At 65.8% G+C, this 230,686-nt stretch carries 191 protein-coding genes, 2 tRNA genes and 1 pseudogene (2 of these 194 cut by a window edge); 85 read left to right on the forward strand and 109 right to left on the reverse strand.

Annotated elements, in window-relative coordinates; genetic code table 11:
• On the reverse strand, nt 1-2,402 hold the 5' portion of the coding sequence (locus RO07_RS13150) for a penicillin acylase family protein (protein ID WP_237171247.1). It extends 274 nt beyond the left edge of the window; 2,402 of the gene's 2,676 nt are visible here — the first part of the coding sequence; its start codon is at nt 2,400-2,402; the stop codon falls past the left edge of the window.
• A gap of 180 nt (nt 2,403-2,582) precedes the next feature.
• Here RO07_RS13150 and RO07_RS13155 point away from each other — a divergent pair, with 180 nt between their 5' ends.
• Nucleotides 2,583-3,614 (forward strand): MerR family transcriptional regulator, encoded by a 1,032-nt coding sequence (locus RO07_RS13155; RefSeq protein WP_039411253.1) that lies wholly within the window; start codon nt 2,583-2,585, stop codon nt 3,612-3,614.
• A 48-nt stretch (nt 3,615-3,662) separates the two neighbouring features.
• Here the strand turns inward: RO07_RS13155 and epsC are convergent, their stop codons facing one another.
• Nucleotides 3,663-4,604: a serine O-acetyltransferase EpsC gene (gene epsC, locus RO07_RS13160; RefSeq protein ID WP_039411255.1), complete on the reverse strand. Its 942-nt coding sequence runs from the start codon at nt 4,602-4,604 to the stop codon at nt 3,663-3,665.
• Between the two features lie 287 nt (nt 4,605-4,891).
• Nucleotides 4,892-6,334: a MocR-like pyridoxine biosynthesis transcription factor PdxR gene (gene pdxR / locus RO07_RS13165; protein ID WP_039411257.1), complete on the reverse strand. Its 1,443-nt coding sequence runs from the start codon at nt 6,332-6,334 to the stop codon at nt 4,892-4,894.
• Between the two features lie 137 nt (nt 6,335-6,471).
• On the opposite strand from pdxR, the gene RO07_RS13170 reads away from it, so the two are divergent.
• Nucleotides 6,472-6,903 carry a carboxymuconolactone decarboxylase family protein gene (locus RO07_RS13170; RefSeq protein WP_039411259.1) on the forward strand — a complete coding sequence of 144 codons (432 nt, stop codon included), beginning with the start codon at nt 6,472-6,474 and terminating at the stop codon, nt 6,901-6,903.
• Between the two features lie 15 nt (nt 6,904-6,918).
• Here RO07_RS13170 and RO07_RS13175 read toward each other — a convergent pair whose 3' ends face one another.
• A complete protein-coding gene (locus RO07_RS13175; RefSeq protein ID WP_039411260.1) occupies nt 6,919-7,896 on the reverse strand; it encodes a LysR substrate-binding domain-containing protein in 978 nt (325 codons plus the stop codon).
• Nucleotides 7,897-8,148: 252 nt separating this feature from the next.
• Between RO07_RS13175 and RO07_RS13180 the strand changes: the two genes are divergently transcribed.
• The 3 genes from RO07_RS13180 to RO07_RS13190 are packed head-to-tail and all read left to right on the forward strand — an operon-like array spanning nt 8,149 to nt 11,573.
• Nucleotides 8,149-9,522 (forward strand): 2-hydroxycarboxylate transporter family protein, encoded by a 1,374-nt coding sequence (locus tag RO07_RS13180; protein WP_072637038.1) that lies wholly within the window; start codon nt 8,149-8,151, stop codon nt 9,520-9,522.
• Nucleotides 9,523-9,557: 35 nt separating this feature from the next.
• Nucleotides 9,558-10,745 (forward strand): CaiB/BaiF CoA transferase family protein, encoded by a 1,188-nt coding sequence (locus RO07_RS13185; RefSeq protein ID WP_039411264.1) that lies wholly within the window; start codon nt 9,558-9,560, stop codon nt 10,743-10,745.
• Between the two features lie 3 nt (nt 10,746-10,748).
• Nucleotides 10,749-11,573 carry an HpcH/HpaI aldolase/citrate lyase family protein gene (locus tag RO07_RS13190; protein WP_039411266.1) on the forward strand — a complete coding sequence of 275 codons (825 nt, stop codon included), beginning with the start codon at nt 10,749-10,751 and terminating at the stop codon, nt 11,571-11,573.
• A 72-nt stretch (nt 11,574-11,645) separates the two neighbouring features.
• Here the strand turns inward: RO07_RS13190 and RO07_RS13195 are convergent, their stop codons facing one another.
• Both RO07_RS13195 and RO07_RS13200 read right to left on the reverse strand, forming a co-directional pair.
• Nucleotides 11,646-12,038: a carboxymuconolactone decarboxylase family protein gene (locus tag RO07_RS13195; protein WP_039411268.1), complete on the reverse strand. Its 393-nt coding sequence runs from the start codon at nt 12,036-12,038 to the stop codon at nt 11,646-11,648.
• A gap of 42 nt (nt 12,039-12,080) precedes the next feature.
• Nucleotides 12,081-13,673, reverse strand: coding sequence for a methyl-accepting chemotaxis protein (locus tag RO07_RS13200; protein ID WP_052267278.1), 1,593 nt, complete (start codon nt 13,671-13,673; stop codon nt 12,081-12,083).
• A 400-nt stretch (nt 13,674-14,073) separates the two neighbouring features.
• Here RO07_RS13200 and RO07_RS13205 point away from each other — a divergent pair, with 400 nt between their 5' ends.
• Nucleotides 14,074-15,330 carry a phosphatidylserine decarboxylase family protein gene (locus RO07_RS13205; protein WP_039411269.1) on the forward strand — a complete coding sequence of 419 codons (1,257 nt, stop codon included), beginning with the start codon at nt 14,074-14,076 and terminating at the stop codon, nt 15,328-15,330.
• Nucleotides 15,331-15,470: 140 nt separating this feature from the next.
• Here RO07_RS13205 and RO07_RS26745 read toward each other — a convergent pair whose 3' ends face one another.
• Both RO07_RS26745 and RO07_RS13210 read right to left on the reverse strand, forming a co-directional pair.
• A complete protein-coding gene (locus RO07_RS26745) occupies nt 15,471-15,599 on the reverse strand; it encodes a hypothetical protein (protein WP_257786842.1) in 129 nt (42 codons plus the stop codon).
• 190 nt (nt 15,600-15,789) lie between these two features.
• Nucleotides 15,790-16,683 (reverse strand): LysR substrate-binding domain-containing protein, encoded by an 894-nt coding sequence (locus RO07_RS13210; RefSeq protein WP_072637039.1) that lies wholly within the window; start codon nt 16,681-16,683, stop codon nt 15,790-15,792.
• A gap of 113 nt (nt 16,684-16,796) precedes the next feature.
• Between RO07_RS13210 and RO07_RS13215 the strand changes: the two genes are divergently transcribed.
• The gene (locus RO07_RS13215) at nt 16,797-18,101 is read left to right on the forward strand and encodes an aspartate aminotransferase family protein (protein ID WP_039411273.1); all 1,305 of its coding nucleotides are present in this window, start codon (nt 16,797-16,799) and stop codon (nt 18,099-18,101) included.
• A 75-nt stretch (nt 18,102-18,176) separates the two neighbouring features.
• Here RO07_RS13215 and RO07_RS13220 read toward each other — a convergent pair whose 3' ends face one another.
• The gene (locus RO07_RS13220; RefSeq protein ID WP_237171248.1) at nt 18,177-19,094 is read right to left on the reverse strand and encodes an alpha/beta hydrolase; all 918 of its coding nucleotides are present in this window, start codon (nt 19,092-19,094) and stop codon (nt 18,177-18,179) included.
• Between the two features lie 316 nt (nt 19,095-19,410).
• On the opposite strand from RO07_RS13220, the gene RO07_RS13225 reads away from it, so the two are divergent.
• Nucleotides 19,411-19,818 carry a hypothetical protein gene (locus RO07_RS13225; protein WP_039411274.1) on the forward strand — a complete coding sequence of 136 codons (408 nt, stop codon included), beginning with the start codon at nt 19,411-19,413 and terminating at the stop codon, nt 19,816-19,818.
• 173 nt (nt 19,819-19,991) lie between these two features.
• The gene (locus tag RO07_RS13230) at nt 19,992-20,972 is read left to right on the forward strand and encodes an aliphatic sulfonate ABC transporter substrate-binding protein (protein WP_039411275.1); all 981 of its coding nucleotides are present in this window, start codon (nt 19,992-19,994) and stop codon (nt 20,970-20,972) included.
• Here RO07_RS13230 and RO07_RS13235 read toward each other — a convergent pair whose 3' ends face one another.
• Complete coding sequence (locus RO07_RS13235; protein WP_039411277.1) at nt 20,973-21,926, reverse strand: LysR family transcriptional regulator; 954 nt, start codon at nt 21,924-21,926, stop codon at nt 20,973-20,975. It lies immediately after the preceding gene.
• A gap of 128 nt (nt 21,927-22,054) precedes the next feature.
• Here RO07_RS13235 and RO07_RS13240 point away from each other — a divergent pair, with 128 nt between their 5' ends.
• From RO07_RS13240 to RO07_RS13300, 14 genes are all read left to right on the forward strand, one after another.
• The gene (locus RO07_RS13240) at nt 22,055-22,720 is read left to right on the forward strand and encodes an HAD family hydrolase (protein WP_039411278.1); all 666 of its coding nucleotides are present in this window, start codon (nt 22,055-22,057) and stop codon (nt 22,718-22,720) included.
• Between the two features lie 11 nt (nt 22,721-22,731).
• Entirely contained in the window at nt 22,732-23,898 is a 1,167-nt protein-coding gene (locus tag RO07_RS13245) for a DSD1 family PLP-dependent enzyme (RefSeq protein ID WP_052267280.1), read from the forward strand.
• Nucleotides 23,899-24,026: 128 nt separating this feature from the next.
• Nucleotides 24,027-24,782 carry a histidine utilization repressor gene (gene hutC / locus RO07_RS13250; RefSeq protein WP_039411280.1) on the forward strand — a complete coding sequence of 252 codons (756 nt, stop codon included), beginning with the start codon at nt 24,027-24,029 and terminating at the stop codon, nt 24,780-24,782.
• 125 nt (nt 24,783-24,907) lie between these two features.
• Entirely contained in the window at nt 24,908-26,614 is a 1,707-nt protein-coding gene (gene hutU, locus RO07_RS13255; RefSeq protein ID WP_039411282.1) for a urocanate hydratase, read from the forward strand.
• A gap of 28 nt (nt 26,615-26,642) precedes the next feature.
• A complete protein-coding gene (gene hutH / locus RO07_RS13260) occupies nt 26,643-28,199 on the forward strand; it encodes a histidine ammonia-lyase (protein WP_218026563.1) in 1,557 nt (518 codons plus the stop codon).
• 163 nt (nt 28,200-28,362) lie between these two features.
• Nucleotides 28,363-29,745 carry an amino acid permease gene (locus RO07_RS13265; protein ID WP_039411286.1) on the forward strand — a complete coding sequence of 461 codons (1,383 nt, stop codon included), beginning with the start codon at nt 28,363-28,365 and terminating at the stop codon, nt 29,743-29,745.
• 7 nt (nt 29,746-29,752) lie between these two features.
• Complete coding sequence (gene hutI, locus RO07_RS13270) at nt 29,753-30,970, forward strand: imidazolonepropionase (protein WP_039411287.1); 1,218 nt, start codon at nt 29,753-29,755, stop codon at nt 30,968-30,970.
• A 27-nt stretch (nt 30,971-30,997) separates the two neighbouring features.
• The gene (hutG, locus tag RO07_RS13275) at nt 30,998-31,960 is read left to right on the forward strand and encodes a formimidoylglutamase (RefSeq protein WP_052267281.1); all 963 of its coding nucleotides are present in this window, start codon (nt 30,998-31,000) and stop codon (nt 31,958-31,960) included.
• Nucleotides 31,961-32,379: 419 nt separating this feature from the next.
• Nucleotides 32,380-33,342, forward strand: a complete 963-nt coding sequence (locus tag RO07_RS13280) for a LysR family transcriptional regulator (RefSeq protein ID WP_039411288.1) — start codon at nt 32,380-32,382, stop codon at nt 33,340-33,342.
• 148 nt (nt 33,343-33,490) lie between these two features.
• Nucleotides 33,491-34,495, forward strand: coding sequence for an ABC transporter substrate-binding protein (locus RO07_RS13285; protein ID WP_039411289.1), 1,005 nt, complete (start codon nt 33,491-33,493; stop codon nt 34,493-34,495).
• On the forward strand, nt 34,471-34,629 hold the full coding sequence (locus RO07_RS26010) for a hypothetical protein (protein WP_157118207.1): 159 nt from the start codon (nt 34,471-34,473) through the stop codon (nt 34,627-34,629). The genes RO07_RS13285 and RO07_RS26010 overlap by 25 nt, the downstream gene beginning before the upstream one ends.
• Before the next feature lie 11 nt (nt 34,630-34,640).
• Nucleotides 34,641-35,408 (forward strand): ABC transporter permease, encoded by a 768-nt coding sequence (locus RO07_RS13290; RefSeq protein WP_039411291.1) that lies wholly within the window; start codon nt 34,641-34,643, stop codon nt 35,406-35,408.
• Nucleotides 35,409-35,467: 59 nt separating this feature from the next.
• The gene (locus tag RO07_RS13295) at nt 35,468-36,235 is read left to right on the forward strand and encodes an ABC transporter ATP-binding protein (protein WP_039415405.1); all 768 of its coding nucleotides are present in this window, start codon (nt 35,468-35,470) and stop codon (nt 36,233-36,235) included.
• Between the two features lie 73 nt (nt 36,236-36,308).
• Nucleotides 36,309-37,637 (forward strand): NAD(P)/FAD-dependent oxidoreductase, encoded by a 1,329-nt coding sequence (locus RO07_RS13300; protein WP_039411293.1) that lies wholly within the window; start codon nt 36,309-36,311, stop codon nt 37,635-37,637.
• Between the two features lie 76 nt (nt 37,638-37,713).
• Here the strand turns inward: RO07_RS13300 and RO07_RS13305 are convergent, their stop codons facing one another.
• The 3 genes from RO07_RS13305 to RO07_RS13315 are packed head-to-tail and all read right to left on the reverse strand — an operon-like array spanning nt 37,714 to nt 42,413.
• Nucleotides 37,714-39,078 carry a di-heme oxidoreductase family protein gene (locus RO07_RS13305; RefSeq protein WP_039411295.1) on the reverse strand — a complete coding sequence of 455 codons (1,365 nt, stop codon included), beginning with the start codon at nt 39,076-39,078 and terminating at the stop codon, nt 37,714-37,716.
• A complete protein-coding gene (locus RO07_RS13310) occupies nt 39,066-40,427 on the reverse strand; it encodes an ABC transporter substrate-binding protein (RefSeq protein ID WP_084072601.1) in 1,362 nt (453 codons plus the stop codon). The genes RO07_RS13305 and RO07_RS13310 overlap by 13 nt, the downstream gene beginning before the upstream one ends.
• A gap of 12 nt (nt 40,428-40,439) precedes the next feature.
• A complete protein-coding gene (locus RO07_RS13315; RefSeq protein WP_052267283.1) occupies nt 40,440-42,413 on the reverse strand; it encodes a TonB-dependent receptor plug domain-containing protein in 1,974 nt (657 codons plus the stop codon).
• Between the two features lie 529 nt (nt 42,414-42,942).
• Between RO07_RS13315 and RO07_RS13320 the strand changes: the two genes are divergently transcribed.
• Nucleotides 42,943-43,362, forward strand: coding sequence for an organic hydroperoxide resistance protein (locus tag RO07_RS13320; RefSeq protein WP_039411299.1), 420 nt, complete (start codon nt 42,943-42,945; stop codon nt 43,360-43,362).
• Between the two features lie 60 nt (nt 43,363-43,422).
• Here RO07_RS13320 and RO07_RS13325 read toward each other — a convergent pair whose 3' ends face one another.
• From RO07_RS13325 to RO07_RS13335, 4 genes are read right to left on the reverse strand one after another with little or no spacing between them, the layout of a single operon-like run.
• Complete coding sequence (locus RO07_RS13325; protein WP_039411300.1) at nt 43,423-44,772, reverse strand: ATP-binding protein; 1,350 nt, start codon at nt 44,770-44,772, stop codon at nt 43,423-43,425.
• On the reverse strand, nt 44,769-45,509 hold the full coding sequence (locus tag RO07_RS13330) for a response regulator (protein ID WP_039411301.1): 741 nt from the start codon (nt 45,507-45,509) through the stop codon (nt 44,769-44,771). The genes RO07_RS13325 and RO07_RS13330 overlap by 4 nt, the downstream gene beginning before the upstream one ends.
• 8 nt (nt 45,510-45,517) lie before the next feature.
• Nucleotides 45,518-45,673, reverse strand: coding sequence for a hypothetical protein (locus RO07_RS26310; protein ID WP_167369437.1), 156 nt, complete (start codon nt 45,671-45,673; stop codon nt 45,518-45,520).
• Complete coding sequence (locus RO07_RS13335; RefSeq protein WP_039411302.1) at nt 45,670-46,041, reverse strand: GFA family protein; 372 nt, start codon at nt 46,039-46,041, stop codon at nt 45,670-45,672. The genes RO07_RS26310 and RO07_RS13335 overlap by 4 nt, the downstream gene beginning before the upstream one ends.
• Before the next feature lie 242 nt (nt 46,042-46,283).
• On the opposite strand from RO07_RS13335, the gene RO07_RS13340 reads away from it, so the two are divergent.
• A complete protein-coding gene (locus tag RO07_RS13340) occupies nt 46,284-46,811 on the forward strand; it encodes a thioredoxin family protein (protein WP_039411304.1) in 528 nt (175 codons plus the stop codon).
• A gap of 18 nt (nt 46,812-46,829) precedes the next feature.
• Here RO07_RS13340 and RO07_RS13345 read toward each other — a convergent pair whose 3' ends face one another.
• A complete protein-coding gene (locus RO07_RS13345) occupies nt 46,830-47,270 on the reverse strand; it encodes an Rrf2 family transcriptional regulator (protein ID WP_039411306.1) in 441 nt (146 codons plus the stop codon).
• Between the two features lie 7 nt (nt 47,271-47,277).
• Complete coding sequence (locus tag RO07_RS13350; protein WP_039411308.1) at nt 47,278-47,970, reverse strand: class I SAM-dependent methyltransferase; 693 nt, start codon at nt 47,968-47,970, stop codon at nt 47,278-47,280.
• 214 nt (nt 47,971-48,184) lie between these two features.
• On the opposite strand from RO07_RS13350, the gene RO07_RS13355 reads away from it, so the two are divergent.
• From RO07_RS13355 to RO07_RS13375, 5 genes are all read left to right on the forward strand, one after another.
• Nucleotides 48,185-49,807, forward strand: coding sequence for a hypothetical protein (locus RO07_RS13355; RefSeq protein WP_052267284.1), 1,623 nt, complete (start codon nt 48,185-48,187; stop codon nt 49,805-49,807).
• A gap of 476 nt (nt 49,808-50,283) precedes the next feature.
• Complete coding sequence (locus tag RO07_RS13360; protein WP_039411310.1) at nt 50,284-50,787, forward strand: inclusion body family protein; 504 nt, start codon at nt 50,284-50,286, stop codon at nt 50,785-50,787.
• A gap of 75 nt (nt 50,788-50,862) precedes the next feature.
• The gene (locus RO07_RS13365; RefSeq protein WP_052267285.1) at nt 50,863-51,414 is read left to right on the forward strand and encodes an AidA/PixA family protein; all 552 of its coding nucleotides are present in this window, start codon (nt 50,863-50,865) and stop codon (nt 51,412-51,414) included.
• Between the two features lie 168 nt (nt 51,415-51,582).
• Nucleotides 51,583-51,789 carry a hypothetical protein gene (locus RO07_RS26015; RefSeq protein WP_147284658.1) on the forward strand — a complete coding sequence of 69 codons (207 nt, stop codon included), beginning with the start codon at nt 51,583-51,585 and terminating at the stop codon, nt 51,787-51,789.
• 165 nt (nt 51,790-51,954) lie between these two features.
• Nucleotides 51,955-52,794 carry a bifunctional allantoicase/(S)-ureidoglycine aminohydrolase gene (locus RO07_RS13375; protein WP_039411312.1) on the forward strand — a complete coding sequence of 280 codons (840 nt, stop codon included), beginning with the start codon at nt 51,955-51,957 and terminating at the stop codon, nt 52,792-52,794.
• Between the two features lie 57 nt (nt 52,795-52,851).
• On the opposite strand, the gene RO07_RS13380 is transcribed toward RO07_RS13375, so the two are convergent.
• From RO07_RS13380 to RO07_RS13395, 4 genes are all read right to left on the reverse strand, one after another.
• A complete protein-coding gene (locus tag RO07_RS13380) occupies nt 52,852-53,742 on the reverse strand; it encodes a LysR substrate-binding domain-containing protein (protein ID WP_039411314.1) in 891 nt (296 codons plus the stop codon).
• Nucleotides 53,743-54,016: 274 nt separating this feature from the next.
• Complete coding sequence (locus tag RO07_RS13385) at nt 54,017-55,642, reverse strand: AAA family ATPase (protein ID WP_039411316.1); 1,626 nt, start codon at nt 55,640-55,642, stop codon at nt 54,017-54,019.
• Between the two features lie 62 nt (nt 55,643-55,704).
• Entirely contained in the window at nt 55,705-56,397 is a 693-nt protein-coding gene (locus RO07_RS13390; protein ID WP_115089351.1) for an alpha/beta hydrolase, read from the reverse strand.
• A gap of 192 nt (nt 56,398-56,589) precedes the next feature.
• Nucleotides 56,590-57,480, reverse strand: coding sequence for a LysR family transcriptional regulator (locus tag RO07_RS13395; protein WP_039411318.1), 891 nt, complete (start codon nt 57,478-57,480; stop codon nt 56,590-56,592).
• A gap of 95 nt (nt 57,481-57,575) precedes the next feature.
• Between RO07_RS13395 and RO07_RS13400 the strand changes: the two genes are divergently transcribed.
• Complete coding sequence (locus RO07_RS13400) at nt 57,576-58,610, forward strand: NAD-dependent epimerase/dehydratase family protein (RefSeq protein ID WP_052267286.1); 1,035 nt, start codon at nt 57,576-57,578, stop codon at nt 58,608-58,610.
• 48 nt (nt 58,611-58,658) lie between these two features.
• Here the strand turns inward: RO07_RS13400 and RO07_RS13405 are convergent, their stop codons facing one another.
• Together RO07_RS13405 and RO07_RS13410 are read right to left on the reverse strand one after the other, a co-directional pair.
• Nucleotides 58,659-59,519, reverse strand: coding sequence for an IclR family transcriptional regulator (locus RO07_RS13405; RefSeq protein ID WP_039411323.1), 861 nt, complete (start codon nt 59,517-59,519; stop codon nt 58,659-58,661).
• Nucleotides 59,520-59,552: 33 nt separating this feature from the next.
• Entirely contained in the window at nt 59,553-60,230 is a 678-nt protein-coding gene (locus RO07_RS13410) for a cupin domain-containing protein (RefSeq protein WP_039411325.1), read from the reverse strand.
• 211 nt (nt 60,231-60,441) lie between these two features.
• Between RO07_RS13410 and RO07_RS13415 the strand changes: the two genes are divergently transcribed.
• Entirely contained in the window at nt 60,442-61,704 is a 1,263-nt protein-coding gene (locus RO07_RS13415) for an MFS transporter (protein ID WP_039411327.1), read from the forward strand.
• 114 nt (nt 61,705-61,818) lie between these two features.
• Here the strand turns inward: RO07_RS13415 and RO07_RS13420 are convergent, their stop codons facing one another.
• From RO07_RS13420 to RO07_RS13440, 5 genes are all read right to left on the reverse strand, one after another.
• Nucleotides 61,819-63,690, reverse strand: a complete 1,872-nt coding sequence (locus tag RO07_RS13420) for a feruloyl-CoA synthase (RefSeq protein WP_084072602.1) — start codon at nt 63,688-63,690, stop codon at nt 61,819-61,821.
• Complete coding sequence (locus RO07_RS13425; RefSeq protein WP_039411329.1) at nt 63,675-64,865, reverse strand: ABC transporter substrate-binding protein; 1,191 nt, start codon at nt 64,863-64,865, stop codon at nt 63,675-63,677. The genes RO07_RS13420 and RO07_RS13425 overlap by 16 nt, the downstream gene beginning before the upstream one ends.
• A gap of 72 nt (nt 64,866-64,937) precedes the next feature.
• A complete protein-coding gene (locus RO07_RS13430) occupies nt 64,938-65,858 on the reverse strand; it encodes a beta-keto acid cleavage family enzyme (protein ID WP_039411331.1) in 921 nt (306 codons plus the stop codon).
• Between the two features lie 137 nt (nt 65,859-65,995).
• On the reverse strand, nt 65,996-66,922 hold the full coding sequence (locus RO07_RS13435; RefSeq protein WP_039411334.1) for a 3-hydroxyacyl-CoA dehydrogenase NAD-binding domain-containing protein: 927 nt from the start codon (nt 66,920-66,922) through the stop codon (nt 65,996-65,998).
• A gap of 29 nt (nt 66,923-66,951) precedes the next feature.
• The gene (locus tag RO07_RS13440; RefSeq protein WP_039411336.1) at nt 66,952-67,710 is read right to left on the reverse strand and encodes a crotonase/enoyl-CoA hydratase family protein; all 759 of its coding nucleotides are present in this window, start codon (nt 67,708-67,710) and stop codon (nt 66,952-66,954) included.
• A gap of 255 nt (nt 67,711-67,965) precedes the next feature.
• Between RO07_RS13440 and RO07_RS13445 the strand changes: the two genes are divergently transcribed.
• Nucleotides 67,966-68,859 carry a helix-turn-helix transcriptional regulator gene (locus RO07_RS13445; protein ID WP_237171249.1) on the forward strand — a complete coding sequence of 298 codons (894 nt, stop codon included), beginning with the start codon at nt 67,966-67,968 and terminating at the stop codon, nt 68,857-68,859.
• Nucleotides 68,860-68,937: 78 nt separating this feature from the next.
• On the opposite strand, the gene RO07_RS13450 is transcribed toward RO07_RS13445, so the two are convergent.
• Nucleotides 68,938-69,387: a helix-turn-helix domain-containing protein gene (locus tag RO07_RS13450; protein WP_039411340.1), complete on the reverse strand. Its 450-nt coding sequence runs from the start codon at nt 69,385-69,387 to the stop codon at nt 68,938-68,940.
• A gap of 130 nt (nt 69,388-69,517) precedes the next feature.
• Between RO07_RS13450 and RO07_RS13455 the strand changes: the two genes are divergently transcribed.
• The 3 genes from RO07_RS13455 (at nt 69,518) to RO07_RS13465 (ending at nt 71,539) form a co-directional block, all read left to right on the forward strand.
• Nucleotides 69,518-70,033, forward strand: coding sequence for a DUF2938 domain-containing protein (locus RO07_RS13455; RefSeq protein WP_039411342.1), 516 nt, complete (start codon nt 69,518-69,520; stop codon nt 70,031-70,033).
• Between the two features lie 168 nt (nt 70,034-70,201).
• Nucleotides 70,202-70,987 carry an FRG domain-containing protein gene (locus RO07_RS13460; protein WP_039411345.1) on the forward strand — a complete coding sequence of 262 codons (786 nt, stop codon included), beginning with the start codon at nt 70,202-70,204 and terminating at the stop codon, nt 70,985-70,987.
• A 78-nt stretch (nt 70,988-71,065) separates the two neighbouring features.
• Nucleotides 71,066-71,539, forward strand: coding sequence for a VOC family protein (locus RO07_RS13465; RefSeq protein ID WP_039411349.1), 474 nt, complete (start codon nt 71,066-71,068; stop codon nt 71,537-71,539).
• A gap of 11 nt (nt 71,540-71,550) precedes the next feature.
• On the opposite strand, the gene RO07_RS13470 is transcribed toward RO07_RS13465, so the two are convergent.
• The gene (locus RO07_RS13470; protein WP_157118208.1) at nt 71,551-74,652 is read right to left on the reverse strand and encodes a VTT domain-containing protein; all 3,102 of its coding nucleotides are present in this window, start codon (nt 74,650-74,652) and stop codon (nt 71,551-71,553) included.
• Between the two features lie 200 nt (nt 74,653-74,852).
• Entirely contained in the window at nt 74,853-75,485 is a 633-nt protein-coding gene (locus RO07_RS13480; RefSeq protein WP_039415423.1) for a DUF4142 domain-containing protein, read from the reverse strand.
• Between the two features lie 551 nt (nt 75,486-76,036).
• On the opposite strand from RO07_RS13480, the gene dapA reads away from it, so the two are divergent.
• The gene (gene dapA / locus RO07_RS13485) at nt 76,037-76,996 is read left to right on the forward strand and encodes a 4-hydroxy-tetrahydrodipicolinate synthase (protein ID WP_052267290.1); all 960 of its coding nucleotides are present in this window, start codon (nt 76,037-76,039) and stop codon (nt 76,994-76,996) included.
• Nucleotides 76,997-77,075: 79 nt separating this feature from the next.
• Here dapA and RO07_RS26775 read toward each other — a convergent pair whose 3' ends face one another.
• The gene (locus RO07_RS26775) at nt 77,076-78,767 is read right to left on the reverse strand and encodes a methyl-accepting chemotaxis protein (RefSeq protein ID WP_269466446.1); all 1,692 of its coding nucleotides are present in this window, start codon (nt 78,765-78,767) and stop codon (nt 77,076-77,078) included.
• 326 nt (nt 78,768-79,093) lie between these two features.
• Entirely contained in the window at nt 79,094-79,618 is a 525-nt protein-coding gene (locus RO07_RS13495; RefSeq protein WP_039411354.1) for a DMT family transporter, read from the reverse strand.
• A gap of 95 nt (nt 79,619-79,713) precedes the next feature.
• On the opposite strand from RO07_RS13495, the gene RO07_RS13500 reads away from it, so the two are divergent.
• The gene (locus RO07_RS13500; protein WP_039411358.1) at nt 79,714-80,622 is read left to right on the forward strand and encodes a LysR family transcriptional regulator; all 909 of its coding nucleotides are present in this window, start codon (nt 79,714-79,716) and stop codon (nt 80,620-80,622) included.
• A 76-nt stretch (nt 80,623-80,698) separates the two neighbouring features.
• Here the strand turns inward: RO07_RS13500 and RO07_RS13505 are convergent, their stop codons facing one another.
• Entirely contained in the window at nt 80,699-81,163 is a 465-nt protein-coding gene (locus RO07_RS13505; protein WP_039415431.1) for a nuclear transport factor 2 family protein, read from the reverse strand.
• A 249-nt stretch (nt 81,164-81,412) separates the two neighbouring features.
• Nucleotides 81,413-82,177 carry a sulfite exporter TauE/SafE family protein gene (locus RO07_RS13510; RefSeq protein ID WP_237171250.1) on the reverse strand — a complete coding sequence of 255 codons (765 nt, stop codon included), beginning with the start codon at nt 82,175-82,177 and terminating at the stop codon, nt 81,413-81,415.
• A 160-nt stretch (nt 82,178-82,337) separates the two neighbouring features.
• Between RO07_RS13510 and RO07_RS13515 the strand changes: the two genes are divergently transcribed.
• A complete protein-coding gene (locus RO07_RS13515; protein ID WP_072637041.1) occupies nt 82,338-83,312 on the forward strand; it encodes a LysR substrate-binding domain-containing protein in 975 nt (324 codons plus the stop codon).
• On the opposite strand, the gene RO07_RS13520 is transcribed toward RO07_RS13515, so the two are convergent.
• From RO07_RS13520 to RO07_RS13555, 8 genes are all read right to left on the reverse strand, one after another.
• Nucleotides 83,245-84,105: a helix-turn-helix transcriptional regulator gene (locus RO07_RS13520; RefSeq protein ID WP_039411360.1), complete on the reverse strand. Its 861-nt coding sequence runs from the start codon at nt 84,103-84,105 to the stop codon at nt 83,245-83,247. The two genes, RO07_RS13515 and RO07_RS13520, sit on opposite strands and share 68 nt — an antisense overlap.
• A gap of 92 nt (nt 84,106-84,197) precedes the next feature.
• Complete coding sequence (gene tam / locus RO07_RS13525) at nt 84,198-85,022, reverse strand: trans-aconitate 2-methyltransferase (protein WP_052267291.1); 825 nt, start codon at nt 85,020-85,022, stop codon at nt 84,198-84,200.
• A gap of 43 nt (nt 85,023-85,065) precedes the next feature.
• Nucleotides 85,066-85,932 carry an anti-sigma factor family protein gene (locus RO07_RS13530; protein WP_237171251.1) on the reverse strand — a complete coding sequence of 289 codons (867 nt, stop codon included), beginning with the start codon at nt 85,930-85,932 and terminating at the stop codon, nt 85,066-85,068.
• Nucleotides 85,925-86,590 carry an RNA polymerase sigma factor gene (locus RO07_RS13535; RefSeq protein WP_039411364.1) on the reverse strand — a complete coding sequence of 222 codons (666 nt, stop codon included), beginning with the start codon at nt 86,588-86,590 and terminating at the stop codon, nt 85,925-85,927. Before RO07_RS13535 ends, RO07_RS13530 begins: the two co-directional genes overlap by 8 nt.
• Before the next feature lie 157 nt (nt 86,591-86,747).
• Nucleotides 86,748-87,137, reverse strand: a complete 390-nt coding sequence (locus RO07_RS13540; RefSeq protein ID WP_039411367.1) for a cupredoxin domain-containing protein — start codon at nt 87,135-87,137, stop codon at nt 86,748-86,750.
• Nucleotides 87,138-87,164: 27 nt separating this feature from the next.
• Nucleotides 87,165-88,064: a metallophosphoesterase family protein gene (locus RO07_RS13545; protein ID WP_052267588.1), complete on the reverse strand. Its 900-nt coding sequence runs from the start codon at nt 88,062-88,064 to the stop codon at nt 87,165-87,167.
• A gap of 280 nt (nt 88,065-88,344) precedes the next feature.
• The gene (locus tag RO07_RS26320) at nt 88,345-88,779 is read right to left on the reverse strand and encodes a M23 family metallopeptidase (protein WP_052267293.1); all 435 of its coding nucleotides are present in this window, start codon (nt 88,777-88,779) and stop codon (nt 88,345-88,347) included.
• 446 nt (nt 88,780-89,225) lie between these two features.
• A complete protein-coding gene (locus RO07_RS13555; RefSeq protein ID WP_039411370.1) occupies nt 89,226-90,377 on the reverse strand; it encodes an acyltransferase family protein in 1,152 nt (383 codons plus the stop codon).
• Between the two features lie 284 nt (nt 90,378-90,661).
• On the opposite strand from RO07_RS13555, the gene RO07_RS13560 reads away from it, so the two are divergent.
• Nucleotides 90,662-91,345, forward strand: a complete 684-nt coding sequence (locus tag RO07_RS13560) for a phosphatase PAP2 family protein (protein ID WP_039411373.1) — start codon at nt 90,662-90,664, stop codon at nt 91,343-91,345.
• A gap of 192 nt (nt 91,346-91,537) precedes the next feature.
• On the opposite strand, the gene RO07_RS13565 is transcribed toward RO07_RS13560, so the two are convergent.
• Together RO07_RS13565 and phbB are read right to left on the reverse strand one after the other, a co-directional pair.
• Nucleotides 91,538-92,131: a hypothetical protein gene (locus RO07_RS13565; protein WP_039411376.1), complete on the reverse strand. Its 594-nt coding sequence runs from the start codon at nt 92,129-92,131 to the stop codon at nt 91,538-91,540.
• Between the two features lie 42 nt (nt 92,132-92,173).
• Nucleotides 92,174-92,917, reverse strand: a complete 744-nt coding sequence (gene phbB, locus RO07_RS13570) for an acetoacetyl-CoA reductase (protein WP_039411378.1) — start codon at nt 92,915-92,917, stop codon at nt 92,174-92,176.
• 517 nt (nt 92,918-93,434) lie between these two features.
• Between phbB and RO07_RS13575 the strand changes: the two genes are divergently transcribed.
• The 5 genes from RO07_RS13575 (at nt 93,435) to RO07_RS13595 (ending at nt 101,457) form a co-directional block, all read left to right on the forward strand.
• Nucleotides 93,435-94,703 (forward strand): efflux RND transporter periplasmic adaptor subunit, encoded by a 1,269-nt coding sequence (locus tag RO07_RS13575; RefSeq protein WP_237171252.1) that lies wholly within the window; start codon nt 93,435-93,437, stop codon nt 94,701-94,703.
• Entirely contained in the window at nt 94,700-97,930 is a 3,231-nt protein-coding gene (locus RO07_RS13580; RefSeq protein ID WP_237171253.1) for an efflux RND transporter permease subunit, read from the forward strand. The genes RO07_RS13575 and RO07_RS13580 overlap by 4 nt, the downstream gene beginning before the upstream one ends.
• On the forward strand, nt 97,927-99,480 hold the full coding sequence (locus RO07_RS13585) for an efflux transporter outer membrane subunit (RefSeq protein WP_084072604.1): 1,554 nt from the start codon (nt 97,927-97,929) through the stop codon (nt 99,478-99,480). Before RO07_RS13580 ends, RO07_RS13585 begins: the two co-directional genes overlap by 4 nt.
• Entirely contained in the window at nt 99,477-100,136 is a 660-nt protein-coding gene (locus tag RO07_RS13590) for a TetR/AcrR family transcriptional regulator (RefSeq protein WP_072637042.1), read from the forward strand. The genes RO07_RS13585 and RO07_RS13590 overlap by 4 nt, the downstream gene beginning before the upstream one ends.
• Before the next feature lie 61 nt (nt 100,137-100,197).
• On the forward strand, nt 100,198-101,457 hold the full coding sequence (locus RO07_RS13595) for an NAD(P)/FAD-dependent oxidoreductase (RefSeq protein WP_039411381.1): 1,260 nt from the start codon (nt 100,198-100,200) through the stop codon (nt 101,455-101,457).
• Nucleotides 101,458-101,472: 15 nt separating this feature from the next.
• Here RO07_RS13595 and RO07_RS13600 read toward each other — a convergent pair whose 3' ends face one another.
• The 8 genes from RO07_RS13600 to bcsB form a co-directional block, all read right to left on the reverse strand.
• Entirely contained in the window at nt 101,473-102,408 is a 936-nt protein-coding gene (locus RO07_RS13600; RefSeq protein ID WP_039411384.1) for a universal stress protein, read from the reverse strand.
• Nucleotides 102,409-102,685: 277 nt separating this feature from the next.
• Nucleotides 102,686-103,681, reverse strand: a complete 996-nt coding sequence (locus RO07_RS13605; RefSeq protein WP_039411387.1) for an aldo/keto reductase — start codon at nt 103,679-103,681, stop codon at nt 102,686-102,688.
• Between the two features lie 181 nt (nt 103,682-103,862).
• Nucleotides 103,863-105,497 (reverse strand): cellulose biosynthesis protein BcsG, encoded by a 1,635-nt coding sequence (bcsG, locus tag RO07_RS13610; protein ID WP_039411390.1) that lies wholly within the window; start codon nt 105,495-105,497, stop codon nt 103,863-103,865.
• A gap of 106 nt (nt 105,498-105,603) precedes the next feature.
• A complete protein-coding gene (gene bcsA, locus RO07_RS13615; protein ID WP_039411392.1) occupies nt 105,604-108,267 on the reverse strand; it encodes a UDP-forming cellulose synthase catalytic subunit in 2,664 nt (887 codons plus the stop codon).
• Entirely contained in the window at nt 108,264-109,046 is a 783-nt protein-coding gene (locus RO07_RS13620; protein WP_039411394.1) for a cellulose synthase operon protein YhjQ/BcsQ, read from the reverse strand. The genes bcsA and RO07_RS13620 overlap by 4 nt, the downstream gene beginning before the upstream one ends.
• 109 nt (nt 109,047-109,155) lie before the next feature.
• Nucleotides 109,156-113,013 carry a cellulose synthase subunit BcsC-related outer membrane protein gene (locus RO07_RS13625; RefSeq protein ID WP_052267295.1) on the reverse strand — a complete coding sequence of 1,286 codons (3,858 nt, stop codon included), beginning with the start codon at nt 113,011-113,013 and terminating at the stop codon, nt 109,156-109,158.
• Nucleotides 112,998-114,278, reverse strand: coding sequence for a cellulose synthase complex periplasmic endoglucanase BcsZ (bcsZ, locus tag RO07_RS13630; RefSeq protein ID WP_039411396.1), 1,281 nt, complete (start codon nt 114,276-114,278; stop codon nt 112,998-113,000). Before bcsZ ends, RO07_RS13625 begins: the two co-directional genes overlap by 16 nt.
• Nucleotides 114,279-116,573, reverse strand: coding sequence for a cellulose biosynthesis cyclic di-GMP-binding regulatory protein BcsB (gene bcsB, locus RO07_RS13635; RefSeq protein WP_052267296.1), 2,295 nt, complete (start codon nt 116,571-116,573; stop codon nt 114,279-114,281).
• Between the two features lie 346 nt (nt 116,574-116,919).
• Here bcsB and RO07_RS13640 point away from each other — a divergent pair, with 346 nt between their 5' ends.
• The 4 genes from RO07_RS13640 to RO07_RS13655 all read left to right on the forward strand — a co-directional run bounded on the left by RO07_RS13640 (nt 116,920) and on the right by RO07_RS13655 (nt 121,109).
• On the forward strand, nt 116,920-117,153 hold the full coding sequence (locus tag RO07_RS13640; RefSeq protein ID WP_147284657.1) for a hypothetical protein: 234 nt from the start codon (nt 116,920-116,922) through the stop codon (nt 117,151-117,153).
• 6 nt (nt 117,154-117,159) lie between these two features.
• The gene (locus RO07_RS13645; protein WP_039411401.1) at nt 117,160-117,810 is read left to right on the forward strand and encodes an HAD-IB family hydrolase; all 651 of its coding nucleotides are present in this window, start codon (nt 117,160-117,162) and stop codon (nt 117,808-117,810) included.
• A 23-nt stretch (nt 117,811-117,833) separates the two neighbouring features.
• Nucleotides 117,834-119,810, forward strand: coding sequence for an FUSC family protein (locus tag RO07_RS13650; protein WP_052267297.1), 1,977 nt, complete (start codon nt 117,834-117,836; stop codon nt 119,808-119,810).
• Nucleotides 119,811-119,945: 135 nt separating this feature from the next.
• Entirely contained in the window at nt 119,946-121,109 is a 1,164-nt protein-coding gene (locus RO07_RS13655) for a methyltransferase (RefSeq protein ID WP_039411404.1), read from the forward strand.
• 68 nt (nt 121,110-121,177) lie between these two features.
• Here RO07_RS13655 and RO07_RS13660 read toward each other — a convergent pair whose 3' ends face one another.
• Nucleotides 121,178-122,365 carry a TIGR03862 family flavoprotein gene (locus RO07_RS13660; RefSeq protein WP_052267591.1) on the reverse strand — a complete coding sequence of 396 codons (1,188 nt, stop codon included), beginning with the start codon at nt 122,363-122,365 and terminating at the stop codon, nt 121,178-121,180.
• Nucleotides 122,366-122,851: 486 nt separating this feature from the next.
• Here RO07_RS13660 and RO07_RS13665 point away from each other — a divergent pair, with 486 nt between their 5' ends.
• Nucleotides 122,852-123,601, forward strand: a complete 750-nt coding sequence (locus RO07_RS13665) for a class I SAM-dependent methyltransferase (RefSeq protein WP_039411407.1) — start codon at nt 122,852-122,854, stop codon at nt 123,599-123,601.
• Nucleotides 123,602-123,636: 35 nt separating this feature from the next.
• Here RO07_RS13665 and RO07_RS13670 read toward each other — a convergent pair whose 3' ends face one another.
• The 5 genes from RO07_RS13670 to astD form a co-directional block, all read right to left on the reverse strand.
• A complete protein-coding gene (locus RO07_RS13670) occupies nt 123,637-123,828 on the reverse strand; it encodes a DUF2964 family protein (RefSeq protein WP_039411409.1) in 192 nt (63 codons plus the stop codon).
• 173 nt (nt 123,829-124,001) lie between these two features.
• Complete coding sequence (locus RO07_RS13675; protein ID WP_039411412.1) at nt 124,002-124,211, reverse strand: DUF2964 family protein; 210 nt, start codon at nt 124,209-124,211, stop codon at nt 124,002-124,004.
• 292 nt (nt 124,212-124,503) lie between these two features.
• Nucleotides 124,504-124,857: a DUF1488 family protein gene (locus tag RO07_RS13680; protein ID WP_237171254.1), complete on the reverse strand. Its 354-nt coding sequence runs from the start codon at nt 124,855-124,857 to the stop codon at nt 124,504-124,506.
• Nucleotides 124,858-125,096: 239 nt separating this feature from the next.
• On the reverse strand, nt 125,097-126,461 hold the full coding sequence (astB, locus tag RO07_RS13685; RefSeq protein ID WP_039411415.1) for an N-succinylarginine dihydrolase: 1,365 nt from the start codon (nt 126,459-126,461) through the stop codon (nt 125,097-125,099).
• Between the two features lie 66 nt (nt 126,462-126,527).
• A complete protein-coding gene (gene astD / locus RO07_RS13690) occupies nt 126,528-128,009 on the reverse strand; it encodes a succinylglutamate-semialdehyde dehydrogenase (protein WP_039415471.1) in 1,482 nt (493 codons plus the stop codon).
• A 151-nt stretch (nt 128,010-128,160) separates the two neighbouring features.
• On the opposite strand from astD, the gene astE reads away from it, so the two are divergent.
• Complete coding sequence (gene astE / locus RO07_RS13695) at nt 128,161-129,210, forward strand: succinylglutamate desuccinylase (protein WP_039411418.1); 1,050 nt, start codon at nt 128,161-128,163, stop codon at nt 129,208-129,210.
• A 227-nt stretch (nt 129,211-129,437) separates the two neighbouring features.
• Here the strand turns inward: astE and RO07_RS26020 are convergent, their stop codons facing one another.
• Nucleotides 129,438-129,998: a hypothetical protein gene (locus RO07_RS26020; protein ID WP_147284656.1), complete on the reverse strand. Its 561-nt coding sequence runs from the start codon at nt 129,996-129,998 to the stop codon at nt 129,438-129,440.
• 33 nt (nt 129,999-130,031) lie between these two features.
• Here RO07_RS26020 and RO07_RS13700 point away from each other — a divergent pair, with 33 nt between their 5' ends.
• From RO07_RS13700 to RO07_RS26025, 3 genes are all read left to right on the forward strand, one after another.
• Nucleotides 130,032-131,408, forward strand: coding sequence for a hypothetical protein (locus tag RO07_RS13700; protein WP_147284655.1), 1,377 nt, complete (start codon nt 130,032-130,034; stop codon nt 131,406-131,408).
• A 129-nt stretch (nt 131,409-131,537) separates the two neighbouring features.
• Nucleotides 131,538-132,746, forward strand: a complete 1,209-nt coding sequence (gene ydiK / locus RO07_RS13705; protein ID WP_237171255.1) for an AI-2E family transporter YdiK — start codon at nt 131,538-131,540, stop codon at nt 132,744-132,746.
• A gap of 113 nt (nt 132,747-132,859) precedes the next feature.
• A complete protein-coding gene (locus RO07_RS26025) occupies nt 132,860-133,123 on the forward strand; it encodes a hypothetical protein (RefSeq protein WP_147284654.1) in 264 nt (87 codons plus the stop codon).
• A gap of 59 nt (nt 133,124-133,182) precedes the next feature.
• Here the strand turns inward: RO07_RS26025 and fahA are convergent, their stop codons facing one another.
• Nucleotides 133,183-134,457: a fumarylacetoacetase gene (gene fahA, locus RO07_RS13710; protein WP_039411424.1), complete on the reverse strand. Its 1,275-nt coding sequence runs from the start codon at nt 134,455-134,457 to the stop codon at nt 133,183-133,185.
• 94 nt (nt 134,458-134,551) lie between these two features.
• A complete protein-coding gene (gene hmgA, locus RO07_RS13715) occupies nt 134,552-135,871 on the reverse strand; it encodes a homogentisate 1,2-dioxygenase (protein ID WP_039411426.1) in 1,320 nt (439 codons plus the stop codon).
• Between the two features lie 113 nt (nt 135,872-135,984).
• Between hmgA and RO07_RS13720 the strand changes: the two genes are divergently transcribed.
• The gene (locus RO07_RS13720; RefSeq protein WP_039411429.1) at nt 135,985-136,890 is read left to right on the forward strand and encodes a LysR family transcriptional regulator; all 906 of its coding nucleotides are present in this window, start codon (nt 135,985-135,987) and stop codon (nt 136,888-136,890) included.
• Between the two features lie 12 nt (nt 136,891-136,902).
• Here RO07_RS13720 and RO07_RS13725 read toward each other — a convergent pair whose 3' ends face one another.
• The 11 genes from RO07_RS13725 to RO07_RS13775 all read right to left on the reverse strand — a co-directional run bounded on the left by RO07_RS13725 (nt 136,903) and on the right by RO07_RS13775 (nt 153,353).
• A complete protein-coding gene (locus RO07_RS13725) occupies nt 136,903-140,262 on the reverse strand; it encodes a hybrid sensor histidine kinase/response regulator (RefSeq protein ID WP_039411432.1) in 3,360 nt (1,119 codons plus the stop codon).
• 44 nt (nt 140,263-140,306) lie between these two features.
• The gene (locus RO07_RS13730) at nt 140,307-140,987 is read right to left on the reverse strand and encodes a response regulator (protein ID WP_039411435.1); all 681 of its coding nucleotides are present in this window, start codon (nt 140,985-140,987) and stop codon (nt 140,307-140,309) included.
• Nucleotides 140,988-141,173: 186 nt separating this feature from the next.
• Nucleotides 141,174-141,701, reverse strand: a complete 528-nt coding sequence (locus RO07_RS13735; RefSeq protein WP_147284653.1) for a hypothetical protein — start codon at nt 141,699-141,701, stop codon at nt 141,174-141,176.
• Between the two features lie 515 nt (nt 141,702-142,216).
• On the reverse strand, nt 142,217-143,059 hold the full coding sequence (locus RO07_RS13740) for a sulfite exporter TauE/SafE family protein (RefSeq protein WP_237171256.1): 843 nt from the start codon (nt 143,057-143,059) through the stop codon (nt 142,217-142,219).
• A gap of 223 nt (nt 143,060-143,282) precedes the next feature.
• Nucleotides 143,283-144,053: a tetratricopeptide repeat protein gene (locus RO07_RS13745; protein ID WP_052267298.1), complete on the reverse strand. Its 771-nt coding sequence runs from the start codon at nt 144,051-144,053 to the stop codon at nt 143,283-143,285.
• Nucleotides 144,053-146,284 carry a TonB-dependent receptor gene (locus RO07_RS13750; protein WP_472462558.1) on the reverse strand — a complete coding sequence of 744 codons (2,232 nt, stop codon included), beginning with the start codon at nt 146,282-146,284 and terminating at the stop codon, nt 144,053-144,055. The genes RO07_RS13745 and RO07_RS13750 overlap by 1 nt, the downstream gene beginning before the upstream one ends.
• A 382-nt stretch (nt 146,285-146,666) precedes the next feature.
• Nucleotides 146,667-147,989: a CaiB/BaiF CoA transferase family protein gene (locus tag RO07_RS13755; protein ID WP_039411443.1), complete on the reverse strand. Its 1,323-nt coding sequence runs from the start codon at nt 147,987-147,989 to the stop codon at nt 146,667-146,669.
• A gap of 266 nt (nt 147,990-148,255) precedes the next feature.
• Entirely contained in the window at nt 148,256-149,233 is a 978-nt protein-coding gene (corA, locus tag RO07_RS13760) for a magnesium/cobalt transporter CorA (protein WP_039411445.1), read from the reverse strand.
• An 82-nt stretch (nt 149,234-149,315) separates the two neighbouring features.
• Complete coding sequence (locus RO07_RS13765; protein WP_039411446.1) at nt 149,316-152,021, reverse strand: bifunctional acetate--CoA ligase family protein/GNAT family N-acetyltransferase; 2,706 nt, start codon at nt 152,019-152,021, stop codon at nt 149,316-149,318.
• Nucleotides 152,022-152,168: 147 nt separating this feature from the next.
• Nucleotides 152,169-152,654: a DNA starvation/stationary phase protection protein Dps gene (gene dps / locus RO07_RS13770; protein ID WP_039411447.1), complete on the reverse strand. Its 486-nt coding sequence runs from the start codon at nt 152,652-152,654 to the stop codon at nt 152,169-152,171.
• A 126-nt stretch (nt 152,655-152,780) separates the two neighbouring features.
• Complete coding sequence (locus RO07_RS13775) at nt 152,781-153,353, reverse strand: HdeD family acid-resistance protein (RefSeq protein WP_039411449.1); 573 nt, start codon at nt 153,351-153,353, stop codon at nt 152,781-152,783.
• Nucleotides 153,354-153,912: 559 nt separating this feature from the next.
• Here RO07_RS13775 and RO07_RS13785 point away from each other — a divergent pair.
• The 4 genes from RO07_RS13785 (at nt 153,913) to RO07_RS26030 (ending at nt 158,734) form a co-directional block, all read left to right on the forward strand.
• A complete protein-coding gene (locus RO07_RS13785) occupies nt 153,913-154,440 on the forward strand; it encodes a Csu type fimbrial protein (protein WP_052267300.1) in 528 nt (175 codons plus the stop codon).
• A 13-nt stretch (nt 154,441-154,453) separates the two neighbouring features.
• Nucleotides 154,454-155,212, forward strand: a complete 759-nt coding sequence (locus RO07_RS13790) for a fimbrial biogenesis chaperone (protein WP_052267301.1) — start codon at nt 154,454-154,456, stop codon at nt 155,210-155,212.
• A 76-nt stretch (nt 155,213-155,288) separates the two neighbouring features.
• The gene (locus RO07_RS13795) at nt 155,289-157,706 is read left to right on the forward strand and encodes a fimbria/pilus outer membrane usher protein (protein ID WP_052267302.1); all 2,418 of its coding nucleotides are present in this window, start codon (nt 155,289-155,291) and stop codon (nt 157,704-157,706) included.
• A gap of 20 nt (nt 157,707-157,726) precedes the next feature.
• Nucleotides 157,727-158,734, forward strand: coding sequence for a Csu type fimbrial protein (locus RO07_RS26030; RefSeq protein ID WP_160118120.1), 1,008 nt, complete (start codon nt 157,727-157,729; stop codon nt 158,732-158,734).
• 110 nt (nt 158,735-158,844) lie between these two features.
• Here the strand turns inward: RO07_RS26030 and astA are convergent, their stop codons facing one another.
• The 6 genes from astA to ilvB form a co-directional block, all read right to left on the reverse strand.
• Nucleotides 158,845-159,918 (reverse strand): arginine N-succinyltransferase, encoded by a 1,074-nt coding sequence (astA, locus tag RO07_RS13805; protein ID WP_039415486.1) that lies wholly within the window; start codon nt 159,916-159,918, stop codon nt 158,845-158,847.
• Between the two features lie 214 nt (nt 159,919-160,132).
• Entirely contained in the window at nt 160,133-161,374 is a 1,242-nt protein-coding gene (locus tag RO07_RS13810; RefSeq protein WP_039411453.1) for an aspartate aminotransferase family protein, read from the reverse strand.
• Nucleotides 161,375-161,596: 222 nt separating this feature from the next.
• Entirely contained in the window at nt 161,597-162,319 is a 723-nt protein-coding gene (locus tag RO07_RS13815; protein WP_039411454.1) for an amino acid ABC transporter ATP-binding protein, read from the reverse strand.
• Complete coding sequence (locus RO07_RS13820; RefSeq protein ID WP_039411456.1) at nt 162,303-163,055, reverse strand: amino acid ABC transporter permease; 753 nt, start codon at nt 163,053-163,055, stop codon at nt 162,303-162,305. The genes RO07_RS13815 and RO07_RS13820 overlap by 17 nt, the downstream gene beginning before the upstream one ends.
• 150 nt (nt 163,056-163,205) lie before the next feature.
• On the reverse strand, nt 163,206-163,985 hold the full coding sequence (locus tag RO07_RS13825; RefSeq protein WP_218026562.1) for a basic amino acid ABC transporter substrate-binding protein: 780 nt from the start codon (nt 163,983-163,985) through the stop codon (nt 163,206-163,208).
• A 241-nt stretch (nt 163,986-164,226) separates the two neighbouring features.
• Entirely contained in the window at nt 164,227-166,059 is a 1,833-nt protein-coding gene (ilvB, locus tag RO07_RS13830; RefSeq protein ID WP_039411458.1) for a biosynthetic-type acetolactate synthase large subunit, read from the reverse strand.
• Nucleotides 166,060-166,229: 170 nt separating this feature from the next.
• Here ilvB and RO07_RS13835 point away from each other — a divergent pair, with 170 nt between their 5' ends.
• From RO07_RS13835 to trhA, 3 genes are all read left to right on the forward strand, one after another.
• Nucleotides 166,230-166,778 carry an Lrp/AsnC family transcriptional regulator gene (locus RO07_RS13835; RefSeq protein WP_237171257.1) on the forward strand — a complete coding sequence of 183 codons (549 nt, stop codon included), beginning with the start codon at nt 166,230-166,232 and terminating at the stop codon, nt 166,776-166,778.
• A gap of 147 nt (nt 166,779-166,925) precedes the next feature.
• On the forward strand, nt 166,926-167,483 hold the full coding sequence (locus tag RO07_RS13840) for a peroxiredoxin (RefSeq protein WP_039411461.1): 558 nt from the start codon (nt 166,926-166,928) through the stop codon (nt 167,481-167,483).
• Between the two features lie 8 nt (nt 167,484-167,491).
• On the forward strand, nt 167,492-168,136 hold the full coding sequence (gene trhA / locus RO07_RS13845) for a PAQR family membrane homeostasis protein TrhA (protein WP_039411464.1): 645 nt from the start codon (nt 167,492-167,494) through the stop codon (nt 168,134-168,136).
• On the opposite strand, the gene RO07_RS13850 is transcribed toward trhA, so the two are convergent.
• The gene (locus tag RO07_RS13850; protein ID WP_147284652.1) at nt 168,127-170,193 is read right to left on the reverse strand and encodes a sensor histidine kinase; all 2,067 of its coding nucleotides are present in this window, start codon (nt 170,191-170,193) and stop codon (nt 168,127-168,129) included. The genes trhA and RO07_RS13850 overlap by 10 nt on opposite strands.
• Before the next feature lie 271 nt (nt 170,194-170,464).
• Here RO07_RS13850 and RO07_RS13860 point away from each other — a divergent pair, with 271 nt between their 5' ends.
• Complete coding sequence (locus RO07_RS13860; RefSeq protein ID WP_072637044.1) at nt 170,465-172,102, forward strand: methyl-accepting chemotaxis protein; 1,638 nt, start codon at nt 170,465-170,467, stop codon at nt 172,100-172,102.
• Nucleotides 172,103-172,238: 136 nt separating this feature from the next.
• Here RO07_RS13860 and RO07_RS13865 read toward each other — a convergent pair whose 3' ends face one another.
• From RO07_RS13865 to RO07_RS25575, 3 genes are all read right to left on the reverse strand, one after another.
• Nucleotides 172,239-172,523: an acylphosphatase gene (locus tag RO07_RS13865; RefSeq protein WP_039411475.1), complete on the reverse strand. Its 285-nt coding sequence runs from the start codon at nt 172,521-172,523 to the stop codon at nt 172,239-172,241.
• A 139-nt stretch (nt 172,524-172,662) separates the two neighbouring features.
• Nucleotides 172,663-174,468, reverse strand: a complete 1,806-nt coding sequence (locus RO07_RS13870) for a flavodoxin domain-containing protein (protein ID WP_167369438.1) — start codon at nt 174,466-174,468, stop codon at nt 172,663-172,665.
• Entirely contained in the window at nt 174,378-175,271 is an 894-nt protein-coding gene (locus RO07_RS25575) for a PepSY-associated TM helix domain-containing protein (protein ID WP_052267308.1), read from the reverse strand. Before RO07_RS25575 ends, RO07_RS13870 begins: the two co-directional genes overlap by 91 nt.
• Before the next feature lie 439 nt (nt 175,272-175,710).
• Here RO07_RS25575 and otsB point away from each other — a divergent pair, with 439 nt between their 5' ends.
• The 3 genes from otsB to RO07_RS13885 all read left to right on the forward strand — a co-directional run bounded on the left by otsB (nt 175,711) and on the right by RO07_RS13885 (nt 179,005).
• The gene (otsB, locus tag RO07_RS13875) at nt 175,711-176,541 is read left to right on the forward strand and encodes a trehalose-phosphatase (RefSeq protein WP_084072611.1); all 831 of its coding nucleotides are present in this window, start codon (nt 175,711-175,713) and stop codon (nt 176,539-176,541) included.
• Entirely contained in the window at nt 176,538-177,959 is a 1,422-nt protein-coding gene (otsA, locus tag RO07_RS13880; RefSeq protein ID WP_039411478.1) for an alpha,alpha-trehalose-phosphate synthase (UDP-forming), read from the forward strand. Before otsB ends, otsA begins: the two co-directional genes overlap by 4 nt.
• A 227-nt stretch (nt 177,960-178,186) precedes the next feature.
• Nucleotides 178,187-179,005: a crotonase/enoyl-CoA hydratase family protein gene (locus RO07_RS13885; protein ID WP_052267309.1), complete on the forward strand. Its 819-nt coding sequence runs from the start codon at nt 178,187-178,189 to the stop codon at nt 179,003-179,005.
• 72 nt (nt 179,006-179,077) lie between these two features.
• Here the strand turns inward: RO07_RS13885 and RO07_RS13890 are convergent, their stop codons facing one another.
• From RO07_RS13890 to mltG, 5 genes are all read right to left on the reverse strand, one after another.
• Nucleotides 179,078-179,752 (reverse strand): ankyrin repeat domain-containing protein, encoded by a 675-nt coding sequence (locus RO07_RS13890; protein ID WP_039411485.1) that lies wholly within the window; start codon nt 179,750-179,752, stop codon nt 179,078-179,080.
• Nucleotides 179,753-179,820: 68 nt separating this feature from the next.
• Nucleotides 179,821-180,603, reverse strand: a complete 783-nt coding sequence (locus RO07_RS13895) for a TatD family hydrolase (RefSeq protein ID WP_039411488.1) — start codon at nt 180,601-180,603, stop codon at nt 179,821-179,823.
• 29 nt (nt 180,604-180,632) lie between these two features.
• A complete protein-coding gene (gene holB, locus RO07_RS13900) occupies nt 180,633-181,673 on the reverse strand; it encodes a DNA polymerase III subunit delta' (RefSeq protein WP_039411491.1) in 1,041 nt (346 codons plus the stop codon).
• A 67-nt stretch (nt 181,674-181,740) separates the two neighbouring features.
• Nucleotides 181,741-182,412 carry a dTMP kinase gene (gene tmk / locus RO07_RS13905; RefSeq protein WP_052267310.1) on the reverse strand — a complete coding sequence of 224 codons (672 nt, stop codon included), beginning with the start codon at nt 182,410-182,412 and terminating at the stop codon, nt 181,741-181,743.
• Nucleotides 182,409-183,404 (reverse strand): endolytic transglycosylase MltG, encoded by a 996-nt coding sequence (mltG, locus tag RO07_RS13910; RefSeq protein WP_039411494.1) that lies wholly within the window; start codon nt 183,402-183,404, stop codon nt 182,409-182,411. Before mltG ends, tmk begins: the two co-directional genes overlap by 4 nt.
• Before the next feature lie 195 nt (nt 183,405-183,599).
• Between mltG and ygfZ the strand changes: the two genes are divergently transcribed.
• From ygfZ to RO07_RS13925, 3 genes are read left to right on the forward strand one after another with little or no spacing between them, the layout of a single operon-like run.
• The gene (gene ygfZ / locus RO07_RS13915) at nt 183,600-184,712 is read left to right on the forward strand and encodes a CAF17-like 4Fe-4S cluster assembly/insertion protein YgfZ (RefSeq protein WP_039411496.1); all 1,113 of its coding nucleotides are present in this window, start codon (nt 183,600-183,602) and stop codon (nt 184,710-184,712) included.
• A gap of 20 nt (nt 184,713-184,732) precedes the next feature.
• Nucleotides 184,733-185,038, forward strand: a complete 306-nt coding sequence (locus tag RO07_RS13920; protein WP_039411498.1) for a DUF4936 family protein — start codon at nt 184,733-184,735, stop codon at nt 185,036-185,038.
• Nucleotides 185,029-185,907, forward strand: a complete 879-nt coding sequence (locus RO07_RS13925; protein ID WP_052267311.1) for an NRDE family protein — start codon at nt 185,029-185,031, stop codon at nt 185,905-185,907. The genes RO07_RS13920 and RO07_RS13925 overlap by 10 nt, the downstream gene beginning before the upstream one ends.
• A 9-nt stretch (nt 185,908-185,916) precedes the next feature.
• On the opposite strand, the gene RO07_RS13930 is transcribed toward RO07_RS13925, so the two are convergent.
• The 9 genes from RO07_RS13930 to RO07_RS13970 form a co-directional block, all read right to left on the reverse strand.
• Entirely contained in the window at nt 185,917-186,915 is a 999-nt protein-coding gene (locus RO07_RS13930; protein WP_115089131.1) for an NADP-dependent oxidoreductase, read from the reverse strand.
• Between the two features lie 23 nt (nt 186,916-186,938).
• A complete protein-coding gene (locus RO07_RS13935; protein ID WP_039411501.1) occupies nt 186,939-187,379 on the reverse strand; it encodes a PaaI family thioesterase in 441 nt (146 codons plus the stop codon).
• Between the two features lie 150 nt (nt 187,380-187,529).
• Complete coding sequence (pncA, locus tag RO07_RS13940) at nt 187,530-188,135, reverse strand: bifunctional nicotinamidase/pyrazinamidase (RefSeq protein WP_039411504.1); 606 nt, start codon at nt 188,133-188,135, stop codon at nt 187,530-187,532.
• Nucleotides 188,136-188,199: 64 nt separating this feature from the next.
• Entirely contained in the window at nt 188,200-190,296 is a 2,097-nt protein-coding gene (locus tag RO07_RS13945; RefSeq protein ID WP_039411506.1) for a 3-hydroxyacyl-CoA dehydrogenase NAD-binding domain-containing protein, read from the reverse strand.
• A 91-nt stretch (nt 190,297-190,387) separates the two neighbouring features.
• Complete coding sequence (locus RO07_RS13950) at nt 190,388-191,122, reverse strand: ABC transporter ATP-binding protein (RefSeq protein WP_039411508.1); 735 nt, start codon at nt 191,120-191,122, stop codon at nt 190,388-190,390.
• Nucleotides 191,115-191,936, reverse strand: coding sequence for an ABC transporter ATP-binding protein (locus RO07_RS13955; RefSeq protein ID WP_052267312.1), 822 nt, complete (start codon nt 191,934-191,936; stop codon nt 191,115-191,117). The genes RO07_RS13950 and RO07_RS13955 overlap by 8 nt, the downstream gene beginning before the upstream one ends.
• Nucleotides 191,933-193,216, reverse strand: coding sequence for a branched-chain amino acid ABC transporter permease (locus tag RO07_RS13960; protein WP_115089129.1), 1,284 nt, complete (start codon nt 193,214-193,216; stop codon nt 191,933-191,935). Before RO07_RS13960 ends, RO07_RS13955 begins: the two co-directional genes overlap by 4 nt.
• Nucleotides 193,213-194,130, reverse strand: coding sequence for a branched-chain amino acid ABC transporter permease (locus RO07_RS13965; protein WP_237171464.1), 918 nt, complete (start codon nt 194,128-194,130; stop codon nt 193,213-193,215). The genes RO07_RS13960 and RO07_RS13965 overlap by 4 nt, the downstream gene beginning before the upstream one ends.
• 279 nt (nt 194,131-194,409) lie before the next feature.
• Entirely contained in the window at nt 194,410-196,038 is a 1,629-nt protein-coding gene (locus RO07_RS13970) for a 3-(methylthio)propionyl-CoA ligase (RefSeq protein WP_039411510.1), read from the reverse strand.
• 282 nt (nt 196,039-196,320) lie between these two features.
• On the opposite strand from RO07_RS13970, the gene RO07_RS13975 reads away from it, so the two are divergent.
• The 6 genes from RO07_RS13975 to RO07_RS14000 all read left to right on the forward strand — a co-directional run bounded on the left by RO07_RS13975 (nt 196,321) and on the right by RO07_RS14000 (nt 200,953).
• The gene (locus RO07_RS13975) at nt 196,321-197,838 is read left to right on the forward strand and encodes a protein adenylyltransferase SelO (RefSeq protein WP_052267313.1); all 1,518 of its coding nucleotides are present in this window, start codon (nt 196,321-196,323) and stop codon (nt 197,836-197,838) included.
• Between the two features lie 126 nt (nt 197,839-197,964).
• A complete protein-coding gene (gene msrB / locus RO07_RS13980; protein WP_039411513.1) occupies nt 197,965-198,387 on the forward strand; it encodes a peptide-methionine (R)-S-oxide reductase MsrB in 423 nt (140 codons plus the stop codon).
• Nucleotides 198,388-198,596: 209 nt separating this feature from the next.
• Nucleotides 198,597-199,022: a YgiW/YdeI family stress tolerance OB fold protein gene (locus RO07_RS13985; protein WP_039411517.1), complete on the forward strand. Its 426-nt coding sequence runs from the start codon at nt 198,597-198,599 to the stop codon at nt 199,020-199,022.
• 260 nt (nt 199,023-199,282) lie between these two features.
• Nucleotides 199,283-199,816 (forward strand): septation protein A, encoded by a 534-nt coding sequence (locus RO07_RS13990; RefSeq protein ID WP_039411520.1) that lies wholly within the window; start codon nt 199,283-199,285, stop codon nt 199,814-199,816.
• A 16-nt stretch (nt 199,817-199,832) separates the two neighbouring features.
• Nucleotides 199,833-200,096 carry a BolA family protein gene (locus RO07_RS13995; RefSeq protein WP_039411523.1) on the forward strand — a complete coding sequence of 88 codons (264 nt, stop codon included), beginning with the start codon at nt 199,833-199,835 and terminating at the stop codon, nt 200,094-200,096.
• 62 nt (nt 200,097-200,158) lie between these two features.
• Nucleotides 200,159-200,953 carry a peptidylprolyl isomerase gene (locus RO07_RS14000; RefSeq protein ID WP_039411525.1) on the forward strand — a complete coding sequence of 265 codons (795 nt, stop codon included), beginning with the start codon at nt 200,159-200,161 and terminating at the stop codon, nt 200,951-200,953.
• A 170-nt stretch (nt 200,954-201,123) separates the two neighbouring features.
• On the opposite strand, the gene purL is transcribed toward RO07_RS14000, so the two are convergent.
• Nucleotides 201,124-205,155 (reverse strand): phosphoribosylformylglycinamidine synthase, encoded by a 4,032-nt coding sequence (purL, locus tag RO07_RS14005; protein WP_039411529.1) that lies wholly within the window; start codon nt 205,153-205,155, stop codon nt 201,124-201,126.
• A 247-nt stretch (nt 205,156-205,402) separates the two neighbouring features.
• Between purL and RO07_RS14010 the strand changes: the two are divergent.
• From RO07_RS14010 to pgi, 3 genes and pseudogenes are all read left to right on the forward strand, one after another.
• Nucleotides 205,403-206,695: pseudogene (locus RO07_RS14010) on the forward strand (D-amino acid dehydrogenase); the annotation flags it as partial.
• A 289-nt stretch (nt 206,696-206,984) separates the two neighbouring features.
• On the forward strand, nt 206,985-208,664 hold the full coding sequence (locus RO07_RS14015) for an NAD(P)H-hydrate dehydratase (protein ID WP_237171258.1): 1,680 nt from the start codon (nt 206,985-206,987) through the stop codon (nt 208,662-208,664).
• A 116-nt stretch (nt 208,665-208,780) separates the two neighbouring features.
• Nucleotides 208,781-210,448 (forward strand): glucose-6-phosphate isomerase, encoded by a 1,668-nt coding sequence (gene pgi / locus RO07_RS14020; RefSeq protein ID WP_039411533.1) that lies wholly within the window; start codon nt 208,781-208,783, stop codon nt 210,446-210,448.
• A 36-nt stretch (nt 210,449-210,484) separates the two neighbouring features.
• Here pgi and RO07_RS14025 read toward each other — a convergent pair whose 3' ends face one another.
• Nucleotides 210,485-211,177, reverse strand: coding sequence for an ABC transporter ATP-binding protein (locus RO07_RS14025; RefSeq protein ID WP_039411535.1), 693 nt, complete (start codon nt 211,175-211,177; stop codon nt 210,485-210,487).
• Here RO07_RS14025 and RO07_RS14030 point away from each other — a divergent pair.
• Nucleotides 211,176-211,874 carry an arylesterase gene (locus RO07_RS14030; RefSeq protein ID WP_052267314.1) on the forward strand — a complete coding sequence of 233 codons (699 nt, stop codon included), beginning with the start codon at nt 211,176-211,178 and terminating at the stop codon, nt 211,872-211,874. The two genes, RO07_RS14025 and RO07_RS14030, sit on opposite strands and share 2 nt — an antisense overlap.
• Nucleotides 211,875-211,945: 71 nt before the next feature.
• Here RO07_RS14030 and RO07_RS14035 read toward each other — a convergent pair whose 3' ends face one another.
• The 8 genes from RO07_RS14035 to tig form a co-directional block, all read right to left on the reverse strand.
• A complete protein-coding gene (locus RO07_RS14035; protein ID WP_039411537.1) occupies nt 211,946-213,868 on the reverse strand; it encodes a SurA N-terminal domain-containing protein in 1,923 nt (640 codons plus the stop codon).
• Nucleotides 213,869-213,950: 82 nt separating this feature from the next.
• Nucleotides 213,951-214,027: transfer RNA gene (locus RO07_RS14040), tRNA-Asp, on the reverse strand.
• 1,434 nt (nt 214,028-215,461) lie between these two features.
• A tRNA-Val gene (locus RO07_RS14045) sits at nt 215,462-215,537 on the reverse strand.
• 56 nt (nt 215,538-215,593) lie between these two features.
• Entirely contained in the window at nt 215,594-215,866 is a 273-nt protein-coding gene (locus RO07_RS14050; RefSeq protein ID WP_039411539.1) for an HU family DNA-binding protein, read from the reverse strand.
• 293 nt (nt 215,867-216,159) lie between these two features.
• Entirely contained in the window at nt 216,160-218,580 is a 2,421-nt protein-coding gene (lon, locus tag RO07_RS14055; protein ID WP_039415515.1) for an endopeptidase La, read from the reverse strand.
• Between the two features lie 194 nt (nt 218,581-218,774).
• A complete protein-coding gene (clpX, locus tag RO07_RS14060) occupies nt 218,775-220,055 on the reverse strand; it encodes an ATP-dependent Clp protease ATP-binding subunit ClpX (RefSeq protein ID WP_039411542.1) in 1,281 nt (426 codons plus the stop codon).
• Nucleotides 220,056-220,289: 234 nt separating this feature from the next.
• A complete protein-coding gene (gene clpP / locus RO07_RS14065) occupies nt 220,290-220,943 on the reverse strand; it encodes an ATP-dependent Clp endopeptidase proteolytic subunit ClpP (RefSeq protein ID WP_039415518.1) in 654 nt (217 codons plus the stop codon).
• Between the two features lie 125 nt (nt 220,944-221,068).
• Nucleotides 221,069-222,409 (reverse strand): trigger factor, encoded by a 1,341-nt coding sequence (gene tig, locus RO07_RS14070; RefSeq protein WP_039411545.1) that lies wholly within the window; start codon nt 222,407-222,409, stop codon nt 221,069-221,071.
• 436 nt (nt 222,410-222,845) lie between these two features.
• On the opposite strand from tig, the gene RO07_RS14075 reads away from it, so the two are divergent.
• From RO07_RS14075 to RO07_RS14100, 6 genes are all read left to right on the forward strand, one after another.
• Nucleotides 222,846-223,715: a TetR/AcrR family transcriptional regulator gene (locus RO07_RS14075; RefSeq protein WP_084072613.1), complete on the forward strand. Its 870-nt coding sequence runs from the start codon at nt 222,846-222,848 to the stop codon at nt 223,713-223,715.
• A gap of 272 nt (nt 223,716-223,987) precedes the next feature.
• Nucleotides 223,988-226,486, forward strand: a complete 2,499-nt coding sequence (locus RO07_RS14080; protein WP_039411548.1) for an acyl-CoA dehydrogenase — start codon at nt 223,988-223,990, stop codon at nt 226,484-226,486.
• 38 nt (nt 226,487-226,524) lie between these two features.
• Nucleotides 226,525-227,958 carry a 3-oxoacyl-ACP reductase gene (locus tag RO07_RS14085; RefSeq protein WP_039411551.1) on the forward strand — a complete coding sequence of 478 codons (1,434 nt, stop codon included), beginning with the start codon at nt 226,525-226,527 and terminating at the stop codon, nt 227,956-227,958.
• A 650-nt stretch (nt 227,959-228,608) separates the two neighbouring features.
• Nucleotides 228,609-228,986 carry a hypothetical protein gene (locus RO07_RS26910; RefSeq protein WP_418303723.1) on the forward strand — a complete coding sequence of 126 codons (378 nt, stop codon included), beginning with the start codon at nt 228,609-228,611 and terminating at the stop codon, nt 228,984-228,986.
• Nucleotides 228,983-230,302 (forward strand): acetyl-CoA C-acetyltransferase, encoded by a 1,320-nt coding sequence (locus tag RO07_RS14095; RefSeq protein ID WP_052267316.1) that lies wholly within the window; start codon nt 228,983-228,985, stop codon nt 230,300-230,302. Before RO07_RS26910 ends, RO07_RS14095 begins: the two co-directional genes overlap by 4 nt.
• A gap of 179 nt (nt 230,303-230,481) precedes the next feature.
• Nucleotides 230,482-230,686 carry the beginning of an AMP-binding protein gene (locus RO07_RS14100; RefSeq protein ID WP_039411554.1) on the forward strand. The gene runs 1,532 nt beyond the window's last position, so only the first 205 of its 1,737 coding nucleotides appear in the window; its start codon is at nt 230,482-230,484; the stop codon falls past the right edge of the window.

Raw genomic sequence — 230,686 nt, forward strand, 5'->3', positions numbered from 1 at the left:
CGCACGGCTTCCGCGGCATTCGCCTGCGGCACGCCGAAGAAGTTGTTGGCGCGGAACGTGAGCGGCACCGTCGGCGCACGCCAGCTCGCCATATCCGGACCCAGCTTCGTTTTGAGGATGGCGATGGCGTCGTCGAGCGCGGCGAGGACCACGTCATCCGGGCGCTTGCCCTCGAAGATGTCGAACGTTTGCGGCACCCCGGACCTTTCGCCGCGCAGCGCTTCATAGAGCACCTTGCTGCCGTTGCCGATGTTGAGTGAGCCGGTCGGACCGTCCTGCGGGGCGGCGTAACCGCTTGCCAGGAACCACTTGTCATACGGCGCCGGCACCACTTGTCCGAGCGTGCGCTTGAGCATCGCGCTCAGCCACGCGTCCATGATCGCGGGGCCTGCCGTGTCGTAGTGACCGGTGTGCTGCGGGTCGCGGCTCAGACCATTCCAGGCTGTGAGTTGCGCCGCCACCTGACGGCGTGCGTCCGTGGCTGGCAGGTTCGCCGTGGCGCGTTCGATGAACGGCAGGAAATGCGTGCGGTTGACGTCCACCGCGCTGGTGTCCTTGAGGATCTGCCACATGTCGTCGACGCCGAGCTTGTCGTGCGCTTCGATGCGGCGGTCGATCTCGACCACCCGGTCCGCGCCGCCCCAAAGGAAGGCGAAGAGATCGCTGGCCGGATAGCCCTTCTGCGGCGAGTTGTTCCAGTTGGCGATCCAGCCTTGCTTCGGGTTGTAGACCTTCGGGTTCGTCGAGAACGGCAGCAGGCCCTTCCAGTCCCACTCGCCCGTCCCCGGCACCGGCAGGCGCGGATCGTGACCGGGCTGGCGCGACGGGTAGGCGCCGGTGTGGACGTAGCCGATATTGCCTGCGACATCCGCGTAGTACCAGTTGATGGTCAGTGCGTGACGTGCTGCCTGCGCCGTCCACGACTTCCAGTCCCGGGCCTGCGCCTGATGCGTCCAGGCGAGCAACGACTGCACCTCGAGTCCGTCCCATGCGCGGGCCTTGGCGTAGGCGATGGGCTGCTTCGCATCGCGCTGCATGACGATGCCGTGCACCGTGCGATAGACCTCCTGCACGACTGGCGCCCCGCCCTTCACGCGAATGATCTCCACGCGCTTTTCCATCTCGTGCCATTGCCCCTTGTGGAAATAGCGGTTCGGGTGGGCCGGATCGAGCTTCTCGGCGTAGATGTCGATATCGTCGCCGAAGCCGGCCGTCGAACCCCACGACACCTTGCCGTTGTGGCCGAACAGAATGCATGGATAACCAAACGGCGTATTGCCCACGAGATCGAAGCCTGCGCCGTGCAGGCCGACGCCGTATGTGTAGGCGGGTGCAAACCAGCCGAACTGGGGGCCGTTGAGCATGATGGCGCGCGCGTCGCGCGCCTTTTGCCTGCCGACGATCCACATGTTGCTCGTCGTCGGGAAACCTGCGAGGCCGGGCTGCCCCGATTCCGCGAATTGCGCGAGCATCGTGGCCGCGTTGGCGTCGGCGTCCTGATGGAGCAACGCCCCGTCGCTGCCGCGCGCCAGGCGCGCGAACATCGGCGCCGGGCCAGCGTAGCGGGCAAGCGGTTGCCTCGGCGCTCCGGAGGCCGGGCCGACCTTGACCGGATATGCTCCTTCCGAGGCGGGCACCGTCGACGGCGCGTCGGGATTCACGATCCATTTCAGCTCGTCGAACAGCGCCATGCCCTTTTGCGGGCCGTACTTGTCCTTGAGCGCGGTGACCAGCGCGAGGTTGTCGATTTCGCTGGTGGCGTCGGAGAAACGATTGGCCATCGTGCCGACGAAAACCATCGCGACATCGAATGCATCCCAATTGCCCGGTTGGAAACCGAAGTCGTTGAATGGCTTCGGCATGCGCGTGTGGGGCTGGGCGCGAATCTGTGCAATCCAGGCGTTCATGCCCGCGGCGTAGCCGTCCAGGATGTCGCGCTCGCGCTGCGGCAGCTCGGCCAGTTGACGACGAATCGACGCCGGCCAATAGTTGCCGCGAATCGACCTGTCGAAATCCACGAACTTCTCGCCCAGCACCTCTGCGACGGTGCCTTGCGTGCTGCGCCGGGCCATCTCCATCTGGAAGAGTCGATCCTGCGCGATCGCATAACCGTAGCCGTAGAAGAGCGCGTAGGTCGTCGATGCATAGATGTGAGGCACGCCGAACTCGTCGCGCTTGATCGTCACGTCAACGCGGCCCGGCGACTGGCTCGCCGCCTGTGCGGCGGGTACCGAGCCCGATGCGGCCGCGGCGACCGGCGGCGAAGTCAGCGCGGCGCCCAATGCGATACTCAGCAGCGATGCAGCCACGCTCGCCGAAATCCGACGGTGCCCGAAAGGCTTCTGCGAGATGCCGGCCGATGCCAATGCCATCGCGCGACGCGAGCGAGAATTCACAGTCATCAATGTCTCCGTTATTTTTTCTGGTGGGGAAGCGCATTGAAGCCTAACACGACAAAACCGACCGGTCGGTTAATTAATTCGCCGACCGTTGATATGTTAACTATCTGCACCGGAGAGGTTGACCCGCCCCTTGGGGCCGCCTTGAGGATAGCGTTACAGGCGAACGAAAAGAGGAAAGCGATGAACCGATCCGATAGTGGTCAAGGTGCGTTGAATGCGTCCGATGCGGCGCGTCGATTGGGCGTCTCGGTCAAGGCGTTGCGGCTTTACGAGCAGCAGGGGCTGCTCAGGCCGAGCCGTACTCCAGCGGGTTACCGTGTCTATCGCGAGTTGGAGATGGCGCGCGCGGCCGAAGTCGTTGCGCTGCGCGCGCTCGGTTTGAGCCTGGCGCAGGTGAATCGTGTGCTGAACGGAGAACCACAGGCGTTGGCGGCCGCACTGGCCGAACACGAAGACGCGCTCGATGGTGAGATCCGGGCGCAGATCCGGCGGCTGGAGAGCGTTCGTCGTTTGCGTGCGGAACTGGCGGCGGGACGCATGCCAGCCGAGGGCACGTTGCCTGAACTGATCGGGCGCGCCGGATCGAGCATCGCATTCGATTTGCCGTGGCCATGGGGCGGCGAGCGGTTCGAGTTGCGCGACATCCCTGCCCTGACCTACCTCATCGGGCCCTTGGGGAGCGGAAAGACACGTCTGGCGATGCATCTGGCGAAAGCGCTGCCCAACGCCATCTTCCTCGGACTCGACCGCCTGCAGGCGGGCCGTGCCGACGCGCTTGCGGAGATCGATCGCAAGGCATCGCTGCGTCGGAAAGTCGATCGCGCGATGGGATGGTTGCGCGACGAGGGTGCCAGCGATTCCGAAGCGCTCAGCGTGCTGCTCGGTGCGTTCGAGGCGAATGGCACAGGTGCGGTGGTCGTAGACATGGTCGAGCAGGATCTGCCGCAGCACACCCAGGAGGCCTTGAGTCGCTACTTGCGCCAGCGTGCGAAGACGCTGACGCGACCGCTCTTCCTGATGACTCGCTCGTCATCCATCCTCGATCTGACGGCGGTCGGCGCTGACGAGGCGATAGTGCTCTGTCCCGCGAACCATAGCCCGCCGGTGCGGGTGGCGCCCTACCCCGGCTCACCTGGTTACGAGGCTGTCGCCACGTGCCTCGCGACACCCGACGTGCGGGCGCGGGTGACCGAGCCCCCGCACGCGGCCTGAAGATTGAAAGAAATGCGTGAAAAACGCTGCGTCTTCCACGCCCTGTGTTCAGGCGTCGTAATTGTCGCAACCGGAGACGGGCGGCGAGCCGGCTTCCGTGCGTGAGCGGGCCTGGGTGATGTTGCTGTACGGCGGGACATCCTGCGTGAGCCAGACATTGCCGCCGATGACCGAGCCTTGTCCGATCGTGACGCGGCCGAGGATCGTGGCGCCGGCGTAGATGACCACGTTGTCCTCGACGATCGGGTGGCGCGGGAGGCCCTTGTGGAGATTGCCGTCGTCGTCGGCGGGGAAGCGTTTGGCGCCGAGCGTGACGGCTTGATAGACGCGCACGCGTTGTCCCAGGATGGCGGTTTCGCCGATGACCACGCCGGTACCGTGATCGATGAAGAAGCCGGCCCCGATCTGGGCGCCGGGGTGGATGTCGATGCCTGTATCCGAGTGAGCTTGTTCCGCGATGATGCGCGCGAGCAGGGGCAATTCCAGTCGATAGAGTTCGTGGGCGATGCGATGGTGGATCATCGCGTGGATGCCTGGGTAGCAGATGAGGACTTCGTCGACGCTGCCGGCTGCGGGGTCGCCTTGATAGGCGGCGAGGACATCGGCGTCGAGGAGTTCGCGAATTTCCGGGAGTTTGCTGGCGAACTGCTGGATAGCGGAATGGGCGCGTTCGTCGATGAGGGCGGCGGTGATATCGGCATCGTGGCGGGCTTTGTAGCGCCACTCGAGGCGAGCTTGTTCGGCGAGTCCGTTGAGTGCGCTGGTCAGCGTGTGGCCGACGTAATAGTTTTCGCCTTGCTGATGAAGGTCGAGGGGTCCGAGTCGCATGGGAAAGAGGACGCCCTTGAGTTGCACGATGATGTCGGCGAGTCGTTCACGCGACGGAAGGTCGCGGCCGCCGGATTCGAGCAGGCGTCGTTGGCCGTCGCGCCAGCGCAGGCGGGCCGAATGGAGGGAGGAGACGATATCGTCGATGTCGAATGCGGCCAAGGGAGGGCTCCAAAAAAAGCATAGCGAAGCAGACAACCACCGTCTGCCGGGCAAAAAAGGGGGCATGAATCCGAGCCAATGCGCAAAGCATAACGTTTTTCGAAATCACCTGCCGCGACGTAGTTTCCGGGACAAGTGGGGAGCGTGACCGACCACGCGAGCGGCGCGAGGGTTGAAAGAGAGGGACTGATGGCGTGGAGGGGGACGGACCGGAGCCCCTTTCCGAATCGAGTTGGGTCTATGTCTGAGAGGCGGAAAGGGGCTTCGGTCCGTCTGGGGGGAGGTTTTCAGAGGGCCTGAACCGCAGCCATCAATCGATGACTGAGGGCAAGCGCCGCGGAGGCATCCGGAATGTTGGTGAACCCCATAAGCAGGCCATCCTGCACGGAGCGGCGGGTTTGCCAGCGGCTGACGGCATGGACGGCAAGACCATGGCGATGAGCGGCGTCGGCGAGCGAGGCGTCCCCATGACGTGCGAGGTTGTTGCGCAGGTAGGCGAGCGCCTGGATGCCGCCGGCCTGCGGGTGCACAAAGAGATCGTTTCCGAAGACCTGATCGAGCGCATCGACGAGCCATTGCCGGCGCTGGGCATACAGCGTGCGCATCTTGCGAAGGTGGCGGGCAAAGTGGCCTTGCGCCATGAAGTCGGCGACGGTGGCTTGTACTTGAATCGCGCCTGGGCCTCCGACATGCCCGGCGGCCTCGGTAAAGCGATCGATATGAGCGACGGGCACGACGAGATAGGCCAGGCGCAGTCCTGGAAACAGCGCCTTGCTGAACGTTCCCGTATAGAGCACGCGGCCGTCGCCGTCGAGACTTTTCAGCGCGGGCAAGGGGCGTCCGTGATAGCGGAATTCGCTGTCGTAATCGTCTTCGACGATCCACGCGTCGTGCCGGCCGGCCCATTCGAGCAATTGAAGGCGTCGCGGCAGCGACAGCGTGGCGCCGGTCGGACTCTGATGTGTCGGCGTGACGACGGCGAAGCGGGCGTTGGCGGCGTGGCGGATGCCATGGGCGACATCCAGTCCCTCTTCATCCACTGGAACGGCGACGAGCGACATACCGGCACTGCCTAGAAACTGCCGTGCAAACAGATATCCCGGATCCTCGAACCATCCTTTGTCGCCCGGTTTGAGCAGCGTTCGACGGACCAGATCGAGCGCCCCAAGATAGCCTGCCGTCACAAAGACCTGCGACGGCGTGCAGGCAATGCCGCGCGAGATCCCCAGGTAGGTTGCAATCGCGTGCCGCAGTGGCGCATACCCGGCCGGATCGGGGTACGTCATGGCGGTCGCGTCCATGGCGCGAAGATTCCGACCGGCCAGGCGTACCCAGGTTTTGCGCGGAAAGGCGTCGAGCGCGGGCAATCCCGCTTGAAGCGGTCGCGGCAGGCCGACAGTGATGCGCCCGTCGGGCGACTCCTGGACAGGTGGCTTGAGCGATGGCATCGACGCGACCTCGCTCACCTTTCCCAACTGTGGCGAAACGAACGTACCCGCCGGCCCGCGCGAGGAGAAATACCCTTCGCTGGTGAGCATCTGGTACGCCAGTTCAACCGTGCCCCGCGCCAGATTCAACTCGCTTGCCAGACTGCGCACCGACGGCACCCGGTCGCCGGGCTGCAGCTTTCCCGAGGCGATCGCGTCGCGGTAACGCCGGTACAGTTGCCAGTAAAGCGGTTTGTCACCACCGTCGCCCGGAACGGCGAGCTTCAGATCGGGAAAGTCCACGCGCGATGTCCCATTGATTTTGTCGATTCTTGCATCTGATCACTGGGACATCATTCTCCTAAAGTGGCGAGGTGACGACAAGCACGGGGTATCCCTCCCGGCCACATCCCACTTCCTCGGTATTTCGGAGAACCTGTATGAGCACCCTTCGCCTGCCCTATTTCAAGCTGTCGCCTGAAGCCTATCAAGGGTTCGGGGCCACCAAGACCGCGCTGCAGTCGAGCAGCCTCGGCAAACCGCTGATCGAGCTGGTCTATCTGCGGGTATCGCAAATCAATGGCTGCGCGTTCTGCCTCGAGATGCATGCGAAAGCGCTGCGCGCGGACGGCATGCCCGACTTCAAGATCGATAGCCTCGCCGGATGGCGCGTGAGTTCGCACTACAGCGAGCGCGAACGTGCAGCGCTGGCGTGGACCGAAGCGCTCGTCCATGTCGACCAGACCCACGCGCCCGACGAAGTCTACGAGCCCCTTCGCGCCCATTTCACCGACGCCGAAATCTCCGACCTGAGCTTCGCCATCGCGCTGATGAGCGCGTTCAATCGACTGGCGATCGGAATGCGGCAGTGAACTTTCCGGGCGCGGTCAACCGCGGCCTTCCCCCCGTTCTCTCCCTTCGCCGGCTCGCAACGTAATCCCCGTCCAATGCCCGTCCGCCTGGAGTTCGCGGATCAGATCGGCGATGCACTGCCTCACGGCCAAGGTCGCCGATCCTACCGGCAAGGAGTTCGACCAGCACACGCTGGCCGGTCGGCGCAGTTCCGGCGAAATCAGGCGCCGCGATGGCGGACGCAACGCCGGATCGCGCGACGCCAATGCCGACGCCGGCAGAATCGAACACGCTTCGCCCGAACGGGCAATGTCGATGAGCGTCGGCAACGAGTCGATATCCGCCACGATGTTCAACTCCGCATTCGCTTGCGCAAAACTGCGCTCGATAAGCAGCCGCAAACCGTTCGACGCACTCGGCGCCACGATCGGCACGTTCGCGAGCCGCGCCAACGGACACGTCGTCCGCACCACGTCCTCATAAATCTCGGGGCAAGCCCGCTGACCGCCGAGGACGTACAGCTCCTCATCGAACAACGGCATCACGGAAATGCCGCGCGTCTCCGAATCCCGGAACAACATCGCCAGGTCCAGGCGCCCATTCGCCAGCAACTCCCCGATGTATCCGCTCATGCTCTCGAAGATCTGCAACCGGATGCCCGGATACTGCTCCCGTACGCGCGCAAACAACGGCACCGCCAGAATCGCCGCAATCGTCGTCGGAAAACCCACCGCCACCGGCCCCGCTTCGCTGCCACCGCCTTCGCGTACTTCCTGACGGATCTGCTCCATTTGGCGCAACACCACGCGCGCATGACGGTACAGCGCCTTGCCTGCATCCGTCGGCGTCACCCCTTGTGCGCTGCGTACCAGCAACTGCGCCTGGAGTTCGTCCTCGAGCCCGCGCAACTGCGCGCTCAACGAAGGCTGCGCGATATGCAAGCGCTCCGCCGCCTTCGACACGCTTCCGCTGTCCACGATCGCCACAAAATTCCTGAGCTGTCTGACGTCCATGACCGTACCGAAAGCCGGGCGGCGCTGCCCGGCAAAGTGGGAAAGCCATAGCGTACTGCTATACGGCAGCAAAGAAAAACCACTGCCGCACCACGTTCGGCGCCAATTCCCGCGTCCCGGGAACCTCGCTCCACACGCAGCCATAGTTTCACCCTATACCAGCATCCAAAATCAGTATTTCCTGCGACGCGTCGCTCACGCCTATAGTCCGGTCGACAAACCAATTCCAAACCGCCAGACGGAGACAACACGATGCAAGACGGACTTTCCGCTACCGCCGCGCGCGGCAGCCAGGGCACACCCCCGGCCGACGCGAGCCGACACCCCCTGCGAGATGCGTGGTGGCGTCTGATGGACATGCGTGTCGGCATCGTGCCGCTGCCGGTGCACCTCGTGCTGATCGCAGCCATCGTGACGACCGTCATGACGACGGGCAAACTCTCGGCCGAACTCTCGCCCATCATCGCGCTGCTGGCCGTGTGCAGCTTCACCTGCATGGAAATCGGTCAGCGGATTCCGATCTTTCGCAGCATCGGCGGGCCGGTGATTCTCGTGACCTTCCTGCCATCGTGGCTGGTCTTCACGCACGCCCTGCCGCCGTCGGTCGTCACCCCGATCGTCAGCTTCTGGAAGCAAAGCAACTTCCTGTACCTGTTCATCCCCGGCATCATCGTCGGCAGCATTCTGAGCATGGACCGCAAAGTCCTGATCGGCGGCTTCCTGCGGATCTTCGTGCCGCTGGCCATCGGCTCCGTCCTCGCCGGCATCGTCGGCACCGCCGTGGGCACGCTGCTCGGCATGGGACTCTTTCACACCGTGTTCTTCGTCGTCATCCCGGTGATGTCGGGCGGACTCGGCGAAGGCGTCATTCCGCTCACGATCGGCTACTCGGAAGTCCTGCACGAGAGCGCCGGCGACCTGCTCGCCCAGGCCCTGCCCGCGGTGATGCTCGGCAACGTCTGCGCCATCGTCTTCTCGGGCGTGCTCAACGCCATCGGCAAACGCTATCCGTCGCTCACCGGCAACGGACAGCTCATGCGCTCGGGCAGCGACGACATCGGTGCGCACGATGTCCACGGCAAACCCGCCGCGCCGGTCGACGCCACCGACATTGCCGCCGCCGGCATGATCGCCGTGTGCCTGTATTTCGTCGGCATGCTCGCGCAGAACACGCTCGGCCTGCCCGGCCCGGTCATGATGCTGGTGCTGGCCGTCGCGGCCAAGATCGGCCTCGTCTTCTCGCCGCGGCTCGAAGCCGGCGCCGGCGTCGTCTACAAGTTCTTCGCCACTGCCGTCACCTATCCGCTGCTGTTTGCCATCGGCGTGGTGATCACGCCCTGGCAGAAGGTCGTGGCATCGTTCAACGTGCCCACGCTGGTGACCATCGTCGCCACCGTCGTCACACTCATGGCGACCGCGTTCTTCGTCGCACGCCGCATGAACATGCACCCCATCGACGCCGCCATCGTCGTCGGCACCCACAGCGGCATGGGCGGCACCGGCGACGTGGCCATCCTCACGGCGGCCAATCGGATGCGGCTCATGCCGTTCGCCCAAATCGCCACCCGTATTGGCGGGGCCATCACCATCACGCTGAGCCTCATCGTGCTCGCGAAGATCGTCTGACCCGGCCCCGCCACCATCTTTTCGGAGACATCGTCATGAGGCCCCTGGACGGCATCAAGGTCATCGCGCTCGAACACGCCATTGCGGCGCCGTTCTGCACCCGCCAACTGGCCGATCTCGGCGCGCGCGTCATCAAGATCGAACGGCCGGGCGCGGGCGACTTTGCACGCGCTTACGACGGCCGGGTGAACGGCATGTCGTCGCACTTCGTGTGGACCAACCGTTCGAAGGAAAGCCTCACGCTCGATCTCAAGCAGAACGCCGCGCAAGCCGTGCTGCACGACCTGCTCGCCGACGCCGATGTGCTCGTGCAGAACCTGGCCCCGGGGGCCGCGGACCGCCTCGGATTGAGCTACGAGGCGTTATCCGAGCGCTATCCCCGCATCATCGTCTGCGGCATCTCGGGCTACGGCCCGGACGGTCCTTACCGCGACAAGAAGGCGTACGATCTGCTCATCCAGAGCGAGTCCGGTTTCCTCTCCGTGACCGGCTCACCCGACGCGTCGGCCAAGGCCGGCTGCTCCATCGCGGACATCGCCGCGGGAATGTACGCCTACACGAACATCCTGTCGGCGCTGATTCAGCGCGGCAAGACCGGACGCGGCAGCCGCATCGACATCTCCATGCTCGAGTGCATGGTCGAGTGGATGGGCTTCCCGCTCTATTACTCGATCGACGACCAGACGCCGCCGCCGCGCGCCGGCGCCGCCCATGCCACGATCTTCCCGTATGGCCCCTTCGAGACCGGCGACGGCAAGACCGTCATGCTCGGCCTTCAGAACGAACGCGAGTGGAAGATATTCTGCGACAAGGTGCTGGAGCAACCGTCGCTTGCCGAGGACGCGCGCTTCGCCTCCAACCCATTGCGGCTCGAACATCGCGACGCCCTGCGCACAATCATTCGCGACGTGTTCCGGCAACTCGACGCGCCGCAACTGGTGCGCCGCCTCGACGCCGTCGGCATCGCCAACGCCAACCTCAATACGATGCACGACGTGTGGGAACACGCGCAGTTGGCCGCGCGGCATCGCTGGACCGAAGTGAGCTCGCCGAACGGCAAGATCCGCGCGCCGATTCCGCCGGGCATGCCCGCGCCCGGCGGCGACTTCACCCCGCGCATGGATCCGATCCCCGCGCTCGGGCAGCACACGGATGCGATCCTCGCCGAGCTTGGCCGTTCGGCCGCACAGATCGACGCGCTGCATGCAGCGAAGGCAGTGTGAGCCATGGCCGCCTTTCCCATCCGTCGCAGCTGGCTGTTCGTGCCCGGCAATCGCCCCGAGCGCTTTGACAAGGCGTGTGCGTCCGGCGCCGACGCCGTCATTCTCGATCTCGAAGATGCCGTACCGCCCGACGAAAAACCCACCGCGCGCGAACACGTCGCGAACTGGCTTCGCGAGCGGGGGCGTGAGACAACGGTGCCGGTGTATGTGCGCATCAATGCGGCGTCGACGCCATGGTTTGCCGATGACGTCGCCACCCTCGGTGTGATGCCATCGATCAGCGGCTTCGTCGTCCCCAAGACGGAAGACGCCGCAACGCTGCACCGCGCCGCCATCGGCGCGTCGGACTCGCTGCGACTGGCGCCGCTCATCGAAACCGCCAAGGCCTTTGCCGCACTTCCGGAAATTGCGGCGGCACCGCGCGTTGAACGCCTGATGTTCGGCACCATCGACTTTCAGCTCGACATCGGCATCGAAGGCGACGGCGACGAACTGCTCCACTTCCGGTCACAGCTCACGCTCGCGTCGCGCATTGCCGGCATCGCGGCGCCTGTCGACGGCGTCACCACCGCGCTCGACGACGCCCCTCGCATCGAAGGTGACGCCCGCCGCGCGCGCTCGCTCGGCTTTCGCGGCAAGCTGTGCATCCATCCGCGCCAGGTTGCACCGGTGCACGCCGCGTTCGCGTGGCGCGACGATGAACTCGCGTGGGCGCAGCGCGTCGTGGACGCCGCTCAGGCCAGCCGTGGCGCCGCCGTCGCACTGGACGGCAAGATGATCGATGCGCCCGTCATCGCCAAAGCGCACGAGATTCTGGCAAGCCGCTGAGGTCGGCGGCGAAGGCTGTCAACACTCGCTGACGTTCGCCCACGTTCGCCCACGTTCGAGAGGGCGCCGACCTTACTCGAACGCCGGGTCGATCGGCACGCGATAGCCGACGGCGAGACGATTGGTCTCGTTCGCCATGCCGACGACAGCCAGCAGTTCGCCGAACATCTCGTCGGTCATCCCCGCACGTCGCGCTGCCGCGGTATGGCTCGCCACGCAATAGCCGCAGTTGTTCGTCACGCTCACGGCCACGTAGATCAGTTCCTTGATGAGCGGATCGAGCGCGCCAGGCGCCATTACATCCTTGAGGCTGTCCCACGTACGCGCGAGGGTCGGCGGATGTTGCGCGATGTACTTCCAGAAGTTGTTGACGTCGGGCACGCCGCGCGTGGCCTTGATGTCGTCGAAGACGGCTTGAACGTCAGGCGTGGCGCAAGCGTATTCGACGGGTTTTTGCTGGCTCATGGGACAGGCTGCGCCGCAGGGGCGTAAGTGGGAAGAGAAGCACTAGATTACCCGCTTTGCGTCAACGCCGCCGGCGCCGTCGTCGCCTCCGGCCTGCTGCGCCAGACGGAACACGGCCACGGCGTCCTTGAGCGATTCGGCTTGTTCCGCCAGCGACTGCGCGGCCGCCGACGCCTGCTCCACCAGTGCCGCGTTCTGCTGCGTGACCTCGTCCATTTGCGTGACGGCGCGTGCGACCTGATCGATGCCGGCCGTCTGCTCTTCCGAGGCCGCCGAAATCTCGGCCATGATGTCGGTCACGCGACGCACGCTCGTGGCAATGCTCTGCATGGCGGCGCCCGCCTCGTCCACGATGCGGCTGCCGGCGGCGGAGCGCTCGGCAGATGTCTCGATCAGCGTCTTGATGTCGCGCGCCGCACTCGCCGAGCGTTGTGCCAACGTGCGCACCTCGCCGGCCACCACGGCAAAGCCGCGTCCCTGCTCGCCGGCCCGGGCGGCTTCGACCGCGGCGTTCAACGCCAGAATATTGGTCTGGAACGCAATGCCGTCGATAAGCGCGATGATGTCGCGAATCCTGGCCGAACCCGCATCGATGGCGTGCATCGTGTCGGTGACCTGCGCCATGGCGGCGTCTCCCGCCCCGGTCTGATCGTTCGCCTGACGCGCCAACTGGTTCGCCTGATGCGCATGCTCCATGTTCTGGCGTACCGTGCTCGTGAGCTGCTCCATGCTCGCCGCCGTTTCCTCGAGCGAGGCGGCCTGCTGCTCGGTGCGCGACGACAGGTCCAGATTGCCGGCGGCGATCTCCCGCGCGCTCGCGGCGATCGCCTCGCCGCTCTTGCGCACCTTCGCGACCGTGGCGCTGAGTTGCGCCTTCATGTCGGCGAGCGCCTGCAGCAAGCGCCCCATTTCATTGTGCGACGTCACATGCACGACGCGCCGAAGGTTGCCGTCCGCGATCTCCTGAAAGTGGCCCAGCACGTCATCGAGCGGTTTGGTGATGGCGCGATTGAGCGAGCGCGCCGTAAGAATCGCCGCGACCACGGCGAACACGATCGCGCCCAGCGTCAGGACGAACAGGCGATCGTAGGTATCGACGGCCGAGTCGAAACTCGCCTTGGCACGGCTGTCGTAGAGCTCCTTGAGGGCGTCGTTGGCCTTCACGTACGCGGTGTAGCGTTTGCCCAGAACGGCGGCCTGCTCGTAGTAAACGTCGGCTTGTCCGGCGGCAATGCTGTTCTGGATAAGCGAAAACGCGTCCTTGAGTGCCTGACGCGCACTCGTGACCTCCGCTGCAAAACGCTGCTCTTCGGCGTCGGCGGGCAGGCCGAGATAGCGCTGCCAGGCCTTTTCCGACTCGTTCCAGTATTCGGCGCCCTTCTTCACGTCCTCGGCCTTGATTTCGGCGCTCGGGGCCTGCGGCGCACGCAGCACGACGGCGCGCGCCCGGCCAATATGAATCTCCGCCTCCCCAAGCAGACGTGTGCTCGCGAGCTCCTTGTCGTAGACCTCGCGCAAACTGCCGACGGTTCCTCTCAAGCCGACCAGCGCCAGCGCGCCGACCGCCACCACGAGCGCGGCCAGACCAGCCACCGCCACTCGCAACCGCCAACGAATCGTCCAATTCTTCAACATTGCGCTTTCGCCTTTCCTTTCGCACCATGGCCACCGACACCGGCCGCCATCCGGCGTCGCATGCGCGCAGACCGTGCGCGCACAGCGCCATTACTCGCCTGCAACGGCCACGCAGCGAAAAACTTGAGCGGCAATGCCTGAATCTCCGCTTTCCTGAGGAATTGGCACCAAATAGGTGCGATATACGACATATATACAGGCGACATACGACCCGTTCTCACGGCGCGATAGCTCAGGAGCGCGAGTGGCCTCGGTTCGGCGCGACGGTCCGCATTACACCGATTTGTAGGATGTCTCGGCACGGAGGAGGCCAGTCGCGCCCGCCCGCGCGGCGCATGGCGCGCGCACGGAACTTGCTTTTCCTTGGGCTATCGACAACACGACAAGGAGCGTCCGAAAGATGACGTCGACCGCCAAGCGTGCCGTCCCGCCCTCCTCGCGCCGCCGTCTGGGGGCGTGGATCACCGAAAACGAAGACGCGATCGCCGAATTCCGCGCCTCGCTCGTGCGCAAGGCGCGGCAGCGCGGCACCACACAGCCGTTGAGCCCCGCCGTCTCCCGGTTGCGGGCCTGTGTAATCGACGATCCCGTGCGCCGCATGGATCTGAGTCTCGCCATTGCGCAGGCGCAGGACGAGGGACATCGACTCGGGTTCGGAGACATCGACACCCTCATGACGACCATCGATTACGTGACGACGACCGCACCCGCCTTCGACAAGGCGAGCCTCATCGTCTGTCCGCTCAACGCATTGCTCGACTGGTTGATGTGCGTGCCGTCAGGCTACGCGTTCTTTTGCGACCCCGAGCTCAACCGCTGCCTGCGCGACGTGCTCACGCAATGGTGTCACTTCCTGAGCGGGCCCGACTCGCGCACTTTCCTCAATCGGCGAGCCCCGGACGGATGGCTCAGCGACGAGGCCGATGCCAGGCTGAACCTCGACGAGTTCGAGATGGATCGTGACTTGCCGTACGGCGGCTTCGATTCGTGGAACGCCTTCTTCACGCGCCGCTTCCGGCCCGGCATGCGTCCCGTCGCCTCGCCGGACGATCCGTGGATCATCGTCAACGCCTGCGAAAGTACGCCCTACAACGTGCAGCACCACGCGCACATGCGCGACACGTTCTGGATCAAGTCGCAGCCCTACTCCCTGCTCGACATGTTCGGCGCCTCGCACAAGGCGCTGGCCGCGCCGTTCGCCGGCGGTACGGTGTATCAAGCTTATCTGAGCGCCTACGACTACCATCGATGGCACGCACCGGTCGACGGCACCGTCATCGCCGCCTACCGATTGCCCGGCACCTATTATTCCGAAGCGCCCTCCGAAGGCGAAGATCAGGCGGGCCTCAACGATTCGCAAGGGTATCTGACGGCCACGGCCACGCGGGCGATCGTGGTGATCAAGGCCGAAGAACCGGCGCTGGGCACAGTCGGCTGTCTGTTCGTCGGCATGGGCGACGTGTCGTCATGCATACTGCGCGTCGACCGGGGGCAGCACCTCGGCAAGGGCGACGAACTGGGGTATTTCCAATACGGCGGATCGACCTACTGCCTGGTCTTCGAGGAAGGCGTGATCGCATCGCTGGCGCCGGACGAGCATTCGCTGCCCGGTGACAAGCCGTTGAAGGTCAACGCGGCTCTCGCCCGCGCACGATAGACGGCAGTGGCGAATGGACTTCGGGACGTGGGAAGTTGCGGCGCGAGACTGCGCCCATGCACGGCGCTCGCCAGGCATGGGCGTCGAGGATGGCAGTGGGCGGCAGACCGCGTGCGCCGCGGCCTGCGGGTACTCAGCGCTTACAGCGCCCGCTTGACGGTGCGCGCCGCGCCCGAGATGTCCTGCCCCACTCCATCGACCGTATTGCAGGCTGCGAGGGAAAAGAGCGAACCGACCACCAACAACAACGCAACGAAACGCGCCAACATATCGACCTCTTCGGTACAAAAAAGCACTGAATCAAACGTTTCCGGTGATGGAACCCCCTTCCCGGAAATCGACTTTTGCCAGCCGCGCGGTCTTCCCCGTGCCACGCTGCCGAAACAGCCCGCCATTGTGCGACAAATTCTGCCTGATCGGCGATGAATTTGATGCCCGACGAATCGTGTCGCGCCCCGCCTACAACGTTGGCAACGTCAGCCGGATATGGTCAGCAAACGCGACACTCAACGGGCACGGACGGGCCCGATCGAACTTTACCGTAATTCCCACCGGCGGCAACGAAGGCAGCGCCGGATCGCCCGTCAGGATACGCAGGTCGGCGGGCACCGCCGTCTGTGTCATGACCGCGATGGCCTGTCCCGAGCGTGCCAGCGCCGTCAGTCCCGCGAGATTGCTGCTCGCGTACGCGATGCGAAAGGCCCGGCCCACCCGCGCCAATGCACTGCACGCGGCAATGTGATCGAGCGTGTCGGGGTCGGACAAGGCCAGCGGCAAGGGCTCGCCCGAGTGGGCCGGCGTCACGTCGAAGCTCGGGCTGCCGATCCACACCAGGGGCTCGCGCCGGATGATGCTGTCCTCATGCGCGCTCTCCGGCAGCGACACCAGCGCCAGATCCACGGCATGGCGCGCCAGCCGCTCCTGCAAACGCGGTGTCGGCTCGCAGATCACTTCCACCCGCGCATGCGGATGCGACACCGCGAACTCGCGCAGCAATTGCGGCAGGAATGCCGCCGCGTAATCGTCGGGACAGCCAAAGCGCAGCGTGCCGCTCAGCCCCCGGCCCGACATGTCGGCCATGGCTTCGTCGTGCGCCCGGAGGATGCGCTGCGCATGCCCCAGCAGTCGCTCGCCCGAACTGGTGAGCACCACGCCGCGCGCCGTGCGTTGCCACAGCGGCTGATCGACGATCGCCTCCAGACGTTTCATCTGCTGACTGAGCGCCGATTGCGTTCGGGCGATGCGCTGCGCCGCGCGACTGAGCGAGCCCGCCTGGGCGATGGCGACGAACGAACGCAGCAAATCGATTTCGAGAAAGAGGCTCACGATATTAGTCTTGCTTCTATCTTTCATTAGCATTATTCGCTTCTATGAAAGCAGAGCCACGCCTAGACTGCAAGCGACGGACTCCAGCCGCCTTCCGTCGTCCGTTCCCTTTCCAGCCTCTCGCCCTCGGAGAACCGCGCGTGTCTAAGAACCAAGACGCCGATTTCTGGCGCAACGCCCGTCAGCATCTCGTCCGCTACGGCGGCACGTTCGAACCGATGATCATCGAGCGCGCGCAGGGCGCTTTCGTCTTCGATGCGGACGGGCGCGCGATCCTCGATTTCACGTCCGGGCAGATGAGCGCCTTGCTGGGCCACAGCCACCCGGACATCGTGTCGGTGGTCAACGAGTCCATCGGGCGCCTCGATCATCTGTTCAGCGGCATGCTTTCGCGTCCGGTCGTCGATCTCGCCACCCGGCTCGCCGAAATCACGCCCGACGGCCTGGATCGCGTGCTGCTGTTGAGCACAGGAGCCGAATCGAACGAAGCCGCCATTCGCATGGCCAAGCTGGTGACAGGCAAGTTCGAGATCGTCGGCTTCGCGCAGTCATGGCACGGCATGACCGGGGCGGCGGCGTCCGCCACCTACAGCGCCGGGCGCAAGGGCGTGGGCCCCGCGGCGGCAGGCTCGTTCGCCATCCCGGCACCCTTCATCTATCGTCCGCGCTTCGGCCCGGCCGATCGGTACGATTACCTCGCCGAACTGGACTACGCGTTCGACCTGATAGACCGGCAGTCCAGCGGCAATCTCGCTGCCTTCATCGCTGAGCCGATTCTGAGCTCCGGGGGCATCATCGAACTGCCACCGGGCTATCTCGCCGCGCTCAAGCGCAAGTGCGAGGAACGCGGCATGCTCCTGATCCTCGACGAAGCGCAAACCGGCATCGGCCGCACCGGCACGATGTTCGCGTTCGAGCGCGACGGCGTCACGCCCGACATCCTCACACTCTCCAAGACGCTCGGCGCCGGTCTGCCGCTCGCCGCCGTGGTGACGTCAGCCGAGATCGAGGAACTCGCCCACGAACGCGGCTACCTCTTCTACACGACGCATGTCTCCGATCCGCTGCCGGCCGCCGTCGGGTTGCGCGTGCTCGACGTCGTCGCGCGCGACGGTCTGGTCGCGCGCGCCAACGTCATGGGCGAGCGGCTGCGAGGCGGCTTGCTGGATCTGATGGAGCGCTTCGAATGCGTGGGCGATGTGCGAGGCCGCGGCCTGCTGCTGGGCATGGAGATCGTCAAGGATCGTCGCACGAAGGCGCCGGCGGACGGGCTCGGCGCAAGGATCACGCGCGAATGCATGAATCTCGGCCTGAGCATGAACATCGTGCAATTGCCGGGCATGGGCGGCGTATTCCGCATTGCCCCGCCGCTCACGGTCAGCGAGGCGGAGATCGATCTCGGTTTGTCGCTCCTGGGGCAGGCCATCGAGCGCTCGCTGGCATGAGAAACGCGCCGCGTGCGGTGCACCGTCGGCGCCGTACGCGGGACGCGCGGACCGCGACCCGAGCACGCCCCGAGGTCAGTCGTTGCGTTGCGGACGCTGGACGTCGCGGAAGATGTACTTCAGCGCGTCGGGCAGCGTGCTCGACCAGACCGGCCATTCGTGCTTGCCGTCGACAATGCGCAACTCGGCGGGTTGCTTGTTGGCGCGCAGCATCTCATAGAAACGCGTGGCTTCCGCCTCGATGTTGAAGTCGTCATCGTCGCCAGAGTTGATGTACATCGGTACCTTGACGCCTTTCTTCAGGAATGCATCGAAGAACGCCGGATAGTTGTTCTCCTGCCAGACGCGTGCGCTGTAAGCGCCGTCGGTGTTCGGTTCGGCGAAGACCTTCACGAAACGGGCCGACGAGTCCTTCGGCGGTTCCGGGTTGTAGATCGCCGGACTGAGCAATGCCGCCGCCTTGAACTTCTCCGGATACTTGAGCACGTAGCGCAGCGCGCCATAGCCGCCCATCGACAGGCCACCGATCAGGCGCCCATCGCGGGTCTTGATCGCACGATAGGTCTTCTCGACGTGCGGAATCAGTTCACCGAAGAACGCACTCTCCATGCGCTCCTTCAGATCGACATACCAGTTGGTGTTCGCATCGGGCATGATGACGATCGCCGGCGGGATCTCGCCGCGGGAGATCAGTGTGTCCATCGTCGACTGCATATGGCCCTTGACCACCCAGTCGTTGCGCGCGCCGTCGTTGCCGTGCAGCAGATACAGCACCGGATACGTGGTCTTGCCGGCAGCATCGTAGCCGGTCGGCAGGTACACGTTGTACGTGAGCGGGCGCGACAGATCCTTGCTGTACACCTCGCTCGAACGTACTTCGCTGGCGTGCGCCAACTGGCTGCTCAACGCCAGGGCCGCCATCGCTCCCGCGACGAGATGACGCCCCAGCCCTGCCCGACCACGCCCTGCACATTGACGAAGAATCGCGAACACATACCCTCCTGATGAAAATCGTTGTCTCGTTGTCCATGAAGCCCTTACGCCCTGAAGCCTTGTCCGACACAAGCGAGCGAAGCGCCGGGATAACGGGCGTCCGAGAGATTAACATCTGAAGTGACTGCCGCCCAGCGGGACCTGCCGAAGTGCGCCGCACCGCCCATGCACGGGCGCGGGACCCCTGTCGATTCCGGGAGCTGCGCACGGCGCTCTCCCCCGCTTCGCGTTACCATGACGGCCATATGCCGCCATCGGTCGCCGCGCGAAGGCTCGCGACGATGGCCCGTAGCATCGCGTATTTCCACAGAAAGCCATGAGCGCCCGCCCCTATCTCGATCACGCCGAATTCCTGTCGTTGGCGCAAGCCGCCGACGCCATCGCAACCGCCTGCACCTGCACCCGAACGCCGCTCGACGGCTGGGCCAGCCTGCCGAACTCCCTGCCCGACGCGCAATTGGAAATCGTCGGCACGCTGGCTGCGGCGGACGATGCGCAAGAGCCGACATTCACCGAATATCACCCGGACGGCACGAGCTACTGGGGCGTCGACGCGCCCATCGCCCCGAATTACTTTCCGTATAACCGGGCCAACGTCTGCCGCTGCGTCGAGTGTGGGCGCCTTTATCTGCGCTACCAGGAAGGCGGCGGCTACTTCGTGGATCAACGCGTGCGCCATGTCAGCGCCGCGCTGATCGTCGACGCGCCGGTGCCCACGAACTGATCGCGTCGCCCCGGCCCTCCCGGGCCTTGCCGTCATCGATTTGCGAATATCGAAAGCACGAACGCTTCGTTGCCCGCCGGACGCGGGTACGGATAATGGGATCGAAGAGGATCGCGTTGCGCGCCCTCGTTCGTCGACATTCACAGGCTGCTTTCTCGATACGGGCAAGACTCATGACGCATTCAGGCCATCCGACCCGCCGCCAATTCCTGTCCCTGCTGGGGGCATGCGCGGCGGCCGGCACCGGGGCATTTTCGCTGTCCGCGCGGGCGGCGTTCGATCCAGGCAAATTCCGCATCGGCTATCAGAAGGCCGCAAGCACGCTGGTGCTCGCCAAGGCGAGCGGCAGTCTCGAAGCTCGGCTTCGCCCGCTGGGCGTGGAAGTGACCTGGGCCGAATTCGCCGCCGGTCCGCAGTTGCTCGAAGGACTGAACGTCGGCGCGATCGACTTCGGCTACGTCGGCGAAGCGCCGCCGGTGTTCGCGCAGGCGGCAGGCGCGGACTTCGTCTACAGCGCCTACGAAGTGCCGACGCCGCTGGCCGAAGGCGTCGTCGTCGCGAACCAGTCGCCCATCAAGACCGTCGCCGATCTGAAGCGCAGCAAGGTCGCGTTCAACAAGGGCTCGGACGTCCACTGGTTTCTCGTCGCCCTGCTGCGCAAGCACGGTCTGGACTTCGGCGACATCGAACCGGTTTATCTAGCGCCCGCCGACGCCCGCGCGGCGCTCGAGCGCGGGGCGGTCGACGCCTGGGCGATCTGGGATCCGTTCCTCAGCGCGGTGCTCGATCAAAGTCCCGTGCGCCTGCTCGCCAACGCGCAAGGGGCCGCGGACCATCATCAGTTTTTTCTGAGCCAGCGGACCTACGCGCAAAAGCGTGCCGACGTCATCAAGACCACGCTCGAAGTGCTCAGCCAGACCGGGCAGCAGATTCGCGACGACTACGCGGGCGCGGCGGCCAGGCTCGCCCCGATTCAGGGGCTCGATGCGAAGATCATCGAGAAAGGCCTGCGTCACTACGCCCACGTGTACAAGCCGGTATCCGAGCCAGTACTGCAGGCACAGCAACGCATCGCCGATGTGTTCCTGCAGCTCAAGCTCATTCCGCGACCGATTCGCGTCGCCGACGCGACATTGCAGACGCGCGTCGGCTGATCATGGGCCTGCATGTTGTGTGCGTCGTGCGGTAGCGGACGCGCCCAACGCGTCATCGAGGAATGCCATCAACGCCTGCAAGCGCGCCGTACGCCCACGGCGCGTGGGTACGAGCAAGGTCACGGGAGCGCTGTCGAACGCCCAGTCCGCGAGCACCCGTACCAGACGCCCCGCCGCCACCGCTTCACGGGTGTCCCATTCCGAGCGCAGCACGATGCCCAGCCCCTGCTCGGCCCACGTCCGCGCGACGCTGCCGTCGTTACTCGTATAGGCGGGCACGACGCGCACGCTGTCGCGCGAAGACGCACGGCGTGACGCCGCTGCGGCGGATGACGCCCGTCGGCGAAATCGCCACAGCGACGCGTCCTCGTCGTTCTCCCGAATGCAGATACACCGATGCTGCAACAGCTCGCGCGGTTCCGCCGGCATGCCGTGGCGTTGCAGATACGCCGGGCTGGCGCACAGCCAGCGCTCGTTCGGCGCCAACGGCCGTGCAATCCACGACGAATCCCTGACATTGCCGACATGGACGACGGCGTCGGCGTCGTGCTTGTCCGGCCAAGGCGTCTCGCGCAGATCGAGTTGCAGATGCAGCTCCGGATGCATCTGCGCGAAACGTGCCAGCGCCGGCGCGACGTAGTGTCGCCCGTAGCCGAACGGAGCGGCAACGCGCAGCGCGCCGGTCAGGCGCTTGCCGTCGCGACGGAACGATTCCGGAAGTGCGTCGAGTTGCGCGAGCAGCGCCGAGCCTTCGCGAGCGAACCGCTCGCCTTCGGCCGTCAGGCTCAGCTGTCGCGACGTGCGCGTCGCCAGGGCCACACCCAGCGCGGCCTCCAGTTTGCGCAGGCGCGCCGACAACGCCGGCGGCGTCACGTTGAGCATGCGCGCCGCCGCACTGAGCGACGCACATTGCGCCAGCGCTTCGACCAGGCGCAAGTCCTCGATCTGGATCATTCACTTCAGGTTAATGATGGATGTTGCGAGATTTAACCATAAGAAGCGGTTTCCGCTCTACATTGAGCGCTATCGGGAGGAGACACCACCGTCCTCCAACTTCCCCAAATCCATTCTCCGAGGCCGCCATGTCCGACGCATCCGTTCCACACCCAACTCCCTGGCCGCGCGCCGTCCTGTTCGATCTGCTTACGGCATTGCTCGACTCGTGGACCGTCTGGAATCGCGCCGCCGGCAGCGAGACCGCCGGGCGTACGTGGCGCGCCGAGTACCTGCGCAGAACCTACGGATGCGGCGCGTATGTGAGCTACGAACAGCTTGTGCGCGAAGCCGCCGAGCATGTGGGCCTGCCGTCGTCGGCGCCCCAGGCACTCGAAGCCGAATGGCTCACGCTGCCCATCTGGGACGGCGCACGCGAACTGCTCACAGCCCTGCGTCCGCACTGCGGGCTCGCTGTCGTCACGAACTGTTCGAAGACGCTGGGACATCAGGCGGCGTCGCTGCTCGGCATCGACTGGGACGTCGTGGTGACGTCTGAGGAAGCCGGGTTCTACAAGCCCGATCCCCGCCCCTATCGCCTGGCGCTCGACAGGCTGGGCGTCCCGGCCAGCGAGGCCGCGTTCGTCGCCGGCTCCGGCTACGACCTGTTCGGCACCTCGGCCGTCGGCCTGCGCACGTTCTGGCACAACCGTGTCAGCCTGTCCCGGCCGGATGGTGCGCCTGCCGCCGAGCGTGAAGCCGCCACACTCGAGCCCGCGCTCGCGTGGCTTCGGCAATTCCATGCTGCGGCCTGAGGACTCTCGCCATGACTTCGATTTCCACGGCCTTGTCCGCCTCGCTTCAAACGCTTCAAACGCTTGATACGCCCACCGCCGTGATCGACGTGCCGCGCATGCGGCACAACATCCGCCGCATGCAGGATCGGATGAATGCGCTGGGCGTACGCTTGCGTCCCCACGTCAAAACCAGCAAGTGCGTTGAGGTCGCACGAGCGCAGGCGGCTGCCGGTGCAGTGGGCATTACCGTCTCGACGCTGAAGGAAGCGAGCCGCTTCTTCGACGACGGCGTGACCGACATCCTGTACGCGGTGGGAATGGTGGCGAGCAAGCTGCCCGCGGCGCTGGCCCTACGCCGGCGCGGGTGCGATCTGAAGATCGTCACGGACAGCGTGGCGTCGGCCCAGGCGATCGTCGCCTTCGGGGCCGAGTACGGCGAGACCTTCGATGTGTGGATCGAGATCGACACCGACGGTCACCGTTCCGGCATTCGCCCCGAGGACGACGCGCTGCTCGAGGTCGCTCGCACGCTGCACGAAGGCGGCGCCACACTCGGCGGCGTGATGACGCACGCAGGCTCCAGCTACGACTTCGACACTCCCGAAGCGCTCGCGGCCATCGCCGAACAGGAACGCGCCGGGTGCGTGCTGGCGGCTGCGCGACTGCGCGACGCCGGCCTGCCGTGCCCCGTGGTGAGCGTCGGATCGACGCCCACCGCGCTCGCGGCCACGCATCTCGACGGCGTGACGGAAGTCCGTGCGGGCGTCTACGTGTTCTTCGATCTGGTCATGCACAACATTGGCGTGTGCACGACCGATGAGCTCGCGCTGAGCGTGCTCACCACCGTCATCGGTCATCAGCCTGACAAAGGCTGGGCCATCGTCGACGCGGGATGGATGGCGATGAGCCGCGATCGCGGCACGCAGAAGCAGAAGCACGACTTCGGCTATGGGCAGGTCTGCCGCATCGACGGCAGCGTCGTGCCGGGCTATGTATTGAGCGGCGCCAACCAGGAACACGGCATTCTGTCGCGCGAAGGCGAACCAGATCGCGACATCGTCACGCGTTTTCCCATCGGCACCCTGCTGCGCATTCTGCCCAACCACGCTTGCGCGACCGGCGCTCAATTCCCCGAGTACCATGCCGTCGAACCGACAGGCGACATCGCCGTGTGGTCGCGTTTGCACGGCTGGTAAAGGGCGCGGCACTGGAAATCGGCGGCGCGAACCGCCTCCGCGCGCTGCTTTTTTCCCCTGTCCAGCGGACGATTGGCTTATCCTTCAGGCTTTCCACCCGCTCGCCAGAGTCCGGAGAGGCCAACAAGGTGCCACGTCAAACTGCTCAGCCGACTGTCGAAACGCTCAATGAACAAGGGCCCGCGCCCCGCTATCTGCAGCTCAAGCAGTTCATCTGCCACCAGATCGACAGCGGGGCGTGGCCGCCGCATCATCGCGTGCCTTCGGAGAACGAACTCGTCGAGCTTTCCGGCGTGAGCCGCATGACGGTCAACCGCGCACTGCGCGAACTCACCGCCGAAGGACGGCTCGTGCGCATGCAGGGCGTCGGCACGTTCGTGGCCGAACCGAAATCGCACTCGCCGCTGCTCGCCGTCAATAACATCGCCGACGAAATCTCCGAGCACGGTCATCGCCATCGCGCGGAAGTGAAGCTGCTGCGCGAAGAACTCGCCGGTCCGGAACGCGCGCTCGCGATGGGACTCCAGGAACGCGAGCCGCTGTTCCATTCCGTCATCGTCCACTACCAGGACAACGTGCCCGTCCAGATCGAAGACCGCTACGTCAACCCGGGACTGGCGCCGCGCTACCTCGAGCAGGACTTCACCAAGCTCACGCCGAACGCCTATCTGCAGCGCATCTCGCCGCTCACGTCGGGCGAACACGTCGTGGAAGCCGTGACCGCCACGCCCGAGGAAGCGCAGATGCTGCACATCGCACGCACCGAGCCGTGCCTGCTGATCCGCCGCCGCACGTGGTCGGGCAAGCGCATCGTCTCCGTCGCCCGCCTCCTGCACCCGGGCTCGCGCCATCGCCTCGAAGGCCGTTTCGGCGACAGCCTGTAGCCCGGGCCGCCACGCCGCCCTCCCCGTCCCCCCGTCCTCCCCCGGTTTTCCAGATTCGTGAAAACCCTAGTTCACGATTACTTGTATATACAATACTGTACAAGCAATTCCGGCACGCATTTGCCATGAACCAGACGAAACCGAGGAACGTTGTGAGCCAACCCACCCGATACCGCGATGTCACGATCCGCGCCCCCCGCGGGACACAGCTCAATGCCCGCAGTTGGCTGACCGAAGCGCCGCTGCGCATGCTGATGAACAATCTCGACCCGGACGTGGCCGAGAATCCGAATGCGCTCGTCGTCTACGGCGGTATCGGTCGCGCCGCACGCAACTGGGAGTGCTACGACAAGATCGTGGAGACGCTCAAGACGCTGGGCGACGACGAAACGCTGCTGGTGCAGTCCGGCAAGCCCGTGGGCGTGTTCAAGACCCACGCCGACGCGCCGCGCGTGCTCATCGCCAACTCGAATCTGGTGCCGCACTGGGCCAACTGGGAGCATTTCAACGAACTCGACGCAAAGGGCCTGGCGATGTACGGCCAGATGACCGCCGGCTCGTGGATCTACATCGGCAGTCAGGGCATCGTGCAAGGCACCTACGAGACTTTCGTGGAAGCCGGCCGCCAGCACTACGACGGCAACCTGAAGGGCCGCTGGGTGCTCACCGCCGGGCTCGGCGGCATGGGCGGCGCGCAGCCGCTCGCCGCCACGCTCGCCGGCGCCTGCTCGCTGAACATCGAATGCCAGCAAACGAGCATCGACTTCCGCCTGCGCACGCGCTACGTCGACGAACAGGCCAAGGATCTCGACGACGCCCTCGCGCGCATCGCCAAGTACACGGCGGCCGGTCAGGCGGTCTCCATCGCACTGTGCGGCAACGCGGCGGAGATCCTGCCGGAGCTGGTGCGCCGCGGCGTACGCCCGGACATGGTCACCGACCAGACCAGCGCACACGATCCGCTCAACGGCTATCTGCCGATCGGCTGGACGTGGGACGAGTATCGCGAGCGGGCCCGCTCGAAGCCCGCCGAGGTCGTGAAGGCCGCCAAGCAGTCGATGGCCGTGCACGTGAAGGCCATGCTCGAGTTCCGCGCGCTGGGCGTGCCGACGTTCGACTATGGCAACAACATCCGCCAGATGGCCAAGGAAGAAGGCGTGGAGAACGCGTTCGACTTCCCCGGTTTCGTGCCGGCCTACATCCGCCCGCTGTTCTGCCGTGGCGTGGGCCCGTTCCGCTGGGCCGCGCTCTCGGGCGATCCGCAGGACATCTACAGGACGGACGCCAAGGTCAAGGAACTGATCCCGGACGACGCCCATCTGCATCGCTGGCTCGACATGGCGCGCGAGCGCATCAGCTTCCAGGGCTTGCCCGCGCGCATCTGCTGGGTCGGACTCGGCCTGCGCGCCAAATTGGGACTGGCGTTCAACGAAATGGTACGCTCGGGAGAACTCTCGGCCCCGGTCGTGATCGGCCGTGACCATCTCGACTCGGGATCGGTCGCCAGCCCCAACCGCGAAACGGAAGCCATGCGCGACGGCTCGGACGCCGTCTCCGACTGGCCGCTGCTCAACGCCCTGCTCAACACGGCAAGCGGTGCGACGTGGGTCTCGCTGCATCATGGCGGCGGCGTCGGCATGGGCTTTTCGCAACACTCGGGCGTGGTGATCGTGTGCGACGGCACCGACGCCGCCGCCGCGCGCATCGCCCGCGTGCTGAACAACGATCCGGCCACCGGCGTCATGCGCCATGCCGATGCCGGTTACGACATCGCCATCGACTGCGCCCGCGAACACGGACTGAACCTGCCCATGCTGGGCACCGCCAAGTAACAGCGTCACCCTGCGAAACACCCCGAACATGTCGAATCAAGGAAATCCGTCCATGTCCCAACTCTTTGTGACGCCCGGCACACTGACGCTCGCCCAACTGCGCGAGGTCTATCAGACCCAGACAACCGTCACGCTCGATCCCGCCGCCTACGCCGCCATCGACAAGAGCGTGGCCTGCGTCGAGGGCATCGTGGCAGAGGGTCGCACCGCCTACGGCATCAACACCGGCTTCGGCCTGCTCGCGCAAACGCGCATCGCCCACGAGGACCTCGAGAACCTGCAGCGCTCGCTCGTGCTCTCGCACGCCGCCGGTGTCGGCGCGCCGCTCGACGACGCGATGGTGCGCCTCATCATGGTGCTCAAGATCAACAGCCTGGCGCGCGGCCTGTCGGGCATTCGCCGCAAGGTGATCGACGCGCTCGTCACGCTGGTCAATGCCGAAGTCTATCCGCGCATTCCGGTCAAGGGCTCGGTCGGCGCGTCGGGCGATCTCGCCCCGCTCGCCCATATGTCGCTGCTGTTGCTCGGCGAAGGTCAGGCACGCTATCGCGGCCAGTGGATGAACGCCCGCGAAGCGCTCGCCATCGCTGGCCTCGAACCGCTCACGCTCGCGGCCAAGGAAGGACTGGCGCTACTCAACGGCACGCAGGTCTCGACCGCCTATGCACTGCGGGGTCTGTTCGAAGCCGAAGACCTGTACGCCGCGGCAAGCGTGTGCGGTGCCCTGACAGTCGAAGCGATGCTCGGCTCGCGCGCCCCGTTCGATGCGCGCATTCACGCGGCGCGCGGCCAGCGCGGTCAGATCGACGCGGCCGCCATGTATCGCCATCTGCTGGGCGAGACGAGCGAAGTCGGCCAGTCGCACGCCAACTGCGAGAAGGTGCAGGACCCGTATTCGCTGCGCTGTCAGCCGCAAGTGATGGGCGCCTGCCTCACGCAGATCCGCCAGGCGGCGGAGGTGCTGGCGGTCGAGGCGAACGCCGTGTCGGACAACCCGCTCGTATTCTGGGAGCAGGGCGACGTGATCTCCGGCGGCAACTTCCACGCCGAGCCGGTGGCCATGGCCGCCGACAACCTCGCCCTGGCGCTGGCCGAGATCGGCGCCCTCAGCGAGCGTCGCATTTCGCTGATGATGGACAAACATATGTCGCAGTTGCCCGCATTTCTCGTGGCCAACGGCGGCGTCAACTCCGGGTTCATGATCGCGCAGGTGACCGCGGCTGCCCTGGCATCCGAGAATAAGGCCTTGGCACATCCGTCCAGCGTTGATAGTCTCCCGACCTCGGCCAACCAGGAAGACCATGTGTCGATGGCCCCGAATGCCGGCAAACGGCTTTGGGAGATGGCCGATAACGTCGAGGGCATCCTGGCGATCGAATGGCTCGGCGCCTGCCAGGGGCTGGACTTCCGCGAAGGTGTCAAGACGACGCCTGCGCTCGAGCGCGCTCGCGCGCTGCTGCGTCAATCGGTTCCGTTCTACGATAAGGATCGCTATTTCGCGCCGGACATCGAGGAAGCCAGCGCCCTGATCGCGCAACGCCAACTGAGCACGCTGGTGCCGTCCGGCATGCTGCCGAGCCTCTGATTCGCCATTGATGTCACGCCCCGCCGGGGCGTAACGAACAGCGATTCGTGCTCCGGCGTTCCCGCGTGCCGGGTTGCCTTCGTCCGTCAATCGGCCGGAGACAACCCGCACTCTTTCGCCGCCCGCTCGCGCGGGCTGGCGCATCACGCCTTCAGGAGACAACTTGAAAAACCTGCAACGCAATCTGAGCGCACGGCACATCCGCTTTCTGGCACTCGGCTCGGCCATCGGCACGGGCCTGTTCTACGGTTCGGCTTCGGCCATCCAACTCGCCGGCCCGGCGGTCATCCTCGCCTACATCCTGGGCGGCGCCGCCGTCTACATGGTCATGCGCGCGCTCGGCGAAATGGTCGTGCGCCAGCCCGTGTCCGGCTCTTTCGGCCGCTATGCGCGTGACAATCTGGGCCCGCTCGCCGGCTTCCTCACCGGATGGACCTACATCCTCGAGATGGCGATCGTGTGCCTGGCGGACGTCACCGCGTTCGGCATCTACATGGGCTTCTGGTTTCCGGACGTGCCGCAGTGGATCTGGGTGCTCGGCATCGTGATGCTCATCTGCGGGTTGAACCTGTGCAACGTGAAGGTGTACGGGGAAATGGAGTTCTGGCTGGCGCTGGTGAAGATTCTCGCCATCGTGGCCATGATCGTGGGCGGTGCGGTGATTCTCTTCACCGGCATACAACTGCACGGCGAGCACGCGCCGGCGGTGAACAATCTGTGGGCGCACGGCGGCTTCCTGCCCAATGGCTGGGGCGGTCTGGTGGCATCGCTTGCCGTGGTGATGTTCGCCTACGGCGGCATCGAGATCATCGGCATCACCGGCGGTGAGGCGAAGAATCCGGAGACGGTGATTCCGCGCGCCATCAACGCGGTGCCGACGCGCATTCTGCTGTTCTACGTGCTCACGATGGTCGTGCTCATGGCGATCTTCCCGTGGACGGGCATCGGCAGCCAGGGCAGCCCGTTCGTGCAGATCTTCTCGGGGCTGGGCATCAAGTCGGCGGCCGCGATACTGAACCTGATCGTGATTTCGGCGGCCGTCTCCGCGATCAACAGCAACATCTTCGGTTCCGGTCGCATGATGTTCGGCATGGCCGAGCACGGTCAGGCGCCGGCCGCCTTCACGGCCACGTCGCGCCACGGCGTGCCCTGGGTGACGGTGCTCGTGATGACGATTGCCCTGCTCGTCGGCGTGGTGCTCAACTATCTGATTCCCGAAGGCGTGTTCCTGATCATCGCGTCGATCGCCACGTTCGCGACGGTCTGGGTGTGGCTGATGATCCTGCTCTCGCAGGTTGCCATGCGCCGCCGTCTGTCGGCCGAGGAAGTCGCGGCGCTCAAGTTCAAGGTGCCGCTGTGGCCGGTCGGCCCGGCACTGGCGATCGCCTTCATGCTGTTCGTGATCGGCGTGCTCGGCTACATGGAAGACACCCGTATCGCGCTGTATGTCGGCGCAGGCTGGATCGTGCTGATGTCGGTGGCTTATCACTTCGGCGTCAAACCCAAGCAGGCGCAGGCATTGCGCAGCCAGATGAGTCTGGAATGAGCTCGCTATGAAACGTACCTACTGGAAGCACTGCCACGTCGCCACCATGCGCGACGGCCGGTACCACGCGATCGAGGATGCCGTCATCGTGACGAACGGCAAGCTGATCGAATGGGTCGGACCGCGCAGCGAGCGGCCGGCGCCCGCCGCGCACGACTGCATCGATCTGCAAGGCGCATGGGTCACGCCCGGCCTGATCGACTGCCACACGCATCTGGTGTTCGGCGGCAATCGCAGCCTGGAGTTCGAGCAGCGGCTGCAAGGCGTGAGCTACGCGGAGATTTCCGCCGCCGGCGGTGGCATCAAGTACACGGTGCGGCACACGCGCGACGCCACGGAAGACGCCCTGTTCGAATCGGCGCGCAAGCGACTGCTGGCGCTCATGCGCGACGGGGTGACGACTGTCGAAATCAAGTCGGGTTATGGCCTCGATCTGAACAGCGAACGCAAGATGCTGCGCGTGGCGCGTCGTCTCGGTGAAGTGCTTCCGGTCACGGTCAAGACGACGTGCCTGGCCGCGCACACGGTGCCATCGGAGTTCGCGGGCAAGGCGGACGAATATGTGAATTATGTCTGCGCCGAGGTCCTGCCGACGCTGGCCGAAGAGCGTTTGATCGACGCCGTCGATGCCTTCTGCGAGACGATCGCGTTTTCGCCCGCGCAGGTCATGCGCGTCCTGCGGCGCGCACAGAAGCTCAAACTCCCGGTCAAGCTGCATGCCGAGCAACTGTCGCCGCTCGGCGGCTCGAGCCTGGCCGCGGAGCTCGGCGCGCTGTCGGCCGACCACCTCGAGTACATGACGCCGGAAGACGCGGCCGCGATGGCGCGGGCAGGCACGGTCGCGGTACTGCTGCCGGGCGCCTTTCACATGCTGCAGGAAACGCGCCGGCCGCCGGTCGATCTGCTGCGTCGGCATGGCGTGGACATTGCGGTGGCGTCGGATCTGAATCCCGGCACCTCGCCCGCGCTCTCGCTGCGGCTCATGCTCAACATGGCCTGCACGCTCTTCGGCCTCACACCGGAGGAAGCGCTCGCCGGTGTAACGCGCAACGCCGCCAAGGCGCTCGGCATGCTCGACACGCATGGCACGCTCGAAGCCGGGAAAACGGCGGATTTCGTGGCATGGGAAATCGAGCGGCCGGCCGAACTGGCGTATTGGCTCGGCGGCGACCTGCCCTCGCGGACGGTGCGCCACGGCCAGTGGCGCGATCTCGCGACCGCATAAACCATCAGACCAACAGGAGACGCCGTCATGGCAACGCAACTCCAGTCCCTCCCCGCGGACGCCACGATCTGGCGCGGCCGTACGGATACGGGCGAGCGCGGCGACACCCGCCGTCTGTTCAACGTGGTACGCGAAATCGATCCGCGTATCGAGGCAGCGACCGGCGGTGCGCCGGTCATCATCGGCTTCGCTTGCGACGCCGGCGTCAAGCGCAATCAGGGACGCGTCGGCGCCGCCGAAGGTCCGCTCGCGATCCGGCGCGCGCTGGCGAATCTGCCGGCGCACACCATTGACTGTCTGTTCGACGCGGGCGACGTGTCATGCGAAGGCGATGCGCTCGAAGTCGCGCAAGCAGCGCTCGCGGCGCAGGTGCGGCGCCAGCTCGACGCCGGCGCACAGCCGGTGGTGTTCGGCGGCGGTCACGAAATCGCCTGGGGCACGTGGCAAGGCCTGCGCGCACATCTCGATGCCCTCGGCGACCGCTCGCGCGTTCTGATTCTCAACCTCGACGCACACTTCGATCTGCGCACGGCACGCCCCGGCACCTCGGGCACGCCCTTCGACCAGATCGCCGAAGCATGCGCGACGGCGGGACTGCCGTTCGACTACGCGTGCCTCGGCGTAAGCCGACTGAGCAATACTGCGTCGCTGTTCGAGCGCGCTCGCGAGCTGAACGTGACGTACGTGGAAGACGTCGATATGCAGGAGCACGACCTCGCCGCACGCCTCGCGGACATCGATGCGCTGATCGCCGATGTCGCTCACGTCTACCTGACGATCGATCTCGACGTGCTGCCCGCCCCCGTCATGCCGGGCGTTTCCGCGCCTGCCGCCTATGGCGTGCCGATGCCAGTGATCGAGGCCATCGTCACGCACGTGCGACGCTCAGGCAAGCTCCGAGTGGCCGATCTCGCCGAATACAACCCGCTATTCGACGGGCAAGGCACAGGCGCGCGCGTGGCTGCCCGGCTTGCTTATCGGCTGCTCTGATCCTCAGTCGGGACATCATTCTGCGTCCCGATAGTTCCGCTTCTCGCTTCTCGCTCCCCGCCTCACCCACTTCCCACCCCCGCAGTCAGACGGAGCGGGGACCCTTTCCGCCTCTCAAACAGTAACCCAACTCGATTCGGAAAGGGCCCCCGCTCCGTCCCTCTCCACTCCCTATGTACCTCCCAGCAACACCTCCTCCCCCTCGCATTTCAACCGCCAAGACATACATCGTCTTGCAGGCGATTATCTCGGTCGAATTCTCGCGCTCTAATACAAAGTATTAGTTTTTCTTAATTTGTTTTCGTTTTTGGCACTTCCATCCCTACAATTCACGGAAATTCTTATATCGATACTTCGCAACGACGCAGGGAAGCGATTTTCACTACCTGACACGCGTTGCCAGGACCGGAGACAGGCCGATGAAAAAACGCGCAGACCTCGACGTCCGATCGCTACGGATCTTCGAGGCCGTGGCGTCCGCAGGCAGCCTGTCCGGCGCAGCCGAAGCGCTCGGCGTCACCCAGTCAGCCATCTCGCAAGCCATCGCCCAGATTGAACAGACGGTCGGCACGCGCGTCCTCGATCGCACGCGACGACCACTCAAACTCACCCCCGCCGGACTCGCCCTATCTCGCCACGCACGCCAGATCGTGGACGACATGGACCGCCTCATCGCCCAAGTGCAAGACGCCGATGTCGCCAGCCGCGCCGCCGTGCGCGTCGGCATGATCGATTCCTTCGCCGCCACCGTGGGACCGTCGATCGTGCGACAGATGTCCGACAGCACCAGCGAACTGCTGCTCTGGTCGGGTCTGGCAAACGGCCACGCACAAGCACTGCTCGCCCGCCAACTCGACCTGATCGTCACCAGCGACCCCATGCACGACATGGAACGCCTGGTGCGCCGGCCGATCTTCACCGAACCATTCATCGTCGTCGTGCCCAAGGCGCGCGAAGCCGAACTCGCACAGGCCGATCTGAGCGAACTGATTCGCTCGATACCGCTCATCCGCTTCTCAGGCCGCTCGCACTTCGGCGCCGTGATCGAACGACATCTGCGCCGCACCGGCCACTCGCCGCGCATGCATCTGGAGATCGACACGTCGGACGTGGTGATGTCGATGGTGGCCGCCGACCTCGGCTTCACGATCGCCACGCCACTGTGTCTGTTGCAAGGGCGCGCCTCGCTGCCGCAGGTGGCAGCGCTACCGCTGCCCGGCCCCGCACTGTCACGCACGATCTACCAGGTCTCGCGCGAAGGCGAAATCTCGGAGATGGCGTCGCAGTGCTTTCTCGCCGGACGACTGGCACTGGCGCAGGAAGCCTTTCCGGAGCTGCGCCGCCTCATGCCGTGGCTCGGCGAGCGGCTCGCACTGTGCTGAGTCCCCGCCACCTCGGCGATTCCCGAATTCGTCTGGCCATCACCGATCGATTGCCAGATCCCTGCCCCGGGCGCAGGGCCAGATGAGCCTCACCCGAAGCGCGCCCAATGTTCCAAGCAAATAACACAGAGCCAACCAGGAGACACGCATGAACCTTTCTCGACGCCAATTCCTCCACACCAGCGCCGCCATGTCGGCCATCGCCGCCGCCAGCGGCCTGTCGCTGCCGGGCATCGCCCGCGCCGCCGATGCCACCACGGTGCAGTACGGCGGCTCGGCATGGCTGGGCCACTATCCGGCCTATCTCGCCATGAAGTCGGGCGCTTTCACCGCCGCCGGCATCGACCAGCAGTGGCAGTCGTTCGGCACGTCGTCCGCACGGATGAGCGCCGTGCTCTCGGGCGGCATCGATATCGCCTGCACGGGCATCGTCTCGGCACTCGCATTGATGGCGCGCGGCTCCAAGCATTTTTCGATCGTGGCTGTGCCGGAGAGCTTCGGCCGCGTGGAAGGCCTCTTCGTGCGCGAAGGCGTGAACTCGCTGCAGGATCTCAAAGGCAAGAAGCTGGGCGTGACGTTCGCCTCGAGCGCGCATCTGCTGGTGCTCGACCTGCTCGGCAACGCCGGCCTGTCGAACGACGTGACCGTGCTGAACGTGCCCGCTCCGGAACTGCCCGGCGCCATCCAGTCGGGCCAGATCGACGCGGCCGCCGCCTGGACGCCGCAATTCAACCGGATCCGCGCGATGTCGGGCATGAAGCTGCTCGCCGACGACACGCAGTTCTCGCTGTACAAGAAGTACAACGTCACGCCGGGTCCGGACGTGCTGATCGTGCGCAACGCCTGGGCGGAGAAGAACGGCGACGCGGTGCGCAAGTACCTGAAGGTGTATTTCGACGCTTGCCAGACGCTGCGCGACAAACCGGATGAAGCCGCGCGCACGCTGATCGCACTCACGGGCATGTCGGCCCTCGACCAGATCGAAACGATCAAGGGCGCCGAATGGTACAGCCTCGCGCAACAGACGCAACTGCTCAAGTCGCCCGGCAGCTATGTCGATGGCCTGCAGCGTCTCGCGGAAATGCTGGTGACGTACAAGCAGATCGACAAGGCGCCGGCAGTGCGTCAATGGATCAACACGTCGTATCTGTAAGCCCCGCGGTTATCGCCGGTTTCGCCGGTTTCGCCGGTTTCGCCGGTTTCGCCGGTTTCGCCGGTTTCGCCGGTTTCGCCGGTTTCGCCGGTTATCGCCCGTGCGCCGGCGCGCGCGTGCCGGTGCAGGTTTGAGGAGTCTGATCGTGAATCATCGTCAACCGTCTCGCGCCACGTTGCTCGGCGTGGGGCTCGCTTCCGTCGTCGTCTTCCTGCTCGCCTGGGAAGCGGCCTGCCGTTCGGGGCTCATCGACCCCCTGTTCCTGCCGCCACCGTCGGCTGTGGGCGAGCGCATCGTCGCCATGCTGGCCAACGGCTCGCTGCTGGCAAACGTGCTCGCCTCCACCCGCCGCGTGATGACGGGCTTCATTGCCGCAACGGTCGTGGCGATCCCGCTCGGCATCGTGCTCGGTACGTCGAGCTATGCGCGCGCCGCCTTCGATCCGATTCTGTCGTTCCTGCGCCCGCTGCCGTCGATGAGCTGGATTCCGCTTTCGCTGCTGTGGTTCGGCATCTCGGAGACGCAGAAGTACAGCATCGTGTTCATGGGGACGTTTGCCCCGGCGCTCGTCTACGTGATCGAAGCCACCCGCAACGTGGATCCGCTGCTCATTCGCGCCGCGAAGAACCTCGGCGCGAGCCGGTGGCAGGTGATGCGCGAGGTCATTCTGCCGGCGAGCCTGCCGCAGATTCTGTCGGGTCTGAAGATCATTCTCGGCCTGTCGTGGACGTGCGTGATCTCGGCGGAACTCGTCGCCGCACGTGAAGGTTTGGGCTTCCTCATCATGAACGGCAAGGAGTTCTTCCAGACCGAGGTCGTCGTGCTCGGCATGGTGATGATCAGTGTCACCGTGCTGGTGACGGATATCGTGTTTCGCGCCATCGAGCGCAAGGTGTTGGGGTGGCAGGCATGAACGATCGCATCGAGTCGCACGTGGGCGTGCAGTCCGCGGCGCAAGGCAAGGCTGAAACGATGATCGCCATCGACGGCGTGTCGAAGCGCTACGGCGATTTTCAGGCGCTAGAGCGCGTGGACATGAACATCGCGCGCGGCGAATTCGTGGTGCTGCTGGGCGCTTCGGGTTGCGGCAAATCGACGCTGCTCAACCTGATCACGGGCTTCGACGAACCCACCACGGGCCGCATTCGCGTGAATGGCCGCGAGGTGAAGGGCATCGACCCGCACTGCGGCATGGTCTTCCAGCAGTACGCGCTGTTTCCCTGGCTGAGCGTGCTCGATAACGTGGCGTTCGGCCTGAAGATGAAAGGCGTGGACAAGCCCACGCGCTATGCCACCGCACGACGCTATATCGAGATGGTCGGGCTGAAGGGCTTCGAGGATCGGTACCCGAAGGCGCTCTCCGGCGGCATGCGCCAGCGCGTCTCGATTGCCCGCGTGCTGGCCAATGACCCGGATGTGATTCTGCTCGACGAACCCTTCGCCGCGCTCGACGCCATGACGCGTCAGGTGCTGCAGGAAGAACTGCTGCAGATCTATCAGAAGAGCGGCAAGACGATCGTCTTCATTACGCACTCCATCGACGAAGCCCTGATGCTGTCGACGCGCATGGTGATCATGAGCGCGCGCCCGGGCCGCGTCGCGTGCGATCTGCCGAACGATCTGCCCATGCCGCGCGACGCACAGGTCCAGCTCTCGCCGCGCTACAACGAACTCAAGTCGCAAATCTGGAACACCGTGCAGACCGAAGTGATGCGCAGCCTGGAGAACCAGGCCGCCTGACGCTCGCCATGCCGGCAACGCCGGCGATCGGTGTCGCATCACCGAGCGCGCCCACGCCCTGCAATTCAACATCATGTCCAATCAAGTCACCTCTTCCCGCCCCGTGCGGGACACTTTCCCCGTGTATCAGGCGGGGGCCGGCTGGAACGCCCTGCTGCCGCCCCGCGTGCCGCACACGAAGGCGCCGTTGGCGCGCAGTTTCGACGTCATCGTCATCGGCGCGGGGTTCACCGGCCTGGCGGCCGCCCGCCGGGTGGCAGAGCTACGCCCCGAAACGAACGTGCTGGTGATCGATGCGACCACGGTCGGCAACGGCTCGGCCGGGCGCAATTCGGGCTTCCTCATCAACCTGCCTCACAACACCGGCATGGGCGGCCACGGCAGTCCGGTGGAAGTCGCGCGCAAGCAGATCCATCTCTATGACCTCGGCCTGAAGTGGTTGCATGAACTCGTGCGGACACACGGGATCGATTGCGGCTGGAACCCGGTCGGCAAGTATCACGCGGCAGCCACCCGCGACGGAGAGCAACGCCTGCGCGACACGCTCGCGCAATATCGCGAGTGGGGCGTGACCTATCGGGAACTATCGCGCGACGCACTGCAAAGCGAGATCGGCACGGACTACTACGGCTACGGGTATCACTCGGACAACAACGTGTTCGTGCAGCCGGCCGCGCTCGTGCGCGGGCTGGCCGACACGCTGCCGGCCAATGTCCGCCTGTGGGAGGACGAGCCGGTACTCTCGCTCGACGGCACGGGACCATTCACCGTAACGACGCCCAACGCCACGTTGAGCGCCCCGCAGGTGATCGTCGCCAACAACGGCTTCGCCCGCAAGCTCGGCCTCGCACGCGATCGCGTGTTCACGATCTACACTTACGCGGCAATGACGCCGGTGCTGGCCGCCGAGGAACTCGCCAAGCTCGGTCCCGCGCGCGAATGGGGCGTGATTCCCGCCAACCGGCTCGGCACTACGCTGCGCAAGACGCTCGGCGGACGCTTCGTCGTTCGCAGCGCGTATTCGTATGAGAAGGAACGCCCGATGGCCGACGTCGACGCCATGTTGACGGACGCGTACCGCCGCCGTTACCCGCACATGGCAACGCACAGATTCGAGCATGTCTGGGGCGGAGTCACCGCCCTCACGCGCAATGGCGCACTGTACTTCGGCGAAATTCGCCGAGGGCTGTTCGCGTCGCTGGGCTGCAACGGCGCCGGCGTACTCAAGGGCAGCATGTTCGGCAAGTTGCTCGGCGAGATGGCATGCGGACAGCAGTCCCCGGAACTGGCCGACGCGCTGGGCTTCGAGCGCCCAACCTGGCTGCCGCCGGAGCCGATCCGGCGCCTGGCCATCGTGTCCGCGATCCAGTATCAGAAGCATCGCGCCGGGCTGGAACGGTAAGCGGCAAGCTCGAACCGGCGCGCAAAGGGGGGCCGCGGCGCGCCACGGACAAGTGGGCCAGCGGCGTCTCCTCGACTCACAGCGACATCAGGAATCGCAGAAGATCCGCGCGCGCCTGCGGCGACATGGCACGAAAGCGTTCGCGCGAAACGCGTGCTTCGCCGCCGTGCCAGAGAATCGCTTCCTGCAGCGTGCGCGCGCGGCCATCGTGCAGAAACGTTGCGTCGGGATTGACGTGCACCGCGAGCCCCAAACCCCACAGCGGCGGCGTGCGCCAGTCGCGCGGTCCGGCAAGGAAGTCGGGACGACCATCGGCGAGTCCCGTCCCCATGTCGTGCAACAGCATGTCCGTGTAAGGCGCAATGTCGCGATTCGCCATCGCCGCCAGCGGCGGGAACGCGCCTGTCCGCAACACTGACACATGGCACGCGGCACATCCAGCCTGCGCAAATCCGCGCTCGCCGCGCATGACCCGAGGGTCGTCGACGTCGCGACGCGCAGGAACCTCGAGTGTTCTCTGGAAATACTCGACGGCGTCGAGTTGAGCGTCCGTCAGATCGGGTTGGCCGTCGGTGGGCGCGGCGCGGCATGCCGTCTGTACCGCCGGACAGGATTTTGTCGGATAGACCGTCGACGTGACGCCCAGATCGCCCACGAACGCACTGGCGATCTGCTGCCGTATCGTCGGCTGGTTCGCCTTCCAGCCGAAGCGTCCGACGACCTGACGTTTCGCCGTCGCGTCCCATACGCGGTTGACCTTGCCACGCACGCCGTCGGGCAGGCGTCGAGCGGCCAGCGCATGCAGCGTGCCGTCGTCCACGGCTTCCAGCCAGCCAAGGCCATACACCGGCGAACCAACGCGCGCCGAGGTCATCGTGCCGTGTCCCAGCGAGCCGAAGGCCAGATCGGTAAAGCGCAATTGCGGCACCCGCAGCGTGACGATCTCGCCGCCGGCGAGGCTCTCGCTGCGCGTCGTGTAATGCACGCGCACCTGCCCTTCGGCGGGCACGCCGGGAATGGCCTTGTCGCCCAACTGATCGCCGTAGTCGGGATGCTCGCGCGGCGCACCTGTGGCCGTCTTGCCCGGCACGCTCAGGCGCACCAGTAACCCGTGCGGCGCCTCGTCCGGCCCTACCGGTGCGTTGCCGCGCCCGAACTTCACGTGACAAGCGATGCAGGAAATCTGGTTGTAGACGGGGCCCAGCCCCGCGATCCGACGCTCGGATGACGGGTAGACCACCCAACTCTGACGAAAGAGCGCTCGCCCCTCGGCAAACTGCGTGAGAGACGCGCCCTCCTCACTCGCGAACGCCATCGGCTGGCCGAATGCCTCGCGCGTCACCGGCACACCCGCCGTCTGCGCGCCTGCGTGAGACGACAGCATGCCACTTAGCAGCGCTGCGCCCAGACGGGTGCGCCATCGCACGCTCAATCCAGACATGTCGCCTCTTCGGAAAGCCACTGCCGCACCTGCGACGTCCGCGCCTCGAGCGCCGACGCCCAAACGGCTTCGTACGCGTCGGCTCGCGCACCGGCCTCGGCGTCATTGCGTCGCCGGTCGAATGTCTTGCGCAACGAGATATCGGATGCCGTCGCGGCGTCGATCGGCGCCTGCGTCAGCAACGCGCGAGCCTTTGCGAGACAACGACCGTCCGCCGCCTGTGTTGCCTGGCGATCGTTCAATTCGTGCCAGCGCGTCCAGAGCGCCGTCAGTTCGGCCTTGCGTTGCGTCACGAAGACGTCGAAGAGCGCGTTGTCCAATGCGTAGCGAGACAGCCCGAGCGTTTCCTCGTATGTGGCGCCCGCCGTCGCGGCGTTGGCGGCAAATGGGTCGTGAGTCCCCCTGGGCGCATCGCGATAGACACTCGGGCGCACTGGCAACTTGCGCACATCGGGCGCAAACAGCAGCCGCTGCCCCTCGTCGGAGAGCACGAACGCGACGAACGAGCGGGCAGCGTCGAGATGCCGGGTATCGCGCAGGATGCCGATGTGTGCCGGCGAGTAGCCCGTGCCCGGCGGGTAGAGGAAGGCGAGCGGCGCACCGTTGGCGATGGCCGAGCTGGCGAAGAAATCGATCGTTACCGCTATCGAGAGCGGCGCCCGCATGCCTTGCGACAGACTCGCGAACGCCCCGCCCGTCTGTGCGAACACAAAGTTCGCCCCGGCCTCGGAGAGCAACGCCCATCCGCTGTCCCACCCCTCGGACTGCAATATCACGTCGAGCAATGTCGGTGCGAAACCGACGCGGCTCGGCACGGGAAACAGCACGTGGCCGCGATAGCGCGGATGCGTCAGGTCCTGCCACGTCCGCGGCGCAGGCAGCCCTTGCCGGGCCAGTGTGGCAGGGTCGATCATGAAGCCGAACCCCGCAATCTCGGAGGCGACGAAGCGCCCCTCGGGGTCGGAGATCCGAAACTTGCCCACATGCGACGGCAATCCGCTCAGATCGACGTCGAGCTTGCGCAGCGAGCCCTCTTGCGCCAGATCCGCGAAGTTGCGCACGGCAGGCGACCAATACACATCGACGCCGCCTTGCGCGGGACCTTGCAGGAAATCGTAGGCGTCCCGATGCTGCCGCCAGAGAACCTGCAGGGCGATCTCGGGATGCCTGCGCTCGAACGCCCGCTCGAACGTCGCCACCACCTCCTCGGGGTAACTCGTCAACACGGTCAGCGTTTCGCGTGGCGCCGATACCGCCGCACCGGACATTGCCGCCAATACCCACGCGGCGGCGGCATGGCGGACGAAACGAGTCCACTTTCCCCACCCCTTCATGGCTTGTGCTCGCATCGCTTGTCTCCGTCAGAACGCATAGTTCACGTTGACGTAATAGTTGCGCCCCGCCTCCGGATACCCTTCGGTGTAAGCGTAGTTGCGGTCGAAGATGTTGCGCACGCCAAACTCGGCCGTCACGTTGCGCACAACCTTCCACGCGAGCTTCGCGTTGGCGATGCCGAAACCGGCGGCAACGCGACGGCCGTCGCTCGAACTCACGCGCGACGAGGTGAACTCGGTGTCGCCGCTCAACGCCACCGCCGACGTGATACTCCACTTGCCATAGAGGAAAAGCTTGTGACGGGGTGCGTCGGTCAGCACGATCGACGGATCACTGCGGTTCTGCCGGTTCAGGTACGTGTAATTGCCGCCGACTTCCACGCTGTCGCCGATCTGGCTGTTGAGCGAAACCTCGACCCCCTGCGCCACCACATGGCCCACGTTCTGCATCTGCGTGCACGGCGGGTTGCTGCATGCACTCGCCGGAATCGATGCGCCCTGAATCAGATTGCGGATATCGCTGTAGAACAGGTTCACGGTCCCGGTGGTGCCCGGTGCGATGCTTTCGCTGTAGCCGAGCTCGACGTTGGTCGCGCGCTCTGGCTTGAGGCCGGCGTTCGGAATGGCGGTCCCCATGCGGTACGAATAGCGGTCCTTGATCGTCGGAAAACGGCTCTTCTCCGCCACGCCCAGGTGCACCTTGCCAGTAGGCGACGTCTTGTAGACGAAGCCGATCTGCGGATTCCAGGCGTCGACGTTGTCCTTCGGGAAATCGATGAGCTGGTTGGACGCGCTCACGTTTTCGGCGCGGCGCGCGATGCGCCGGTCGTAGCTCACCCCCGCCTGCGCGGAGAACCGGTCGGTGAACTCGTGCGTGTCTTCGAGACCGAACGACAGCGTCGTGTCCTCGAAATGCTGGTCCGGCTTGCCTGGATTGATCTCGTGATGGAAATCGTTCTTCACATGGGCGGCGAATTTCAGCGTATTGGCGCTGAAGAGCTTCGTACCGACTTCGGCGCTCGCGCCCCACGTATGGTCGTCATAGGACGAGTTCGACGAAGTCTTCTTCAACTGGGTCGAATACGTCGCATCGTCGTACATGCTCAGGGCATTCTTGTACCGATCGTAGTAAGCGCGCAGCTTCACGTAGCTGTCGTCGCCCAGTTGGGTACGCGAGATGTAATACACGCTCTCCTTGTCCCAGTACGGCCAGCGCCAGTAGCGTGCGGTCTGGGTCGGGTCGGTGCCCGCGTACGGCGGGTTGCCCTTCGTGCCCTGCTGGTTGATGTAGTTCAGCGAGTACTCGTCCGTGGCGTTCGGCGTCAAACCGATCTTGAGGTTGATCTTGCGATCGCGATGGCTCGAATTGTTGCGACGGCCCGGCGCCTGCCCCGGCACACCCCTGAACGCGTCGGACAGCGTGTAGAAGTCGCGCTCCAGGTACGATCCGCTCGCCTGGATGTACCACATGCCCCGATTGCTGCCGAGGTTGAAGTTCCCCTGGTAGCCGTTGTTGGCGAACCGCCGGTCGAACATCAGGCCGCCGCCGATATTGCCTTCGAACTCGCTTTGCGGACGACGGCTCACCAGGTTCACCACGCCGCCCAGCGTGTTCGGCCCGGCGAGCACCGTGCTGTAGCCCTTCTGAACGTCGATGGCGCCGAGGTCGAACGTCGTGAAGCGCCCGAGGTCGACATAACCGTCGTACGACACGTACACCGGAATACCGTCGATGAGCAGCGGCACCTGGCGCATGTCGAAGCCGCGCACGTAGACCATCTCCTCGTTACGCGGGCCGACTTTCGAAATATTCACGCCGGGCAGCATGTCGAGCGCGGCGCCCACCGTCAACCGGCTCGCCTGCTCGATCTGTTCGGCGTCGAGCGTCTCCGTTCCGGCCGGGATTCGCTCGCCCCTGGCCGTCACGTCCACACGTCCCAGCTCAAACACAGGCTCTTCGGCGGCATAACCCGCCGTCGACGACACGGCGGCCGCCAACATCCACGGAAGCTTTCGCTTCGAAATCCGACTCATCGTACTGCGCACGGCTCCTGTCCCCTCTCAATCTTGTTGTTCGCTTCAATTTCCCAACGTTATATATTTATCTATATAACGATATCCGCACCAAATGCCTTACGCGACAAGGCGTTACAGAACCCTTCCGGGTCTGGGGCGGCAATCAGGGAACGATTTGCGTGAAACGCGGCTGCGCCGTTCGAAACAGACAACGGCGCAGCGAGTGTAGGGGAAAGTGAACGGCGTGGGAAGTCGATCGCGGCCTATGACGAACATTCAACAGCAGTGATACCACTTTTCGGGACAGTGGTCAGTGCTACGAAGCAATGTCTGTATCCCAGTGTATCCAGCGCGATGTCCGACAACCTCTGTTACCGGCGCCCCCCGGATCAGACACATCCGGGATACCTCCGCACGGTCAAATGCAGGAAGTCGATGCCACACCCGCCGGACTCCCCGGCACGGACATCGGTCAGCGCCGGCAGTCGGCGCATCTCACTGACAGAGGCTTCTCATGACCCAACTCGACAAGGTTCTTTACACCGGCCGCACCCACACCACCTCCGGCGGTCGCGACGGCACTGCGCGCAGCAACGACGGACGGCTCGACATCACCCTCTCCTCACCCGGCACGAGCGGCAGCGGCACAAACCCGGAGCAGTTGTCCGCCGCCGGCTGGTCGGCCTGTTTCATCGGCGCCATGGGACTGGCCGCGCAGGCGGGCAAGATCGCACTGCCCAAAGACCTGTCGGTCGATGCCGAAGTCGATCTCGGTCGCAATGAAGGCGGCTATGCGCTGCAGGCCCGTCTCTTCGTGAACCTGCCCGGCGTGCCGCACGACGTCGCACAAAGCCTCATCGATACGGCGCACGCCACCTGCCCGTACTCGAAGATGACGCGCGGCAATATCGGCGTGACCATCACGCTGGTCTGAAGCCGCTGCACGGCCGGCCCTTCGGGGCCGGTTCCGGTCCCCGGTCCATCACTTCTCGCCTCACGCCTTGAGCGTAAGCCGCGCCTCCAGTCCGCCCGCATCGCGATTGCGCAACGTGAGCGTGGCGTCCATCGCCTGCGCCAACTGTCGCGCAATGGCCAGCCCCAGCCCGGTACCGCCGGTATGACGATTGCGCGACGCTTCCAGCCGAACGAATGGCGCGAAAACCGCTTCGAGCATGTCGTCCGGGATGCCCGGTCCACCATCGCATACGATCACTTCGATGCCGCCCGGCGCTTGCGAGACCGTCACCCGCGCGTCGTCGCCATACTTGAGCGCGTTGTCGACGAGATTCCCGACGATGCGCCGCAGTGCCTGCGGGCGCGTCACGATGGGATGCCCGACCTTTCCCGTCAGCGCCACCGGCGAGCCCGCGTCCACATAGTCGCAGACGAGACTGTCGAGCAACGCATCGAGATCCACCTTGCGCGGCGCTTCGGACGTGCCATGCAGCGTGCGGGCGTACGTCACCCCCTCCTTGACGAGCGCCTCCATCTCGCGCAGATCCTGCTGCAGCCGCACCGCCGATGTCTGATCGTCCATCGTGTCGACGCGCAGACGCATCCGTGTGATGGGCGTCTGCAGATCGTGCGAAATGGCCGCCAGAATCTGCATGCGCTCGGCCATGTAACTACCGATGCGGTCCTGCATCGCGTTGAACGCCCGCGCGGCTCGAGCCACCTCCGACGGCCCGTCTTCGCGCAGTCGCTCCGCGCGCAGATCCGGACCCAACGTATCCGCGGCCTTCGCCAGCGCATCGAGCGGACGCGTCGCCACACGCACCGCGAGCCAGCAGCAAGCGCCGATGAGCAGCAATTGCACGACCAGCAAGGCTGGCAGCCAGCCCGAGAGCGGCAGCGTCGGTGTGGGGAAGACGTCGATGGTCAGCGGCGAGCCGTCGGTGAGGCGCAGATGCACCTGCAGGCGGTCGGGATCGTTCGGCACACTGTTGACCGTCAGCGGGTACGACACACCGATGGCGTCCTCGATGACGCGCGCGACCTGCGCGGCCAGGCCGGCGTCGGGATGGCCGCCGCTCACGCCCGATCCCAACTCGAAGCGATAGCTGCGACGCGCCAGCCGCGGCAGCCATTGCGCACGCTCGACCGCCGGAAGATGGTCGAGCAGCGCCACGGAGCTGGCCACTTCGCTCTCGATGTAGACGCTCATCATGTTCGACGTCACGCGGTTGCGCTCGGTCATCGTGAGCCAGAACGACAGCCCTTGCGCGAGCGCCAGCCCCAGAAAGAGGATCAGCGCCAGCCGGGCGAACAGCGAACGCGGCCAGCGCCAGCGTGAGGACCGCGGCGGTGCGGCATCCGCCGGCGTGGGCGTCCGGTTGGCCGTCATTGCGGCGCCGCCACCACGGTGACCGCCGCGCAGAAGACATAGCCCTCGTTGCGCAGCGTCTTGATGTAGCGCGGCTCGCGCGCGCCGTCGCCCAACCGTTGACGCAGGCGGCTCACGAGCAGATCGATCGAGCGATCAAAGGCGTCGGCCTGGCGGCCTTGCGTGAGGTTGAGCAACTGATCGCGCGTGAGCACGCGTTGCGGATGATCGAGCAGCACGCGCAGCAGCCGGTATTCGGCGCCGCTCAGCGCCACCTGCGTTCCCTCGCCATCAAGTAGATGCCGCGCCGTGGTATCGAGCTGCCATTCGCCGAACGCCAGAATCTCGGCGGTTTCGGTGATCTGCATGCCCGGCGGCAGCATGCGCGTGCGGCGCAGCACGGACTTGATGCGGGCGAGCAACTCACGCACCGCGAACGGCTTGGCGAGGTAATCGTCCGCCCCCATCTCCAGGCCGACGATACGATCGGTCTCCTCGCCGCGCGCGGTCAGCATGAGCACCGGCACCGCGCGGAACTTGCCCGCGCGCAACTCGCGGCACAGCACCAGGCCGTCGCCGCCGGGCAGCATCAGGTCGAGCACGATGAGGTCGGGCGCGCCGTCGGCCAGTACCGATCGCATCTCGCGGCCGTTCGCGGCCACGCTCACGCGCATGCCGTTCTTCTCGAGATAGTTGGCGAGCAGTTCCCGAATGCCGCGATCGTCGTCGACGATCAGCACATGATCGATTTTTTCCATGCGGACGATTATAGCGACGAGCGTTGCGACAAGCGGCCTCGCGAGCGTTCCGGCAACGAGGCGGCACGGCGTGCGGCAGGTACGAGCTCGCACTGCAGCGGATGCACGGCTTCCGCGCAAACCCCGCCCGCCAGAAAGGCGAGCAAACCCAGCAGGCGTCTCATGCCTCCTCCACGACGGAGAGTTGCCGACCGTCGGCGACCGTGGCCGGGAGCGCATACGGGTCGATCCCGTCGAGGCATCCGAGGTTCACCCGCCACATGCCGGGCGACGTGCGCGTGCCATGGAACGTATAGATGCCGCAGTGCCTGCAGAAATAGTGCCGCGCTACGCGGGTGTTGAACTGGTAGCAGGTCAACTCGTCCTGCCCCGACAGGATGCGCAGGTCGGCCTCGGGGAACGCGGGCGACATCAACGCACCTTTGCGGCGGCAAAGGCTGCAGTTGCAGCGGCTGGCCGGTTCCACGGGCGTTTTCACTTCGAAACGCACGGCCCCGCAGTGACAGGATCCTTGCAGCATGTCTGATGGCATTGGCGACTCCCGAGGTGTCTTCGCGCCGATGGCGCGATCGATGTCTGCTTTATAGCCCAAGTCGCCGGCACGTTTGTATCACCGTGTATCCGGCTCCCCCGGAGATACACAACGTTGCCGAAATGGGGGCTGGCACACACATGCCGGATACGCGTAGGCGGTGCAATACGAGCACGCACTCATTCGTCGTGCTCGTTCGTGATCATGCGTGATCACTTTGCTCACTCAAGGAGAACACTGCCATGCTGCCTCTGCTCAGAAGCGCCTTCGTCGCCCTCGCCCTCACCGGCCTTGCCGCCTGCACGCCGTCACAGGCCCGGCCGGCCAGCGGCGGCACGGCGCCGGAGTTCACCGGCATCGACACCTGGCTCAACAGTCCTCCGCTCACCCTGCAGCAACTGCGCGGCAAGGTCGTGCTGGTCGACTTCTGGACATACTCATGCATCAACTGCATCCACACGCTGCCACAGGTTCAGCGGTGGTATCAGAAGTACAAGGATCAGGGACTGGTCGTGGTGGGCGTGCATACGCCGGAGTACGCCTTCGAGCGCGACACCGGCAACGTGCGCGATGCGATCCGCCGCTTCGGCCTGACCTATCCGGTCGCGCAGGACAACCGCTACGCCACGTGGAAGGCTTACGGCAACCTCTACTGGCCGGCGTTCTACCTGGTCGACAAGTCGGGCAGGATCGTCTACACGCACTTCGGCGAAGGCGACTACGACAAGACCGAGGCCGCCATCAAGGCGCAACTGACCACCATGCCGTAGTTCGCACCGGCAGCGCGATCACACCGCCGTCGCCGGGTGCCGGCACAGGGCGTCGAAGCGCTGCGCGAGGTCGGCCAGCGAAATCGCGCCCAGGCGGGCGATCAACAACGCCTCGGCCTCTTGCAGCGCGTCCTCGAGCACGGCGTTGACCGCTCGTTCGACGGCGCATTCGGGGTTGTCGCTCTCGACGCCAATGGCAAAGAGGTGCGGACCGCCCACGGCGCGATGGATGTCGAGCAACGTCACCGCGCGCAGATCACAAGCGATCGACCAGCCGCCGCCGTGTCCCTTGTCGGAACGCACATAGCCAGCGTCGCGCAGACCGGCCATCGTGCGCCGCACGACCACGGCGTTGGTGCACAGCATCTGCGCGAGTTGTTCCGACGTAAACGGTGCGTCGTGCCGCGCCATGTGCAGCAGCACGTGCAGCATGCGCGAGAGACGGCTGTCGCTTCGCATCGCTATCTCAATCTCCGCGCGTCGCGCGGGTGAACCACGCGTGGATCAGACCGCTCTGGAAGCAGCGGATCGGGGTCTCGAAACCGCCCGCCGCGATGAGCGCTTCCACCGATTCCGGCGGCACCACCGCGACCTGCTCGCCATAGATGCTCCTCGCGCGCTCCCGCGCCTCGGGCGAGACCGACATCAGTTCGAACCAGAGCTCCAGCAAGCGACTTCCCGACGCCGACGTCATATCGCATGCGAGATCGGCGCTCACCAGATGACCGCCCGGGCGAAGTCGTCGAGCCATGTCGAGGAAGAAGCCCTGACGTGCCACGGGATCGGTAACGAACTGCGAGACGAGAATCGACGTCGCCCCATCGAACGGCGTCGACATGGGTAACGACGCAAGATAGCCGTGGTGAAACGTGCAGCGCGATGCAATACCCTGCGCCTCGGCCTTGGCCCGGAGTACGTCGAGCATGGCGCCCGACGGGTCCACGGCCGTGAAGCGCCAGCCGGGATGCCGCTGGGCGAGCGGGAGAATTTCCGCGCCAGTGCCCGCGCCCACGCATAGCACGCTGGCGCCGGCCGGCAGCGCCGCGAACGCCGCGTCGAGCACCAGCTGCAACGCCTCGCGCAACGGCGCAAGGCTGCGCCACGTCTCGTCATACGTGGCGGCTTGCTGATCGAACATCGCAATCGTGTCCTGAGTCATTCGGCGCATCTCCGATTTCTTGTAACTTTAAAAGTTTCATGATGACACGATGCATCGGTGTCCTGCAAGTGCGGCTGCGCCGGCACGCCGCGGACCCGCGTGTCCTATCGAAACTGACAGGGGTTGTTAAACATTGGCGTCTGACTGTCGTTAATGAAAGGAGTCGCCCGTAAATCCTTACCGGGCCTTTCCTCGCCAGACGACACGCCCCCCGATGACGTCCATCAACACCTTGTCGAACCTGCTCGCGGCCACGGCCGGCGGCATCGGTGCGAAGACCGCGCCGCTCGATACCCTGCCGCAGACCACACCGACGGCACAGACCACACAGGGCGTGCCCTCGAGCCCCCCGTCGTCCACCGTCGTTACGCTTTCGCAGACGCCCTCCGTCGCGAACTGGCCGACGTACAACCAGCCCCTCGCCAATGGCGCCACCTTGCTGTGGCAACAGGCACCGTCCGATCCACTGTCACTGCTGATGACGGGCAATGTCTCGACATCGGCATTGGGCAACCGTATCGAACAACTCGGCGCGCGACTGCTGAAAGCGATCGCCGGCGGCGCCACCTCGTATTCTCAAAGCGTGCTCCGTTCGACCTCGGCGACGCCGTCGTCGAGCACGGAACTCGCGGCACAGCAAACGCGCTTGCAGACGGCCGCCGACAACCAGTTCTCGCTGACGATCTCGACGGCAAGCGGCGCCCGGGTCAGTCTTCGCCTCGGCAGCAGCGACGACGGGCTGTCCGCACAGTTCGACGTCACGAAGGGCACGCTCACCGATGCCGAGCGCAGCGAACTGGGCAAGCTGGCCGGCGCGTTCCAGAGCGCCGTCGACGGCCTGGCCAAACAGCCGCCCGTGGTGGACTTCGGCGCGCTGAGCGGATTCGACACGGGCGTACTCACCTCCGTCGATATGTCGGCAACGCTCGGCGCCAACGGGAAGACGTCGCAGAGCATTTCGTTCCACGCCGACGCGACACAGCGTTCGATGTACGTCGACGGTGCGACAGGCAAGTTCGATGTGGCCGTCGATCTGACGAACCTCCAGGCAATCGGCAGCGCCAAGGCACAAGCCGACGCGCTCGACGCCTGGCTCACGCGCTTCGATACGGCGCAGACGCGAGGCAACGGCGACGCCAGTCTCATAGCGATGTTCAAAGGCGCGTTCACCGGCTTGAACAGCCATTATCCGAGTGCCCCGGCACTGCCACGCATCGCGCTGAACGCCGCGGACCGTTCGGTGCTGAGCGGGCTCGCGGATTTCAGTGCATCGATCGCGCAAACGCCGAAAGCGCCCAACCCGCTGCGGCCGAACGAGACCGACACCTTCTCGTACCGGATCTCGCAGCAAACGAAGATCGACGGCAAGGACCTCCTCAACCGCACCGTGCAGCAGGACACTCAGGCGACGCTGAGCGCAAGCTACCATCGTTCGCTGTGGGCAGGCGTGCCGCTCGAGCTCACGACGGATCCGAAGTCGCAGAACTACGAATTCCTGAAGGTGCAGGACACCGCGCGGAGCCATGTCGACATCGGCTATCGCGACGGTCTGCTCTCCCACGCCGTGTCCCGGCGCTCGGCCAGCCAGTCGACACAGGTCATGCGCTATGAGATGAACCGGCTGGTGAGCGACGTGACGACGCCCGCCAGCGCGTCGCAGACCGTCAACCTGATGGCGCTCCTGACTTCCGTGATGCGCAACGCCCCACCGGGCAACGCGAACGATGGCAACGACGACAGCATCGATGACTTCACTCGCAACGAGATCCGCCGACGCTCGGCGTTCGACATCGATCCAACGCATCTGAACGGCGGGAAGCAAACGGCGGCGGCCTGAGTCGCAGCGGGCCGGGGCGTTGCCGCAGAACGAGGCTCGCTCGAATCGGTGGCCGCGTCGCCGTCCTCGGCACGGCCCGATAGTCACGTACGGCAAGGCACGCAGCCCCCGAAAGTCGCATATGACACCGGTCGTGCCGAGCGCGAGTAACGCGCCGCCGATACCGCGCCAGGTTAGTGCCTTGGCTCCAATTTCCCGCTTGGTGCACCCCTCGCACTCCTTGCAACGTCAAGCCCTGCACGGCCTGGACCGGTGATGTCACCGATAGCGCGCCATCCTCGTGAGGTTGCCCCTCGTCTATCCACTTCCTAGGCTCGATCGGTGAAACGCGCTACGGCGTTTCACTCGCGGCCGGCATGGGTTATCGCCCGCGACTCCGGTGAAACGCCGGACGCTCGCGACGCTGGCAAGCCGCTGCCCCGGGGCCGTCGCATCCATGAACGACGGCATTCCATTCAGCCTTTGTGGAGAAACACATGTCGCAAATCACCGATGTACTGGTCAGCATCGATACGAAGACGATTGTCGACCGGTACGGCAAGAACCAGAGTCTGGCCAATCCGCCGCTCATCGACTTCAAGCATGTCTTCATGATCGTGACGCAGGACAATGTGGTCAGCGGCCAGGCGGGCGGCGAGCTTGACGTGGCCGCGGCCGTCGGCGACGTGATCCGGTGGCGGGAATGCTCGCTGTCGCTCGGCTTCGAGCAGTCGTGCATCTTCTACAAATTCATCGGCAACCAGGGCAACGACCTGATCTCGCCGCCCTCGCCCCGTGAAGCGGAAGTCACGATCCCGGTGCCGAATCCGCCCGATCCGACGAAACCGAAAAAGCAGATGTGCTCGAACTACTTCTGGTCGTGCGAGACGCTCAAGACCGGGCGCGTCACCTACCACTTCCAGTTCATGATCCTGGATCGCAAGGGGCAGTTGTGCGGCTGCTACCAGTGGGATCCGTTCATCACCATCCGCAACCACTGACCTCTCCGCGCCGCGATCCGGCCTCTGTGTCATCCCCGCGATCGCGGCGGCACCTGCCCACGGCAAGGACCTCTCATGGCTCACGCACACACTTGCGGCGCACAACCGGGGAGCGCCCCCGCTGTCGACATTCTGCTCGCGCTCGACACCATGACCTGGCTGGATCGCCACCCTCACGGCGACCCGGCGAGCACGCCTGTCGACGTCGAGCCGGACGCCTGCTACGGCCTCGCTTCCGGCAGCGGCCCCGAAGCTCCCCTGCGCGCCGGGAAGGCCGCGCATGTGCACGTCGACGCGCGACCGGGAGCGCGTCTACGACTGCGCTGGACACCGCTCGCGCTGCGCGGCGAGCACGCCGTCCTGCTTCAGCTTTCGCTGGGCGACGACGCCACGCTCGCCGATCTGCAATTGCACATCGACGAGCACGCCACGCGCTACGCGCCGCAAGCAGGCACGCCCGAGCGACCTGCATCGCGGCAAGCGCCGGACGCCTTCTGGCAAGCCGATGTCGTCGCTCCCGGCACCGTGTCCGTCGACGCCGAAGCGACCGTCACCGATCGCGACGCCCAGGTCATCGCCCGCTTCCGGTGGCCGCTGCGCATCGAGGTCGTCACCCCATCCATTTGAAAATCGAATGACATGCATTTTGATATTTAATTTGTCGATGCATGATCGGTTCGCTATCTTGTAGGTCGTTCCCCGCCGTTTCATCCCTTACGAGACCCTGTGGCGCGGCTGCGCCCCCACGACGAAGGGCAGCGTCGACGGGGCCCCAGGGAGCACGGAGGCCGTTTCATGACTCACCGCGTTTCCGTTGGCGCCGTCGGTGCCGACGGCAGCCCCAGGCATCTGGACAAGAGTTTCGTGGCGTTCGACGCACCGGACGCGGCCACTGCCGTTGCGGCAGCACCCGCAGCCCGCGCCGTCATCCGCCATGGACGTTATTGGGGCGGTCCGAACGCCGCCCTGCTTCAGGACACAGCAGGGGCCACCCCGACCTGACTGTCATGCACGACGCCGGCCGTCTGCGCGAGACGACCGGCGCCGTTCTCGTTTGTCGCGCCGTGGAGGAGCCGTCTGCGCGCGCCCCCAAGTGCAGGTGGCGGCCAAGACACCCGGCGGCGAACGATGGGGAGAAAAATCAGAATGACTCAGGAGCAATCAACCATGTCGAAGACTACGTATTACGCGCCGCATGGCGGGCATCCGGGCCAGACCGAGCTGCTCACCGACCGCGCCATGTTCACCGAGGCATACGCCGTCATTCCGAAGGGTGTGATGCGCGACATCGTGACCAGCCATCTGCCGTTCTGGGACAACACGCGCCTGTGGGTGCTCGCGCGACCGCTATCGGGCTTTGCCGAGACGTTCGCGCAGTACATCATGGAAGTGGGCGTCGGCGGCGGCAGCGACAAGCCGGAGCAGGACGAGAAGGCGGAAGGCGTGCTGTTCGTGGTCGAAGGCGAGATCACCGTGACGATCCATGGCAAGGCCAACCAGCTCACCCCGGGCGGCTACGCGTTCATTCCGCCCAAGACCGACTGGCAATTGCGCAACAACAGCCAGGGCACGGCGCGCTTCCACTGGATTCGCAAGCACTATCAAGCCGTGGAAGGCCTGCCGTATCCGGAGCCGTTCGTGAAGCACGAGCAGGACGTCGAGCCGATCCCGATGCCGGGCACCGAAGGCCGCTGGGTGACGACGCGTTTCGTCGACATCCAGGACATGCGCCACGACATGCACGTGAATATCGTGACGTTCCAGCCCGGTGGCGTGATTCCGTTCGCGGAAACACACGTGATGGAACACGGTCTGTACGTGCTCGAAGGCAAGGCGGTCTATCGTCTGAACCAAGACTGGGTGGAAGTCGAAGCCGGCGACTTCATGTGGCTGCGTGCCTTCTGCCCGCAAGCGTGCTACGCCGGCGGCCCCGGCCCGTTCCGTTACCTGCTGTACAAGGACGTCAACCGTCACATGAACCTGACGCTGGGTGCACAACCGAAGTAAGGCGCCCCGCTCGCCTGCACGGTCATTCGACGGTGCGGGCGTCGCTGCGCGCGGACGTCATTTTGCCGCGCGCGGCTTCGATCCCAGCATCCCCACGAGCACCTTGGCGAGCGCGCCGACCATCGGATCGGCCGTCGGGCGATGAAAGATCGCCAGCTCGAACGTGTCGATGGCCGGCAGCCCCTGCGCCCGGCCCAGCACCACGTGCCCGGGCAGCACGGCGCGTGGCGGCACCAGACTGATCCCCATCCCGTCGGCGACCGCACCCTGAATACCGCTCAGGCTCGAACTGGTGAAGCTGATGCGCCAGTTACGCCCCATCGCTTCGAGCGCGTTGATCATGTCGTCGCGATAGAGTCCGCGCGTCGGGAACGTCACGAGCGGTACGGGATCGCGTTCGAACGCCGGATGTTTCGCGCTATCGATCCACGCCAGCTTCTCGGGACGGGAAGCGACCGATTCGCGGCTATTGCGGCGCTGCTTGACGAGCACCAGATCGAGCTCGCCGCGATCGTAGCTGCTCATCAGGTCGCGGCTCAGGCCGCTCGTCACTTCGAGCTTGACTTGCGGATACTGCCGATTGAAACGGGCAAGCACCTGCGTGGTCGCGCCCGTCGCGAAGTCCTCCGGCACCCCCAGGCGCACCGTCACCGCCACGACCGCGCCCGACAGCGCCTCGAACATCTGATCGTTGAGCGCGAGCATCTGTCGCGCATACCCCAGCAACAACTCGCCTGCATCGGTCGCGTGGACTTCCCGGTTGCCCCGATCGAGCAGCTTGTGCCCCACCATGTCCTCGAGTCGCCGGATCTTCTGACTCACGGTCGATTGCGTGGAGTGAAGGCGCGCCGCGGCCGTGGTGAAGCTGCCGCAGTCGGCCACCATGATGATCGCACGCAACAGGTCCAGATCGAACAGCGGACGATTCGATTTTGCACTGCCAGCCATGAGTCATATTTATTTTTTCAATGGATGGCCAAACTTGTATCACGCACGACGAACGCCCGGCAACCGGGGCTTTCACGGGCACGGCAAGGCATCGTTCCGAACGCGCGATGGCGCGATCGGTCACCAGATAGACGCGTCCCCACTCGGAAGACCAGACGCGCCTGGCCCGGGCTGGAAGGACTGTGGCAGCCCCAAGGACGTCTTTACCGATCGGTGCATCTCTGGACGTCTGAGGCAATATTCATCGGCAACGAAAATCGAATCTGGATTCGTACTACGCGTCGTAACCACGGAACAATCCGCACAGACGGAACACGTCTTCCGTGTACGGCATGTCCTTCACCTTGCAGTAGCGGCTCGCCAGCTTCATCAACTCCTTGATGTCGCGCCCGCTCGCGTTCGGATAGCGATCCGCGAGCGTTTCGATCAGCGCATCGTCGAGATACGCGCCGACCTGCTCGGCCTGCATGCGCCACAATCGTCGCGCGTCGGCCGGCGACGGCGTCTCGTAATGAATCGTCGCAATGCAGCGCGAGAGAATCGCATCGTCCACGTCGCCGATGCGATTGGTCGTCATGAACAGCAAGCCGTGGAAATACTCCAGCGAGCGCAGGAATTCCGCCACGATGGCGTTGTGCTCGAGATCGTTGTCGCGGCGCCGGATGTACACGTCCGCTTCGTCGAGCAACAGGATCGCATTCCAGCGCATGGCGCGACGCAGGATGCTCATGAGCGTGGCGCCGACCGACGCCGCCGTCGTGCCCAATTGCCCCGAATGCACGCGGTACAGCGGCTTGCCCACGACTTCCGAATAGATTTCCGCGGTCAGCGTCTTGCCGAGCCCCGGCGCGCCCTGACACAGAATCGTCGCGCCCCCCGATTTACCCGGCACGAAGTCCGGCATCATCACGTCCATGTTCGACGTCAGAATGTCGATCAGATCGTGATGGTGCGCCGGGAGCACCAGTTTGTCCCGCAACCCCGGCTGGTACTCGTACTCGGTCATGTTCTGCACATGCACCCAGAGGTTGCGGTGCCAGTCCAGATGGAACACGTGAACGTAGCAATGCAGCGGGATCGTCTCGAACGCCTGGTCGATTTGCGCGTTGCGCCAGAAGTCCGCGTCGCACGCCATCTCGAAGTTGCGCTCCAGGCGCTCCTCGTCGTTCACGCATTTGGCCGCCGCCCCGTCCACCACGCGAATGAGCTCGGTCGCGCCCTTCGGGTCCACCGAGAACACCGCGCGGCGGATCACGAACTGCGCACCGAACGCGCGCTGCACGCGCAGAAACCGCTGTGCATGCTGCTCATACTCGCGCTTGAACTCCGCGCATTCCTTGTAGAAACCGAATTCGGCGAGCAGCTCCGGAATCGTGCGGTTGGCAATGTCGTCGCGCGTGAAGACGAGCGACGTGGTCATGCCCGAACGGCGCAGGCGGTGCTCCGTCAGATTCGAATTGGCCGACTGCATGGTGTTCGCGAGCATGTCCATCACGACATACGGCGAGCCCTGCTCCGGTTCGACGTAACGCAGGCGACGCACCAGCCACGGCAGCAACGCGCCGTCCCGATGACGCTGATACAGCCACCCGTCGATGGCATCGCGCGCCAGGTAGGCCACGAGGCCGGGCACCAGCTTGTCGAGACTCGGAATCACGCGCGCCTGCGGTGCGTTGTAGACGTTATCGAGCGCGAGCATCTGGAACATCAACGCGCGCTCGTTCTGCGTCTTGCACAACACGTACAGCGTGTTGAGCGACTTGGCGTCGAACCACTCGCTCGACACCGTCATGTTGCCCCGGCACACGCCATAGGCCGTCAATTGTTTGCCCAGCGGCGAATCGCTGCCGATCAACTGCAGCAGCGGATGAATCAGCGACTCGGGAATCTCGAAATCCATGTGCGGTACTCCCCCGTATGGCGTATGACCGTGTGCGTCGTGCCGCCGTCGCGGCAGCGACGTCAGGCGAGGAAAAAGTCGATGGCGCGGGCGACGACGCCCGGCTCGATGATGTGCAGGCCGTCGAACTCGACGTATTCGACTTCGTAGCCTGCCGCCTTGAGCTTGTTCGCGTTCTGGCGCCCGCTCGTGGCGATGGGCAACTGCTCGTCGATCAGGCCGTGTGCGATGAAGATGCGGGGCGTGCCCTCCTGCACGAAGATCGACATGAAGCCGCCCGAGAAGGCGATGACATGGCTCGCGATGTCGCCATTGGTCACGCCGATGGACAACGCATAGCTGGCGCCGTCGGAGAAACCGGCAAACGCCACGCGCCGCGGATCGATCCGGTATTGCGCCGCTACCTTGGCGAGCGCAAGTTGCAGACGCTCGAGGTCGGGCCCGTTGCCACCGATCACGATGTCCCAGGTCGGGAAGGTGGAGTGCGGCGCGAGCACCAGGAATTTGTGGCGCTCGGCGTGCGGTTCGATGAACGGCAGCACCTTCTCCGGGAATCCCCCCGCGCCGTGGAACATCACGAATAGCGGGACCGGCCTGTCCTCGGGTAAATCGGTCGGGACGTAAAGCACCGCGTCGCGCGCTTCGCTGAGGCCCAGCGAGTGTCGGCCGGGGGGCAACGGGGAAACCGGGAAGATCGAGGAGATCGGGGAAGCAGCCGCGTCAGCGGCAGATGTGGCGTCGGCGGAAGTCTCCATCGAAGCCCCGACAGCAGCGCGGGCGGAAGCACGCACGGACGCGGAGGCTGCAGCCATAACGTCCGGTGGCATGCGTCCGAACAAAGCGGGATCGAACATGGCGCGGTGTTTGTCTCGTCATCGTTGATGTTATTGATATATTGTATATCATGAGATTCACTGCTGACATCCTCTATTTGTCGACAGGCCACCTTATTCGGCCATGTACGCGGTCAATCCGGCCACGAGCGCGTCGAATGTGATTTTGCAGCGGGGATTGGCGCGCAAGTCCTCATGCATCGTCACCCACGTGGCGAGCTTGAAGCGGAACGCCGCGGGCAGCACGCGCGTGAGTCGCGCATCGCGACGCGCAAGCGGCACCTGACAGCCGCCGATGCCATACCCTGCCCGGATCATCGCCAGTTGGGCGAGATCGCTGTCGGCGCGAAACGCGAATGCGTCGCGTGTCCAGACCGTCGATCCGCGCGTGGCGTCGCGCAGGAACGGCGTCATCCGGTCAAAACCGATCAAGGTGTGATGCGCGAGATCCGCCAACGTCGACGGCATGCCGTAGCGCGCCAGATAGTCGTCGCGCGCATGCAGGCCGACGTCGATGCTGCCCACGCGCCGTGCGATGAGCGCCTCCTGCTGTGGTACCGCCATGCGCACGGCGATATCCACTTCCCGATGCAACAAGTCCTGAATCCGATTGGTCGGCACCAGTTCGATCGTCAGTTGCGGATGGGTGCGACGCAATGCCGTCAGGATCGGCGGCAGCACCTCCACGCCCACGACTTCGCTCGCGGAAACGCGCACCACACCATTGATCCCGTCGCCTTGGCTCGCCGCCGCGCGCTCGAACGCCAACGCCGTATGCTGCATCGCCTGTGCATGCGTACGCAGGGCCTGGGCCGCATCCGTCGGCAGCAAGCCCGTTTGCGAACGCGTAAACAGCGTCTGCCCCAGCGCCGCCTCGAGTGTCGCAATGTGCCGGCCCGCCGTCGGCTGCGTGATGCCCAGCGCACGCGCCGCTCCCGAGAGGGAGCCTTCCGTCAGCGCGGCGAGAAACGTCCGGTAAAGATCCCAGCTCAGATTCGCAGCCATACAAAAATGAATAGCCGATAGTTGAATTTCAGCAATTTTATTCCAACTGTCCCGCGCGGAGAATTGCCCCATCGACAACCTTCGCGAAACACGACATGGCACACGAATCTCCCCTTCCCTGCGCCCCGGCATCGGCGACACCCCGTGCGTTGGTACTCGGCGCCACGGGCGGCATCGGCGGCGAAGTCGCCCGACAACTCGTCGACGCCGGCTGGCAAGTCATCGCGCTGCGTCGCGGCGGCGCACCTCGCGCCGACGCGTCGGACAGCGGCCTGCAGTGGATCGACGGCGACGCCATGCGCACGGACGACGTGCTCGACGCCGCGCGCGGCTGCAGCGTCATCGTGCACGCCGTCAATCCGCCCGGATATCGCAACTGGCACACGCAAGTGCTGCCAATGCTCGACAACACCATCGCAGCCGCGACATTGCACGGCGCGACGATCGTCTTGCCCGGCACCCTCTACAACTACGGGCCGGAAACGTTCCCGGAAGTCCACGAGGACACACCGCAGCGACCTCGCACCCGCAAGGGAGCGATTCGCGCGACGATGGAAAGCCGTCTCCACGATGCGAGCCGCAATGGCGTGCAGACGATCATCGTGCGCGCCGGCGATTTCTTCGGACCGCAGACGCGCAACAGCTGGTTTGCCCAGGGATTGTTGAAGCCCGGTCGAACGACGCGCCTGGTTCACGTGCCCAACGCGCCGGGCGTCGGCCATCAGTGGTCGTATCTTCCCGATGTGGCGAAGACGATGGTCATGCTCGTCGAACGACGCCACACGCTGCCCGCCTTCAACAACTTTCACATGGCGGGCCACTGGGACGCAGACGGTACGCAACTCGCAGCAGCCATTGCGCGCGTGATGTCGCGCCACGGCGTAACGGTTCGCACGCAGCGCTTCGGATGGTGGATGGTATGGGCCGGCGCGCCGTTCGTGACGACGCTGCGCGAACTGCTGGAGATGCGCTACCTGTGGCAACAGCCCGTGCGGCTGAACAACGCGCGGCTCGTCGACGTACTCGGCCACGAACCGCACACGCCGCTCGACGACGCCGTGCAAGCCACGCTGGAAGGCCTCGGCTGCCTGCCCGGCAAACCGGGCGGGAAGGCTCTCGCATACCGCTGACTTATCATCGGCTCGGCGGCTCGCGTTACTGCGAACCTTCGTCGTCGGTCACTCCGCGCGAGCGCCGCCGAGCAACCGCGAGATGCGACGTGCCGCGTCGGTGAGCGCCGCGACCGTCTGCGGATTCGGATGCGCGGGCAGATAGTGGATCGAGCCGACGATGGCGAGTGTGCCGAAGAGCGAGCCGTCGTCCTGGACGATGGGCGCGGCAAGCGCGTTCACGCCGAGAAACACTTCCTCGGGCGCGTCGGCCCAACCGCGCTCGCGCACGAGTGCAAGTTCATGCGACAGACGCATCGCGTCGGTGATGGTATGCGGCGTGCAGGCATCGAGTGGGCCGGCAAGCACCGCCTCGCGCCGTTCCGGCGCGCCGAACGCGAGCGCGATCTTGCCCTGCGCCACGCTGTGCAGCTTGAACTGAGTGCCGGGGTGCAGCAGGATTTCGAGCGGACTGCGCCCACGCATGACGTCCAGCACGACGACATCGGTTTCGGTAAACGAACTGATGACGATGGTCTGCCCTACGGCATCGCGCAGCTCTTCCATCACAGGGCGCGCCAGCCCGACCACGTCGAACTGCTTGACGAGCTTCTGCCCGAGCAGGAAAAGCCGCCAGCCGATGCGATACCGGCTCGTGCGCGGATTCTGCACGACATAGCCTTCGTGCCGAAGCGCCGTGAGGTGCCGGTGCACGCGCGCCTTGGGCACGCCGAGCGCTTCCGCCAGATGCGTGACGCCGCATTCGGCGTTGCGCTCGGCCAGCAACTCCAGAATGCGCAGTGAAATGACCGAAGTCGACGACGTGTTGAGTTCGTCGCTGCCCGTGACGGTGGTCGCCGAGTCGTGATGTGCAGCCGCGAGGCCCGCGCCGCGGGTGCCGTCGTTCGGGTTGTCCTTCGATCGTTTCACTGAGTGTCCTTTGTCACTGTCGCCGCCATGCGACTACTGCGCGTCGAGCGAGATGAAACGCTCGCCGAACACGTGGTAGCGCTGCGGCTTGTTCTTGTCGCCATCCTCGGCGCGCACGTAGCGAATCGAGCTGCGATTGCGACACGCCCGCGGCAGAATGAAACAGCGGATGAATGTGGTGTCGCGCGCCTCGGTCGTCGGTGCAAGCACCGGGGCGTATCCGAGTTCGAGCCACGCCTGCCCGGGACCGTGGGTGTGCGAAGCGCCCAGCGTCTCGATCGTGATCTCGCCTTCGAGCGTGCAACGCACGCCGGGCCCCTGATGCACGTGCAGATGCGCCACGCCGCCGGGGGGGAATTGTACCTTGTCGCACCGCATGAGCCAGCGTTGGCGCGGGTCCAGCTCGATCGGCGCCGCGAGCTTGAGCGTCGACGACGCGCCCGGCGCCGAGGTGATTTCGCCCGGCGTCGGCGCATCGCCGGCCATCAACTCCCAGCGCCACAACGTGGCCCCTTCGCTGCCCGCGATCAACGCGACATCGTCCTCCCCCAGCCAGGCGCTTTGCGCCGGGTGATGTTGCGCGCCCGTCTCGAACTCGATGGCGACATCGCCGCGCACCACGTAAATCGCCCGGCGTGCCGCGCTCAGATAGACCGGTGCATGGTTCGGCGCAATGACATCCTCGTACAAACGCAATTGAAACGGCTTCACTTCTCGATCTCCTGTGACCTACGGCTGCCCGACCATCGAGACAACCTCGACACAAAGTATCGACTATCGATACACAAAGCACCATTTATGGTTTACCACGACACCTAACTTCGGAGCATCCTGTTACCATGCAGACGAAATCATTCCCAATCGTATCGATAGCCGATACATTAGGCATGACACTAGGATGAGTTCCATGAAGGAGACAAGAATGGACACTGGCACGACCGCTCTGAAAGCGGCAGGCGCCGCACGTCGGCCTTGGTATCGCGGGGCGTCGCCGGCGCAATGGCGGGCATTTGGTTCGGCTTACATCGGCTGGATGCTGGACATCATGGATCTGATGCTGTTCGCCATGGTGATTCGCTACATCAGCGCCGATCTGCATTTCGACAAGGGCGTGGCAGGCATGATCGCCTCGCTCACCCTGTTGGCCACCGCGTTCGGTGGTCTGTTCTTCGGCTTTCTCGCCGATCGCATCGGGCGCACGCGCTCGATGATTCTCTCGATCCTGTGCTACTCGATCGGCACCGCGCTGTGCGGTTTCGCCGATTCGGTGACGCAACTCCTGGTCTTCCGCTTCCTGCTCGGCCTCGGTATCGGCGGCGAGTGGTCGGCGGGCGCCGCACTCATTACCGAGACGTGGCCCGCCGAACATCGCGCGAAGGTCATGGCATGGGTGCAGAGCGCATTCGCCATGGGCTACGCCGTGGCGGCCATCGTGGCAGCGGTGATCCTGCCGTACTTCGGCTGGCGCTGGGTGTTCGCGTTCGGCCTGTTGCCGACGGTGCTGGCGTTCTGGGTGCGCCGGCACGTGGAGGAGCCGGCGATCTGGCGCGAGCAGCGGGTGCGCCTCACGCTGGGCCAGACGCTCGGCATGCTGTTCGGCCCGTATGCACGCAGCACGATCGTCGGGCTCGCCTTCACGGCCGCCGCGATGTGCGGTTACTGGGGATTGTTCACGTGGATCCCGGCCTATCTCGCGACGCCGGTCGATCAGGGCGGCCCGGGCTTCGATCTGCTGCGCTCGACCACGTGGATCGTGATCATGCAGATCGGCGCGGCGGCGGGCTTCGTCTGCTTCGGCTACATCGCCGATCGCATCGGGTGCCGCAAGTCGTTCCTGCTTTTCTTCATCATCTCGGCCGTGACGGTACCGCTCTACGTCGCGATTCGCGAGCCCATGCTGCTGCTGGCCTTCGGCCCGGTGGTGGCGTTCTTCGGCACGGGCTTCTACAGCGGCTTCGGCCCGACCTTCGCCGAGATGTTCCCGACACAGGTCCGCGCCACGGCGCAAGGCTTCATCTACAACACCGGACGCGCGGCCAGCGCCCTCGCGCCCGCTGCCGTGGGCCTGCTCTCGCGCGGCGAGAACGTGAGCGCGGCGCTCGGTGCGACGGCCGGGTTCTTCCTGCTCGCGGCCATCATCGTCTACTTCTTCCTGCCCGAGCGTCACGGCGAAGCGCTCGCCTGAGCTTGACGCTTACGCCCTCTTACGCCCTCCGGCGACTTCGCGCACCGACGGCCCCTGCCGCCGTCGGTGCGCTGTCGCTCTCTCACTTCCCCCTACCCGCCCGGCGTGCTCCTCTCAAGGCAACGCCAGCCGGATGACCGACGGGCAATCCGAATACAACCGCGCAACATCGTCGGCACGCAGGTTCAGCACCGCGCGCTGATTGACGTACCCCTTGTCCGTGATCTCGCCCAGCTCCAGCGACGGCGGCGAGGACAGGATCGCGGCGCGCGCGGCCCGCTGCGAACTGCCGGCATCCTGCGCCAGTTGTGCGAGCGCCTGCGCCACCCGGGCGCGAATGCCGTCGTGCATCGCCAGTTGCCTGCCCGCGTCCGGCGCGTTGCCCACGTCTGCCGCCATCGCCCGCATGGCCGGGCTCGGGAAAATCAGCAGTCCGATCTCGTCCCGGTCGTGCCCCGCGACGACGACGTCCGACGCATACGGCGCCAGTGCCGTCACCGCACGCAAGCGCAATGCGCCGACGGACACCCATGTGCCGCTCGTGAGTTTGAAGTCCTCCGATACCCGACCATCGAAGAGGACGCCCGCGCTCGGATCGTCCGGATCGCATAGCCGGCCTGCATCGCCCGTGCGATAGAAGCCTTCGTCGTCGAACGCTTCGGCAGTGGCCGCCGGGTCGCCCGCATAGCGGCGAAACACCGACGGGCCACGCACGCGCATCTCCAGTTTGTCGCCGTTGGGCACGAACTTGAGCTCGTTGCCCGGCGCCGGAACCCCGATGTTGCCCGCCCCCGGAATCGGGAAGTGCACGCTGGTGATGAGCGGCGAGGTCTCCGTCGCCCCCCATGCCGAAGTGAAGAACGGCAGCGTGTCGCAATGCCGCGACGCCAGCCGTTCGAAGCGCTGCCACACCGCCGGCGGCAGGCTCGCGGCCGCATAAAACAGCACCTGCAGGCGGCCGAAGAAACGTGCGGCAAAGGCGTCGTCGTCTTCCAGGTACGGCGCCAGTGCCTCGAAACCCTTCGGCACGTTGAAGTGCAGCGTGGGCGATACGTCGCGCAGATTCTCGACGGAACGGCCGATCAGTTCCGGCACGGGACGACCGTCATCCACGTAGAACGCCCCACCGTTGCGCAGCGCCATGTGGAAGTTGTGATTCGCGCCGAACGTGTGGCTCCACGGCAACCAGTCCACCACGATCGGCGCGGCATCGTCGATGAAATGCCAGCACTGCGCGACCATTTGCTGGTTCGCCGCGAGCATCCGATGCGTGTTGACGACGATCTTCGGTTTGCCGGTCGAGCCCGAGGTCAGCAACAGCTTGGCCGTGTCCTCCGGCGCCACCCGTGCAAACGCGGCGTCCAGTGCCGGTGTGGCGGGCGTCGCCGCCAACGCGTCGAATTGCAGCCACCCGGGCCGTGCGTTGTGCGTCGCGACGATCGGGCAGCGGATCGGCGCATCGAGCAACGCGCGTCCATAGGCTTCGCCGTCCTCGACATAGACCAGCGCGGGGTCGAGCCGCGCCAGAATGCCGTGCAGTTTGCTCATGTCCTTCGCGACGCGGGAATAGGCCGACGAGACGATGGCCGTCTGCCGCCCCGCCATCATCGCGCCGAACACGAGCAGCGCATGATTGACGCTGTTGTCCGACAGGATCACGACCGGCCGCTCGCGCGGCACGCGGAGATCGAGCAGCGCCTGCCCGATGCCGCGCGCCAGGGCAAGAGCCTCGCGATACGTCGCCTTGCGCCAGAGACCGCCGTCGGAGGCCGCCTCGCCGGACAGGAGGCGTTGCGCGACGAAAACGGCGTCGGGCGTTTGCGTGGCCCACTTCACGAGCCAGTCGGCCGGACTGCGCGCGAACTCGCCCAATGGCGTGCGCGAGCGAATCACGAAGCTGCCGTCCGCCCTCGTCTCGCGCTCGATGTCGGGCACGGCGAGACGTCGCGCGCCGGACGACGTCGCCGGGTTCAGTCGATCGTCCACTTGCCGCCCTTGACCGTAACGAGCACGCGACCGTCTTCGCCATACGCCGAATGGTCCTGCGCGCTCACGTTGATCATGCCGTGCGTGGCTGCCAGCCCGCGCGTCTGTCCGATGGCGCTGACGAGCGCGTCGCGAAACGCCTGCGTGCCCGGCGGCGTCTGCTTCGCTGCCACGGCGACAGCGCGATCGAGCACCAGGTAGGCGTCGTAGGCGTAGCCTGCGAAGAGGTTGCGCGAGCCCGCCCCGTACTGCGCCTCGTAGCGCCTGGCGAAGTCGACCGCGACGGCCTTGCCCGGGTGGCTCGCCGGCAATTGCTCGGCGACCAGAATGTTGCCGACCGGGAGGATCGCGCCTTCGGCACTCTTGCCGGCCACGCGCAGGAAGTCGTTGTTGGCCACGCCGTGCGTCTGGTAGAGGCGGCCCTTGTAGCCGCGCTCGCGCAGTGTGCTCATCGGCAGTGCGCCGGGCGTGCCGCTCGCCGCGATGATGACGGCGTCCACGTTGGCCGACATCACCTTGAGTACTTGCGCCGTCACCGACTGGTCGTTGCGGGCGTAGCGCTCGACCGGCGCCACCTGGATCTGGCGCGCCGCCGCCCGCGCCTGAATGTCCTTGAGCCAGGCCTCGCCATAGGAATCGGAGAAACCGATGAAGCCGAGCGTCTTCACCTTATGCGCCTTCATGTCGTCGAGCACGGCGTCGGCCATGACGGCCACCGACTGCGGCAACGAGAAGACGTAGCGCATCTGCGTCGCGCTCGGCACGAATGGGCACAGCCCCAGTTGCGGCGTGCGCGTGTCGGCGGCGACGGCCGCGACCGCCAGACACGCCGGCGTCGTGGACGAGCCGATGATTGCGTCGACCTTGTCTTCGGTGGCGAGACGCCGTGCGTTCTTCGTCGCCGTGGTCGGATCGGTGGCGTCGTCGAGCACGATGTAGCGCGCGGGCAGACCGCCCAGCGTGGGCGGCAGCATGCCGATGGCCTGCTTCTCGGGAATGCCGAGCGATGCGCCGGGCCCCGTGGAGGACAGCGTCACGCCAATGGTGACGCCCGTCGGCTGCGCATGCGCCTGCGTGGCCGCGCCGAACACGGCGACACACAGCGACAGCGCGGTGAGTGTGAAACGTCGGGATCGCGAGAACGCGACACTGCATGTGAACCGGTTTGCCGCCATGTGACTTGTCTCCTAGTCTTTCGCTTGTTGTTTTCGAATGCAGGGGCTGGACAGCTTGCGACGCACAACGACTCAACGCACGGCAAACTCCGGCAGCACTTCGCGATTGCGCGGCAGGCCCATGATTTCGCGGGCCTCGGCCGGCGTGGCGGGCTCGTAGCCCATCTCGCGCACGAGCCGCACCACACGCTCGGTCAGTTGCTGGTTCGTCGCGGGCACGCCGTGCTCGTAGTACAGGTTGTCTTCGAGGCCCACGCGCACGTGACCGCCGAGCAGCAGCGAGTTCATCGCCGACGGAAGCTGTGCCGGACCGATGCCGCTCACGCAGAAGATGCTGCCCTTGGGCAGCAGGTCGACCATCGACTGCAGCACGCGCGGGGTGTACGGCATGGCGTTCTGGAAGCCGCGATGCACGCCGAGCACCAGATTCACGAAGAACGGCTCCTCGTCGAAACCCGCGGCGGTGAGCGTGGCGAGGTCCTGCACGATGTGCGTCGGGCTGAAGACTTCCCACTCCGGCTTGATGCCGCGCTTTTTCATCTCCACGGCAAGATGCTTCGAGCGCTCGGGCGACGTGTGCATCAGCAACTCCTTGCCGCCGAAGCTCGCGATGATGGTGGTCGCGTCGAGCGTGCACATCTCGGCGCCGGCGTCCATGCCCTTCAGACGCTCCTCCCACAGAATCTCCCAATAGCCGCTGTCGGCCTGCCCGATCATGTCGCCGTGCACGCCGCCGCCGGTGGAGTTGTTGATGACGATGTCGCACTTGTCGCGAATGCGGCGATTGATGTCGCGATAGATCGCCGGGTCGCAGGTCGCGCCGTCGTCGCCGGGGCGGCGCGCGTGCACGGCCACGACGCTCGCGCCCGCGTTGTAGCAGTCGTAGACGTCGCGGGCGATCTCGTCGGGCTGCGTCGGCAGATGGGGGTTCTGCGACTTGTACGCCATGCCGCCCGTGGGCGCGATGGTGACGATGACTTTCGGTTTGCTCATGCCTGTCTCCTTCGATTCGTTCGATATGTTCGATATGGTCGGTGCGGGATCGCACCGGTGAGCCCGGGATCAAGGATCGGGGGATCCGGTAATTCGATAGTCCGAAATGCGCCCGCGCGCGGCGGGCTGGCGCGTGCTTACGGCTTGTTCGCGAGAATGCCGAGGATGATGGCGTCGCGCTGGGCTTCGAGTCGCGCATTGCCGCGCCCGACCAGTTCGGCCTCGACGCCCGCCGTGATGCGCGCCTTGAGGTCCTCCGTGAGCACCGGCGCGCCAAGATCGGCCCACCACGATTCGATGGGCGGGCCGAGGTGTTCGAGCAGATGCGCAATGCCGCCCGCGCCGCCGGACAAATGCAGGTTCAGGAACGGCCCGAGTGCGGCCCAGCGCAGCCCGGGCCCGTAAGCGATGGCGTCGTCGATGTCGGCCACCGACGCGACGCCCGTGTCCACGAGATGCATCGCCTCGCGCCACAACGCGGCCTGCAGGCGATTCGCGATATGGCCCTTGACCTCTTTCTTCACGTGGATCGCGCGCTTGCCGATGACCCGGTAGAACTGCATCGCCGTATCGATGGCGGACTGCGACGATTGCGCGCCGCCAATGACTTCCACCAGCGGAATGAGATGCGGTGGATTGAACGGATGGCCGAGCACCACTCGCTCGGGATGCTGGCAAACCGACTGCACCCGGCTCATCAACAGTCCCGACGAGCTCGACGCAATGACCACCGACGGCGGCAATGCCGCGTCCATCCGCCGGAACAGATCCTGTTTGAGATCCTCGCGCTCCGGACCGCTCTCCTGTACGAAACCGGCGTCCTCGAGCGCGGCGTCGAGTGTGTCGTGAAAAGTGAGTGCGTCACGGGTGGCGCCGTCCGACAGACCGATGCGGATCAGCGTGGACCAATGCGCATCGATCGCCTCGCGCAGACGCTCGCGGGCCCCCGGCGCCGGATCCCATGCGCTCACGCGCAGTCCACGCGCCAGGAAGTACGCAGCCCAGCTCGCGCCGATCACACCGGTGCCGATGACGGCGACCTGTTCGATGTTGTCGTATTTCACATTCGTCTCCGTGGGGGATGGCCGCAGCGCTAGCGCGCCGTACGGCCCAGAAAGCGCTCCATGCGCTCGCGCGCTTCGGGCGTCGCCAGCATCAGCGCACTCGTGACCGACTCGGTGAACAGCCCGTCGGACATCGACATGTCGTGAATGCGCGAGAGCGCGTGAATCGTCGCCCAGTTCGAGAGCGGGCTGTTCGCCGCGGTGTCACGGGCGAGTTGCGTGGCGAGCGTCAGGCCCGCGCCCGCGTCCGTCAGGTAGTGACCAAGGCCGAGCCGCTCGCCGTCGACGGCGTCGTAACGGCGCCCGGTGAGCATCATCTCCGTCATGCGGTCCGGCCCGAGAATGCGCGCCACGCGGACCGACGCGCCACCGCCGACGAAGATGCCGCGCTTGCCCTCGGGCAACTGGAAGAATGCACCGCGTTCGATGACACGCACATGGGCGGCGAGCGCCAGTTCCAGCCCGCCACCGATGACCGCGCCATGCAACACCGCCACGACCGGACGGCCACCGAACTGAATCTCGTGGAAGACCTTATGCCAGCGCTGCGAGACGCGCAGCACGTCAATGGGGTCGCGCTGGCTGTTCTCGGCGAGGTCGAGCCCGGCGCAGAAGTGCTCGCCGACGCCGTTCAGGACGACGGCACGCACGCCGTCGTCGAAATCGCGGAACGCCGCCTCGAGCGAATCGACGGCGGCGTCGCACAGCGCGTTGCGTTTGTCCGCGCGGTCCAGCGTTACGAAAGCGATGGCGTCCTCGACGCGCACTCGCAAGTGGGGATAGGTCATGTTTGCATTTGCTCCAAATCTTGAAAAGTATCTTATAAGATATTTTCAGTGCTGCGTGACTTGTGCAATGCAGTTCAGGGTTAACAGGGATATTTGCCCATTAAAGGCATTTTAATGCACGTACAGACCTCCCAAGGCGAACATCATGGTACTCGATCACCCCATTACTGATATCTCATAGTATATTTACCGATATGACCGTCGACGTCGCACTCAATGCCCAAACGACCTGCCGATTCCCTTCCGCCTGACCGCTTGTCGCCGACCAATGCCGGCGACACCGGTGACGCGATCGCGCCGCAACTCGCCCTGCTGGCCCGGCGCGTTCGTACGCTGCGAGCCCAACGCGGCATGACCCGCAAGCAGCTTGCCGCGCAGTCCGGCGTGTCGCTGCCCTATCTCGCTCGCGTGGAAGCCGGCACCGGAAACGTCTCGCTCGCCGTGTTGCACAAACTTGGCGAAGCGCTCAACGTCGGCGTGGAGACGCTCGTCGCCGAGCGCATGGCGTACGACGGCGACTTGTTGATCCTCGTCGAATATCTTCGTCAGCAGCCCGCCGAGGTGCTTTCGCGCCTGCGTCGTCAAATCGTGGTGCCCGCGGCCGCCGAAGCGCGCGGCAAGGGTCGGCGCATCGCGCTCATCGGACTGCGGGGCGCAGGCAAATCGACGCTCGGGCCGCGGCTCGCGCAGGCGTTCGGCGCGCCCTTCGTCGAACTCGACAAGGAAGTCGAGCGGGAAGCGGGGATCGCGATCGGCGAAGTAATCACGCTGTATGGACAGGCCGCCATGCGGCGCATCGAGCGACAGTGCATCGAGCGCATCATCGCGGAACACGACAATGTGGTGCTGGCCACGGGCGGCGGTATCGTGTCCGAAGCCCAGACCTACGAGCGCGTGCTGCGCACGTTCCGCACGGTATGGTTGCGCGCCCGCCCCGACGTCCATTTTCAGCGTGTGATGCAGCAGAACGATGCGCGCATCGCCACCGAGGCGCTACGCAACGAAGCGCTCGAACACATCCACCGCATGCTCGACGCGCGCGAAGCGCTCTACCAACTCGCCGACGTGACGCTCGACACGTCGGACATCACGCCGGATGCGGCGCTCGCCGCCTTGCAGGACACGCTGTCACCGGCACGTGCTGCCTGAGGCGGGCGCTACCGGTCGAATCCGGTGCTGGAAATCGATCGCGTGGCCTGTCCGCCTGTCCGTAGCGGCGCCAGCCGGTCAGTCCGCCTTGCGGCGCCTCTGCGCCGACGAGCCTTCACTGCCGATGACGTGCCCTACTCGCTTCGCACTCGCCAGCCGCATCAGCCGCTGGAACTGCGGGCACGCCAGATGCTCCGGCGCCGGACACACCGCCGCGTGGCGCAAGCCGTCGCGCAGCGCACTGAGCTGGCGGATGGTCCTGTCGATCTCGTCGGCCCTCGCCTGCAGGCGCGCGCGGTCGATGCTCGCCTTGCCCTGCGGCAGCAACATGCCGGCAATGTCATCCAGCGAGAATCCCGCCGTCCGGCCAAGCGCAATCAGCGACAGCGTCTGCAGCACGGAGGCGTCGTATTGGCGTCGCAGCCCGCGACGGCCCGTCGCCGCAATCAGTCCCTTCTCCTCGTAATACCGCAACGTGGACGGCGGCACGCCGGCCTGCCGTACCACCTCGCCAATGTCCAGTGTCATGTCGACGCTCCCGCTTGACTTCAAGTTAGCTTGAACTCGTATAGTGCCTCAATCGCAGCCGGTGCGTGCGCGGCTTCGCCTGGAAAACCGGCTGCTCCAGACGATTTTCAGATGATTTCGAGGAGCCGAAATGACATCGACAACGTTAAGTCTCATCGCACAGATTCTGGCCGTTGGCGTTTTCGCCACCGTGATCATGGACCTGTGGACGCTGCTGCTGCGCCACCTGTTCGGCGTGATGCCGCTCGACTATGCCCTCGTCGGACGCTGGCTCGGCCATATGGGCGCAGGGCAGTTCGCGCACGCGGGCATCGGACGCTCGCCCCCTGTGCGCGGCGAGAAGGCGCTGGGCTGGGCGGCGCACTACGTCATCGGCGTGGTGTTTGCCGCCGGCCTGATCCTCGCTTCGGGCGAGGTGTGGCTGCAATCGCCGGCGCTCGGGCCGGCGCTCGCCTTCGGGCTCATCACGGTGGTGCTGCCATTCTTCGTCATGCAGCCCGCGTTCGGGGCCGGTATCGCCGCATCGAAGACGCCGAAGCCAACACAGGCGCGCGTGCGCAGCCTCATCACGCATGGCGTGTTCGGGCTCGGACTGTACGCCGGCGGATGGCTGGCGAACGTCGTGCAACGGGCGTTGACGGGCTGATCCGACCGATCTGGCGGGTGCGGTCGATTCCCCCTCGTCAGGCCTCGCGCTTGAGCTGTCACAGACGCCGTACTATAGTGGCCGACGCCATGCATCGATTGCGATGCCCTGGCGTCTTCAACGGAACGGCCGAGCATGACGCATGCCGGCGCAAGGATTTCACCCACTATGGACACCATCGTCGTCGAGAACTGGAAGGATTTCATGGAGTTGTCCTCCCGGTTCGAAGGCTGGGCCTTTCGCGGCCAGCAAGACGCGCGCTGGCATCTGCAAAGCTCGCTTTCGCGGTATCTGCACGCGTTCGTATCCGACAAGGAACAGTGGCGCAGCCGCGAAGCGCGCGCCATCCGCATCTTCCGACGCAAGGCGCACAACCACGTGCCCTGGCCCGAGGTGCTGCGCGACGACCTGCGCTGCCTCGGCCTGATGCAGCACCACGGCGCGCCCACGCGACTGCTCGACTTCACCAAGTCGCCGTTCGTCGCCGCGTTCTTCGCGCTCGAGCGCGCCACCAGCGATTCGGCGATCTTCGCCCTGAACACTCCGGCGCTGTACGACGATCGCGCTCGCCCGCGCCATGCGCCCTGGCTCACGCGCGACACCATCGATCCGCGCGTCGAGGGCAACATGGACAAGTACTTCCTCGGCAACGACAACGAGGTGATCTGGTTCGGCGAGCCCGAGGAAATGGACGGCCGGTTGATCGCGCAGTCGGGCACATTTGTCGTGCCGGGCATCATCGACCGCCCCTTGCACCGCATTCTCGAAGGTTACGAGAGCGAGGAGCCGTTGCTGCGCAAGATCGTCCTGCCTGTGGCCCTGCGCGCGGACGCCATGAAATGGCTCTACCGCATGAACGTCACCAACGCGTCGCTGTTCCCGGATCTCGACGGACTGGCGCGCTCGATCGCCGTCGAAATCGAAATGGTGTGGCCCACGCAAACGCTGGGCTGAACCGAGCCCGGATCCATTATGAATTCCATGGATCCCGATTCGCACTTCACGCTTCACGTTTCACGACAGGAGAGAACGATGACGCAACTCGTCACTTGTGTGTGGTTCGATCAGGGTCAGGCTCGCGAGGCGGCCGAATTCTATGCCGCCACGTTTCCCGACAGCCACGTCGACGCGCGGCATGCTTCGCCCATCCCCGGCATCGGCCAGGGAGAGGACCTGACGGTCGAGTTCACGGTGCTGGGCTGTCGCTTCGTCGGCCTGAACGGTGGCCCCGAGTTCAAGCCGAACGAGGCCGTGAGCTTCATGGTGCTCACCAGGGATCAGGAAGAAACCGATCGCTACTGGAACGCCATCGTCGGCAACGGCGGTGCGGAGTCGGCGTGCGGCTGGTGCAAGGACCGCTGGGGCTTCTCCTGGCAGATCACGCCGCAGCGCCTGCTCGATCTCGTCACGAGCACCGACGTGCCGAAGGCGCGCCGTGCCATGGAAGCGATGATGACGATGCGCAAGATCGACATCGCCGCGCTCGAGCAGGCCGTCGCCGCCTGAGCAGGTCGCGCTCACGTTCGGTCGGCGCCGGTCGCCTCCCGCCCCATGGCGGGGTGAGGCGCCGGTTCGCGCCTCGGCATCGACGTGCGCAGCGTCGCCACGAGCGGCAGATGATCCGAGGCGACGCGCGCGAGTGCCGTGGCATGGCGGCGCACCTCCACAAGGTGTGCGCGAGGCGAGGTCCAGATGCGATCGAGCGAGAGCAGCGGCCAGCGCGACGGAAACGTCGCGACGTGCGGCGCCCGTTCGAAATAGCGATGCAGCCAGCGCAACGGCCGTCCCCACAGAAACCATTCGTTGACGTCGCCGAGCAGCACGGTCGCCGTACGTGGCTGACCGGCGAGACATTCGAGCAGGCGTCTGACCTGCTCCCGGCGCTCGCCAGGACGCAGCCCCAGATGCATGGCGATCACCCGCAACTGCATCTCACGGCCCTGCGCATCGTGCCAGGCCAGCGTGGCGTCGACGGCCCCACGCGGTTCCCGCCCCGGCACGCTCAGGTCGATGTGACGCACCGCCACCGGTGCGAAACGCGTCAGGATGGCGTTGCCGAACGCGAGACCGCCACGCGTGAGTGTTGGACCGGGGATCACGTGCATGCCGCGGGCCTCGGCCAGTTGCGCCAGCAGTCCGACGCCGGTTGCACTCGCCTGCACCTCCTGCAACGCCACGATGTCCGGATCGATCTCGTCGAGAACGCCCAGCACGCGCTCCGGCGCGTGACGCCCGTCGGCCCCTACGCCCCCATGCACGTTGTAGCTGGCCACACAGAGCTCCCGGCTGATCCTGCCAGGACGCTCGGGCAACAGTGGCTCGACGGCCTCGGGTCGGCCATTGCCGCTTCCTGCGTCGTCGCTCGTGCGCTGGGTCCGAGGGCCCCCGATGCGGCGCTTGAGCGCCGCCACACCCAGGCCGGGCAACACGAGCACGGCCACGAGCAGCGCGGCCGTCACGCCGCTCGGACGCTGGGCCAGCGCGGCCACGCGATCCACCAGCGCCGCCGCGATGAGAATGCCGGGCGCCATGCCGATCGCCGTTCCCAGCAAACAATGCCGCAACCGGATCCGCGACGCCCCGACCACGAAGTTCACGAGCATGAACGGCGCGAGCGGCATCAAACGCAGCACGATCATGGCGAGCAGACCGTGGTTGCCGATCTGCTGACTCACGGCGTTCAGATGCCGCCCGCCGAAGCGCCGCACGGCGTCGCGCCCGGCCACGCGCCCCACGGTGTACCCCACCATCGCGCCCAGTGTCGTGCCGCACAGCGCGTAGATCGCCCCCATGACCGGCCCGAAAACGACGACGGTGACCACGATCAACACCGTCACCGGCACCATGATCAGGGTACCGAGGGCATACACCCCCATCATGACCAGCGGTGCAAGCGGCAAATCGTGAATGCGCTCGACGAAGCCGAGCACGCGGCGCACGTCCGCCCATTCGCGCAACGGCGTATAGCGCCATGCGAGCGCCAGTCCGGCCAGCACGAGCAGCAGCACGACGAGCGAGGCGATGCGTCCGATCAGACGCGGACGAGCCTCCGTCGCAATGAAGGTTCCCATCACGTTCTCGAAGTCGATGGGCTCCATCGGATCGAGCACCACCGGCCCCGGCGACGCCGCGTCGTCCGCCTCGTGCAACTCGGGCGCGAACGCCTCCAGCGTGCGTCCGCCGTCGCGATGCAGCGTTGCCAGGGCGTGGTGCAATCCGCGATCCCGCGCCAGCGCCGCCTCGACGGCCGGCTCGGGCACGTCGAGGTGCTCGGCGAGCAGCCGGTTGCGCGCCCGCGCGATACCGGCCGCGACGCGTGCGTCGCCATTGGCGGCGATCGCCAGGTTGCATTCGGTATCCAGCGCCATGGAGCGGTTGTTCAGGTTGGCGGAGCCGATCACGAGCAGTTCGTCGTCGACCACCATCACCTTGCTGTGCACGTTCACGCACGCGGGCGCCACGCCCGGCACTTCGGGACAATACAACCGGAAGCGTTCGTCCGGATCGAGCTTGCGCAAACGCCGGTAGAGGCGTGCGCGCAGCACGCCCATGCTCTGCTGCTGTAGCCAGCCGTCTTCGATGCGGCGCGATACGACGGCAATGTCCGGACAGTCAGGTTGCGACAGACGGGCGGCGAGCGCGTCGCCGATCGACTTCGCCGTGAAGTACTGGTTTTCGAAGTAGAGCCGGTGCTTCGCGCTGGCAATCGCATCGACGTAGAGCGACTGGATTTCCTGTACCGCCGGCCGCCCGTCGAACGCGGGTGCCGTGCGTGCGATGGCGACGTCGACGTCGGTCAGATCGGGCGCGAGATTCGCCGGCCAGGGATCGAGCGGCGCGTATGGCGCGTCGCGGGCGTCCGGCAGGCGAAGGTCCACGTGCATGCCCGTCGCGCGATGCCAGCGCGCCTCGGCGAGCGCCGCCAACGCGTGGGCCGCCTCGCCGTCGACGAGCGCGTGGACGTCGTGAAACGGGGGATAGGGATGCCCTGACGGATCGCGTCGCCCCGGCTCGTCCGGCGCGTGCCGCGACGTATCCCAACGGCGGCGCGTGAGATCGAGACCGCCGACGAAGGCCAGCCGGTGGTCGATGACCACGACCTTCTGATGATGCGAGGCGCCCGTCGGATGGTGACCGTCGAGCCGGAAACACAACCGCCGGTGCGTGCGCCAGTCGAGTTTGACCGACGGCAGCCACTCACGCTCGAGCGCATAGAGCATGGCGAAGTCCCAGCTCAGCCCGTAGATGCGCAGCCCCCCTCGGCGCCGCACGAGCGCGTCGAGAAAGTCGCGCAAGCCGGGCGGCAGGCCGTCGTCGACGCCCATCGGCTGCAGTTGCATGCGGCTGTCGATGTCCCAGCCGAGAATGAAAACGGTGTGGCGCGCCGCACGCAGCGCTTCACGCAACGCGCTGAAGTAAGCCTCGCCGTCCACGAGCATGCGCATGCGCGCCGCCGGCGCGATCCGCCAGCAGTTGTGCCCCTCGCGCAAACGCAGCGAGGTCGTGCACGAAGCGGTTTGACGGCGAACGTCGCTGGCCAGGGAAGCCTTGGGCTCGGCGATCTCGGACGTCTGCCGCATCTCGGACGTCGACGAAGTCATCGGGTTGGCGTGCTTCATGCGCGATGTGACTCGTCGCGCGTCGTGCGAGTTTCCGGCTTGGCCATCATGGCAAAGCGGCAAGGACAAGGCGCATACAGCCGGCACGCAGCGCCGTCTGCGGACGACGTTGCGCGCCGGCTGATCAAAAGCCGATGGAACGGTCGCGATGTTGCAGGGATATGGCGGCGATCCGCCGGCAACATCGCGGCAAGTCGTACCTACTTGCCCATTTCCACCTTGGCCGACACTTCACGCGCCTCGCTCAGATGGTGACGCAGTGTAGGCAATGTCTGACGTGCAAATCCGCGCAAGTCCGAGTCCTGCCCCTTCTCGGATTCGGTCTCGAACAGGGTCACGGCCCGCTCGTGCGCGTCGGGTCCGGCAAGCGCCAGATACGCCACGTCGAACTCGCGCCCCGACTTGCTCTTGAGCGCCTCGATGTCGGGGTCGACAGCCGCGTCGGCGGGCACGCTCACGCCCTTTCTCGCCGCCAGTTTCCGCAGCATCTCGTTGGCCTTGCTGTGATCCGTCACCATCTGCTGCGCGAAGCGTTTGACCGATGGGTTGCTGGAGCGCTGCACGGCGAGCTGGCTTGCCTGCACTTCCGCCTTGCCTGCCTTCTGCGCCTTGTCGACGAACTCCACGTCGAGACCGGCCGCCGATTGCGCGGTGCGAACGGCTTGCGCACGCTGCGGACTCCCATCCTTGCCCGCGCCCATGCCTCCGATCCCGACGCCGCCTTGCGGCATTTCGCCCTGGGGCGACGCCTGCGCAAGCGCCACCGTTGCACTCGTCAGCAGCGCGGCGCCCATCAGGCAGGCGCGGTACCACGGGGTCCGTCGTGATGGCATATCGTGTACGTCGTGCTCCTCATGCATAGGGTCCTCCTCGTCGCTGAGCATCCTGGGGGTCGGAACATCACGGCATCGGAATGCCGCAAATCTTCGGGACACCGACCAATGCCCGTTCGACTACGCTGTCTGCGATGCCGTTCGCCCCGGCGCCATCGAAACTTTCTATGTGGCGCCACCATCGGTAGCCGATTCTCAATATCGAGTTGACGGCACCCGCGCATTCCGTATAGAGTCACCGCATGATGAATTTCAGCCACCCGCACGCGCAAGCTCTGCACGTTGTTCCGATGGGACAACCGGTGGCGTTCGTCAAAAACAAAAAACAGTCGCTCAACTGACCGGAGCGTGCTGTTCCGTCAGTTGAGCGACGGAACAGCCACGTGGACCAGGCAGTCCCGCCCGCGCACCTTGCGCACTCAAGCCACTCAAGCATCACCCAGGCCCAACTGCCCCGAACTTCCCCACGCGTGCATCAGCGTCGCCCGGCTGAACGGTTTCCGTACAGGTCATCACTCGTTCGTCGCTTAAGTACCGTCAGGGAGACACTCATGCAAGTCGCACCGTCGCAAACCGTTGCATCCAGCACCCACACCGCTGCCTCGCCGGCCTTTCGAGGCATCTGGCTGCCGCTTGTCACGCCGTTTTCCCCCGAAGGCGCGGCTACGCCGGTGGACCACGCCGCCCTGCGCCGCCTGGTCGCGCACTATCGTCGCTCGGGCATCGCCGGCCTCGTGATTTGCGGCACGACAGGCGAAGCCGCCGCCCTCGACGATGCCGAACAGCTCGCGATCTTCGAAACCGTCTTCAACGAAGCGGGCGATCTGCCCGTCATCGCCGGCCTGGCGGGAAATCATCTCGGGCACACGCTCGCGCGACTCGACGCCTTCAACGCGCTGCCGCTCGCCGGCGTGCTCGCGCCGGCGCCGTATTACATCCGACCGTCCCAGGAAGGTCTCGTCGGCTGGTTCCAGACACTGGCCGATCGTTCGCGCGCGCCGCTCGTGCTCTACGACATTCCGTATCGCACCGGGACCACGCTCACGCTCGATACGCTGCTCACGCTCGCCGGTCACGGCAACATTCGAGGCATCAAGGATTGCGGCGGCAACGCGCATGCGACGCAGGCATTGATCGCCGACGGACGGCTCGCAGTCCTTGTCGGTGAAGATCATCAGTTGCTGTCCACGCTGGCGATGGGCGGACATGGGGCGATCATTGCCTCGGCGCATTGCCGTGCGGCGCACTTCGTGGCGTTGTATCGAGCGGTGCAGGCGCGCCAGCTCGACGCGGCGCGTGCGCTGTTCCACGCGCTCATGCCGGTGATCCGGCTGCTTTTCACGCAGCCGAACCCGGGGCCGGTCAAGGCCTGGCTTGCTCGGGAGGGATTGTTGGCGGATGTGCTGCGCGCCCCCATGACGAGCGCTTCGCCGTCGCTGGCGCAGCAACTGGTGGAGGCGGTTGCCGCGCTCGACGCGGAATTCGGTCCGGGGGCGGTGAACGCCGCCTGACGGAGGCTGACGGCCGGGGCTGCAGCCCCGGCGCCGCTCAGGGACGCATAGAGGAAACGCCTCGAAAGTGTCGCCGGCTTCAGGCGACGGCGCGCGGGTCCGCGAGCATCGCGGGTTCGTTGTAGGACGCGTCGTCCGGCGTGATCGGCGCCGGACGCACCACGCTCCTGCGGGATGCGACGCCGTCGACCGCACCGCTCTCGCCCACGCGGAACTTCGCCGTCTCGGCCACCAGTTCGGAGGCCTGCTGTCGCATATGTTCCGCCGCAGCCGCCGCCTCTTCCACGAGCGCCGCGTTCTGTTGCGTCACCTGGTCCATCTGGGAGACGGCCTGATTGACCTGTTCGATGCCGCGCGCCTGCTCGTCGCTCGCCGCGGCAATCTCTGTGATGAGTTCGCTCACGCGCCGCACCGACACGACGATCTGATCCATCGTCTTGCCCGCCACCTCCACGCGCGACGTGCCGTCCTCGACCTGCTGGACCGACGTTGCGATCAACTCGCGAATGTCCTTGGCCGTGCCGGCGGAACGCTGCGCCAGCGTGCGGACTTCCCCGGCCACGACGGCGAAACCGCGTCCCTGCTCGCCCGCGCGCGCCGCCTCCACCGCCGCGTTGAGGGCGAGGATGTTGGTCTGGAAGGCGATGCCTTCGATGGCCTTGATCATGTCGCTCATGCGCGCCGAGGCGCTCGCCATGGCCTGCATCGTCTCGATGACGGCACGCACGCTTTGCGCTCCCGCGTCGGCCACGCCCGAGGCTTCCTGCGACAGGCGTCGCGCCTGCATGGCGTGCTCCACGTTCTGCTTCACGGTCGACGTGAGTTCTTCCATCGACGCGGCCGTTTCTTCGAGCGATGCGGCCTGCTCTTCGGTGCGTTGCGACAGATCTGTGTTGCCCTGTGCAATCTCGCGGGCCGCAGTGTCGATGGCGCCCGACGCGCTCTGGATATTGCGCACCAGGTGGCGGAGCTGGCCGATCGCGGTATCGAGCGCATGCGCCATCTGACCGACCTCATCGGCGCGCTCGGCGCTCACCCGATGCGTGAGATCGCCGCGCGCGAGCGCCGAAGCCCCCTCGACGGCGGCACGCACAGGACGCGTCACCGAACGCGTGATCGCCACGGCGAATACGATCGACAGCGTGATCGATACGACGAGCGTCGCCAGCAGCCACCGGCGCGCGGACGAATAGGCGTCGTTCGCGTCGGCGGCCTCCTTGCTGCTCACGGCCTTGCCCACCGCCATCAAACCGTCGAGCGGCGCGAAGTACGCCACTTGCACCTTCTGCATGGGGCCCAACAACTCGGTCTTGGCCTCGGCGTAATTGCCGCTGCGCACAAGCGAGACCACGGCGTCGAGCCGTTGTCCGTACTCGGTGTTGGCCTCGGCCAGCGTGCGGTACAACGCCTTGCCCTTCTCCGTGTAGAAGATCGTCGCCATGCCGGCGATGCTCTTGTTGTTGGCCCGACGAAGTTCGTCGATCGTGGCCAGGCGCGTGTCGAGCTGCGAGGCGTCTTCCGACATCACGATGTCTCGCAGGAGCACGGCCACATGCGCCGCCCGATCCTTGAGCCCGTGGAATTCGAGAATCTTGTTGTTCAGGTCGGAAACGATGAGTTGCGTGTTCGCATCCATCGTCGCCATCTTCGTCACGGCCACTACCGCGACGATCAGCAGCATGAACACGTTGATGGAAAAAGCGGCGGCGAGCCGTTTGCTGATACTGAGATTCTTGAACATTGCCTTCGCGCGCGTGAAGCGCCCCGTCATGCGGTGTTGTCGTTGTATTGACCTGCTGCCGGCAAGCGCCGCAGGTCGCTGTCTCTCTCGGTGCCGCGAGCGACACCTCTGAGGAGACTTAACGAGTGCTTTTGCCGAAACTTGAGCGACCGCGCGACGATTTCCGGAAACGCCCCGCGGACGCCCGTCAGACAAGGCGCTCCAACGTTGGGCCGCGTTGCGGGAAACCCTCAAAAACCAACGCAACTTGCGTATGTTCAATGGATATATTGCATATGTGGGGGCCAATCTTACGCTCGGCACGTCGGATGAAGCCGTCCCGACGGCGCTGCCGGTCCGGGCGCCATGGGCGTTGTTCAGCCGCCGACGACCTTGGCCGCGGCGACGCCAGCGGCGGAGCTTCGCGTGCCCCATTGCACGACCAGCATGCCGGCAACGATCAGTGCGACACCAGCGATGCGCATGACGTTCGCGGGCTTCACGCCGAGTCCCATCAATCCGAAGTGATCGATGACGAGCGACGCCACGACCTGGCCGGCCACCACGCACACGATGAAGTTGGCGGCCCCCAGGCGGGGCGTGAGCAACAACGCGGCGGTGATGTAAATCACGCCCGCGATGCCGCCGATCCAGAGCCACCAAGGACCGCGTACCGCAGCCCCCAGATCCGGCGCGCCTGCCCGCATGCCGACGAGTACCGGCAGCACCACGACAAGGCTGACGAGCAATGACGCAACCGTCGCCCAGAGCGGATGACCGAGGGCGCGCCCCAGGGCCGCGTTGCCGCCAGCCTGAAACGGAACAACGGCCCCGGCGAGCACGGCGACGGCCAACGGCAACAGCACCGACGCAGGCAATTGAGGCGTGATGGAAGCATTCATGGTGACCCTCGTGAAGAAAAAATTTGCTTGTCACCAGCATGAATCATCGATTTCAATAATGGAAATTCGAAGTTAGCACACAAATTATTCGCCAAATGGATGATCTTCGCCGCATCGACATGAACCTGTTGCTCACGCTGCACGCATTGCTGGCGGAGCGTCACGTATCACGCGCGGCGGTGCGTCTGCATCGCAGCCAACCGGCGGTCAGTCATGCGCTGGCCCAGTTGCGCGAGATCTTCGACGACCCCTTGCTCGTGCGACGCGATGGCGGGCTGGCGCTCACGGCGCGCGCGCTCGAATTGGAACGTCCGCTGGAAGATGCGCTCGACCAGTTGCGGGGGCTGCTCCACGCCCCGGCGTTCGACGCGCGGCGCGCGCGACGCACGTTCCGCGTGGCGCTGTCCGATTACGGAGCTCGCGTAGCGCTCCCCGCACTGACGCGTCGCTTGCGCGAGCGCGCGCCGGGCGTGGATCTCGCGGCCTCGCAGGCGAGCCGGGAGGCGATGCTCACGCAATTGCTCGACGGCGAAATCGACCTCGCGCTCGGCGTGTTCCACGACCTGCCGGCCGAGCTGCAGGCGCATACGTTGTTCGAAGAAACGTTCATCTGTGTGGCCGACCGGACGACGTTGCCTGCCCGGGGCGTCCTGTCGATGTCGGCCTGGGTGGCCCGTCCCCACGTGCTCGTGGCGATGCGCCCCGGGGCTGACAACGAGATCGATCAGGCGCTCGCCGCGCACGGCCACACGCGACGCGTGGCCGTCACCCTGCCGCACTGGAACATCGCCACGGCGTTGATCGCGGGCACCGACCTGATCCTCACCGTGGCCGAACGCGCGACGGCGCATCTGCGTCACGATCGCCAGTTGCGCCGCTTCGCCGCACCGTTTCCGATCCCGCCATTCGCGTTCCAGGCGGTGTGGCACACGCGGCGCGACGTCGATCCCGCCCATCGCTGGCTGCGCGAGCAGATTGCCGAAGTGTGCGCGTGCGGAGAGTGAACGCGGCCGTCAGGCGATGGGCGTTGCCACCCATCCCCACATGGCCATGATCGCGGAGCCCAGCGCGAGGTCCTTTTCAGAACATCGAGTTGCCGCTGACGGTCTTCGCGGGCACTTGCTGCGAGACGTCCCAGTGCTCGACGATCTTGCCCTTTTCCAGTCGGAAGATGTCGACGATGGCGATCGGTTCGGCGCCCGGGTACGGCACCTTGCGCACGTGCAGGATCACGTAGTCGCCGTCGGCGAATGCACGAACGATGTCGCTGTGCGAATCCGGCTGGTTCTTGCGCAGGAAGTCGAGAAACTTGCCGAAACCTTCGACGCCGTCGGCCGCATTCGGATTGTGCTGGATGTACTGGCGTCCCAGGTACTGGCGCGCGGCCTCGAAGTCCTTGCGGTTGAGGCCGGCCTCGTAGAACGCGAGCACGATGTCCTTGTTCGAGGCCAACTGTTCGGCGGAGGCGTCGGGGGCCGAATTGGCCGACGCGCGCAGACCCTCGGCGCCGGCGGCCGAGATCGCCGCACCGGGCACCGGGGGCATGCCGCCCGCGGCACGTGCGACTGTCGTTGGCGCGAAGGCGACCGTCGCGGCGACGGCAAGGAGCGTTGCGATTGACGTCTTCATGATCGATAGAGGTGAACGTGACGTGACCAGCCTGTGGCGCCGGATGCCGCCCGGCTAACCGGACACCATACGATCAGCTTAGCAGTTCGTACGGTTTGCCGTACATCAGCGCCCGCTGACACGCCGTGTGCGCAGATGTCCGACAGGTTTCACGAGGTCGAATGCTCAGCGCCAGGCCGCGCTTAGCATCACGCCGCCGGACACGACGAGCATGACGTCGAGCAAGCGCTGGAATACCCGCGGCGACAGCCCCAGCACGAAACGCTTGCCGAGCAAGGTGCCGAACATCAGCGTCGCGCCGACGATCAGGCCATTGGCCCATGCCTCGGCAGGCAAGGCGCCGAGGCCGGAGAACATCAGCACCTTGGCAACGTAGATGAGGACCGAACTGGCCGACTCCGCCCCGAGGAATGCCCCGCCCGACAGGCCGTACGCCGCAAAGGCCGGTACGCTCAGCGGACCGGTGGAAAGCACGATACCGGTCAGGAAGCCGATCACCGCGCCGGACAGCGCCAACTGCCACGGCGACAACCGCCATTGCTTGCGAAGCAGGTAGTGCCGCACCGGCACCATCGTCACGAAGAACAGACCCAGCGCGACGTCCACCGCCGTGGCGGGCAGACTCCACAACGTGCGCGCGCCGAGCGCGGCGGCCGGCGCCCCGGCGATCGAGTACGCCGACACGGCGCGCCAGTCGATTTCGCGCCACCATGCAAGCACCTTCGACACATTGCCGACGATGGCGGCAACGGCCATGATCGGCACCGCCTGCTTCGGCCCATAGGTGTAGACAAGCACCGGCAACAGCATCATCGACGATCCCGTGCCGACCACACCGCTCACCACGCCCGCCGCCGTTCCCACGACCGCCACCATCGCCATGCCCCAGGCATGCGCGGCCAGCGATGCCACCAACCATCCTTCCTGCATTCGCGCCTCGTCAGTTGCCGTCCCGCCCCCCCGAATCCGTTCGGGCGAATCACCGACAAACGATAAAGCATGAAGCACACTCACACTATCGACAAATTCAGCGGGCATCTGTGATAAAAAGTCACGATTGTGCATTCAAGCCGTTCACCGAGGGATTACGATGTCGCGTCGTCAGTTGCCGCCCCTTCACGCGCTGCGGGTGTTCGAGACGGCCGCCCGCGCCGAGAGTCTCAGCGCCGCCGCCCAGGAGTTGTCGATCACGCACGGGGCGGTGAGCCGCCAGATCGCGTTGCTGGAGGGCTGGCTCGGGCAGCGGCTCTTCGTCCGGCAGGGCCAGCGCAATGTGGCCACCGATCACGCCCGCGCGTTCGCCGCCGAGATCAGCGACGCGTTCGACCGGATCGGCGACGCCGCCCTGCGCTTCGGCAAGGCGCCGCGGACGCGCCTCGTACGCGTGAACGCACAGACCTCGCTCGCGATGCATTGGCTGATCGCGCGCCTGCCAGCGTTTCATGCCGAGCACCCCGACGTGCAGGTCGTCGTGACGACGTCGAGCAGCGCCGATCCCGCGTTCCGGGGCGGCTTCGACGTGGCCATTCGCCGCGACCCGCCGCCGCGACCCGAGTGGCAGCCCTACGAGAAAACGACGCTGTTTACCGAACGGGCGAGCGTGATCGCCGCACCCGCCCTGCTCCACGCGCTGCCGCTACGGCGTCTGAAGGACCTTGCGAAGCACACATTCGTCGCCACGCAAACGCGCGTCGGCGCATGGGAAGACTGGTTGAGCGCGGCCGGGATGCCTACGCTGCGGCCCGTGCGATTCCATCGTTTCGACCACTATCACGTAAGCCTGCAGGCGGTCATCGACGGGCTGGGCGTGGGGATCGGCAGCACGCCGACACTGGCGCGCGAACTCGCCGCGGGCCGTCTCGTGATGCCCTTCCCGGAGATTCAGATGGATGGCGCGACCTACGTCACGCTGGTGCCGCGCGATGCCGACAAATCGCAACCGCTGCGCGACTTCCTGACGTGGGTGCACGACGCGGCGCGCACGAGCGCCGTGCCGCTTACGCGCCCGATCCGACGCTCCACTTCCCGGGCGGCACGCCAAAGGCCCGCCGGAAATAGCGCGTGAAATGCGACAGATCGTTGAAGCCGTGAGCGAGCGCGACATCGGTGGCCGACGCCCCGGCACGCAACGCCGGCAAGGCGCGCACCAACCGCAGCTGATTGCGCCACGCGTGCGGCGCGAGCCCCGTCTCGCGCGAGAACAGGCGAGCGGCGTGAAACGGTGAGAGGCCAACCGCCTCGGCCAGCGCCGTGAGCGAGAGCGGTTCGGCAAGGTCGGCCGACAACCTGGCCTTCATCGTTTCCACACGTACGGCGTCTCGATGCCCGGACAATTCCGGCAAGCGAGCCTGCGCATGGCGCGTGAGCATCATCGAGACGGCTTCGATCAGCACGCTTTCCGCCATCAGCGGATCCGCGCCGCTTTGCAGCAGTTGATGCGCGGCCAGCAGTCGCTGGAGCGCCGGGGCATCGTGAACGACGTCTTCGCCGAACCACGGCATCGCGTCGTCCGGGGCGGCCAGTCCGGTCAATTGTCGTTGCACGCCCTTCACGAAGTCGACCGGCAGATAGAACACACGGTAGCGCCAGCCGAAGTCGGTCTCGCGCGCACCCGTATGCACTTCGCCTGGATGGATGATCGCGATGGAACCGGCATCGGCCACGTGCTCGCCGCCGCGATAGAAATAGCGCTCCGCGCCCGCCACGATGCACGCGAACGTGTACGCATCATGCCAATGCGGCGCAAAGGTGTGGTCGTTGTACTCGGCCGTGAGCATGTCGGCCCCCGGCACGAGCGACGAGCGCCAGTACAAGGGAGCGTTGCGAAACGGTCGGGTCGGTGGGGACGAGGCATCCATGCCCGCTACTTTACACTGCGCCGCAGGCGCTTGCCGCACTGCCCCCGAAGGCGCATCGGCTACCGGCGACGCACATGCGCACACGGAATCGGTCAGCGTGTCGCGACGACGAAGAGCCGTGGGAACGGCAGCAGCACCGTGCCGTCGTCCAGCGCCGGATACGCCCGGGCGATCTCGTCGGTGTAACGGCTCAGGAAGGCCTCGCGCGAGGCGTCGTCGAGTTTTGCGAGGAACGGTCGCAACGCGCTGCCCTTGAACCATTCCACCACGGCGGCCGCGCCGCCGGCGAGCGGGTGATAGTACGTGGTGCGCCAGATGTCCACGCGCGAGCACGTCGCGCGCAGCAGCGGATAGTAGAACGCGGCTCCGTGGCGCGCGGTGCGCTCCACGCCCTTGAGCGTGGCGGCCCAGCGGGGATCGGCGGCAACTTCACGCATCAGCCGATGCGCGGGTTCGTCCAGGTTGTCGGGTGTCTGCACCGCCAACGACCCGCCGGGCGCCAGACGCTCGACCAGACGCGGATACAACGTCTCGTGATCGGGCAACCATTGCATCACGGCGTTGGCGAGAATCACGTCGAACGGCCCGTTCCGACCCTCAGGTCCATCTTGCCAACTCGCAATGTCGGCCACCTCGAAACGGAACCGCGGCAGCCGGGCGCGCGCCGCATCGATCATGTCCTGCGAACTGTCCAGCCCCAGCACTTCCGCTTGCGCATAGCGCTCGGCCAGCACTTCCGTCGAATTGCCCGGACCGCAGCCAATGTCGGCCACACGGGCGGCGGCGCGCCCCGGCAAGTCCGGGATGGCCGCGACGAGATCGCGGACGGGACGCGTGCGCTCGTCTTCGAATTTCACATATTGCGCGGCTTGCCAGGCCGGGTTGACGGGGGCATTCGGCGACGGAATCTGCGTCATGACGGGCTCCTTCGGATGCGACGTTGCGACAGCCGTCACGATATCAGGTCGCCGCCTGCAGCGCCTCCACGAACACGCGAAGATGCGAAGCCTCGGCATCGGTGATCGCCCAGTACACCATGCCGCCGCGACGCCACCGGGCGATGGCATAACCATCGACAACCGTGATCGTCGGCGCCGCCGCGGCCTTCTCGCGCGCCGGAAACACGTACAGGTCGATCGGGTGCCTGTCGGTGCGATAGACGAGCACGGCCACCGTTCGTCCTCCAACGTAATCGAGCCGCCCTCCCGCGAGCGGAAAGCCCTTGTCCGCCAGGTCGATGACGGGCGGCGCGTAGTCGATCCTGCCATTGAACCAGGGTTTCACGGTGTGCTGATCGGTCGAGACGACGTCGATCGGATGCTGCGAGAGCAGCGCGCGCACATGGCTGGAAACGATTTCCTGCGGCTGCAAGCCCGTCGATTGCGCCTGCGTCTCCTCCTGCGGCACAGGCGGACGAGCGCCGAGCAGCGCCAACGCGACCGCGAGTCCGCCGAGGATCGCGCCCCCCGCACCACCGAAGAGCCACGGCGCCAGGCGTGCCCCCCAGCCGGCATCGACCGGGATATCGGTGCGCGGCCTGGCCGCAGGCTTCGACGACGGCCGTGGCGCGGATGCGTCGACGGCCGGCCTGGTATCTGACGACGCAGAGGGATGGGGGGAACGAGCGTCGCGCGGCGTACGGCGCTCCGCCTGGGCGAGATCGTCGCGCAGACGTTCGCGCAGCGAAGTCGGCGCCTCGTGACGCAACGAACCGTCGCGCAGCATCTTGCCGAGGGTCATGGACTCGCCACCGGCGGGCGCGCCGTCGCCCTCCTTGCGGGGCTCGCCCGACGGGTTCGCGCCGCTCGGGTCGTCGGACTTACTCATCGTGTCCTCCTCGGATTGTGCCGCCCAGCGGCAGACGGGTGACCTGCGCCGACGACGTGGCCGATGTAGCCGATGCCGCCGACGTAGCGGAAGTCGCGGACATCTGCGCCGCCCGCACGGCGGCGGCGAGCATCTGCCGGCCCCGCGCGAGGCGCGACATCACCGTGCCGGCCGGCACGCCCACGATCGTTTCGATCTCGCGGTAGCTCATATCCTCGATCTCACGCAGCACCAGCACCTCGCGAAAAACCACCGGCAGGCTCGCCAGCGCCTCTCGCACCAGGGCACATTCGTCGCGGCGCACCGCCAGCATTTCGGGGTCGCCTGGCGATGTCTCGTCCCAGCCCGGCAAACGCTCGTCGTACAGGCCGTGCGAAGCTTCGTCGAACGGTGTACCGTCCGCCGCGTCCGAGCGACGCCGCCACTCGGTCAGCCATGTATTGCGCACGATGGCCAGCAGCCATGCCCGGGCGTTCTCGCCACGAAATCCGTCGAAGAAACGCAACGCCCGCAAGTAGGCCTCCTGGACGATGTCGTCGGCATCGCTCGCGCTGCCCGAGAGCCAGCGCGCGAGGTTATACGCCGCATCGAGATGCGGCAGGGCCAGGGCTTCGAATCGTCCCGCCGCCTGCGCGTCGGGCTTTTCAGCGTCGCTCACCGGGGTCTCCCGTGCCGGGCAGCGCACTGCCCGGGTGAATCGGCCTTGAATCGGCCTTGAATCGGTCTGGCGGGATGCGCGCGGGATTCGCCCGCGACATCCACCCCGCCAACGGCCCCATTGAATCACATCGATGGGTTCGCACACGTCTGCCCGATTATTTCACGATGACGGTCCCTGTCATATGCGGATGAATCGCGCAAAAGTACGGGTACGTTCCCGGCTTGTCGAAGGTGTACGAAAAGCTGCCGTCGGTATCGAGCGCGCCGGAGGCAAACGCGCGCGGACTGGACGAACTCGTCACGGTGTGGGGTTCGTCGTCACGATTGATCCACGTCACCTTCGTGCCGGCGCGAACGGTGAGCGTCGCGGGCGCGAACGTGAAGTTGTCGATATGCACGGTGACGGCGTCGGCCGCGCGCGCCGCCACCGGCAAGCCAAGCGTGAGCGCACCGCCTGCCGCGGCAACAAGAACGACGAAAGCAACGAGAACGCGCGGAAACGTGCGACGGGGCGCCTGGCCGTGTTGTGAAGCGATGGATGTCATGAGGATCTCCCGAAGCAATATCCGCACTCACGAGGACAGCGTGGCGTCGGCAAGCAGCGGCGCGCCGTCGAGCGACGTGTAATCGACGCGACGGATGCCCAGCGTCTGCCGCAATTGCGCGGCGTCGACCTTCAACGGCCCCGGCCCCGGGCCATCGCCCGGCGAGGGCTGCGGGAATGCCGTGGACATCGCGGTTTGCAGACGCACGTTGCCCTCCACCTTCTGCAGCACCTGATGGATGTGACCATTGAGCACCGTCACCGAACCGAAAGGCCGCAGCAATGCCAGCGCACGATCGGCGTCGTCCGTACCCCAGCCCCATGCCGGATAGACCGACCACAGCGGCATGTGCGTGAACACCACGATCGGCGTGCTGTGCGAGCGCCCCTTGAGATCCGCCGCCAGCCACGCGATCTGCGCGTCGCCGAGATAACCCATGCCGCCCGCCTTGAGGTTGAGCACGTTGACGAGCGCGACGAAGTGAACCCCCTGCTGATCGAAGCTGTACCAGCCGACGCCTTTCGTGTCCGGGGCGAAGCGTCCGAAGAACGCGCGGCCGTCGTCGCCGATGACATCGTGCTCGCCCGGCACGTAGTGCGTTTGCAGCCCCGCGCCATTCACGATCTGCTGCGCCGCGTCGAACTCCTCGGCGCGCGACAGATGACTCACGTCGCCGGTATGCAGCATGAAGGCCGGGCGTTGCGGCGCCGCGCGGATCCTGTCGATGGCCGACTGCAAGGTCGCCGCCGGATCGGGATTGGGCGCCTTGTTGAAACCGATGTGGCTGTCGCTGATCTGCACGAACGACAGCGCGTTGCGCGTGGCCGTATCCGCGGCATGCGCCGCCCCGCCCAGCGACAGCCCGCGCGGCACACCGCCGTCGAGCGTCCACAGGATCCCCGCGCCGGCCCACGCGAGGCATGCCATCGCCCGGCGGCGCGAGATTCGCAACGGTGAAGCGTCCACCCGCGTGTGGGATGCCTGGGCTGGCTCCGCGCCGTCGAGCGACGGGCAAGCAACGTCGGCGTCGGTGTCGACGCCCGTCTGGGAATGCTGGCGACTGCTCATGACACACCTCCGGACCGGCGCGCTCCACGCGTCCGTCACCATGACGGGCGTCGGGAGTGCCGTTATCCGTAGTACTGGTCGACGTGTCGCTTTATTCCCGATATTTCCGGATGATTTGCCGGGCGTGCACGGGCAAACCTCACATCGTCGATTTGTTCCAGCGGGCAGACGTGTCGGCGCCCTCTGATTGGCGAATCAGCGGCAGTGGATCGACCGGAGCGCCGTGGCGCCACAGTTCGAAGTGCAGATGCGGGCCGGTCGCCATCCCCGTGCTTCCGACCTTGCCGACGATCTCGCCGGCTTCGACGATCGTTCCCGCGCGCAGGTGGCGCGCGGCCTGAGACAGGTGAGCGTAGCGCGTCTCGCTGTCGTATCGGTGGCCGATCACCACATAGCGTCCATAACCGCGTCGTTCGTAGCCGACGCGCTTGACCACCCCCCTGGCCGCCGCGCGTACCGGTGTCCCGGCCGGCGCCACCAGGTCCACGCCGTTGTGCCAATCATGGACGCGGCGCACGGGATGGTACCGCGCGCCGAAGTGCGAGGACACGCGCACCGCGGCCACCGGCTCCACGTATGACTCGGCGGACCTCAGGGGGCGTCCGGATGTGGCACCGGACTTGGCGCCGCCGTGGGCAGGTCCGGCGGCGAGGCCGGCGAATCCGGCAAATAGCGCCGTGTTGTAGCCAAAGAAACTGACGAGTCTCCGCAGGGTGCGACGGCGTTCGCAGGCTCGCCCGCCCCTCGGCACATCCGCGATGTCACGGCCCGCCGCTGCTCGACTCAGGAATGCAGCCCATGAGAACCAAAGAGAAGAAAACATCGCTCGAAGAACAAACTCCAAAGCGACGCAGTCTACGGACATTGCGAGCGGGATTTAGCGGGAATGCCCCCAAATTACCCCTCAATCCCCCGCGAATCGCGGTGTTTTGGGAGTACGCCCGGCACAGCGGCCAGTCTCGCCGCGCCCCCCATATCGATGCAGTTCGTCCATGAACGAGGGAGCGATGGATGCCGTGATCAGGCCGTGCTCGCCGCGCCCGGCGCGGCTTCCTGCCGCATCAATCGCCGCGCAGCCGGGCTGCTCACGCACCTGTGCAATACGCCCCCGAGGAACGTGCATGCGACGAGCACCGGCGGATAGACGAGGAACGTCCAGCGCATATCGCCGCCGGCCAACGCGAGATATGCCGGCGTCACCGCGAGCACGACAAACATGTGGCTCAGATAGATCTCGTAGCTCCAGCGCCCCATCCGCGTGAGCCATTGCCAGGTACGCGGCACGGCGCGCGTCGAGCCATGCGCCGCCGCGAGCCAGCACGCGGCGCTCGCGCAGAGCACAAGCATCACGCCGTCGTGCAGTGCGTTCCACAGCACGTCGCCGAAGAACACCACCGCCAGCAGGCCCACGACGCCCAGCACGCCGATCGCCCGCGCGATCACGCGCGGCAACGTCACCCGCTGCATGGCAAGCGCCGTGAGCACGCCCCAGGCGATGGCCGCCATGCCCGGCAGATAAGCCTTCTCCTGCCATATTTCGTTGCCCTGCAGCGCCGCCCGCGTCCACGGTAGCGAGAGGGCGAGCATCGCGAGCGCCAGTATTCGCCAATGCCCTCGCAACACGAGGCACACGAGCGGGAACGCCAGATAGAAACACTCTTCGATCGAGAGCGACCACAACACATCCCACGCACCGGGCAACCAGTTCGTACGACCTTCGTACCAGTTCAGCGTCATGGTGAGCGCCGAGGCCAGCGCGCCGCCGAGCGACTGCCCCGGCTTGTTGATGACGAAACCCGGCACCGCCAGCCAATGCATGACCGCCAGCACCGCGAGGAGCATCACGAGCAACGGGAAGATGCGCACCGCGCGCAAGGCATAGAAGTTGCGCCAGCGCATGTGATCGAGCGAGCCGTAGCGCTCCAGCGACCGACGCGTGATCACGAAGCCGGAAATCACGAAGAACACGAAAACGGCTTCGTAACCGTTGAAGCTCAGCCCGTTGACGATGCGCTGCGGCAGCATGTCGCCCAGCAGGCTCGGGCCGAGCGGCAAGCGGAATTTGAGTGCGAGGTGATGGACAACGACGAAGAGGATCGACAAACCGCGCAACAGATCGATGCCGTCGTTGCGTGCGCGCTGCGAAGTCGCGTGCGCCGGGACAAAAGCCATGAAGTCTCCTGGAGCGATGTGTCGGGGGGCGTCACATCCGCGGCCATCCTACTATGGCAGCCAACATTCATCAGCTCTCGAATCAAGCAGGCCCCGAGATATCGGGAGACGGCGCGCGGACGCCGTCGACCTCACCGTCCAGACCTCACAGAACGAACCGTTGCCGACCTTGTCTGAAGCCAGGTCACCGCGAACCGGGACGCGATTTGTGCCTCGCGCCGCCGCACGCGTAAGATAATGCCTTCACCCGAGGCGCCCTGCCGTCGGGCCGTTTTACGGTTGTCATGTCTAACTCCTGGATCACCATCACCAATTTCGGCAGCGCCGCCGTGACCGTGCCGGCGGCCGCGGCCCTCACCCTCTGGTTGCTGTCGGCACGCGCATGGCGCATGGCCATCACATGGGGCGTGATGTTCGCCGCCGGCGCGCTCCTCGTGGCTGTCTCGAAAGTCATGTTCCTCGGCTGGGGCATGGGCGTGCGCGAGCTCGACTTCACCGGCGTCAGCGGCCACACGATGCTCGCGGCGACCGTCTACCCGGTCATCGCCTGGTTGCTCTTGCGACGTCTGGCATGGCCGTGGCGCGTGCTCGGCATGGCCGGTGCGATGGTAGGCAGCGTGGCGGTGGGTGTGTCTCGCGTCGCCCTGTCCGCCCACTCGGTATCCGAGACGGTCGCCGGCTGGATGGTCGGCTTCGCCGTTTGCGCGGCCTTCGCGTGGTTCAGCCGCCATGACGACGCCCCGAATCTCAAGACCCTGCCGATGGCCGCCAGCCTGTTCGTGCTGGTGATGTGGCTGCATGGCGAGCGCGTGCCGACGCAGCGCTGGATCACCCACATCGCGCTGCAGCTCTCCGGACGCGACCAGCCCTTCCGTCGGGCGAGTTGGCATGCGCGCAAACCGGCACCGCCGGCACCACCCGCCTCGTCAGTCGTCGCACCCTCGACGATGCCGGCCGCCGTGCATTGAGGTGACGGCAAAGTGCGCCCGCACATGCCGTCTTCCCTCTGTTGCCCATGCGGCGCGGTCGGTGCAGCGCCCACCATGCCAAGCCTGTGGTGGTCAGCATAGCGAGCGCGGCTTCCGGCGCAGGATGGCGGCAAGCACATCGCCGCCTGGCCGTCTGGCCGCCGATAGAAGCGCTCGGCGGCCCGCCGGGACTTACGTGCTCGAACGGTGAGCTTGCGCGCCGCCACGCTTCGCGGGCGGCACGCGACCGTTGAGCGGCGAAGGTTGCGAAGCGGCCGCCCCGGTCGCCTGAGCCGCTTCCGCCGACATGCGACGCCAGGCGTCCATCGTGCTTTGCGTGGCGTCGTTGAATGCCTGGAACCACTTCTGCAGCGGCGCTTCAGCCGCCTTCGCCGCTTCGCCGACCGTCGTCCCCGCCCCGATCAGATCCGGCAGCGTCATGGCGCCGGCCATGCCGTGCTGGAGGTCTTCGCCCGCCTTCCGGCAATGCTCGGCCCACAGCAACTGATTGTTCGCACACACGGCAAGCCATTCGCGCCAGAACTCGTTTTGTTGCGCGAGCTGGCCGTTGAGCAATTGCAGGTGCGCCGTCAGCAACGCGTTGAAATCCTTCGCGTCGCCGAGCGACTTGGCGGCGTCCGAGTGCGCCTTGAGCAGTTCGGTGTCGCGCTGTGTCTGCAACTGGTGTGTACGCTGCGCCGATTCGAGAAAAATACCGTAGGCGCCGAGCGCGCTCGCCGTGCCCAGTTTCGCCAGCGCCAACGCCGGATTCGTTTCCTTTGACATCGTGACTCTCCTAAGTAGATGAGTGCCTTACGCTGTTGCGCGTCATTCCATGTGCATGCCGCCGTTGATGGCAAGGTTGCTGCCCGTGATGAAACCGGCATCGTCCGACGCGAGGAACGCCACGAGCGCGGCGACTTCGTCGGGACGGCCGAGTCGACCGACCGGAATCTGCGGGAGAATGCGCGATTCGAGCACTTCCTGCGGCACGGCCGTGACCATCCTTGTCGCGAGATATCCCGGTGAGACGGTGTTGACGGTCACGCCCGACTTGGCGACTTCCAGTGCCAGCGCCTTGGTGAAACCATGCATGCCCGCCTTGGCCGCGGCGTAGTTCGCCTGGCCGAAGGCGCCACGGCTGCCGTTCACGGAGGAAATGTTGATGATGCGACCCCAGCCGCGCGCCACCATGCCGCCGAAGATCGGACGGGTCATGTTGAACACGCTGTCCAGATCGGTACGCAATACCGACTGCCAGTCTTCGGCGGACATCTTGCGCATCGTGGCGTCGCGCGTGATGCCAGCATTGTTGACGAGAATGTCGATCGGACCCGTGTCGGATTCGACCGCCTTCGCGCACGCCGTGCATGAGGTGAAGTCGGCAACGTCGACGCGATAGACGTCGAAGTCGCGGCCGGCATCGCGCATACGCGCCACCCAGCCTTCGCAATCCTGATTCCGGGGGGAACACGTGACGGCAACGCGATATCCGGCGTCCGCCAGACGCAGGCTGATCGCCTCGCCCAGTCCACCCATGCCTCCAGTCACCAATGCAATTCGTGTTGTCATTGCTATCCTCTCTGGTTAACGTCGATCGTTAACGATCGTTAAACTTCGGGGGGCGGGAGTGCGACCCATCGGGCGCGACAATGTTCCTTGTCGTGACAATTTATCTCAGGCGAGCAGTGACGAGCGTCATGTACCCGGACCTCGGCGCGCCGTCCATTGCCGATGGATTGCCGATTGTCGACTGCATGCAAACCTGGCGCACCCGTGTGGAGATATGAGATGTGGGTAGGTGTGTGTTTGGCAGCGTACTCCAAAAAAATTTGCCGGTTGACCTTTCGACCACCGCAAAAAACAATCCAATGACACCCCCCTCTCAATAGTCACAGGGCAACGCCATCACATGCCACGACGCGCTGCACGACGACCGTTGCAGCCTGCCGCCAATCCATATATCATCGCCCGTGGATTTATTCCGGATCGCACCGGGAGCGCCCGTCTTGCCGTCTTCCGGCGGGCGCGGAGTGTGCGAACGCGAGGGTCTTCTTCCCGGATTTCTCACTTTGTGAGCCATGAGCGCATGATGCCTTCTCTGCCACCTTCTCTACCCGACACAGCCCCCCGCCGCCGGCGGTCCGCGCTGACGGTCGCCACCACGACACTCGCTGCCGCCACGCTCGCGTTGCTTGCCGCCTGCTCGCGCAAGGCGCCCCCCGAGCCACCGCCGCGCCCGGTCGTCGCCATGGCGGCGAAGACCGCCGAACAGACACCCATCGCGTCGCTGCCCGCGCAGATCGAGGCGCGCTATTCCACGCCGTTGTCGTTCCGTGTCGCGGGCAAGATCATCGAGCGTTCGGTGCGTCTGGGTGACGCGGTCAAGGCCGGCCAGGTCGTGGCGCGCCTCGATCCGGCCGATCTGTCGAAGAACGCCGCCAGCGCCCGCGCGCAGCTCGACGCGGCTCAGCATCAGCTCGATTACGCCACGCAGACGGTCACCCGCGACCGTGCACAGGCGCGCGAGAACCTGATCGCACCGGCACAACTCGAGCAGTCCGAGAATGCCTACGCCAGCGCCCTCGCACAACGCAATCAGGCCACCCAGCAGGCCGCACTGGCGGCCGACCAACTGGGCTACGGCAATCTCAAGGCAGATCGCGACGGAGTCATCACCGCCGAGCAAGCCGATACGGGACAGAACGTCAGCGCCGGTCAACCGGTGTACCAACTGGCATGGACGGGCGACATCGACGTGATTGCCGATGTCCCCGAAGTCACGCTCGGCGCCTTGCGCATCGGGCAGACCGCGACCGTGTCGCTGCCGGCCATGCCCGGCAAGACGTGGCAGGCACGCGTGCGCGAAATCTCCCCCGCCGCCGACCCGCAAAGCCGCACCTATCGCGCCAAGCTCTCGCTGCTCTCGCCCGGCCCCGATGTCAAACTCGGCATGACGGCGAACGTCTCCTTCGCGCAGCCGCTGAACCTCTCGTCCATGCCGTCCGTGTCCGTGGCGGCATCGGCGGCTTCCTCCGCTTCCTCCGCTTCCTCCGCTTCCTCCGCGTCGGGCACACCAGCGCAGGCAAGCGCGGCGGTGACCGACGGTCCACCGATCACGCTGCCCTCGACCGCACTCTTTCACGATAACAGCCATCCCGCCGTGTGGGTCGTCAAGTCCGACGACACGCTGGTGCTGCGTCGTGTGAAGGTCGCGCGTTATGGCGAGCGCACGGTCACGGTCGCTGGCGGCATTCAACCGGGCGAGCGCATCGTCTGGCAAGGGGTTCACACGGTCACCGCCGGTGAAAAGGTGCGCGTCGTCGCACCGCTGCATCCGGAGGATTTCGCGTCATGAGTACGTCGGACGGGAAGCCTCCCGTGCCCCAGCCCCCAGCATCGCCTTCGTCGTCTCCATCGGCCGAATCTCAGGACTACCGCCACGAAGAGGGGCATTTCAACCTCTCCGCGTGGGCGCTGCGCCACCGCTCGCTCGTCGTTTTCCTGATCGCGATGGCGACGATCTTCGGCATCCTCGCCTACTCGCGTCTCGCACAGTCGGAGGACCCGCCGTTCACGTTCCGCGTGATGGTGATCCGCACCTTCTGGCCGGGCGCGACCGCCAAGCAGGTGCAGGAACAGGTCACCGACCGCCTTGCGCGCAAGCTTCAGGAGATGCCGGCCATCGACTTCCAGCGCAGCTATTCGCGCCCCGGCGAGTCGCTGCTGTTCTTCGCGATGAAGGACTCCGCCCCGGCGAGCGAAGTCGCCGAGGAGTGGTATCAGGTACGCAAGAAGGTCGGCGACATCGCCTATACCTTGCCGCCCGGTGTGCAGGGTCCGTTCTTCAACGATGAATTCGGCGACGTCTACACGCACATCTTCACACTCGAAGGCGACGGCTTCGGCCCCGCGCAGCTACGCGACTACGCCGACTCGCTGCGCACCGTGCTCCTGCGCGTGCCCGGCGTGGCGAAGGTCGACTACTTCGGCGATCAGGACCAGCGTATCTACGTCGAAATCAGCAACACGCAGCTCACGCGCCTGGGTATCTCGCCGACCCTGATCGCGCAGGCCGTCAACGGTCAGAATGCGGTGTCGCCGGCGGGCACGATCGAAGGACCGAACGACCGCGTGGTCGTACGCCCGAGCGGAGAGTTCCGCAACGTGGCCGAGCTCGCCGACACGCTCATCCGTGTGAACAACCGCACGTTCCGCCTCGGCGACATCGCCACGATCAAACGCGGCTACGTCGACCCGCCGGTCTCCGAAATGCGCTTCGGCGGCAAGCCGGTGCTCGGCATCGGCATCACGATGCAGAAGGGCCAGGACGTCGTCCATCTGGGCAAGGCGCTCGCGAACACGATGGGCGAACTGCGCGCGCAACTGCCGGCGGGGCTCAAGCTCACCGAAGTCGCGAGCATGTCGCAATCGGTCTCGCACTCGGTGGACGACTTCCTCGAAGCGGTGGCCGAAGCCGTGGCGATCGTGCTGGTCGTGAGTCTGGTCTCGCTCGGTTTTCGCACCGGCATGGTGGTGGTGATTTCGATTCCCGTCGTGCTCGCCGTCACCTCGCTGTTCATGTACATCTTCGACATCGGGCTGCACAAGGTGTCGCTCGGCACGCTGATTCTGGCGCTCGGCCTGCTCGTGGACGACGCGATCATCGCCGTCGAAATGATGGCCGTGAAACTCGCGCAAGGCTGGGAGCGCAAACGGGCCGCGGCGTTCGCCTACACGAGCACCGCCTTCCCGATGCTCACCGGCACGCTCGTGACCGTGTCGGGCTTCCTGCCCATCGCGCTGGCCAAGTCGAGCACCGGCGAATACACGCGCTCGATCTTCGAAGTCTCGGCGATCGCGCTGCTCGCATCGTGGCTCGCGGCCGTGGTGCTCATTCCGCTGCTCGGCTACAAGCTGCTGCCCGAACGCCCGCGAGAAGCGCATCACGGCGACGACCACGAGCACGAGGTCTACGACACGAAGTTCTACAATCGCCTGCGCGGCTGGCTCACGTGGTGCATCGAGCGCAGGATCCTCGTGCTGGTCGTCACGGTCGTGCTGTTCCTCATCTCGATGGCCGGTTTCTCGCTCGTGCCGCAGCAGTTCTTCCCGAGTTCGGATCGTCCTGAACTGATGGTCGATCTGCGGCTGCAGGAAGGCGCGTCGTACCAGGCGACCCTGCGCGAGACGCAGCGCCTGGAGAAGCTTCTCGAAGGCCGCAAGGAAATCGACCACACGGTGAGCTTCGTCGGCACCGGCGCCCCGCGCTTCTACCTCCCGCTCGACCAGCAGTTGCCGACGTCGAACTTCGCGCAACTGGTCATTACCGCGAAATCGGTGGAAGAGCGCGAAGCACTGGCCCAATGGCTTGAGCCCAAGCTTCGAGAGGCGATGCCCGGCGTGCGCACGCGTCTGTCGCGACTGGAAAACGGTCCGCCGGTTGGCTTTCCGGTGCAGTTCCGCGTCAGCGGGGATGACATCGGCACGGTGCGCCGGATTTCCGAACAGGTCGCCGACGTGATGCGCAACAACGGCGATACGGTCGACGTGCAGTTCGACTGGGACGAACCGTCGCAGCGCTCGGTGCGCTTCGAGGTCGATCAGCAGAAGGCGCGCGCGCTCGGGGTGAGTTCGGCGGACATCTCCAACTTCATCGCCATGACGCTCACCGGCTACGACATCAGCCAGTATCGCGAGCGCGACAAGCTGATCTCGATCACGCTGCGCTCGCCCAGGGCGGAGCGCGTCGACCCGGCAAGGATCGCCACGCTCGCCATGCCCACGCCGAACGGCCCCGTGCCGCTCGCCACGCTCGGTCACATCGTGGACACGCTGGAATACGGCGTCATCTGGGAACGCGACCGTCAGCCGACCATCACGGTGCGCTCCGACGTGCGCGCCGGCAAGCAGGGGATCGACGTAACCGAAGCGGTCTACAAGCAGCTCGGCGACATTCGCAAGGCGCTGCCGGTCGGCTATCGCATCGAGATCGGCGGCTCGGTCGAGGAATCGGCCAAGGGTCAGGCGTCGATCAATGCGCAGATGCCGATCATGATCATCGTCGTGCTCACGTTGCTCATGATCCAGTTGCAGAGCTTTGCACGCACGATGCTCGTGGTGCTCACCGCGCCGCTCGGCATGATCGGCGTGGTCGGCACCCTGTTGCTCTTCGGCAAGCCGTTCGGCTTCGTGGCAATGCTCGGGGTGATCGCCATGTTCGGCATCATCATGCGCAACTCGGTGATTCTGGTCGACCAGATCGAGCAGGACATCGCGTCCGGTCATCCGCGCTTCGACGCCATCGTGAGCGCCACGGTGCGGCGCTTCCGGCCGATCACGCTCACCGCCGCGGCGGCCGTGCTGGCGCTCATTCCGCTGCTGCGCAGCAACTTCTTCGGTCCGATGGCGACCGCCCTCATGGGCGGCATCACCAGCGCGACCATCCTGACTGTGTTTTTCCTGCCTGCGTTGTATGCGACGGCATTCCGCGTGCGCCACGACGAACGCGCCGAACCTGCATCGCACACGCCCCCCGCCATCGGCACTGCGGCGTCCGGCAGTTCGCAAGGAGATCGCCCATGAGCCCGCGCGCTACACCACGCGCTACACCACGCGTCACACCACGCCTTGCACTGCGCCGCTGCAGCTCGCTGGTGCCGCTGATCCCCCTGTGGCTGGGCGCCTGTTCGTTTACCCCGGGCGACCAGCCGCCCGCCATGCCTTCGCCCGCGCACTACGGCACGCAGGCGCTGCCCGAGCGCACGGTCTCGGCACAAGGCGCGTCGCAGCAGTTCGAACTCGGCGCGCCGCCCGTCAAGGCGTGGTGGCACGCGTATCGCTCGGACAAGCTCGACGCACTCGTCGAAGAAGGTCTGCGCAACAGCCCCAACCTGGCCGCCGCCGATCACGCGCTGCAGGCCGCGCGCGAGCAACTGAAGGCACAGGTCGGCTCGTCGCTGCTGCCGTCCATCGATCTCGGCGGCCAGGCGACGCGCGAGCGCGCGCTCGGCATGCCGACGCTCGGTCCGCCCACCGCGCTGTACAACATGTTCGTCGGCCAGATCCAGGCACGCTATACGTTCGACTTCTTCGGCGCATCGCGCTTCGCGAATGCGTCGCTCGCCGCGCAGGTCGATCAGCAGGCTTTCCAGCGGGAATCGGCACGCCAGGCGCTCGCGGCCAACATCGTCTCCGGCGCCATCGGCGCGTCGGTCCTCGGCGCCCAGGTCAAGGCGACCGAGCGTCTGGTCGAACTTGCGCAGGCGGACGCGAACGACATGGCGCGCCGCGAAGCGCTCGGCGCGGTCTCGCGCGCCGACGCCCTCGCCGCGGCGCAGAATGCCGAATCGCTCAATGCGTCGCTGCCGGGCCTGCGTGCCCAGTGGCAGTCCACCCGTCACGCCCTGGCCGTGCTGCTTGGCCGCACCCCCGACCAGGCGCCGGACGACATTGCACTGGGCGAACTGAAGGTGCCGGAAAAAGTGCCCGTCTCCGTACCGTCGACATTGCTTCAGTCGCGGCCCGACATTCAGGCGGCGGAAATGGCGCTCAAGGCGGCGTCGGCGGAAGTGGGCGTCGCCACGGCACAGATGTTCCCGAGCCTGTCGCTCAGTGCGTCGATGGGCAAGGGCGGCTTCAAGTGGGCGACGGTGATGTCCAACGCCGGATCGTTGTGGAGCGTGGCCGCGTCGATCTCGCAGCCGATCTTTCACGGCGGGGCGTTGCTCGCGCAACGTCGCGCGGCTCAGGCGACGTACGAAGCGTCCGTCGAGCAATACAAGCAGACGGTGCTCGCGGCGTTCAAGAACGTGGCCGATACGCTCGCGTCGCTCGAGGCGGACAACACGTCGCTGCTGCACGCGGACAATGCCAGCGCGGCGGCCGAACAGATCTATCGCGATACGGCGGCGCGCGTGCGTCTGGGAGCGTTGCCGGTGTCGGCGTCGCGCGGGCGTGAGCAGCAGTACTGGAACGCCTATCTGACGACGGTGCGTGCAACCGGCGCCCGTTTGTCGGATACTGCGCTCCTGTTTTACGCGATGGGGGTGCCGCCCGAGCCGGAATCCGGGGCGGCGGCAACCGCACCGGCCGACGGACGGCCGCCCCCGCCGCAAGACGTTGCCACACGATGACCGCCACATCCACGACACGGGGCAGACGCCCCAAACACCTGCCCGATGGCCGCGCTGCCTTGCTCAACGCGGCCATCGACGCTTTTTCGCATCTCGGCTACGACGGCGCCAACCTGCGCGGCATTGCTGCCGCCGCGAAGGTCGACGCCAGCCTCGTGCGCGTCCATTTCGGCTCGAAGGAGCAGCTTTGGCGCGCCTGCGTGGATACGCTCGAAGCCGCGCTCACCACCCCTGTCGCACACCTGAAAGCGATCGCGGACGACACCGCGCGACCGGTCCGGGACAGGCTTCGCGACGCCATCGCGCTGATGGCGGCCCACGCGGTCGTGCATCCCGAACACAAGCGCTTCATTTCCCTGCACGCGTCCGAGACGGGCGAGCGTGGCGCGGTGCTTTACCGCCACTTGCTCGAACCTGTCTACCACTGCATGGAAAAGCTGATCGTCGAGGGGATGGCGGCCGGCGTGATTCGCGCCGAGCATCCGGCGATGTACTTCTGCATGCTCGCGCATGCGCTGCATCCGCCGCCCGGCTCGCCCGTATTGATGCAGTTGATCGCGCCGGAGGTCGGCGGCGACGCCTTCGGCCCCGCCCTGCTCAGGCAAGTCGAGATGGTGTTCTTCACGCCACCGGACGCGCAGGACGCTGGAGGGTGAGGCGCCCGGGCGGCGCGCCGATGCATTACACTGGCGGCCAAATTCACACGCTCTCACGCACATGTCCGAAGCTAATTCCACCACCGTCATTCTTGGCGCCGGCCAGGCCGGCGGCGAGACCGCCCTCGCGCTGCGTCAACTCGGCTATACCGGCCGCATCGTGCTTGCCGGCAGCGAAACCCATCTGCCGTACCGTCGCCCACCGCTCTCGAAGGCGTTTCTCGCCGGGCAGGCCGACGAGGCCAGCCTCCTGATCCGCCCCGCCGACGCGTGGGAGAAGGCAGAGATCGACGTACGCCTTGGCGTGACCGCCACGGCCATCGATCGCACGGCGCGCACCGTCTCGTTCGATGACGGCCAGACCCTCGGCTACGACCATCTCGTGCTCGCACTCGGCGGTCGCGTGCGCCGCCTGCCGATGCCGGGCGGCGATGCGTCGAACGTCTATTACCTGCGCGACATCGCCGACGCCCAGCGCCTGCGCGACGCCCTCGCCACGGGCAAACGCGTCGTGGTGATCGGCGGCGGGTATATCGGTCTGGAAGTGGCCGCGAGCGCCGTCAAGGCGGGCGCGTCCGTCACCGTGCTCGAAGCCGCGCCGCGTCTGCTCGCCCGGGTGGCGGAGCCCGACCTCGCGGGCTTTTTTGCTACGCTGCATCGCGAAAACGGTGTGGACGTACAGGTCGGCGTGGGCGTGAGCGCGCTGGAGCAGGATGCCAACGGGCAGGTCACCGCCGTGGTCGCCGGCGACAAGCGTCTGCCTGCCGATGTGGTGGTGGTCGGCATCGGCCTGATCCCGAATACGGAACTCGCCCAGGCGGCCGGCCTCGTCGTCGACAACGGTATCGTCGTGGACGAATTCGCCCGCACGAGCGACCCCGCCATTCTCGCCGTGGGCGACTGCGCTCACCACGAACACCCGGTGCTCGGCCGCCGCATCCGTCTGGAATCGGTGCCGAGCGCGAGCGAGATGGCCAAGGTCGCCGCGAGCGTGGTGCATGGCGACGCCCCCAAGGCCGTCGCCACGGCACCGTGGTTCTGGTCGGACCAATTCAACGCGAAGATGCAGATGGTCGGCATGACCGATGGCCACGACACCGTGGTCGAGCGGCGCCTGCCGGACGCCCAGGGCGCGGCCGTGTTCATGCTGTTCTATCTGCGCGAGGGCGCCGTGGTGGCCGCTGCGAGCATCAACCGTGCGCAGGAATTCATGGCCGCGCGCGAGCTGGTCGGGCGCCGCGCCGTGATCGACCCGGCGCGTCTCGCCGATGCCGCCACACCGCTCAAGACCCTGCTCACCGAACTCGGCCCGGCCGCCTGAGCCGAAACGGCGCCGTCAGACCGGCGGCGCCAGCGCCGGCAGCAGCAACACCGGACGGCCCGCGTGACGGGCCGTATCCTCGGCCACGCTGCCCAGCGTGAAGCGCCGGAAGCCACGCCGACCGTGCGTGCCGAGCACGATCACGTCGGCGTCGGCATCCTTGCCGGCAGCGATGATCTGATCCGCCACCCCCTCGCCTATGGGCTGAATCTCCCGCATCTCGACCTCGCCGGGCACTCCGGCCTCGTGCATCCTGCGAGTCGCCCAGATCCGCACCTGCTCGCCCACGGCGCGTACCGCGTCGAGCAGCGGTTGGGGGTCGAAGCCGGCAAGAAACGGGCCCGGCATGTCGAGCACGTGCACCACGCGCAACGATGCCGTATGCGTGCGCGCGAGCGCCAGCGCATATTCGAACGCGCGGCGCGCCGTCTCGCTGTCGTCCAGCGCGACGAGTACTCGCTCGTAGTGCCCGCCCGAGTCCAGCGGCTCGTGCGGACGCGCTTCGCCCGCGACCAGCATCACCGGCACCTGGGCACTGCGCAGGATCTGTTCCGCGACGCTGCCGAGCATGGCGCGACGCACGCCGCTGCGCCCGTGCGTGCCGACGACGATGATGTCGGCCGCCCACTCGTTGGCCTCGCGCGTCATCGTCTCGGGCACCGTCTCGCCGGTCGTGCGCAGGTCGAGCAGATGCGCCTCGGCGTCGATGCCCTCCTCACGCAGATACAGCACGGCGCGTGCCAGATGCTCCTCGCCTTCGGTCTGCATGTCTCGACGCACCTGTTCGAGATCGATCAGCTTGCCGAATGCGGACGTGAGCAGATTGACCGGGTCTTCCACCGTATGAATGACGCGTATCGTGTCGCCGCTGCGGGCAAAGGCAGCGGCCCCGCGCAGCGCGCGGCGTGACGACTCGCTTCCGTCGGTCGCCAGGAGAATGCGTTTGGACATGAGCAGCCTCGCATTGGAAATGACGGGAAGTGTCGGGCGGTCGCAGCGTTCCGAGGACCGGACTCACATAGGAGTCCCCCGGACCCACGCAGGAGTCGCTGGACCCACACAGGAGTCCGCTGAACCGCACCGCACAGTTCCCACTATACCGCTCGATGGGCGACCAAAACCAGTTCGAGCGGATCGCTGCTCCCCGCATGCAAACGTTGTTTGATGCAACGCAAACGACACAGGCCCGACATGGCGGGCCTGTGAACCGATTTCGCCCGCGGTGGGCTCAGCGCGCCGCGTCTCCCCAGCGGTAGGCGTGCGACGCCTCGTCGAGCTTGGCTTTCAGCTCGGCATCGAGCGTGTAGTCGATGGTGCCGAGCGTCTCGGTCAGTTGCTCGACGCGACTCGCGCCGATGATCGCCGACGTCACCACCGGGTTGGCGAGCACCCAGGCAAGCGAGAGGCGTGTGAGCGACTCGCCCGCTTCGCCGGCAATGCCCTTGAGCGCCTCGATGGTCTCGAATTCGCGCTCGTGCCAGTAACGCTGCTGGTACATCGCGCCGGCCTTGCCGACCGTCGCCGTGAAGCGCCCTTCGCTTGGCGCGGCATCGTGGCGGTACTTGCCCGTGAGCAGACCGCCGGCGAGCGGGTTATAGGGGATCACCGCCAGTCCCTCCTCGCTCGCGAGCGGCAGGAGCTCGCGTTCGATCTGACGGAACAGCAGGTTGTAGCGCGGCTGCACCGACACGAAGCGAGCCACGCGCAGCACGTCCGCGCGGCCCAGCGCCCGCGCCAGCCGATAGGCGAGATAGTTGGACACGCCGATGTAGCGCGCCTTGCCCGACTTCACGATCGTGTCGAGCGCTTCGAGCGTTTCGTCGATCGGAGTGTCGGTGTCGTCCGAATGCAGTTGATAAAGATCGACGTAGTCCGTGCCCAGTCGTTGCAGCGAGGCGTCGATGGCGTCGAGCAGATGCTTGCGCGACGCGCCCTTGTCCCACGGCGACGGCCCCATCTGGCCACATGCCTTGGTCGCCACGATGAAGCGGTCGCGCCGCCCCTTGAGCCATCGCCCGACGATTTCCTCGGTGCGGCCGGCGAGCGAAGTGTCGCTGCCCAGTGGATAGACATCGGCGATGTCGATGAAATTGACGCCCGCGTCGGTCGCGCGGTCGATGATGTCGTGGCTGGCGGCTTCCTCGGTTTGCAAACCGAAGGTCATCGTTCCCAGGCACAGACGGGATACGGTCAGGCCGGTGCGGCCGAATTTCGTGTATTGCACGGTAACTCCCGGAAGGTTCGGTTCAGGCGATGAAGGCGATATAAGCGATACAGGCGGTGACGCGAAACGGCGCTGCCCGCTCGCGCGGGCAAGACGCACAGTATGCGCGATTCCGGGAAATCGCGTGCAGGGCCGGCGCGCATTCCGAAAGTGCGCCGGCCCCGTTCCACCTATTCGAGGTCTATTCGAGCGACTTCAGATCGAGCCAGACGCCGTCCGCGCCGCGAATGAGCATCTTGCCGGCGTACTTCATGACGGTGGTCTGCTCGTTGGCCGATACGAAGGCCGTCCGAGGCAAGTCGTTCGCGTACGACGCGAGCGTCGGCGTGCCCGCAAACGGGTTGTTGGCCACCAGATGCGATACCAGCGTCATCAGCGCCAGATAGCTCGTGGGCGTGGAGATGGTCACGGGCGACGCATGGCCAGCCGTGGCGCCATCGCCGAAGCCGACCAGTTTCACGCCTACCGGCACATCGGTAATCTCGGGCAGCGGAATCTCGCGCATGCCCGAGATCTGCAGCTTGCTGCCGCGCAGCGCCGCGCCGTGCTCGGGCACGAAGACGACGACCGCCTTGCGCCCCGAACTGGCGATCGTGTCGATGAACCGGCCGAAGTCGTCCAGCATGGCCTTCGCCCGCAGCGGATAGCTCTGCGCGCTCGAGAGCTTCGAGCCGTCGAGACGGTTGCCGTCGTGCAGCGAGATCGTGTTGTAGTAGAGAGCCACACGCTTGTCGGGCTGGCTCAGACGTTGCTTCCACCACAACTGCAACACGTCGCCGTCCGAGCGGATCGGCGTTTCGTCGAACGCGCGCATCGACACGCGCGCGTGCGTGTTGTCGAACGGCGTGACGCCCGGCACGTTGAAGTTGTCCTTCACCTCCTGCATGAAGTTGTCGAAATGCCCGTCGTGGTTCATGGCGAGCGACGGCGTGAACCCCAATTGCTTCAGATTGCTCATGACGTAGCACTGCGGGCCCGCCGGATCGTACAGCGCCTTGTGCGTGGGTTCGCCACAGGCCGCGCGCAGCACCCGAATGGCCGCCGGACCACTGTAGCTTGCCGCCGAGTTGAAGTTCCTGAACACGAAGTCGAAGCGCGAGAGCAACGGTTGATTGGCCAGATCATCGACGTCCAGATCGTCCTGCGAGAGCGAACAGATGTGCAGGAAGATAATGTCGAAGTCGGGCCCGGCGCCGACCTGCGCAGGCATCGCGACCGAGCGCGGGAGTTCCCGCGTGTAAAAACCGTCGAGCGCCGCGTTGGGGTTGGCCGCCAATGGCACGTCGCCGTCCCCGACGACGAACTCGTTGCCGCCAGTCACAGCGCCGCCGGCACCGGCACTCGCATCGGCAGCGTTGCCCGGCGCGATGCCCTGGGCCGCCACCACCGGCGAGACCGCAACGAGCGCGTCGACGCGCAGCACGATCGGGACGAGCAGCACGGCGAGCAGCACGAACGTCGTCACGCGCACCCAGCGATTCACGATCCAGTACGCGAGCACGAGAATGGCAAGCAGCAACCAGTCCTTCGCCGGCAGGAATCGGCCGATCAGCTCAATGAGGTAGGAGAAGCGGAATTGCATGAGCGCCGGCAGTTGTTCGATGACGCGCTCGAATGGCGGCAGGTTCGAATCGTAGTAGAGCAGCGCGACACCCGCCGGGATGGCGATCACCTGCCGTGCGACGCGCAGCCAGCGCGCTCGCAACCGGATCGAGAGCAGCACCGCGAAAATGAAGTTCAGCACCACGTGAAAGCTGATGAAGCCCGCCCACAGCAACACCAGCTTCAGGATGAAATAGAGGTTCCAGATGCCCATCGTTCGGTTCCCTTGGTACCGGTCGCGTCCGGCTTACGTGTTGCTGTGTTCCGTCCCATCCAGGCTGCCCAATACCAGCCATGCAGCGCTTTGCGCTCCGATCCGTTCACCTCTGCGCCTGACGCGCCCCACGCAAGCGGCTCTGCCAGCGCGCCACCAGCTTGCCGAGCAGATAGTTCGCCAGGACCTGATAACCGCGCAGCCCCATGGCCAGCATGTCGAACAACGCCTTGATCGGCTCGTCGCGCGCGCGCTCGGCGTCCCAGTCGCGCCACGCATCGGCACGGCCGAACGTGAACTGCACGAGATGCTTGTCCTGCTCCGCGGTGAGCGGCCTGAACGCCAGATACACTTCCTGCGCCCGCGCACCGACCACGCTCACGGGAAAGCCGTACTCGCTTCCGCCGCGCGCGAGCGCCACATGCGCTTCGGTGCCCGGCGTCAGTTCAACGCTCACCGGCAGGTGCAACGCCAGACCGCCGCCCGAGAAGTCGCGCGTGTGGCACGCGAGCGTGCGCCCGTCGGGCAGATACAGCGTGGCGGGCATGCGCACCGACACGCGGTGCGTGCGGCGCACCTGCCGGACCTCGGTCGCCACGGCCACCGCCGAGCCCAGCACCGACAGGTTGAATGCCACCCACGCCAGATTGAATGCCAGCGCACCGCCCTCGTGCGCCGGTCCGTAGAAGAAGCGCAGTATTCCCGCGAGGAAACCAGCCACGTTGAAGCCCAGCAGCACCAGGTACGGCTTCGAGATGCTCCAGTCGAAGAAGCTCTGCTCGATGAGCCCGCCCTTGGTCGTCACGTTGAACTTGCCGTAGCGCGGGTTGACGAACGCCACCGTCGTGGGCAGCGCCACATACCAGGCAAGCACTGCCTCGTATACGTCGGACCAGAACGAATGGCGATACTTGCCCTGGATGCGCGAGTTCGCAATGTTGGCGTGCGCGATGTGCGGCAGCACGTACGCGCAGATGCTCAACGCCGCGGCCTGCACGATATGCAGACCGAAGAACAGGTAGCAGATGGGGGCGAGCAGGAAGACGATGCGCGGAATGCCGTAGAAGAAATGCAGCATGCCGTTCGCGTAGCAGATGCGCTGACCGAACGTCAGGCCGCGGCCGAAGAGCGGATTGTCGATGCGGAAGATCTGCGCCATGCCGCGTGCCCAGCGAATGCGCTGCCCCACGTGGCTCGACAGCGATTCGGTGGCGAGTCCCGCCGCCTGCACGACCTTGAGGTAGACGGTATTCCAGCCGCGACGGTGCAACTTGAGCGCCGTGTGCGCATCTTCGGTAACGGTCTCGATGGCCACTCCACCGATTTCGTCGAGCGCCGCGCGGCGCAGCACCGCGCACGAACCGCAGAAGAACGAGGCGTTCCAGAAGTCGTTGCCGTCCTGCACGATGCCGTAGAACAGGCGTCCCTCGTTGGGCACCGCGCCGCGTGTGGCGAGGTTGCGCTCGAACGGATCGTCGGAGAAGAAGTGGTGCGGCGTCTGCACGATCGAGCAGCGCGGATCCTTGAGGAACGCACCCATCGTCGTCTGCAGGAACGAGCGCACGGGGATGTGATCGCAATCGAAGATCGCCACGAACTCGCCCTGCGTCTTGCCTAGCGCATGGTTGATGTTGCCCGCCTTGGCGTGGCGATTGTCGGGACGCGTCAGGTAATGCACCCCGGCGAGCGCGGCGAATTCGCGCATCGCCTCCCGGCACCCGTCGTCGAGCAGGTAGATGTTGAGCTTCTCGGGCGGCCAGTCGATCCCGCACGCGGCATAGACCGTGGGACGCACCACGTCCAGTCCCTCGTTATAGGTCGGAATGTACACATCGACGCTCGGCCACTCGCGGGCGTCCGGCGGCAGCGGCGTGATGCGTCGCTGCAGCGGCCACACGGTCTGGATGTAGCCGAAGAGCAGAATCAACCACGTGTACATCTCGGCGCCGACGAGCAGGTAGCCGACGAGCGCCTCGGGCAGCGTGTCGAACGAGAGCGACTGGGTGAGACGCCACCATACGTAGCGGATCGTGGAGATCAGCGACAGGCCGATCAGCACGAGCACGGAGTACTGGCTGTCGAGCCGGCGGAACACCAGCGCGAGCGTCAGCGTGCAGATCGAGAACAGCAGTTGGTCGAATGGTGTGAATGGCGTGGTCACGATCCAGAACACACCGACCAGTCCGAGCAGTGCCACGACGGTCGAGGTGAGGCGCCAATGCATCACGTGCTCGAGCCGCCTGTCGAAGCGATGCGCGAGCTCGGCCGGCGTATCGGGTGGGATGCCGAAGAGCGTCTGCACGAGCCACTGACGTACACGCTCGTTGTACTCCCGAAACGCCAGCCATGCGACATACGGCGGGAACGATGGGCGCTGGTCGGCAGTGCGCCAGAAGAGTGCCCGCACCATCTGCCAGAAACCGGCATCGGCCGGTACGCCGAGACGGTGCGTCGCTCGCTCGTTGATCCATGCGAAGGCCCGGCCCACAGGGTCCGGACGGCCGCTGCGCGCGGGCTGGAAGAACAGGCGCAACCACCACTCGCGCCACATGTCGAACTGGCGCACGTCGAGGCGCATGGCAAGACGCGCCAACACGTGGTTCCCGGTCTGCCGCATCCATAGTTGATGCCGCGGCGAACGCAAGGTCGCGGCCAGTACCCACTGCACGACCCCTGGGGCACGGCCGTCCGGGCGCGGCGGCACGCGCAGACGCAACGCCAGAAGCGCCTGGCCCAGCCGGTACAGGGAACGCAGCGCGTCGCCGATCATGGGCGCTCCCTCCCATTGCCGCCCTCGGCATCGCTGCCGTCGCCGGGCGTCGTCGCGTGCACCAGCCACGCCGCCAACTGCGCGAAGTCGAGCGCCGCCTGCGAACCGTGCGCCGTCGCCGTGAGCGACTGCCCGCTGGCTGCCACGATGCCGAGTGCTTCGTCGCGATGGATGCGCACCGGCACGACCGCCTGCGCGCCGCGCGCCTGAATCAGATGCAGCAGGTCGTTGTTGAGCGGTGAGCCGGACGCGGCGAAATTGGGCACCATCCGCAAGTGGGCGTCGCAGGCCGCCGTCAGATCGGCCTGGGTGACGTAGCCCGTCGTCGTCACGGGCACCACGCCGAGCACCAGGTCGGCAGCGCGCAGCGCGGCCTGCGCGATCGCGTCGGGCAACCGCTGCGTGTCGATGAACACGCGCGCGCCGTCGGGCAACCCTGCGGCGTCGAGCTGGCGACGCAGGCCGCCCGCATCGTGCTGCAACCACGTCGCCATGGCTGCCAGGCTCGCCGCATTCGATCGCCCCGCCGGCAACAGCGGCACGTCGACCGACGTCTCGCGCAGCACCGTATGCCACGCGTCGGGCGGGACGCCGGGCGACAGCACGCCTCGCGCCACGGTGTCGCGCACACCAAGCAGCGACGCGATGCTGTTCTGTGCGTCGAGTTCGAGCACCACGGCGGCGTGCCCGCCGTGTGCCACCTGCGCGGCCAGGTGCGCGGTGACCGTGCTGCGCCCCGCGCCACCCGCGCTCGACACCACGGCGATGAGCGTCAGCATGTCCCCTCCCCGGCGCGTTGACGGCGCACAATTTCGACGAGGACTGCCGCGGTTGCCGCAATCGCCGAAAGCACTGGACTCTTTGAATGGTCGATGGCCGCACACATGATCAATAGCTCCAGATCGGCCGCACCGGCGAGGGCGGCATCGGCACGTCGCCTCGCCGCGCATCGAAGTGATAGCGCATGTAGACGAGGAATCGATTCGGTGCGTAATAGTCCGAACGCTCGAACTGCACCTGGCCGCCGATGACCCAATGGCGGTTCACCCAGTACTCCGCTCGCCCCAGGATCGAGAATCCGACGCCGAAGCCGCCGCCCGATCCGTAAGTGAGGTTGCCGCTTGCCGTCTGGAGCGAGCCATCGGTCGGGAAGTACGGCATCGCCTTTTCGTGGCTTTGCGAGAACGAGACCGACCCGCGCAGATAGTAGGACCAGCGCTGCATGCGGCCGTACCATTCGAGCGGCAGCGTGAGCGAGACGTAGGTCTGCGGGCTGTAGTAGCCGCCGTGCCCGTAGGTGTAGAACCGCTCGTTCTGCGCGAAGCTGTCGAAAAACAACGTCAGGCCGGTATTCATGCGCATGTCGCGCTTGTAGATGAGCGGCAGGTCGATCCCGGCGCGCGCCGACACTTCGGAGTTGTTCAACACGTTCTCGCCCGTGAGACGCGCCACGCTCGCCTGGCCGAACACGCCCCACTTCGCGAAGTCCCGCGACACGTGGAAGGTAATCGCATCGCGACGCACCCCGCCCCACTTCCCGTCGCCGAAGATCTCGGGCAGCGGCAGATAGGCGCCCGCATACGACACCATGCTGCCCGTCATCGGACGTCGCGACGCGTCGACCCAGTACTGGTAGCGGCCGAGATTGCCGAACAGCCGCACGCCGCCGGTCACATACGAGATCGGAAAGCCGACGGGCGTATGGCCAATGTCCGCACGAATCCAGTCGTTCTCGTAACCGAGCATGAGCGCCTGCCCGTGCGCCTTCTGGCGCTTGGTGCCATAGTCGGTCGACACCCCGGGGTTCGCCGTCCGGAACGCCGGCACGTTGAGCAACGGCAGCGTGCCGAACTCCGACGTACCGTTGAGCGGCAAGTCGCCCGAGTCGGCGTTGACGTAGTCCGTCTGCGCGAACACGTGGCCGTCGTAGCCCGCGGCGTACTGACCATACAGCGGCACCGCGCGCGCGTTGAACATGGAGATGCCGCCGTTGCCCTTCTTCTGATCGATTTCGTAGCCCGCCGCCACGTAGGTGTTTCGCCGCGACTCGAGCGAATCGACGGCCGACTCGGCCGACGTCATGCCGTCGTAGCCGGGCAGCGCACCCTGAACGATTTCTTCCTTGCGCGCCTGGTCGTACCAGCCCTTCGCCTCGTTGTAGCGACGCTGCGACTGCGCAATACGCCCGCGCTGCACCGTCACCGCCGGATTGCCCGGGAACTGGCCGCGCAGCCTGTCATCGAGTGCAATGGCTTCGTCGAAGCGATCCATCGCCGTAAGGCGCCGCACGGCCGCGAGCTGGGTCCACACGTCGTCCGGTGGCGCTTCGGCCAGTGCGCGGTCGAGTTCGCGGCTGGCCGCTTCGTCGTCCTGCATCTCGTACAGCACGCGAACGAGAGACAGACGCGCGTCCTGATTGTTCGGATCCTGCCGGACCTGGTCTTCGGCGATCTTGCGGGCGTCGTCGAAACGGCGTTGGTCGAAATAGATGTCGCCCAGCGTGGACAACGCCCGTTTGTCGGGCAGCTGACGCGAGAGCAGTGGGTCCAGCTTCGCGCGCGCGGTTGCATAGTCGCCCAGCGCCCGGGCGCGGTCCGCTTCGCGCAAGGCCAGGCGGTCGCGCAGATCCTGCCATTCGTCACGCTGATCGGCACCCAGCGTGGTTGGATCGATGCTCGTCAGCAGCGTGTCCAGTTCGCCATCGCGCTCCGCGGTGTTGAGCAGCTCGGCATAGCGCAGTTGAGCATCCGGCTGCGGCCTGTCCGCATGCGCCGCGAGCCAGTCGCGCATCAGGGCAAGCCCCTGGTCCGGCTGCCCCGCCGCAACGTGCGCTCGCGCCACCTCGGCGATCAGCTCGGGATCGTCGCCCGCCATCGCAAGCGCTTCGCCGTAGCGGCGCTCGCTCTGCACCGCGTCGCCCGCCGCGCGAGCCTCTCGCGCCAGGCGTGCCGTATCGCGAATGGCAAGCGTCGTCCGCAGTCGATTGATGGACGGCGTCGCGTTGGTCGGCGGGATCTGTGCGAGCGCGGCGCGCGCGCCGGCCTCGTCATCGATCACGTTCAGATAGATGGCCTGCGCATACAGCATCTGCGCGCGATCGTCGGCTTCGAGCCGCTGACGCAAGCCCTCGTCCATGACATCGCGACCGATCTTCGGCAAGCGCAACTTCCGGTAGAGGCTCGCGAGCGAATAGCGCGTCCATGCGTTACCGGGATCGAGCGCGACGGCGCGCTCCAGCACGGCCAGCGCCGGGCCGTTGCGGCCCTGGGCGATGAGGTGCTCGGCGTCGTCCGACAACGCCGCGGCTTCGGCCTTGTCGAAACGCGCCCTGTCCCGCGGGAAGCGCCCGCGCAAGTCGCCCAACAAGTTGGCCAGCTCGGTGCGGCGCTGCTGACGTGAATACAGCGTGATGAGGCCGCGCAGCGCGGCGTCGTTGTCCGGCTCGATCTTCAGCGCTTCTTTGAACAGTCGCTCCGCATCGCCATCGCGCTTCGCGTCGAGGGCGATGTCGCCGAGCAGCGCCAGGCCATCCGGGTTACGCGGGTCGCTCTGCAGCGCGCTGCGCACGAGCCGGTCGGCCTCGTCGAGCCGCCCTGCGTCGCGAGCGGCACGCGCATCGGACATCGCCCCCCAGAACTGCGACGTCCGCAGCAGGCTGCGCCACTTTCCCGCGTTGCCGGGGTCCTGACGGATCGCCTGGGCGAACAGCGCCTGCGCCCCCTTGTGGTCGCCCTGGCGCATCTTCACCAGGCCCAGCGACCCGGTCAGCTCGCTGTCGTTCGGACGCTTCGCGCGCGCGGCATCGAGCGAATTCTGCGCGTCGCCTAGGCGCCCTTGATCGAGCGCCCGAATGCCCGCCTGCCGCGCCTTGTAGGCCGGATCGGCGAGCATGCGGGTGCGGGCGGCCTGCTGGGCGTTGAGTTTGTCGTAAGCGGCGCGGATATCGGTGTCGTTCGGGGCGAGCGCGAGGTAGCGTTGGTACAGCGGCAACCAGGCGAGATTGCCGTCCGCTTTGGACAGCCCGCGCTGCCAAAGCGGCAACAGTGCATTCATGTCGGCGTTGGGGCGCGCGGCGAGCTCGGCCACCATGCGCGTGCCGGCCAGGCGCGTCGACGGGCGCTCCAGCATCAGTTCGGCAAGCGACTGCGATGCGCGCGCGTCGTCGGGCGACACCTTCGCCAGATTGGCGAGTCCCTGCTGCGCGGCCGGCCAGCCGTTGGCGACGTTGGCTTGCGCGCGATAGTACTCGACCCCAAGCGCGCCGGTGGGCGGGCCGTCCGGGAACAGGGCACGATACTCCGCGAAGGCGGCGTCGGCCTGGCCACTGCGCTGCAGCAGACGCGCGCGTGCGATCCGCGACTTGTCCACGGTGTTCACGCGAATCACATCGGCCAGCGCCTTCGTCGCCGGCGCATCGGGATAGCGTGCGCGCAAGGTCTTCAACAGTTTGTCGGCTTGCTGCGGATGGTTCTCCTCGATCTCGATCTGGCCGAGCAGCGAGAGCGCATCGGGTTGATCCGGCTGCACGAGCAACGCCTTCTCCAGCGCGGCGCGCGCGAGGTCGTTGCGATAACGCGAATGCCACAGCGCGGCGCTCGCGAGCAGATTGCCGACGTCGCGGTTCGCGGCGACCTCGCCAGGCGACCTGTCGCCGGCACCGGGCGCAGGCGCGGCGCGCACCGGCCCGCCACTCGCGGCCACGAGCAGGCATGTCACACATGCGGAGCGAATCAGCGTGGTGCGCAAGCCTCCTCCCATGTGACATGCAGCGTACCGTCGGCTGCGAACCGGAAACGGCCTTCGTGCCAGCCGAGGCCGAACAGCGAAAGAACCGAACTGTAGTAGCCCGGCGGCGACGCGGCGTCGAGCGAGCGCGCCCGTGCAACCTGTTGCTGCGCGAGCGCCGTGTCGCCCACGGCCTGCAACAGCGGCACGAGCGACGCCGAAAAGCCGGACGGCCCGTCCTGTTTCGCCGTGCCATCGCGCGTGTTGACGCGCTCGGGCGGCGCGCCGTGCGCCGCCACGTACTTCAGCATCCCGCCGAAGGTGTGCGACAGCGCGCGAAAGTCGTCGCTGCCCGGAGCCAGCATGCCGGCCCACAGATACACGCGAATCGCGTTGTAGCTACCTTCGCCCTGTGTCTCGGGGTCGATCTCGAAACCTCGTCCTGTGCGATACGTCGCCCATTCCGGTGCGAAGCCGAGCGGCGGCGCCGTGAGCGTGATCTGCTTGAGCGAGGAAGCGACGAGCTGGCTCCAGCCGCTGTCGGGGAACAGCCCAGCCAGACGCCGCACGACCTGCATCGGCACATAGCTCGGGTTCAAGCGCCACAGATCCTTCGCGGGATGAAAGCCGACCGGCGCCGGCAGCAGCGTGCGGCCAAGTCCGGGCAGGAAGTCGGTCTCCTCTGCGGCAACGCGGCGTGCGACGAGCGCGCCGAGCGCCGTGTACCGGCGCACGCGCCACAGCCGACCGGCCTCACCCAACGCATACGCAATCCACATGTCGGCGTCGCTCGCCGGATTGCTGTCGAGCACGGCCCACTGCCCGTCGGCCTTGCGACCCCAGAGCCACGCCGGCAGATGCGCGGTGAGATCGCCCTGCGCGAGGTTGTCGGCGGTCCATTCCAGCACCTTGTCGAAGGTGGTGCGATCGTTGCCGATGAGCGCGAACATCAGCGCGTACGCCTGCCCTTCGGAGACGGTGCGCTGATCCTCCATGCCGCGGTCGACGACGCGGCCGTCGCCGCTCAGGAAATTCGCCTTGAAGCGTGTCCAGTCGGGCCAATCGAGCGGCGCACAGGCGCGCTGCCCGCCAGCCGCCGGGGCTGGCGATGGCGCGCGGTCCGGTCCCCCGGCTCTGCCCGGTTTCGATGACGTGCCTGCCACCGCCGTCGACCTCGACTGCGCCGCCAGGTGCTGCGCGCCCGCGACCCACGGCAGGACACTACCCGCCGCGAGCGTACGCAGCACGGCGCGACGGCGCCGGCCGTAGACGTCAGCACGATTCATTTACTTCTCCAGCCGACGCGCGGCGCGACGCTGCAGCCAACCGAAGCACTTGAGCGCAATCGCGAAGGCAGCGAGCAACGCCACGAGGCCCACGAGAACCGGATGACTCGAGAGGTGGTAGCGAATGCGGGTCCACCAGCTCACGTCTCCCACGAAATAGGTCTGGCCCAGCCGGAACGACTCGGTGCGCGAACCGTTGAACACCGCCAGGTCGCCGTGGATGTCGCCGCGTTGCGCGCTGTCGTCGATGGCATTGACGACGCCCAGCAGCGCCGGGTTGCTCGTGGCATTGATCGCTACCACGGAGCGCGACGCACTCACCGGCGATTCGAAGCCCACCAGCGCCGCGAGCGGACCGTCGGACTGCGCGTCCATGCGGGCCGGGCCGACACGGCTCGCCGCAAGCGCCGAGCCGATTGCGCCGTCACCGCGATAGCCCTGTGGCTGGCTCGTCATCACGCGGCGGGACTGGTCGATGAGCAACGGCAGCCCTTTGCCCCATTTCGCCAGCAGGTCGCCGGCGTCCTTGCCGCCGACGATCAGCAGATCTCGATCCTTGAAGCGATCGGTCTGCGTGGTGTCGAGCACCTCGAAGCGATCGGCATACACGCCGGTGGAGCGCCCGAACTGGCCGAGCGCCGAAAAGACGGTTTCGAGCTCCGGCACGTCGGGCGTCTTCGACGTCACGATGGCAGTCTGGGCGAGATCCGCGTATTTGGTGAACGGAAAACCACTGCCCACGAAGAAGCCCAGATTCGGCATCTCGGCGTAGTGCGGCAGGCCGCTGAAGTCGATGGTCGAATCGGCGTCGATCGCCGAGCGCGCGGTGTTGGTGATCGTCTGGCTGCACACGCCTTCCTTGTGCGGCTCCATCGCGAACTGGAACGACAACGAGTTGCGCGAGGCGACCTGAAACGCCGGAATGCGCACTTCACGCCGGTCGGCCATCGACCCGTCGGAAAGCAGTTCCACGAGCATGTGGCTCTTGTCGGCGCTGGCGCCGGAGGCGCGCAGGCGGTACGCACGCACGAACTGATCGTTGATGGCCACGCTGAGCGACGAATCGTCAGGCTTGACCGGCGGCGTATAGCGATACCTCAGATCGAGCGGCACGCCAGTGTTCTGCCACGTCAGCAGATCGGCGGGCAGATGGAGCTGAATGCGGATCGGCCACGGCATATAGCCGTTCACCTGCAGATCGCCCGGATTGTCCACCAGTTCGCCGAGCTTGACCGGGCGATCGGTGCGCACCCAGCGAGGCGCATCGTAGGCGGGGCGCGGCGGCAGCGGCTCGAGCGAGGCAATGCGGGCCGACTCGCCCGACAGCGCCGCGCGGCCGGATACCAGTGCGAGCGCCGCCGTCTCGAGATCCTTGGCGTCGCGGCCCTGCAGCACCAACAGCTTGAGCGACGGATCGTTCGGGTTCGACATCATGCGCAGCGTGGGCGCATCGACCGTCGGCAAATTCAGCGCGGCAGGCCGCGCATCGTTCGTCGCAAAGACGATCGCGTGCCTGGACGGCAGCGAATTCACGCTCACGGGAAAACGCGTGCGGCGGTAGTCGCCGATGGCGCCGGCCCAGGTGGCCACCACACCGGCGGCATGCACCACGGCAAGCGACGGCGGCGCGCCGAAAACGAACGGGATTGCCTGATCGCGATTGTCGTGCCGGTCGAAGAATGGCGTGGGCAGCGTGCCCAGATCGTTGCGCAGGGCGAGCGGTTGCGTGCTGGTGACGATCTCGCTTTGCGGGCTGATGTCGGCCCACAGGCTCGAGTGCGTCGGATCCTCGCACTCCATCGTGTAATGGCCGATGAGCACGAGCCGCACACGGTTGAAGCCCGAGAGCATGCGTGGGTCCAGCGCAATCTCGCGCACGAGGCTCTTGCCGCCGTCCGCCTTGTTCAGCGGCAGCGTGGCGATCAACTCTTCGTTGAGATATATCTTGATTTGCGAGAGATCGGGAAGCAGCGCGGGCGAGTAGGCATAGCGCAGGCGCAGCAGCGCGGAGGCGACCGTGTGATCGAGCCGAACACCGAAGTTGATGTCGGCCGAGCCTTCGGTGCCGCGCAGGCGCAGTCCATTGCTCTGGCCCAGTTGCGCGAACGTGACCGTGCGCTCGTTGCCGCTGGAGCTGGTCGTGGCAGGCGTCAGGGAAGGCGACGCCGGGCCCTGGGCGTCTGCGGCGGCCCCCGATGCCGTGGCGGGCGCGCCAGGCGCGCCCGTCTGTGCAGGGACTTTCCCCCGGGTAGCCGGGGGAGCCGTTGCCGCTGGCGCGGCACCTCCCGGATCCATCGCTGCGGCAGCAAGCAGGCAGATGGCAGAAACTTTGCGATAACGCGACCAAGACGCTCGAAGCTGCATAGGGTGCCTCGTCTGTTCTTGTGCTGCACTGTCGCCACATCCCCACGAGCGCTTTCCCATCGACCCGACGTCTCACCACGTCGTTGTCAGGCATTCCTAAGAATGCCCGGATCCTGTGGGATAGCAGTTCGTGTATCTGGATACGGCACGTTGCGCCATGCTAGCTCGCCTGTATGCCCGGAAGCAAGCAGCACTTCGCGTTGCGTTGCTGGTAGATCGGTAGACCAGTCAGCACAGGCATTGCCGCTCGCAGCATGCACCGTATAGAATGCCCGGCATGAGTCCGACCGAACCCACCTCCTCCGTTGCGGCGTTGCACGCGGCCGATGCGATGATCGAGCGTCGATATCCGTCCGACGTCGATCGTCTGCGTGAAGTCGTCGGCACCGACGTGCTGCCGTTCTATCGGGACGAACAAGCCCTCGCGGCCAGCCGTCAGGCGAGCGAGCGCTGGCCGCATCTCGTGGCGTTCGCCGATTCGCGCGACGCAACGTCGCCCGACGCGAACTGACATCGCATGCGCGATTCCGCCATCGTCGCCGCCTTCGATTTCGACGGGACGATTTCCACGACCGATAGCCTGCGTGTGTTCGTGCGCGCCACAGTGGGTACGCCGCGTTTCGTCGCGGGCGCCTTGCGCGCATCGCCCTGGCTGATCGGCGCGGCGTTGCGCCTCGTCGATCGCGGCACCGCCAAGGCGGCGTTCCTGCGCGCATGCATCGGCGGGCGCACACGCATCCAGCTCGAAGAAGACGCTCAACGCTTCGTGGCACAACGCCTGCCCGCGCTGCTCCGTCCGGAAATGCTCTCGCGCTTGCGCCAGCATCGTGCGTACGGTCATCGGGTCGTGCTGGTCAGCGCGTCGCCGGGGCTCTATCTGCGCCCGTGGGCGGCGTCGGTCGGCTTCGATGCCGTACTGAGCACCGAGCTCGCTTTCGACGCGCGCGATCGCTTCAACGGCAAATTCGCCAAACCGAACTGCTGGGGCCCGGAGAAGGTGCGCCGTCTCGAAGACTGGTGGTCCGCCGCGCCGCCGCGTTTGCTGTTCGCCTACGGCGACAGCCGGGGCGACAAGGAGATGGCCGAACGCGCCGACCACGCGTGGATTCGCGGACAAGGCAAACTGATGCCGCTCACGGATGCGGATGCGCCGGCGCGCGTGTCCTGACATCCCGACCGACGCCCCGACGGATGACCACAACGCCCGATCCCGGCCGCCGCGTGGCGTGGATGTCGCGACTCACGCGGCTTGAGCCGGTAGCGTTCTCCCGCTGGGACGCCATACATGCGGCGCTCTCCGTGGCCGTGCCCACCGCCATCGGCGCCGCGCTCGGCCACGGCGCCGACGCTTCGCTTGTCGCTCTCGGCGCGCTGCCCGTCATCATCGGCGATCGCACCGGCCCCTATCGTGCGCGGGCGCGCTCCATCCTGATCACCATCCTCACCGGCGGCGGCGGCTTCTACACCGGCATGCTGATCCACGACGTCGGTCTCGCACACCCGTGGCTTGCCCACGTGCTGCTGCAGTTCGCGATCTTGCTGCTCAGTTTCCTCGGCACGTTCGGCAACGTGGCATCGGCGGCGACCCTACAAGGCGCGGTGTACCTGATCGTCGGGTGGGGCCTCGCGCTGCCGCCGCCGGAATGGCGGGCGCCGTTGTTGCTCGCGGCAGGCGGCATCTTCAGCATGCTGCTCATGGCCGTGCACTGGCTGCGGCACCCGGGGGCGGCGGAGCGCGATGCGGTCGCCGCCATTTACCAGCAGTTGGCCAACTTGCTCGATGCGAGTGGCACGCCTCGTGCGCGTCTGGCGCGACGTTCGCTGGAGAACGCGATTGCCGCCGCCTACGACACGCTCCTGGGTGCAAGCGCAAGCACCACCACCGGCTGGGATGTCCTCGAACGTCGCGCCGCCCAGATCCTCGCGGCCGAGCCGATCACCGCGGCCGTCATCGGCCTCGCCCAGGATGGACAACCGGTCCCCACGCCGCTCGGCCGCGCGCTGTATGGCATGGCACGCAGCATCGCCCGTGACCGGCCGGTCGACGTCGCCGCGGCCATGGCGGTGGCCGAGGCGCACGACGCCACGGCGCTGGCCACCGCCCTGCATCGCGCCCAACCGCTCCTCACGGGCGTGGTCCACGCGGCCGAGGCGCCGCTCCTGGCGCTGGCGCGTCATCAAACGCGTGCCACGGCGCATCCGCGCTGGATGCCGAAGTGGCCCTGGCCCGACGTGTGGCGCTATCTCGTGCGTATCGGTCTGTGTGTACTCGTCGCGCAGATCTTCATCGCGGTGACAGAGTTGCCGCGCTCGTACTGGGTGCCGCTGATCGTCGTGGTGATCTTCAAGCCGAACTACGGCTCCGTGTTCGCGCGGGCGCTGCAAAGCAGCATCGGCAGTATCGTGGGCGTGGCCGTGTCCGCGGCGGTCGTCGCCGTCGATCGCAACGGCCTCGTGAGCCTTGCGTCGCTCATTCCGCTCGCGGCTTGCCTGCCTTGGGCTCTGCGTCGCAACTACGGCTTGTTCAGCGCGCTGTTGCTGCCCATCCTGATGCTGGTGATGGGGGCACTGCAGCCGGGCAGCCAGGACATTGCGTTCGCTCGCTTCGTCGACGCCGTCGCCGCCTGCGTCATCGTGCTCCTTGTCGGCTATCTACCGTGGGCCAAATGGGAGCGTCGCCAACTCGACGAGCGCGTGGCGAATGCGCTCGATGCGCTCGGCCGCTACGCGGCGCTGGCCTGCACGCACGACGCCGACGCGACTTTCGCGGCGCGCCGCGCCGCCTACAAGGCGCTCGACGACACACGCGTCGCGCTGCAGCGGGCGCTGTCCGAGCCGCCACTGGTGAGCCGCCGCGCGGCACGCTGGTGGCCGGCGCTCGTCTCGCTCGAGCGTGTGGCCAACGCGATTACCGACACTGCCGCACACGGCGACGATCCCGACACACCGGTCCACCCCGCCGCGGCCGTGCTGACACATCTGGCCGCCGCGTTGCGTCATGGCGGACCGGTCCCGGCCATGCCGGACGCGCCCGTGCCGGGCATCGATCCTGTGCTGGACAGCGCGCTGCGCGAAGCCATCGCCTTGCTGTTCGGTGCCGCGCCGCACGACGCCTCGGGGAAGTCTGCCAGGAACGTCAAGCCAATCATCCCGGTTTCCGGCCAGTAGACCGGCAACACAGGCATAATGCGGACTTCCGGCGCGCAAGAGGCGTTTGCCTGATGGCATGTCTCCGCTTGTCGGGCAACGCGCCACCGCTAGCCTCCTTCCCCGCGCGCCGCCACGCTTTTCACAAGACTCCGCATGAACACTACCCCGACGCTCGCCTGGACCGAAGACGGTCGCCCCGTCACCGCGCGCTGGCGCTCCGAGGCCGGCGTGACGCCGCCGCGCCGCGTCGAAGTCGTCGACGACACGCTGACCGCCGACGATGCCTATCACCTCGCCTGCGGCGGCACCGCGTTGCTGTATCGCGGCGATTATCAAAATGCCCGCCAGTTGATGCAGGCCATGGCGCGCCGAATCGACCGCCCGCCCCATCGCCAGCGCCGCAAGTCCGGCGGCAGGGACGCGGCACCCGCTGCCGGCCCGGCGGACGCCTTCCACAAGCACCGCATGGCGCAGGCGCAACGCGCGCGCATTCTCGGCATGGTGCTTATCCCGCTCGAGGGCGACTACGGCATTCCGCTGCGGCGCGCGCCGGACGTGCGCGATGCCTGCACCGAAGCCTGGGGGGCACCGGAGGGGACGCCCTCGGTCGCGTCGCTGCGTGAAATTCTCGGTCTGATCGGCGCGCACGAATGGCGCAAGAAAGGGGTGACGATTCCGGCGCTGGGCGCCTCGATCCACCCGTGGTATGGCGTGTTCTCGCCCGTGCGCGGCGAGTATCTCGATCTCATCGATCAGGCGCCACTGCCCGACAAGTCGATGGCGTTCGACATCGGGACAGGTACAGGCGTCATCGCCGCGCTGCTCGCCCGCCGCGGCGTGCAACACGTGATCGGCACCGACCGCGATCCCCGCGCGCTGGCATGCGCCCGCGAGAACATCGCGCGCCTGGGTTACGAGCGCTCGGTGAAGATCGTGGACGTCGACCTGTTCCCGGAAGGTCGTGCACCGCTCGTGGTGTGCAACCCGCCATGGCTGCCCGCCAAGGCGAACGCGCCCATCGAGCATGCCATCTACGATCCCGACAGCCAGATGCTCAAGGGCTTCCTGAACGGCCTGGCCGCCCACCTGAGCCCCGGCGGCGAAGGCTGGTTGATTCTGTCCGATCTGGCGGAACACCTCGGCCTGCGCACGCGCGAGACGTTGCTCTCATGGATTCACGCGGCCGGGCTGGTCGTGCTCGCGCGTCACGATGTGCGGCCGCATCATCCGAAGGCCGGGGACGCCAACGATCCTTTGCACGCCGCGCGGCGCGCCGAAGTCACGTCGCTGTGGCGTCTCGGCGCGCGGCCGGCATAGATCGGACGAGCGACGTCAGCGCAACGAACGGACGACCATCGACAACTGTCGATGGCGCGTCCGGCCGCTCAACGCGGCGTCTGGAGATAGGCTGCCGCGGCGTCCGCGGCGACGCAGGCGCTGGCAAAGCAGGCCGTGAGCAGATAGCCGCCGGTCGGCGCTTCCCAGTCGAGCATCTCGCCCGCAAAGAACACGCCGGGCAGTGCGCGCGCCATCAATCCATCATCGAGCCCTTCGAGCGCCACGCCGCCCGCGCTGCTGATCACTTCCGCGATAGGGCGCGTGCGCCGCAGCGTCAGCGGCAAGCGTTTGATGCCTGCGGCGAGCGCCGTCGGATCGTTGAACGTGTCGCGCGACAGGCATTCGCGCAGCAGCCCCGCCTTGACGCCGGCGATCCCCAGCCGGCTTTGCAGATGGCTAGCCATCGAGCGCGAGCCACGCCCGCGCGACACTTCCGCAAGCACTCGCTGCGCCGACCAATCGGGCAGCAGATCGAGATACACCTGGGCACTGCCGTGGCCAAGAATGGCGTCGCGAATCGGCGCACACAGCGCATACACGAGACTGCCTTCGACGCCGTGCTCCGAAATCACGAACTCACCCTGCCGCGTCGTGCCGTCAGGCAGCGTCATGGTGACCGACTTCACCGGCTGGCCCGCGAAACGCTCGCGCATGTGCGGCGTCCAGTCGATCTCGAAACCCGCGTTCGCCGGCCGCAGCGGCGTCACGTCCACCCCATGCGCGCGCAGCCACGGCACCCACGCCGCGTCCGAGCCGAGCTGCGGCCAACTCGCACCGCCGAGCGCCAGCACCACGGCCTTGGCCCGTACGAGACGCTCGCCCTGCGGCGCCGAGAAGCGCAGATTGTCCGGCCGTGCCGGCAGGTCGGCCGACCAGCCGAGCCACCGATGCCGCACGTGCAGGCGCACACCGGCCGCACGCAGACGCGTGAGCCACGCCCGCAACAGCGGCGCCGCTTTCATGTCGATGGGGAAGACGCGCCCCGAAGTGCCCACGAAGGTGTCGACGCCCAGACGATGCGCCCATGTACGCACGTCGTCCGCACTGAAGCGGCGCAACCACTGCCCGACCACTGACGCCCGCTTGCCGTAGCGGGTCACGAAGGCGTCGGCGCTCTCGCTATGCGTGAGATTCATGCCGCCCTTGCCCGCCATCAGGAACTTGCGGCCGACCGACGGCATGGCGTCGAAGACGTCGACGCGCCGACCCGCCGAGGACAGCACCTCGGCCGCCATCAGCCCGGCGGGCCCGGCGCCGATGATGGCGACATCGGTGTCGAGCGTGCGGACATTCGGACTGCCGGAGGGGTCGGAGGCAATGGAGGATCGCGAAGCGGCGCTGGATACGGTCATGCTTGGGATGGATAACAGGCAGGTCTGTGCGCACGGCGCCCCGGGGAGCGCGCTGGGACGTCGAGCACCGCGGTACAGACGGGTCAGGCATGTCGGACATGCCGGGCATGCGAGTCGGCACGCGTGACGTCGAAGGTCTGCATTGTCCCATATCGGTGCCACAGCGGTCATTCGATTCGCACCGCGGGCCGATGACACTGGAATGCGTGGAATGCCGTAAAACGCGTTTCTCGCCTCACAGGGTGAAGGCCGTGCCAAGAAGATTCGACGTCTTTGGCGTTACAATCGCTCCCCCGCTGTTGTTCACCCTGCCCCGTGCCCGCGCTGTCGTTGTCGCGCGAGCGCAGAGGCGCCTCCCCGGAGCTTCGCATGTCGTCATCCGATTCCGCGTCGATGGGACGCACCGCCTACGCCAGTTTCGCCGAACGTTACGCCGAGATTGCCGTCACCAAACCCCACAACGCGCTGTACGAGCGCCCGGCCACGCGTCAATTGCTCGGCGGCGTCGCGGGCCTGCACGTGCTCGACGCCGGCTGCGGCCCCGGCATCAACAGCGCCTGGCTGGCCGAACAAGGCGCCACGGTGCACGGCATCGACGTCACGCCCGAAATGATCGAGCTCGCTCGCCGGCGCTGCGAAGGACTGGCCGCCACCTTCGACATACAGGATCTCGCGCAGCCGTTCGCCGCGCTCGAAGCGGCGCGCTTCGACGCCATCGTGAGCGCGCTGGCACTCGACTATGTGGAGGATCTCGGCCCGACGTTTCGCGAGTTCGCCCGCGTGGCCAAACCGGGGGCGACGCTCGTGTGGTCGATGGGGCACCCCATGCGCGACTGGCTCGACGAGCGCACGCACCGCAATCGTCCCTACTTCGACACCACCCGTTTCGGGATGTACTGGAGCGGGTTCGGCGAACCGAAACCGTTCGTGGAATCGTATCGACGCCCGCTCGCCGGCATTCTCAACGCAGCCGCCAACGCGGGCTGGCAACTCGAGCAGATGGTCGAACCGCTGCCGCAGCCCGAAATGAAGACCATCGATCCGCGGCTCTACAATGAGTTGTCGCAGGTGCCGGCGTTCATGTGCCTGCGTGCGCGGCTCGCGCCCGCTGCGCGCTGACGCGGCGGGACAACGACCGTGGCACGCCGCCCCAGTCAGGACTCGTCTTGCGTTCCCCACGGAATGAGCATCGTCGCCGCGGTGGTCGCCCCCAGGAGGACGGCGGCCACGCCGTAGCGCGAAACTTCGGGGAGATTGAACAGCAGGCCGTGGATGGTGGCAAAGATGCCGCCCAGCATCACGAATGCCGCGACGGAGGCAATGAAGACGCGGGTATCGGAGCACATACGTCACCTCGCAACGAGGCCACGTCCGTTGCGAAGCGCTGTGGCGCAGGGATCGGCAAGCCCGACGGCGCGGGCGTCGTGAGCCCGTGCGGGGCTGCGCGCCCCGGCTGGCTTCGGCGGCGTCCCTCGATTCCAGTGTAGGACGCCCTACGCCAAACAGTAGGCCGCGCGGCTCAGGGTTTGCTGGGAGTTTCGCGATCCTCGTCGCGCGCCCACGGCGTGAGCATCACGACGACGAACAAGATTCCGAACAGAACGGTGATCACGCCACCGTTCATGACGTTCGACCTGTCGTACAGCAAACCGTGAATGGTGGCGAATGCGCCCGCCAGCGTCATGAAGGCCGCAATCGAAGCGATGACGACACGAAATTCCGAGCCCATGGCGACTCCTTGTAGTTATCGACAATGCGACCGTTCGGACACCGTCTTGCAGCGCCTTCTCGAACGGCAATTTCAGTGTACGCCGATGACGGAGGTCCGGCCGTTGCGTGGCCACCCTACGCAGCCTCACTTTTGACGCAGATCAACGAGACCGTCCGCTGGGCGATCTCGCGGCGTTTGACAGCGTTTGACGGCGGAGAATGAGGCGAAGAAGTGGACGGCAAGGCCACCGCCGCGCGGCAGGCGCGGCGTCGTGGTGCGCCCGGAAAGTGTGGCGAACGGCCGGCGCGGCTTATCGCCGCGCCTCTTGACGCTTGGCCTCGCGCACCCAGCGAAAATGGCCGCTGCGCAGCAGCACGGGGCCCGACAGTCCCATGGAGAGGTATTGCCTCGTGAGCGCTTGGATGTCGGTACGGCCGTGCTCGAAGGCGTGCAACAGATCGTCGGCACGGGCGGAATAGGCACCGAAATGATCTTCCAGCGCTTCCGCCGACACCGCGCAATCGATCGGCCGGCCGTTGACGACGACGGCAAACTCGATCGTCAGATCTTCGTAATTGAACACGGGTCGGTGATCCGGAAATTCGATTTGCATGGCGGCACCCCCGGTTGGACGAAATGACGCGATCGACGTGTCGGCCGACACGTTCCATCCAGCATAGTGCATCGCTGCAGATTGGGAAAATCGCGTCGCTTATCGGTTCGTCAACGGCGATTGGCGAAGGTTCAGTTCTGCGTTTGATTGGAGAAATTACATCAAAAAATCAATATAACCAATTGTTTTACTTGAAAATCAAGCCGACATGCAAATGCAAAACACTTCCAGCTACCCGCTCCCGCTCATGGAGGTTCCCAACGATTCACCGGGTGGATTTGCTGCCGCCACTATGCATCCCGCTGAAACGGGTAAAGATCGCTGCCCAGACCGAGCAGGCGCGTGAGTTCGTCGAGCGCGGTGCGACATTCGTCGAGCAGAGCCGGGTCAGCCAAATCGTCCACCGCCAGCCGGTCGCGGTAATGGCGCGTCACCCAATCGGTCAGCGCGGCATAACGCGCGTCATCGACCCACAATCCCGCGTTCGCCGCCCTGCGCTCCTCGTCGGTGAGCACCACGCGCAAGCGCAGGCACGCGGGACCGCCACCGTTGCGCATGCTCTCGCGCAGGTCGAACACATGCAGCTCGCGGATCGGCCCGCCGCTCGCCACCAGCGACTCGAGATAGCGCCACACCGCCGGACGCTCCCGGCACTCCTGCGGCACGACCAGCCGCATCCCCCCACCGGCTTCCGGCGTGCGAGCGAGCAGTTGGCTGTTGAAGAGGTAGCTGCCCACGGTGTCTTCGAGGGAAACGTCCTCGGACGTGACTTCGATCACCTCCAGCGCCACACCTCGGACGGTGAGCCGCTCGCGCAACGCCGCCAATACGGCTGGCTGATCGACGAAGGCCTGCGCGTGACAAAACAGCACATTGCCGTTGCCGACCGCGATCACGTCGTTGTGAAACACGCCGGCGTCGATGGCGTCGGGATGCTGCTGTGCAAAGACCACGTCGCCCTCCGACAGGCCGTGCAGACGCGCGATCGCCTGACTCGCCTGCAAGGTCTGACGCGCGGGAAACCGGCGCGGCACGGGCGCACTCGCGAGATCGTCGCGGCCATACACGAAAAATTCGACACCGCGCTCACCGTAGGCGCCACAGAAGCGCGTATGGTTGGCCGCCCCCTCGTCGCCCAACGACGGCCAACCCGGCAGCGCGTCATGGTGAGCAAAGCGCGACTCGTCGGGAAAGGCGGCGCGCAGGATGCGCGACGTCGTCTCGTGTTCGATCGCGCGGTGCAGCTTGCTGCACAGGTTGGCCGAGGTGAAATGCACACGGCCGTCGGCCGTATCCGCCGACGGGCTGACCGTCGCGGCATTGGCCGTCCACATACTCGCCGCCGAACTGGCCGCGCCGAGCAATCCCGGCGCCGTGCGGGCGGCATCGCGGATGACCGCGCGATCGTCGCCCGAGAAGCCCAGCGTGCGCAGCAAGGCGACCGACGGGCGCTCCTGCGGCGGCAGCACGCCCTGTGCGTAGCCCAGGTCGGCCAACGCCTTCATCTTCGCAAGCCCCTGCAACGCCGCCTCGCGCGGATTCGACGTGCGGTTGGCGTTGTTCGCCGAGGCCACGTTGCCGAACGACAAACCGGCGTAGTTGTGGGTGGGGCCGACCAATCCGTCGAAGTTTGCTTCGAGGGCAAAACGCGTCATGTCAAATCCTGAAAAAAGCAGAAAACAAACCCTTGGGCCTCCGACCGCAGCTTGCGGCATCGCGCATCAGGCGGTCCCAAAATCCAATCCCGGGCTCAGACGCTCCGGCATCGCGACATGCGCCGCTTCCATCGACGCCATCGGATACGCACAGTAGTCCGCTGCGTACCATGCACTCGGTCGGTGATTGCCGGACAGGCCGACGCCGCCGAACGGTGCGCCACCGGCTGCCCCGGTCGTCGGTCGGTTCCAGTTGACAACGCCCGCCCGGATTGCCTCCAGGAACCGGGCGTAGCGCGCCGGATCGTCCGACAACAGCCCGGCGGCCAGTCCGTAGCGCGTGCGATTCGCGAGCGCGATCGCGTGCTCGAAGGTGTCGTAGCGAATGATCTGCAGCAGCGGCCCGAAGTATTCGTCGTCCGGCAGCGCGTCGCGTGCGGCAATGGCCGTCACGTCGATCAGGCCCGGCGTCAATAGCGCGGTACGCCCGTCGGGCTGAGAAAGCGGCACGATCACGCGCGCGCCAAGGGACATCAGATCGGCCTGCGCCGCCGTCATGCGACGCGCGGCCTGCAGCGACACCACCGCGCCCATGAACGGTTGCGGCTCTGCGTCGTACCGCCCCACGCTGATCCGTTGCGTGACGAACGCCAGACGCTCCACAAAGGCGTCACCCTGCACGCCATGCGGCACCAGCAGGCGCCGCGCGCAGGTGCAGCGCTGACCTGCCGACAGGAATGCCGACTGGATCGCGACGTGCACGGCGGCGTCGAGATCGGCCGGCGTGTCCACGATCAGTGGATTGTTGCCGCCCATCTCCAGCGCCAGGATCTTGTCCGGCCGCCCGGCGAACTGCCGATGCAACGCACGCCCCGTCGCCGAGCTTCCGGTGAAACACAGTCCGTCGATGCCGTCATGCGCGGCGAGTGCCACACCGGTGTCGCGCCCGCCCTGAACGAGATTGAGCACGCCCGACGGCAAACCCGCCTCGATCCAGCACTGCATCGTCCGCTCGGCTACGCCGGGCGCCAACTCGCTCGGCTTGAAGACGACGGTATTGCCGGCAAGCAGCGCCGGCACGATATGACCGTTGGGAAGATGCCCCGGAAAGTTGTATGGCCCGAAGACGGCCATGACGCCATGCGCGCGATGGCGTACGACGCTCTGCGCGTCGGCGCCGACGCCGCGCCGCTCGCCGGTACGCTCCTGATAGGCCTTTGCGGAGTGGCTCACCTTGGCCGACATCGTCGCCACTTCGGTGCGCGCTTCCCATAGCGGTTTGCCGGTCTCGCGCCCGATGGCGTCGGCGAGCGTTTCAGTGTGCGCCGTCAAGATGGCGGCGAAGCGCTCGAGGATCGCCAGCCGCGCTTCGACGCCCTGCCGTGCCCAATCGGGCTGCGCCTCACGTGCAGCACGCACGGCGGCGTCGACGTCAACCGCGTCGGCCGCTCGGCCGCGCCACACGGCATCGCCCGACATGGGGTCCAGAGAGCGGAATTCGGCACCGTTGGCGGTGCGCCAGACACCTTCGATGTACAGATCGGTCATGAACGGCAATCCCGGAAGCCACGCCCAGTAGAGCGGCGTGCGATGCGGATCATGATGACACGGATTCGGCGGCCCGAACAATGTGCGCCCATGCGACGGCCACGCCTCGGACACGCATAGAATACGAATCTGGTTTTCTGGAGATTCCACCATGACGGACGCCCCTCGTTCGGCCCTGCGCAACTGGCTCAGCGATGTGCGCGACGCGCGTGACACCGCCCTCGACAAAGGCATCGATCCTTGCGGAGTCCGCTGGCAACGGCACGCGGAAGGCGTACTTGAGTTGATGCCCGACGAGACGGCCAACGCGAACCGCGGCGAGACCGCAGCGCATGAGCGTCGCTTCGACGCGGTCCTCTCCTGCGGTATTCATGGCGACGAAACGGCGCCCATCGAGATCGTCGACGGCATCCTGCACGATATCGCCGATGGCCGCCTGACGCTGCGCGAGCGCGTACTCGTCGTGCTTGGCAACCCCGACGCGGTGCGCGCCGGCAAGCGCTACCTCGAATACGATCTGAACCGGCTCTTCCAGGGCGCGCACGCCAGGCGCGCCGAGTCGCCTGCGGTGCAGCGCGCCCGGGAGCTCGAGGTGATCGTGGCGCAGTTCTTCGAGGGTGTGGACGGAATACGTCGCGTGCGGCGGCACGTCGATATGCACACGGCCATCCGCGCGTCGCTGTACCCGCGATTCGCGGTGGTGCCGAGCACGCCGCAACACCCGGCCAGCGACGCCTGGATCGCAACGCTCGCCGCTGCCGACATCGAGGCGGTCATGCTCACCGAGCAACCGTCCGTCACGTTTTCCTACTACACCTGCGCGCGCTTCGGCGCGCAGAGCTGCACGCTGGAGTTGGGCAAGGTCGCACCGTTTGGACAGAACCGCCTTGCCGATTTCGCCGGCATCGACGCCGCGTTGCGCCGCTGGCTTTCCGGGGCCGAGATGGGCGAACGGGACGATGGCAGAGCGGTGGACGTACGTCGTTTCCGGGTAGCCGCGGAAATCGTACGCCGCACCGACGCCTTCGTGCTCGACGTACCCGCCGATACGCCGAACTTCACGCCGTATCCCGCTGGCACCGTACTCGCGCGCGATGGCGAGAACACCTACACCGTGTCGCACCCCGAGGAACGCATCGTCTTCCCCAATCCAAACGTGGCGAATGGACTGCGCGCAGGCGTCATGGTCGTGCCCGACTGATCCGGTCCAGGGGGCCCGCGTGCGGCGGGCCGCGCTCCGAAACGCCGTCGGAGACGCCCTACGCACAAACGCGGCTGAACGTCTTCAAACGTCTGTCGGAGTGTCGTCACCACGCAGGGATGCGGGTAGCATCGCCCCTTCTTTTCATCAACGAGAAGGCGCCTGGCGAGGCATCCGCACCGAGCGCTGCATCGCTCCGACCCGCCACCGACGACATGCCCCACGGTTTATTTCGTTCCCTGACCTGCCGCGATCGCTCCACGAGTTTCAGCGCCGACGCGCCCGTCCTTGCACCGCACTCCGCGCGGCATCGGAATCTCGCACTCGACCTCACCGTGGTACAGCAGAAGATGGCCACCCCGGCCTCCCACGTCAGTATGAAAGTCGACATCAATGGCAACACGCGGCGCGCAGCGCCCGGATGTGTCGAATTCGCCCTCGTCGCCCGACATGTCACCAACTCGCGCCCAGGCAGCGACGGCGCCCTTGCCAGCAGCCGCGCCGAAAACGGTGACGCCTTTGCCCGAGCGCGGCACATCTACGCAGCGCTGCGCGACGAAATCGCCGCGCCTGCGTTGCGCAGACGCACGCACACGACGCAGGTTGCGAAGGGGCACGTCCCCTCGCCCCGCGGCGCGCGACGCGCGGCGGCCCAGGAAGACGCCATCATGTCGCTGCCGTGGTACGAGGCGCTGCAGCCACACCTGCGTGCCGAAGCGCAAGCCCTCGCACAACGCGGACTCGACGTGGGCGAAGTCCGTCGTCGCTTCGACGCGCTCATGCGACACGAGCGCCCGGGCCTGTCGCTGCGATCGTTGCGCGTGGGCACGGAACGCGATGCGCTGCCGTTCGCCGTCGGCTCCGCCCTGATCGCGCTCCTCGTCGACAGCGTGGATCCCGAGCGTACGCAGTCTGCGATGTGGCCGGCGGTGGAGGCTACGAGCGTCGTTTTCATCAATTTGCTGGGGATGGCTCGCTTCAACGCGTGCTATCCGGCGCTGCGCAGGAAGGTGCAGCGAATCACGCCGGCGCAGGGCCAGGAGGCGCTGAGCTGGATGCTCCGTCACCCTGCGCGCGAGGTCGTCGCCCATGTGCTGGGGTTCGTGTTCTGTTACGGCGTGATGCGAAACGGCATGCGGCTGGGCGTGGAGGCGGGACTGTCCGCCGCGCTGCCGGGTGTGATGTCGCATCGGTTCGCGAACACGATACATGCCGGGCTGGAAATTCTTCTCGCCCCGATTCCCGGCATGCTGTTGTTGCCGATGATCGAACGTATCGGCATGCCACCGGAAGACGCGCGCCTGGAGCTCCTTATCCAGGATCGGTTTGCGGATCTGATCACCGGAGCCGGCGTGCAGCCCGGTGTCGCGACGCCGGGCTGCTGGTCCGTCTTCTGGCAGAACCTGAGGCTTCTTCTGGGCTCGGGAGCGCCGCGCGCGATATGGCTCACGCTGACCTTGGGCTTCTATTTTCTGTCGTCGTTGCGCGAAGGCGCCTGCACCGCCTCTTTTACCGACGACGATGCATTGCCGTTCGCCGGGAACTCGACCCCTTTCGATGCACCGTCCGTCGACGACGGCACGGGCATCGACTGGCACGTGCAGGCACTCCTCGCGGTGATCTACGGCACGATCGCGACGGCCCTCGGCCTACAGGGAGTGTCGTCCCGACACGAGGACATCAGCTCGGCACACACGCGGCGGCGCGGGCGGCCGAAGATCAGCACCATCACCATGACTTCGCAAGCGGACTCCGGCCACTCGTCCGCGAGCTCGTTCTCCGGCATGACCGTTGATCACGGCGATCCGCTCGGCGACGGTGGCGACGCTTCTGGCGGCACATCTGCCGACAGGTCTTTCGGCGACACATCGGGCGATACGTCGGGTGACGATATGGTCTTCCTGTCGATAGGCGAAACATCTGGCGCCTGCACGCAGGCCGGCTGTCGGACAGCGCCCGACGCCTCTGCGCGTTCGTCGCCCTCGGCGCACGCCACGCGGCCGGCACACTCGGCGCGTCGACACGGGACGGCAGTCGCACCGGCCGACATTCCGCGGCGCCGGGTGGGCGCCGCGGACGATCCTGGCAGCCCCAACGATCCGCAAGCGTCGGGAGACCCAGGCAACCCACGTGACTCAAGCGGCCGCACGGTGGTTACCCCCGCCGGCAGCCTGTCCGATTTGACGACACCTTTGTGACGAAGTGTTGCAGCGCACTTGCCGTGACTGCCCCGGCATGGCATCTTCCTTCACGAGCGCGCCCACTGCGCATGAAAAATCCGCCGGACGCGCCTTTTCGGCGCGCCGCCCCCGCCTGCTGGAGCGCCTATGATTTCCACCACCCCGAGCGAACTCGCCCGTAATCTGCTGATCATTCTGGTACTCAGCCTGCTGATGATCGGCACCCTGTGGGTCCTGTTGCCGTTTCTGCCCGCGCTGATCTGGGCGGTCACGATCGTCGCCTCGACCTGGCCCCTGCTCATCGGCCTGGAACGCCGCCTCTGGGGCCGTCGCTGGCTTGCCACGACCATCATGATCGTTGGCATGCTGATCATCGTCGTCGCACCGCTGTCGGCCGCCATCGGCACGCTGATCGGACACGCGAGCGACATCAGCGAACAGGTGCATTCGATCGGACAGCGCGGTCTGCCCACGGCGCCCGACTGGCTCGCGCGCATTCCCGTGATCGGACAACGCGCCAGCGACGAATGGCAGGCGCTGGCCGCCGCCGGTCCCGGCGGGCTCGTCGCCAAGGTCCAGCCATACGCGGTCAAGGCGGCATCGTGGGGGTTCTCCAAGCTCGGCTCGATCGGCCTGCTCTTCGTCCATCTGGGATTGACGCTGATCATCTCCGCCATCCTCTTCATGCAGGGGGACCGCGCCGCACGCGCGCTCATCCGCACGGCCCGACGTCTGGGCGGCGATCGGGGTGAAGAATCGGTGCGGCTGGCCGGCATGTCGATTCGGGCGGTGGCGCTCGGCATCGTGGTCACGGCCGTGACGCAATCGCTGCTCGGTGGACTGGGGTTGTGGCTGACCGGCGTTCCGCTGCCGGGCTTCCTCACGGCGCTCATGCTGGTGCTGTGCATCGCGCAAATCGGACCGTTCCCGGTGCTGCTCTCCAGCGTGGGGTGGCTCTACTGGCAGGACAGCCCGACGCTCGCCACGCTGCTGCTCGTGCTCTCGGTGTTCATCGGCATGCTCGATAACGTGATGCGTCCAATGCTCATCCGCCGCGGTGCGGATCTGCCGATGACGCTGATTCTCGCCGGCGTGCTCGGCGGCATGCTCACGTTCGGGATCGTGGGTCTGTTCGTGGGCCCCGTCATCCTCGCCGTGACGTACACGCTGTTGATGGCCTGGATCAACGACGGCTTGAACCGGCCAACGCTGGCGCCCACGGGCGCACCGGCCGTCTCGCCGGAACCGTCGGTAGCACCAGTGACGCCGAATAATAGCGCTCCCGCTGCGGAGGCTTCGACGCCCGCCCAACCTGCGGCCAAGACAATGGATGCTCACGACGATACGCGCGCCTAGGAGACATCCTTGTCACGTGGAGCGGACGTATTTTTCGGATCGCTTCACCTGTCGCCACACGACGCGGCATGGCTAAATGGTCTCCATCATCACACGACGCCAGGAGCCATCGAATGCCCAATACCTCAACCCAACAGGTCAACGCCAAACCCGCGCGGCGATCGCTGCGCGTGCCCCGCCGGGCACGACTGGGCGACCCACCACTGCTGCGACGCGTGGGCGACGAACTGGCCTACACCCCCACGCGTTGCCGCGTCACCGCGAGTCTGACCATCCTGCGCTCGGGGACATGGTGGCAACACCTTGCAGCGACAGCGCTCACCGACGTGTGCATGCACATGCAAAAGCAGGCATCGGAACCTGAGCCACCGAAATGAAACGCGCCGCCCGGCGAACCGGTGCGGCGCGTTTCTCCCGACTTGATCGACGCAGCGACTTATCGCGCCTTCGCCGGCAGAATCTTGCCGGCGACTTCGCCAAAGCCCACGCGATAGCCGTCGCCCTGGCACCAACCCGCCATCACGACGGTGTCGCCGTCCTCGATAAACGTGCGCTGCGCGCCGCTGGCGAGCGTGATCGGGTTCTTGCCGTTCCAGGTGAGTTCGAGCAGGCTGCCGAACGAGTCAGGCGTCGGCCCACTGATCGTGCCCGATCCCATCAGATCGCCCACGCGCACGTTGCAGCCCGACACCGTGTGGTGTGCGAACTGCTGGGCCATGCTCCAGTACATATGGCGGAAGTTGGTGCGGCAGATCGACGTCGGCTGCGCGTCGCTTTCGGCCTGCAGGAGCACTTCGAGTTCGATGTCGAACGCATGCTTGCCCTGCTGTTGCAGGTATGAGAGCGGTTGCGGCGTCTGCTCTGGACCGGCAACGCGGAACGGCTCGAGCGCGTCCATCGTGACCACCCACGGCGAAATGGACGTACCGAACGTCTTGGCGTTGAACGGGCCGAGTGGCACGTATTCCCACTGCTGCAGGTCGCGTGCCGACCAGTCGTTGAGCAACACCATGCCGAAGATGGCCGCTTCGGCGGCCTCGACGCTGAGCGCTTCGCCGAGCGAAGTGTCGCGGCCGACGATGAAGCCGGTTTCGAGTTCGAAATCGAGCTTGCGGCACGCGTCGAAGATCGGACGTGGCTGGTCAGGCAGCTTGATCTGTCCGTTCGGACGATGAATGTTCGTGCCGCTCACGACCACCGAGCTGGCGCGACCGTTGTAGCCGATCGGGATTTCGAGCCAGTTCGGCAGCAGCGCATTGGCCGGGTCGCGGAACATGCTGCCCACGTTGGTCGCGTGCTCTTTCGACGAGTAGAAGTCGGTGTAGCCCGGCACCTGCACTGGCAGATGCAGCGTCGCGTCGGCAAGTGGCACGAGTGCCTGTGCGCGCAACGCGGCGTTATCGCGCAACGCGGCGTCGCCGTCGGTGGCCAGCAGCGAGGTCAGGCGCGCGCGCGTGGCGCGCCACGCGGCGCTGCCCAGCGACACGAAGGCGTTGATCGACGACTGGTTGAAGACGAGTGTCTCGTCGGCCTTGAGCACGCCGGCCGCTTCGAGGGCGGCCAGATCAAGCACCTGATCGCCAATGGCCACGCCCACGCGCGGCGACGGCTGCGCCTGAGTCGAGAACACGCCATACGGCAGGTTTTGCAGCGGGAAATCCGTCACACCGGTATTGGCGGACGCGACCCAGCTTTGCGGGAGAGCGGACATATGAATTCCTTTTTCGGGGAAGTGCTGCGGCCGGCGCGGCGGGAATCGCCGGGCCGGCCGTCTCAATGGTGGCGATGTGGTAAGCGAACGCCGCTTACTTCTGGCTCGGATTGAAGTGCTTTTTCAAACCTTGCCAGCACGTGTAGTAGTTGCCTTGCAGTTGCGGCGACTCCAGCGCGAATCGCGTCGGACGAATGACCGCGGGCGTCTCGAACATGAAGGCCATCGTGGCATCGACCTTGTGCGGCTTGCTCGTGTCGGCCGCGGAGGCCTTCTCGAACGTATCCGCATCGGGGCCGTGGCCCGACATGCAGTTGTGCAGGCTCGCGCCGCCCGGCACGAAGCCCTCGGCCTTGGCGTCGTACACGCCATGGATCAGGCCCATGAACTCACTCGCAATGTTGCGGTGGAACCAGGGCGGACGGAATGAGTTTTCCATCGCGAGCCAGCGCGGCGGGAAGATCACGAAGTCGATGTCGTCGACACCCGGCGCGTTGCTCTGCGATTGCAGCACCAGGAAGATGGACGGATCCGGGTGGTCGTAACTGATCGAGCCGATGGTGTTGAAGCGGCGCAGGTCGTACTTGTACGGCGCATAGTTGCCGTGCCACGCCACCACGTCCAGCGGCGAGTGACCGATGTCCGCACGCCAAAGCTCACCGCCGAACTTCGCCACCAGTTCGAAGTCGCCTTCGACGTCTTCATAGGCCGCCACGGGCGTGAGAAAGTCGCGCGGATTTGCCAGGCCGTTCGAGCCGATCGGGCCGAGATCGGGCAGGCGGAACAAGGCGCCGTAGTTCTCGCAGACGTAGCCGCGAGCGCGGCCGTCGAGCAGCGTGACGCGAAAACGTACGCCGCGCGGCAGCACAACGATCTCGTAAGGCTCGACATCAAGCACGCCGAACTCGGTCGCAATACGCAGCCGGCCGTCCTGAGGCACGACCAGCAGCTCGCCGTCGGCATTGTAGAAAAAGCGGCCTTCCATCGACTTGTTGGCCGCGTAGAGGTGGATGCCGCAACCGTGCCCGGCATCCGGGCCGCCGTTGCCGGCCATCGTCACCATGCCGTCGACGAAATCGGTCGGCACGTCGGGCATCGGCAGCGGGTCCCAGCGCAGTTGGTTAGGCGGCGCGGGAACGTCGCCGAAGTGGCTCAACCAACGGGACTGTTCGATGGCCGTGAACGGCTGATGGACCGCGGCGGGGCGAATGCGATACACCCAGGAGCGGCGGTTATGGCCGCGCGGCGCGGTAAACGCCGTGCCCGAGAGTTGTTCCGCATAAAGTCCATACGGCGCGCGTTGCGGCGAGTTTTGTCCGATGGGCAGTGCACCGGGCAATGCCTCGGACGCGAATTCGTTGGCGAATCCGGACAAATAGCCCAGTTCCCCCTGGATTTGATCAGCTTGGCGCATGACTGGCCTCGTCTCCTGGTTTCGAATGCGACCATTGTCTGACAAGACACCACATTTTGCGATATAAATAGACAAATCCACTATATTCACAATGCGAATAATACAACCGCACCATGATTTCCTTGCGCGATGTCGATCTGAACCTGCTGGTGGTTTTTCATGCGGTGCTCACACATCGGAGCATTTCCCAGGCCGCGCGTGAACTGGGGCTGTCGCAGCCTGCGGTCAGCAACGGGCTGGCGCGACTGCGCCAAACGTTCGATGACGAGTTGTTCACGCGCACGGGCACGGGCATGCAGCCGACGCCGTTCGGCGAGGCGCTGGCTGAGCCCGTATCGGCGGCACTGGCGGGGATTTCACGCGCGATAAACCATCGCGAGGCCTTCGATCCCGCGACCAGTCAACGCGCCTTCACGTTGGCAATGACAGACGTCGGCGAGGTATATTTCATGCCCGCGCTCGTCGATCTGTGCACCCGGCTCGCGCCGGGCGTACGCATCAGCACGGTGCGCGCGACGCTGCCCGACCTGAAGGAGGAGATGGCCGCCGGCCGCATCGATCTCGCGGTCGGGGCGTTCGACGACCTGACCGGCCCCTTCTTCCAGCGCCGCCTGTTTCGCCAGCAGTACGTCAGCATGTTTCGCATCGGGCATGCACTGGACAAGCCTGGCGCAGGCCTCGCGGCGTTTCAGGCGGCTCGGCATCTGTTCGTCTCGACGGGCGACAATCCCTACGCGCGGGTCAATCAATTGCTCGCGCAAGCCGGCTTCGGTGCGGACGCCAATTTCTGGGTTCCGCACTTCATCGCCGTGCCATATGTCGTGAGCGTCAACGACCTCGTCGTGACCGTTCCGCAGAAGTTCGCCGAACGCGCCGCGGCGCCCTTCGGACTACGCTTCGTCAAACCGCCGTTGCGCCTGCCGGCATTGCAGACGAACGTGTTCTGGCATCGCCGGTACCACCAGGACGCCGGCAATCAATGGCTGCGGCAAATCATCTCGGAGCACTTCGTGGAGTAGGTGCTGCGGGAATCAGGCGTCGCTGACGATGGCGTGCCCTTGCGAACGCAGCCATTCGTTCCAGGCGATATCGAGCGCATCGAGCGCCGCCTCCATCTGCCCTGGCGACGCCTGCGGGGCGAGGTGTTCGACCTGTGCGGCAAGCGTCGCGAGTGAACTCAGTCCGAAGGTCATGTAACCGCCGCGAAGCCGGTGCGCCGAATGGCGCAGCGTCTCGCGCGATAATGCGGCCAGCGCCGCACGGCAATTGGCGATGTCCTGATCGGCGATGTTCACGAATGCGTCGAGCATATCCGATAGCGGCATCCGCCCCTCGTTCGACGCCGGGGCGTCCGGTGCATGCTCCGCATCGGGTTCGGCGAGAGGCGCCGGCAGCGGCGCGATCTCGCCGCACAGCGATGGGTAACGTCGCCGCACGACTTCTATGACGCGCATCAGCGAACGCGCGTCGACGGGCTTGTAGACGACCGCATCGTACGGCGACTTCGCATCGCGATCGTGGCGCAACGTCACGTCGGCCGTCGCCGCCACCACCGGCACGTGCTCGGCGCGCGCCTTGATCTCTGTCGCGAGCGCATGACCGGACATGTGAGGCATGTTGGCGTCGGTGATCACGAGCATGTGAGACTCGGCGTCAAACGCGTCCAGGGCCTCGCGCGGGTCATGGTAGCAATCGACGATCGCGCCCAACCCTTCCAACTGACGGGAAAGCAGCATGCCGCTGATGGGATGATCGTCGGCGACCAGCACGTACCACCCTGCCAGCGGCTGCGCACGCGCTTGCGCATCCGGGGCCGGCAGTTCCCCGTGAGCTGTCAGCCCCGGATGCGGCATCGAACCCAGTGCGTCCCACAACTCCGCTTGCTGAAAGAGCGCGATGTCGCGCGGCCACGCACGTGTCGCGCCCGTTGGTCGATCGACCGGCGCGGAGCGCAGCAGATAGACGTCCGTGCCTGCCATGCCGCGCACCGGCCACTCGTCGGCGAACATCAGCAGACCGGCGTCCTGCGCGCGGCCCGCTCCCGTGGACCACGACACCGCATCGCCATGTCGCACCGGCACATAACCGGCGCGACGAATCAGGGCTTCGAGATACCAATGCCGGCGCGACAGCGCGCTGACATAACCGAACGTTTCGCCGGATTCGATCACGACCGGCGCTTCACTTTCTGGCGCCCATGGCAAGCGCAGCGTGAAGGTCATCGTCGTACCCTCTCCCTCGCGGCTGTCCACCTGCAATTGGCCACCGAGCATGCCCACGAACTGCTGTGAGATGGCCAGTCCCAATCCTGTGCCGTGCTGCATGCCGGGCTCGTTCGTGCTTTTGCCGAACGGACGGAACAGATCGGCAAGATCCTCCGCAGCGATGCCTGCTCCGCTGTCGTTCACGGCAAAGGTCACGTCGCAGCCCTGCGCGTCGGCGCGTGCGAGCATGGCACTGAACGCGACGTGCCCCTTCTCGGTGAACTTGATGGCATTGCCGACCAGGTTGGTGACGACTTGCCCGATCCGCAATGCGTCGGTATGCACGGCACGCACAAGCGCCGGGTCGATCATCCAGTCGAGCGTCAGACCCTGCAAGCGCGCACGTCCGGTAAACGACAGCCCCACGGCCTCGAGCTCCTTGAGCAACGAGCAATCGCGGGCGTTGAGCTCGAAACGCCCGACCTGCATGCGGGAATAATCGAGCAGATCGTTGATGAGGTCGAGCAGGTTGCGCGTCGAGCTTTCCATCACATCGACGTAGTAGCGATGATCGTCGCCAAGGTTCTGCGCGCTCAGCAACTCCAGCGACGCCAGCGTGCCATAGAGCGGCGTGCGCATTTCGTGGCTGACCGTGGTCAGGAAGACGTCCTTCGCCCGGTTGGCGGACTCGGCCGCCAGACGCGCCTTGCGTTGTTCCAGCTCGAACCGGCGTTGCTCGGTCACGTCGGAGAGCGTGGCGATGAGCACCGGCGCCTCGCGGAAGACCGTATCGACGAAGCTCACGGCGTAATGGCGCTCGCCGGCATCGTCCATTGCGCTGAGCAGGCGCCGCACCGGACGCGTGACCACCCCGCTGTTCAGTTGACGATACATGCGGGTGAGCTCACCGTCGCCCAGTTGCCGCAACAGGTCGACCGTGCCCGCATAGGCCGGATTGCTCATGACGACGGCGGGCTCGAACGGATCGAGGATCGCCATGCCGACGGGCGCCGTCTCGATGAGCGTCTGCGTGAAGGCGTCGCGCTCGAGCAGCGTCGTCGTGCGCTGACTTGCCGGCTCGATGATGCGCTGACGTATGTAACGCATACCGGCGTACACGCCGCCAGCGTACAGAAGCAGGAGCAAGGTGGCGCCGAACAGCAGAGGCGCATTCTGGTGCAGCAGGCTCGACGGCCGCGTGGCATAGCGCACAAACCACGGCGCCGACGGGAGGCGTCGCTCGAAGACGATGCGCTGGCCGTCGCTGCGAAGTGCCATTTGCGCACCGCCGAACAGTGGCAACGTGACAAGCGTACGCAGGCGGCCAAGCGTTGAGAGCGGTATGCCGGCGGTGGCGATGACCAGACCATCGTCCGAAATCAGCTGCAGGGATTCCCCGGTCTGCTGGAAGTTGCGCATGCGCGGCGGTACCAGCATCTCGGGCGACATGCTCGTGCCGATGTACAACAGCAGATGTCCGTCCAGATCGCGAATCGGCATGAAGTTCGCGACAGTCTTCAGATGCGTGACGGGGTGTTCGTAGTTGTAGGTCCAGAACGGACCGTCGTGATTGCCATGCGCCCGCGCATGATAGCGCTCAACCTTGTTGATTTCGGCGAGCATCATGCGTGTGTCCTGCGCCAGCTTGGCGGAGTTGAACGCATCCCGCCCGGCTGCCGGACGATAGGCCGCAAAAGCGCCGTCGGGCGACATGATGAACGTCTCGTCCTGTCCGTCGAGCGGGCTCCAGAAGTTGGCGTCGAGCACCATGAGCCGCAGGGTCAGCCGCGCGTAGAGTTCCGCGCGCTCGAGCGGAATCTCGGCGAGCTTGACGATCTCGAACTGGCCATCCCAGCCGACACCGTTGATTCGCCTGGCCGTGCCGACAGGCATCTGCGACAGCGGTTGCAGAACACGATCGGTCAGCGCCTGCGTCACGCCACCCTGGCGAGCCTGTCTGGACTGCGTGGACTGCGCCATCGCCCGCGCCTGCTCGTTGAAGATCTCGAGATCGCGAATCTCGCGACCCACGGCCGCAAAAAATGCCTCGGTCTTCTGACCGCCCTGCCAAAGCGCGCCAAACAGCGCATACGACACGGCCGCGCCCCAGACCGACAGGCCAAAGAGCAGCGCAAGCAGGCCGCCTACACGAAGCAGGCGGCCTGCAATGGCGATGTCACGCATCATGGTCCTGGCGGGCATTGACACCAGTGCCCGGTGGCGGCGCGGACTCAGGCTGCGCTCGCTGTTTCGGTTTCGGCTTCGCCTTCATGCCCGAACTGGACCGGACTCGAGACGTGCAGCTTGAACAACTCCATGTCGGTGCGGCAGCCCAGCTTGCACATGGCCATGCGCTTCTGGTTGTTGATCGTCTTGGCCGAGCGCTTGAGCGCTGCGGCGATCTGCGACACGTTCTGGCCATCCAGATACATGCGCAGCACTTCCATCTCCTTGGGCGAGAGCGGGCGGCGAGCCGTCGGCTTGCGGCGCATCTGCTCCTCGAGGATCTGTTCGGCGCGGCCGCCGCGATAGCTCATGCCACGCCGGCAGCGTTCCACGCAGACGGTGATTTCGCGCAGATCGTCGGACTTGGTCATCACGCCGAGCACGCCGCAGTCGTCGAGCGCGCGGAGGATGGCCGGCTGCTCGATCGAGGTGAAGACGATGATCTTGACGTCGCGGTAGTTGCGACGCACGCGATTGATCATCCCGAGACCATCACCGAAAATGCCGCCGGGCATGCAGTAATCCGTGATGAGCACATCCACGGAGTTCTTCTCCAGTGCCTCGAACAGTTCGGTGGAGTTGGACACTGGCGGCAGCACATGGAAGCCGGGATCCGAGGAAAGCATTTCACGCAGCGTGGAGGCAATGATCGGGTGATCGTCGGCAATCAGAATTTTTACCATCATGTGCAGAATCCTTTTCAAAGAAGTCAGCCGTGGGCGCGCGCGATCCTCCGCCGTGTCTACGCGTCATGGCCTCCTAAAAGAGGAATGCGTGTCGGGCTGACACACTCGTTGGTCACTGGCGAGTGACCGCGTTGTCGTTACGCGATGTCTTGCGGGGCACCGGCACTGCCGACACCCGGCCTCGCGTTATCCTGCGGCGTCGGGCGACCTCGCGTCGCCGACCGTTGTCCACGCGGAGCACGTCTTGTACCCCGCGAGCCGCGTGTCCCCCTGTCCGGTGACCGGCTTGACGCAGTAGCGGATCCGCACCCCGCGCAGGCCGGCAGACGGCATCATTTCCCGGGCGCGTCCTACGACCCGGATACGCGTCGGCCCGGACGCCGCTTCCCACAGATGCACGCTATCGGTCTCAGGCCAGTCGGCCATCCATCGATAAGTCCCGTTCACGACGCGGCCCACTTGTGGCGTACCGCTCATTGCGACGGCAGCGGCTACCGGCCGCAAACGGGCATCGAGGTCCTTCGTTACCACCGGCGAACGGGCCGCTTCCGAGAGCGATGCCCCTGCGCTCTCCGCTTCCGCGCCCGGCCCCGTGCTGTTCACCGTTGGCGGCTGGTACTCGCTACATCCCGCGAGCCACATCGCCACCGCGGCACCAATCAGGCCTGTGCGAACCTGCCGCACCGTTGCGCGCACCGCACTTGCGGATTGCATGAAACCTGAAAGGAGAGCGTCAATGTGTGTCGTGGTCATCAATGAAATACTGACCCAGCGACGAGTGACGATCAATGCCATCTGTCGCTTTTACGATCAGCACGAATATAGGATAAATCTATAAAACCCGACCAATTTGAACTTATTTATAGGAAACATCCTAGTTCAGAATAGGCGGATTACCGACTTTGGTTCGCGCACTGCACGCATGCGACGGCGTTTTAACGCAGGATTTACTTAATTCCCGCGAGCCGCGTGCTTCAGGCACGTTCCAATGGACAGTCACGTGATGAAAAGATTCATTCAATGTGACATCAATAACGACTGTCGGTTTGAGATGGCGCCGCTATGTACGTTTCAACCGAAAGGGCAATTCACTCGAAAAGCGTTGTGATTTTCGAGGGAATTAAGTCGGCATGGAAATGCGCCCTACATCTCGCGGGTGCAACCATGCGTGTATGCACGTATTCCGGCGCTCGCCCGATGACCTGATGACATGCCGGCTTTCGACAATGTCAGCCGCCGAAGGCCTTCACGAACATGCCCGCTGCAACAAAGGCCATCAAGGCGGAGAAAATCTGCTGCAATCGCGCAGCGGCGAGGCGCGGCGCAAGCGCGCGCCCCAGAATCATTCCTGTGACGGCGCCCGCGACAAACAGCCAGCCCCGCTCTCCGGGATGCATGCCGTGCCACCATGCGTTCGCCACCGTTCCGGCGGAAATCAGCGCGATGACGAACAACGACGTTGCCACCACACCGTGCACCGTGATGTCGGAAAAGCGGCGCAGCGCGGGAACGATAACGAAGCCGCCGCCAACGCCTAGCAATCCCGAGGCAAATCCGGAAACCGCGCCGATGGCGCCGAGCGTACCTGCGACGCGGCGCGTCCAGTGCAGGCGTCCCGTTGCAGGATCAAGCCGGCACGGCGGCAGCGGCACGGCGCTGTCCGTCGCGCCACCCACCGGTGCGCAGGCGCGATTGCCGCGAGAGGCGCGATACATCCGTGCGGCGACGACCAGCATGGCCGCGGCAAACAGGCCGACGAGCCATCGTTCGGGCAGACGATGTGCCATCCAGGTGCCAAGCGGCGCAACGCACACACCGATCCCCGCCATGAGCATGGCAGCCCGGTAACGCACGAGGCCGGCACGCAGGCCTTGCGCACTGCCGACAGCGGCGCTCGCACCGACGGCGAGAAGCGCCACCGGCCCGGCTTGCGGCACTCCCCAACCCAGCCCGAACACCAGCGCAGGCACTGCAAAGATCCCGCCTCCCGCTCCCGTCAATCCCAGCACCAGACCGACGGCCGCGCCCAGCAGGGCCGCCATCGGAGACACGCTCGAAATTTCAGGGAACATGGGCGATATCCAGCAAAAAGTGGCTTGGCACCACCCAAATCACTAATAGTCATATGCTTATGACTGTGGATTATATAGAAACCAACCTGAACAGAAAAGTCCGGGATGGCGTTGGCGTCGCCGGGGGACGCCCACCGGCCGCGGCTCCCAAGCCATTTCGACCCGACTTTCAATCGTATTCGGGCGACTCGCCGGCCTTTTTTCAAGTCGCTTACGGCCGTTTTCAGGCCGCTCTGGTCGACGTCCTGTCGGACGCCGTCCTCGGCACCGCCCAGACTTCGGCCAACGCCCGAATCCGCCTGTCCGGGACTCGGGACAGGAAGTCCGCCGCCTTCTCGAGAAACGCCGGGGTGGCCGTTGCCGGCACTTGGGACAGCCACGTCAGCGCCACGTCGAACTGTTCCTGCCCGATCAGCAGACGCGCAACATTGAATTGCCCGCGAAAGTCGCCGCCCAGCGCCGCCTGCCGATACCAGTCGAAGGCGTGCGCCATGTCGCGCTGGACTTCCCAGCCGTCCTCGAAGAAGCCGCCCAGCAGATTCTGCGACTTGGCGTGTCCGAGCGCCGCGGCCTTCTCCAACCAGTCGAGCGCCGCCTTGCGATCCGTCTCGCCGCCACGCCCGAGCGCGAGCAGCGTAGCAAGGTTGTACATGCCCCACGGCTCGTTGCGACGCGCGGACTGCCGGTACCAGTAACGTGCCACGTCGTCGCTGACGGGCACGCCCCAACCGTTCTCATAGCACCGCCCGACCATGTTCGCCGCCATGCCGTGACCGGCGTGTGCGGCGCGCTTGAACCAGTCGAGTGCGGCCACGGGATCGGGCGCAACCCCGCGGCCGTCCAGCAACCATTGCGCGTACACCGTTTGCGCCTCGGTATGCCCCGCCTGTGCAGCCGTCGCAAGCCACGCGAGCGCCGTTTCCGGCGGTCCGGCGAGGATTTCCCGAATCTGCGCGGAGGTGAGCGTCGCGATTTGCGACGGCGTAACGCGCATCAGTAACGCGCGGTGAGCGAGACGATCGCGCTGCGCCCCGGCGCCATCGACGCGTAGTGCGCCGGGTAGGCCTGGTCGAAATAGCGGCGATTGAAGATGTTCTGCACGTTGAGCTGCGCCGTGATCTTCTTGTTGATGCGCCATGCGGCCATCGCATCGAAACGCCAGTACGCCGGAATCTCGCGCAGATTGGCCGGATCGCCGAACACGCTCGACGTGTAGAACGCGCCGCCACCGACGGTCACCGCCGGAATGATGTCGTAGGTCGTCCACAGGCTGAAGCTGTTGCGCGGCGTATTCGGGAACTGCTTGCCGTTGTTCGACGCCGCCGTGCCGGTGCCGTTATCCGTGAGCTCGCTCTTCATGTACGTGTAGCCGCCGAACACCTGCCACTTGTCCGTGAGCTTGCCGGCGAAGCCCAGCTCGAGCCCCTTCACGTTCTTGCCGCCGACCATCGCATACGTGTTGTCCGCCATCGTCACACGGGCGTTGGTCGTTTCGATGTAGAACAGCGCGGCGGTGAGCAACAAGCGTTCGCCAAGCACGTTCCACTTCGTTCCGATCTCGTACGAACGGTTCTTCTCGGGGGCGAGATCGGCCGCGTTCACACCCACGCCGCCGCGGCCGGGCAGCAGACTCTGCCCTTCGCTCCCTTCACCGAGCAGCGAGCCCGCCGGCACCGACGACGTGGCATACGACGCGTAGATACTGCCATTGGGCAGCGGCTTGTACGTCACGCCGGCCTGCCAGTTGAACAGCGTATCGTCGCGCGAAGTGGTCTTGCCGCCGTTGGCGCGCGTATCGGTGAAATCCGTGGAGTAACGATCGACACGGGCGCCGAGGTTGATTTGCCACTCCTTCGACAGATCGATGGTATCGAAACCGTAGACGGCGGCCGTGAGCGTGCGCTGGAAGGCCGGATCGTCGTTCAGACGAATGCTGCCGGTCCACGGATCGTACGGATTCGGGTTGTACAGGCTCGTGCAGTTGTAACCCGATGCCGCGCCGATACCCCGCAGACACGAGTTCGTCGCCCCCGAACCGCTGCCCGACGCCACGGTGTAAGTGTCCTTGCGGCTCGATTCGCGTGAGAACTCGGCGCCGATGTTGAAGCTGTGCTTGAAGCGTCCGGTGTGCGCCTCGCCGAACAGTTCGGTCTGGTTTGCAATGCTCCACACGTTGCTGTCGCGCGTATTGGTGCGGCGCCAGACCTTGCCGTTGGCCACGTTGCCCTGGCTGTCGTCGGGCTGCGTCCAGATGTAGCTCTGCGAGGACTTCGTGTAGCGCGTCATGTTGCGCACGGTGAGCGTCGGCGAGATGTCGTGCTCGATCTTGATCGTGCCGATGTCCGACGACGTGCGACGGAAATCGCGATTGTCCAGGCCGTAGAAGTTGTTCGCGTTGACGGCAGCCGGTCCCGTACGGCGCCCCGGCGCGTAGTTGTACGGAATACCCGAGTCGGGCAGGCCGTCCGACTGCATGTGATAGAAACTTGCGACCACTCGCGTGGGGGTGCCCAGCCCGAACGCGACCGACGGCGCAATCCCCCAGCGCGAATCGTAGATGGCGTCGCGACCGGCCACTCCGGCGTCGTGGCCCATGAGGTTCAGGCGGAAGGCGGCGTGATCGCCGACCTGCCAGTTGCCGTCGGCCGTCAGGCGTTTGTACTTCGCGTTGCCCAGGCCGACCGTGCCTTCGGCGAAGGTGCCGAGCTTGGCTTCCTTGCTCACGATGTTCACGCTTCCGCCCGCCCCGCCGCGCCCGCCGTAGGCGCCGCTTGCGCCCTTCACGATTTCGACGGCCTCGGTGTTGAACATCTCGTGCGTGGTCGCGCCAACGTCGCGCATACCGTCGACGAACAGGCTGCCCTGCGTGTCGTAGCCGCGCAGGAATGGACGATCGCCCAGCGGATTGCCCCCCTCGCCCGCGCCAAAGGTGATGCCGGGCACGGTACGCAACGCTTCGGTCAAAGTGCTCGAGCCGGTGCTTTGCAGCAGGGGTTCGGGGATGACGGTGACGGCGCGCGGCGTGTCGAGAATCGGCGCGGTGAATTTCTGCGACGACGAGTAATCGGTCTTGAAACTGTCCCGTTCGCCGGTGACATTGAGGCTGGGCAGTTGCACGTCGGCCGCAGTGTTCCTGTTCGTGGTCCCGGCGTCGGCCGCCATCGCGCCTTGCGCGCTCAGAATGCCCACCAATGCGGCGCTCAACTGCGAGCGGCGCAGCGTCATCGGTCCTGCTTGCATCTCGGATTTCCCCCCTTGGAGATCACTGGATATCGGCGATCCGCGAACCGTACGTGTTCTGTCGTTGTTCTGTACCTGCAAGGGAAAAGGAACGACATGCGGCGTTGCGCCATCGTCGCCCGGTCTACTGCCATTGCCAGCCACAGCCGTCGAATCAGTCAATACTGAACCGGAATCGTCCTTAGCGAAATGCGAATTATTCCTATTTTTAATAATAGTTGCAAATGGTTTGTAATATTCGCGAAGCGACGGCGTGATTTCCGGGGTATGTGTGGAGGGCGCCGAAGCGGGCCGAAGCCGCGTCGGCCTTGCCTGATAGGGTTGACGGCGCGCTCGCGCGCTCAACGCATCGGAAAGAAAACGACCGCTACCGACGGACTTCGACGTTGGCGGGCAGCGCACCGGCGGTGTCTCCAGCACCGTCGGCGCGAAGTTCCGCGAGGATATCGCCGGTATGTGCGCCGGGGGCCGGTGGATCGACGTGCGTCACGGGACTCCGCCCATTGAGCCGCACGGGCGACGCGATCGTGTGCGTCGTCTCTCCGCTGGGCAGCACCATGGGACGCACCCAGCCCATGTGAGCGACCTGCGGATCGGCCAGCACCCGCGAGTACGTGCTGATAGCGGTGCAAGGCACGCCGACGGCATGCAGGCGCGCAAGCCAGACGCCTCGGTCTTCCAGCATGAACACGGCTTCGAGCACGTCGCGCAGCGCCGCCTGATGACGCGCACGCTCGCGCGCACTGGCAAAACGCGAATCGTCGAGCAGGTCGACGCGGTGCACCAGCGCACAGATGGCCTGCCAGTGCGCCGGTCCGTCGAGATCCATGCCGAAGTAGCCGTCGCGGGCGCGGAACGTCGGCCAGGGCGCCGACGGACCGCCGAAGCGGGCTTGGTCGTCTTCCAATGCATTCGCCAGAGGCGAAACCGTGCCGTGCACCACTCCCTCACCCGACGCCTGGGGATTCGTTTTTGCACCGTTGCCCGCGCCATCCCCCGCCTGCCCCATGCCGCCAGGCGTCTGCACAGGCACCAGACCGGCACGCTGGGCCGCCTCGGCACCTTCGTCGCCCGCGCGCAATGCCGCGATGGCCAGCGTGGCACCGAGCATCGGCACGTCGATGTGCACGCCGCGCCCATGCTGTTGCGCGGCGACGAGCGCGGCCGACACGGAGAATGCCGCGTAGAGGCCTGCCGCCAGATCGGCGACCGGCAGGTCGCGCGGGGGTTCGAGCCGGCCCGAGGCCGTCCCCAGCATGCCGCGCAACGCCTCGAGCGCAGGCACGTCGGGCTGCGACGCGGAGCGCGGCCCGTCCTGGCCGAAGGCGGAAATGGAAGCGTAGACGAGATGCGGCTGAACCGCGGACAGGGCGTCGTACCCGAGACCCGCGCGGGCCAGCGTGCCGGACGGCAGACATTCGATGACGACGTGCGCTCCGCGCACCAGCGTATGGGCCAGACTCCGGCCTTCGAGGGTGAGCAGATCCAGCGCGACGGAGCGCTTGTTGCGACGCAGGCCGGCCTGCGCTGGCGCACCGAGTGGACTCTGGTTATCGATGGAAAACTCGTCGACCGGATCGTCGACCATGATGACGTCCGCGCCCATGTCGGCGAGCAGCATGCCGCAGTAGGCACCCGCCGCGCCTCGACAGAACTCGATGACGCGAATCCCCGAAAGTGGTGCGTTCAATATCCGCCCCCTATTTGCCTGGCGCTTGTTGTAGTTCTTACCCTTGGCAACCGTCTGACGCAGTGTTGGCGCATTTTAGTGTAAATATTCCACGCCAGTCACTGCGAAAAAAGGGAGGGGTTGCACCCCGTTGCCACCGGGCAACAAGGCGCATGGACGCGCGTCGACGACATGTGCCTGACACATCATCGGCAACGCCGGATGCCCGACGCCGTTCTGCCATTCCACTAGTCTGCCAGTCCGCCAATCCGCCTTTACGCGGCCCCTCACAGCCACCCTGCCTTGCGGAATTTCAGGAACAGCAGCACGTCGATGACGATCATCGCGGTAATGCATAGCGGATAGCCATACGGGAACTTCAGCTCGGGGATATCGGCGAAGTTCATGCCGTAGATGCCCGCGATCATCGTCGGCACGGCGAACAGCGCGGCGAACGAACCGAGCCGCTTGGTCGTTTCGTTCTCCGTGAGCGAGATCATGCCGAGATTGACGGAGAGCGCGGTGGTCACCATTTCCCGCAGCAGATCGATGTTCTTCGTAATGCGTTGCAGATGATCGAACACGTCTCGGAAGTACTCCTGCATGCCGCCGCACAGCTTGGGGGCCATCGCACCGAACAGCTTGCTGACGGCTTCCATGAGCGGCACGCACGCGTGTTGCAACGTGATCAGACGGCGCTTGAGCTGGTACAGGTCTTCGATGATCGCCCGGCCCTTGGCCGGCGCGTTGGGCGTGAAGATCTGCTCCTCGATCGCTTCGAGCTGCGCTTCGAGGTCGTCGAATACGGGGAAGTAACTGTCGACGATGGCGTCCATGAGCGCGTAGAGCACGAAGATCGAGCCCTGCTTGAGCAGATGCGGCTCCTTCTCGGCGCGCGCTCTCACCGCACCCAGCCCTTGCGTCGCGTTCGAGCGCACCGAGAGCACGTAGTTGTGCCCCGCAAAGATGGCGACTTCGCCGAGCGTGAAATCGCCGTCGGCATCCTTGTTCAGCACGTGGAGCACTGCGAAAAGCGAGTCGCCGTATTGCTCGATCTTCGGACGCTGGTGGCCGTGCCGGGCGTCTTCCACGGCAAGGTCGTGCAGATCGAACTCGTGCTGCATCTGCGCCAACTCACCCGGTGCGGGGTCCTTGAGCGCCACCCACACAAAGCAATGCGGACGCGCCAGATAGTCCGAGATTTCGTCGGGGTGCAGATCCGCGATCTTGCGGCCATCCTCATAGGCCACGCAATTCACTAGCATTCTTGTTCCTGTTCGATGCGGCTGCCCTGCCCTCACGCGCGCGCCCCAGGCGCCAGAGCCGGCAGGCGTGCGGCCGCGACCGTCACCCCTTGCGTGTCTCCTGCGCCTGCGCCGTCTGTTGCAGCGGCAGCCGGATATGAAGGATGCCCGCCTCCATCTCCTTGGCCTCCCGGAAGCCGAGATGACGGGCGAGTGTCAGCATACGCGTATTTGCCGTGAGGACATAGCCGATGAGTTCCCCGGTGCCGCGCTTGCGGCTGTAGTCGATGATGTGCTCCATGAGCGCGCGCCCCAACCCCCTGCCTTGCGCGGCCGGGCTCACCGTCACCGCGAACTCGGCCACGGTGTTGTCCGGATCGGCCAGCGCCTGCACCACGCCGAGCAGGCGCGTGTTGCCGCTCTCGTCCTTTTCGGTGGCCACGAATGTCATCGCACGGTCGTAGTCGATCTGCGTGACGCGCGCCATCTGCGAGTGCGACAACTCCTTGATGAGACCGAAGTAGCGGAACTGCACGTCCTGCGGCGTGAGCGTGTGGAAGAACGCGTTGTAGGCCGGCTCATCCTCGGGACGGATCGGGCGCACGCGTACCGGCTTGCCGCCCGCGTCGACCGTGCTCTCGAGTTCCTCTGGATAGGGACGAATGGCGAGCCGCGCATGTCCCGGCACGCTCGGCGTGCGGGCAACGATACGCGCGTCGAGCGCGAGTACGCCGTGCGCGTCGGCGAACAACGGATTGATGTCGAGCTCGGCGATCTCCGGCACATCGCACACGAGTTGCGAGAGCTTCACGAGCGTGAGATAAATGGCGTCGTGATCGGCAGCCGGACGGTTGCGATAGCCGGCGAGCAGCCTGGACACGCGCGCACGCGCCACCATGTCGCGCGCAAGGTTCAGGTTCAGCGGCGGCAGGCCGATCGTGCGATCGGCAATCACCTCGACGGCCGTGCCCCCCTGCCCGAACAGCAACACCGGACCGAAGACGTTGTCCGTCGCCACGCCGACGATCAGCTCGAACGCCTCGGCCCCGTTGGCCATGCGCTGCACGGAGTAGCCCGTCACGCGTGCATCCGGCCTGGCGGCGAGCGCACGCTTGCGGATCTGGCACGCCGCCTCGCGCGCCTGCTCCGCTGTCTCGATGTTGAGCACCACGCCACCGACATCGGACTTGTGCGTGATGTCGGGCGACACCAGCTTGACGGCCACGGGAAAGCCGATGCCCTGGGCCAGTTCGCCGGCCTGCTCCGGTGTCTGCGCCACGAGCGTCTCGACGACCGGAACGCCGTAAGCGGCGAGCACGCCCTTGGCCTCCGGTTCGGAGAGCAGTTCGCGCCCCTCGCGCATGGCGCTCTCGACGATCGCCCGCACGCGCGCGATGTCGGGCGCGAAACCCGGCGGAATCGATGGCGGCGTCTCCATCAGCAACGCCTGGTTACGCCGGTAGTTCACGGCTTCGAGGAAGGCTCGCGCCGCATTCTCCGGCGTGTCGTAGGTCGGCAATCCGGCTTCGCGACAGACGCGCCGCGCGCGCTCGGCCGTCTCGCCGCCGAGCCAGCATGTGAACACGTTCTTCGACGGCCGTGGCAGCGCCGCGAGTGCATTGGCCACGTCAAGGCTCGGCATGACCGCCGTCGGCGCCTGGATGAACAGCACCGCGGCGGTCTCGGAATCCTCGCACAGCGCAGCCAGCGTCTGCGTATAACGGGCGAGATCGGCATCGCCGCCGATGTCGACCGGATTGACGCGGCCGAGCGTGCCGGGCAGCACCGCATCGAGGGCCTCCCGCGTCTTCCCGCCCAGATGCGCGAGCTTGCCGCCGTCGAGCACGAGCGCATCGGTGGCCATCACGCCGGCGCCACCGCCGTTGGTCATGATCGAGAGCTTGTCGCCATGGAACGGACGCAGGCGCGCGAGCGTCTCGACCGCGGCAAACAGTTCGTCGGTCGTGTCCACGCGCAGCATGCCCGCGCGCCGAATCGCGGCGTCGTAGACGTCGTCCGCGCCAGCCAGGGCGCCCGTGTGAGACGCCGCGGCCTGCGCACCTTCCGGCACTCGGCCCGACTTGATGACGACCACAGGCTTGTTGCGGGCGGCGGCGCGCGCGGCCGACATGAACTTGCGCGCGTCGCGAATCGATTCCATGTACATCAGAATGGCATCCGTGCCCGGGTCGCTCGCGAGATAGTCGAGCATGTCACCGAAGTCCACATCCGCACTGTCGCCCATCGAGACGAAGTGCGAGAAGCCGATCTCGCGGGCGTCCGCCCAGTCAAGCACGGCGGTGGTCAGCGCCCCCGATTGCGAGACGAAGGCGAGCTTGCCTGCGCGCGCGCCCATGTGCGCGAAGCTCGCGTTAAGACCGATGCCGGGGCTCAGCAGCCCGATGCAGTTCGGCCCGAGAATGCGCAGTACGTGGGGCTTGGCGGACTTGAGCATGCGTTCCTGCAGCGTCACGCCGTGGCGATCGCGCTCGCGGGCCAGCCCCGAGGTGAGCACCACCGCGGCGCGCGTACCGCGTGCACCGAGCTCGCGAATCAGGTCGGGCACGGTGGCCGGCGGCGTACAGATCACCGCAAGATCGGGGGCTTGCGGCAGGTCGGCGACATTGCGATAGCACTTCCGGTCTGCGAGCATCGCGTACTTCGGATTGACCGGGTAGATGTCGCCCTGAAACCCCCCGTCGACGATGTTCTGCAGCACGGTCGTGCCCACACGGCGCTCCCGGTTGGACGCGCCGATCACGGCGACCGACTTCGGCTGGAACATCTGACTCAGGTTACGGGTGGTCATGGCAACTCCGGGGGGATCGGCAAATCGGAAAATCGGCATGCGAACGCGCGCACCGGCAAAGCCTGGTGCGCGCGTTCGTCGCAGGATGACGCGTGGCGGGATCGGCGGACGGCGCCCGGCCATCCGCATCAGGCGAATCAGTCCAGATCAGTCGCCGCGCAGGTGCGCTTCCACCTTCCACAGATGATCGTCCACGCCGCGCGAGATTTCGGTGAACACATCCGACGTGGTGGCGTCGCCGATCTCGGCCGACGCATCGATCAAGCCGCGAATGATCTCACCGTAGGCAGCGAGCGCTTCGGCCAGCGCCGCGGCGTGATCGATGCCCCGCTTGAACTCGTTCTTGTACACCGGCAGTTCCGTCTTCTGCGCCACGGTCTGCACGCGACCGTCCGCCACACCGCCGAGCGCCACAAGCCGCTCGGCGCACAGATCGGCCCACTCGACGGCCGCGTTATAGACCTCGTCGAACAACAGGTGGAGTTCGATGAAGCCCGGGCCGTGGACGTTCCAGTGCGCCTGCTTGGCTTGACGCTGAACGTCGATACCGTTGGTCAGCCCGCGATTGAGCTGATTGACCGATTCGATGCGAATCTTTTCACCAAGGGTGTTGCGCGTATGATTCAGTGCCATTTGAGACTCCTGACGTCTGGCAGCCGGCGGGCTGCGGGAAAGCCGTCGGCATCGTGCGTCGCTGACGCCCGTGCGGACGAAGGGAAACCTGCAAGGCGGCCGGCAACGCGCCGCGTGCGCCCGGGACTAGGAAGGCAGTTCCCCCGGGGATGGGTGAGACGCGCCATGCGCCGCGCCACGCAATTTGATACCCGCCATCACCAGCAACACGCCCCAGATGATGGCCCACGATCCGATGGCCCAGATAAGCGCAAGCGCGCCCGCGCCCGGCTGCCACATGATGAAGATGGCAAACAGAATGCTGAACACACCGGAGAGAATGATCCAGAGTTCGCCTTTGACTTCGCGTCGCAACGCGATGCCGGCCGCGACCTGCAGGACGCCGGTGACAAAACTCCAGGCCACGATATAGATAAGCAGTGCGACGGCGGTCAACGCCGGATTGAGATAGGTAAGGACGCCGATGACGATGCCGGCAATGCCCTGCAACAGGGGCAGCCACCAGTCGGCGTGCTCGCGGCGCGCGCTCCATGCGCCGCTGAGCGAGAAGATTCCGTCCACGAACGAAAAGGCGCCGAAACACAGCACCAGGACGGCAATCGTGACACCCGGCAATGCGAACGCCGCAATACCGAAAATCACGGCCAGTACACCGCGCAGCACAAGCAACCACCAGTATTTCGACAGAAGTCTGAGCATGGCATCCCTCTCTCGTGAAATATCCGCGGGTAGCGAACATGAGCCATCGACGGGCCCATATCACAAGTACGACACGGGCGACAGCAATGGCGTCCAAGGCGCGTCAAGAGGTCATTCTAGAGACGGCAACGCGGCAAGATCAAGTGAAAAATGTGCGAATGCCCATGCCGCGCGCAGGTGCTTTGACCCGCATCATCCCGCTCCGCTTTGTCGCGCGAAACCGCATCATCGCTACCGTGAATTTTCGCCGTCGATTCAACGGTTACGCCGGGTGACGACCGGGCGTGACGCCACCGCGTCCCGCTCACATCCCGCAGAACATGCGCGCTGCGTGACACTGAAACATGCGCGTTGCGCGTATGCGGGCGACACTCGATGCGAGGTATTCCGCCATTCCAATGGGATGATTCCGAAAGACCGCGTTATCGGCAGTTTTCAGGCGAATGCCTTCATAAACTACGCAGGAAGCGTCTGAAAGTGACTTGAGACTCAACGCGAAATACGTAGCCTCGATTGATTTCCCTCATGGCATCAGATAGGACTCCAAAGGAGAATGACGATGAACAGATCCCTGCTTTGTCTGGCATTGCCCGCGGCCCTGGCCGCTCTGGGTCCGAGCGCATCGGTGCGAGCCGCCGTCTACAGCAACGGCTCGGCGACCGCGCAGATGCAGGTACAGCTCACGATTCTGCCGGGCTGTACCGTTGCCACTACGCCCATGACGTTCAATCCGGTACAGGGCTCTGGCACCGGTCCGGTGTCGAGCACGTCGTCGCTCACTGCGATCTGCACCGCGTCGACGGGATACAACATCGGGCTGAACGCCGGTACGACGCTCAATTCCACCGAAACCAACCGCCTGCTCGCCGGCACGACGACCGGCAACACGACGACGATCCCGTTCGGCCTGTTTCAGGACGCCAGCTACGCCACGCCATGGGGCAACACGCAAGGCACGAATACGCTGGCCGACTCGGGCACCGGTTCGCTCAAGACGTACACCGTCTACGGACGCGCCACGCTCTCCGACACGATGCCTGCGCCGGACGTCTATTCATCGACGGTCACCGCGACGGTCTACTTCTGAGGCCGCGATCATCATGCGCACATCGGGATCTGCCATTCGCCGGCCGAGCCGCTATGCTTGCGGCAGCGCCGTCGCCGCCCTGTTCATGCTGTGCGTGACGGACGGCCACGGCGCAGCACTGCAGGTCTCGCCGGTCATCGTCAACATTCTTCCCTCGCAGCCCGCCACGACGCTCACGCTCGGCAACTCGGGGGAGCGACCCATCCACGGACAACTGCGCGTCTATGCGTGGACGCAGCGCAAGGGCGAGAACGTGCTCAGGCCGACGGACGCGCTCATCGCCAGCCCGCCGATCCTGCGGATCGAGCCGGGGGAAAAGCAGATCGTGCGCCTGGTCCACGTCGCGCCGAAACCGGAGCACCGCGAGCAGAGTTATCGACTCCTCGTCGACGAACTGCCGTCTCTTGGCGCGGCCGACCCCGAGGGCATTTCGATTCGGCTGCGCTACTCGTTGCCGGTGTTCGTGCACGCCAGCCAGACGCATGCGCCGTCGCTGCGCTTCGAGGTGCATTTGGTACAGGGCCAGTTGGAGGTGCGCAACGATGGCGAGCGGCACGCACAGCTCGGCGCCACTCGCGTGGTCGACGCGTCGGGGCGCAGCGTCGAACTCACGCGCGGACTGCTAGGTTACGTGCTCGCCGGTCAGGCGCGACGCTTTCCCATGCATTGGCCGGCCGGCGCACCTCCCGTGGCACCGTTCACCGTCGAATCGCGCGTCGACGCCGTGCCCCTGAGTTTTGCCGCCGGCGCGTTGTCGGATGCCGTGCGCTGATCTCGCGTCCGCCCGCGCCGCATCCGCCTTGGGTAGACGGGTGCGGGAGGTGTCCGGGGCGGCCGCGGTCGCAGTCATGGCCACCCTGGCGCCTGACGCCTTCGGGCTCGACGCCACGTCCGACACGAGCGATCCGCACGGTATGTCGAATGCACCGAACATGCTGCCACACTCGTCCTCGCCTTCGCTCCCACCATTGCCATCGCCACCCGGCCGATCGTCGCGACTCGACGGACGCTACGTCCTGGAGGTCGTCGTCAACGGCCATGCCAATGGATACCTCGCGCCGTTCGAACGACGGTCAGGCCGATGGTTCGTACGCGCGGGCGACCTGCGTGCGCTGGGCCTGCGCGCCGATGCCCTGCCGCAGAGCGACGCCGCCAAAGTCGCGCTCGATACGCTGGACGGCATTCGGGCCACCTACGACGCCACTCACCAGACGCTCGCGCTGCAAGTCGACGACGGCTGGCTCACACCCTACCGGCTCGGCGGCACCCGGCGACGCGTCGTCGAAGCCACCGCCAACACCGGCTTGGTCGTCAACTACGACGGATATCTGCAACGCGATCGGTTCACGCGCGCCTCGGTGTGGAGCGAAGTCCGCGGTTTCTGGCCGGGCGGCACGGTGCGTCAGACCGGCATCGTCGAGCATTCACGCTGGCGGCGCGGCTACCGTCGCTACGACACATGGTGGCAACACGACGACCCAACCCGGCTCACGACCTGGACGGCGGGCGACCTCATCACCGGCTCGCTCGCGTGGACCCGATCGTTGCGCATCGCCGGGCTGCAGTGGCGGCGCAACTTCAGCCTGCGCCCCGATCTGGTCACGTTTCCCGTGCCCGCGTTGCGTGGCAGCGCGGTCGTGCCCTCGTCCGTCGACCTCTATCTCGACGGCGTGCGGCGCATGGGCGGACACGTGCCTCCCGGCCCCTTCGTCATCCAGGAGGCGCCTGGACTCACGGGCGATCTGCAGGCCAGTCTCGTCACACGCGACGCGCTGGGCCGCGAGCAGATCACCACCGTGCCGCTCTATATCGATCCGCGATTGCTCGCGCGGGGTCTGTCGAGCTTCTCCGTCGAAGCCGGCCTGCCGCGCGATCAATACGGCTTGCGGTCGTTCTCCTATCGTCACTCCCCCGTCGCCTCGGTAGCGGCCCGCTACGGCGTGACCGACACCCTCACGCTGGAGACGCAGGCACAGGCCGGCAAACGCCTTGCACTTGGTGGCGCGGGCGCGCTGATGGCCATCGGCCAGGCCGGTGTGATAAGCCTCTCGGCGGCCGTCTCCGGCGGCATGGGCAGCGGTGCGCAGTGGAGCGCCGGCTATCAGTATCTGTCCCGGCGCTTCGGGATCGACATGCAGATGATTCGGACCACTGGGCGCTATCGCGATATCGCGTCGCTCGACGGTGTGCCCGCCCCGCGCGCCAGCGACCGGGCCAGCCTTTCGATGCCGGTCGGCCGCAACAGCACGGCGTCGCTCGCCTGGTTTGCACAGCGCTCCCCCGGTCAGGCCGCCACGCGCGTGCTCTCCGCGAGCCTGTCGCTGCCGGCCACCGCGCGCGGCATGCTGTCCATCGGCGGCTTCCGCGACTTCGCACGGCGCGGCGCGCACGGGGTCTTCGCCATGCTCAGCGTGCTCCTCGGCGGCGGCGCCTTGGGCAGCGCCTCGGTCACGCAGCAGGACGGCCGGACGCAGGCCTGGGCCGCAGCCAGCCGCACGCCGGACTACGGCGGCGGCTGGGGCTGGCAGGTGCTTGGCGGGCACGCCTTCGCGCAACGCACCGTGCAGGCGGAAGTGCAGTATCTCGGCCGTCACGGCCAGGTCTCCGCGCTTGCCCAGCAAGTCGGCAAACAAGCGGGCGCGGCACTCGGAATGACCGGGGCGCTCGTTGTCGTCGACGACAGTCTTCATGCAACGCGACGCACCTACGATGCCTTCGCGCTGGTGAGCACCGACGGTCGCGGCGACGTGCCCGTGCTGCGCGAGTCGGTGCCCGTCGGCCGCACGGACTCGCGCGGCTACTATCTCGTGCCCGACCTGAACGGCTTCGAAGCGGCACGCATCGGCATCGACCCCATGCATCTGCCGGCCGACCTCGAAGTGCTGACCACCGAGCGCCGCATCGTCCCCCAGGCCGGAAGCGGCGTTCTGGTGCGATTCCCCGTGCGGCGCTATCGCGCGGCGCTCGTCACTCTGGTCGACGACACCGGCGCGCCCCTGCGGCCCGGCACGGCGGTGCGCCACGTGCAGACGGGTTTCGTGACGGTGGTCGGGTACGACGGAGAGGTCTTCATCGACACACTCGCGCCGCGCAACACACTCGAATCGCGCGATGCGCGACAACGATGCCGTGTGTCGTTCGACGCCGCTTCGCCGCCCGAAGGCCGCATCGCCCGCATCGGACCGCTGGCGTGTGTGGCATTCGGCACGCTCGCCGACGACCGGGTCCAGACGCCCGGCCCTACCGTAGCTGGAGGCCGGTCGTGAAGCCGCGCACGGTTTGGACAATGCGAGCAAAGCGAGCACCACGCGAGCGTGCAGGTGACGCACACACCACGCCGGTCATGCTCGCCGCGCTGTGTGCCGCCGCCACGCTGACGTGCGCGAGCCCACACGCCTCGGCGCAAACATGCTCGGTCGGCACCCCCAGCCTCGCATTCGCCGCGTTCAGTCCGATCTCGGGCGCGGCGCTTTCGGCCACCGGCACGCTCCCCGTGTCGTGCACATGGCCACTGCTCGGCGGCAATCCGAACGTGAAGCTCTGTCTCGCGCTCAACGCCAGTCAGCCGCTCGTACTCACGAATGCGGGCAAAGGCATCAATTTCGGACTCTTCATCGATCCCGCGTTCTCCAACGCGTGGGGCAAGGCGGCGTCCAATGTGATCGCCGTCACGATGGTGCGCAATGTGCTGGGCGGTACGGTGACGCAAAACGTCAATTTCTACGGACGCATCGCGCCGGCGCAAACGACCGTATCGACCGACGGCAGCAGCAACACCGTGTACGCGCGCGCGTTTTCGGCGGCGGATACCAGCCTGCAATACGCGTCGTATCCGGCGCTATCGCCCGAGCCGGCATGCGGGAGCGCTATGACGGCGGCGCCCGGCATGCCGTTTACCGCCAACGTGACCGTGATCAACAACTGCACCATTGGAGCGACGAACATCACTTTCGCCACGCAGTCGACATTGGCAAGCCCCGTGGCGAGCAGCGGCACGCTGTCGGTGCAATGCACGAACAACGATGCGTACCGTGTGAGCCTGTCGGGTGGACGGCTCGGCACCGTCATCGCGCGCACCATGACGGGACCGACGGGCGCCGGCATCGGCTATCAGTTGTACCTGGACGGCGGCTACACGACGATCTGGGGCGACGGCACGGCGGGCACATCGCAACTGACGGCCGTCGGCACGGGACTCCTGCAGTCCATTCCGGTCTACGCCCGCGTGCCCTCGCAATCGACACCGGCGCCCGGCGTCTACACGGACGCTGTCACGGCCACGATCCAGTTCTGAGAACATCGACGCTCACTCGACGGATGGGGCGCGGCGAATGTGTGCGCAAAAGATCGATGCGTCAGGGTAAGCGATGGACGGTCTGCTTGCCCTCCCACGGCGACGACATCTCAGATCGCGTCGGCGCGTGGTGGTTTGAGCGGGAGCACCTGCACGCGATCGCCCTGCTCGACGCCCAACGCCTTCGCCGCCAGCGGCGTCATCGCGAACGCGCGCCGTTCGGGACGGCCCGTGATCAGCGTGGCCCGGAAACTCGCCAGCCCCAGGCGCGCCACCAGATACGCCTCGCCGGCGGGGACAGCCGGCAAGGGGGCTGCGCCACCATTCTGGCTGGCGGCAGGGTCCACGATGTTCACACTGAGATAGCGGCTGTCGCGCGCCGCGCGCAGATCGGCTACGCGGGCCTCGAGCACCGGACCGCTGTCGAAGATGTCGACGTGCGTCCCCGAGCGCATGCCCTCCTGCTCGAGCAGCCGGCGTGCAGGCAACGTATCGCGATGCGTCACGCCGATGGCCGCCTGCGCCTGCGGCGAGAGGAAGTCGACATAGATGGGGTACTTCGGCATCAGCTCGGCGACGAACGATTTCTTGCCAATGGACGTGAGGTAATCCGCCTGATCGAAATCGATCTTGAAGAAATGCTGGCCGAGCGAGCGCCAGAACGGGCTTTGGCCGTCGTCGTCGAAATAGCCGCGCAGTTCCGCGCACACCTGCGGCCCGAAACGCTCGGGGAACTGCGCCATGAACAGAAAGCGCGCCTTCGAGAGCAACGCGCCGTTGCCATGGCCGCGCCACGCGGGATCGAGCAGCAGCGAACACAGCTCGCTGTAACCGGTGAGGTCGTTCGAGAGCGACAACGTGAGCATGCGCGACCAGACGTTCAGTTCGCGACTCGCATGCACGATCGTGTCCTTCCGATACGTATAGAACGGTTGCTCCAGCCCGACAGCCGCCTCCAGGCCGCACACGCCGGCGATCTCCCCCGTCTCGACATCCTCCATGACGAACAGATACCCCTGCTCGGCCGTGGGCGCCTGCCCGTCGAGCGTGGCCGCGACGCGCGCCAGCCGCGCTTCGAGCGCCGCCCGATCGGGCTTGAACGACGTCATGCCCGGCCCGGCCAGCTCGGCGAGCTTGAGCAGCGCGGGCAGATCGTCCTGGCGCGCCAGACGCACCACCCGCAACGACGACGCCATTGCGACATCTTCCGCCGAAGGCTGGTCAACTTGCGGGAGCGGCGACGGCGATTTCGATTGACGTGTCATGGGAGAATCCGGCGAGGTTGATGAAACAAGGGCCGGAGCGACGTGATCCGTCGGTCCGGCCCGGAGTCCCGCGTGCTGGCATCCGCGCGGAGGTTCAGTGCAACTCAGCCCGACTCGGCCTGCGAACCTGGCGTCAGGCGGCTTTCGCCGTCGCCGCCACCGTTGCGACCGCCTTGTCGAGCGACGCGAGACCCGCGTCGATGTCGGCGAACGGAATGTTCAGCGACGGCGCAAAACGCACCACGTCACCGCCCGCCACCAGCAGCATCAGACCGTTCTTCTCGGCTTCCACGACGATGTCCTTCGCGCGGCCCGCGAATGCCGGCTTGAGCACCGCACCGATGAGCAGGCCCATGCCGCGCACGGACTCGAACACGCCATGACGCGCGTTGATCGCTTCGATGCCCTTGATGAAGTAATCGTGACGAGTCTTCACGCCGTTGAGCGTGTCGGCCGTGTTGATCAGCTCGAGCACGCGCCCGGCGATGGCCGTGGCAAGCGGGTTGCCGCCGTACGTGCAGCCGTGCGTGCCCGGCGAGAAACTCGCCGCAATCTTGCTCGTGGTGAGAATGCCGCCGATCGGATAGCCGTTGCCCAGCGCCTTGGCCGTGGTCAGGATGTCGGGCGTCACGCCGTACTGTTCGTAGGCGTAGAGCGTGCCCGTGCGGCCGACGCCCGTCTGCACTTCGTCGAAAATGAGCAACGCACCGTGTTTGTCGCACAGCGTACGCAGGCCCTTGAGGAAGGCCGGATCGGCGGGCAGCACACCGCCCTCGCCCTGCACCGGCTCGACGATCACGGCGGCCGTGGCGTCCGAGAGGGTCGCTTCGACCGTCTTCAGATCGTTGTACGGCAGATGCATGATGCCGGCCGGCAGCGGACCGAAACCTTCGGTGTACTTGGCCTGACCGCCCACGCTCACCGTAAACAGCGAACGGCCGTGGAACGAGTTGTAGAACGAGATGATCTCGCTTTTTTCCTTGCCGCCGCGCTCGGCGGCGTGATCGTATGCGTAGCGGCGCGCGAGCTTGAGCGCGGCCTCATTGGCTTCGAGCCCCGAATTGCAGAAGAACGCCTTGTCGGCAAAGGTCGCCTCGGTGAGTGCCCTGGCCAGGCGCAGCACAGGCTCGTTCGTATAGCCGTTGCCGATGTGCCAGACCTTGCGCGCCTGCTCCTCGATGACCTTCACCAGTTCCGGGTGGGCGTGGCCCAGCGCGTTCACCGCGATGCCGCCGGTGAAATCGACATACTCGCGACCTTCCTGATCCCACATGCGCGAGCCTTCGCCGCGCACCGGCACCATCTGGGCGGGAGCGTAATTGGGGACCATCACGTCGTCGAACGTCTGGCGGGTCACGGGAATGGACTGGCTCATGACAACCTCATGAAGTCGGGGGTGCAATCTGCGATTGCGGAGCAGGCTGCAAAGCGGTCACTGCTCAATGAAAGAAACCTGGCTGGGAGCTCAGGACGCCGGCGTCGCGCCGCGGCCGTCACGATTCGACCGACACCTGGCGCGCGTACCCTCGCATTGTAATCAGATGCGGCGCGCGGATACACCCTTGCGCGCGCCCGCGTCGTGAGAATGCGTCGGCCGTTACAGGACTTTGCGCAGGAATTCGCGCGTGCGCTCGTGCTTGGGCGCCGAGAAGATCTGTTCCGGCGCGCCCTCTTCCATGATCACGCCCTGATCGATGAAGAGCACGCGATCGGAGACTTCACGGGCAAAGCCCATTTCGTGGGTGACGACCACCATCGTCATGCCCTCTTCGGCAAGCGACTTCATGACTTCGAGCACCTCGCCCACGAGTTCCGGGTCGAGCGCCGAGGTCGGTTCGTCGAACAGCATGACGGTGGGCTTCATCGCGAGCGCGCGGGCAATCGCCACGCGCTGCTGCTGACCACCCGAGAGCTGGTTCGGGAAAGCGTCGATCTTGTCGATCAGGCCGACCTTGCGCAACAGTTGCTCGGCGATGATCTCCGCTTCGGCACGTTTGATGCCGGTCACCTGCATCGGCGCCAGAATCAGGTTCTCGAGCACCGACATGTGCGGGAACAGGTTGAAGCGCTGGAACACCATGCCCACGCTCGCGCGCATGGCGTTCATGTCCGTCTTCGGGTCTTCCACGTGAAAGCCGTTGACGAGCACTTCCCCGCCGCTCACCTCTTCGAGTCCGTTCAGGCAACGCAGGAACGTGCTCTTGCCAGAGCCCGACGGGCCAATCACGCAAACGACTTCGCTCTCTTCGATGCGGCACGAAATGCCGCGCAGCACGTGCGCATCGCCGTACTGCTTCTGCAGGTTATTGACGACGATCACCTTTGCCGTACCTCAATTCCAGATGTTGAACAAATGCCGACAGCACCAGCGTGATCACCCAGTAGATGAGCGAAATCGTCAGATACGGCTCCCAGTAACGTGCGTAGGCGCCGGACACGGTGCGCGCCGCATACGCCAGTTCGGCCAGGCCGATGGCGGAGGCCAGCGACGAGTCCTTCACGATCGCGATGGCGTTGTTGCCCAGCGGCGGCAGCATGCGGCGAAACGCCTGCGGCAGCACCACCTTGCGCAGCGTCTGCATGTAGGTCATGCCCAGCGAGCGGGCCGCTTCGGCCTGGCCGCGATCGATCGACTGGATACCCGCGCGGAAGATCTCCGAGACGTAGGCGCCGGCGTTCAGCGAAATGGCCAGCACGGCCGACATGAACGCGCCGTATTGCGAGCGGATTTCACGCGCGAATTCGCCGCTGACGATAAGGCCGCCCGACGGGTTGATCAACATCGGCATGAGCGCGAAGTGGATCAGCAGGATCTGCACGAACAACGGCGTGCCGCGGAAGAAGCTGACGTAGAAGCGCACCGGATATTGCACCGCGTAGCGCAGGAAATACTTGTAGAAGCCGTGACGCGCTTCGGCCAGACGGCCGACGCCGAGCACGAGCCCGAGGAACGTGCCGACGATCACGCAGATCACCGTGCACTTGAGCGTCATCAGCGTGCCCTCGACAAACAGGGGCATGTACTCGCTGATGATGTTCCACTGGAACCCACCCATGAAGCACCTTTCTCACAAAATGGAACGAACCGGCTGACCGGCGGAAAAACGCTCGCGGCCCGGGGGTTGACGTCGGAGAACGACGATCAGCTCACGGGCCGCGAGAGGCCAGGTATCTGGCGTGCGTGGCGCGAATCTTACACGCGTTGCTTATTGTTGCGGCAGCGTCGGCACGTCGGCGTCGAACCACTGCTTGTAGATCTTGGCGTAGGTGCCGTCAGCCACGATCTTCTTCAGACCCGTATTGATCTTGTCGAGCGCCACCTTGTTGCCCTTCTTCACCGCAATACCGAAGTACTGACGCTTGAACTTGTTGTCGTAGACGAGCTTGAACGGCTTTTCCGGATGGCTCTTGATGTAGAACTTGATCACGCCGACGTCGCCCACGGCGGCGTCCACGCCACCGCGATAGAGCTCTTCGAGCATGAGCGGCGTGTTGTCGAAGCGACGGATGGCGGTGCTCGCCTTGCCCAGTTCTTCCGACACGGCGATGTCGCCCGTGCTCGAGTTGACCACGCCCACTTGCAGCTTCTTCAGATCGGCCAGTCCGGCGACCTTGGCGCCCGGCGACGTGATGATCACCTGGTCGGCCGGGAAGTACGGCGCCGAGAAGTCGACCATTTCACGGCGCTTGTCGGTAATGGTGATGCCGGAAATGATGATGTCGCGATCGCCCTGGTCGAGGGTTGCGAAGATGCCTTCCCACGGCGTGCTGATCAGCTTCACGTTGAACCCGCCAGCCTTGCCGACCGCCTTGATCACGTCGATGTCGAAACCCACCAGTTCCTTTTGCGGGGTTTCGAACTCGAACGGGCGATACGTACCGCCGGCGCCCACGGTGTAAGTGGGATCGGCGGCCTGCGCTGCCGGCACCGCGGCGAAGGTCGTCAGAAAACAGGCGGCGGCCAGCACGAGGCGCTTGGTCAACATGTTGATTTCCTTGGCGAGAATTCGTAAAAGAGCGCAATGATACTCCTCACCGCCCCCGAAACGAAAAAAACCCGCCGAAGCGGGTTCTCTCGTTGCGATCTCGCGACGTGCGCCACGATTCTCACTCGACGGTAACGTCTGGGCGAGCCGGCGGCGTACGCCATGGCGCAAAACACCGCGCATATCGCGGCGCCTTGCCCATCCTCCGTCGCGCTCTCTCGCTCATTCTGTCGCGCGCCCGTCAGAACGCGCCCGCGGCGATGGGCCCGGCCGCCTGCCCCGGTCCGAAGACCACGTCACGATAACTCTTGCCTGCGGGAATCATCGGATAGACGTCGTCCTCGCGGGCCACCAGCACATCGAGCAGATACGGCTCGCTCGGGTCCGCCAGCATGCGCTCGAGGGCTGCCGGCAGGTCCGCCGCGCGCGTCACGCGTGCGCCGGCCACACCGTAACCCGCGGCGATGGTCACGAAGTCCGGATACGGCCGGCCGTCGTCGGCACCGTCGGGCACGTTGGGGTCGACCAGTGAGGACGCCACGCGGTTACGGGCGTAGATCATGTCCTGCCACTGACGCACCATCCCCAGCCACTGGTTGTTGATGACCAGCACCTTCACGCCAAGCCCATAGCGCCGGCACGTCGAGAGCTCGTTGACCGACATGTTGAGGCTGCCGTCGCCGTCGATGTCGATCACCGGCACGTCCGGCAGCGCGACCTTGGCGCCGATGGCCGCCGGCAGGCCGAAGCCCATCGTGCCAAAGCCGGCGCTCGACAGAAAGGTGCGCGGCTTGCGCAGGCGCAGGTGCTGCATCGCCCACATCTGGTGCTGCCCCACGCCCGTGGTCACCACGGCCTCGGGCGGCAGCAGCGCGGCCAGCGCCGTGATGACCTCCACGCCCGTAAGCACGTCGCCGCTTTGCGAATCCGCGCCCTGAGCCTCACCGGGAGCGGCGCGCAACGGATGCGCCTCGCGGCGCTCGCGCAGATAGGCATGCCACTGCGGCACCTCGCGGCGCTTCGCGTGGGCGAGCAGACCGACGAACGCATCGCGAAGATCGGCATGCACGCCCAGGGTGACGGGCTTGTTCTTGCCGATCTCGGCCGCATCGACGTCGATGTGCACGATCTTCGCGTGACGCGCGAACGACGCCGGATCGCCAATGACCCGATCGTCGAAACGCACGCCGAGCGCGAGTACGAGATCTGCCTCGTTGACCGCCACATTGGCGGCATAGGCGCCGTGCATGCCGAGCGGCCCGAGCAACAGCGGGTGATCGTCCGGCATCGCGCCCAATCCCATCATCGTGAGTGCGACCGGACAGTCGAGCGCTTCGGCCAGCGCAACCAGTTGCGCACCGGTGCCCGACGCGATGACGCCGCCACCGGCGTAGACGACGGGTCGCTCGCTATTTGCCAGCAATGCCGCGATGCGCTCGGCCGTCTCGTCGCTCATGCCGGCCGGCACCGGCGCCGTGAAACGCTTGTCGGTCGGCTGATCCGGGCGGGCCTGTTGAATGTCCTTCGGGAAATCGAGCAACACGGGACCGGGACGCCCGGCCAGCGCACACGCGGCGGCTTCGCGCAGCGCCGCCGGGATGTCGCGCGCTTCGCGCACCTGCCGGGCGAGCTTCGTCACCGGCTTGGTGACGGCCACGATGTCGACCTCCTGGAACGCGTTCTTGCCCAGCCAGTGCGTTGCCACGTTGCCAGTGATGGCAAGGACCGGCACGGAATCGCTGGCGGCGTCCGCGATCCCGGTCACGAGGTTGGTCGCGCCGGGGCCCGAGGTCGCCAGGCAAACACCCAGCCTGCCCGTGGCGCGTGCGTAGCCCTGCGCGCCAAAGACCGAACCCTGCTCGTGTTCCGTGCGCACCAGTGCGACGTCCACCCGCGAGAGCGCATCGAGCATCTCGAGATTGGCCCCGCCCGGATAGCAGAACACCGTGTCGACGCCAATCTCGACCAGGGTGCGCGCAATCAGGTCCGCACCTTTGGCGGACAGCGGAGCAACGGGCTGGGCGACGGCACCGGTCGCGGTTTCGGCAGCGGGCAGAGTCAGGTCGAGTTTCATGAGTACGTGGTTTCCTGCGGTTTTCAACGAACGACGGCGAGGATTGCGTCACCTCGCCTGATGACGTTCAAGCTTACGGGCTTTGCACGGTAATTGCTTCGCGTATCGTTGACAAATTTGCGCCGGTTTCACATGATTCATTCAACAAAACTACATTTTGAGAATTAAACATGCAACTTGACGAGTTCGACGAGAAAATTCTCGCAATCCTGCAGGAAGACGCCTCGCTGTCCGCTGCGCAGATCGGCGAGCGCATCGGTCTGTCGCAGTCGCAATGCTGGCGACGGATCGACCGACTCGACGCCGAGGGTGTCATCGAGCGTCGGGTCGCGCTGGTCGATCGCAAGAAGGTCGGGCTGAACGTGATGCTGTTCGCGCATGTGAAGCTGGCCGGACACAATCGCAACGCGCTGCCGGAATTCTCGAAGGCGATCCAGGCGTTTCCGGAGGTCCTCGAATGCCACGTGCTCATGGGCAACGTGGACTTTCTGCTGCGCATCGTCACGCGCGACGTCGATGCCTACGAGCGATTCTTCTTCGAACGACTCTCGCAATTGCCGATGGTCCAGGAAGTCAACTCGATGATCGCGCTCTCGCAGATCAAATCGACGACGGTGCTACCCATCGGCGATCGCGCGGTCGGCCTCGGCGCCGGCGGTGCCGGCAATATCGGTAACGCGAGTGGTTCGAGTGGTGCGAGTAATGCAGGTAATTCATGACACCGGCATGACCGCCGGGTGGCGGGGCGCCGTCGTTCGGCGGGCGAAGCGTCGGCGAACGTCGCATGACCGCGACGCACGGCCCGCGAGGTTGGACACTGCCGTTGCAAGCCTCTATGCTTAAGCATCCACCTATGGGAGCCATGCATGAAACGTTGGTTAGGAATGACCGCAGTCGCCGCCATCCTGGGTATCACGGCCTGGTGTTTCATCCCCGCTCACGCAGCCCTCAAGAACGGCGCGCAGGCCCCTGACTTCGCGACTCAGGCGTCGCTCGGCGGGCAGGTCTTCACATTTTCCCTCGCCGATGCCCTGAAGAAGGGCCCGGTCGTGCTGTACTTCTATCCGGCCGCCTTCACCACCGGCTGCACCATCGAAGCGCATGATTTCGCCGAAGCGACCGACACGTTCAAATCGCTGGGCGCGACCGTGATCGGCGTTTCGCACGACAACATCGAGACGCTCAACAAGTTCTCCGTGTCGGAATGCCGCAGCAAGTTCGCCGTGGCCGCCGACACCGACCAGCACATCATGCGCGCCTACGACGCCGTGCTGGCCCTCAAACCCGATCTGGCCAACCGCGTCTCGTACGTCATCGCCCCCGACGGCAAGGTGATCTACAGCTACGTGAGCCTCAATCCCGAAAAGCACGTCGCCAACACGCTCGATGCCGTGCGCAAGTGGCGCGCCGCCCATCCTTCGTGAGGGCAGCCATGAAAGTGTCAGCACGCGCCCAGACGCGTAGCGAGGAACTCGCCAACAGCGTCAGCCACGGCATCGCCTGTCTCGCCGCGCTCGCAGCGATTCCGTTCCTCTTCACGGCGGTGCGCCCGCCGATGCCCACCACCGTGCAGCAGATCGGCATCGGCGTGTTCGCTGCGACGATGGTCATCGTCTATCTGGCGTCGGCGCTGTATCACGGGCTCCCCGACGGTCGGGCGAAGCGCCTTTTCATGCGGGTGGATCACTGCGCCATCTTTCTCTTCATCGCCGGCACCTACACGCCCTTCACCATCAAGATTCTTCACGATCCGTGGGGCTGGCCGCTGCTCACCGGCGTGTGGAGCATGGCCATTGCGGGACTCATCGCCAAGTCGCTCGGGCTGCTCGATCGGCCGCTCGTCTCCACGTTGCTCTACATCGCGCTCGGCTGGATCGCCGTGCTCGTGGCAGGACCGGTCCTCGCCGCGATTCCCGGGCCGGGCGCGGGATGGCTCTACGCGGGCGGCGCCGCCTACACGATCGGCGCGATCTTCTATTCGTTCGACGGGCACATCAAGTTCGGCCATCTGGTCTGGCACCTGTTCGCCATCGGCGGCACCGCCTGCCATTACCTCGCGGTGTGCCGCTACCTCTGACGGCCGGTATCGGTGGCGTCGGCTGCGAGCGCCCCGCCTCGCGCCGCAAGCTTCTCGGCAAGTTTCCCCGCCAGGTGGTCGCATCGAGCGATGAGCGCCGGATCGCCGAACATCCGGCACGCCCCTCGCATGCGATGCACGACTTCCTGTGCCGCCGTCAGATCCTCGTCGCGCCGCCCAGCCAGCAGACGTCGAAAGCGGGCGAGATCCTTTGCCATTTCGCCCCGCATCAAACGACGCGCATAAGGATCGTCTCGCAGCGCGGTGATACCCCTGCCGCCCGATGAGGACGTGGGGTCCGCCCCAGTCCTGCCCCCGCCCCTGCCTGCCGCCCTGCTCGTCGTCGCGTCGACCCGGTCCGGGCTGTCGGCATCGCCCGCTTCACCGAACGACGGCCAGCGCGCAGCCAGCGCCTGCGTCAACCGCTGGCGCGAGACGGGTTTGGTCAGCACCCCGTCGAGCCCGGCCTCTCGTGCGGCGCGCGCCGACACCACCGAGCCGGTGATCGCCAGCACGACAGGCACCCGCCGCGCCAGGACAGGCCCCAGGACATGCAAGCTTTTGGCGAGCGTCAGACCCGAGCCCTCGCCGAGTTGGATATCGGTAAGCACGACGTCGAAATCATCGGTGATCCACCTCAGCAACGCCTCGGTGAAATCCGCCGCGCGGTGCACCTCACAGCCGAGTGCGCCGAGCTGGTCGGCAAGCACTGCGCGGTTCATGACGTGGTCGTCGACCACCATCGCACGCAATCCACGCCGCACACCGACATCGACGACCGGCACCTCGCCGGGATCCACCGCTGGCCATGGCGCCGGCGTGCCGCCGGTAGCAAGGCGCGGCGCAATCGTCTCGGGCGCCGCCGCCGCTCCGGCCGCGGCGATCGGAGCGACTGGACCTTTTGCATCAAGGGGTCCTACCGGTCCGTCTGGTTCGTCCGGTCGGTCCGGTCCGAACGATCTGAACGGCGCGCATGGCGTGGACAGTGCGGCTGCCGCAAACGGCGCGAACGGAACGGACAGGCGAAAGTGCGCCCCGGTCGATGACGGTTCCGCGCGCAGCACGCCCCCCAGGCGCTGAGCCCATTGCCGCGCAATCCACAGGCCCAGTCCGACGCCAGGTGTTTCGCGATCTGCGCGAGAGAACGCCGAGAACACGGCATTCTCCATACCCGCCGGAACGCCGGGGCCGCTGTCGGCGACATCGAGCGTCAAGTGCCCTGCACGCGCGCGGCCTGACGTCTGCCCCGCAATCCGCTCGTCACCGTCTTTCGCGGTCGTTTCTTCCACCGCCGTCCACGATGCGGCGACCGCGACACCGCCGCAAACGGTGTACTTCAACGCGTTGTCGAGCAACACCCGCAGGATCTGCCGCAAGCGCGCGGCGTCGCCGTGCAGCATGACGGGGACGTCGTCGGCAATGGAGCAGGTGAGATCGAGGCCCTTTGCGTGCGCCTTCGTCACGAACCAACCGACCTCTTCGTCCAGGCAGGCGCGCACCTCGAAGGCCGCTTCGCGCAGCGGCAGGCACGGGGCGTCGCCCTGCCCCAGATGCAACACGTCGTCGACGGCCGAGGCCACCACATCGAGCATATTGCGCATGGCACCGAATCGTTCGCGTACCGAAGCGAGTTCACCGCCGGGCCTCCGCTCGCCTCGGGCTCCCCGATGCCGCCGTCGGCCTCGACCATTCGCGTCGCCCCGTCCGTCTCCTTTGTGCTGCCTTACCGGATCGTCGAGATCGCTGGAATCGCTGGAATCGCCCGAACCGTCCGGGCCACCGACTTCGGCCCGCCCGCCAGACCCGCCCCGCTCGGCCTGCGCACAGAGCGCGTCGAGATGGCTCTGCAGCACCTGCAGCGGCGCCCGCAGTTCGTGGACCAGGGCGAGATGGAAGGTGGCCATATCGAGCGCCCCCGTGCCGGACGCCGCCCCCGGTCCCGAGCCCGCCCCGCCAGCCATGCCATCGCCCGGACCGTCCCCCGGACCGGTTGCTTCGAGTTCGCCGCGCCCCACCCCGGGATCGCCGCGCAAGGATTTGAAGTTATCGAGATTCATCGCGTCGTTGACGCCTCGTCACGATTCATGCGCTTCGGCGTCCTGAAGAACAGGAAGAAGCCCTGAGTGTGGGCGTTTGCCGGCGCTTTGCGGTCGAGCAAATTCCGATCTTCGCTTGCGTACCCCGCGCTTTCGGATTCGCCCGAGGCGAGACGACTCAAGTTCTGCCTCCCATCTGCCGATAATCCCTATGCCCCGTCATGCAATCTCCGACAGACGGGGAGGCCGCGCGCACTCCTACGCGACCCGGGCACACAATCCATCGATCCATATGTATAAAAACATTACGATTCGGACCAGCCTGACACTGGTCTTAGGTTTGCTTGGTGCACTGCTTGTACTCGTCAGCGTTCTGGGCCTTCAGGCACTGAGCTCCAGCAACGACTCCCTGAGCAGGATGGCCACGGAAGACACTCCGGCGCTGGCCGAACTCAAAGGCTCGAGCGAGCAGATCCTGCGAACTCGCCTGTCGATGGCGACCTACGCGTCGTACGTCAGCCTGGGGGCGGACCCCGACGAATCGGACAAGGTCCTCAAGCGCGGCACCCAATACATCGCGACGTCGGATGCGCTCTGGAAGGATTATCTGAATCGTCCCAAAGAAGATGCGCACGAAGCGGAGGTCGCCAAGACCACCGACGAGAAGCGCAAGGCCTTCTTCGACAAAGTCATCACCCCCGCGCTCAATGCCCTCAAACAGGGCGACGTGGCCGGCTTCCATCAGATTCAGGCGCGTGTCGCGCCGGCCGCCTACAACGCGCTCGACACGGGTATACGCGAGTTGCAGGACATCCAGATCGCCCGCCAGAAGGCCCGCTACGAGGCCGCACAGCAGCGCTACAACCTGATGCGTATCGCGCTGGCCGCCACGCTGATCGTCGCGCTGGGCCTCGCCCTGTGGGGCCGCGCCATGCTCGCGCGCGCCGTGCTGCGGCCGATCCGCGAGGTCATTTCGCATTTCGAACGCATCGCGGCGGGCGACCTCAGCCAACGCGTCGAGCAACGCACCAACAACGAGATGGGCCAGCTCTTCGGGGCGCTGGGTCGCATGCGCGACGGCCTCGCCAGCACGGTCGGCACCGTCCGCGAGAGCACCGAGGCGATTCACGCCAGCGCCCGCGAGATTGCGGACGGCAACGCCGATCTGTCGCAGCGCACCGAATCGCAGGCGTCGTCGCTGGAGCAGACGGCCGCGAGCATGGAAGAGCTCACCGCCGTCGTCAAGCAAAACGCCGAGAACGCCCGCGCCGCGAGCCAGTTGGCCGTGACGGCATCGGATACCGCGTCACGCGGTGGTGAAGTCGTGCAGGAAGTCGTGACGACGATGCACGACATTGCCGAGGCGTCGCAGAAGGTCACCGACATCCTGACGGTCATCGACGGCATCGCGTTCCAGACCAACATCCTCGCGCTCAACGCCGCGGTGGAAGCCGCCCGCGCGGGCGAGCAAGGCCGCGGCTTCGCCGTGGTGGCCGGCGAGGTCCGCACACTGGCGCAGCGCAGCGCGTCGGCGGCCAAGGAAATCAAGGGCTTGATCGAAGCCTCGGGTAGCCGTGTGGAGACCGGCACCCGCCTGGTGGAGCGCGCCGGCGCAACGATGGTGGAGGTCGTGCAGTCGGTCAGGCGCGTGACCGACATCATGGGCGAGATCTCCGCGGCCAGCGTCGAACAGTCGAGCGGGATCGAGCAGGTCAACCGCGCGGTCACACAGATGGATGAAATGACGCAGCAGAACGCCGCGCTGGTGGAAGAAGCGTCAGCCGCCGCCGCGGCACTCGAAGCGCAAGCGGCACGTCTGCGCGAGTCGGTTGCGTTGTTCCGTCTGTCGTCGCATGAAGCCGTGTCTGCTGCCGCTACCATCGACAGCGGCAACGCCACCCCGTCGGGCTCACTCGCCCTCGCCGCCTGAGATCCGCGCGCCGCAGACGGCTTGCGGTACCCCCTATGTGAAATGGTCGGGGGTGCCGCAGGCGACCTCGGGGTCCCTATCCCCGTCGGAACTCGCCGACCTCCCCGCGCGCCCACCACAAGCGATGCGGGCAGCCTCAGAGGCTTGCGCGCTGCTCGAATCCCGCCAGCGGCGTCTCGTCCACCCACGCCTTGTCGACGTCGCAAGACGACACCTGCGCGCCCGGGGGCCCATGGCGCATCCAGTCGCAAAACGCCAGCAGTTGCGTGGCGTCGCCCTGCGCGATCGCCTCGACCGTGCCGTCGCGCCGGTTGCGCACCCAGCCGCGCACACCGATCCTGCGAGCCTCGGCCACGCACGCAGCGCGAAAGCCCACCCCCTGCACCCGTCCATGCGCCACGATCTGCCAAGTTGCCGTCATGGGTCCTCCCGCGATGAATCGACAGTAGGCGCGGATGTGCGCGACCCGCTGCCGACGCTCGATTTCCGGACGATCAAAAAAGGGCCTGATATCGTGCAGGCCCCGTCATTCATCAAGTTAGCACACGCGGTGCGTCCGTCTAGTAGATGTCGCGTCGATAGCGCCCCTGCGCCGACAGATCGAGCAGCACGTCCGCGCCGATCGCCTCGGCGAGTGCGGCGTCGACCGCGGGCGCCATGCCGGCGAGGCTGCCGCAGACGTAGATCGATGCCCCATCGGCCACCCAGGCGGCGATGTCCTGCGCCGACTCGCGCACCTTGTCCTGCACGTAGACGCGTTGCGCCTGGTCACGCGAAAAGACGCGATCGAGCCGTGCGATGCCGCCATCGGCCAGCCATTCGCGCAGGGTGGCGTCGTGGAAGCTGTCGTGGGCCGCCTGACGCTCGCCGAAGATCAGCCAGTTGCGCACGTGCCCCTGTGCGATACGCTCGGCCAGATGCGCGCGCAGCCCGGCCAGCCCGGTACCGTTGCCGATGAGGATCATGCCGCGCGCGTCGTCGGGGCCGTGGAAACCCGGATTCGGGCGCACGCGCATCGTCACCCCCTCGCCCGACGCCACCCCGTGAGTCAGCCAGCCGGAGCCGAGCCCCAGCGCGCCGTCGGAATTGCGGGCCTGGCGAACCAGCAGCATCAACTTGCCCTCGGCGGGCGTCGAGGCGATCGAGTATTCACGTTCGGGCAACGGCGCGAGACGTTCCAGCCAGTCCTGCAGATCGATGCCGGCGGGCGGCGCGGCAGCGGGCAGCACGCGTTCGCGCAGCGCTTCGCCGAGCGTGGCATCACGCCCGGCCACGTTGACGCGCACATCGGACGCCCAGACGCTGCCCGACAGGAACGCGTCGATGCGCGCGGCGGTGTGGCGCGGCAGCACTTCGACCAGATCGCCGGCAACCCATGTGGCGCCCGGCGGCGGCGTGAACGCCAGGTGATAGACGGGCAAGCCGGCACTGCCCGGATTGAGCTCGGTGCGTTCGACGAGCGGCCACGCCTGGAAGCCCCGCGCGTCGTCCAGTTTCGACGCCACGAGCGGACGGCCCAGCCATTCGCCCAGACGTTCCTGCCAACGCGCCCAGGCGCCGGGGTCGCCGCGATCGACCTCGATGGGCTCGAACGCCGCCACACCGCCCTGCGCGCGCAGCCAACCGTCGAGCTTGCGGCCGAAGCCGCAGAAGCGGTCGTAATGACTGTCGCCGAGCGAGAGCATGGCGAAACGCAACGTCGGCAGCGCCATGGCCTGATTCATCAGTTGCTGTGCGAAACGACGCGCGCTGTCGGGCGGCTCACCATCGCCGAAAGTGCTCACGATGAAGAGCGCCCGCCGTGCGTTGCCGAGTTGCGCCTCGCCGATGCGCGCGAGCGGCTGGATTTGCGCAGGCACGCCCGCGCCCTGCAGCATGCCGGCCGTCTGCCATGCGAGACCTTCCGCCACGCCGCTCTGACTCGCGTAGCCGATCAGCACCCCGTCGTCCGCCAGCGCGCTCGCGCCGGCGTTCGCCCCCTCTCTCGCGCCTGCCGGGCGCGAGGCGGCCAATGCGCGTTTCTTCTTGCGGCGGTCGAGATAGAGCATCCAGCCCGTCACGAAAAAGACCGGCATCATCAAGCTCGAGAGCATCATGATGATGACGCCCGCCTGCCCGAAGAAACTGCCGCGATGCAGTGCATAGATACTGGTCATCAACTGCCCGCCCAGCGTCTTCTGACCGTAGCGCTCCTCGTTCCGGATTTCGCCGGACGCCGGTACGACGTCCATGCGGCTGAAGGCACGTTCGTGCGGCACGGTGTCGTCGAGCCAGGTCACCTGCACCGGGCCGCCAGGCTTTTGCGACGGACGCACATAGGCCTTGGTGTAGTTCGGCACGCGCGCGCTGAAACTATCCCAGACCACGCCCATGTCGTTGGTAGAGGTCGACGCAAGATCCGGCAACGCGGGTTTCCTGCCTTCGCCACGCGTCCCCTGCCCCCCTTCTTGCCGTCACCGGCCTTCGGCGCCTGCGCCGGACGATTGCGAACCGGTTGCTCCACGCCCGCGATCGAGAACAGCATGCCGCGCCACCAGTCGTACGACCAGTACAGGCCGGTCGTGGCCGAAAGCAGGTACGGCACCAGCACCACCGTGCCGACGACCGCGTGCAGATTCCAGAGGAACGGACGGCCGCGCTTCTTGAAGTCGATGTGCAGCCAGGCGCGCCAGTTGCCGATGCGGCGCGGCCAGCGCAGATACAACCCGGAGAGCGCGAGCAGGAACAGCAACAGCGTGGCCGCCGCCGTGATCTGCTTGCCGATGCCGTCGATCGTCAGGAAACGGTGGATGTCCATGATGAAGCGAAAGACGACGTCCGCTTTCGAGCGCCCCAGCATCTGCCCCGTGTACGGGTCGACGAAGTAGGTTTCGCCGCGCGGCCCATCGCCGGTGGATAGGCGCACCCCGACCGCATCTTCGGGCGAGCGCGAGACCATCATGAGCAGAATGCGCCGGTCGGGCACCGCTTCATGCACCCGTGCGACGAGCGCCGGAATGGGCAGCGGCGCCGTATCGCGTACTGGCACCGTCATCACGCCCGGGCTCAGGGCACGGGTCAGTTCGTCGTCGTAGGAAAGCAGCGCGCCGGTCAGGCCGACCACTGCCAGCACCAGTCCGGCCGTAATGCCGAAGAACCAGTGCAACTGAAACCACAGTCTTTTCATCATTTTTGTCGTCCGACGCACGTCCGTACGCCGAAGGTGGCGCGTGCGTGGCAGGTATGTGCCGTGCCGCCGTCCCCGATGGAGCCCTCAGCGGCAATATCGCATGTTATTGCAAACGATTCTCATATTCAATATCGACTTTACTTTCGTCGCCTTGTAGGCCCCTTGTAGGCCTCATCCGACAGCAATTTCATAGATCGGACGACTGTCCGCCACTTTCCGGCCGGTTAGGATGAATTTATCCGCGCGGTCTGAATGCATTCTGAATTCGCTATGAACACGATCTGAATGAAGTCTGAACGCGCTCTGACCGGGCCATTACACCCAGTTACACTCATCGAACCGCCGCACGTCTCGTCTACCCCTTGCCCATGTCCGCCTGATGCTCCGGAACGGCATCGGATACGACCGATCGACCTGCGGCACGAAGCGACGGAGTGCCATGAAGCCCTTAGCGCCAAGCCAGTCCGCCACGTCTGCCGCGTTCGCGACCACGCCGGCCGACACGTGCGACGTCGACGTTGCCACGACGGCCTTCTTCTTCGACCTCGACGGCACGCTCGCCCCACTCGCCGAGCGTCCCGGTGCGGTCCACCTGCCGCACGACACGGCCGCGGTACTCGCCAGCCTGTTCGAGCGCACCTCCGGCGCCGTGGCGGTCGTCTCTGGGCGCACCATCGACGACATCGACGGTCTGCTCGCCCCGCTCAAGGTGCCTGCCGCGGGCCTGCACGGCGCCGAGATCCGCCACGGCGACGGCCAATGGCGGCGCGCGGACGGCCATGCCGAAGACACGGCACAGGTCGCGGCGATGGTCGCGCCGCTGCAGGCGCTGGTCGCCCAACATCCGGGGTTGCTGCTCGAGAACAAGGGCTGCGCCGTCGCCCTGCACTATCGCGGTGCGCCGGAGCTGGCGAGCATGGCACGCGACACCATGCGCGCGCTGGCCGATCTGCACGCGGATCGTTTCGCCCTGCAGCCCGGCAAGCTCGTCTTCGAACTGCGCCCCCGCCATGTCAGCAAGGGCCGCGCCATTACCACGTTATTGAAGGAGCCTCCGTTCGCCGGGCGCACACCGCTTTTCGCCGGTGACGACCTCACGGACGAGGCAGGTTTTGCCGACGTGAACGCCCTTGGCGGCGTCACGATCAAGATCGGCGAGGGGCAGACCTGTGCCCACCATCGTTTGCCGTCGCCCGAGGCGCTCACCGCCTGGCTGCTGACGTTGCGGCACGGCCCGCCTCGCCACACCTCACAGGAGAAAGGAGTATGAGCCGCTTAGTCATCGTGTCGAACCGGGTAGCCCCGATCACCGAGGGCAAACCTACCGCCGGCGGACTGGCCATCGGGGTGTTCGATGCGCTCAAGGACACCGGGGGCATGTGGTTCGGCTGGAACGGCGAGATCGACGCGGAGCCTGCCACCGCTCCCGAGATCGCACACCGCAACAACGTCACCTTCGCCACGGTGCCGCTCACGCGACGCGACTACAACACCTACTATCGCGGCTTCTCCAATGCGACCCTGTGGCCCACGTTCCACTACCGGGACGACCTGACGCGATTCGAGCGCGACGACTACAACGGTTATCGTCACGTCAACGCCCGCTTCGCCGCGCTGCTCGCGCCGCTGCTCGAGCGCGACGACCTCATCTGGGTGCACGATTACCACCTGCTGCCTTTCGCGCAGGCGTGCCGCCAGATCGGCGTGAAGCAGCGCATCGGCTTCTTCCTGCACATTCCGTTCCCGTCGCCGCAGGTGCTGATGACCGTGCCGCCCCACGAGGCGCTCGTGCGCGCGATGTGCGAGTACGATCTCGTCGGCTTCCAGACGGAGATCGACCGCACCGCTTTTACCGATTACCTCGTGCGCTACGCCGGGGCCACGAAGAACGACGACGGCACCCTCACCGCTTACGGACGCAGCCTGCGCACCGGTGTGTATCCGATCGGCGTGTACCCCGACGAGATCCAGCAGCAGGCGACCGCGCGCGCGACCGTCAAGCACATCCTCGATCTGAAGCAGGGCCTGCAGGAACGCAAGCTCATCATGAGCGTCGACCGTCTCGACTATTCAAAGGGGATGCTCGAACGGTTCCGCGCCTTCGAGCGCATGCTCGAGTTATGGCCGAACCAGCAGGGCACGGTCAGCTTCGTGCAGATCGCGCCGCCGAGCCGATCTGACGTAGCCGGTTACGGCGAAATCCGCCGTCAGCTCGAAACGGAGGCGGGCCACATCAATGGCCGCTTCTCCGACATGGCGTGGACGCCGCTGCGCTATGTGAACAAGCGCTACGAGCACGAGGTGCTGATGTCCTTCTTCCGGGCGTCGCAGGTCGGGTACGTCACACCACTGCGCGACGGCATGAACCTGGTGGCCAAGGAATACGTCGCCTCGCAGGATCCTGCCGATCCAGGCGTGCTCGTCCTGTCGTGTTTCGCCGGAGCGGCGCAGGAACTCGACGGCGCGCTGATCGTGAACCCGTACGACATCGACGGCATGGCCGAAGCGCTGCGCACGGCGCTCAACATGTCGCTCTCCGAGCGGCAGTCCCGCTACGAGAGCATGATGGCGAAGCTTCGCGAGCATAATCTGTCCACATGGCGCGACCGCTTCATCGCCGACCTTCGTCAGCCGACGGTCGCCGCCTGCCCAGCCTTGTTGCGCTGCGCCCATCCGGCCGCGGCCTGACGCGCGGTCCGATGCCGCCATCGGCCGATCCTGCACCACCCGCCCCGCGCGGGCGGCGGTGCAACGACCGTTGGCTCGCTGGGTCGGGTCGGCGCACACCCTTGCGCCGGATCGTCGCCGACGGCGGCATTCGCTCAGCGTGCGATGCAGGCGGGCAGGCGATGCGTGCGCCCCTGCGCGCCACCCGGCACTTGCCGGGTTCTCGCGAGACCGTAAGGAGACAAACCATGAGCCCAAGCTCCGGAGATCCGGACCCCGCGGCCACCCCCTATGTCGAAGTGGAGACCGACGGGGCCGTCGCCATCATCACCCTCGCGCGCCCCGGGCGGCGCAACGCCGTGGACCGGGACATGGCCGCCGCGCTGCGCGACGCCCTCCTCGCCTTCGAGCAGGACGACAACGTGAGCGTCGCCGTGCTCTGCGGCAAGGGCGCCGGGTTCTGCGCGGGCGCGGATCTGTCGGCGTTCGACGACCCGCAGCGGCGCAACGTCGTCACCCCCGACGGCAGCGGCGACGGGCCGATGGGCCTCACGCGACGGCACCTCGACAAGCCGGTGATTGCCGCCGTCAGCGGCCACGCCGTGGCCGGCGGGCTGGAACTGGCCCTGTGGTGCGATCTGCGCGTGGCGGACGACTCGGCGACGTTCGGCGTCTTTTGCCGCCGCTTCGGCGTGCCGCTCATCGATGGCGGCACCGTGCGTTTGCCACGGCTGATCGGCATGAGCCGCGCGCTGGATCTGATCCTCACCGGCCGCGCGGTCGGCGCACAGGAAGCGTTTGAAATCGGACTGGTGAACCGCCTCGTGCCCGAGGGTATGGCGCGTCAGGGCGCAGTGGCGCTCGCGCGGCAACTCGCGGCGCTGCCGCAGGGCGCGCTGCGCGCCGACCGTCGGGCCGCCTATGCGCAGTGGGATCTATCGCTGGAAGAGGCACTGCGCCGGGAAGGCGCCGCGGGACATGCAGTGGTGTTTTCGGAGGGAATTGCGGGAGCGAGGGCGTTTCTCAGCGGCGCGGGCCGTCACGGCGCGCCGCGCGACGCCTCCTGACCCGGTCGGGCCGGAGAACCAACGCTGGCGCGTACCGAACACGTTGCCGAAGCACAGGGCGGCTCGGCCGCCTTACTTGCCGGCCGGACGCGTCTGCTTCAGCAATTCCATACGCTTGCGCAAGCCGTCGGCGATTTCCGTCTGGTGGGCCTGGTTGGCGAAGTCCACGGCCGTCATACCGATCTGGTTCTTCAGACGAACGTCGGCGCCGCCGTCGAGCAGCACCTTGCAGGTGGTGATGTGGCCGCCGCGCGCTGCCATCATGAGCGGCGTGGTGCCGTTGGGCGATTCGGCATCGACGTAGGCGGAGGCGTCCAGCAGCATCTGCACGATGTCGTCATGCCCGTTCGTCGCGGCATAGTGCAGCGGCGCCCAGCCCTTCTTGTTGACCTCGGCGTCCTTGTCGATGAGCAGCTTCACCATCGGCGCGAGTCCCTGCAGCGACGCGATCATCATCGCGTTTTCGTCCGCCGCGTTGGTTGCGTCCAGATCCGTACGCTTGTCGTTGATCAGCAGACGCGCCACGTCCACCGACTTCTCGCGCATGGCGACGAGCAGCAGCGGATTGCCCTTGTCGTCGGTCGAATTCGGGTCGACACCCGCCTTGAGCGCTTCGGCCACCGCCTTCGTATCGTTGAAGACGACGGCCTTGACCAGCGCCGTATTGGACGTGGCCGCCGTGGCACAGGCGGTGAGCCAAAGCAGGCTGAGCAACATCCAGGCTCGGATCATCGAGAATTTACGCATCTGGGGCTCCTGTCGGTAGTCCGTGGAAAAGCGTCGGGGCAACGCGGTGAATCGGGAATCGGGTGAGTTCAGTGCTTCGCCGTGGCGAACAGACGGAAGAAGTTCTCCGTCGTGGCGTCGGCGATCCTCTGCAGCGGTTCGCCACGCAGATCGGCGATGAATTCGGCCACGTGGCGCACATAGCCGGGTTGGTTCAGCTTGCCGCGATACGGTACCGGCGCGAGGTACGGCGAATCCGTTTCGATCAGCATGCGCTCGAGCGGCACGCGGCGCGCCACGTCCTGCAGATCGCGTGCGCTCTTGAACGTGACGATGCCCGAGAAAGAGATATAGAAGTTCTGGTCGAGCGCCCCTTCGGCGACGTCCCAGCTCTCGGTGAAGCAGTGCATGACGCCCGCCGGCTCGCCCGCATGCTCTTCGCGCATGATGCGCAGCGTGTCGTCGGCGGCTGAGCGCGTATGGATGATCAGCGGCTTGCCCGTGGCGCGCGCGGCGCGGATATGCGTACGAAAGCGCTCGCGCTGCCATTCCATGTCGTCGATGCTACGGCCTTCGAGCCGGTAATAATCGAGGCCCGTCTCGCCGATGGCCACGACCTTCGGCGTGGCGGCCAGCTTCACCAGATCATCGACGCTCGGCTCCGGCGTGTCCTCGTAATCGGGGTGCACGCCGACCGAAGCGTAGACGTTCTCATGTTGCGCGGCGATCTCCAGCACCTGCGGCAGCGTGGGCAGATCGACCGACACGCACAGCGCATGACTGACCTTGTTCTCGCGCATGCGTTCGAGCAAAGCGGGCATCTGCGCCGCAAGCTCCGGAAAATTGATGTGACAGTGTGAATCGATGAACATGATGTGCGATCGGTCGGCGGCGGTGCGCGTCAGAGCGACGCCGGGCCGCCGAACAACTGTTTGTATTGCAGGAAGAGCGCCTCGAGCAGCACGCGCGCATTGAGCGGGTGGTTCTGCACCTGACGTTGCTGCGCCAGCTCACGCAGAAATCCGAGCAGACGAACGTCATCCGTCGCGTCGCCGCAGCGCTGCAGTGCCTGCGCGTGGCTCGGGAAAAAGCGCGCCGTGCCGGCCATGCGCTCGGCGAGCACGTCGAAGCACCAGCGTTGCAGGGTCTCCAGAATGCCCGGCAGATTGCCCTTGTGCAATTGCTCGGCGCAGGCGAAGCCGTCGATGGCGCCGCCTTGCGCGAGTTGCCCCAGCAGCCAGTCGCGCCAGCCGCGCTCGTCCGGCTCGGCCAGCGCACGCGCGGCGAGCGGCGCACCGCCCGCTTCGGCGAGCACGGCTGCCGCGGTCGCGGCATCGAGCCCGGCATCGCCCATCAGCCATTGCGTCGCCTGGGCGCCGTCCGGACGCGTAAGCACCACGCGGCGGCACCGCGAGAGGATCGTCGGCAGCAGGCGGTCGGGCTGCGTGGTGACGAGCAGGAAGACTACCCCCTCTGGAGGCTCTTCGAGTGTCTTGAGCAATGCGTTCGCGGCGTGCACGTTGAGCGCTTCGGCCGGAAAGAGCAACACCACGCGCCGTCCTTGCCGATGCGATCCGAGGCTCGCGAAGTCGATGACCTCACGGACCTGCTCGATCTTGATTTCCTTGCTTGGCGTCTTGGTCTTCTTGTCGCCGTCGGCATCGGCACGGGCGTCGGCGCCGGGCAACGTATCGGCGAGGACTTCCGGGCACACGCCCCGAAAGTCCGGGTGGTTGCCGCTCGCCAACCACTGGCACGCACCGCAGGTGCCGCACGGCAAATGGTCGGCGTGCGGCGATTCGCACAGCAATCCCTGCGCAAACGTGCGCGCGAACTCGACCTCGCCGATGCCGGGCACGGCCTGCAGCAGCAGCGCGTGCGGCATCTGGGCGCGAAGGTCGTTAAGGCGTGTCCAGTCCTGTGACTGCCACGGATACAGCATGTGGGCTCCTTGGCCGGAAGGGTGACGCGGAATCGGCAAAGTGTGTGGATGTGGGGATTATCGCGCGTCAGCGCGCGCCGTGCCCAGGCAATCCCAGTCGGGCGAACACGTCGGCGAGCTCGGCCGCGATGGCGTCGACGCTCTGCGCGGCGTCGATCACGACGAAGCGCCCCGCGGACGCCTCCGCCCGACGCAGGTATTCTTCGCGCACCCGCGTGAAAAAGGCTGCCGACTCGCGCTCGAACTTGTCCGGCGCGCGCGCGCCGGCGAGTCGCGCCGCGGCGATTGCCGGATCGAGATCGAACAGGATGGTCAGGTCGGGCTGGCGCGTGCCTTGCACCCAGCGCTCCAGCGTCGCCAGCTTCTCGAGCGACAGCCCTCGCCCGCCCCCCTGATACGCGAACGTGGCGTCGGTGAAGCGATCGGAGACGACCCAGTCGCCGCGCGCAAGCGCGGGCTCGATGACCTTGACCAGATGCTCGCGGCGGCCGGCAAACATCAGCAGCGCCTCCGTCTCGAGGTCCATCGGCTCATCGAGCACCAGCTTGCGCAGCGCCTCGCCCAGCGGAGTGCCGCCCGGCTCACGCGTGGCCACGACACTGCGGCCCACGCTCTCGAGCCCCTGGCGCAGCGTGTCGACGAAGGCATTGACGTGGGTGCTTTTGCCCGCGCCGTCGATGCCTTCGAAGGTCACGAACTTGCCCGGCACGGCGGCCGGCGTCTCGTGCGATTGCGTCATTGATCACCTCGCTGATATTTGTCCACGGCCCGATTGTGCTCCTGAAGATTCGTCGAGAAATGGCTCGTGCCATCGCCTCGCGCCACGAAGTACAGCGCATCGGTCGGTGCCGGATTGAGCGCGGCGGACAGCGAGGCCACCCCGGGCAGCGCGATCGGCGTGGGCGGCAGACCGGCGCGCGTGTAGGTGTTGTACGGCGTATCCGTCTGGAGGTCGCGCTTGCGCAGACGCCCTGTGTACAGATCGCCCATGCCGTAGATCACCGTGGGATCCGTCTGCAGCAGCATGCGCTTGCGCAGGCGGTTCACGAACACGGCGGCCACCTGCCCGCGCTCGACGGCCTGACCCGTTTCCTTCTCGACGAGCGAGGCCATGATGAGCGCCTCGTACGGCGTGGCGTACGGCAGCCCCGGCGCGCGCGACGCCCAGGCTTCGTCCAGCCGCTTCTGCATCAGGCGATACGCGCGCTTGTAGATGTCGACGTCGCTGGTGCCTTTGGGAAAAAGGTACGTATCGGGGAAGAACATGCCCTCGGCTTCGGCGCGGTCCGCCCCGACGAGTTGCATGACATCGGCGTCGGGCAGCCCGGCGGTGTCGTGACGCAACGCGGGATTGACGTCGATCTCGCTGCGCATTTTCTTGAACGTCCAGCCTTCGATGATCGTCACCACATACTGGTTGACATCGCCGCGCGCGAGCTTCTCCATCACCTCGTAGGGCGTGATGCCAGTGGCGAATTCGTAGTTGCCGGACTTGAGGCGCGTGCCCACGTCCATGACGCGCGCCAGCAGATTGAACAGCAATGGCGACACCGGTACGCCGCCCGCGCGCAATTGCGTCGCCACGCTGCGCACCGAGCTGTAGGGCTTGATCGTGACGTCGAGCGTGGGCTTGCCGAGTTGCAGCGGGGCTTGCGCCCAGTAATAGAAAGCGCCGCCCGCCGCCAGTGCGGCGACTATCAACAGGACGAACAAGCGTTTGATGAAAGACATGAATTGCAGGGTAAGCCGCGAGACGGCGGCAGCGGGTTCGGGGGACTCGGTCCGCCGCAGGCATGCAGGCGAAGGCCGCAAGGCCACATTAAGGCGCGCGTTTTGCGCGTCGAACCGGCTCGCACGTCCTGGCGGAAGACCCAATATAATACTTTGACTTGCCAAACCCTCACAGATTGACAGGCACCCTCGTTTATGACCTCCCATTGGCATGATCTTCTGCCGCAAGCGGCAGCCGCGGCCTCCTCCGACCGTTCGTCCGACGCTAGTGCGCGCGCCACGCAATTTCAGGCGCTGCAGCGCGGCAGCTTCGTCTCGCTCGCGAGCGACACTGGCCTCATCGCAGTGAACGGCGCGGACGCCGCCGCCTTCCTGCACGGCCAATTGACCAACGACGTCGAACGTCTCTCGCCGGCACAGGCCCGCCTTGCCGGCTATTGCTCGGCCAAGGGGCGTTTGCTCGCCACGTTCCTGATGTGGCGCGATGCGTCGCCCGAAGGCACGATCTACCTCGCCTGCGACGCCGCGGTGCAGGCCAGCGTGCAAAAGCGCCTCTCGATGTTCGTGCTGCGCGCCAAGGCCAAGCTGACCGACGCCAGCGCCACGCATGTTCTGCTCCAGGTCGGCGGCCCGGCAGTGGAAGCCGTGCTTTCGAACACGTTCGGGTCGCTGCCCGCCGCACCGTTGGCCGCCGCGCACGCCACGCTCGGCGATGCGCCGACGAGCCTGATTCGTTTGCCCGACGCAGGCGCCGCACGCTCGCTCCCGCGCTTCCTGTGGAGTGTGCCTGTCGCGCAGGCTGCCGACGTCTGGCATGCGCTGACGCAAGCGGCCGACGCCGTCGTCGATCCGGCGCTCGCCGCGTGGCTCGATGTCCACAGCGGCGTGGCTCGGGTGACGACGGCCACGCAGGAGCAGTTCGTGCCGCAGATGGTGAATTGGGAGGTCGTCGGCGGCGTGAATTTCCGCAAGGGCTGCTATCCGGGGCAGGAAGTCGTGGCTCGCAGCCAGTACCGCGGCACGATCAAGCGACGCCTGCATCTCGCCCACGTGGAGGGCATCCCGCCCGTCCCCGGACAGGAACTGGTGGAGACGGACGACCCGGACCAGCCGTGCGGCATGGTCGTGCAAGCGGCGCCAGCACCGGACGGCGGCTATGACGCGCTCGTCGAGGTGAGGCTGGCATCGCGCGAAGCGAACAATGTTCGTCTGGGCGCGGCCGACGGTCCTGCCCTGACGTTCGCCGAGCTGCCATACGCGATCATCGATCCGACGGAATCGCCCGCGTCGTCCGCGGCCGCCTCCTGAGCCGCCGCCGTCACCTGCCGATGGACTGTTACGTCTACTACCGCGTCTCATCTGGCCATATCGCCGCTGCCCGACAGGCCGTCGCGCGGCGCTTTGCACTGGCAGCCGAGCGTTTCGGCGTTCGCGGACGCCTGCAGTGGCGTGCCGACGCTTCGGCCAACGACGTCGCAGCAGCTGCCGTCACCTGGATGGAGCGCTACGACGGCGTGGATGCCGCGTTCGTGACGGCGCTGCCCGAGTTGGCCCGCGAATGCGGACTCGCGGCACTCGTCGATGGCGGCCTGCACATCGAGTGCTTTGTCGATGCCCCGAATCCATGTGCCTGATCGTTTTTTCCTGGCAACCTGACGCCGCCACGCCGCTGGTACTGCTGGCCAATCGCGACGAATTCTTCGAACGTCCCGCCGAGCCGATGCACTGGTGGCATGACCGCCGTGACGTGCTCGCGGGGCGCGATCTGCGGGGTGGCGGTACCTGGATGGGCGTCAACCGCGCTGGGCGCTTTGCAGCGCTGACGAACTTCCGCGACGGGCGCGCGCCGATGGCGCCGAAGGACGCGCCGTCGCGCGGCCTGCTGGTCTCCGCCATGCTCGACGCCACGCAATTCGATGACGATCTGGCGCGCGTGGAGCGGCACGCTCACGAATACGCGGGGTTCAATTTGCTGGCGGGGGATCTGCCCGCGGGCAAGCTGTTCTGGCTTGGCAATCGCGATACGAACGTTGCCACAGGTGCGGCGGAACAGGGAGGACAAGCGGTGACGCATGCGAACGGCGCGCCGCCTTCGCTGCCATCTCCCCCCGTGACGCCGGTGGCGCATGCCATCGCCCCAGGCGTCCATGGCTTGTCGAACGCACTGCTCGACACCCCCTGGCCGAAGCTGGTAAGCCGACGCAACGCCCTGGCCGACGCACTGGCCAGCGATGCCGACGACATCGCGCTGCTCGAGCTGATGCGCGACACCACCGAGGCTGCCGACGACGCGCTCCCCGAAACGGGTGTCACGTCTGCGTGGGAGAAGACGCTCTCAGCCGCGTTCATCGCATCGCCCGCTTACGGCACGCGGTGCACGACGTTGCTTCGGTATCACCGCGACGGCTTCGTCGAACTCACGGAGTCGACCGTCGCGCCCGGCCAGCGCGCGGATGAACTGCGAGACCTGCAGCGCTATCGCTTCGAGGCGGCTCGGGGCTGACTCGAGCCATCACACCAACCGCACGATCTGCTTCCCGAAATTCTCGCCCTTGAGCAGCCCCAGGAATGCGGATGGCGCATTTTCGATGCCCTGCGCCATCGTCTCGCGATAGCGCAGCTCGCCCGCGGCGATGGCGTCGGCCAGCGCCGTTAATGCCTGTGGCCAGATATCCATGTGTTCGGTGACAATGAAGCCCTCCAGCCGCACGCGGTTCGTCAGCAGCAGCGCCGGGTATTTCAGCGGAATCGGCTCGCCGTTATAGCCGGAAATCATGCCGCACAGCGCGATGCGCGAGTGGGGGTTCAGATTCTTGAGCACCGCGTCGAACACCGCGCCACCGACGTTCTCGAAATACCCATCGATGCCGTCAGGCGTCGCATTGCGCAGCGCCTCGTCGAGATTGCCCGCCTTGTAATCGACGCACGCGTCGAAACCCAGCGTCTCGACGACATAGGTGCACTTCTGCTCGCCGCCCGCAATGCCCACGACCCGACAGCCGGCGCGCTTGGCCAGTTGACCGACCACACTGCCGACCGCGCCCGACGCCGCGCTTACCGCCACCGTCTCGCCCGCCTTCGGCGCAATGATCCGGTTCAGGCCGTACCACGCCGTGACACCCGGCATGCCCGCTGCGCCCAGATAGACGCTCATCGGCACACGCGCCACATCGATGCGACGCAGGTTGCTGCCGTCCGAAATGCCGTATTCCTGCCAGCCGAACATTGCCGTCACGGCGTCCCCCGGCTGCCAGTCCGGATGACGCGACTCGACCACCTCGCCGGCGGTGGCACCGATCATCACAGTGTCGAGAGGCTGCGGCGGTGCGTACGACTTCGTGTCGTTCATGCGCCCGCGCATGTACGGGTCGAGCGAGAGATAGAAGTTGCGCACCAGCACCTGCCCCTCCCCCAACTCGGGCAGCTCGGGTGCCGCCAAATGGAAGTTGTCGAGCGTGGGTTCGCCCTTGGGGCGCGAGACCAGAAGAATCTGGCGATTGATCGTCATGATTTGCCTCCGCTTGAGGATCCGGGTCAGTCGCCGCGGGGGTCGTCGGGACGACGCTGCTGACGAATGTCGCGCCCCACCGCCAGGCGGCGCAAGTACTTGAACGTGCCCATCGCCTTGGCCACCAGCTTGCCATCGGCGTCGCGCACCTCGCCTTCACAATAGGCCATTGTCGTGGACCGATGCAGCAAGCGGCCAAACGCGCGCATCTCGCCCGTGCCCGGCTGCATGAAGCTCGTCTTCATCTCGATCGTGACAACTCCCGTGCCCTCCGGCGCCGTACTCCGACAAGCCGTGCTCAACGCCACGTCGAGCAACGCCATCGTCACGCCGCCGTGCATGACCTCCCAACTGTTGAGATGCTGCGGCGCGAGTACAAGCCGCAACTCCGACTCGCCCCCCTCTGCCCTCAGCAACTCCATCCCGAGGTGGTCAATGAAACCCGATCGAATCGACACCGCCGTCATCGCGCACCCCGGCAATGCCGATCTGCCTGGTAAAACGTATCCATCATCCCGTCATCCGTCAAAGGTGCGCGCCAATGGGCGCGTCACCACATTTCCATTTCGTCGATCGCGCGACACTCGCGGCAAGCAACCGCCTTGCCGCGTGCGCGTTTACTCGCGCGAAACACCCGCCGCCGCCAGCGACGCCCATGCCGCGGCCAACGAACCGTTGAGGTCGATCGCCCGACATGCGTGTTCGATCACACAGACGTCGAAGCCTGCCGCCTTCGCGTCCAACGCGCTCCAGGCGACGCAGAAGTCGGTGGCGAGGCCCACGCAGTGCACGCGCCTCACCCCCTTGTCGCGCAGGTAGCCAGCCAGTCCCGTCGGCGTCCTGCGGTCCGCTTCCACGAATGCGGAATAGCTGTCGACATTAGTGTGATACCCCTTGCGCACCACGGCCTGAGCATGCGGCACGTGGAGCGCGGCATGCAACTCGGCACCGCGCGTGTCCTGCACGCAGTGCGCCGGCCACAGCACCTGCTCGCCGTACGGCAGCGAGAGGGTCTCGAACGGCTTGCGTCCGACGTGGTTTTCCGCAAACGACACATGATCCGACGGATGCCAGTCCTGCGTGATGATCACGTGCGCGAACTTGCCCGCCAACGCATTGATCACCGGCACGACTTCGTCGCCATGCGGCACGGCCAGTGCGCCGCCGGGCATGAAGTCGTTCTGCACGTCGATCACGAGCAGCACTTCGTCCATCGGTTTCATACGGTTGCCCTCATGTCGTTGCGGGTCCGGTGGCGGCCCAGGTTGCCGCTACCGCGGCGAGCGCTCACCCGTTGAATCGCCCGCCCGCTTCCGCGAGCTCGACCAGGCGCGCGGCGGGCGCCCAGTCCTTGCCATGCTCGGCCTTTTCAAATTCGCGCACCCGCGCCAGCACCTTGTCGAGCCCCACCGTGTCGGCGTAGAGCATTGGGCCGCCACGCCAAAGCGGGAAACCATAGCCGTTCAGATACACCATGTCGATGTCGGACGCGCGTGCCGCCGTGCCGTCGGCCAGCACCTTGGCCCCCTCGTTGACCAACGCGTACACGAGGCGATCGACGATCTCCTCGTCCGTGAACGTGCGCGCCGCGATGCCGTGCTCACGGCGGTAGTCCTCGACCATCTGAGCCACTTTGGCAGACTCACGCGGCGTGCGATCGCCCGGCGCGTAGTCGTACCAGCCGGCATGTGTCTTCTGCCCATAACGCCCCGCCTCGCACAGCACGTCGGCGATCTTCGGGTACGCGATACCGGGATGCTCGGCGTGGCGACGCTTGCGAATCGCCCAGCTCACGTCGTTACCCGCCAGATCGCTCGTGCGGAACGGCCCCATTGCGAAACCGAAGCGCTCGATGGCGACATCGATCTGCGCGGGCGTGGCGCCCTGCTCGACCATCCATTGGGATTGCTTGAAATACGGCTCGAGCATGCGGTTGCCGATGAAGCCGTCGCACACACGGGCCACCACAGCGAGCTTGCCGATGCGCTTGGCGAGCTTCATGATCGTGGCAAGAACGTCCTTGCCTGTATTCGCGCCGCGCACGACCTCCAGCAGACGCATCACATTGGCTGGGCTGAAGAAGTGCATGCCGATCACGTCCGGCGCACGCGACGTGGCCCGGGCCAGCGCATCGAGATCCAGCGTGGAAGTATTCGACGCGAGAATGGCGCCGGTCTTGGCCACCTTGTCGAGTTCGCGGAACACCACCTGCTTGATCGCCATGTCCTCGAACACGGCCTCGACGATCAGATCGGCGTCCGCCACCGAAGCAAAATCGGTGCTGCCCTGGATGCGTGCCAGGCGCTTGTCCGCTTCCTCGGCCGTCAGCTTGCCGCGCGTGACGGCGCGGGCATAGTTGCCGCGCATCGCCTCGACGCCGCGCGCGAGCGCCGCCTCGGTCGTGTCGACCAGCGTCACCGGAAGGCCCGCATTGGCGAACGTCATGGCGATACCACTGCCCATCGTGCCAGCGCCAATCACCGCGACACGCTCGATATTTCGCACCGGCGTGTCGTCGGGCACGTCGGCAATCTTGGATGCGGCCCGCTCCCCAAGGAACGCATGACGCAGCGCCTTCGACTCCGGCGAACTGACCAGCGCGACGAAACACTCGCGCTCGAATTTCACCCCATCGTCGAACGGGCGCTGCAGCGCGGCCTCGACCGCCGCCACGCATTTGTGCGGCGCAGGGAAATGTGGCTGCTCGCGCTGCACCTTTTCGCGCGCCGCGTCGATGGCGGCCCTTGCCGAGCCGTCCCCGTCTTCGATCGCCACATCGCGCAAGCGCGGGAGCGCTCCGCCCTGCGCGGCGACGTCGGTCGCAAAGGCGATCGCCCCATTGCGCAAATCGTCGTAACCGCCGTCGATGATCCTGGTGAAGAGCGTACCGGCCAGCGCTTCGGATTTCACCACACGGCCGGTGACGACCATGTCGAGTGCACGTGCAACGCCGATCGCACGCGGCAGACGCTGCGTGCCGCCCGCCCCGGGCAACAGGCCCAGCTTCACCTCCGGCAGCGCGATCTGCGCGCCGGGCAACCCGACGCGGTAGTGGCAGGCAAGCGCCAGTTCGAGTCCTCCTCCCATCGCGACGGCATGCACCGCGGCGACGACAGGTTTTCCGCATGCATCCAGCGCCGCGATGACGTCGACCAGCAGCGGGCTCTGCGTCGCCTTCGGTGTGTTGAATTCACGGATGTCGGCACCGCCGGAAAATGCTTTGCCGCCGCCGATCAGCACGATGGCGCGCACCTGTGCGTCGGCCTGCGCCTGCGCGAGTCCCTCGGCAATACCGGCGCGGGTGGCGTGCCCCAGCCCGTTGACCGGCGGATTTTCCAGCGTAATGACGGCCACGCCGTCACGAACCTCATATGCCGTGCTCATTGTTGTCTCTATCCTGATATTTATTTGCGTCATTGGGGGAGCCGCGGGCGCGCCGGCCGCGGCAAGACGATCGTTCGATTCTAGCGCAGCCCTACACCTCGAGCCATTCGCGGCGAATGTCGTGTGCGGCCGTCAGCGCCTGCGGAGTGCCCTCGAAGACGAGCCGGCCACGGCCCATGACGGCCACACGTTGCGCACAACTGAGCGCCAGCGAGAGCTTCTGCTCGATGAGCAGTATCGCCACGCCGCTGGCCCGCAGATCCGTCAGGATGCGGCCAATTCGGGCGACGACGCGCGGCGCCAGTCCCTCCGTCGGCTCGTCGACGATCAGCAGGCCCGGCCCCGCCATCATGGCCCGGCACAGCGAAAGCAGTTGCTGTTCGCCGCCGGACAGCGCGCCCGCCGGCGCATCGCGGCGTGGCGCGAGTTCCTCGAAACGATCGAACGCCTGCGCCAGCGTGAGCGTGTCGCCGATTCCCGGCACAGGCGCCGATGCCCGCGACGTTGCCGGCACCTTCGCACCACGTTGCCCGAGCAGCAGATTCTGCGTGACGGTCAGCGGGCCGAAAACATCGCGCGTCTCGGGTACATAGCCAACGCCAAGACGTGCGATCTCGTGCGGCGCCATCGTTACGAGTGACTGCCCCCGCCAGCGAATATCGCCTTCCCGCCGCAGTTGCCCCATGACGGCGCGCGCCAGTGTGGACCGGCCCGCGCCATTACGCCCGAGGACCGCCACGATCTCGCCTGGCGCCACGTGCATCGTCACACCGTGGAGCACGCGACTGCCGTCGTATCCGGCGCGAACATCGATCAGTTCAAGCATCGCGCGTCTCCCGGGCCCCGGCGTCGACGAGCGCATCCGCGTATTCGCCGAGATAGGCGGTGCGCACGTCCGGATGCTCACGAATCCGCGCCGGGGTGTCGCACGCGATGACCGCCCCTCGCGCGAGCACTGCGATCCGGTCGGCCAGCGAGAATACGACTTTCATGTCGTGCTCGATCATCAGAAGCGAGCGCCCCCGGCTGAGCGCCGCGATCAGCGCCACCATGCGCGCCGACTCCGACTGGCTCATTCCCGCCGTCGGCTCGTCGAGCAGCATCACACTGCCCGCCGACGCCGCGCACAAGCCGACCTCCAGCACGCGCTGCTCCGCATAGCTGAGCGCTCCGGCCGGGACGTCGCGTCTGTTCACCAGACCGAGGCGGGCAAGCCAGAACTCGCTGCGACGCGTGACGTCCGCGAGGCCCCGCATGCGTCGCCAGAACGTATATCGATGGCGATCCGGCCACAACGCGGCGCAGCGAAGATGATCGATGACACTCATCTGTCCGAACAATTGCGACGTCTGGAAACTGCGCGACAGCCCCAACCGGCTGATGACGTACGGCGCTCGCCCGGTGATCTCGCGGCCGTTCATCAGCACGCGGCCGCCGTCGGCGCGCGTTCTGCCAGTGATGACATCGAACAACGTACTCTTGCCCGCGCCGTTCGGCCCGATGATAGCCAGCCGCTCCCCGGGCGCCAGCGTCAGATCGACGCCGCTCAGTACCTGCGTCCGTCCGAACGATTTCCGTATGCCGCGAATGCTGAGCGCCTGCTCGTACGAACGCGCGGCCCTGGCTTCGCGCCGGGTCATGGTGCGGACTCCGTCAGTCCCGCCCGCGTTGCCACCGCGCGCAGGTGCCGCCAGCCTGGCGCAAGCACTATCAGGCCCAGGAACGCGGCCACCACCGCAAGCGCCCAGGCGCCGACGCCCGGCGGCCCCCCTGCCCCCCCTGCCCTCTCTGCTGCCCACTGCCCGGCATCGTTGGCAAGACGCGCGGCGTAGGTCATTTCGACGGTGGCGATCAATCCGCACGCGAACAGCAGCAGTCCGCCGCACACCACCGAATACGGCAGCCACAACGCACGCACGAGACCCGCGCGCCATGCGCGCACATGCAGCGCGACCAGTCCGGCGATACCGCCGGGCGCAAACATCACGACCGCGAGAAAGGCCAGACCGAGGTAGAGTTGCCACGCCCGCGTGAGCGTGGCCAGCACCACCGTCACGAACACGCCCAGCACCGCGCCGAGCATTGGCCCGGCGAAATACGCCGCGCCGCCGAGCACAGTGAAAACGAGCACGATCCCGGAACGCTCCAGGCTGAACGTGTCGGCGCTGACCAGCTCGAAGTTGAGCGCCCCCAGTGCGCCCGCCACCCCGGCAAACGCGGCGGCAATGATCTGCATGCGATACCGCACTGCCGCGGGCGACTGCCCGAGAAACGCCACGCGCCCGGCGTTATCGCGCACCGCGCGCGCCAGAAATCCCAGCGGCGTGCGCGTCACGCCGTACATCGCCGCCGTACAAAAGAACAGCCACACCGCAACGAGTCCGTAGACCTCCCGCTGCGTTGCAAACGTCACTCCGAACCACGGTGCGCCGAGGGTCCGGTCGGTCGGAATGCCGCGCTCGCCCCCGAACCACGCCGGCACCATCGCCACCACCACCCACACCAGTTCGGCAACGCCGAGCGTGATCATCGCGAACGTCATGCCGGCGCGCCGCGTCGTCACATAGCCCAGCGTCGCACCGGCGACCCCACCCGCCAGCGCTCCCGCCAGCGGGACAAGCGCCATCGACACCGGCCATGCCTGCAGCCCGATCCGGTTCATGCACCACACGCCCGCGTAGGCGCCGACGCCCGCGTACGTCGCATGGCAAAAACTCAACAGGCCCGTGGATCCCAGCAGAAGATTGAACGAAAGCGCGAGGATGGCCGCTGTGCCCATCTGCGTCATCAACGTCAACGCAGCATCGGACGGGAAGCACAACGGCGCGACACCCAGCAGCGCCGCGAACGCAAGCCAGATGCTCGCGCGCGCACGCCACGCACCCGATGCCCACGAAACGGAAACGGCGTGACGCATCATCCCTCCCGCACACCGAAGAGACCGCGCGGACGCCACAGCAGCACCGCCACCATCAGCAGGTACGGCACCGCCGGCGCGAGTTGCGCGACCGTCAGTTGCGCAACGGGCGACACCATGCTGGCCACGGCGCCCCAGCCTCCCCCACTATCCCCTGCGTCGCCCGGCACAACGTTCGGCCACCACGACGCAAGGCTCGCGTCGCTCGTGACCGCCCAGGTCTGCAACACGCCAATGAGCAACGACGCCGCGAACGCCCCGCCGAGCGAGCCCAGCCCGCCGACAACCACGACCACGAACACCACGCTCCCGACCGTGGCGGCCATGCCGGGCTCGGTCACCAGCACGTTGCCACCGGCGGCGCCGGCCAGTGCCGCCAGCGCGGCGCCACAGGCGAACACGCCGGTGTAGAGCGCGGGAACGTCGTAACCGAGCGCCTGCGTCATCGCCGGCTGGGCCAATGCGGCTTGCAGTACCAGGCCCGCTCTCGTCATGCGAAACGCCACCCAGACCAGCAGCGCGATGGCACACGCCAAGCCCATCAGGAACAACCGGTAAGCAGGGACTGCGATACCCGCCACGTGGACCAACACTCCCTCGAACGCGCTCGGCACGCCGTAATCCACCGGCCCACGCCCCCAGGCAAGCTGCACCAGTTCCACCACCACATACGCCAGCCCGAACGTTGCAAGCAGTTCCGCCAGGGCGCCGCGCGCGCGCAGGCGTCGCAATACGCCGCGCTCGAACACCGCCCCCAGCACACCGACGACGAGCGGCGCCACCGCGAGCGCCGCCCAAAAACCGATCGTTCCCGACAACGCATAGGCGAAGTACGCCCCCAGCATGTAGAAGCTGGCGTGTGCGAAGTTCAGCACGCCCAGCATGCTGAAAATCAGGGTAAGTCCGCTCGACAGCATGAACAGCAGCAAGCCGTAGCTCACGCCGTTCACCAGCACGAGGCCGGCGGTGGCGCTCAGCAGATGCACTGCGTCTCCTCAGGAAAGCCAATGAAAGACGCGGCACACATCGCCGCGTCGGAGGGAAATTCAGAGCGACATTATAAGGGGCGCCTACCGTCGGCATCGACCGCAAATGGCCCGGGAAACGGCGTCATTGCTGGTTTTCGGATCAGCACGGCCGCCCGCTCGGAGATTTCCGAGTCCCCCTGCGGCTAACCGCGCACCGCGACAGAGAACTCAGGACGACGCCTGATAATCGCGAAACCGCTCTCGCAACTTGAGCTTCAGCATCTTTCCCGTCGCGGTGTGCGGTATCTCGTCGACGAAGACCACGTCGTCGGGAATCCACCATTTCACCACCCGTCCCTCGTAGAAGGCCAGCACGTCTTCGCGCGTGAGCGACGAGCCCGGCTTGCGCACCACCACCAGCAACGGCCGCTCCTCCCACTTCGGGTGCCGGATCGCAATGCACGCCGCCTCGTGAATGTCGGGATGTGCCATGGCGATGTTCTCGACGTCGATGGAACTGATCCACTCGCCGCCGGACTTGATCACGTCCTTGCTGCGATCGGTGATCTGCACGTAGCCTTCCGGATCGATGGTGGCCACGTCGCCCGTGGGAAACCAGCCGTCCACCAATGGCGACGTCTCCGTGCGGAAGTAGCGATCGAGCACCCATGGTCCGCGCGCGTACAGATCGCCGAACGCCTTGCCGTCCCATGGCAGTTCCTCGCCTTCGGGGCCCACGATCTTCAGGTCCACGCCGTAGATGGCAGTGCCCTGCTTCTCAAGGATGTGCTGTTGCGCCTCGGCGGGCAGATCGCGGTGATGCTTGCGCAGGTGGCACAGCGTGCCGAGCGGCGACATCTCGCTCATGCCCCACGCGTGGATGACGCGCACACCGTAGTCCTTCTCGAAGGTCTGCAGCATCGCGGGCGGGCATGCCGAGCCGCCGATCACCGTGCGCTCCAGCGTCGAGAAGCGCGCGCCGACGGACTTCACATGAGTGAGCAAGCCGAGCCAGACCGTGGGCACCCCGGCGGAGAACGTCACGCCCTCCGCTTCGAACAGCTCGTAGAGCGACTTCCCGTCGAGATCCTTGCCCGGAAACACGAGCTTGGCGCCGACCAGTGCGCTCGAATACGGCAACCCCCACGCGTTGACGTGAAACATCGGCACGACCGGCAGCACGGCGTCGCGCGCGGACATCGCCATCGCGTCGGGCAGCGAGGCGCCGAACGCATGCAGCACCGTCGAGCGATGACTGTAGAGCACGCCCTTCGGATTGCCCGTCGTGCCGGACGTGTAGCAAAGACCCGAGGCGGTGTTCTCGTCCAGGGATGGCCATGCAAACTCGCCGTCTTCGGCGGCGAGCAGATCGTCGTAGCAGAGCAAAGCGAGTTGGGAGTCCGGCAGATGCGCGCGCCCGGTCATCGCGATCCAGCCCTGCACGGTCGGGCACTGCGGCGCGATCGCTTCGACGAGCGGCAGGAAGTTGATGTCGAACGCGACGAAACGATCTTCGGCGTGATTCACGATGTATGCGATCTGCTCGGGAAACAACCGCGGATTGATCGTATGCACCACGCTGCCCATTCCCGACACGGCGTAATACAGCTCCAGGTGGCGGTACCCGTTCCAGGCCAGCGTGCCCACGCGCTCCCCGTCGCGCACGCCCAGCCGGCGCAGTGCCTGGGCAAGCTGGCGAGCGCGTCGCTCCGCTTCGCGCCACGTATAGCGGTGGATGTCGCCCTCCACGCGGCGCGACACGATTTCGGTGTCGCCATGGTGGCGGGCGGCATGCGTGATCAGCGAGGAAATCAATAGCGGCGCGGCCATCATCTGGCCGAGGAGCGGTGTTGCCATGCGTCGAATCTCCAGAAAAGTCGGGAATACCGGAACTACGGGGATACGTCGGGAACAACTGTCGGGAACGAATGGCGCCGGCCGGCACGCCTCGCGCATGCATCGGGCGCATTCGCGTACATTCATGCGGTTTGCAGATCATTCTTGACGCGCGCGAGCGCCGGGTCAACGCTCATCGCTTGTGCAGCGCAACAGCCAAGATACGTAGCCATCGTACGCGAGCCGGCAGCGCGCCGCGGACACCTCAAGTAGAATATTTGTTCACCCTCAGGAACGTCCCCAATGCCGGCCTCCGACCGCCCAGACGCTGCTCCCACTTCGCTCAAGCCCTTCGGACCGCTGCCGCTCGCCAACCGGTTTGCCAGGCTCGGCCCCGACTTCCACACGCGGCTCTCGCCACAACCGTTGCCCGCCCCCTATCTGGTCGGCTTCTCGGCCGACGCCGCACGCCTGCTCAGCTGGTCGCCCGAGGCTGCCCGCGATCCCGAATTTGTCGCGACCTTTGCGGGCAACACCCCATTGCAGGGCGGCGATCCGCTTGCGAGCGTGTATTCGGGCCACCAGTTCGGCGTGTGGGCCGGCCAACTCGGCGATGGCCGTGCGCTGCTGCTCGGCGAGGCCGACGGCCCCGGCGGCCGCTGGGAAATCCAGCTCAAGGGCAGCGGACTCACACCCTACTCGCGCATGGGCGACGGACGCGCCGTGCTGCGCTCGTCGATTCGCGAATTCCTCGGCTCGGAAGCGATGTTCCATCTCGGTGTGCCGACCACGCGCGCGCTGTGCGTGATCGGCTCCGACGCGCCGGTGCGGCGCGAGACCATCGAGACGGCTGCCGTCGTCACGCGCCTGTCGCCGAGCTTCATCCGCTTCGGACATTTCGAACACTTCTGGGCCAACGATCAGCACGGCGCGCTGCGCCAACTCGCCGACTTCACCATCGATCACCACTATCCGCACTGCCGCGACGAGGCCAATCCATACCTCGCCCTGCTCGGCGCGGTGTGCGACGCGACGGCCGAACTCGTGGCGCACTGGCAGGCCGTGGGCTTCTGTCACGGTGTGATGAACACGGACAATATGTCCATTCTGGGTCTGACGATCGACTACGGCCCGTTCGGTTTTCTCGACGGCTTCGACGCGCACCACATCTGCAACCATTCCGACACGCAGGGCCGCTATGCGTATCAGGCGCAGCCGAACGTGGCGTACTGGAATCTGTTCTGTCTCGCGCAAGCGCTGCTGCCGCTGTTCGGCGAAGGCGAAGCCGCCGTCGAGCAGGCAAAGTCCGTGTTGCCGGTCTTCAAGACGCGCTTCGCCGACGAAATCGACCTGCGCATGCGCGCCAAACTCGGCCTGCGCGAATCGCACGCCGACGACGAAACGCTCATCAACGGCCTGTTCCGGTTGATGCACGAGGGCCGCGTCGATTTCACGCGCCTGTTCCGTACGCTGGCGACGCTCGAACTCGACAACCCTGCCACCGACGCCCCCATTCGCGACATGTTCATCGATCGCGAGGGTTTCGATGGGTGGGCGGCGAACTACCGGGCGCGCCTGCGCCACGAGGGCAGCACCGACGCGAAACGCGCGGTGGCCATGCGTCTCGTCAATCCGAAATACGTGCTGCGCAACCATCTGGCCGAAATCGCCATCCGGCAAGCCCGCGAGAAGGACTTCTCCGAGGTCGACACGCTCCTTCGCGTACTCTCGCATCCCTACGACGAACAGCCCGAATTCGAGCGCTACGCCGATCTGCCGCCCGACTGGGCCGGCCAACTCGAGGTCAGTTGCTCGTCCTGAGCGGCCGCTGGGCCCCACGGGCATTGCAGCATTGCAAAAGCGGCGCGCCGCCCCCATTTGTGAAAAGTCCGAAGACATTCGACGCGCGCCGGCCATCCACCTGCCGGCGCCCATCAGGAGACTCTCATGAGCAAAGTGGAAAAATCCGACGCCGACTGGCGTGCCCAACTCGACGACGTCGAGTATCAGGTCACCCGCCAAGCAGCCACCGAACGCGCCTTCACCGGCCGGTACTGGGACCACTGGAAGGACGGCACATACCGCTGCGTATGCTGCGGCGCGCCGCTGTTCGAATCCACCGAGAAGTTCGACGCCGGCTGCGGTTGGCCGAGCTATTCGAAGCCGATCGACAAGGCGGGCATCGACGAAGTGATGGACTACAGCCACGGCATGGTGCGCGTGGAAGTCCGCTGCCACAATTGCGACGCTCACCTCGGCCACGTGTTCGAGGACGGTCCGCAGCCCACCGGGCTGCGCTACTGCATCAACTCGGCGTCGCTCAACTTCGAGGACAAGGACAGCCAGTCCGACAAGCCGAAGGACGCTTGATAACGGATGCATGGACCGCACGCGCTCGCCCACGCGGGCGGCGTACGGGTCCACGAGTCCGCGCCAGCTCGGATTCGCCAGCCGAAGATCGCGCTTTTTCTTGCGTCATATCAGTGAAATCACGTGATTTTCAGATCGTTGTGACGAAACCTGGTGGTTTCGGCTGCTAAGCTGCGTGTGTCGTTCAACGCAAAACAGGAGCCCGATACATGTCCAAGAATTCCGACCGTCGCCGTTCGCTTGGCGCAGCCGCACTGCTGGCAGCCGGTAGCGCCGCCCTGATCGGTCAAGCGCATGCACAGTACACCGGTCCGTCGGCACAACCCGCCGCCGGCGCCGGCGCGATTGCCGTGCCGACCGCCACGCCGCATGCCACGACCGTCGAGCAAGCGCTCGCCGCACCGGATGACGCCACCGCCGTGATCGAGGGCTTCATCGTCAACAAACTCAAGCACGAGCACTACACGTTCCGCGACGCTGCGGGCAAGACGATCGAGATCGATCTCGACGACAAATACCTGCCGCCGGGTCAGGTCATCAACGACAAGACACGTGTTCGCATCACGGGCGAAGTCGACCGCCACCGCTTCCGCCCGAACGACATCGATGTGAAGCGCATCGAGATCCTCCGGTAATCCTCCGTAACCCTCCGAATCGGCGGCACCGTGTCCCGGTGCCGCTTTTTTTGCGCGAGCCACTGCCGCGGCGCTCATGCGAGTGCCCCGGCGGCTGTCATCGCGCAGTTCGCGCGCCGGCGCCACACCCGGCGCGGATTGCCATTGCGGCGAACGCGAGGCTTTGAAATATAATGCGACTTTCCGCCCGATAGCGCCCAGGCGCCGCGAGGCCGCATGCGGTCGACGTGGCAAGCCGGAGGCCCCCTAGCCGAGACTTCATGAAATTTCTTTTCGACCTGCTGCCGGTCATCCTCTTTTTCGTCGCCTTCAAGTTCGCCGGCATCTACGTCGCCACCGGCATCGCCATCGTCACCACGGTCGTGCAGGTCGCGTGGATGTGGGTGCGTCATCGCAAGGTCGAGCCCATGCAATGGGTGAGTCTGGCGATCATCGTGGTATTCGGCGGCGCCACCATGCTGCTGCACGACGAGACCTTCATCAAATGGAAGCCGACGGCGCTGTACTGGCTGTTCGGCGTCACGCTGTTCGTCGCGGAACTGGTCTTCGACAAGAATCTCATCCGCGCGATGATGGAAAAGCAGATGGCCTTGCCCGAGAACCTCTGGCGTGCCGTGAATTTCAGCTGGGCGCTGTTCTTCCTCGCGATGGGCGCGCTCAACCTGGTGATCGCCTACCACTTCTCGACCGACACCTGGGTCGACTTCAAGCTCTTCGGCGGCATGGGGCTGATGGTGGTATTCATCGTCGTGCAGAGCCTGTGGCTCGCGAAGTACATCAAGCAGGACGAGTAACGCAGGAGCCACCGTCATGAGCATCGAACAGCAAATCGAAACGCGGCTCACCGCCGCGCTCGCCCCGCTCGAGTTCTCGCTGGAGAACGACAGCGCCCGTCACGCCGGGCACGCCGGCGCGGCGTCCGGCGGGCATTACAACCTGCGGATCGTCTCCGCGGCATTTACCGGACGTAACCGCGTGGCGCGTCACCGGCTGGTGTATGATGCGCTAGCCGATTTGATGCAGAACGGCATCCACGCCCTCGCCATCGTCGCGCTCGCTCCCGGCGAAGCGTGATTCGCGTGAAACGCGTCCCCCGTCGATTAATCTTGCCTCCGTCATTCGTTAGGAAAAACAGCATGGCATTGAAACTCGCCCGCACGGCGCTGGCGCTCGGCGCCGCCGTGTCGCTGACCGCCGTTACTCTCCCCGCTCTCGCTCAGAACGTTGCCGTCGTGAACGGCACGCCGGTGCCTGTGTCGCGCGCCGACGCCATGGTGCGCGAAATGGTGCGTCAAGGGCAGCCGAACTCGCCGCAATTGCAGCAGCAAGTGCGCGAAGAGCTGATCAAGCGCGAAATTCTGGCGCAAGCGGCCGTGAGCAAGGGCCTGGCCAATCAGGCCGACGTCAAGGCGCAACTCAAGCTGGCCGAGCAAGGCGTGCTCATTCGCGCGCTGATCGGCGAGTTCCAGAAGAGCTCGCCGATCACCGACGCCGAAGTGCAGGCGCGCTACGACCAGTTGAAGAAGCAGTTCGGCGACAAGGAATATCACGCACGCCACATCCTGGTGCCGAGCGAAGACACGGCCAAGGAAATCATCGCCAAGCTCAAGGGCGGTGCGAAGTTCGCCGACCTCGCCAAGCAGTACTCGAAGGATCCGGGCTCGGCACAGAACGGCGGCGATCTCGACTGGTCGCCGGCCAATGCCTACGTCCCGGAATTCGCCGACGCGCTGCAGAAGCTGCAAAAGGGTCAGTACTCGCAGACGCCGGTCAAGACGCAGTTCGGCTACCACGTGATCGAGCTGGATGACACGCGCGACGCGCAGATCCCGCCGCTCTCGGACGTCAAGCCGCAACTCATGCAGCAAATGCAGGAAGAGAAGCTGCAAGGCTTTATCGACGGTCTCGAGAAGAAGGCCAAGATTCAGTAAGCGTCCAACGCCGCACCGAGAAAACCCGCCGTTCGCCGGCGGGTTTTTTTATGCCTTCACGGGACGCACGCCGTCGATGTTCATGAAAAAACCGCCAGACCCTGATGAAGGGACTGGCGGTCGATCGATGCTGCGCTACTACGAGGCTGGTGCACGACGGCACAACGCCGTCAGGCTACCCAGCGGCGAGCGTTGCGGAACATGCGCATCCACGGGCTGTTTTCGCCCCACTGCGCAGGCGCCCAGCTCATCTGCACCGTACGGAACACGCGCTCCGGGTGCGGCATCATGACCGTGAAGCGGCCATCGGCCGTCGTCACCGAGGTGAGACCGCGCGGCGAGCCGTTCGGGTTGAACGGATACTGCTCGGTCGGCTGGCCACGGTGGTCGACGAAGCGCATCGCCGCAATCGCCTGATCGATATTGCCCTGCTGACCGAAGTTGGCGAAGCCTTCACCGTGCGCGATCACGATCGGCAGTTGCGAACCGGCCATGTCCTTGAAGAACAACGACGGCGAATCGAGCACTTCCACTTGCGTAAGACGCGCTTCGTACTTCGACTGGTTGTACGTGAACTTCGGCCATGCGGCGGCGCCCGGAATCAGGTTCGACAGGTTGCTCATCATCTGACAGCCGTTGCACACGCCCAACGCGAACGTGTCCGCACGGTTGAAGAAGCCGGCGAACTGCTCGGCAAGCGTCGGGTTGAACAGGATGGTCTTCGCCCAGCCTTCGCCGGCGCCCAGCGTATCACCATACGAGAAGCCACCGCAGGCAATGAAGCCCTTGAACGCTTCGAGCGAGTGACGGCCCGCAAGCAGGTCGCTCATGTGCACGTCGTAGGCGTCGAAGCCGGCCTTGTCCAGCACGTACGCCATTTCCAGATGCGAGTTCACGCCCTGCTCACGCAGGACTGCGATCTTCGGCCGAACGCCCGTCGCGATGAACGGCGCGGCGATGTCCTCATTGGCATCGAACGTGAGCTTCGGCGAAAGGCCAGGATCGCTCGTGTCGTTCAGCGCTTCGTATTCGGCATCGGCAGCCGCCGGGTTGTCGCGCAGGCGCGCGATGCGCCAGCTGACTTCCGACCACACACGTTGCAGTTCCGCACGCGGGGCGCCGAACACCTTCTTGGCGTCGCGATAGATTTCGATGACGTCGTTCGTGTTCGGCTTGCCGATCACGTTCGTGCAGGCCGACAGACCGGCGTCACGCAATGCTTGGAGCACCGCGTCGCGCTCGGCGGCCCGCACCTGGATCACTCCCCCCAGTTCTTCGGAGAAGAGCGCGCGCAGCGTCTTGTCCTCGCGGCGGCCGACCGTCTGCTTTGCCCAGTCCTTGGCATCGCCGTAGTCCGACTCGAAACCTTCGTCGAGCGTGAGCATGTCGACGTTGAGCGACACCCCCACGTGGCCCGCGAACGCCATCTCGGCCACCGTCGCGAACAGACCGCCGTCGGAACGATCGTGATAGGCGAGCAGCTTGCCTTCGCGGTTGAGCGTCTGAATGGCGTCGAAGAAACGCTTGAGGTCGGCCGGATCGTCGAGGTCCGGCGCCACGTCGCCGATCTGCTGCGTGACCTGCGCGAGAATGCTGCCGCCCAGGCGGTTCTTGTTGCGGCCCAGGTCGATCGAGATCAACACCGTCTCGCCCACTTCGGCAACCGTGCGCAATTGCGGCGTCAGATGGCCGCGCACGTCCTCGATGGGGGCAAATGCCGACACGATCAGCGAAACCGGCGCCACTACGTCCTTGGCGCGGCCGGCGTCTTCCCATTTCGTGCGCATCGACAGGGAATCCTTGCCAACCGGAATCGACAGGCCCAGCGCCGGGCAAAGCTCCATGCCGACCGCCTTGACCGTATCGAACAGCGCGGCGTCCTCGCCTTCGGTGCCGCATGCGGCCATCCAGTTGGCCGACAGCTTGATCTGGTCGAGCGACGCAATCGGCGCCGCGGCGATATTGGTGATCGCCTCCCCAACGGCCATGCGGCCCGACGCCGGCGCATCGATGACGGCCAGCGGCGTGCGCTCGCCCATCGTCATCGCTTCGCCGCGATAGCCCGAGTAGTCCATCAGCGAGATCGCACAATCGGCCACCGGCACTTGCCACGGACCGACCATCTGGTCGCGTGCGGTCAGGCCGCCCACGGTACGGTCGCCAATGGTGATGAGGAACGACTTGCTCGCCACCGTCGGATGGCGCAGCACGGCGCGTGCGACCTCGTCGAGCGACAGCCCCGTCACGTCCACCGGCGGCAGCTCCGCCTTGATGCGCTTGACGTCGCGATGCATGCGCGGCGGCTTGCCAAGCAACACGTCCATCGGCATGTCGACCGGATCCGGCGACTCGGGGTGCATCGGATCGACGAGCTTGAGCTGACGTTCGTCCGTGGCCACGCCGACCACGGCCACCGGGCAGCGCTCGCGCTGGCACACGGCCTGGAACGCCGGGAAGCTGTCCGGCGCGATGGCCAGTACATAACGCTCCTGCGCTTCGTTGCTCCAGATTTCGGCCGGCGACATGCCCGACTCTTCGAGCTGCACCTGACGCAGGTCGAAACGCGCGCCCTTGTCGGCTCCATCAACCAGTTCGGGGAAGGCGTTCGACAGACCGCCCGCGCCCACGTCGTGAATCGACAGAATCGGGTTCGCTTCGCCCTGACGCCAGCACCAGTTGATGACCTCCTGTGCGCGACGCTCGATTTCCGGGTTGCCTCGCTGCACCGAATCGAAGTCGAGTTCGGCCGTGTTGGTGCCGGTCGCCATCGAGCTGGCGGCGCCCCCGCCCATGCCGATGCGCATGCCCGGGCCGCCGATCTGGATGAGCAGCGTGCCGGCCGGCAGATCGTGCTTGTGCGTGTGCTGGTCCGCGATGTTGCCCAGGCCGCCCGCGATCATGATGGGCTTGTGATAGCCGCGGACGCGGCCGCCGACGTTCTGTTCGTAGGCGCGGAAATAGCCGCCGAGATTCGGGCGGCCGAATTCATTGTTGAACGCGGCGCCGCCGAGCGGGCCGTCGATCATGATCTGCAGCGGCGACGCGATGCGATCCGGGCGACCATAGTCGACGCCCTTGTCGTCGGGCTTGCGCAGCGACGGCGGCACCGTCACGTCGAGATCGTTCTCCCACGCTTCGCGCGCATCCGGCAGCGCCAGGTTCGACACCGTGAAACCGGTCAGCCCCGACTTCGGCGTGGAGCCGCGGCCCGTGGCGCCTTCGTCGCGAATTTCGCCGCCCGCGCCCGTCGATGCGCCCGGGAACGGTGAAATCGCCGTCGGGTGGTTGTGCGTCTCGACCTTCATCAACGTGTGCGTGAGCTCCACGCTGCGGCCGTACTTGCCGTCGGCGCCGCGCGGATACCAGCGCTCGACCTCGGCGCCTTCCATCACCGAAGCGTTGTCCGAATAGGCCACGACCGTGCCCTGCGGATGCAACTGGTGGGTGTTCTTGATCATCTGGAACAGCGACTTGTCCTGCGCCTCGCCGTCGATGGTCCACTGCGCGTTGAAGATCTTGTGGCGGCAGTGCTCGCTGTTCGCCTGCGCGAACATCATCAGTTCCACATCGGTCGGATTGCGCTTGAGCGTCGTGAACGCGTCGACCAGATATTCGATTTCGTCGTCGGCGAGCGCAAGGCCCAGATCGCGGTTCGCGGCTTCGAGCGCGCTGCGCCCGGCGCCGATCACGTCGACCGTCTGCAGCGGCTTGGCGGGCAGCTCGACGAAGAGCGCCTCGGCATCCTTGCGGGTGGCGACGACCGTCTCGGTCATGCGGTCATGCAGAACGTCGGCCACGCGGGCCAGCACGTCGGCGGCGAGCGACTTCTTGCCGCCGAGCAGGCCGGATTTCACGCCGATGGTGTATTCGACGGCGCGCTCGATGCGGCGCACGTCAGCGATACCGCAGTTGTGGGCGATGTCGGTCGCCTTGCTCGCCCACGGCGAAATCGTGCCCAGACGCGGGATCACCAGCAACTGGTCGCCCACCGGCTCCTCTTGCACCGGCTCGCCGTAAGTCAGCAGACCGGACACGCGCGCCACGTCTTCGCTCGACAGGGGCTCGGCGCTGGCCACGAGATGCACGTAGCGGGCGTCGATGCGTACGATCGAACTGTCGATGGCTTGCAGGGTCTGCAAAAGACGTTGCTGGCGGAATTCGGAAAGCGCCAAGGCGCCGGCGAAGCAGGCAATGTGAGTCATGGAAGGACGGAAGGCGAGGCGTTCAAAACGCGGGGGAACGACAAACCGGGATTATACCCTGCTTACCCCGGGTTACACCCGAGTGCGCGCGACCGAATTCCGCCATCTACCCGCCCGGTCCGGCCGGCTCTCTGGTAACCTATGCGCCCCGTGATGGACACATGCTGGAACACAGGCACGCGGACCTGCGGGTCCGGGCCACACCACTAAGAACGACACTAACAAGCGAACGAGCGGGCGTTCGCCACACACCAGACGGTTGGGAATGAAGGTCATCGTTATCGGCGGCGGGGTTATCGGCACGTGCACCGCCTACTATCTGGCCGCCGCGGGGCACACGGTCACGCTCGTCGAGCGCAACAGCACGGTCGCGCAGGAGAGCAGCTTCGGCAATGCGGGCGTCATCGCGCCGGGCTACGTCACGCCCTGGGCCGCGCCCGGCATGCCGCGCAAGCTGCTCGGCTACATGTTCAGCGCCGCCAGTCCTCTCATCTTCCGCCCCGGTCTGTCGGCCGGCACCTGGCGCTGGGCCGCGCGCTGGCTGCGCGAGTGCAAGCTGGAGCGCTATCGCGCCAACCGCGAGCGCATGCAGCGTCTGGCGTTCTACAGCCAGCGTTGCCTGCACGAATTGCGCGAGACGCATGTATTCGAGTACGAGCAGACGCAAGGCTACCTGCAACTGTTTCGCACCGAGCGGGAAATCAAGATGAACGAGCCGGCGCGCGCCATGCTCGCCGAAAACGAAGTCCCGCACCGCCTGCTCACGGCCGACGAATGCCGCAAGCTCGAACCTGCGATCTCCACCGATGCGCCGCTCGCCGGCGGCCTGCATCTGCCGCGCGACGAAACCGGCAACTGCCCGCTTTTCACCAAGCGCCTGGCGCAGATCGCCCGCGATATCGGGGTGACGCTCGCCACCGAGACCACCGTGCTGTCGGTGCGCCCGAACGTGGGACGCGCCGGCGTCACCGTGGAGACGGCCGCGACCGGCCAGCCGGCGCGGACGGCGACGCTCGAAGCCGACGCCGTCGTGATCGCCGCCGGCGTTGCCAGCACTGCGCTTTTGCGCCCGCTCGGCATCGACGTGCCGCTCTGGCCGATCAAAGGCTACTCGATCACGGTGCCCGTCAAGACGGAGCTGTTCAGCCCACGCATTGCCGTCATGGACGAGTCTTACAAGACCGCCATCACCCCCCAGGGCAATCGGCTGCGCATTGCCGGGACGGCCGAACTGGGCGACACCGAACTCGTGCTGCGCGAGCGAGCCATCGCCACGCTCTACAAGGTGGCGACCGACTGGTTCCCGGGTGCCGGCAAGTACCGCGAGGCGCGCGCATGGGTGGGCGCCCGGCCGATGCTGCCGGACGGCCCGCCGCTGCTCGGACCGACTCACCTGCCCGGCATCTACCTGAACCTCGGCCACGGCTCCACCGGCTGGGCGATGGCCTGCGGGTCGGGGCGCGTCCTCGCCGACGTCATCTCCGGCCAGACGCCCGAAATCGACCTCGGCGGCCTCACGCTCGCCCGCTACGATCGCTAGAACTGCCAGGACCGCTAGCCCCCCCCAAAGCCGCGCAGACCGGCACCCATTGCAGAATCTGCCACCGTTCTTCGCCTCGCGCGGGGCGGTGCGCGTCAGAAGCGGCCGACACGAGGTCGGGAATCCCACCGGCAGGCAAACGGCGAGGTTGACGGCATAATGCCTCCGTTGAGGCGCAGGTTCGTGATGTCCGCCCGTCCGTCGATCCGGGATGGCGCACGGGCCCGCCATCGGCATCCATCGCCGTGCGTGGCGAGCTTTGCCGCGTTCTCCGGGAGCCCTGCCTGTCATGTCCAACTCATTGCGCACCGATGTTCCCGTCACGCTCAATCCGAGTCCGCTCGCACGCCCGCCGGCGATGACGCCGCCCGCGTACACCGCGAGCGACGCCGACACCCCGCTGGATCTCTACCTCCCGGCAACACTGCGCAACGTCGAACGTGCCGCTGCCGCGAAACTCCCCCCGCACACGCTGATGGCGCGCGCGGGCGCGGCTGTGGCCGACTGGCTCTACGCACAACTGCCGGCACTGGCCAGCGCCGGTCGCCAACCGGTACTGCTGCTCGCCGGGCCCGGCAACAATGGCGGCGACGCCTACGTCGCGGCGCGCGAGTTGCATCGTCGTGGCGTGCTCGTCGACGTCTGGCAATTGGCACCGCCCTCCACGGACGACGCTCGCTGGGCACATGCGCAGGCGCTGGCGTCGGGCGTGCCGATCCGTCCCGCGCCGGCCGTGTGGCCACACCCGGCGACCTACGCATGGATCGTGGACGGGCTGTTCGGCATCGGGCTGTCCCGCCCACTGGATGGCGCCGCGGCGGCCCTTGTCGAGAATATCGGCTACGCGCATGCTCAAGGCACGCCAGTTCTCGCCATCGACATTCCCAGCGGACTCGGCGCCGCCACGGGCGCGACCAACGGGGCTGTCATTCGCGCAGACGTCACGATCGCCATGCTCGGCGCCTGCCCCGGACTCTTCACGGGCGACGGACGCGACATCGCCGGCACAGTGCTCGTCGCCCCGCTGGAGGCTGACGACGCGCTCAGCACCGCACGCGCCTCGCGCGCCCCTGGCGGCCTCGCGACGAGCGCGCCGGAGGCCTTCCTCTCCGAGATCCGTCAACGACACCACGCTTCGCACAAGGGCAGCTACGGCTCGCTGGCCATCCTCGGCGGGCACCTCGGCATGATCGGCGCCCCGCTGCTCTCCGCTCGCTCCGGACTGATGATGGGCGCCGGACGCGTCTACGTCGGTTTCGTTGCGCACGACGCCCCCACCTGGGACCCGGTGCATCCCGAACTCATGCTGCGCCCGGCGGAAGATCTCGATCTGTCGGCCATGCAGGCCGTATCCGTCGGGCCGGGACTCGGCACGTCGGCAGCGTCGTCGGCATGTCTATCCCGCGCGCTTTCGCTCGACCAGACGCCGCTCGTCATCGACGCCGATGCGCTGAACCTACTCGCCACCGAACCCTCGCTGGCGGAGCGCGTTCGCCGCCGCGCCGGACCCACGATACTCACACCGCACCCGCTCGAAGCGGCGCGGCTGGCCGGCTGTGGCGTCGCGGACATCCAGTCGGACCGGCTGGCGGCCGCACGCTCGCTGGCAAAGCACTTCGGCGCGACCGTCGTGCTCAAGGGATCGGGCAGCATCGTCGACGACGGTACGCGCGCGTGGATCAACATCACCGGCAACGCCGGGCTGGCCACGGCCGGCACGGGCGACGTGCTCACCGGCGCCCTCGGCGCCCTGCTTGCGCAGGGCATGCCCGCTACCGCCGCCGCACTGGCTGGCGTGTGGCTGCACGGCAAGGCCGCCGAACGTTGCGTGGACGGAGGCGTCGGCCCGGCCGGACTCACGGCGTCTGAACTTTTGCCCGCCATGCGCGCCGAACTGGCGGATCTGCCGGATCGCGCCAGCCGTGCCGCAAGGACCGCCAGCGCATCCGGCTCGCGCAACGTCCCGTGACGTGAGCGCGTCCGCCATGCGGCAAAAACGCGCCGCAGCCGCGCTACCGCGTCATTTCGGCGTGATTTCGTGTGACTCCCGTTATACTTCGCTTTATCGAAATGCCCATATCGCACATGTCGTACAAGCCCTCCGCGCCTTCCGTTCGTCTGGATCAACTCGCCGCATGGCGTACGCTGCTCGAACATCGCGATGAAATTGCCGGACAGCACATGCGCGACTGGTTTGCCGGCGCGGGCGCGAATGCGCGCGTCGAACAGTTCTCGCTGCGGGCGGCCGGTCTGTATCTCGACTATTCGAAGAACCGGATCACCGACAAGACCCGCGCCCTGCTCACGCATCTCGCGCGCGAATGCCATCTACCGGCCAAGCGCGACGCAATGTGGTCCGGCGAACACGTGAACGTCACCGAGAACCGCGCAGCATTGCACGTTGCGCTGCGCGCCCCGCAGGGCGTCACGTTTCGCGACACCAGCGGCGAAATCAGCAGCGGTGTGCACGACACACTCGCGCGCATGCGCGCCTTCAGCGAGCGCGTGCGCGACGGACGCTGGCTCGGCGCCACCGGCAAGCGCATCAAGCATCTGGTCAACGTCGGCATCGGCGGCTCCGATCTGGGGCCGCGCATGGTCTGCGACGCGCTGGCCGTCTATGGGCGTGCGGACCTCACGGCGCATTTCATCGCCAACATCGACCCGACCGAGCTCGCTCGCACCCTGCCGACGCTCGATCCGGAAACGACGCTCGTCGTCGTGTGCTCGAAGACGTTCACCACGCTGGAGACCATGACGAATGCGCGCACGATTCGCGCCTGGTTTCTCGCGCATGGCATTCCGGAGAGCGCACTCGGCAAGCATTTCGTCGCCGTGTCGACGAACGCCGACGAAGCCGCGCGCTTCGGTATCGCTCGCGAGAACGTCTTCGAATTCGGGGAGTGGGTGGGTGGACGCTATTCGCTGTGGTCGTCGGTCGGGCTGATCATCATGCTCTATCTGGGCGCGCAACACTTCGACGCCCTGCTCGCCGGCGCGCACGCGATGGACGAGCACTTCCGCACCGCGCCGCTCGAAGCCAACATGCCGGTGCTGCTCGGCTTGCTCGGCATCTGGTATCGCAATTTCTTCGACGCGCAGACGCTGTCCATCGCCCCATACACCGACGCGCTGCAGAAGCTGCCGCCGTATCTGCAGCAACTGGACATGGAGAGCAACGGCAAGTCCGTGCAGATCGACGGCACGCCGGTAGGTTGGCAAACCGCACCGATCATCTGGGGCGAGCCCGGCACGAACGGGCAGCACGCCTACTTCCAGATGCTGCACCAGGGCACCACGCTCGTGCCCGTGGACTTCATCGCCGTGCTGGAGCCGCAATACGATGGCGCGGCGTATCTCGAACATCATCGCAAACTGCTGGCGAACTGCTTCGCGCAAAGCGAAGCGCTGTTGCGGGGCGGTTCGATGGCGACCAGCGAACAGGCCGGCGGCCCGCTCGGTGCGCAACGCCGTTTCGATGGCAACCGGCCGAGCAATACGCTGGTGATCGACAGATTGACACCGGAGCGCCTGGGCGCGCTGATCGCACTCTACGAGCACAAGATTTTCGTTCAGGCCGCCATCTGGGATATCAATCCGTTCGATCAGTGGGGCGTGGAACTCGGCAAGACGCTGTGCCGCGCCATCGAGCCGGAGCTTCTCGATCCGGATACGCTCCAACCCGGTGCTCACGATGCTTCGACCGCATCGCTCATCCGTCTCGCGGGGGAAGCGCTCAAGCGCAAGCGCTGATCTCTTTCTTCTTGCTGTGCCGCGTCGTCCGCCCGATCAAACGTGAGCGCCGTTGACCAGCTTGCCGCCGGCGAGCTGCACCGTTGCGTCGCACCGCTGGGCAATGGCCAGATCGTGTGTGACGAGCACCAGCGTCGCCCCGCTCGCCTCGTTCAGCGAAAACATCAAGTCGATGACACGCTCGCCCGTGGCCGTATCGAGACTGCCGGTGGGCTCATCGGCGAAAAGCACGGCAGGCGCGGTCACGAACGCGCGCGCCAGGGCCACACGCTGCTGCTCGCCGCCGGAGAGCTGCTTCGGGTAGTGTGTCAGCCGCGAGGCGAGCCCGACCTGTTCGAGCAACTTCACGGCACGATCGCGCACGTCTCGTGTCTCACCGAGCAGTTCGAGCGGCAGCATCACGTTCTCGAGCGCGGTCAGATGCGGCATTAACTGGAAGGATTGGAAGACGAAGCCCACCGCGCCGCGGCGCAGTGCGGCACGCCCTTCTTCATCGAGATCGCCAAGCGACTTGCCAAGCAGCGTCACGCTGCCGTCAGTGGCCGTGTCGAGACCGGCCATGAGACCGAGCAGTGTGGATTTTCCGGAGCCGGACGCTCCGACGATAGCCACCGTCTGGCCTTTCGCGACGGAAAAATCGATATCCTGCAAAATGACGAGCTCACCGGTGGCGTCACGCAACCGTTTGCCCAGACCCCGCACTTCAATTACGTTTTCGGAAAACGACATGGCAAGAAGAGAGTTCTTGAAATTGGCCGCTACAGCCCTCGTGGGCTGGAGCCTGCTGTCAGGGACCGCGGCGAACGCGGCAAGTTCGGGCGCGCCGACGATTCTCGTCGTGGGCGATAGCCTCTCGGCCGAATATGGCATCGCGCGAGGCGCCGGCTGGGTCAATCTCCTGCAGCAAACGATCACGCAAAACGGCTTCGATTATAACGTCGTCAACGCCAGCATCAGCGGCGACACCACGAGCGGCGGGCGCTCCCGACTCACCCCGCTTCTCGAACGTCATCGCCCCGCCATCACCATCCTGGAACTGGGCGGCAACGACGCCTTGCGCGGCATTCCGCTTGAACTGACCCGCACCAATCTCCGGGCGATGGTCGAAGCCGCTCGCAAGGCGGGTAGCCGCGTCATCGTTGTCGGCATGCGCATCCCCCCCAACTACGGGCCCGATTACAGCGAACAGTTCTACAACATGTACGCCACGCTCGCCAGGCAGGAAAAGACTGGCTACGTGCCGTTCCTGCTGGCGGGTGTCGCCGAGCATCCGGACTGGTTCCAGCAGGATCAGATCCACCCGCTCGCCAAGGCGCATCCGCAGATTCTGCAAAACGTCTGGCCGAGCGTGAAGCCCCTGCTCAAACCGACCGGGAAGCCACCCGCGAAAGCGGCGAACTCCCGCGCGTCGAAATCCGGCGCATAAAAAAACGCGGCCCGGGAGCCGCGTTTCCTGTTTCCTGCTGTCTGCTTTCGGCTTTGTCCGGGATCGCCCGATCAGGCGCCCGACTTGGTCACGTCGTTGACCACCTTGACCTTCGAGCGCGCGCGCAGATCCCCCAACCATGCATTCCACTCGGCCTGAGCCGCCAGTTGGTTGAGCTGCTGCGTTTCGGCCGCCAGACGCTGCGGATCCTGTGCCGCCGGCTGCGAAACCTTGCTGATGCGGTAGACCGCGTAGCCTTGGCCCTCACCAAGGTCCACACCAACATATGCCGGCAACTTGGCCGTATCCGCACCAAAGATCGCGGTGAGCGCGGCAGCCGGCAACTTGCCCGGATTGTCGCGCGACACCGTCTGCGCGGCGCCGAACGTTGCATCGCCGCCCTTCTTGAGCGCATCGAGCTTCGCTTCGCCGGCCTTCTTCGCTTCCTGCGCCGCCAGATCGGCGACGACCTTCTCCCTGACCTGTGCTTCGATCTGCGCGAGCGGCGGCGTGGCGGCCGGATGGTAGTTCGTCACGTGCGCCGACACCAGCACGCCCTGACCGACATCCACGGCTTCGGTGTTGCGCTTGTTCTTGATCGACTCGTCGCCAAACACGGCTTTGAGCAGTTTCTCGTTACCGAGCGGGCTCTTGGCCTGCGCCGGATCCGGCGTACGCGTGACCGTGGCCGTGAGCACCTTCAGATTCAGCTTGTCGGCCACCGGCTGCAGGCTGTCCGGCTGCTCGTACACGGCGTTGGTGAACTGATCAGCGAGCTTGGCATAGGCCTTGGCCGATTCCTGTTGACGATATTGCTCGGCCAGTTGCGGCTTCACTTCGTCGAACGACTTGGTCTGCGCCGCCTTGATACCGGTCAGCTTGATGATGTGATAGCCGAAGTCGCTCTTCACGACATCGCTCACGTCGCCCTCGCTCTTGAGCGCGAAGGTGGCGTCGGCGAACGGCTTGACCATCGCGTCGCGCTGGAAATAGCCGAGATCGCCACCCTTGGCCTTCGAACCCGGGTCATCCGAGTTCTCGGTCGCGAGCTTGGCAAAATCGTTCGGGTGCTGCTTGAGTTGCGCGAGCAGCGCCTCGGCCTTGGCCTTCGCCTTGGCATGGTCGGCCGGCGATGCATCGGCCGGCGACGCGATCAGGATGTGCGACGCGCGACGCTCTTCCGGCGTGGTGTACTGCTTGAGGTTGTCGTTGTACATCTTGCGCAGCGCATCGTCGTTCGATGCTGTCTGCGCCGACGCCGGCATGGCCTTCGGGTCAAGCACGACGTATTGGATTTCAGCCGACTCGGGCGTCTGGAAGGCGGCCTTGTGGGCGTCGTAGTAAGCCTGGATCTGCTGCGCCGTCGGTGCGGCCTTGCCGGCGTACTCGGCCACCGGGAACGTCAGCGCCGACACTTCGCGCTGCTGCGCACGCAGTTGCGCAAAGCGATCGACCACCGTCTTCGGCAGCATCGCGCTCGCCTGCACGCTCGACGGCAACTGGTTCGATGCGAGCTCGAAACGGATCTGCGCTTCGAGACGCTGCGGCGTGAGATTCTGGGCGGCGAGCAGTTGCTCGTACTTGGCTTCGTCGATCGAGCCGTCCGGGCGACGCATCTGTGCGATCGCCGGGATGGCGAGCAGTGCTTCGCGCACCTGGGCATCGGGCACCGACAGATGCTTCTTGAGGGTTTCCTGCGTGAGCAGCTTCTGCTGAATCAGGTTATCCAGCACTGCCGTGCGCATCTCGGGCGTGTTGATCTGGCTCGCGTCGACAGCGCCGCCAAACATCTGCTGCATGCGCTCGGTCTGCGCACGAAGCACGCTGTCGTATTCCTGACGCGTCACGGTCTGATCGCCGACCTTGGCGATCGTACCGGCATCCGAGGCGTACTCCTGCCAGCCATGAACGCCGAAGACCACGAACGACGGCACGATCAATACCGTCAGGAAAATGAGGACCAATCGTTGATGGCGTCGGATGAAGTCGAACATACGAAATCGGAAGAGTCGTCAGGATGCGTCTTAGGACGTCATATGGCAAAAAAGGCGAACCGAAGTTCGCCTTTTCACAATTTGGCGGAGCGGACGGGGCTCGAACCCGCGACCCCCGGCGTGACAGGCCGGTATTCTAACCAACTGAACTACCGCTCCCCAAGATCTGGAACTGGTGGGTGCTGAGGGGTTCGCCCCCCCGACCTACGCCTTGTAAGGTTCGCTTTGGCGCGGTTCTCCGCTCCGCTGCAAACCGCTTCAGCGCTACCAGCCAGACCTTCTTCCCGTTGCGCCCTAGCTGCCGCGTCACAGTTTCGTCACACCGACTGCGGCTTTTGTGCAACACCGACAGAGGCATCGAAATGGCAACTATCCGCCAACGGAACAGCAGCGATGGTAGCACAACTTGGCAAGCAATCATACGTAAAACCGGCTTCCCGCCTCAGTCCGCGGTGTTCCGTAGCCGGGGGCGACAACTCGAGAAGCGCTGCGTGTGACCAAAGTGTGACCGGCCGATAGAGACAGCCCAGCAAACCGGCCGGCAGCCAGCAACAAGGGATTCAGGGAAAGGCGACCTACGCCGCAATCAGGCGGCCACCGGTCAGCGGAAGGAAGGAACCGGACAGAATGCCCGGTCAGAAACCGGAAGGTCAGCGACCCGCCCCCGGCACGGGGAAAACCGGCTCGTGGCGAGCGGCGCAATCCCCGCAGAAAATCGTAGCGAAATTTGATCCGGGCGAAACAGCGGGAAGCGTCGGCTTCATATCACGAGGTCAGGCATTTATAAGCCCAAGACCGCCCATCACTTAACATCTAGTCTGCGGTTTTCACACCCCAAACCACTCTGTCGTTCGTATCAAGAAACCAAACGCGTCCATCCCCGGACGGTACTACATAGTTTTGCCGGTAGATTCCAAGCCCTTGCGCCCTGATAGCATAAACAGGCCCCTGCGGCTCCGAACCAGCGTACTCAAATGTAAGCGGATTTTGGGGGTTTAGAGAAACAGCGAAAGGAGCCCTACCCGTCTCTGCCAGCAATTTCCCATCGCAAGCCACAACGAGAAGATCGCTAGCCCACACATAGGAAAAGAAAGTGCCTGACGGGTTGTAATCCGGCAAACGCCATCTGTACGGCGAGCTGCTGAGAAATGCGGTGCCAGAGCCTGGACCGTCTTCTTTCAGAGATAAGTAACCGCCGCTCGTCTGAATTGTCACGTAAGGCATACGCTTCCCCTTTGAGCTATGTGCTTACCAACGGAAACAACTAGCCGCCCACCGCAGCACTTATATCCGGGCGAGTTAGTGATCGTCAATACAGGGCGCATGCCGCACGGCATGCGACAGCGGATGACTGAGAAGGTGAGGAGTCCGCACGGCCTATGACCGGCACAGGGACAGGGACAGGGACAGGGACAGGGACAGGGACAGGGACAGGGACAGGGACAGGGACAGGGACAGGGACAGGGACAGGAGTACTTATAAACACGCCCTAACTTGATCACAATGTGGTCACAGTTAGGGCGTCAGACGCGCTTTGGCGTAGATGCTGGAACGAGGACAGTTCGCGTAAGTCGTTGATTTACTTACCGGAACTGGTGGGTGCTGAGGGGTTCGAACCCCCGACCTACGCCTTGTAAGGGCGCCGCTCTACCAGCTGAGCTAAGCACCCGTTCCCGATTCTAGTGTTGTTCTTGCTGCGACTTCCTGCCCAAGCAGGAAAGTCCATCAGTTTAACGTATCTTTGAGATCTTTGCCAGGGTGAAATTTCGGCACCTTCGCCGCCGGAATCGTGATCGCGGCGCCGGTGCGCGGATTACGTCCCGTGCGCGCAGCACGCTTTTTCACCGTGAATGTGCCGAAGCCCACCAACGTCACCTTGCCATTCTTCTTCAGCGCCTTTTTTACCGCAGCCACGAATGCATCAAGTGCTCGACCCGAGGCAGCTTTCGAGATGTCTGCCTCGCTCGCGATATGATCGATCAGTTCCGTCTTATTCACTGTAACCCCCTTGCAAGGATAGTAGGCGATTTAGCCGCGGAGGCGCTCTTTGCACGCCTTGACATTGATCTGCGAGGTCCGCTGGCTTTGCCATTAGACAAGCCGAAAACCCTTATGTCAAGCCGTTTTGCGCCATCTGACAGATTCGGAAGCACTCCTGAATCTCCACTTTCCGGTCGCTATTTTTGAGCACTTTGCCTGAATAAAAAAGCTCGGGGAAAACCCCGAGCTTTTTGCCCATTTTCGGGCGAGAGAGCGGCGTCGAACGCTGCGCCACTTCCCGCCAGCGAGCGTCAGTGCTTGATGACGTCCTGCTTGCCACCGGCGTCCGCGCTCGGCGTCACCGGCGCAGCCTTCGCCTCTTCTTCCGGCAGCGGCGCGGGCGCGTGCTCCAGCGCCAGTTCGAGCACCTTGTCGATCCAGCGCACCGGTACGATCTCCAGCGCGTTCTTCACCGTGTCGGGAATCTCGGCGAGATCCTTCACGTTCTCTTCCGGGATCAACACAAGCTTGATACCGCCACGATGCGCGGCCAGCAACTTTTCCTTGAGACCGCCGATCGGCAGCACTTCGCCGCGCAGCGTGATCTCACCGGTCATCGCGACATCCGCACGCACCGGAATCCCGGTGAGCACCGACACCAGCGCCGTCGTCATCGCGATACCGGCGGACGGACCGTCCTTCGGCGTCGCGCCTTCCGGCACGTGGATGTGGATGTCCTTCTTCTCGAACTGCTCGTCCGTCACACCCAGTCGACGCGCACGCGAACGCACCACCGAACGTGCCGCTTCGACCGACTCCTTCATCACGTCGCCGAGCGAGCCCGTGCGAATGATGTTGCCCTTGCCCGGCATCAGCGCGGCTTCGATAGTCAGCAGATCGCCACCCACCTCCGTCCATGCGAGGCCCGTGACCTGGCCGATCTGGTTTTCCTTCATCGCCAGACCGAAGTCGAACTTGCGCACGCCCAGGAAGTTGTCGAGATTGCCGGCGTCGACCTTGATCGACGAGCCTTCGACTTTCTTGAGCAACAGCATCTTCACGACCTTGCGGCAGATCTTCGAGATCTCGCGCTCGAGCGAGCGCACACCGGCCTCGCGCGTGTAGTAGCGAATGATGTCGCGGATCGCGGCTTCCGTCAGATCGATCTCGCCTTCCTTCAGCCCGTTGTTCTTCTTCTGCTTCGGCAGCAGATAACGCTGGGCGATGTTAACCTTCTCGTCTTCCGTGTAGCCCGACAGGCGAATCACTTCCATACGATCGAGCAGCGGCGCCGGAATGTTCAGCGAGTTCGACGTCGCCACGAACATCACGTCCGACAGATCGAAGTCGACTTCGACGTAGTGGTCCGAGAACGTGTGGTTCTGCTCCGGATCGAGCACTTCGAGCAGCGCCGAACTCGGATCGCCACGGAAGTCCATGCCCATCTTGTCCACTTCATCGAGCAGGAACAGCGGGTTGCGCACGGCGACCTTCGACAGGCTCTGCAGGATCTTGCCCGGCATCGACCCGATATATGTGCGACGGTGGCCGCGAATCTCGGCTTCGTCACGCACGCCGCCCAACGCCATGCGCACGAACTTGCGGTTCGTCGCACGCGCAATCGACTGGCCGAGCGAGGTCTTGCCCACGCCAGGAGGCCCGACGAGGCACAGGATCGGCGCCTTGACCTTGTCCACGCGTTGTTGCACGGCAAGATACTCGAGGATGCGTTCCTTGACCTTCTCGAGACCGAAGTGGTCCTCGTCGAGCACCTTCTCGGCGTTCGACAGGTCGTTGTTGACCTTGCTCTTCTTGCGCCACGGCAGACCAACCAACGTGTCGATGTAGTTGCGCACGACCGTGGCTTCGGCCGACATCGGCGACATCAGCTTGAGCTTCTTGAGCTCGGCGTCGGCCTTCTTCTTGGCTTCCTTGGGCAGATGCGCAGCCTTGATGCGCTTCTCGAGCTCCTCGAGATCCGCACCCTCTTCGCCCTCGCCAAGCTCCTTCTGAATGGCCTTGACCTGCTCGTTCAGGTAGTACTCGCGCTGGCTCTTTTCCATCTGGCGCTTCACGCGGCCACGAATGCGCTTCTCGACCTGCAGGATGTCGATCTCGCTCTCGAGCTGGGCGAGCAGATGCTCGAGACGCTCGATGACCGGGAACATCTCCAGGATCTTCTGTTTCTGCTCGAGTTTGAGCGGCAGATGCGCGGCGATGGTGTCGGCCAGACGACCCGCTTCATCGATGCCCGACAGCGAGGTCAGGATCTCCGGCGGAATCTTCTTGTTGAGCTTCACGTACTGATCGAACTGCGCAACGATCGCGCGACGCAGCGCCTCGGATTCCGGCGAGTTGCCGTCGTCCGGTTCGAGCGGCATGATTTCCGACGTGAATTGGGTTTCTTCTTCATCCACGCTCTGCGTGCGTGCACGCTGGATACCTTCGACGAGCACCTTGACGGTGCCATCGGGCAGCTTGAGCATTTGCAGGATGTTGGCCACGCAGCCGATCTCGTAGAGATCCTTGGCCGTGGGCTCGTCCTTGGCCGCCGCCTTCTGGGCGACCAGCATGATGTGCTTGCCGCCTTCCATGGCGGTTTCAAGCGCTTTGATCGATTTCGGACGCCCCACGAAAAGGGGAATCACCATGTGCGGAAACACGACCACGTCGCGCAGAGGCAACAGGGGCAGTTGAATCGCTTCGGGCGGGAGGATTTGGGTGCCTGACATCTCGTTCCCCATAATTAACGATACCGTTGTGTTCCAGCTAATTGAGGCCGCCGGCGAGAATTACAAGGGGGTGAAAAAGCCCCATCGCCGATAAGGTGCACCACTCGGGGTTTCATTGCCCGTGGCACTAGTATGAAGGAAAAAAAGCCGCCCATGTTTCCATGAACGGCTTCGAGGTGAGTTGAGTTGACCGTTCAATTGGAGCCGGCAACTTTGGGCGACTCCTGGTAGATCAGCAGCGGTTTTCCGTCGCCGCTGATCGCGTTATCGTCCAGAATCACTTTGGTCACGCCTTTGAGCGACGGCAGCTCGTACATCACTTCCAGCAACGCCTGTTCGATGATCGAACGCAGGCCGCGCGCGCCGGTCTTGCGCTTGATGGCCTTGCGAGCCACGGCATGCAGCGCCGCCGGGCGAATTTCGAGCTCCACGCCTTCCATCGCGAACAGACGCTGGTACTGCTTGACCAGCGCGTTCTTCGGCTCGATGAGGATCGTCACGAGCGCGTCTTCGTCAAGCTTACCCAACGTGGCAACCACGGGCAGACGGCCGATCAGTTCCGGGATCAGACCGAACTTGATGAGGTCTTCCGGCTCCACGTCGCGCAGCAATTCGCCCGCGTCGCGCTCTTCACCGGTCTTGACCGTCGCGCCGAAGCCAATACCGGTCTTCTCCGTACGGTTCATGATGATCTTCTCGAGACCATCGAACGCGCCGCCGCAGATGAACAGGATGTTCGTCGTATCGACCTGGATGAAATCCTGGTTCGGATGCTTGCGCCCGCCTTGCGGCGGCACCGACGCCATCGTGCCTTCGACCAGCTTGAGCAGGGCCTGCTGCACGCCTTCGCCAGACACGTCGCGCGTGATCGACGGGTTATCCGACTTGCGACTGATCTTGTCGATTTCGTCGATGTAGACGATGCCCTTCTGCGCCTGCTCGATCTCGTAGTTGCAGTTCTGCAGGAGCTTCTGAATGATGTTCTCGACGTCCTCGCCCACGTAGCCGGCTTCGGTCAACGTGGTGGCGTCGGCGATCACGAACGGCACATTGAGCAGACGTGCGAGCGTCTGCGCGAGCAGCGTCTTGCCCGAGCCGGTCGGCCCGATGAGCAGGATATTGCTCTTGGAAAGTTCGACCTCGTCGCGCTTGTCGCCGAGGTGCTTCAACCGCTTGTAATGGTTGTAGACCGCAACCGCCAGAATCTTCTTGGCGCGGTCCTGACCAATCACGTATTGATCGAGACTCTCGCGAATTTCCTGCGGCGAGGGCAAATCTGATTTGCCGCCGCTGCCGCTCTCGTCCTCGGCCGCTGCGGCCTCGTCGCGGATGATCTCATTGCACAGATCAATGCACTCGTCGCAGATAAAGACGGACGGTCCCGCGATGAGCTTCTTGACCTCGTGCTGGCTCTTTCCGCAGAAGGAGCAGTAGAGCAGCTTTTCGCCGTTGGAAGTGCTTTTTTTATCCACCATATCTGTGTCAGCCTGCTAGCAATTTGCGCCCCGGTCGTCCCCCGCGGGGGCGGCAAACGCGGCATACGTGAATCCCATTGTAACGCCATGCTGCGCGGGCGTGTGGCCCGCCCGCGACAGCCGCAAATTTCCTTTTACGACAAAGACTTGGCGCGAACACCCGGTGTTCGACGTCGAAATTACCGGATGTCGCGCCAGCGTTTTGCCGTTGCGCGGCCCGAATCGGCAACCGATTCAGGGACGCTTTTCGAGCACGCGATCGATCAACCCATACTCGACGGCATCGGCCGCCGACTTGAAGTTGTCACGATCGGTGTCACGTGCGATGGTCTCGAGCGGCTGCCCGGTGTTCTCGGCCAGCAGTCGATTCAGGCGGTCCTTGAGCAACAGGATTTCCTTGGCGTGGATCTCGATGTCCGAGGCCTGGCCGCGTGCACCGCCCAGGGGCTGGTGAATCATGATGCGCGCATTGGGCAGCGCGTAGCGCTTGCCTTTCTCGCCGGCGGCCAACAGGAACGCACCCATGCTCGCGGCCATGCCCATGCACAGCGTCGAGACAGCCGGCTTCACGAACTGCATCGTGTCGTAAATCGCAAGGCCCGCGGAGACGGAACCGCCCGGCGAGTTGATGTACATCGAGATTTCCTTGTCCGGATTTTCGCTCTCGAGGAACAGCAGTTGGGCGACGACGAGGTTGGCGCTCTGGTCGTTGACCTCGCCCACCAGGAAAATGATGCGCTCCTTGAGGAGACGCGAATAGATATCGTAAGCGCGCTCACCGCGACCACTTTGCTCGACGACCATCGGCACGAGACCCAGGGCCTGCGATTCGAGAGCGGAGTTGTGCGTCGGGGAAGCGAGTTGGGCGAGCAATTCGGAACGGGTAATCATATCGGTTCGACCCTTCTATCGAGATGGTTTTGCGCGCCGCAGGGAGGAGGCCCGGAGGCCATTTGGAAAAGAACCGCCACGGCCTTGCGACCGCGGCGGTTCCCTCAGTCTGTCGTGCTCGATCAGCCTTGCGTGTTGCCGGCCAGTTCTTCGAAGCTAACTTGCTTGTCGGTCACCTTGGCCTTGCCCAGGACGAACTCGACAACATTGTTCTCGACGACGAAACCTTCCATTTCCGCCATGCGCTGCTGATCGCCATAGTACCAGCGGACGACTTCCTGCGGGTCTTCATAGCTCTTCGCGAACTCTTCGACCTCGGCCTTGATCTGTTCCGGCTTGGCTTGCAGGTCGTGCTGCTTGACCAGTTCGGCGAGGATCAGACCCAGCTTGACGCGACGCTCAGCCTGTTCCTTGAACATCTCGGCCGGGATCGGCACATTGCCGGCGTTGGGCACGCCGCGCTGCGCGAGGTCCTGACGGGCCATCGCCACCAGGCGCTCCTGATCCTGTGCGATCAGTGCGTTCGGCACGTCGAGCTCCGACACCGAGATCAGGGCGTTCATCACCTGATCCTTGAGCAGGGCCTGCGTGCGACGCTTCACTTCGCGCGACAGGTTCTCCTTGATGTCGGCGCGCATCTTCTCGATGCTGCCGTCGGCGATGCCGAGCGACTTGGCGAACTCGGCGTCGACTTCCGGCAGGTGCGCCCACTCGACCTTCTTGAGCGTAACGGTAAACGTGGCGGTCTTACCAGCCACTTCCTTGCCGTGGTACTCGTCCGGGAACTTGAGTTCGAATTCCTTCGATTCGCCGACCTTCAGGCCCAGCGTTGCCTTTTCGAATTCCGGCAGCATGCGGCCTTCGCCGAGCACGAACACGAAATCCTCGGCGCTGCCGCCGGCGAACACTTCACCGTCGATCCTGCCGACGAAGTCGACCGTCACGCGATCGCCGTCCTTGGCTTCGACCGAGCCGCCGTCGCCGTGGGCGCCGGCCTCGCCGCGCACGTGGTAATGCACGCGCTGCTTGCGCAGGATGTCGATGGTGCGATCGATCTCGGCTTCCGAGACATCGGTCGTGGTGCGGGAAACTTCGGCTGCGGCGAGGTCGCCGATCTTGACTTCCGGATAGACCTCGAAGGTGGCGTCGAACGCGTATTCCGTATCGGCGGCATCCGCCTTCGGTGCGAAACGCGGCTGACCGGCCACGCGCAGGTCCTGATCCTTGCTGATTTCGAAGAACTGCTGGCCGACCTTGTCGCTCACGACTTCGGCTTCGACCTGACCACCGTACTGCTGCGTGACCATCTTCAGGGGCACCTTGCCCGGGCGGAAGCCAGGCATACGAACCGTCTTCGACAGCTTCTGAATGCGCGCGGCAACTTCCTTATCGATTTCCTGCTTTTGCAGGGCGATGGTAAAGCGACGCTCGAGCTTGCCGAGGTTTTCAACAACGATAGTCATGAGGATATTCGTCCATCCAGAGGGTCGTTCTGTGTTGCAGCGAGGGAATGCCGCAAGCGGACCCTGTCAGTTAATCAACCTTGGGCCGGAACCGACGACACGACGCCGGTTTCCCTCCGCCCCCGACAAATCGGGGTAGCCCCAAAACGGTTTTGCACACAAAGCGGGACATTTTAGCAAACTATTGCCCCACCTTTAGACTTTCCGGCCTGATATCGAGGAATTCGGCCCCATTTGTCTTTCCGGGCATCGGCGAGTCTCGCCCGCCGCTTCCCCTCACCTTCATTGGCCGACACACCGCTTTAGAGTTCCCTCTCCAGAAAAACCGCTTGGGAGACGGACGTTCCCGCCCTAGGATTCAATCGAACGTTTGAATGAAACGGAAGTTCACTGCAGGACGACGCGGTGCCTTGCCGCACCCCAACGGAGATTCGTCGTGAGCCCACGCCTTCCTGCCGGCCGACAAGCCGGCGACACCAAGCTGCGCATCCTCGATGCGGCAGAAGACCTCTTCATCGAATACGGTTACGACGCCATGTCGTTGCGGCAGATCACCTCGCGCGCCGAGGTGAACCTGGCGGCCGTGAACTACCACTTCGGCAGCAAGGAAACGCTGCTGCAAGCCATGCTCTCGCGCCGGCTCGACCGGCTCAACGAAGAGCGCCTCGCCTTGCTCACCCGCGCCGAGGCTGCGTGGCCCGGCTCACGGCTGACGTGCGAGCACGTGCTGGGCGCGATGTTCATTCCAGCGCTGGCGATTTCGCACCACCGCGACATCGGCGGCCCCGCCTTCCTGCGTCTGCTCGGACGCGTGTACGCCGATCCGTCGCCGTTCATCCGCGACTATCTGCAACACCACTATGCGCCGGTATTCAAGCGCTTCTTCGATGCCTTCGCCCAGGCGTTGCCCGAATTGCCGCCCCAGGAACTGCGCTGGCGTTTGCAATTCGCGCTACAGGCGCTCTCGGGCGTGCTGGCGAGCAGCGACACGACGCGCCTCATCGATACGTTCGCCCAGGGCCAGCCGATGGGTGACCTGCAAATGGTGGCGCGCCTGACGGCGCTCATGGTGGCCGCGCTCAAGGCGCCGATGCCAGGCGATGAGCAACTCGCGAGCTTTGCGGCGGTCTTCGCGTTGACCAGGGAAGCCGGCGTGACGCCGCCGCGCGAAAGTGGCCAGATCGATCCACCGTCAGCGCCGTCGGGCTCGTACGGCGGAGATCCCGGGCGCACGTCCGGCATTTCAAACGATTTGAATGATCCGGAGGCTTCCGGCAACACAGGTTGGTCGTTGGCAAGCGCCTGAGCGTCCGAACGCCATGGACGCACCGTCCGACCGGCGCGCCCCGATTTCCCGCAAATACCGACGGCACCCCGTCATCGCCCGCGGGCCCCGGTTACAGTTTCGACGCGTCACTCGAATTCGCCGCGCACCAATGCAAGGCGGAGCGATCCAATAACAATGCCGGTGGCGAACGCAGCGGCCCAGGCCGCGCCACACGGCAAGCGGATGACTGCCCCGCATTGCCCGCTCGAGGGCATTGCCAGCCATTGCCAGCCAAAAGGGAGGAGAACATGATGGCCGTCTGGATTCTCGCGTTTGTGGTTGGTGCATGCGCATTGCTGCTCCGTCGCGCGCACGCATGGCAGTGGCTGATCGCGACCGCGCTGTGGGTGGGCGCCGGCGCCGCGCTGGGCCTGGCCGGCCCCGTGGCGAGCACGCTACTTGCCGTCGTCTTCATCCTGCCCGCCCTGCTCCTGAGCATCGGCCCGCTGCGGCGCGCGTGGATCACGGCCCCCGCGCTCGCCAAGTTCCGGACGATCATGCCGGAAATGTCGGATACCGAAAAAGACGCCATCGAAGCCGGCAGCGTCTGGTGGGACGCCGACCTCTTCTCCGGTCGTCCCGACTGGCGGAAATTCATGTCGTTGCCCGCGCCCGCGCTCTCCGCCGAAGAGCAGGCCTTCCTGGATAACGAGGTCGAGCGTCTGTGCGATCTGTCCAACGATTGGGAAAGCACACAAGTCTGGCAGGATCTGCCGCCCAAGGCCTGGCAGTACGCGAAGGACGCCGGCTTTCTCGGCATGATCATTCCCAAGCGCTACGGCGGTCTGGAGTTTTCCGCATATGCACATTCGCAGGTCGTGATGAAGCTCGCTTCGCGCTGTTCGGCCGCCGCCGTGTCCGTCATGGTGCCGAACTCGCTGGGCCCGGCCGAACTGCTGCTGCACTATGGCACCGAGGCGCAGAAGAACTACTACCTGCCGCGTCTGGCCAAGGGTGAGGAAATTCCCTGCTTTGCGCTCACCAGCCCCTACGCGGGATCGGATGCCGCCGCCATCCCCGATGTCGGCATCGTGTGCCGGGGCGTGCACGAAGGCCGCGAAACGCTCGGCTTCCGCGTCACCTGGAACAAGCGCTACATCACGCTCGGTCCGATTGCGACCGTGCTGGGCCTCGCGTTTCGCGCACTCGATCCAGACCATCTGCTCGGCAACGACGACGAACCCGGCATTACCTGCGCGCTCATTCCGACGCACCACCCGGGCGTCGTCATCGGCCGCCGTCACTGGCCGCTCAACGCCGTCTTCCAGAACGGCCCGAACTCCGGCAAGGACGTCTTCATTCCGCTCGACTGGGTCATCGGCGGCCGCGCGCAAGTCGGCAAGGGCTGGCGCATGTTGATGGAGTGTCTCGCGGCCGGGCGCGCCATCTCGCTGCCGTCGTCGAACGTCGGCTACTCGAAGATCGCCGTGCGCGCGACCGGCGCCTATGCCGCCGTCCGACGTCAGTTCCGCACCCCCATCGGCAAGTTCGAAGGCGTGCAGGAGGCGCTTGCGCGCATGGCGGGCAATCTCTACGCGATGGACGCCGCACGCCGTCTGGCGGCTCTCGCGGTCGACCTCGGCGAAAAGCCCTCGGTGATTTCCGCCATCGCGAAGTATCACGTGACCGAGCGCGCGCGAAAGGTCGTCAACGACGGCATGGACGTCGTCGCCGGCAAGGGCATCTGCATGGGCCCGAACAACTTCCTCGCCCGGGCGTATCAGCAGATTCCGGTGTCGATCACCGTCGAGGGCGCGAACATCATGACGCGCTGCCTGATGATCTTCGGCCAGGGCGCGATCCGCTGCCACCCGTATGTGCTCAAGGAACTCGCCGCCGCGCAAACCACCGACCGCGACGCCGCCGTGCGGGCCTTCGACGACGCCCTCTTCGGTCACATGACCTTCGTGACGAGCAACATCGTGCGCGGCGCGCTGCAGGGCATCACGCACGCACGCTTTTCCCCCGTGCCGTCGGACGCCGCGCCGGAGTTGCACGCGTACTACCGCGCAGCCAATCGTCTGTCGACACTGCTCGCCATCGCGGCAGACGTCTCGATGGCCGTACTGGGCGGCTCGCTCAAGCGCCGCGAGAGCATCACCGGCCGCCTGGGCGACATCCTCTCGCAGTTGTTCCTGCTCACGGCGACGCTCAAGCGCTTCGAGGACGAAGGACGCCCGCAGGCCGATCTGCCGCTGGTGCACTGGGCCGCGCAGGATGCCCTCTGGCAGGCGCGCGAAGCCTTCGAGGGCGTGCTGGCGAACTATCCGTCGCGCGCCGTCGCGTGGTGGATGCGCTGGAAGCTCGCGCCGCTGGGCCTGCCGTACGCCAGGCCTTCCGACGCGCTCGGCGCACAAGTCGCCGAATTGATGCAGACGCCGGGCGACGCCCGTGAGCGACTGATTGCCGGCAGCTATTCGCCGCGCCCCGAGATCGACGGACTGGCATACGGCGAGATCGTGTTCCAGATGACGCCGCAAGTGAGTGCGATCGAGCACCGTCTTCGCGCGGCTGTCAAGGAAGGCCGTCTGCCTGCCATGCCGCAGAGCCTGCCCGAGTTCACGCAATGGGTCGATCATGCCGCGTCGCTGCAACTGTTGAGTGACGACGAGCGTCGCGTGCTCGCGCAATACGCCGACTACGCCGCGCGCGCCGTGGCGGTCGACGACTTCCCCGCCGACTTCGGCCGCCTTGCCGATACACAACGGGCACAACAACTGGCCGCGGCCGACGAGGCCGTGACACCCTGAGCCAACGCCCCGCACATCACTCCGAGGAGCGCAGCGCTGTGACGACGTCCGACCGATACCTGACTTTCGCCAACTCCGCCGTGGGCAGCCGCCTGGCGAATGCGCTGGGGCTGCCTCGCCCCGTGCCGCTCGAACGCATGCCGTCGTATGGCGCCGCCGATGCGCCACCCCCTGCCCCGCCCCCGCCGTTGGCCGTCGTCGGCGGTGCGGGCGACGCGCCGCTGCTCCCTCGTCTGGCAAGCGAATTGCACCGGTTGGGCATTCCAAGCCTCGCCCACGCCGCACGGCTCGACTGGATTGCCCAGGCGAATGCCGCCGGAACGATGAGCGGGCGCTTCAATCCCGCCGAAGGGGTACGCCCCAAGGCGCTGTTGTTCGATGCGAGCGCCATCGCGAGCACCGACGAGCTGATCGCGCTCTACACGTTCTTTCACGACACGCTCGCCTCGCTCGACAAATGCGCACGCGTGCTCGTGCTGGGCCTGCCGCCCCATCTGGCGACGACGCCGCAGGCAGGCGTCGCGCAGCGGGCGCTCGAAGGCTTCGTGCGTTCGCTCGCGAAGGAACTCAAGCGCGGCGCCACGGCGCAACTGCTCTACGTCGCGCCGCATGCGCGCGACGCGTTGCACTCCACGCTGCGGTTCTTTCTGTCGCCCCGCGCCGCCTACGTCAGCGGTCAGGCGATCACGCTTCAGGAGCCCGTCTTCGACACGCCGCCGACGCGCGACGAACGCCCGCTCGCCGGTCAGATCGCGGTGGTGACGGGCGCGGCGCGCGGCATCGGCGAAGCCATTGCCACGGTGCTCGCGCGTGATGGCGCGCATGTCGTCTGCGTCGACATTCCCTCCGCGCAAGGCCCGCTCGACGCCGTAGCGTCCCGCCTGGGAGGAAGCGCCCTCGCCTGCGACATCGCCGGCCCCGATGCGGCGGCCACGCTGCTCGCCCATCTGGCGACCCATGCGCCGCGTGGGCTCGACATCCTCGTGCACAACGCCGGCATCACGCGCGACAAGACGCTCGTGCGCATGAGCGAAGCGCAATGGCAAAGCGTGCTCGACATCAACGTCGGCGCGCCACAACGTCTGAACAGCGCGCTACTCGACGCCGGCGTGCTGCGCACCAGCAGCCGCATCGTGGGCGTGGCGTCGATCAGCGGCATTGCCGGCAACCGCGGGCAAACCAACTACGCGGCGTCGAAGGCCGCCGTGATCGGCATGGTCGAAGCGTGGTCGCCCCGGCTCGCCGAGCGGCACATCAGCATCAACGCCGTGGCGCCCGGCTTCATCGAGACGCAGATGACCGCGGCGGTGCCGTTCGCGATTCGCGAAGCCGGTCGACGCATGAACTCGCTCGGTCAGGGCGGTCAGCCGGTCGACGTTGCCGAGACGATCGCATGGCTCGCCCATCCGGCCTCCGGTGCGCTGACAGGACAGGTCGTGCGCGTGTGCGGCCAAAGCCTGCTCGGCGCATGACCATGCCCGACGACCGCATGCCAGGGCCCGATTTTCCGGGCGGCGCGACACGGCACGTCACGCACCTGCCTTCGCCGCTCCATCTCTACGTGCGCGCCTTGCTCTCGTCGCGCAAACCCGCGCGTGCGCAGCCGCTGCCGCCACTGGCCTTCGAACGACGCGGCGTCGCCCTCGATGCAAGCGACATCGACCGCTACGCGCGTCTGTGCGGCTTCCCGGCCGGGTCCGCGGCGCCGCCCACCTGGCCGCATCTGCTCGCGTTCCCGTTGCACATGCTGTTGATGACGGATCGCGACTTCCCGTTCGCGATGCTCGGCATGGTGCATCTGGCCAATCGCATCCGGCAGCATGCGAGACTCGACGCGGGACAGCGGATCGATCTCGACGTGCGATGCGGCCCGCTGTACGCGCACGACAAGGGACAGGTGTTCACGGTACTCACGACGGCACGCCGCGACGGCGAAGTCGTCTGGACCGGCGAAAGCCTGTACCTGCGCACGGGCGTACACGATGCGCTCGGCGCCCCTTATCGTGCCGAACTGGCCGCCGACGCCTCGCTGGTCCGAACCGACACCTGGACACTCCCGGGTGATCTGGGCCGGCAGTATGCACGCCTGTCCGGCGACTACAACCCGATCCATCTGTGGCCCATCACGGCGAAGCTGTTCGGCTTTCCGCGCCCGATCATTCACGGCATGTGGAGCTTTGCGCGAGCGCTCGCCGCCGTGCTCCCCGCGAGGCCGGAGCCGCCGGCGCTCGATCTCCTCGTCGAATTCAAGACCCCGGTCCTGTTGCCCGGCGACGTCACTTTCTGGCGTGTCGCCGGCAACGGCGACGCTTCGCACGGCGCCGGCGCGATGTTCGAATTGTTTGAATTGCGCGATGCGGCGGGCGCCGTGCCGCACTTGCGAGGACGATGGCGGTTCGCACCGCCCACTGCCGTAACGCCGAATGCCGGCAACACCGCCAAGGCCTCGGGCATCTCGATCACGGCCCCCGAAACCAGAACCCAAACGGACCTTTCATGAGCGCCTTCAAACCCACCGCCCCCGCCCCGGCCTTGCGACGCGTTGCCATTCTCGGCGGCAATCGCATTCCGTTCGCACGCGCCAACACCGCTTACGCGACCGCGTCGAACCAGGACATGCTCACCGCGGCGATGCAGGGCCTCATCGATCGCTTCGAACTGCACGGCCAATGCCTCGGCGAAGTCGCTGCCGGCGCGGTGCTCAAGCATTCGCGCGACTTCAACCTGACGCGCGAATCCGTCCTGTCGACGACGCTCGCTCCGCAAACGCCCGCCTACGACGTGCAGCAGGCTTGCGGCACCGGGCTCGAAACCGCCATCCTCACGGGCAACAAGATTGCGATGGGCCAGATCGACGTCGCGATCGCGGGCGGCGTGGACACCGCCTCGGACGCCCCCATCGGCGTGAACGAAAAGCTGCGCAAGATCCTGCTCGAAGCCAACCGGCAGCGCAGCACCGGCGGCAAGCTCGGCGCATTCGCCAAAGCGCGGCCCGGCATGCTGTTCAGCCCGTCGTTACCACGGAATGGCGAGCCGCGCACGGGACTGTCGATGGGCGAGCATTGCGAATGGATGGCCAAGCGCTGGCAGATCGAGCGCGCCGCGCAGGACGCGCTCACGCTCGCCAGCCACCAGCACCTCGCCGCCGCCTACGAGCAGGGCTTCTTCCTCGATCTGATGACGCCGTTTCGCGGCCTGCAGCGCGACAACAACCTGCGTCCCGACGTCACGCTCGAAAAGCTCGCCAGCCTCAAGCCGGTCTTCGATCGCAGCGCCGCCGGCACGCTCACGGCGGGTAACTCGACGCCGCTCACCGACGGCGCCTCGTGCGTGCTGCTCGCGAGCGAAGACTGGGCGTGCGCGCACGACCTCCCGGTGCTTGCCTATCTGACGTACTCGCAAACCGCCGCTGTCGATTTCTTCAATCCGGACGAATCGCAACGCGAAGGACTGCTGATGGCGCCGGCCTATGCGGTGCCGCGCATGCTCGCGCAGGCCGGGCTGACGCTGCAGGACTTCGATTTCTACGAAATCCACGAGGCCTTCGCCGCGCAAGTGCTTTGCACGCTCAAGGCGTGGGAGGACCCGCAGTACTGTCGCGACAAGCTGGGGCTGGCCGCGCCGCTGGGCAGCATCGACCGTCAGCGTCTTAACGTGAACGGCAGTTCGCTCGCGTGCGGCCATCCGTTCGCCGCGACCGGCGGGCGCATTCTCGCCACGCTCGCCAAGCTGCTCGCCACGCGCGGGGGCGGACGCGGCCTCATTTCGATCTGCGCGGCTGGCGGTCAGGGCGTGGTCGCGATGCTCGAGCGCTGAGGCACGACGCACGGGCGGTGAGCACCCGGCGAGGCATAACGGCAAAGATCTCATAACGAAAACGGAATCGGCATCACACAGGGGCGGCCATAGCCACGGTCCCGCACGCGGACAAGCATTGCCAACGGCGCGAGCCGCCGAACGCGGGCGCCAGTGATGAACATTTCATGGAGACAACGATGGATCAAGCTGTCCAGCAAGAACGCGTCTGGCTCGATGCCTATCCCCCTGGCGTGCCGGCCGACATCGACGTCACGCGCTACACGTCGCTCGTGCAGGCCTTCGACGAATGGATCGCGAAGTATCGCGACCGTGTGGCGTTCGTGAGCCTCGGCAGCGAAATCACCTACGGGGAAGTGGCGCGCCAGGCACGCGCGTTCGCGG

The organism is Pandoraea pulmonicola, from assembly GCF_000815105.2.
Lineage (GTDB): Bacteria > Pseudomonadota > Gammaproteobacteria > Burkholderiales > Burkholderiaceae > Pandoraea > Pandoraea pulmonicola.

Excerpts from the sequence above, each read along its gene's own strand:
- RO07_RS13155 (WP_039411253.1), top strand. The coding sequence starts at position 2,583 with ATGAACCGATCCGATAGTGGTCAAGGTGCGTTGAATGCGTCCGATGCG.
- RO07_RS13170 (WP_039411259.1), top strand. The coding sequence starts at position 6,472 with ATGAGCACCCTTCGCCTGCCCTATTTCAAGCTGTCGCCTGAAGCCTAT.
- RO07_RS13175 (WP_039411260.1), bottom strand. The coding sequence starts at position 7,896 with ATGGACGTCAGACAGCTCAGGAATTTTGTGGCGATCGTGGACAGCGGA.
- RO07_RS13180 (WP_072637038.1), top strand. The coding sequence starts at position 8,149 with ATGCAAGACGGACTTTCCGCTACCGCCGCGCGCGGCAGCCAGGGCACA.
- RO07_RS13185 (WP_039411264.1), top strand. The coding sequence starts at position 9,558 with ATGAGGCCCCTGGACGGCATCAAGGTCATCGCGCTCGAACACGCCATT.
- RO07_RS13190 (WP_039411266.1), top strand. The coding sequence starts at position 10,749 with ATGGCCGCCTTTCCCATCCGTCGCAGCTGGCTGTTCGTGCCCGGCAAT.
- RO07_RS13195 (WP_039411268.1), bottom strand. The coding sequence starts at position 12,038 with ATGAGCCAGCAAAAACCCGTCGAATACGCTTGCGCCACGCCTGACGTT.
- RO07_RS13200 (WP_052267278.1), bottom strand. The coding sequence starts at position 13,673 with ATGTTGAAGAATTGGACGATTCGTTGGCGGTTGCGAGTGGCGGTGGCT.
- RO07_RS13205 (WP_039411269.1), top strand. The coding sequence starts at position 14,074 with ATGACGTCGACCGCCAAGCGTGCCGTCCCGCCCTCCTCGCGCCGCCGT.
- RO07_RS26745 (WP_257786842.1), bottom strand. The coding sequence starts at position 15,599 with ATGTTGGCGCGTTTCGTTGCGTTGTTGTTGGTGGTCGGTTCGCTCTTT.
- RO07_RS13210 (WP_072637039.1), bottom strand. The coding sequence starts at position 16,683 with ATGAAAGATAGAAGCAAGACTAATATCGTGAGCCTCTTTCTCGAAATC.
- RO07_RS13225 (WP_039411274.1), top strand. The coding sequence starts at position 19,411 with ATGAGCGCCCGCCCCTATCTCGATCACGCCGAATTCCTGTCGTTGGCG.
- RO07_RS13230 (WP_039411275.1), top strand. The coding sequence starts at position 19,992 with ATGACGCATTCAGGCCATCCGACCCGCCGCCAATTCCTGTCCCTGCTG.
- RO07_RS13235 (WP_039411277.1), bottom strand. The coding sequence starts at position 21,926 with ATGATCCAGATCGAGGACTTGCGCCTGGTCGAAGCGCTGGCGCAATGT.
- RO07_RS13240 (WP_039411278.1), top strand. The coding sequence starts at position 22,055 with ATGTCCGACGCATCCGTTCCACACCCAACTCCCTGGCCGCGCGCCGTC.
- RO07_RS13245 (WP_052267280.1), top strand. The coding sequence starts at position 22,732 with ATGACTTCGATTTCCACGGCCTTGTCCGCCTCGCTTCAAACGCTTCAA.
- hutU (WP_039411282.1), top strand. The coding sequence starts at position 24,908 with ATGAACCAGACGAAACCGAGGAACGTTGTGAGCCAACCCACCCGATAC.
- hutH (WP_218026563.1), top strand. The coding sequence starts at position 26,643 with ATGTCGAATCAAGGAAATCCGTCCATGTCCCAACTCTTTGTGACGCCC.
- hutI (WP_039411287.1), top strand. The coding sequence starts at position 29,753 with ATGAAACGTACCTACTGGAAGCACTGCCACGTCGCCACCATGCGCGAC.
- hutG (WP_052267281.1), top strand. The coding sequence starts at position 30,998 with ATGGCAACGCAACTCCAGTCCCTCCCCGCGGACGCCACGATCTGGCGC.
- RO07_RS13280 (WP_039411288.1), top strand. The coding sequence starts at position 32,380 with ATGAAAAAACGCGCAGACCTCGACGTCCGATCGCTACGGATCTTCGAG.
- RO07_RS13285 (WP_039411289.1), top strand. The coding sequence starts at position 33,491 with ATGAACCTTTCTCGACGCCAATTCCTCCACACCAGCGCCGCCATGTCG.
- RO07_RS26010 (WP_157118207.1), top strand. The coding sequence starts at position 34,471 with ATGGATCAACACGTCGTATCTGTAAGCCCCGCGGTTATCGCCGGTTTC.
- RO07_RS13295 (WP_039415405.1), top strand. The coding sequence starts at position 35,468 with ATGATCGCCATCGACGGCGTGTCGAAGCGCTACGGCGATTTTCAGGCG.
- RO07_RS13300 (WP_039411293.1), top strand. The coding sequence starts at position 36,309 with ATGTCCAATCAAGTCACCTCTTCCCGCCCCGTGCGGGACACTTTCCCC.
- RO07_RS13305 (WP_039411295.1), bottom strand. The coding sequence starts at position 39,078 with ATGTCTGGATTGAGCGTGCGATGGCGCACCCGTCTGGGCGCAGCGCTG.
- RO07_RS13310 (WP_084072601.1), bottom strand. The coding sequence starts at position 40,427 with ATGCGAGCACAAGCCATGAAGGGGTGGGGAAAGTGGACTCGTTTCGTC.
- RO07_RS13315 (WP_052267283.1), bottom strand. The coding sequence starts at position 42,413 with ATGTTGGCGGCCGCCGTGTCGTCGACGGCGGGTTATGCCGCCGAAGAG.
- RO07_RS13320 (WP_039411299.1), top strand. The coding sequence starts at position 42,943 with ATGACCCAACTCGACAAGGTTCTTTACACCGGCCGCACCCACACCACC.
- RO07_RS13325 (WP_039411300.1), bottom strand. The coding sequence starts at position 44,772 with ATGACGGCCAACCGGACGCCCACGCCGGCGGATGCCGCACCGCCGCGG.
- RO07_RS13330 (WP_039411301.1), bottom strand. The coding sequence starts at position 45,509 with ATGGAAAAAATCGATCATGTGCTGATCGTCGACGACGATCGCGGCATT.
- RO07_RS26310 (WP_167369437.1), bottom strand. The coding sequence starts at position 45,673 with ATGAGACGCCTGCTGGGTTTGCTCGCCTTTCTGGCGGGCGGGGTTTGC.
- RO07_RS13335 (WP_039411302.1), bottom strand. The coding sequence starts at position 46,041 with ATGCCATCAGACATGCTGCAAGGATCCTGTCACTGCGGGGCCGTGCGT.
- RO07_RS13340 (WP_039411304.1), top strand. The coding sequence starts at position 46,284 with ATGCTGCCTCTGCTCAGAAGCGCCTTCGTCGCCCTCGCCCTCACCGGC.
- RO07_RS13345 (WP_039411306.1), bottom strand. The coding sequence starts at position 47,270 with ATGCGAAGCGACAGCCGTCTCTCGCGCATGCTGCACGTGCTGCTGCAC.
- RO07_RS13350 (WP_039411308.1), bottom strand. The coding sequence starts at position 47,970 with ATGACTCAGGACACGATTGCGATGTTCGATCAGCAAGCCGCCACGTAT.
- RO07_RS13355 (WP_052267284.1), top strand. The coding sequence starts at position 48,185 with ATGACGTCCATCAACACCTTGTCGAACCTGCTCGCGGCCACGGCCGGC.
- RO07_RS13360 (WP_039411310.1), top strand. The coding sequence starts at position 50,284 with ATGTCGCAAATCACCGATGTACTGGTCAGCATCGATACGAAGACGATT.
- RO07_RS13365 (WP_052267285.1), top strand. The coding sequence starts at position 50,863 with ATGGCTCACGCACACACTTGCGGCGCACAACCGGGGAGCGCCCCCGCT.
- RO07_RS26015 (WP_147284658.1), top strand. The coding sequence starts at position 51,583 with ATGACTCACCGCGTTTCCGTTGGCGCCGTCGGTGCCGACGGCAGCCCC.
- RO07_RS13375 (WP_039411312.1), top strand. The coding sequence starts at position 51,955 with ATGTCGAAGACTACGTATTACGCGCCGCATGGCGGGCATCCGGGCCAG.
- RO07_RS13380 (WP_039411314.1), bottom strand. The coding sequence starts at position 53,742 with ATGGCTGGCAGTGCAAAATCGAATCGTCCGCTGTTCGATCTGGACCTG.
- RO07_RS13385 (WP_039411316.1), bottom strand. The coding sequence starts at position 55,642 with ATGGATTTCGAGATTCCCGAGTCGCTGATTCATCCGCTGCTGCAGTTG.
- RO07_RS13390 (WP_115089351.1), bottom strand. The coding sequence starts at position 56,397 with ATGGAGACTTCCGCCGACGCCACATCTGCCGCTGACGCGGCTGCTTCC.
- RO07_RS13395 (WP_039411318.1), bottom strand. The coding sequence starts at position 57,480 with ATGGCTGCGAATCTGAGCTGGGATCTTTACCGGACGTTTCTCGCCGCG.
- RO07_RS13400 (WP_052267286.1), top strand. The coding sequence starts at position 57,576 with ATGGCACACGAATCTCCCCTTCCCTGCGCCCCGGCATCGGCGACACCC.
- RO07_RS13415 (WP_039411327.1), top strand. The coding sequence starts at position 60,442 with ATGGACACTGGCACGACCGCTCTGAAAGCGGCAGGCGCCGCACGTCGG.
- RO07_RS13425 (WP_039411329.1), bottom strand. The coding sequence starts at position 64,865 with ATGGCGGCAAACCGGTTCACATGCAGTGTCGCGTTCTCGCGATCCCGA.
- RO07_RS13430 (WP_039411331.1), bottom strand. The coding sequence starts at position 65,858 with ATGAGCAAACCGAAAGTCATCGTCACCATCGCGCCCACGGGCGGCATG.
- RO07_RS13440 (WP_039411336.1), bottom strand. The coding sequence starts at position 67,710 with ATGACCTATCCCCACTTGCGAGTGCGCGTCGAGGACGCCATCGCTTTC.
- RO07_RS13450 (WP_039411340.1), bottom strand. The coding sequence starts at position 69,387 with ATGACACTGGACATTGGCGAGGTGGTACGGCAGGCCGGCGTGCCGCCG.
- RO07_RS13455 (WP_039411342.1), top strand. The coding sequence starts at position 69,518 with ATGACATCGACAACGTTAAGTCTCATCGCACAGATTCTGGCCGTTGGC.
- RO07_RS13460 (WP_039411345.1), top strand. The coding sequence starts at position 70,202 with ATGGACACCATCGTCGTCGAGAACTGGAAGGATTTCATGGAGTTGTCC.
- RO07_RS13465 (WP_039411349.1), top strand. The coding sequence starts at position 71,066 with ATGACGCAACTCGTCACTTGTGTGTGGTTCGATCAGGGTCAGGCTCGC.
- RO07_RS13470 (WP_157118208.1), bottom strand. The coding sequence starts at position 74,652 with ATGAAGCACGCCAACCCGATGACTTCGTCGACGTCCGAGATGCGGCAG.
- RO07_RS13480 (WP_039415423.1), bottom strand. The coding sequence starts at position 75,485 with ATGCCATCACGACGGACCCCGTGGTACCGCGCCTGCCTGATGGGCGCC.
- dapA (WP_052267290.1), top strand. The coding sequence starts at position 76,037 with ATGCAAGTCGCACCGTCGCAAACCGTTGCATCCAGCACCCACACCGCT.
- RO07_RS26775 (WP_269466446.1), bottom strand. The coding sequence starts at position 78,767 with ATGACGGGGCGCTTCACGCGCGCGAAGGCAATGTTCAAGAATCTCAGT.
- RO07_RS13495 (WP_039411354.1), bottom strand. The coding sequence starts at position 79,618 with ATGAATGCTTCCATCACGCCTCAATTGCCTGCGTCGGTGCTGTTGCCG.
- RO07_RS13500 (WP_039411358.1), top strand. The coding sequence starts at position 79,714 with ATGGATGATCTTCGCCGCATCGACATGAACCTGTTGCTCACGCTGCAC.
- RO07_RS13505 (WP_039415431.1), bottom strand. The coding sequence starts at position 81,163 with ATGCCCCCGGTGCCCGGTGCGGCGATCTCGGCCGCCGGCGCCGAGGGT.
- RO07_RS13510 (WP_237171250.1), bottom strand. The coding sequence starts at position 82,177 with ATGCAGGAAGGATGGTTGGTGGCATCGCTGGCCGCGCATGCCTGGGGC.
- RO07_RS13515 (WP_072637041.1), top strand. The coding sequence starts at position 82,338 with ATGTCGCGTCGTCAGTTGCCGCCCCTTCACGCGCTGCGGGTGTTCGAG.
- RO07_RS13520 (WP_039411360.1), bottom strand. The coding sequence starts at position 84,105 with ATGGATGCCTCGTCCCCACCGACCCGACCGTTTCGCAACGCTCCCTTG.
- tam (WP_052267291.1), bottom strand. The coding sequence starts at position 85,022 with ATGACGCAGATTCCGTCGCCGAATGCCCCCGTCAACCCGGCCTGGCAA.
- RO07_RS13530 (WP_237171251.1), bottom strand. The coding sequence starts at position 85,932 with ATGAGTAAGTCCGACGACCCGAGCGGCGCGAACCCGTCGGGCGAGCCC.
- RO07_RS13540 (WP_039411367.1), bottom strand. The coding sequence starts at position 87,137 with ATGACATCCATCGCTTCACAACACGGCCAGGCGCCCCGTCGCACGTTT.
- RO07_RS13545 (WP_052267588.1), bottom strand. The coding sequence starts at position 88,064 with ATGGCATGCCTCGCGTGGGCCGGCGCGGGGATCCTGTGGACGCTCGAC.
- RO07_RS13555 (WP_039411370.1), bottom strand. The coding sequence starts at position 90,377 with ATGGCTTTTGTCCCGGCGCACGCGACTTCGCAGCGCGCACGCAACGAC.
- RO07_RS13560 (WP_039411373.1), top strand. The coding sequence starts at position 90,662 with ATGTCTAACTCCTGGATCACCATCACCAATTTCGGCAGCGCCGCCGTG.
- RO07_RS13565 (WP_039411376.1), bottom strand. The coding sequence starts at position 92,131 with ATGTCAAAGGAAACGAATCCGGCGTTGGCGCTGGCGAAACTGGGCACG.
- phbB (WP_039411378.1), bottom strand. The coding sequence starts at position 92,917 with ATGACAACACGAATTGCATTGGTGACTGGAGGCATGGGTGGACTGGGC.
- RO07_RS13575 (WP_237171252.1), top strand. The coding sequence starts at position 93,435 with ATGATGCCTTCTCTGCCACCTTCTCTACCCGACACAGCCCCCCGCCGC.
- RO07_RS13580 (WP_237171253.1), top strand. The coding sequence starts at position 94,700 with ATGAGTACGTCGGACGGGAAGCCTCCCGTGCCCCAGCCCCCAGCATCG.
- RO07_RS13585 (WP_084072604.1), top strand. The coding sequence starts at position 97,927 with ATGAGCCCGCGCGCTACACCACGCGCTACACCACGCGTCACACCACGC.
- RO07_RS13590 (WP_072637042.1), top strand. The coding sequence starts at position 99,477 with ATGACCGCCACATCCACGACACGGGGCAGACGCCCCAAACACCTGCCC.
- RO07_RS13595 (WP_039411381.1), top strand. The coding sequence starts at position 100,198 with ATGTCCGAAGCTAATTCCACCACCGTCATTCTTGGCGCCGGCCAGGCC.
- RO07_RS13600 (WP_039411384.1), bottom strand. The coding sequence starts at position 102,408 with ATGTCCAAACGCATTCTCCTGGCGACCGACGGAAGCGAGTCGTCACGC.
- bcsG (WP_039411390.1), bottom strand. The coding sequence starts at position 105,497 with ATGGGCATCTGGAACCTCTATTTCATCCTGAAGCTGGTGTTGCTGTGG.
- bcsA (WP_039411392.1), bottom strand. The coding sequence starts at position 108,267 with ATGATCGGCGACGCGCTGCGTTCCCTGTACCGGCTGGGCCAGGCGCTT.
- RO07_RS13620 (WP_039411394.1), bottom strand. The coding sequence starts at position 109,046 with ATGCTGACGCTCATCGCCGTGGTGTCGAGCGCGGGTGGCGCGGGGCGC.
- bcsZ (WP_039411396.1), bottom strand. The coding sequence starts at position 114,278 with ATGAATCGTGCTGACGTCTACGGCCGGCGCCGTCGCGCCGTGCTGCGT.
- bcsB (WP_052267296.1), bottom strand. The coding sequence starts at position 116,573 with ATGGATCCGGGAGGTGCCGCGCCAGCGGCAACGGCTCCCCCGGCTACC.
- RO07_RS13640 (WP_147284657.1), top strand. The coding sequence starts at position 116,920 with ATGAGTCCGACCGAACCCACCTCCTCCGTTGCGGCGTTGCACGCGGCC.
- RO07_RS13645 (WP_039411401.1), top strand. The coding sequence starts at position 117,160 with ATGCGCGATTCCGCCATCGTCGCCGCCTTCGATTTCGACGGGACGATT.
- RO07_RS13650 (WP_052267297.1), top strand. The coding sequence starts at position 117,834 with ATGACCACAACGCCCGATCCCGGCCGCCGCGTGGCGTGGATGTCGCGA.
- RO07_RS13655 (WP_039411404.1), top strand. The coding sequence starts at position 119,946 with ATGAACACTACCCCGACGCTCGCCTGGACCGAAGACGGTCGCCCCGTC.
- RO07_RS13660 (WP_052267591.1), bottom strand. The coding sequence starts at position 122,365 with ATGGCGGCCGAGGTGCTGTCCTCGGCGGGTCGGCGCGTCGACGTCTTC.
- RO07_RS13665 (WP_039411407.1), top strand. The coding sequence starts at position 122,852 with ATGTCGTCATCCGATTCCGCGTCGATGGGACGCACCGCCTACGCCAGT.
- RO07_RS13670 (WP_039411409.1), bottom strand. The coding sequence starts at position 123,828 with ATGTGCTCCGATACCCGCGTCTTCATTGCCTCCGTCGCGGCATTCGTG.
- RO07_RS13675 (WP_039411412.1), bottom strand. The coding sequence starts at position 124,211 with ATGGGCTCGGAATTTCGTGTCGTCATCGCTTCGATTGCGGCCTTCATG.
- astB (WP_039411415.1), bottom strand. The coding sequence starts at position 126,461 with ATGACGCGTTTTGCCCTCGAAGCAAACTTCGACGGATTGGTCGGCCCC.
- astD (WP_039415471.1), bottom strand. The coding sequence starts at position 128,009 with ATGACCGATCTGTACATCGAAGGTGTCTGGCGCACCGCCAACGGTGCC.
- astE (WP_039411418.1), top strand. The coding sequence starts at position 128,161 with ATGACGGACGCCCCTCGTTCGGCCCTGCGCAACTGGCTCAGCGATGTG.
- ydiK (WP_237171255.1), top strand. The coding sequence starts at position 131,538 with ATGATTTCCACCACCCCGAGCGAACTCGCCCGTAATCTGCTGATCATT.
- RO07_RS26025 (WP_147284654.1), top strand. The coding sequence starts at position 132,860 with ATGCCCAATACCTCAACCCAACAGGTCAACGCCAAACCCGCGCGGCGA.
- fahA (WP_039411424.1), bottom strand. The coding sequence starts at position 134,457 with ATGTCCGCTCTCCCGCAAAGCTGGGTCGCGTCCGCCAATACCGGTGTG.
- hmgA (WP_039411426.1), bottom strand. The coding sequence starts at position 135,871 with ATGCGCCAAGCTGATCAAATCCAGGGGGAACTGGGCTATTTGTCCGGA.
- RO07_RS13720 (WP_039411429.1), top strand. The coding sequence starts at position 135,985 with ATGATTTCCTTGCGCGATGTCGATCTGAACCTGCTGGTGGTTTTTCAT.
- RO07_RS13725 (WP_039411432.1), bottom strand. The coding sequence starts at position 140,262 with ATGATGCGTGACATCGCCATTGCAGGCCGCCTGCTTCGTGTAGGCGGC.
- RO07_RS13730 (WP_039411435.1), bottom strand. The coding sequence starts at position 140,987 with ATGATGGTAAAAATTCTGATTGCCGACGATCACCCGATCATTGCCTCC.
- RO07_RS13735 (WP_147284653.1), bottom strand. The coding sequence starts at position 141,701 with ATGCAATCCGCAAGTGCGGTGCGCGCAACGGTGCGGCAGGTTCGCACA.
- RO07_RS13740 (WP_237171256.1), bottom strand. The coding sequence starts at position 143,059 with ATGTTCCCTGAAATTTCGAGCGTGTCTCCGATGGCGGCCCTGCTGGGC.
- RO07_RS13745 (WP_052267298.1), bottom strand. The coding sequence starts at position 144,053 with ATGCGCGTTACGCCGTCGCAAATCGCGACGCTCACCTCCGCGCAGATT.
- RO07_RS13750 (WP_472462558.1), bottom strand. The coding sequence starts at position 146,284 with ATGACGCTGCGCCGCTCGCAGTTGAGCGCCGCATTGGTGGGCATTCTG.
- corA (WP_039411445.1), bottom strand. The coding sequence starts at position 149,233 with ATGCTAGTGAATTGCGTGGCCTATGAGGATGGCCGCAAGATCGCGGAT.
- RO07_RS13765 (WP_039411446.1), bottom strand. The coding sequence starts at position 152,021 with ATGACCACCCGTAACCTGAGTCAGATGTTCCAGCCGAAGTCGGTCGCC.
- dps (WP_039411447.1), bottom strand. The coding sequence starts at position 152,654 with ATGGCACTGAATCATACGCGCAACACCCTTGGTGAAAAGATTCGCATC.
- RO07_RS13775 (WP_039411449.1), bottom strand. The coding sequence starts at position 153,353 with ATGCTCAGACTTCTGTCGAAATACTGGTGGTTGCTTGTGCTGCGCGGT.
- RO07_RS13785 (WP_052267300.1), top strand. The coding sequence starts at position 153,913 with ATGAACAGATCCCTGCTTTGTCTGGCATTGCCCGCGGCCCTGGCCGCT.
- RO07_RS13790 (WP_052267301.1), top strand. The coding sequence starts at position 154,454 with ATGCGCACATCGGGATCTGCCATTCGCCGGCCGAGCCGCTATGCTTGC.
- RO07_RS13795 (WP_052267302.1), top strand. The coding sequence starts at position 155,289 with ATGGCCACCCTGGCGCCTGACGCCTTCGGGCTCGACGCCACGTCCGAC.
- RO07_RS26030 (WP_160118120.1), top strand. The coding sequence starts at position 157,727 with ATGCGAGCAAAGCGAGCACCACGCGAGCGTGCAGGTGACGCACACACC.
- RO07_RS13810 (WP_039411453.1), bottom strand. The coding sequence starts at position 161,374 with ATGAGCCAGTCCATTCCCGTGACCCGCCAGACGTTCGACGACGTGATG.
- RO07_RS13820 (WP_039411456.1), bottom strand. The coding sequence starts at position 163,055 with ATGGGTGGGTTCCAGTGGAACATCATCAGCGAGTACATGCCCCTGTTT.
- RO07_RS13825 (WP_218026562.1), bottom strand. The coding sequence starts at position 163,985 with ATGTTGACCAAGCGCCTCGTGCTGGCCGCCGCCTGTTTTCTGACGACC.
- ilvB (WP_039411458.1), bottom strand. The coding sequence starts at position 166,059 with ATGAAACTCGACCTGACTCTGCCCGCTGCCGAAACCGCGACCGGTGCC.
- RO07_RS13835 (WP_237171257.1), top strand. The coding sequence starts at position 166,230 with ATGCAACTTGACGAGTTCGACGAGAAAATTCTCGCAATCCTGCAGGAA.
- RO07_RS13840 (WP_039411461.1), top strand. The coding sequence starts at position 166,926 with ATGAAACGTTGGTTAGGAATGACCGCAGTCGCCGCCATCCTGGGTATC.
- trhA (WP_039411464.1), top strand. The coding sequence starts at position 167,492 with ATGAAAGTGTCAGCACGCGCCCAGACGCGTAGCGAGGAACTCGCCAAC.
- RO07_RS13850 (WP_147284652.1), bottom strand. The coding sequence starts at position 170,193 with ATGAATCTCGATAACTTCAAATCCTTGCGCGGCGATCCCGGGGTGGGG.
- RO07_RS13860 (WP_072637044.1), top strand. The coding sequence starts at position 170,465 with ATGTATAAAAACATTACGATTCGGACCAGCCTGACACTGGTCTTAGGT.
- RO07_RS13865 (WP_039411475.1), bottom strand. The coding sequence starts at position 172,523 with ATGACGGCAACTTGGCAGATCGTGGCGCATGGACGGGTGCAGGGGGTG.
- RO07_RS25575 (WP_052267308.1), bottom strand. The coding sequence starts at position 175,271 with ATGATGAAAAGACTGTGGTTTCAGTTGCACTGGTTCTTCGGCATTACG.
- otsB (WP_084072611.1), top strand. The coding sequence starts at position 175,711 with ATGAAGCCCTTAGCGCCAAGCCAGTCCGCCACGTCTGCCGCGTTCGCG.
- otsA (WP_039411478.1), top strand. The coding sequence starts at position 176,538 with ATGAGCCGCTTAGTCATCGTGTCGAACCGGGTAGCCCCGATCACCGAG.
- RO07_RS13885 (WP_052267309.1), top strand. The coding sequence starts at position 178,187 with ATGAGCCCAAGCTCCGGAGATCCGGACCCCGCGGCCACCCCCTATGTC.
- RO07_RS13890 (WP_039411485.1), bottom strand. The coding sequence starts at position 179,752 with ATGCGTAAATTCTCGATGATCCGAGCCTGGATGTTGCTCAGCCTGCTT.
- RO07_RS13895 (WP_039411488.1), bottom strand. The coding sequence starts at position 180,603 with ATGTTCATCGATTCACACTGTCACATCAATTTTCCGGAGCTTGCGGCG.
- holB (WP_039411491.1), bottom strand. The coding sequence starts at position 181,673 with ATGCTGTATCCGTGGCAGTCACAGGACTGGACACGCCTTAACGACCTT.
- tmk (WP_052267310.1), bottom strand. The coding sequence starts at position 182,412 with ATGACGCAATCGCACGAGACGCCGGCCGCCGTGCCGGGCAAGTTCGTG.
- mltG (WP_039411494.1), bottom strand. The coding sequence starts at position 183,404 with ATGTCTTTCATCAAACGCTTGTTCGTCCTGTTGATAGTCGCCGCACTG.
- ygfZ (WP_039411496.1), top strand. The coding sequence starts at position 183,600 with ATGACCTCCCATTGGCATGATCTTCTGCCGCAAGCGGCAGCCGCGGCC.
- RO07_RS13920 (WP_039411498.1), top strand. The coding sequence starts at position 184,733 with ATGGACTGTTACGTCTACTACCGCGTCTCATCTGGCCATATCGCCGCT.
- RO07_RS13925 (WP_052267311.1), top strand. The coding sequence starts at position 185,029 with ATGTGCCTGATCGTTTTTTCCTGGCAACCTGACGCCGCCACGCCGCTG.
- RO07_RS13935 (WP_039411501.1), bottom strand. The coding sequence starts at position 187,379 with ATGACGGCGGTGTCGATTCGATCGGGTTTCATTGACCACCTCGGGATG.
- pncA (WP_039411504.1), bottom strand. The coding sequence starts at position 188,135 with ATGAAACCGATGGACGAAGTGCTGCTCGTGATCGACGTGCAGAACGAC.
- RO07_RS13945 (WP_039411506.1), bottom strand. The coding sequence starts at position 190,296 with ATGAGCACGGCATATGAGGTTCGTGACGGCGTGGCCGTCATTACGCTG.
- RO07_RS13950 (WP_039411508.1), bottom strand. The coding sequence starts at position 191,122 with ATGCTTGAACTGATCGATGTTCGCGCCGGATACGACGGCAGTCGCGTG.
- RO07_RS13955 (WP_052267312.1), bottom strand. The coding sequence starts at position 191,936 with ATGACCCGGCGCGAAGCCAGGGCCGCGCGTTCGTACGAGCAGGCGCTC.
- RO07_RS13960 (WP_115089129.1), bottom strand. The coding sequence starts at position 193,216 with ATGATGCGTCACGCCGTTTCCGTTTCGTGGGCATCGGGTGCGTGGCGT.
- RO07_RS13965 (WP_237171464.1), bottom strand. The coding sequence starts at position 194,130 with ATGCTGTCGAGCGGACTTACCCTGATTTTCAGCATGCTGGGCGTGCTG.
- RO07_RS13970 (WP_039411510.1), bottom strand. The coding sequence starts at position 196,038 with ATGGCAACACCGCTCCTCGGCCAGATGATGGCCGCGCCGCTATTGATT.
- RO07_RS13975 (WP_052267313.1), top strand. The coding sequence starts at position 196,321 with ATGCCGGCCTCCGACCGCCCAGACGCTGCTCCCACTTCGCTCAAGCCC.
- msrB (WP_039411513.1), top strand. The coding sequence starts at position 197,965 with ATGAGCAAAGTGGAAAAATCCGACGCCGACTGGCGTGCCCAACTCGAC.
- RO07_RS13985 (WP_039411517.1), top strand. The coding sequence starts at position 198,597 with ATGTCCAAGAATTCCGACCGTCGCCGTTCGCTTGGCGCAGCCGCACTG.
- RO07_RS13990 (WP_039411520.1), top strand. The coding sequence starts at position 199,283 with ATGAAATTTCTTTTCGACCTGCTGCCGGTCATCCTCTTTTTCGTCGCC.
- RO07_RS13995 (WP_039411523.1), top strand. The coding sequence starts at position 199,833 with ATGAGCATCGAACAGCAAATCGAAACGCGGCTCACCGCCGCGCTCGCC.
- RO07_RS14000 (WP_039411525.1), top strand. The coding sequence starts at position 200,159 with ATGGCATTGAAACTCGCCCGCACGGCGCTGGCGCTCGGCGCCGCCGTG.
- purL (WP_039411529.1), bottom strand. The coding sequence starts at position 205,155 with ATGACTCACATTGCCTGCTTCGCCGGCGCCTTGGCGCTTTCCGAATTC.
- RO07_RS14015 (WP_237171258.1), top strand. The coding sequence starts at position 206,985 with ATGTCCAACTCATTGCGCACCGATGTTCCCGTCACGCTCAATCCGAGT.
- pgi (WP_039411533.1), top strand. The coding sequence starts at position 208,781 with ATGTCGTACAAGCCCTCCGCGCCTTCCGTTCGTCTGGATCAACTCGCC.
- RO07_RS14030 (WP_052267314.1), top strand. The coding sequence starts at position 211,176 with ATGGCAAGAAGAGAGTTCTTGAAATTGGCCGCTACAGCCCTCGTGGGC.
- RO07_RS14025 (WP_039411535.1), bottom strand. The coding sequence starts at position 211,177 with ATGTCGTTTTCCGAAAACGTAATTGAAGTGCGGGGTCTGGGCAAACGG.
- RO07_RS14035 (WP_039411537.1), bottom strand. The coding sequence starts at position 213,868 with ATGTTCGACTTCATCCGACGCCATCAACGATTGGTCCTCATTTTCCTG.
- lon (WP_039415515.1), bottom strand. The coding sequence starts at position 218,580 with ATGTCAGGCACCCAAATCCTCCCGCCCGAAGCGATTCAACTGCCCCTG.
- clpX (WP_039411542.1), bottom strand. The coding sequence starts at position 220,055 with ATGGTGGATAAAAAAAGCACTTCCAACGGCGAAAAGCTGCTCTACTGC.
- tig (WP_039411545.1), bottom strand. The coding sequence starts at position 222,409 with ATGACTATCGTTGTTGAAAACCTCGGCAAGCTCGAGCGTCGCTTTACC.
- RO07_RS14080 (WP_039411548.1), top strand. The coding sequence starts at position 223,988 with ATGGCCGTCTGGATTCTCGCGTTTGTGGTTGGTGCATGCGCATTGCTG.
- RO07_RS14095 (WP_052267316.1), top strand. The coding sequence starts at position 228,983 with ATGAGCGCCTTCAAACCCACCGCCCCCGCCCCGGCCTTGCGACGCGTT.